The organism is Pseudomonas sp. KB-10 (assembly GCF_018221585.1).
Taxonomy (GTDB): domain Bacteria; phylum Pseudomonadota; class Gammaproteobacteria; order Pseudomonadales; family Pseudomonadaceae; genus Aquipseudomonas; species Aquipseudomonas yangonensis.
Window position 1 is genome coordinate 1 of record NZ_QYYB01000004.1, and the last position, 224,408, is coordinate 224,408.

The window sequence follows — 224,408 nt, forward strand, 5'->3', positions numbered from 1 at the left end:
TACAGCGCGCGGCGGATGAACTTGAATGCAGCGATGGCGATGATCACGCCGAGGACGATGCCCGCGACCTCGACGCCATCGGTTTTGGCTGCGTTGAGGGCGGTCTCGACGCCTTCAGGCAGGGCTGCATGGGCTTGCTGTACGGCCAGCAGGCCAACAGCGGCGGAAGCACCGAGCGAGCGGCGCAGGACTTTCAGGTTTTGCATGGGGTATCTCCTACAGGTTGAGTGCCTTTTTCAGCACGAGAGCGCCGAAGACGATGGCGAACAGCACCAGGGCGTGTTCCCTGATCTGCGCGTGATCCTCGGCGGTTAGCCCGGTCGGGCTGATTTCACTGAGCGCGACGGTGGAGAGGGTGCCGACACAAACCGGGGTTTGGCCTGCGCTCTCCCATACGCCGTCGCACACAATGAAATTCATGGCGCCCCCTTACTCGGCCTGACTGGGGTCGCGGACGACCTCAGCCATGGCGATGCAGTCGGGGCAGATCACGAGGTCGGGCGCCTTGTTCAGATCGGGCAGCAGGTCGGGCTGGGGGGCGGACTGGTTGTAGAGCTGGCCCATGGGCTGCCCACAGCAGTCGCACAGCACGCGATCAACGATCAGCACAGTGGCGCCCTCCCGTCAGGCCTTGGCCGCGTCCGGCTGGGTGCCGGTCGGCTTGGCTTGTTGTTGGGCGCCTTGCGGGGCGGCAGGTTTGGCGGCCTGAGCGGGCTTGGCCGACTCGACGTGCAGGACGATGAACTTGCCGGCGTTCTTGGAGCCGCGTTCGATTTCGGCGGTTACGCGGATGGTTTCGAGCACATCGAAGCCTTTGCAGGCCTCCCACACTTCGTCCAAGACGTCTTCGGCAACATTCATGGACATGAGCGAAACGCCGAGGTCTTTTTCGCCATCGGGTTCGTCACCGAAGAACAGTTTGACGAGCTTTACGTTGTCGAACTGGACGCGCTCAGCGCTGATGAATGCCAATTCCATAGTGGTGCGTGCCATGTTGTGTTTCCTCGCTTGGTTGCGCCTTAATTGCGCGGGTTTGCCTTTCAGCAGGCCGAGCGGGTCCACACGGGCAAACTTCGCGTTTTTGCCCAGGTGGGGTTCTCGACTTGCCGAGGTTTTCAGTTAGCGCCGCTGGTGCAGCGGGTTGGGTTCAACACCAAGGGCTTTGCCCTTGTCATCCCACTCTTGCCGCCGAGGGCTCGGGAGCGCGGGGCGGTGGAGCTGCCCCACACTCACGAGCGGAGGCTATTTAGGGTGGCGGGTGTTCAAGGGTGCGCTCCGCCCGTGCTTCCGTTTGTCCGAACGGTGGAGCGTGTTCGGACAAGCCGGGAGCGCGGCCCTTGACCTGTTCAGGATTGGCGGCGTTGGCCGGATCGCTGGAGGTGCATTGTTCGGCCACGTTGGCGATGGCGGTTTCAAAGGCGTTGCCGATGCTCTGGACGCTTTCCTGTAGACCGAATAGGGTCACGACCGTGGCGGCGATGGCGCCGAACAAGAACGGGGTGATCCAGTGCCAGAGCAGGGCGACCAGATAGCGGCCGAGGTGGAAGGAGACGGTCATGCGCTCACCCCTAGAACGGAAACTCGTCCGTTGGTACGGAGGTGGAGCTTTGATAGGCAACGCTCCAGAACGCTGGCGGTCGGCGCGGTGGCTTGTGTTTCGCGCAGATGGAAGCCGGCTTCACTTGCCAGCGTCCGGTCAATAAGTCCCTGGAGACGTGTACGGGGCGGCAGTGGCTGCATGGTGTGGACGGGCAGGCTACGGGCTGAACCGTCGCGCGACGGGACCAGCAGACAGAGCAGTCGCAGTTCTCGGGATGCGGCTGGCGTAGGTAGCGGGAGAGGTTCATAGGTCATGCCCTCACCTGGAAGGCCGGAGGCTTGGCTGATCATTCAACCCACTCCTCTTCCATAAGCTTCTTGGTCAGCAGGGCGACGTTGACCATTACGTGGCGGCCTACCTTGAGGTGTGGCAGGTAGCCGTTGCGCATCCAGCCGCGAACGGTGTCGTGGTCTTCACTCATGCGAATCCAGTTTGCGAACTCGCGCCACGGCATCATCGGCGGCGGGTTCACAAGATCTTTCAGCGTCAGGGGGATTCCTTCCATCGGAGTGGCCTTTGTTGCACTATGTTGGTCTATATTGAAATTCCATATGGAATAAATCCATATGGAATAAATCCATATGGATAGTATCCATATCTAGGCGTCGTATGGCAACAGTCCATACGATTGCGATTGCCAATGAAGTGCTGAATGCTTGATAGAGCCCTTAAATTGCTTGAGATGACGAGCCTCAAAGACCTTGCAGCGGTCAACAGCAAGGAATACGTGAGGTGGCAGACGATCAGGAGGGGCAAAGCCAGGATCACCGCAGAGGAAATCGAGCAGCTAGGCAAGCTCTACCCTAGCTATCGCTGGTGGCTGATGACTGGCGAGGTAATGCCGGACAAAGGACAGACAAGCCCCGAATACGACGAGGCCAACCGAAACTTGACCGATCAAGACGCGGGATAGCGATCACCCAGGAAGTAGCTAGGCGCTGGTATGCCCGAAGGACAGTGGAGTGAAGGAGACATTGGCCCAAACTGTAACTCAAAAAGCTTGATGTCAAGTTGATATAAAGCAGAGCTTGTGCGGCAAGCTTTTAGGAAAAAAATAAGCTTGTAAATTAACTGAAAGATTTCAATAGCTAACCATTTAAATCACTGTGCTGGCTAGGCGAGTAGATGTAACTTCAGTATGTTAAAGTTCTAAAGGTAAAATTCTCTTCTTAGGGAAAAACAGTGAAATGGAAATTCCTCTATGTATCAATATCGTTGATCTCTTTTTCAGCTCAGCCGGAAGAGTGTTGCCGAAAACATATACCCAGCCCGGCGATAGGGAGCTTTATAAGCACTTATTATGCGTGCTCCACAGGTGTGGCATCCACTTGGTTCAATGGAAAAGAACTGTCGATGTGGTATTCACAGCTCCAAACAAGAACCATACATACTGTCATTTGGCCAAGCCAGTGCTCTGGCAGTAAGTGCGGAGATTGGCAAGCGCCAACGCTGAGAAAACCATCCTCTAAACAGCATCCAAAGCCCTTATTTGCATCCCGGCGCGATAATTGTGATGAAATTTATTGGTTCCATGGGAGATCTGGAGTTTCTTAGTACTTATCTAAAATTCTGTAATGCAGTTCGGTAGAGCTGTAGTCATTTAATTTCTTGAGGAGTGGTAATGTGATGGATAACAAGTCTTTATTGCGTGTCTTATTTCTTTTTCTGGTTTCCACTGCTGTGTATTCTGAGCCCTATTATTGGTTTACTGCAGGCGTGGATGGCGTACATCCTGGAGATATTACTGGATCAAGTCCAGGAGGCGTATGCGGTGAGAAATCCTTATATGTAAAAATATATTACCAAAAAGCTTGGGGGGTTCCTGTTTCGGTTAGGGCGAGTTTGGAGTCAGCCCAAAGAACGCATGTTTATTGTGTGGTTTTTGTCGATTATGATCGTGGCTCTATGAAGAATTATTATAGTGTCTTTCGGGGGGGTAATGAATGTACTGCTGGGGCGTGGGATGTTCGTGAGGCCAAATGTATTGTCGGGGCAACGCAGGGACCTCCGCCGAGCGCATGTGGTCTACCGGGCGCATCAGGTAACCTGACAGGGTCTTTAACAGGCAATCCCATAAATTTCACGAACGGTAATAAAATTCAGCAAGCTACTGACTATGTTGGAGGGGTGGGAGTTCCGAATTTTTATCGGGTCTATAATTCTATCGATAAAAAATGGAGGCATAGCTACTCTCATCGGCTGGATATATATGATAGCCAGAATGCTACTTTGTATTTGGCAAGCGGGAAGATGATTCCATATGACACGTATTGGGCGACTGCCAAGTCGCTCACGCTGGATGCTGGAATATTGAGGCGGAATGACAATATTTGGATATACACCGATTTTGATAATCAAAAGCTCTTCTTTGATTCTACTGGTAAGTTTACGGGCGGCCTCAGTGCTGATGGCGTGAGTTATACGCTTAGTTACGAGGAAGATCGAGTGACGGTGACCAGTGCGCAGGGTAAGAGCATCTCATTTACTCAGGCGCCTGACGGGCAGGTGGTGCAGCTGTTTACCCCAGAGCAGACCTTCAGCTACCAGTATAGGGATGGTCAACTTACAGGGGTGAGCAGTAATGTCTCAGGAGACTTCGTTGAGCAGTATCACTACGAAGATGCACGTAGTCCAAGACTCCTCACGGGAGTTACAGACGCGCGCGGTGTCCGTTATGTAACCTGGGCTTACGATGAGCAGGAGCGCGCCATATCGAGTGAGCATGCGGATGGCATGGATAACGTCAGCATCAGCTATAACGCGGATGGTTCGACCACTGTGACCAACGGGCTTGGCAAGAAAACGACTTATACATTTAAGACGATATTGGGCGTTAAGCGCATAACCTCTATTGTGGGTGAGCCTTCGGCTCATTGTGCGGGTGCAAACTCTACTTTTGAATACGATGCCAAAGGTTTGGTTGTTAGAAAAGTGGATGGCAAAGGTAATGTGACGCTCTATACCTATGATACCAATGGGCGTGAATACATCCGGACAGAGGCTGCAGGGACGCCTCAGGAACGTAAGACGACGACGCACTGGCATTCCAATTTCTATTTGCCAAGTCAAGTCGGAGATTCGGCTGGCGTTACTATCTACAGATACAATTCGAATGGTAAGCTTGTTAGCAAGCAAATTAATTATTGAGTAAATGGATTTTATGAAAATCTTTAGTTTTTTTGCCAGTTCAGTTGTTGCTTTGGTTGCTTCGGCAATGATTTCAGGCGCACATGCAGCTACGAGCACATGGACATATACCTACAACAGTCTTGGCCTGATTGAGACGGTTAATGGGCCACGTACTGATGTGCAGGATGTCACCACCTACGCTTACGACTCCCTGGGTAACTTGACGACCGTTACCAATGCTCTTGGTCATGTGAGTCAGCTGTACAACTTCGACAGCTATGGCAATCCACAGAATCTGATCGACGCTAATGGTGTACAGACCACTCTAACCTACACTCCGCAGGGTTGGCTCGCCTCGGTCACAACGGCCGGCAGCACCACCAGCTTTGAGCACGATGCCATTGGCCAGATCACCAAAGTTATCCGGGGCGATGGTAGTTGGCTGGCATACACCTGGAGTGCTGCGCGCCGCCTGACAGCGGTAAGCAATAACCTCGGGGAAACGGTCGAGTATGACTACGACGTCATGGGCAATCGCACGGCCCAGCGGCTAAGCGATGCCAGCAACAATCTCACCCACTTGCAGACCTGGGCCTACGACGAGCTAGGGCGTCTGCTGCGCAGCGTCGGCGCAGCTGGTCAGACCCAGCAGTACGGTTACGACCTCAATGACAATCCGACCTTGAATCGGACACCCAAGCAGCACAGCACGACCAGCAGCTTCGATGCCCTTGATCGCCTGGTATCGAGCACCGACCCGCTTAACGGGGTGACTCAACTGGCCTATGACGTGCGGAACAACCTGACCCAGGTACAGGATCCGCGTGGTGTCACCACGCGCTATGAATACAACGGTCTGGGTAACCTAACCAAACTGATCAGCCCGGACAGCGGCACCACCACCTATACCTATGACGCAGCAGGTAACGTCATCAGCAAGACCGATGCCCGAGGCGTAGTGACCCTCTACACCTATGATGCGCTGAACCGTCTGGTCTCTCGTCGGTACCCAGCCAACCCTGCCTTGAACGTGCAGTACCACTACGACATGACAGCCGATGGCAACTATGGCAAAGGGCGATTAACGGCCATTCAGGATGCCAGTGGCATAACTGGCTATCACTATGACGCTCGCGGCAATCTCACTGAACAGTTGCGCTCGATAGACGTTGCCGGGGCGGATCACTACGACAGCGTGAGCTACGGATATGACGGCGCCAATCAGCTCACCCGGATCAACTATCCCGTGGGGTTCAGCGTCATCTATGCCCGCAACAGCGCTGGACAGGTTGGCCAGATCCAGCTGCAAGTGGGAGACCTTAACCCAACGGCTCTCGTGAGCCAGATTCAGTACCTACCCTTCGGTCCTCTGAAAAGCCTGACCTGGGCCAACGGCCTTAGCCTGTCCAGAACCTACGATCAGGACTACCGCCTGACCCACCAGCAGGTCGCTACCTGGGCCAGCACCTACGACTACGATGCCAACAGCAATATCGAGAGCCTGCAAAGCACCTTACTTGGCAATCTCAACTACAGCTATGACGCATTGGATCGCCTCACCTCCGAGCTGAGTGCCGATCTGCAGCAGGACTACGCCTATGACGCCGTTGGGAACCGTATCAGCAAAACGACCACGCCCATCGTCAATGGCAGCCCACAAACGGGGTCAACCAACCAACTCGGCTATGCGGCTAACAGCAACCGACTCGCAGCATTAGCGGGAACGCCGGTAACCAGTGATGCCGCCGGTAATCTGACGCAAGATCGCCCTGATCGACAACTGGAATACGATCAGCAAAATCGACTGTCACGGGTAAAGCTAGGCGGCACAACGGTTGCCGAGTACCGCTACAACGCCCTCGGGCAGCGCACCCACAAGATCACTACTGCCGGCACCACAAGCTTCTTGTATGACCCCAGCGGCCAACTGCTGGAAGAACGGCGCTTCAACGCAGCCGGGCAACGGCAAAGCAGCCAGTTCTACATCTGGCTGGACAATCTGCCTGTGGCTGGTATCACCGTAGCCTATGCCGCCAACGGCAGTATTGCCTCGAGTACCCCCTTCTACCTGCATACCGATCATCTGGGTACGCCGCGATTGGCCACCAATCAGAGCCAGCAACCCGTGTGGAGATGGGTGTCCGATGCCTTTGGCGTGGGGCAGACAACGGGAAGTCTTGCCATCAACCTGCGGTTTCCGGGGCAGTATTACGATCAGGAAAGCGGGCTACATTACAACTACTTCCGCGATTACGACCCGGAGACGGGGCGGTACGTCGAAAGCGATCCGATTGGGCTAAATGGTGGCCTCAATACCTACGGTTACGTAGAAGGGAACCCCGTTAACTTTATCGACCCACTGGGGCTGGCCAAACTTGGCGGCACCATTGCCCCTCCGTGTGTTCCAGGGTTTGAGGCCATGATCTGCAGCCCTAGTGGGGCCGGAGGTTTCGGTCCTGTGGGCGGTATCAGGGGCGGTCTTAGCCCGCAGGGTGAGCTTGCGTATTGCCCTGTTCCAGCCGGGCTGGGTCGGAGTGGTGCTCTTGCGTCAGCAAAAAGAGATCTTGGGATTCCTAGAGCACAACACCCTGATGCAGTCACAAAGGTGCCTATGACAAGTCGTGGCGGAACGTCGGTTCTCGGTTTGGATGGCAAGCCAGTGATGACTCGGGAATACATTTATACACGGCCAGACGGAACAAAAGTGGTGATACAAGATCACTCAGCAGGCCATAAATTTGGACAGAAAGGTGTTGGCGATCAGGGGCCTCACTTTAATGTGCGTCCCCCAGAAAACACGCGTACTGGCTCTGTCCCAGGGACTCAAAATCACTATTCTTGGTGAGGTAAAAATGGAAATTTGGACTGAAAATCTTGTCGATGCGACAGCGCTTAAGGCTATTTATGGGCAGGATATACCCTCACTTGAAGGTATCAACCTGCATGGCATAGATATCCAGCGTGATGGCCCAAGAGTTCTTTTAAGGTTTGACCTCCGCGAGTTTCCCAAGCAGCCACCTAAGAAGTGGGATAGCTCTGGGTTCAATCGCGTTCAATTGAGGTTGCTAGCTGTAGGCGTTAGTGAGTTTCAAATTAGTGGTTTGCAGTCAAATTGCATGCTTGATCTAAATATCACCCAAGAGAAAGGTGTAATTCGTCTAAGTGCTGATAGTGGTACTATGAAAATAGATATTGCTACCGACCACCTGATAATTGACGGTATAAGTGCATACTGTGACGAGTAGCATTCACTAAAATCCCGCAGGTTTGAGTTGGAGGCATGATCTAGCTAAGAGATAATCTAAATGGATATGCCACGGCTTTTTATGCCGGAACTTAACACCTCTGACACCGGCCTCGCGCCGGTGTTTTCTTGTTAGTACAATTAAGGCGTATTTCCTAGTTCTAATGCTCTAGGAATAGTTTCGCACCAATATTTGAAAGCTTGGCATTTCGTAGGGTGCCGAGGCTGAGTATCCATCCGCCCCAGGTGTATCAATTTCACCAGCAGGGTGTTCAGACTTTTTCGGTTCAAGGTGTGAGGTGAAGCCGGCATAGCGTTCAAGTTGGTGCAGCGCCTACAGAGACGCAGAATTATCTATGTCGAAAAAGTGTCGAAATCAACGGGCGACAGAGTGCCGCAATGGGCAGAAGGTATGAGGCGAAAGTCTCGATTTTGCTGGCTTTGGGCAGCAATGGGCAGCAACGGGCACCCGTAAAAACGGGTTCGACTCTCACTGCCTTCCGCCAATCACCTGGCCGTAACGGGCGCCTGAGTCGTATCCGCAGGGGTACGACCTGGCTACAGATTCTTCTCGAACTGTACCAGGGCGACACGGCTGCCATCCGGCGCGCGACGCTCGACGATGCCGACGGTACGGTAGCCCAGTCGGGTGTAAAGCAGCAGGCCGCCGGCGTTGGCGTTGAAGCAGGACACCTTCATCAGCGGCGCGTCGTAGTGCTCGCGCGCGAGGTTCTCCATCACTTCCACCAGGTACTGGGCCACGCCCTGGCTGCGGGCCCAGGGCGCTACCATCAGGTTGCCCAGGGCGCAGAATTCGCCATGCTGCCATTGGTAGAAATTGGCGAAGCCGGCGACCTTGCCGCCGAGTTCCACCACGGTGCTTTCGCGGCGCTCGGCGAGGGCTGCGGCAAGCTGGCCGACGTCCAGCGGCCAGATGGCCTTGGGATAGCAGAAGAACAGTTCGTCAACGTTCTGCGGAAAGCCGGCCACGGTGCCGAGGTCGGCAGCCGTGGCCGGGCGGTGTTGCAGGTTCGCATTCAAAGCGGACGGTCCTTGGTTCAGCGCGGTGGGTACTGCGAGAGCACCTGAGTGACGGTTTCGCGGATCGCCCGTTCGCGCTCGGCGGGTGTCGGCGGCTGGCTGCGCATGATCTGTTCACCGCTGCCGCGCCACACCAGCTTGCCGTCCTTGGCGTCGTACAGGTCGATCTGCAGGGTGGCGACCTTGTAGTCCACGCGGCGCGTTTCGGTGAAAGCCGGGCCTCCCCAGTAACCGCCCCAATAGCCGCCCCAGCCACCGCCGTACTGGGTGGTGATCTGATCCTGACGATCGTCGACGATCAGCACGCTCTGCACCTTGAGATCGCCCTTGCCATCGGCTGCCTGGCGCAGGCCGCGCTGGTCGAGTTGTTCGGCCACGGCCTGGCTGATGCGGGCTTCGGTGATATCGCTTTTCAGGCGGGCATCATCGGGTTGGTAGGCGAGCTTGTCGTCCATCCAGCTCCAGGTGCGGTAGGCCGCGAAGTCGCGACCGGGGTCGAAGTCGCGCTCCAGGCTGACGCTGGCGCAACCACTCAGCAGCAAGGCGAGAAGCAGGTAGGGCAGGGTACGCATGTCGTTCTCCAGCGCAGTCGATCAATAAGGAGGATAGCCGTCCAGTGCGGCGCGGATGGCCGCGCGCATGGCCTCGGCCTGTGCCGCCTGGTCCTTGCCGGCCACGGCCTCACCGCTACCGGACCAGACTACCTGGCGGTCGCGTGGGTCGATCAGTTCGATGCGCACCACGGCTACCTTCTGCTCGTAGGTGCGTACGATGGGCACGCCACCATAGGCGCCGTAGCGGCGATCCCAGTGGCTGCCGGTGCCGTAGTAGCCACCGACGTTGTCCTGATACTGACGCAGACGGGTTTCCTGGCTGATGTAGGCGCGGACCAGCAGGTCGCCGGGACCCTTGAGCGACGGGCGCAGGCCGTATTGATCGAGGCCGGCACTGACGCTGTCAGCCAGTTCATTGCTGGGCGTACGGCCGTCCAGCCAGCTCCAGCTGCGGTAGCGTCCGTAATCGCGCGGCGCGGCCGGGTAGGCGCTGCGGTCGAATGTGGTGGCCGCTTCGGGCGGCGCCGGCGGCATCGGCAGCGACTCGGCCTGGTAGGGGTTCTGGCTCTGGCAGGCAGCCAGCAGCGGCAGGATGAGTATGGCTATGGCGGTGCGCATGGTCGTCTCCGTGGTCGCGCGCGACATCCCCGATGGCTTCAGGCTACGCCGGGCTGCCGGCTTCGTCCAACGCGCTCAGAGGGGCCGGCAGATCCAGTGCAGGTAGCGGCCCAGGCCGGCGAAAGTCGGGTGGCGGCGATGGGCCAGCTCCATTTCCAGCAGGTCGACCAGCTCGGCCTTGGTCTGGAATTCCTGCGGCATGTAGTCGTGGAATACGCGCACGCCGCTACGGCTTTCGACCTGCCAGTACTCGCCGAGTTGCGTATCCAGCTCCCTTGGGTCGAGCGGGCGCTGTGGGGTCAGGCTCTGGCCCTCGCCGGCGAAGCGTTGCTTGCGCAGCTTGCGGAAGTGCCCCTTGAGCAGGTTGCGGTAGATCAACGCGTCCTTGTTGTAGAAGGCCAGCGACAGCCAGCCGTCCCTGGCCGTCAGCTGATGCAGCACCGGCAGGATGGCCGCCGGTTCGGCCAGCCATTCCAGCACGGCATGGCACAGCACCAGATCGAAGGGCTGCTGCAGCTGGCCGAGCAGCTCCTGCCAGGGCGCCTGGATGAAGGTGGCGCTCTGCCCGGCTTCGGCGAAGCGCTGGCGTGCCCCGCTGAGCATGGGTTCGGCAGGTTCGGCCAGGGTGACCTGATGGCCGCGCTGGGCCAGCCACAGGCTCATGTGGCCAAGCCCTGCACCGACATCCAGCACGCGCAACGGGCGGTCCGGCAGCGCTTCGGCCAGGTCGGCCTGCAGCACGGCGAGGCGGATGGCACCCTTGGCGCCGCCGTAGATCTTCTCGGCGAAGCGGGTGGCGAGTTCGTCGAAGTGGCGGTCGCTCATTTGAGAAAGCGCCGTTCGTTGTCGGCGAGCTTGTCGAGCACCACCTGGTTCATGTCGAGACCCAGCTCGCTGCACAGTTGCAGCAGATAGAGCACCACGTCGGCCACTTCCTGCCCGGCATGGGCAAGCTGCTCCGGGGGCAGTTGGCGGGACTGTTCCTCGCTCAGCCACTGGAAGATTTCCACCAGCTCGGCCATTTCCACGCTGGCGGCCATGGCCAGGTTTTTCGGGCTCTGGTAACGACGCCAGTCGTTGTGATCGCGAATGGCGTGCATGCGCGCGGTGAGTGCAGCGATGTTCATGGTGCGGCTCCTTTCGAGCCGCATAGCTTCGGCCCGAACGAGGGCGACCGCAAGTCGTTGGTGGGCGCGCATGGCCCGTAGCCCGGATGCAATCCGGGGGGATATTCTCGACACGCGCCCCCCGGATTGCATCCGGGCTACGTCAGGCAGACAGCGGCTGCCAGCTCCCGGTCATATGCGGTGTGTCGTTTTCGCCGATCAGACGGAACTGGCCGCTTGCAGCCGGCTCGCTGGCCTGCAGGGCAAGGTGGGTGGGCAGCAGCACCGGTTTCTGGAAGCGCACCTGCACCTCATAGTCGGCCAGTGGCAGGTGAGCCTGCAGCGCGCCCAGGCTGCGCGCCTTGTTCCACAGGCCGTGGGCGATGGCGCGGGGGAAGCCGAACAGTCGCGCCGTCAGCGCATGCAGGTGGATCGGGTTGTAGTCGCCCGCCACGCGGGCGTAACGCCGGCCGGTATCGGCGGGTGCGGCCCAGTCGGCCAGCGGCGCCAGCGGCAAAGGTTCGTGCTCGGGGTGTGGCTGCGGCTGTCCGTCGAGACGCAGGGCACGGCAGAGAATGCGGCTATCGCCCTCCCACAGCAGGCCGAGCTGGTCCTCCAGGCGGGTGATCAGGCTGAAGGTGGCGCCCTTGTCGTGCGGCTGCAGATCGCGCACCTGCACGCTGACCTGGAATGGTCCCAGCCCGCCCAGCGGGCGTAGCACGCGGATGCGATTCTCCAGGTGCACCAGCCCCAGCAGCGGGAAGGGGAAGCGGCGGTCGGTGAGCAGTTGCATTTGCAATGGAAAGGCGAGGATATGCGGATAGACCGGCGGCAGATAGGCGCTCTCGGCAAGGCCGCATACCTGGCGATAGCGCACCAGGTGCTTCGGGGCCACGTCCACTCGGCAGCGCAGGCCAAGGTCGGGCAGTTGACGGCCTGTCACCTTGCGCTGCAGCGCGGCACGCATGAACAGACCGGGCAGGGCCGGTGGGGTATCGAGATCGAGCCAGTCGATGGCCATTGGCGAGCTCCTTGGCGAATGGATGGCAGCAGCTTAACCCTCAGACCAGCGCTGGCATTGGCTGTTCTGCCTCGGGTCTGCGCTGGGCAGTCAATCGGTCTGCTGCGCTGTTTGCGCGGCGTGGCCCGCAGCCCCTAAGATGGCGCGGTTCACGAATAATGCTCACAAATAAGAAGAACAGCAGGAATCATGCGTGATCTGACCGACGATGTGGCGCTGATGCGCCCGGTAATCGATGCCCTGCGCGCCAGCGGAACCGACCCTGACCGCGTACTGGTGCGGGTCGGCCTGCCGCCCGGCGGGCTGCCGGCCGGCCGTTTCCCCCATGCTGCCCAGGCGGCGTTCTGGAAGGCTGCCAGTGACGAGTGCGGCGAGGAACATGTCGGCCTTTACCTGGCCCAGCACCTGCCGGCATTTCATGGCCTGCTGCTCGAATATCTGTTTCTCTCCAGCGAAACCTTTGGCGCCGGGCTGCGCCATGCCCTGCGCTACGTGCGCCTGCTCTCCGACACCCTCAGCGCACGTCTGGTAGTGGATGGCGAAATGGCCGTGCTGACTCTGGGCGTGGAGGCCGATACACCGCGACATTTCCCGGAGATGCTCGCCGGTGCGGTGATCCGGCTGTTCGCCGCCTTGACCGAAAATGACTTCCGCCCGCGTGAGGTGCGCTTCATGCATGCCGAGGGCGCGCCCGCCGAGCGCTACCAAGCCGTCTATGGTTGCCCGGTGCGCCTGGGCGCCGAGGACTGCGCACTGCTGTTCGACGCGGCGGTGCTGGACAAACCCTCGCGCCATGCAGCCCCGGAGCTGCTGCGCATGCATGAGTCGCTGGCCCGGCGGCAATTGGCGGAAGTGGAAAGACTGGATCTGGTGCGTCAGGTGCGCGAGCTGATCGCCGAGCTGCTGGTCGACGGCGGCGCGACGCTGGAGCAGGTGGCCGGCCGCCTGAACATGCCGGCGCGGCGTCTGCGTGAGCGCCTGGCAATGGCCGGCGTGCGCTTCAACGACCTGATCACCGACTACCGCTGCCGCCTGGCCAAGGAGCTGCTGCTCAAGACTGACGAGCGTATCGAAGTGATAGTCGAGCGCACCGGCTTTTCCGAACCGAGCACCTTCTACCGCGCGTTCAAGCGCTGGGTCGGCGAAACGCCGGTGGAGTTTCGCAAGCGCGGCAAGGCGTGATGCCATCCTGTGGGAGGGGCTTGAGCCGCGACTGTCGCCGCTGAAGCGCCTCCCACACAGAGTCACCCGCTTGTGACCGTAGGTGGGCCGGGCGGCGATTCGCTTCGGCAACCGTAGGGTGGGCCGGGCGGCGATCCGCTTCAGCCCACCACCGCAACAGCCTCAAGCCCCCAACAAACTCTGCCCACACACGCGCAGCACCTGCGCGGTCACCGCGCCCGAACCGGGCTGGGCGAACCAGGCCACGGCCTCGGCGACATCCTGCGGCAGGCCACCCTGACTCATCGAATTCATCCGTCGCCCGGCTTCGCGGATGCCCAGCGGAATGGCCGCAGTCATCTGCGTTTCGATGAACCCCGGCGCCACGGCATTGATGCTGATGCCCTTCTTGCTCAGCGCCGGCGCCCAGGCCTGGGCCAGGCCGATCACGCCGGCCTTGCTCACTGCGTAGTTGGTCTGGCCCATGTTGCCGGCGATGCCGCTGATCGAGGCGATCAGCACCACGCGGCCGTTGTCGTGCAGCTTGTCGGCGTCCAGCAGTGCCTGGGTCAGCACCTGCGGGGCCTTGAGGTTGACGTCGATCACCGAGTTCCAGAAGGCATCGCTCATCTTCGCCAGGGTCTTGTCGCGGGTGATGCCGGCGTTGTGCACGACGATATCCAGGCCCTCGGGTAGCGCCTCGACCAGGCGCTGCGGCGCGTCCTCGGCGCAGATGTCCAGGGTCACCGCCTGCCCACCCAGGCGCGCGGCCAACGCCTGCAGCGCATCGGCCGCCTGTGGCACATCGAGCAGCACCACCTCGGCGCCGTCACGAGCGAGCACCTCGGCGATGGACGCGCCGATGCCGCGCGAAGCCCCGGTGACCAGGGCCTTCTTGCCGGCCAGCGGGCGCGTCCAGTCCCTGACCTGTTCGGCGCAGGCGCCGAGGCGCAGCACCTGGCCTGAGACATAGGCGCTTTTCGGCGAGAGGAAGAAGCGCAGCGCACCTTCCAGCTGCTGATCGCCACCCTTGCCGACATACAGCAGCTGCACGCTACCGCCGCGACGAATTTCCTTGCCCAGCGAGCGGGTGAAGCCTTCCAGCGAACGTTGCACGCTGGCGGCTATGGGGTCCTTGAGCGACTCGGGGGCGCGGCCCAGCACCACCACGCGCGGGCTGTTGGCCAGGCCCTTGAAGGTGGGCTGGAAGAAGTCGCGCAGCTCGATCAGTTGCTCGAAGCGGGTCAGGTGGCTGGCGTCGAATACCAGCGCCTTGAGTTTCGGGCCGTGCTCGGCGGTCCAGCGCGGCAGCTCCAGCTGGCCGTCGCGCGCGGCGAACAGCTGATCGGTGAGCTTGTTGGCGAAGGGCAGTACGGCCTTGAGCAGGTCGCCTTCGCCGCCCAGCAACAGGGCGCCATCCACCGGTCGCACCCGACCGGCCATCCAGCGTTCCAGGCGCACCGGCGCCGGCAGACCGAGGGCGCCGACCAGGCGTCGGCCAGTGGGGGAGTTGGCGAAGGCGAGGTAACGATCGGACATGAAGGGCTCCTGCGGGCGAATCGGAAGTGGTGTCACTGTACGCGGCGACAGGCAAAGCGCAATTGACTCTGTTGCCTCACGCGCCGGCGAGGCGGCCAATGTTCGTGCGTGCCTGAGGTTTAGCCTGTTGGACCAAAAGATCTAGGAGCGAATTCATTCGCGAATGAATTCGCTCCTACAAGGTGTCACAGGTATTTCCTCAGCCACATTGGTGTTCCGGTCATGCGATTGCCCTGCCTGTGTGGCCGGCAGGCTAAAGTGTATGCCTGATTTCATTCACCTCTTCGACCAGCAAGGAGTCCTCATGGCCCAGTTGCGCCGGGTCGCCATCGTAGGCGGCAACCGTATTCCGTTCGCCCGTTCCAACACCGTCTACGCCAAGGCGAGCAATCAGCAGATGTTGACCAGCGCCCTCGAAGGCCTGGTGGAACGCTTCAACCTGCATGGCGAGCGCCTCGGCGAGGTGGTGGCCGGTGCTGTGCTCAAGCATTCGCGAGATTTCAACCTGACCCGCGAATGCGTGCTCGGCTCGCGTCTGGCGCCGGAAACCCCGGCCTACGACCTGCAGCAGGCCTGCGGCACCGGCCTCGAAGCAGCGATTCTGGTGGCCAACAAGATCGCCCTCGGACAGATCGACTGCGGTATCGCCGGCGGCGTGGACACCACCTCGGATGCGCCCATCGGGGTCAACGAGGGGCTGCGGCAGATTCTGCTGGAGGCTAACCGCGGCAAGAGTACCGGCGACAAGATCAAGAGCCTGCTGAAGATTCGCCCGCGCCACCTGGCGCCGCACATTCCGCGCAATGGCGAGCCGCGCACCGGGCTGTCGATGGGCGAGCATTGCGAGCTGATGGCGCAGCGTTGGGCCATCCCGCGCGACGAGCAGGATCAGCTGGCACTGGCCAGCCACCAGAAGCTGGCGGCGGCCTATGCCGAGGGTTGGCACGACGATCTGATGACGCCCTTTCTCGGCCTGACCCGCGATCAAAACCTGCGCCCGGACATCAGTGCGGAGAAGCTCGCCACCCTCAAGCCCTGCTTCGAGCGCGGCCCGCGCGGCACCCTGACCCCGGCCAACTCCACGCCATTGACCGATGGCGCCTCGGTGGTGCTGCTGGCCAGCGAGGAATGGGCCCAGGCCCGCGGCTTGCCGGTGCTGGCCTACCTGCGCGATGGCGAGGCGGCGGCGGTGGATTTCGTCCAGGGCAAGGAAGGTTTGCTGATGGCGCCGGTCTACGCAGTGCCGCGTCTGCTGGCGCGCAACGGCCTGAGCCTGCAGGACTTCGACTACTACGAGATTCACGAAGCCTTCGCGGCCCAGGTGCTGTGCACCCTCAAGGCCTGGGAAGACGTCGACTACTGCAGGGAGCGCCTGGGCCTGGCCGCGCCGCTGGGTTCCATCGATCGCAGCAAGATGAACGTCAAGGGCAGTTCGCTGGCCGCCGGTCACCCGTTCGCGGCTACCGGCGGGCGCATCGTCGCCAACCTGGCCAAGCTGCTTTCGGTGGCTGGAGAGGGGCGCGGTCTGATTTCCATCTGCGCCGCGGGTGGCCAGGGTGTGACCGCAATCCTCGAACGGTAATCCAATACGGGTGATTGCAAGTCATCGCGATCACTCGATGTAAGCAACTCCGTGATTCGGGTGGCCCGTGTACTGCGTGGCCGCCCTTTTTTTGCCCTGCATTTGTCCCTGCCAGCGATGCGCGCGCGACACCATGCCACGCTGCGGTAGCCTGTCGCGCGGCAAATCACCACAGCGCCCGTCATGCCTTTAGCGGCTAGTCTTTTAGTGCGCATTGATCCAGATCAATGCGCCATTTTCGCGCTTTGTCTGGCAGCCACTCGGCTGCACTTCACTTCAATAAGAACAATTTCAGCTCGTTTGACTCCAAGACCTGGAGTCTATGGATCGGCTTTGCGTGCTGGGGCCGAAATAACCCTGAATGAGGATGTGTCATGTTCGGTCTAGAGGCGCTTGATCTCGCCCGAGTCCAGTTTGCCTTCACCATTTCCTTCCACATCGTCTTCCCGGCCATCACCATTGGTTTGGCCAGCTACCTGGCGGTGCTCGAGGGGCTGTGGCTGAAGACCAGCAATACGCTGTACCGCGATCTCTACCATTTCTGGTCGAAAATCTTCGCAGTCAACTTCGGCATGGGGGTGGTTTCCGGCCTGGTCATGGCCTATCAGTTCGGCACCAACTGGAGTGCGTTCTCCGATTTCGCCGGAGCGATCACCGGGCCGCTCCTGACCTACGAGGTGCTGACCGCCTTCTTCCTCGAGGCCGGCTTCCTCGGCGTCATGCTGTTCGGCTGGAACCGTGTCGGGCCGGGCCTGCATTTCTTCTCCACGGTGATGGTGGCCATCGGCACGCTGATCTCCACCTTCTGGATTCTTGCTTCCAACAGCTGGATGCACACCCCGCAGGGCTTCGAGATCGTCGACGGTCGGGTGATCCCGGTGGACTGGTTCGCGGTGATCTTCAACCCCTCGTTCCCCTATCGCCTGGCACACATGGCCACCGCGGCCTTCCTCGCTACCGCCTTTTTCGTCGGCGCCTCTGCGGCCTGGCATCTGCTGCGTGGCCGTGACAACCCCGCGATCCGCAAGATGCTGTCGATGGCGCTGTGGATGGCATTGCTGGTGGCACCGGTGCAGGCGTTCATCGGTGACCTGCATGGCCTCAACACTCTCAAGTACCAGCCGGCCAAGATCGCCGCCATCGAGGGGCACTGGGAGAACGTCGGTGACGAGCCGACCCCGCTGATCCTGTTCGGCTGGCCGGACATGGAGCGTGAGGAAACCCGCTTCAAAGTGGAGATTCCTGCGCTCGGCAGCCTGATCCTGACCCACAGCCTGGACCAGCAGGTGCCGGCGCTCAAGGACTTCCCGCCCGAGGACCGCGCTAACTCCACTATCGTCTTCTGGACCTTCCGCATCATGGTCGCCATGGGCCTGATGATGATCCTGACCGGCCTGTGGGGCACCTGGCTGCGTCGTGGTGATCGGCTGTACACCTGCCGTCCGTTCCTGCACCTGGCAGTGTGGATGGGGCCGAGCGGTGTGATTGCCATTCTCGCTGGCTGGTACACCACCGAGATCGGCCGTCAGCCGTGGGTCGTGCATGGCCTGATGCGTACCGCCGACGCCTCCTCCGGTCATAGCGCGACCCAACTGGGCTTTACTCTCGCACTGTTCGTGGTGGTCTATTTCGCCCTGTTCGGCGCCGGCATCAGCTACGTGATGCGCCTGGTGCGCAAGGGACCGCAGATCGACGAGGGGGATGAAACCCCTCAAGAAGGCGGGCCGGGCAAGTCTCGTACTCCGGCGCGGCCGTTGTCGGCTGCGGATGAGGGTACGCAAGACGGTGAGTCCGACACGCTGCCGGAAAGGAGTTGAACATGGGTATCGATCTTTCGCTGATCTGGGCAGTGATCATCGCCTTCGGGGTGATGATGTATGTGGTGATGGACGGCTTCGATCTGGGCATCGGCATCCTCTTTCCCTTCATCAGGAACGAGGGCGAGCGCGATGTGATGATGAACACCGTGGCGCCGGTATGGGACGGCAACGAAACCTGGCTGGTGCTAGGCGGCGCCGGCCTGTTCGGCGCCTTCCCGCTGGCCTATTCGGTGGTGCTGAGCGCCCTCTACCTGCCTCTGATCCTGATGCTGCTGGGGCTGATCTTCCGCGGCGTGGCCTTCGAGTTCCGCTTCAAGGCCAAGGCCGACAAGCGCCACTTGTGGGACAAGGCCTTCATCGGCGGCTCGCTCACCGCAACCTTCTTTCAGGGGGTGGCGCTGGGCGCCTACATCAATGGCTTCGAGGTGGTCAATCGCACCTATGCCGGCGGTCCGTTCGACTGGCTGACACCCTTTTCGGTGTTCTGCGGCCTGGCGCTGATCGTGGCCTATGCGTTGCTCGGCTGCACCTGGCTGATCATGAAGACCGAGGGCCGCCTGCAGCAGCAGATGCACGACATGGCGCGACCGCTGGTGTTCGTGGTGCTGGCGGTGACCGGTATCGTCAGCTTGTGGACCCCCTTCGCCCATCCGGATATCGCCGATCGCTGGTTCAGCCTGCCCAACCTGTTCTGGTTCATGCCGGTGCCGGTGCTGGTGCTGCTGTGCACCTATGCACTGCTGCGCGCGGTGGCAGACAACCGCAACTACTCGCCGTTCCTGCTCACCCTGGTGTTGATCTTCCTCGGCTACAGCGGCCTGGGCATCAGCCTGTGGCCGAACGTGATCCCGCCATCGATCAGCATCTGGGAAGCGGCTGCACCGCCGCAGAGCCAGGGCTTCATGCTGGTCGGCGCGTTGCTCATCATCCCCTTCATCCTGATGTACACGGCGTGGAGCTATTACGTGTTCCGCGGCAAGGTGACCCAGGACGACGGCTACCATTGAGAACCTGTCCAAAGCCTGCTGCGCGTCGGCCATGCGGGGTAGAGGCGAGCGATGCGAGCACTGCTCATTTACGGCTTGTAAAGTCGAGTGCGACTCCGGCCGGTTCTCGCCTGCTTTGACCAGCCGGAGGCCGTTACTCACGTTGCGCCTTGCACGACTCTAGCTCGCGAGGCGCTGAACCAGCTTCGAAGGAGGCGATATGACCAAGGTCGGGCAAGAGAAGAAACCCCTGTGGCAGCGTTTGGGTTGGCTGGTGCTGATCTGGACGGCCAGCGTGCTGACGCTGGGCGCGGTGGCCTGGCTGCTGCGCCAGTTCATGAGCGCGGCGGGGCTCGGTACGCCGGGTTGAACCCTTCCGAGCCCGGTGCCGGCGTGAATCGACCAGAAGGACTGCGATCACTTGTCGGATATTTTTGAAAATCATTTCCAGTTGTAATATTTTCTCGGCCTTTCCGGCACCGAGAAGCGCCCGTGTCCCTGCCAGTCGATCCACAGCCGCCCGAAGAGCTGTTCCGACGCCATTCCGCGGAACTGTTGCGTTTCTTCACCCGACAGACACGCTGCAGCGAACTCGCCGCCGACCTGCGCCAGGAAACTTGGCTGCGCCTGCAAGGACGCCGGACCGATGAGATCGGCAACGTGCGCGCCTTTCTCTACCGCATCGCCCGCAACCTGCTCATCGACCACCACCGCCAGCAACAGGTGCGCCCGCAGCTGGCGCCGCTCGACGAGGCGCTGGAAAGCGAACTGCCCGAACCCGAGCGCGCCACCGAGAACAGCCGCCGCCTGGCTCGTCTGCAGGCACTGATGCACGAACTGCCCGAGCATCTGCGCCAGGCGCTGGTGTGGAATCGCCTGGATGGCCTTACCCAGCGTGAGATTGGCGAGCGCCTTGGCGTCTCGGAAAGTATGGCCGGGCGCTATATCCTCAAGGCCCTCGAATATTGCCAGGAACGCATGGATGACAACTGAGGCGGATTTGCGCAGCCAGGCCCGGGAGTGGCTGGTGCTGCTGAACTCCGGAAGGGCCAGCGCGGCTGACCGCGCGGCAGCCGAACGCTGGCGCCATGCCAGCGCCGAGCATGCCAGGGCCCTGGCTGAAGTGGAGCGTCTGTGGGCGCTGCTCGGCCAGGTCGAGCGTCCTGCAGCCGGGGTGCGGGCCATGCCGCGTCGCGTGCGGCGCTGGCCGCTACCGCTGGCCACTGCGGCCTGCCTACTGCTGGCGTTGTGGTTGGCGCCGCCTGGCTGGCATGCCGACGTGCGAACCGTGGCAGGCGAGGTTCGTGAAGTGAGGCTGGACGATGGCTCGCGGCTGCAGCTCAACGGCGCCACTGCCCTGGACTGGGACGCCAACGTCGATGGCCAGCGTCGCGTTCGCCTGTACCGCGGCCAGGTGGACTTCCAGATAGCGGCCGACGCGGCTCATCCCTTCGTGATCGAAGCCGGCGAAGCGCGCATCCGCGTTACCGGTACCCGCTTCGACGTCAACCTGCTGGACGATCAGGTGCTGCTCGCCGTGACCGAGGGGCATGTGCAGGTCAGCGATGCCGCCGGTAGCGAGCGGGCCGTGCAGGCCGGCGAGCAGATCGCCTGGCAGGACGGTCGCCTGCAATCCCCGGAGCCGCTGGACAGCGCCAGGGCATTGGCCTGGCAACGCGGCCGCCTGGTGTTCCGTGACCGCCCGCTGCCCGAAGTGTTCGAGGAGCTGCAGCGCCAGCAGTCGCAGCAGGTGCTGTTCCTCGACGCGCAGGCGCGTGCGCTGAAAGTGACCGGGGTGTTCGCTCTGGACGATCCGCAGGCGGTTCTGCGCGCCATCGAGACCGCTCTGCCGGTCAAGCTGACCCGCTTGCCGGGGGGGCTGCTGGTTTCTTCCGAGGGCTGATGGGCGGCGGCTTGAAGGCGAACGCTGCTCACGGGATGCGGGAAGGGCTGTTCGTGGCCGGAGCAAAAAGCTCGCGGACCTGTCCGCGAGGGTGAGTGAGAGCGGACTACCGTTGCCTGGCCAATCGATAGCCCGATGCCATCCGGGCTACGTTTTCAGTAATGTCGTGCGTCTCTTTGCAAAAATATCGCGCTCCAGGTTCAGGAATGCGAATCGCCTTCGTCTTCTGTTTCTGCAAATGCGACTTCTTCGCATGAATAGCCAGCAGAGCACAGGACATCCCCATGCGTTCGTTTCCCTTCCTCCCGACGTTGGTCGCGCTTTCCCTCGGTCTCGCCGCCGCTCAGGTACAAGCCGTCGAACTCGATATTCCGGCCCAGCCCCTGGATTCGGCGCTTACCGATTTCGCCGAACAGGCGGGCATTCGCCTGTTGTACGACGCCAACCTGACGCGCGGCGTAGGCGGCAGCAGCGCGTTGAAGGGTGACTACTCTGTCAGTGACGGGCTGCAGCAGCTGCTGCAGGGCAGCGGCCTGAGCTTCAGCATCGGCGCCGATGGCACCGTCACGCTGATCCCGCGCCCTGCGGATGACGACGTGCTGGAGCTGGGTGCCACTACCGTCAGTGGCCAGGTCGACGGCCGCCGCGACCTGCCGAGTGAATACGCCGGCGGCCAGGTGGCGCGCGGCGCCAACATCGGCCTGCTGGGCAACCAGGACATGCAGGACGTGCCCTTCGCCTTCTCCAGCTATACCAGCGAGCTGATCGAGACGCGTCAGGCACAGACCCTGGCCGATGTGCTGGCCAGCGACCCGGGCGTGCGTCAGTCCTACGGTTTCGGCAACTTCTCCCAGGTCTTCGTCGTGCGCGGCTTCCAGCTGTACAGCGACGATATCGCCTTCAACGGCCTTTACGGCATCCTGCCCCGGCAGATCATCTCCACCGAGTCGGTTGAGCGGGTCGAGGTGTTCAAGGGGGCCAATGCCTTTCTCAATGGCGTGTCGCCCAGTGGCAGCGGCGTCGGCGGGGCGATCAACGTGGTATCCAAGCGTGCCGAGGACACCCCGACGCGCAGTTTCACCCTGGATTACGCCAACGACAGCCGGGTGGGTGGGCACCTGGATCTTGGCCAGCGCTTCGGTGAGGACAACCGCTTCGGCGTGCGCCTGAACCTGGCGCAGCGTGAGGGCGAGACGGGCGTTGACCGGGAGCATTCGCGCTTTCACTTGGCAGCCCTGGGACTAGACTATCGCGGCGATCGCCTGCGCCTGGCGACGGATCTCGGCTACCAGAAGCAGCGTGTGAACCAGGGCCGTTCGGTGGTGTACCTGACCACCACCTCCAACGCCACAGTCACCAGCACCCTCAACGGCAAGGTGCCGTCGGCGCCGGACTCCAAACACAACTACGCCCAGCCCTGGAGCTGGTCGCAGCTCGAAGACAGCTACGCCATGTTCAGCGCCGAGTACGATCTGTCGCCGTCCTGGACGGCTTATCTGATCGGTGGCGGCAAGTACACGCGAGAGAACGGTGTGTACGCCTCCAACTACGTGTACGGCGCCGATGGCGCAGCACAAATTGGTCGCCTGTATTCGCCTCTGGATCAGGAAACCCTTAGCGTGGCCACTGGCCTGCGTGGCGATTTGCTGACCGGGCCGGTCAGCCACAAGCTCAACCTGGCGGCTAACGGCATCTGGCAGGAAAAGCGCAATGCCTTCGAGTCCACTACCGTTGACAATCGTGGCTACGGCAACCTTTACGAGGGCCTGCCCGTACCCGTGCCGACGGCCAGCCCGCCCTCCGGCGACCTGCATGATCCGGATACCACTGCCAAGGTGCAGAACAAAAGCCTGGCCGTGTCCGATACCCTGGGCTTCTACGATGATCGTGTACTGCTGACCCTGGGCGTCCGGCGCCAAACCATCGGCGCTGATGCCTGGAGCGCGGCCAATGGCAGCCGCACTTCCAACTATCAGGAGAGCATCACCACACCGGCTTACGGCCTGGTGATCAAGCCCACCGAGTATTTGTCGCTCTATGCCAACCGCGTGGAATCGCTGCAGCAGGGACCGACCGCGCCCAACGCCGCGAACAACCGCGGGACGATGTTCGCGCCTTATCGCTCCAAGCAGACCGAGCTGGGGATGAAACTGGACTGGGGACGCTTTGGCGGCAACCTGAGCGTCTTTCGCATCGAACAGCCGCAAGGCGTGATCGATGGTAACGGCAACTACGGCGTGGATGCCGAGCAGCGCAACCGCGGCGTCGAGCTGAGCCTGTTCGGTGAGCCGCTCGGTGGCCTGCGCCTGTTGGGTGGGGCGACCTGGACCGAGGCTGAGCTACGCGGCACTGCAGGCGGTACCAATGACGGCAACCAGGCCGTCGGGGTTCCGGAATTCCAGTTCAACCTCTCTGCCGACTGGGACGTGCCGGGCGTGCCCGGTCTGAGCCTCAATGGTCTGTTGCTGCGCACCGGAGGCCAGTTCGTGGATGCCGGCAACGACTACAGCATTCCCGCCTGGACCCGCGTTGACCTGGGCGCCCGCTACAAGACCCGTCTGGACGAGCGCGCGCTGACCCTCAACGCGGTGGTGGAGAACGTCGCCGACGAGAACTACTGGGCGTCGGCCAATGGCGGTTACCTGACCCAGGGCGCGCCGCGTACCTTCAAGGTCTCGGCGACGGTGGATTTCTAAGGCGCCTGCCACACCGCATAAGATGCCTGCGCTCGCACGGGGCGGTTGATCCCGTTGGACGATTGTTTCCATACTGCCTCCTTTGCCGCATGCCGAGGAGGCTCGATGTTCGCCCTCAGCGACACCCTGGAGCGGCGCTTTGCCGCGCTGAAAACCACCGCCGATTTCTGGTCGCTGCGCCATGTGCAGGAAAGCCGGGAATCCTACTGGGTGCGCCGACGGGTCGCGCAGGCACCGTCCTTCGTCGATGATGGCGGCGCCATGCTTAGCGTGCGCATTGCCGGCGTCGAGGCCTACGCGGCCACCTGCGACATCAGCCAGGCCGGTCTGCAGGCGGCGCTGCAGCGGGCCGAGCAGATGGCCCGAAGCCTGGCCGGTCATAACCTGCTGGATCTCGGCAGCCTGCCGCAACCAGCCGAGCAGAACGATGACGTGATGCCGGGTTACGATCAGCGGCAGGATGGTGTCGCGCACTGGTACGAGCTGCTGATGGCGGAATCGGCGCTGATTCCCCGCGATGCCCGCCTGATCGACAGCCATGTCGGGCTGACCTTCACCGCTCACGAGCAGATCTATCTCAACAGTGCCGGCGCGCGCCTGCGTCGTGCTCAGCGTTATGTCTTCCCCCAGGTCGGCGTGACCGCCAGCGACGAGCGCGACAGCCAGAGCCGCAGCTTCGGTGGCAGCCATCTGGCGCGCCAGGGTGGCGCCGAGGTGCTCGATCAGCTGGGCGTGATCGGCAGTGCGACGCGCATCGCCGATGAGGCGTTGCAGCTGCTGCTGGCACCGAACACGCCGAACGACTCGCGCGATCTGCTGCTGATGCCCGACCAGATGATCCTGCAGATTCACGAGTCCATCGGCCATCCGCTGGAGCTGGACCGCATCCTCGGTGACGAGCGCAACTTCGCCGGCACCAGCTTTATTCGCCAGGAAGATTTCGGTCACTACCGCTACGGTTCGCCGCTACTCAACGTCAGTTTCGATCCGGACGTGCCGGGAGAGCTGTCCAGCTATCGTCATGATGACGATGGCACGCCGGCCGAGCGCCAGTTGCTGATCCGTGACGGCATTCTCCAGCGTCCGCTGGGCGGCGCGCTGTCGCAGTGGCGCAGCGGTTTGCCGGGAGTCGCCAACAGCCGCGCCTGCAGCTGGAACCGGCCGCCGATCGATCGTATGGCCAACCTCAATCTGGAACCGGGCGACAAGACCCTTGCCGCGCTGATCGGTGGCATCGAGCGCGGCATTTTGATGAGCAACAACCGCTCCTGGTCGATCGACGATGCGCGCAACAAGTTCCAGTTCGGCTGCGAGTGGGGTCAGTTGATCGAGAACGGCGAACTCAAGGGTGTGGTGAAGAACCCCAACTACCGCGGCATCAGCTCGCGCTTCTGGCGCAACCTGCGTGCGGTGGGCGACGCCAGTACCTTCGAGATACTCGGCACGCCCTACTGCGGCAAGGGCGAACCCAATCAGGTGATCCGCGTCGGGCATGCCTCTCCCGCCTGCGTATTCGCCGATATCGACGTTTTCGGAGGGGCCGCCTGATGGAAGCACGTCAGCATTTCAGCCAGCTGCTGGCGCAGTTGCAGGAGCAGGTCGGTGGCGAGGAGGGTTTCACCCTGGCCTATGCCGCCGAGGACTCAAGCTTCATTCGTTTCAATCACGGGCAGGTGCGCCAGGCGGGGCAGGTGCAGCAGGTGTACGTCACGCTGTCGCTGTATCAGGGGCAGCGTCATGCCGAAAGCAGACTGGCGCTCAGCGGTGTGCTAGACGAGGATGCGCCCCGTCTGCAGCAAGCTCTGCAGCGACTGCGAGCGGTACTGCCCACCCTGAGCGACGATCCGTATCTGCGCCTGAATCGTGAAGCCTGGCGCAGTGACGTCACTGCGTCCGCCGCGCCGCTGGATAGTGCGGCCATGGCGGTACAGATCGTCCGTGCTGCCAGCGGTCTGGATCTGGTCGGCTTTCTTGCCGTCGGGCCGCAATACCAGGGCTTCGCCAGTTCCTGGGGCGCGTTCGGCTGGTACGCCGCGAGCAGTTTCAACCTCGAATTCAGCCTGTTCCACAAAAATGGCCAGGCGGTGAAAAGCGCCTATGCCGCTGAGCAGTGGGACGCTCAGGCCTTCGCCCGCAAGCTCGAGGACGCGCGGCAGCAACTGGCGTATCTCGGCCGCCCGGCCAAGGCATTGCAGCCCGGGGCTTATCGTGCCTACCTGGCGCCGGCGGCGCTGGAGGAGCTGATCAGCCTATGCTGCTGGGGCTTCGGCGCGCAGGCGCTGGCCTCGGGCGGCAGCCCACTGCAGCGCCTGTACAACGGCAAGGCCGAGCTCAGTTCGCGGGTGACCATGGAAGAGCGTATCGAGGGTGGCCTGGCACCGGCATTCACGCCTGAAGGGCCACGCCAGCCGCTGCGTCTGATCAGCCAGGGGCGGCCCGTCGAGCGCCTGGTCAGCTCGCGCAGCGCCGCCGAGTACGGTCTGCTCGCCAATGGCGCCTGCCGAGGCGAATACCCGCTGTCGTTGCGCATGCAGGGTGGCGAGCTGGACGAGCAGGACGTTCTGCAGCGTCTGGGTACCGGCCTGTATATCGGCAACCTGTGGTACGGGAATTTTTCCGATCTGCCGGCCGCTCGTCTGACCGGCATGACCCGCTTCGCCACCTTCTGGGTCGAGGACGGGCAGATCCACGCACCGGTCACCACCATGCGCTTCGACGACTCGCTGTTCGATGTGCTCGGCGCGCAGCTCGAAGCCCTGACCCGAGAGCCCGAACTGCTGCTGCCCGGCGGCACCTACGGCGCCCGGCAGACCGGCTCGATGGCGCTGCCGGGAGCCTTGCTCTCGCGCTTTACCCTGACCTTGTAGGTGGCTTACTTGCTCGCCTTGAGCACTACGAACTTGGGGTTGGCCGCCACCTGCTCGACACCGCGGAACAGGCGCGCCAGCTTGGCGTGATAGCCCAGGTGGCGGTTGCCGACTATCCACAGTTCGCCGCCGGTCACCAGCGCCGCACGGGCTTGCTGGAACATGCGCCAGGCGAGAAAGTCGCCGACTACCTGCTGCTGGTGGAACGGCGGGTTGCACAACACCAGGTCCAGCGAGCCAGCCGGCTGCTCCGCCAGGCCGTCGCCGGCACGGATGGTCACCGGCCGATCACCGAGGGCCGCGCGCCAGTTTTCCTGCGCCGACTGCACGGCCATGTACGACTCGTCGACCAGGGTTAGCTGCGCCTGCGGGCTATTCATGGCATAGGCGATGCCGAGCACGCCATTGCCGCAACCCAGATCGGCGACGCGGCGCGCGTCGAGGTGCCGCGGCAGGTGTGGCAGAAAGGCACGGGTGCCGATGTCCAGACCGTCGCGGCAGAACACGTTGGCGTGGTTGATCAGCTCCAGAGCCGGTTTGTCCAGACGGTAGCGGCTCGGGTAGGGCGAGTCCGGCACGGCCTTGTTCTCCGGCGCGCTCATCAGCAGGCGCGCCTTTTTCACCGCCAGTGAAGCCTGCACGGGGCCGATGTATTTTTCCAACAGATCACCCGCCGCACGCGGCAGATGCTTGACCATCGCCGCGGCCACCACGCGGGCGTTCGGCGCCAGCTGGCCATGCAGGCGAATCAGTTGCTCCTCCAGCAGCGCCAGGGTCTTGGGTACGCGGATCAGCACCCAGTCGAACGGACCCAGCGGTGTTTCGCTGCTCGGCACAAAGGACACTGCATCGCTGCCCAAACCATTGGCCGCGAGGTTCTTCTGCAGGGCGAGAAACCCCAGGTGCGAATCGCTGCTGCTGGTCACCCGGCAACGCCCGGCCAGCGAACAGGCGAGGGCGCCGAAACTGTCGTTGAGCAGCAGTACCGAATCCTTGGCCTGCAGGCCGTGCTCATGCAGATGGTTGAGCAGATACTCGTCCGCGGCGTCGAACGCTTGCAGAGGCTCGTTCGCCTGATGCGGTTGGCGCAGCAGCTCGAGGCTGGCGAAGGGCGTCGTGAAAATAGGCATGGAAACCGTCGGTGTTTGCCGGCCGCACAATGCGCGACACTGGCAGCAGATTCGAACAAGGGGGCGATTATGACCGTCAGCGAAGACAAGTTCACCCGTCAGACGCTGCTCGAGGTGCACAGCCTGACGCCGAGCCTGTTTACCTTGCGTACCACCCGGGATGCAGGCTTTCGTTTTCGCGCCGGGCAGTTCGTCCGGCTGGGCGTGGAAAAGGCCGACGGCAGTCTGGTCTGGCGCGCCTATTCGCTGGTCTGCGCGCCGCATGACGAGTTTCTCGAGTTCTTCTCCATCGTGGTACCGGGCGGCGAGTTCACCAGTGAGCTGAGCCGCTTGCGTGTCGGTGACAGCCTGCTGGTGGAAAAAATGGCGACCGGCTACCTGACCCTGGATCGCTTCGTCGATGGCCGCGACCTGTGGCTGCTGGGCAGTGGCACGGGTATCGCGCCATTCCTGTCGATGCTGCAGGATTTCGAGGTCTGGCAACGCTTCGAGCGCATCGTACTGGTGTACAGCGCCCGGACCTGCGCCGAGCTGGCCTATCAACCGCTGATCAGGGGGCTTGGTCAGCTGGAACATCTGGCCGGGCTCGCCGACAGGCTCACCTACCTGCCGGTGGTCACCCGCGAGCAGGCGCCGGGCTGTCTCAATGCGCGCATCACCGAGCTACTTGATAACGGCGAACTGGAGCGCGCCGCCGGACTCAAGCTGACGCCCGAACATTCACGGGTGATGATCTGCGGCAACCCGCAGATGATCGACGACATTCGCCAGCGTCTGAAGGCGCGCGGTCTGAACCTGAGCCTGACCCGGCGACCGGGTCAGGTGGCGGTGGAAAACTACTGGTAATCAGACTTCGCGGATCGATTTGATCCGATGCTCCCAGCGGCGCTTGGCGAAGCGGCGCATGTTGGGGATGTCGTCGGTCTCGTCGAGGATCGGCTTGCCGATGATGGTTTCCATGATGTCTTCCAGCGTCACCAGGCCGCGCCAGCTACCGAACTCGTCGTACACCAGGCACATGTGCTGACGCTCCTGCATGAGCAGGGTCATCAGGTTTTCCACGTTCATGCTGTCCGGCACGACTTTCAGCGGCTTCATGATCCGGGTGATCGGCTCGGCATCGTTCTCGGCGGCCAGGGCGTCGTAGCGGAACACCACGCCCAGCGGCGCTTCGTCTTCACCGATGACCGGGTAGCGGGAAAACTGGCTTTCCCTGGCGCGCGCCTTGAACGCGGCGATCGATTCATCCGGCGCGGCCGACTCGCAGACGATGCGCGGGGTCATGATGTCGCGCAGACGAATTTCATGCAGATCGAGAATATTGCCGATGACCCGCTGTTCGTCTTCGTCGAGCTTGCCCACTTCGCGGCCGAGCAGGGTCAGCGCCTTGATCTCCTGGCGAATGTCATGCTCCGGCTCCTTGCCGCCGAACAGGCGCATGATCAGGTCCGAGAGCACGATGAACGGCTTGAGCAGCAGGATCATCGCGCGCAGCAGGCCCGGCAGAAATGGCGCCAGGGCGCGCCAGTAACGGGCACCGATGGTCTTCGGCAAAATTTCCGAAAGGACCAGAATCAGCAGCGTCATGACCGCCGAGGCGATACCCAGATAACCGTCACCGAAGACGATGGCGACCTGCGCGCCGACACCGGTCGCACCGACGGTATGCGCCACCGTATTGAGGGTCAGGATGGCTGCCAGTGGCTGATCGATCTTGTCTTTGAGTGCTTTCAGCCTTTCGTACAGCTGGGGCTTTGCAACCTTCTGCTGGGCGATGTAACTGGGCGTGAGGGAAAGCAGAGCGGCTTCGAGGATGGAGCAGATGAACGAAACCAGAATGGAGAGGACAGCGAACGCTATCAGGAGTGTCATTTAGGGGGGTAAGTGGCCAAGGGGCGATTAATCTAGCCGAAATGCAGAGAAAAATGCAGGAAAGCTGCAACATTTGTTTTCGCCGTGCAGGTTCATGCTGCTACGGTTCGCGCAAGTTTGGTGCTTGGCACCGCTCGGTCACTGCACGCAGCCCAGCTTCGGCTAGGCTGTGAAAGGTATCCTTGGGGAGAATATCTCATGCCGCTTGAACATCACCCGCTCAATCGAGAATTTCCGCAGCATCACGATGCGCTGCGCAAGCTGATGCAGAGCGATGCGCGTTTCGCCAGTCTGGCTGCCGAGTACGAGGCGCTGGACAAACGCATCTACGAGATAGAGGACGGCCGTTCGGCGACCGATGACCTGACATTACAGGGGCTAAAACTGCAGCGTGTGGGACTCAAGGACGAGATAGCCGGTCTGCTGCACGGGGCTACCTGAATCGGGTTTGATCGGGGTCAAGGGTTAGGGGCTGGAGACGGGCTAGCCTGCGCGCAACACCTTGAACAGGAGCTGCGCCATGCACGTCGATCATCACTCGCTTGTCCACGATTTTTCCGAAGACCGCGCAGCCCTGCAGCGCCTGCGCCAGGAAGATGCGCTGTTCGCCCGTCAGGCTGAGGAATACGAGGCCCTGGACAAGCGTATCTGCCGCATCGAAGACGGCATCGAGCTGCTCGACGATGTCTCGCTGCAGGCGCTGAAGCTCAACCGCGTCGCCCTCAAGGACGAGCTGGCGCGACAGCTCAAGCGCGCAAGTGGGCAGTGCTGCGGTTGCGGCAACGGCTGCGGAGGCTGACGGAAAACCTTCCGGAGCGCCTTCAGCCGCCAATCTCGCTGCACAGCTGTTCGTGGCTGAAGCCACTCCTACGCCATTGCGGGGCGACCCGCTTCAATGCACGGGCGGGTTGATCAGGTAGGTGAGCAACCCGTCCGCCTCTTCTTCCGTCCATACCGCGCGCACCGGTCTGGGCCACTCGCTCAGAAGCTGCTGCCAGAAGGCACACGCCAGCTCATCCTGACGGTAGTAGCGCAGCAGCCACGGGCTGCCATCGCCCATCACTTGTTGCACCAGCGCTCGGCCGATGCCGTGGCGGCGATACTTCTTCAAAATGAACAGGTCGGCGAACTCAAATGCCTCGATACCCGGCAGTTCGCTGCGCTCGATCAGCAGAAAACCGGCAATGAAGCCATCGGCAAGGATCAGTTGCGCGCTCCAGCCCGGCTCCTGCCAGTAACGCTGCAGGTGCGGCTGGTGAACGTAGAAGCGGCCATCCGTCTCCACGTCCTCCTGCTCCCAGTCGGAGCTTTCGTAGGCATAGAACTGGTAGAGGTTGGCCAGCAGCGGTAGCTGTTCGGCGCTGGTTGGCAGCAGTTGGATCTGCATGGGCGCGTTCCGGGCGAAGAGGGCGTGGTCTGTAAATTTATCCAGTTGTTCGGTATCGTTCCAGCCTTCGTTCAGCGGCAGGATCGATCGCAATGGCCAAGGCAAAACGCATGTACGGCTGCACCGAGTGTGGCGCCACCTTTCCCAAGTGGGCAGGGCAGTGCGGTGAGTGCGGCGCCTGGAATACCCTGGTGGAAACCGTGGTCGAGGGCGCCACGCCCAGCGGGCGCACCGGTTGGGCCGGCGACAAGGCCAATATCAGAACCCTGGCCGAGGTCAGCGTCGAGGAAATTCCGCGTTTCTCCACCGCCTCCAGCGAGCTGGATCGGGTGCTTGGCGGAGGCCTGGTGGATGGTTCGGTGGTGTTGATCGGCGGCGATCCCGGTATCGGCAAGTCGACCATCCTGCTGCAGACCCTGTGCAACATCGCCCAGCGCTTCCCGGCGCTGTACGTCACCGGCGAGGAGTCGCAGCAGCAGGTGGCCATGCGCGCAAGGCGCCTGGACCTGCCGCAGGACAAGCTGAAGGTGATGACCGAGACCTGCATCGAGTCGATCATCGCCACCGCGCGCCAGGAAAAGCCCAAGGTCATGGTCATCGACTCGATCCAGACCATCTTCACCGAACAGTTGCAGTCGGCACCGGGCGGCGTGGCCCAGGTACGCGAGAGCGCGGCGCTGCTGGTGCGCTTCGCCAAGCAGAGCGGCACGGCGATCTTCCTCGTCGGCCACGTGACCAAGGAGGGCGCATTGGCCGGGCCGCGCGTGCTGGAGCACATGGTCGATACCGTGCTGTATTTCGAGGGCGAATCCGACGGTCGTCTGCGTCTCTTGCGCGCTGTGAAGAACCGCTTCGGCGCGGTCAACGAGCTGGGCGTGTTCGGCATGACCGACAAGGGCCTCAAGGAGGTTTCCAACCCCTCGGCGATCTTCCTCACCCGTGCCCAAGAGGCAGTGCCCGGCAGCGTCGTGATGGCCACCTGGGAGGGCTCGCGACCGATGCTGGTGGAGGTGCAGGCGCTGGTCGACACCAGCCACCTGGGCAACCCGCGGCGCGTGACTCTGGGCCTGGACCAGAACCGCCTGGCCATGCTGCTGGCGGTGCTGCACCGCCACGGTGGTATCCCGACCTATGATCAGGACGTGTTTCTCAACGTCGTCGGCGGGGTGAAGGTACTGGAGACGGCCTCCGATCTGGCGCTGATGGCGGCGGTGATTTCCAGCCTGCGCAACCGGCCGCTGCAGCATGATCTGCTGGTGTTCGGCGAGATCGGCCTGTCCGGTGAGATCCGCCCGGTGCCGAGCGGCCAGGAGCGTCTGAAGGAGGCGGCCAAGCACGGCTTCAAGCGTGCCATCGTGCCCAAGGGTAATGCGCCCAAGGAAGCGCCGGCCGGGCTGCAGATCGTCGCGGTCACACGTCTTGAACAGGCGCTGGATGCGCTGTTCGAATAGGGGAGGGCGCAGCCGGATGCAATCCGGTGCTTGTGCAGTGCGGTTCATCCCGGATTCATCCGGCTACCGGACTGCGGCGTTCTGTCGCCAACGGGGCCTGGCGAAAACTGACGCAGATCAACAGGTAGCTGGCTATCGGCGAGCAGCATGAGGGCGTATCCACTGAAGGAGACGCTCTCATGTTCCTGTTCTTCGATTACTTTTCCCGTGCCTTCAACTTCGACGCCAAGGCAACGCAGTCACGCGAGGCCCATGGTGAGGTGCTGCGCATTCAGGCGCTTCGCCAACAACGCCAGCAGCGTGAGGACGAGGCGGCGCGCAAGCGCCATTGAAGCGACTCAGTCGTCTTCGCCCAGCGCCGCCAGTTCGCGTTCCAGCAACTGCTCATCGCCAAGGTTGAGTTCGACCAGGCGGCGCAAATGACTGATGGATTCCAGATCGATATGACGGCAGACGAAGCCCAGGGATTTTGACTGGGTGCGTGTCAGCTCCACCTCCATCTTCACCTTGGCTTCGCCCCCTAGCTCGATAAGGGCATCGAAGGGTTGATCCGGGTCGCCGTTCCAGTCACCAGGCGTGCTGATCAGCAGGCCCTTGAGAGAAATATCGCGCAGAGCTGCCGACCATTGCCGCTTGCCCTGGGCGATGATGGTGGGCGCGTCGAAAGCGATACGATGAAAGCGCCGACGCTCGTTGGCTGATTCACTCATGCCGATACTCCTGAAGGATTTACAACACTATAGCCAAGGCTGATGGCCATGTACGCCAGCCCATGTGCCGTAGCACACAACCGATGCACATTAGTTTGACAGGTAGCCAAGTCTCGCCGAAGCTCCTTATGCGGTTTTTATTACTCGATATTGCGGAGCGATAGATATGAGCAAGCGACTGCTAGGCAAAGGTTTGGTCTTCGGCCTGTTGAGCATGGCCAGTGTTGGTGCTTTCGCCGATGCTGCGGGCGGCAATGGTTGCGGCTGGGGCAACATGTTGTTCGAAGGCCAGCGTGGCATGGCCCCGCACTTCCTGGCCACCACTACCAACGGCACTTCGGGTAACGCCACCTTCGGTATGACTTCCGGGACCAATGGCTGCGATACCAGCGGTGCGTTGGGCTACAACGGTCGTTCGATGCTGGCAATGAACGGCATGCTCGATTCCATCGCCGAAGACATGGCCATGGGCCGGGGCGAAGCGCTGGATGCATACGCCACCCTGCTGGGCGTCGAGGCTCAGGACCGCGCGCATTTTGCCAAGGTCACCCATGACAACTTCGGCACCATCTTCAGCCAGGCCGACGCCACCAGCGAGCAGGTACTGGCCGCTACCCTCGATGTAATGAGCCGTGATGCGCAACTGGCGCGCTATGTGAAACAGCCGGCCTAAGGCAAACCCCAGGCAAAAAGAAGCCCGCCTTTGGCGTAACGCTGTTCACATAAGAAATGGTTGGACGCGATCAGTCCCCTCGCCCCTTTGGGAAGAGGGTTAGGGAGAGGGGAAAACTGGCAGTTTTGCTGTGTTTTCAGCCCTCTCCCCCAGCCCCTCTCCCATAAATGGGAGAGGGGAGCCAAACGTGTACAACCTTAAGTGAACAGCATTGCGCCAATCGGCGGGCTTCTTTGTTTCAGGCGTAGCCTTAGTTGGCGTAGACCGGGAACTTCGCGCACAGCGCCTTGACCTGCTCACGCACGCGGCCTTCGACTTCCTCGTTGCCGAGGTTGGCCAGCACTTCGCAGATCCAGCCCGCCAGCTGACGGCACTCGTCTTCCTTGAAGCCACGGGTGGTCACGGCCGGGGTGCCGATACGCAGGCCGGAGGTGACGAAGGGCGAACGCGGGTCGTTCGGCACGCTGTTCTTGTTCACGGTGATGAAGGCGCGGCCCAGGGCGGCGTCGGCATCCTTACCGGTGATGTCCTGCTTGATCAGCGAGAGCAGGAACAGATGGTTCTGCGTGCCGCCGGAAACCACGTCGTAGCCGTTGTCGATGAACACCTGGGCCATGGTCTGGGCGTTCCTGATCACCTGGGCCTGGTACGCCTTGAACTCGGGCTGCAGCGCTTCCTTGAAGCACACCGCCTTGGCGGCAATGACATGCTCCAGCGGGCCGCCCTGGCCGCCCGGGAACACCGCGGAGTTGAATTTCTTCTCCAGTTCTTCGTTCTTGCGCGCCAGGATCAGGCCACCGCGCGGGCCGCGCAGGGTCTTGTGGGTGGTGGTGGTGACCACGTCGGCGAAGGGGACCGGGTTCGGGTACAGGCCGGCGGCGACCAGGCCCGCCACGTGCGCCATGTCGACGAACAGGTAGGCACCGACCTTGTCGGCAATGGCGCGGAAGCGGGCAAAGTCCAGCACCTGCGAATAGGCGCTGAAGCCGGCGATGATCATCTTCGGCTTGTGCTCGACGGCCAGGCGCTCGACTTCGTCGTAATCGATCAGACCGGCATCGGTGATGCCGTACTGCACGGCATTGTAGATCTTGCCGGAGAAGCTGACGCTGGCGCCGTGGGTCAGGTGGCCGCCGTGGGCCAGGCTCATGCCCAGCACGGTGTCGCCAGCATTGAGCAGGGCCATGTACACGGCGCTGTTGGCCTGGCTGCCGGAGTGCGGCTGGACGTTGGCATAGTCAGCGCCGAACAGCTCCTTGGCACGGTCGATGGCGAGTTGCTCGACCACATCGACGTACTCGCAGCCACCGTAGTAACGCTTGCCCGGGTAGCCTTCGGCGTACTTGTTGGTAAGCACGCTGCCCTGAGCTTCCATTACCGCCGGGCTGGTGTAGTTTTCCGAGGCGATCAGCTCGATGTGCTCCTCCTGGCGCTGGGCTTCCTGCTCCATCGCGGCAAAGAGTTCGGCGTCAAAACGAGCGAGGGTCAAATCACGGCTGAACATGGCGGTCCCCTGAAATCAGCTGGGCGGTTGAAAGAGGGGCGGATTCTACCGCAAACGTCGCATTCAGGCATATGAAGGTCGGTCATGAGCCTGGCAAGTGGCCCTCATAGCGCCTACCGCCTTGGCCTCAACTGAGTATGAACAGCGCCGCACCGCCGAACTGGGCACTGAACTGGCTCGCCTGCATCGGCCTGCCGAGCAGGTAGCCCTGCACTTCGTCACAGCCATGTTCGCGCAGGAACTCCAGCTGGGCGTGACTTTCCACGCCTTCGGCGATCACCATCATGTTCAGACTGTGCGCCATGGCGATGATGGCGCGGGCGATCTGTGCATCCTGTTCGCCATCGGGCAGACCGTCAACGAAGCTGCGGTCGATCTTCAGTACGTCGATGGGGAACTGCTTGAGGTAGTTCAGCGACGAGTAGCCGGTGCCGAAGTCGTCCACCGCGATGCACAGCCCGAGGCGCTTGAGCTCGTTCAGGGTCTGCATCGCGCTGGAGACGTCGCGCATCAGGATGCTTTCGGTCAACTCCACTTCCAGGCATGCGGGCGCTACCCCGGTTCTTTCCAGGATGGTGGCGATACGCGCCGTCAGGTCGCCCTCGCCGAACTGGCGGGCCGACAGATTGACCGAGACCTTGGGGATGCGGATCTTTTCCTCGTGCCAGGCCTTGAGCTGCCTGCACGATTCTTCCAGTACCCACTCGCCGACCTGCACCACCAGGCCAAGCTCCTCGAGCACCGGAATGAAGTCATCCGGCGGCACCAGACCGCGGCTCGGGTGATTCCAGCGCAGCAGCGCTTCGACGCCGGTGAGGCGGCGGCCGTCGCCGGAGAACTGCGGCTGGTAGTGCAAAACGAACTGGCCCTGCTCCTGGGCGTGGCGCAGGTCGCTTTCCAGCTCCAGGCGTTCCAGTGCGCTGGCGTTCATGTCGGCCTGGTAGAACTGGAAGTTGTTCTTGCCGCGCTCCTTGGCGTGGTACATGGCGGTGTCGGCGTTCTTCATCAACTGGCTCAGTTCGTTGCCGTCCTGCGGGGCAAGCGCGATACCGATACTGGCGGTGACGAAGAACTCGCGGCCTTCGAGGACGAAGGGGCGAGCCAGGCTGGAGAGAATCTGCTCGGCAACATGAATGGCGCGATTGAGCGCGCCATCGCGGGTGGCGCGCGGCTGCAGCAACAGGGTGAACTCGTCGCCGCCCATGCGTGCAACCGTGTCGTCACCGTCGACACAGGCCGACAGGCGCACGGCCACGTCCTTGAGCATACGGTCGCCGGCGGCATGGCCGAGCGAATCGTTGATCGGCTTGAAGCGGTCGAGATCGAGAAACATCAGCACGACCCACTCGTTGTGCCGCTCGGCGTGCTGCAGGGCGCTATGCAGACGGTCCTGGAACAGGGTGCGGTTGGGCAGATGAGTCAGGGCATCGTAGTAGGCCAGACGATGAATGCGCTGTTCGCTGGCCTTGCGCTCGCTGATATCGCTGAAGAAGCACACGTAGCTGACCAGGTCGCCTTCCTCGTCATGCACGGCGGTGATGCCGACCCAGGCCGGGAAGTTCTCGCCGCCCTTGCGCTTGAGCCACACCTCGCCCTCCCAGCTGCCGCGCTGGTTGAGCTGACCGAGGATGTATTGCAGGTGAGTGGCCTGCTGGCGGTCGGCAGTGAGCATACCGGGCAATTGGTCGAGTACCTGGCCGGCCGAATAGCCTGTGACGCGACTGAACGCCTTGTTGACCTGGACGATGTAGCCGGCCGGATCGGTCACCAGGATCGCGGCGGTAGAGTGCTCGAATACCGTGGCGGCCATGCGCAGGTCTTTTTCTGCCCGGCGTTGCTGGCTGATGTCGCGGCCAACGCCGAGGATGCCTTCGAAGCGGCCGTTCTCGTCCCACATCAGCACCAGGCGTAGTTCTACCGGAATCTTGTGGCCGTCGGCGCGCAGGCAATCGAAGACGAACAACTGATCCGGCAGTTCGTCACGCAGGCGATTGAGGCGGTCGCGCTCGCCGAGCGCATCGCGGATGCGTTCGAGCAGCAGGTTGAGGCCGTCCAGTTGCTGCGGATTGGCCGCCAGGCCGTAGAAACTGTTGGCCATCACCCAGTTGACGGAATAGCCCAGGATTGGCTCGACCGAAGGGCTGACGTAGTTGAGGTTCAGCGCTCTATCGGTGGAGAAGATGACATCGCTGATGCTTTCGGCCAGCAGACGATAACGTTGCTCGCTGTCGCGCAGCGACTGGTTGCGCTCGATCTGCTCGGTGATGTCCTTGGCCACGCCGATCAGGCGACTGACGCGGCCGTGGTCATCGCGCGCCAGTGCCTGCTCGCGGATGCTGAACCAGTGCCACTGACCGTTACGATGGCGCCAGCGCAGCACTGACTCGAGCAGCAGGCCGTCGCCGACCACCTTCTGCAGATTGCGGATGCGCCAGTAGTATTCGGCATCGTCCGGATGCAGCACCTGCAGCCAGAAATCCTCGCGCATGGCGCGCAACTCGGCCTTGCTGTAGCCCAGCTGCAGGCCCAGGCTATGGTTGCTGAACAGCACCTGGCGGTTCTGCATGTCATGCACGTAGAGCAGGTCGGGCACCGAGCGCACCACCTCCGACCAGAAGCGCTCACGCTCGATCAGCGACAGCTCGATGCGCTTGCGGCTGGTGATGTCGCTGATGCTCAGGGTGACGGCTTGATAGTCCTGAATCATTTCCGGCAGCCGCAGCACCAGCCAGACGTGGCGTTGCAAACCCTGTGCGGTGACCAGCTGGGTTTCCAGCTCCACCAGATTGGGGCCTTCGAGCACGGCCACGGCCAGGCGATAACGCAAATCGTCCGGTTGCACCGGACCGTTATCGATCAATTGCTGCCAGGCCTGTTCGGTGGTCTTCACTCCGAGCAGATTGAGCGCCACCTGATTGGCCTCGGTGATGCGCAACTGCTCGACCAGCAGCTCGTGGTGTTCGGCATCGGCCCGCAGCCAGCGCTGCAGCCCTGCGGCGTCACGCAGCTTGTGCTGCAACAGCAGGCTGCGCACGCCGGAAAGATCAAGCACGCACAGGGCCACGCCGGTGCCTTCGAAGATGTCCTGATAGCGCCGGCGGGTTTCCTGCAGCACGCGCATGGCCTGCTGCTCGTTGGTCACGTCGCGCAGCACCCAGACGTAGCCGGCCTGGCGACCGATCTCGCTGATGTCGCTGCGGGTCACGGCGAACAGGCGCGCGCGGCCCTCGCTCGCCACTCTGACCAGCTCCGGCCCCAGATCATTGGCCAGGTTGGGGCTGTTGAGCAGCAGGGGGTCGAGATCGGGCAGCAGATCCAGCAGGTGCATGTCCCAGGCTGCTTCACTGCTGATACCGAACAGCGCCTCGGCCTGTGGGTTCAGGTAGCGCAACTTGCCGTCGGCCTGGGTGACCAGGATGCGCTCTTCGACGGCACCGAGGGCGCTTGCAGCCTGGCGCAATGAGCGGCGCGACTCGGTGTTCAGGCGTTGCAGGCGGCGTTGCTCGCGTTGCAGACCGTACAGGGCCAGCAAGGTAAGCAGGCTGCACAGCGCGAACAGCAGGAACTTGCCGGCCAGGGCTGGCATCAGCTCGTTGCCGGCGCGATCGGCATCAAACAGCGCGCGCAATTGCCAGTCGCTGCCTGGCAGGGGGATCAGCTCCAGGCTCTGTGCCTGCTCCGCTGCGGTAACCGGGGCGACAGAGTCACCGGGCTGTCGCAGATCATCGGCGCGGGCGATGACCCGCTGACTTTGCAGGTCTTCGAGCAACCACTGATATTCGCTTTGATGCTGTTCGCGCAGCCAGCGGCGCAGTGCGCTGGCGCGCATGCGCAAGACATACTGGCTGCCATCTGGCTGGGGCAACAGCAGATAAAGCGCGCCACCTTGCTGTGCGCTGAAGGCGAAGTGATAGGGCGCCGAGCCGGCGTGTCGTTGCAGGTTGCGAATGAAAGGGAGGTCACGAGATTCGCCGGCGCTATCGGCCAGCAACTGCCCATTGGCATCGAGCCGGGCCACGCTGCGCAGCGTCGGAAAAATGCTGCTCAGGGTCGCCACCCGGTCGCGGTCATTGCCCTCGTACTGCAGCATCGCCTGGCCTGCCTGCGCTTTCAGACGCATGCTCAGGCTCACGTGCTTGGCCAGCTGGGTGGCGTAATCCCGGCTCAGTCGCTTCTGGCTAGCGAGCAACTGGCGATACTCCTGAGTCAGTTGCCAGGCCAGCAATGCCAGAATCGCCACTACCAACACCACCAGCGCGCGCCGCAACACCGTTCGGTGTTTCGGTGCGCGCGACTCGCCCGGGGGAGATGAAGGCAGGGATGAGGGAGTCGACACGTTTGTGAACCTGCAGCCAGTGCTGAGCTATCTGAGCTTTGAGACAAATGAGCCGGCGTATGCCCATGTCAGCCGGGTAGGATGCCTGTAAACGTGGCCAAGTGCCAGCTTCGCCGACGAGCGTAGGTTTGCCCTGCCTCGTACATTACGGTAGCTTTGCGCCGCGCGCGTGAACTGTCCGCGCGGTACTTGGCGTTCGCTCCTGCAGGGGCTAAGGTCTCTGCCAATGCCCGGCTGCAGGCGTGATGAAAGTTGCCTGCAGCCGGTAACACGGCGGCCGGGCCGACAGGCACCGGGGTTTGCCTGATAGCCTGCGCATGTTGCCGGTGTCGTCACTCGCAATGTCCTCGCACTGTCTGCAAGGGCCGCCATTTCCAGCCTTTATTCTCACCAGTCAGGTTCTCCATGGCTCAGTACGTCTACAGCATGCATCGGGTCAGCAAGGTCGTCCCGCCGAAGCGTGAAATTCTCAAGGACATTTCCCTGTCGTTCTTCCCAGGCGCCAAGATCGGCGTGCTGGGCCTCAACGGTGCCGGTAAGTCGACCCTGCTGCGCATCATGGCCGGCGTCGATACCGAGATCGACGGCGAAGCCCGGCCGATGCCGGGCATCAAGGTCGGCTATCTGCCGCAGGAGCCGCAGCTCGACCCGAGCAAGACGGTGCGCGACATCGTCGAAGAAGCCGTAGGCGAGATCAAGCAGGCCCAGGCCCGCCTCGACGAGGTGTACGCCGCCTACGCCGAACCGGATGCCGACTTCGACGCGCTGGCCGCCGAACAAGCCAAGCTGGAGGCCATTTTGCAGGCCTCCGACGGCCACAACCTGGAGCGCCAGCTGGAAGTGGCGGCTGACGCCCTGCGCCTGCCGCCATGGGAGGCCAAGATCGAGCACCTGTCCGGTGGCGAGAAGCGCCGCGTGGCGCTGTGCCGCCTGCTGCTATCGGCGCCCGACATGCTGCTGCTGGACGAACCGACCAACCACCTGGACGCCGACTCGGTGGCCTGGCTGGAGCGCTTCCTGCACGACTTCCCCGGCACAGTGGTAGCGATTACCCACGACCGTTACTTCCTCGACAACGTTGCCGGCTGGATTCTCGAACTCGACCGTGGCCACGGCATCCCGTACGAGGGCAACTACTCCGGCTGGCTGGAGTCGAAGGCCAACCGCCTGGCCCAGGAAGCCAAGGCCGAGGCGTCGCACGCCAAGGCCATGAAGGCCGAACTGGAGTGGGTGCGCCAGGGCGCCAAGGCGCGTCAGGCCAAGTCCAAGGCGCGTCTGCAACGCTTCGAGGAAATGCAGTCGCAGGAATTCCAGAAGCGCAGCGAGACCAACGAGATCTATATCCCGGCCGGTCCGCGTCTGGGCGACAAGGTCATCGACTTTCACAACGTGTCGAAGTCCTTTGGTGACCGTGTGCTGATCGACGACCTGTCCTTCAGCATCCCGAAAGGTGCCATCGTCGGCGTGATCGGCGGCAACGGTGCCGGTAAGTCGACCCTGCTGCGCATGATCACCGGCAAGGAGCAGCCGGATTCCGGCACCATCGAGATCGGTGAAACCGTACAGATCGCCAGCGTCGAGCAGAGCCGCGACATGCTCGACGGCAGCAAGACCGTGTGGGAGCAGATCTCCGACGGCTTCGACATGATCAAGGTCGGCAACTACGAGGTGCCGTCGCGTGGTTACGTCGGCCGTTTCAACTTCAAGGGTGCCGACCAGCAGAAGTTCGTCAAGGACCTCTCCGGTGGTGAGCGCGGTCGTCTGCACATGGCGCTGACCCTCAAGCAGGGCGGCAACGTGCTGCTGCTCGACGAACCGTCCAACGACCTCGACGTGGAAACCCTGCGTGCGCTGGAAGAAGCGCTGCTGGACTTCCCCGGCGCTGCCATCGTGATCTCCCACGATCGCTGGTTCCTCGACCGTATCGCCACCCACATCCTCTCCTACGAGGACGACGGCAAGGTCAACTTCTTCGAAGGCAACTACACCGAGTTCGAAGCCGACCGCAAGAAACGCCTGGGCGATGCCGCCGCGCAGCCGCACCGCGTGCGTTACAAGAAGCTGGCGCAGTAAGCGTCAGTTCGATGAAAAACGGAGCCTCAGGGCTCCGTTTTTCATTAGGATCGCGGGCTATCTGTAGGAGCGGCGCCTCGCCGCGAATGGATGCGACTCGGACCCAATGTGCTTCGCCCCGGGGGCGGGGCTCCTACGCTAGGCTGTTTATTGCATTCTGCCGCATTAAAGCCTGGCCAGCAGGCTTTCCAGCGCCTTGGCCTGGTCCTCGGCCAGATCGATGATATGAAAGCCGGCCCAGCAATGCTGGCCGTCAGCGCCGGGGCGACTCCACAGGCAGTCGGCGCCCAGGCGCACTTCCTGTACTTCGGCGGCGCTGGAGGTGCAGACCAGGCGGCATTCCAGCACGGCATCCGCTGCATGTGGTGTATCGCTGAACAGCATGAAGCCATCGGCGGAAAGGTCGACGATGCGGCCAAGGCGCTGGCCGCTGTTCAGGTCGAAGACCTCCAGTTGCATTTCGGTGCCATGGCGGCTGTGTTGGCGACGCTCTTCCATGGAAATTCCTCAGCGGGGCTCTACTGTGCGTCCGGTGAAACGCTGTAGCACGCGGTAGATGGCGGTCAGTGCGCGATCCACCAACGGGGTCGCGCGTTCGGGGGTGACGATGCGGGCCAGGCCCTGTTCCATTTCGCTGGCCAGCAGGGTCAGCGGCTTGATCGCCACGCGCTGGCCGCTGTTGTCGACGAACATGTAGTTATGCGTGGTCGGGCTGAACCAGGAAAGCTTGAGTACGCGGCTCTTGTTGCCTTCGACGAACTCGAACCAGGTGCCGAACTCGACGTTGGCCAGCTCCCTGGCCAGCGCTTGTGCACGGGCAGAGAGCTTGCTGCGTGGCGGCGCCTGGCGAGCCAGGTCAGCATCCTCGCCGAGCATGGCGCCCAGCGGGCTATCCGGCAGGTTCGGCTTGAGCTGCGCCGCCAGTTGCGGCTGTTTGGCCTGCACCGCATGCTGGCAGGCCACCAGGTCCTGCAGCAGGCGGCGGATGCCGTCTTCGTGATAGCCGCCGAGTAGCTCCAGGCCCTTGCGCAGGTCGCTGAGCATCGGGACGCGTATGTCCTGCAGGCGCTGCTTGTCGTTGTCACCAAGCGGGGTGCCGCTCCAGGCCAGCTGCTCGGCCACCTCGCAGGCCCGCTGCCATTCCGCGCTCTGCTCGCCATGGCGCAGCAGCACGAAAACCAGTACGTCGGCCCAGGTGAGTTCGAGGAAGTTGCGGATGATCGCCGGCAGGTCGCGTTGATCGACGCAACGCTGAATCACCTCCAGTGCATGCTCGCGCGCGCCGAGCAGGCGATCCCGTCCCTTGGCCGCCTCGACCGCACGGCGCTCGCGCAGCTCGACCTTGTGGCGCAGGGTTGCGACGTACTCGTTGAACTCTTCGATCAGGCTGTCGAACAGCCCCAGATCGCCGCTGAAACCGTGGATCACCCGCTCGACCACCCAGTGCATCTTGGCCAGCAGGCCGCGTTCGTCGCCTTCGTTGCCATAGAGCACGCCGGCTTGCGCCATGGCGTTGAGCAGGCGCCTGGCCGGATGGTGATGCTGAGTGAACAGGGCTTTGTCGAGCAGGGCGATTTTCAGATAGGGCGTGTGCAGGTGTGAAAGCGCTGTCTTGCAGGCGTCCGGCAGATTCTCGTCGTCGAGAATGAAGTCGAACAGCATGCCGACCAGGTCGATCACGTCGGCTTCCTGGCCCGACACCTTGCTGTCGCCCGGCAGGCTGCTGTGCGCTTCGAGTTGCTGCTGCAGGTCGGCCTTGAGGCCTTCCACCGCCTGTGGCTTGTGTAGGCGCTGGGCCAGATCCTGGGCCGACTGCTGCTGCATACGGTTGAGTGCGGCGAGTAACTCGCTGGCGCTGTAGGTGCGGCTGGCCTGGCGCGGAGAGAAACTGACGATGCTGCGTGTGCCGCCGAGCAATGGCGCTTCAGGATGACTGTGGCGATGCTCGTCGAGCAGGCTGGACAGGCCACTGAACAGCGCGCCCGGATCGCTCGGCGGAGGGGCGCTGAGGTCCAGGTCGAGCAGCGCCGGTTCTGCGGGCTTTGATGTGGTACCTGGCTTGCTCGTCGACTGCGACTTGTGCGGCAGGGCATCCGGTTTGGTTGCTACCGGCCGGCTGACGCTTGGATTGACCTGCGCGCTGTACTTGAGGTTGGGCAATACGCCGGCATCGATCAGGCGCTGATTGAGCGCGCCATAGAGCGAGTCGAGGCTGTGCATGACATGCTTATCGAAGAGCATGTAGAGGATGGTCTTGATCTGCAGCGGGAACGGGCAGGGCGCCAGGGCATCACGAAACGCCTGGGCGATAGCCTGCGGGCCGAAGGGGTTGCTGTCCTCGCCGAGCTTCTGGCCGTTGTTGAGCAGCGCCAGGCGCTGATCCAGGGCGAACAGTGGCTGGGTGCAGCGCGCCTTGACCCGGCTGACCATATTGGTCACCTGCAGGGTTTCTTCGTAATCCTCGTTCTGCACCAGCGCCAACTGTTCCGGGTCCAGCTGAGCAGTGGCCGGGTTCTGCAGTTTGCCGTCGAGGAAGTCGGAGAAATTGCTGGCGATCTTCTGATGGTAGCTGCGCTCGATCTGCGGGCGCTGACGGCGAATTTCGCGCATGCTGTCGAAGAACAGGGTCTGCACCTTGTTGTTCTCGGCTTTTTCCGCGCATTCGAACAGGGTGTCGTCGACCTGACCGAACACGCCGCCGAGGTGCTCCGCCAGACGGTTCATCACCAGTTTGCGGCAGGCCTGTACCAGATCGCTGAAGCGCGGCTGGATGCCGCGGCTGGCGAGGCTGACCACCTTGGGGTGAACGGGGGGCTTGTCCTGGTTGCTCATGGACTGTCCTGGCTGGCGTCGTCGGCGGGCGCGTCCTGCACGCTGCCGCGGTTCAATGAAACATATAGTAGTCCATGCTCGTGCCGCAAAGCATTGTAGTAAAAGCAGTTTGCAGGGGTTGACAGGGAATTTTTGCTACGTAAAATGGCGCGCCTCTGAAGCGGTAAAGCAAAAGCTGAAACGCGGCAGAGATGGAAGACCGAAGTTCCGCGATAGCTCAGTCGGTAGAGCAAATGACTGTTAATCATTGGGTCCCTGGTTCGAGTCCAGGTCGCGGAGCCAACTTCCTAACGGGGTATAGCGCAGTCCGGTAGCGCGCTTGCTTTGGGAGCAAGATGTCGGGAGTTCGAATCCCCCTACCCCGACCATATTTGGGTCGTTAGCTCAGTTGGTAGAGCAGTTGGCTTTTAACCAATTGGTCGTAGGTTCGAATCCTACACGACCCACCACCACAACGAAGAAGCCCGCCTAGTGCGGGCTTTTTCGTGTCTGCGTATCGGCTTTTTTGCTTAGCCCGGATGTAATCCGGGACTTTCTCGCGCTGAAAGATTGCCCCCGGATTGCATCCGGGCTACGAGCCTGCTTTTGTGGGAGCGGACTTGTCCGCGAATATGAACAGCAAAAGCTCGCGGACAAGTCCGCTTCCACGGAGTCGCATCCCGCATATCTGCTGACTCTCGCCTATGGATGGCAGTTCGTAGGGTGGGCTGAAGCCCAGCCTACGAGACTTGCTTGTCTCCCCTCTCCCGCTTGCGGGAGAGGGGCCGGGGGAGAGGGTAATCGGGGCACCGAGTCGCCTGTATTGCCCTCTCCCGCCCTTCGGGCACCCTCTCCCATGAATGGGAGAGGGTCATCATAAGGCCGCTCTGCGGCTGTTTTAGTGCAGCTTAAGGCGCGGCTCTGTGCTGCGCCCGATGCGGTCGCTGAGCATCAGCAGCAGCGTACGCAGAGTACCGTACAGCGCCATCTGGTGCATGCGGTAGAGCGATACGTAGAACACCCGCGCCAACCAGCCTTCGAGCATCACGCTGCCAGTGAGATTGCCCATCAGGTTGCCGACCGCCGAGAAGCTCGACAGCGAGATGAGCGAGCCATAGTCGCGATAGCGATACTCCGGCAGCGACTGACCACTGATCTTCAACCGCAGCGACTTGGCCAACAGCGAGGCCTGCTGATGTGCGGCCTGGGCGCGCGGCGGCACGTTACGTCCGTCGTTGCCCGGCTGCGGGCAGGCCGCGCAATCGCCGAAGGCGAATACGTCGTCGTCCAGCGTTGTTTGCAGGGTCGGGCGTACCTGCAACTGATTGATGCGGTTGCTTTCCAGGCCGTCGAGGTCCTTGAGAAAGCCGGGCGCACGGATGCCAGCGGCCCAGACTTTCAGGCTCGCCGGTATGAAATTGCCATCGGCGGTCTTCAATCCTTCTGCGGTCACTTCGCTGACCGCTGCGCCGGTCAGTACCGTAACGCCGAGCTTCTCCAGAGTCTGGTGCACGGGGCGGGCGATGCGCTCGGGCAGGGCGGGCAGCACGCGTGGGCCCGCTTCGATCAGGGTGATGCGCATGTCTTCCGGGCGAATGCGATTGAGACCATAGGCTGCCAACTGCTTGGCGGCGTGGTGCAGTTCGGCTGCCAGCTCGACCCCCGTGGCGCCCGCGCCGACGATGGCGATGTCGATCTTCGAGCCGTCTTCGCTTTCGTTGGCGTGCGCACGCAGGTAGTGGCTGAGCATGCGCCGGTGGAAGCGCTCGGCCTGCGCCCGCGTGTCGAGGAAGATGCAGTGCTCGGCCGCGCCCGGTGTGCCGAAGTCATTGGTGGTGCTGCCGACGGCGATCACTAGACTGTCGTAGGCGATGCGGCGTTCAGGCATCAGCATCTGGCCGTCGTCATCCAGTGTCGGCGCCAGGGTGATGCTCTTGCCGGCACGGTCAAGACCCGACATGCGCCCGAGCTGGAACTCGAAATGATTCCACTTGGCCTGGGCCACGTAGTTCAGTTCGTCTTCCGAGGAGTTCAGCGAGCCGGCGGCCACTTCGTGCAGCAGGGGCTTCCAGATGTGGGTGAGATTGGCGTCGACCAGGATGATCCGGGCTGCGCCGCTCTTGCCCAGTTTTCTACCAAGGCGGGTAGCCAGCTCCAAACCGCCGGCGCCGCCGCCGACAATCACGATGCGATGGGACATGGATAATGCTCACAAGGCTTTGAAAAAGACGGTGTGAGTGCGAGAGGGCGAGCGCGAAGCAGCTCATAGCACCAGTCGACTCAGAAAACGGCTCAGCAGGCCCAGGCCGATTACGACGACCAGCACCACGGTGAGCAGGCGCCAGACGCGAAATGGCTGACGTTCGACCTGATGCTGCGGAGCGCTCAGGTAGTGGTCGACTTTCTGCTGGTCTTCGGGGCTCAGGCGGCTGGTCATGGGGAGGCCTCTGCTTGAATGCGGCTATTCTAGGCGTGCCCGCCAGCCTTGGCGAGCGTCGTTGTCCTGCGGGTCAGGTGTCTGGCAGATGGCTTGCGCGCTGACGGCATCTTCCAGGCGGATGATGCCGCCCTCGATCACTCTGGCGGTTATGCCTCCGTGGCCCCGCATGGCCTGGAAGGTACCGCGCCCAAGGCGTTCCTCGAGGCGGGCGCAGGGCTGGCACCAGCCGGTGGTCTCCAGCAGCGCCTGGCCAATGCGAAAGCGCCTGCCTTTCAGGCTGAACAGGTTGATGCCGGCGACCGCAATGTTGCGCCGCAGCTCGCTCGGCTGCATTGGCGCATCGCGGCCGAGCAGGGCGGCGACGACTGCCAGGTGTTCCCACTGAATCAGCGTGACCTGCCGCGCATTGCGTGGCCCCGGGCGGCTGTGATCACCAGTCAGGCCTGCTTCGCGTCGGGCTTCCACGGCTTCGACTTCGAGCATGGCCTCGCGAGCTTTGGGGCGAACGCCTATCCAGCGCACCCGGCCGACCTGTGGTACCTCGGCCAGCAGTTCCTGTAACGGGCTCATAGGCCGATACCAATATCGAACAGCAGACTGCGCCCAAGGTTCTGTCGCAGAAAATCCGGCGCGTCCGGGTGGGCGAACAGCACGCGGGCGAAGCGCGGGCCGACCAGCGACAATGAGCGCCAGCCCTGACGCAGATATTCGGTCGGCGGTGGAAAGTGGCTGTTGCAGTCCAGCACGGCGCGCTTGAGGCTGACGAAGGCGACCAGGTCGAGCTCGCCCAGGTCGATGCCACGCTCGCGATAGTTATGCGCCTTCTTGCGCAAGGTGGGCGCCAGTCGCGCCTGCATCTCGCTGGCCGCAATGCGCTTGGGCCGCGCTTCGCGACGCACCAGCTGGCTCAGGGAAAAGGCGCTACGGCGTCGTTCGAGCTCGGCGCGCCACTCATCATTGAGGCGCCGTCCTTCATCGAGCACGAAGAACACTTCGAAATTGGCGTCGCGAAACAGCACATCCGGCGGCTCCTGGCCGCTGGGCATGAAGTCGTCGTTGTGATGACGCACGTTCAGCGCCTGCAGCAGGCGCTGGCAGACCCAGCGCTCGCGCTCCCATTTCTTGGCGTTGGAGAGAAAAGCGTTGGCCTGCTCGGCCTGGTGCGTCAGCAGGCGCAGGTAATCGGAGTCGTCCATGGGCAGAGCTTAGCCGTAGCGCTGACCCCTATGCCAGTGCTCCCTAGTGAGCGCTTGCAGGGTATGGCGCCAGGCATTCGTGTGAAGACTGGAATCCCGCTGGGTTCTGAATGTCATTGATCAATGGCAGGGCAATCGTCCCGCCGGTGCTACGCCGTCAAACTTACCCCGAGTGCCGGTGTAGACTGCCCGGCACGGCGAGGAGTGAATAAAGGGTGCACGCATGATCGCTTCCAATCTACTGGCGTTTTCTACCTTGTTGGGTGGATGGCTGATCTACGGGCTGGCACTGCTCTGGGCGGTCGCTCGCGCACCCTGGGTCGAGCTGTTCAGCGATCTGCGCCGCCAGCATCTGTTGTTCGGGACCATGCTCGGGTTGTTTCTGCTGTGGTTGGTGCGCCGCGATTTCGACTCCGGGCTGTCCTACCATTTCATCGGCATGACCGCTGTAACCCTGCTGCTCGACTGGCCGCTGGCCGTGCTCGCCGGCCTGGCGGCGCAGCTTGGCCTATTGGCTATAGGGCGCATGGATCTGGCCTCGCTCGGCATCAATGGTGTGCTGCTGGTGCTGATACCGGTGCTGGTCACCGAGCTTTGCGCCATCCGGGTCGAGCGCGCGCAGCCACGCAACCTGTTCGTCTACATCTTCTTCTGCGGGTTCTTCCCCGCTGCGCTGGCAACGCTGATGACGCTGCTCGGCGGCCTCGCCTTGTTGTGGATGGACGGCCTGTTCCCCATGCCGCCCTGGCTGGATGATTTCGCCGGTTACCTGTGGCTGGTGGCGTTCCCCGAGGCCTTTATCAACGGCACCATCGTCACGGCACTGGTGGTGTTCTATCCGGACTGGCTGGAAACCTTCAACCGCAGCCGCTACCTGCAGGCGCCCTGGAAGGAGAATGACCGCGGCGAGTGAATGGCGGCGTATTGGCCGATTGAATGCCGCTGGCAGGGTTGATCCCGGTCAATGCTCGGAGCGTGCCTGCCGCCATGCTGTGAAAAAGCTTCCGGGGTATTCGACATGAGTATTCACAGTTGGGCGAGAAAGGCACTCGAGGGCGATCTGCATGACGCCGAAGCCCAGGGCTACGAGCCTGTGATGGCATTGCGTGCGCTGCTGTCGGAGATCGTGCAGCAGAGCAAGACGCTGCGCGATCCCCAAGAGCTGGCGCACGAACTGCAGTTTCTCGCCGATAACCTCGACGATGATCGTGATTACGCCTTTATGCGCCCCTGAGCGCTGTCTTGATGGATGCTCGTCATGTGTAGCTGTAGAGCGGCTTCAGCCGCGATTGCTCGTCAATGCGGCCGCGTCGGCAGATCACCACTGAACAGCTCGTCTTCCAGATCATTGCCGGGAACCGCATGCTCCTCGGCAGCCCAGGCGCCCAGGTCGATGAGCTTGCAACGATCACTGCAGAACGGGCGATAGGCGTTTTCGGTTTTCCACTCGACGGGCGCGCCACAGGTGGGGCATTGAACGGTCGTAGTCATGGCTGGCCTCCGCGCAGGGTCAGGTAAAAGTTGTGCAGGCGCTCGACTTCCGTATCCAGCCAGACCATATCGCGATCATTGATCAGTACGTCATGTGCATGACGCAGCCGCTCTTCGCGGCTGGCCTGAGCCTGCATGATGGCGCGAACCTGCTCTTCCGAGCTTTGGTCGCGGGCGATGGTGCGTTGGATCTGTAGCTCGACAGGGGTGTCGACCACCAGAACCCTCTGGGTGATATGCCGCTGGCCGGACTCGACCAGCAACGGTGAGACCAGGATGGCGTAAGGCGACTCGGCGCGTGCCAGCACCTGAATGATTTCCTGGCCGATCAGCGGGTGCAGAAGGTTTTCCAACCAGCGGCGCTGCTCGGGGTCGGCAAATATCAGCTTGCGCAGCGCGGCGCGATCCAGCTCGCCGCTGGCTTGCAGCACGTCTGCACCGAAGTGCTCGGCGATCTTCGCCAGTGCCGGTCGGCCCGGCTCGACCACCCAGCGCGCCGCGTGGTCGGCATCGACCACATGCACGCCGCGGTCCATAAAACCTTGTGCCACAGCGCTCTTGCCACTGCCGATGCCGCCGGTCAGGCCGAGAATCCAGGGTTTTGTCACGCCAATGCAGCCTCGTCATTGCTCAAGGCCGCGATTGTAGGGGGGATTTCGATGTGATGCGAACACGGTGTCCTATCCCCCTTGTAGGAGCCGCGCCCCGCGGCGAATGGCTTTGGCGTGTTGCTGAATCCAAAAGCTTCGCGCCGGGGCGTCGCTCCTGCAACTAGGACGACTTCAACCACCGGGTAGCCCGGATGCAATCCGGGACCATGTATAGGCACCCCCGGATTTCATCCGGGCTACGGGCTGTAGGAGCGGCGCCCCGCCGCGAAACTGCGCGAGGCGATGATGGCATTGCGCGTCAGAACCCGGCGAACTTCAAATAACTCCCGGTAATCACGTCGCCCCAAAGCAGCGCGATCCACCCGGCAATCGCCAGATAAGGCCCGAAGGGCATCGGCGTACTCGAATCGCTACCGCGCAGGCGCAGCAGAATCACCCCCAGCACCGCGCCGACTAGCGACGACAGCAAAATGGTCAGCGGCAGAATCTGCCAGCCGCCCCAGGCACCGAGCATGGCCAGTAGCTTGAAGTCGCCGTAACCCATGCCTTCCTTGCCGGTGACCAACTTGAACAGCCAGTACACCGACCACAGGCTCAGATAACCGGCAATCGCACCCCACAGCGCGTCCTCCAGGCTAGTGAACAAGCCGAAGTAATTGACGATCAAGCCCAGCCACAGCAGCGGCAGCACCAACACGTCCGGCAGAATCTGGTGATCGGCATCGATCAGGCTCATCGCCAGCAGCCCCCAGGCCAGCACCAGCATCGCCGCGGTTTGCCAAGTGAGACCAAAATGCCAGGCGATGTAGCCGGAAAGTACTCCGCAGGCCAGTTCAACGATGGGGTAGCGTTTACTGATCGGTGTTTTGCAGCTCGAGCACTTGCCGCGCAGAAATAGGTAGCTGACTACCGGGATATTCTCCCAAGGGCGAATCTCATGGCCGCACTGCGGGCACGATGAGTTAGGGAGAACGAGATTGAAGGTTTGTTCCTGTCGCGCTGCTGGCAGCTCAAGCACCTCACGCGCCTGGCTCTGCCAGTCGCGTTGAAGCATCAAGGGGAGGCGATAGACCAAAACGTTGAGGAAACTACCGATCAGCAGGCCGAAAGTTACACAAATGAAGACCAGAGCCGACACGTTCTCAGCTAATAAGGATATGAATGTCAACCGATAACACCGCCAAGGCTGAAAATGGGGAGGTACATGGCTATGATGAGTCCGCCTACGAGTACACCAAGAACGGCCATGATCATCGGCTCAAGCAGGGTTGTCAGGTTGTCCACAGCGTTATCGACTTCAGCCTCATAGTAGGAGGCGACCTTGTCCAGCATGCTGTCGAGGGCTCCTGACTCTTCGCCGATGGCTGTCATCTGCACGGCCATGGCTGGGAACACATTGGTATTGCGCATCGAGAAATTAAGCTGCATGCCGGTTGATACATCTTGTTTGATCTTATTCGTTGCGTTGCGGAAAACCACGTTGCCTGTCGCTCCGGCGACTGAGTCAAGCGCCTCTACCAGAGGGACGCCGGCGGAAAAGGTGGTGGATAGTGTGCGACTGAAACGCGCGACAATGGCCTTGTAAAGAATATTGCCCAGTACAGGCATTTTCAGCAGAGTACGGTCAATGCTGTTGCGGAATTTTTCGCTTCGGCGGTGAGCGAAGCGGAATGCGAAACCTGTTGCAAATATGCCGAACAGGAACAGAAACCACCAGCTTTGCAAAAATTCCGACAGATTTATCACCATCATGGTAAAGGCGGGAAGCTCTGCGCCGAAACCTGCGAATACACCTTGGAAAGTCGGTACCACCTTGATCAGGAGGATGGCAGTAACGATAACGGCTACCACGATTACCGCGATCGGGTAGGTCATGGCTTTTCTAATTTTGGCTTTTAGCGCCTCTGTCTTCTCCTTGTACGTGGCGACGCGATCTAGTAATTGCTCCAAAGCGCCGGATTGTTCGCCAGAGTCGACCAAGTTGCAGTAAAGATCGTCAAAGTAAAGTGGGAACTTTCGCAGAGAACTGGCGAGGCTATGGCCGGCCGAAACTTCCTGTTTGAGATCCTCGACCAGCTTGCGCATGTTAGGGTTTTCGACCCCTTCGGCAATGATGTCGAATGACTGAATAATTGGCACACCAGCCCCCATCATAGTCGACATCTGGCGAGTGAACAGGGCGATATCCATTGGGCTGATTTTCTTGCCTGCCCCGCCAAAGAGAGCCTTCGGCTTCTTTTTGACCTTTTCAGGAGCAATGCCTTGTGTTCGCAGTTGTGCTTTGACCAAGGCTACGGAGGTGCCATTTACCTCACCTCTGATCTTATTGCCTTTCTTGTCTTTCCCTTCCCATTGGAAGGTGCTCATCTTCAGCGCTTTGTCCGCCATGATTTAATCCTTGGTCACGCGGTTGATTTCCTCAAGACTGGTCACGCCTTGCATCGCTTTGAGCAGGCCTGAGGTGCGCAGGTCGTTGAAGCCGTCTTTGCGCATTTGGGCGGCAATGTCGATGGAGTTGCCTTCCTCCATGATAATCCGTTGTAGGGCAGGTGTTATTTTAACCACTTCATAAATCCCTACGCGGCCTTTGTAGCCGCCCTTGCAAGCGTCGCAGCCTACAGGGCCATACAGCTTGAAGGTGCCTATCTTGTCCGCAGGAAAGCCCTCCTGGGCTTGCACTTCTCTTGGAACGTCTACCTCTTTCTTGCATTGACTACACAGCTTGCGGGCCAGTCGCTGGGCAATGATCAAGTTGACCGAGGTGGCGATGTTAAAGGAAGGTACGCCCATATTACGCAGGCGTGTCAGGGTTTCGGCAGCGCTGTTGGTGTGCAGCGTGGACATCACCATATGCCCGGTTTGCGCGGCCTTGACGGCAATGGAAGCAGTGTCCAGATCGCGAATCTCACCAACCATGATGATATCCGGGTCCTGGCGCAGAAAAGCGCGTAGCGCCTGGGTGAAATCCATGCCTTGTTTGGGGTTGACGTTGACCTGGTTAATGCCCTCAAGGTTGATTTCCACCGGGTCTTCAGCGGTAGAGATATTCACATCAGGGGTGTTGAGAATATTCAAGCCAGTATAGAGCGATACCGTTTTGCCTGAGCCAGTGGGCCCTGTTACCAGAATCATGCCCTGTGGTTGCTTCAGAGCTGTCATATATAGCTCTTTCTGGCTTTCCTCGTAGCCTAGTGCGTCGATGCCCATTTGTGCGCTGGTAGGGTCGAGAATCCGCATTACTATCTTCTCGCCCCACAAGGTAGGCAGAGTGTTGACGCGAAAGTCGATGGCCTTGGTCTTCGATACCTTCATCTTGATGCGGCCATCCTGCGGTTTGCGTCGTTCGGAAATGTCCAGCGATGCCATAACCTTGAGGCGCGCCGCGATACGGTTGGCCAGCTGAATGGGTGGCTTGGCTACTTCGTGCAGGACGCCGTCCGTGCGAAAGCGCACGCGGTAAGCTTTCTCGTAGGGCTCGAAATGCAGGTCCGACGAGCCGCCTTTGATTGCGTCCAGCAACATTTTGTTGACGAAGCGTACGACAGGCGCGTCGTCGGCGTCGCCACCTGCCGCTCCGTCGCCATTAGGGTCGGTATCCGTTTCGATATCCAGGCCATCGTCCAGGTCGATATCGCCCAGGCCGGCCACACCGTTGCCGTCACCATTGTCGAAGTAGTGGTCGATGGCAGCGTCCAGTTTGTCGTCCTCGACCAGAATCATTTCTGTGTTCAGACCAGTACTGAACTGGATATCGGTGACAGCCTGCTGCAGGGTGGGGTCGGACACACCGATGAACAGCTTGTTGGCGCGTTTCCACAACGGTACAGCGCGGTGCTGGCGTGCCAGTTTCTCGCTGATGATGCCCTTGGGTTGCTGCTCTCTGTCTAGAGTGGACAAGTCCATATGCGGCACGCCGAACTGCTCGGCCGCGTGCTGAGCCAGCAGGCGGCTGTTGACCAGTTTATTCTGCACCAAGTAGGTTACCAGCGGTGTCTGGTTGCGTTGCGCCTGTTGTACGGCCTTGCTGGCAACCTGTTCTTCGATGACTTGGGCCAGCACCAGTTGGCGGGCGAGGCCGGTGAGGGCGGGGGCGTCATTCATGAGGAAATCACACGATTGTCGGTTCTAAAGGACTGACTTATAACCGAGAAGCCTAGACGCTGCCACTGCATGTGGCGAGGGTGACAATTTTGGTCGTATTTGTCTGGAATGCGTTGCCTGGAGTGGTTGCGAAGGGGCTGCGAACGCTGAATTGCATATTCTAAGAGTTGGCACGCTATTTGATATGTTTCTAGTACGCGGGGCTGCATGAGCTGGCCACGTTTGATCTGTACTGACATTTTCAGGAGAGCAGCATGAAGTCTAACAAGAGCCAGAAGGGTTTTACCCTAATCGAGCTGATGATCGTAGTGGCCATCATCGGCATCCTTGCCGCCGTCGCCATTCCGCAGTTCCAGGACTATCAAGCCAAGGGCTATGACAAGTCCGCCCAGTCTGACGCACGCAACGTTCTGACCGGCGCGATCGCCAACTCCAACTAATTTCACGGGAATTCATACGATGAAAAAGATTGTTGCCGCGACACTGATCGCTGGTCTGTTCTCTTCCGCTGGTGCTTTTGCTGCTGGCGGTGGTGGTGCTGTAACTCCGACTGCCGTTGCTTTGGCTAATGGTTATGTACAGATGAGAGCAGCATCCTCTGAAAAAATTAACCTTGCTGAGCAGTTTGCGTTGACTGCCCTTGGCAATCGCGCGGGCTTTGTCAAGAACAACTTTGAAGCCACCTTGTCCGCCAACGTAGCTGCAGGTGTGACTGACGATGCCGCGAACAACCGCTTTGGTACAGTGGCTGGTTCCAACAAAGGCTACACTGTTTTCACTGGTTCTTCCGTTGGCGGTAGTGTGAGTCAGTGCGGCCAACAGGTCAAAAAAGGTGATGACGCCAACCTGGCGGCTTCTCTGGTGGTTGCAGGTACCTTGGTTTTGGCTAACGCCAATGGCTGTGGTCGCCAGCCGTAATTTGATCGTAATAGAACGCCCCCTCATGGGGGCGTTCTCGTTGATGGGGTAGTAATGTTTGAATTGGCAATGCTGGGGGGGCGCGCGGGAACGCGTGGCCATGGTTTTCGTGTCCTGTTGTTGGTAACGCTCGCGCTTCTTGGTGCCGCGCTACTGGCCGGTAACTTTTCCGGCCGCCAGCCGTTGACTGTGGCGCTGGATGTAGGGCTGAGCGGGCTGCGCTTTATCCTGCTGTTGATGGTTTTGCTCTGGGTGCAGGATCTGCTGGCCCGTGACATCGAACGCAAGACGATCTATTTCGTACTGGCTTACCCGATTACTCGCAGCCAGTTCTTATTTTCTCGCTTTCTTGCAGTCGCCACTTTGAGTGCTGGTGCATTGTTGTTTGCTGGTCTGGCCTTGTGGTTGGTGCTTTATCTGTTCGGCTCCAATCATCCTCAGCAGCAGCCGCCTGCATTGGGCATGCCCTATGCCATGGTTCTGCTGGGTATCTGGTTGGACTTGCTGGTGGTAGCCGCCTTCGCCATCCTGCTGGCGAGCTTGTCTACCACGCCTTATCTGCCCCTGCTGCTGGGCTTTGCCTTCGCCCTGGCGGCCCGCGGGCTGGGGCCGACGATCAGTCATCTGCGGAGTGCGCGTTCCGATCCGCTGCATGAAACCTTGTTCAGCCCGGTGCTGGAGCATGCCTATACCTGGCTGCCCGACTTGTCCCGGCTGGACTGGCGACCATTGGCGCTCTATGGCTTGCAGGCAGATTTCACTGCCATGGCTCTGGCAACCTTCAATGCACTGGCCTATGTCCTGTTATTGCTGGTGCTGGCGTCTGTGGCCTTTCGGCGGCGTAACTTCATATGAACCTCTGGCGCCTGTTGCTGGTGGCAATGCTGTGCTGGGGCGCTTTTGCCTACAGCGGGCTGCGCCTGTATGACTACGAACGTCTGGATCAGCGCATGGAAGTACTGCGGGTGCGCCTGCCGCTGCTGGTGCAATTGCTAAATGCCGGTGGGGACACTTACCTGGCGGCCAATCTCAATGTACTACGTGGCGTGACAGTCGATGTGCGGGTGACGGAGCAGGAGACCTACCGTATTCAAGGGCAGTTGCAGGTGGATGCGGCCAGTTTCAACCCGCGTCATGAAGACAACTATTACCTGGCGGCTGCCATTCTGCCCTGGAACGGCCAAGTCGAGGCGGGCCAGGAAGTGTTGTTGCAGGCGGCACAGACGCGAACCTGGGATATGTGGCCAGCATTCTATTACGCGTTCAACGCCATGTACTTCGAGCGTGATATGCCCAAGGCCGGGCATTGGGCTGAGATAGCTGCGCAGCGCCACCCTGGCAATGCCGCTGCCTTGCGCAGTATGGCTGCCGCCTGGTACGAGCGGCAGAATGATTCAGCTGTAGCGCTGGATGTATTGCGAGCCATGCACGCTCACAGTAGCGATGCTGAGTTTCGTAAATTGCTGCAGGCGCGTATTACTCGTCTGGAAGGTCTGCTGGTCCTGCGCAAGGCGCTGGCAGATTACCGGCAGCAACATGATGGTCAGATGCCGACGGATGGGCAGGCACTGATTGGCTACGGCGGTCTTGAGACATTACCCGAAGACCCGCTGGGTGCTGGCTACGTGCTGGACTCGCAGGGCCAATTACAGATTGCCGATCATATCGACTCACGGATGCAAGAATGAATTTGATTGAAATTTGCGGCTTGAGCAAAGCGTTCAAGGCCAAGGGGCGCCAGGTCAAGGCGCTGGATGATGTGAGTTTCACTGTTGCGGCAGGTCAGTCGGTCGGTTTTATCGGCCAGAATGGTGCTGGCAAAAGTACAACCATCAAGATTCTGTTCGGCGCATTGCGGGCTGATGCAGGGCGGGCGTTGTTGATGGGGCTCCCGGCTGAGGATCCGGCATCCCGTCAGGGAGTCGGCTATGTGCCGGAGAATCCCTACCTGTACGAGCAGTTGACCCCCCGTGAAGTGGTGACTTCCGGCCTGAGCCTGCATGGTATCAAGGGAGAGGAAAACCGCCGGCGAACCGAGCATTGGCTGGAGAAGCTCGGTATTGCCTATGCGGCGGACAAGCGTATCCGTAATTTGTCCAAGGGTATGACGCAGCGTACTGCATTGGCTCATGCCTTTGCCATCGAGCCGCGCCTGCTGGTGCTGGATGAGCCCATGTCCGGCCTCGACCCGGTAGGGCGGCGGCAAGTAGCCGATCTGATGCAGGAATATCGTCTGGGCGGCGGTACGCTGTTTTTCTCTTCACACATCCTGCATGACGTCGAGCGTCTGGCTGACCATTTCGTGATGATCCACAAGGGTTGCCTGCGCGCCCAGCAAGGCGTGGCAGAGTTGTTGGCCAGCCAGGGGGCGATGGTAGTGCGCTATTTGGGGGGTACTGAGATTCCAGGGTTCGAGCGTGACGCCGGTGACGTGTGGCGGGGCTTGGTGGCGCGCGAGAATTTGGCCCAAACCATGGCTCAGATAGAGGCGACAGCCGGCGTGCTGCTCAATGTGCATCCTCAGAACTCTCTGGAGGAGTTGTTCGACGCCGTAGTCTACGAAACCCGTGAGGGTTGAGGGTATGCCTTATATGCCAGCCCTGGATGGAATCAGGGCTATCGCCATCATGTTGGTGTTGTTGTTCCATGCCTATGTACCGTTATTCCCTGGTGGCAACTTGGGGGTGGATGTTTTCTTTGTCCTGAGCGGTTTTCTGATCACTCGTTTACTGTTGTTGGAGTGGTATGCCAGTGAGAGGCTCGATACCAAGCGATTCTACTGGCGCCGGATTTGGCGATTGATGCCGCCGTTGCTTGTGTTGCTTGCGCTTTATGCCGTCGCAGCGCCTTTGGTATGGCCTGATTACCCGTTTCATCTGCGTGATGGGCTGATGACGCTTCTTTATTTGGGGAATCTGGGAGCTGCATTCGGTGCCACGCCAAGTCAGTTGCTACATGGTTGGTCGTTGGCTGTTGAGGAGCAGTTCTATTTGCTCTGGCCTCTATTGCTGTTGGGCGCATTTCGTTTGCGTTTGCCTCTTTGGCAGACACTGTTGCTGATTTACGTGCTGATGAATCTCTGGCGATGCTGGGCCTTGTTTGGGCTTGGCATACCTACAGGCGTGGCCTACTTTCGCCCGGATATCCACAGTTCTGGCCTGGTGCTTGGTGGGGTTATGGCGGCCAGTGTCGGTCATGGGGGGGGGCGCTATGTGCCACGCTGGCTTTTCTGGCCCTGCTGCCTGGTGGGAGCGCTGGCGGTGTTGTGGCCTCGTTCCGATGTTGCGCATCTGGCGCTTTTTGTCCCTTTGACCGAGCTTTCTGTGGCCGGAGTGCTGCTCTGGTTATTGGCTTATCCCGATGATGCTGGAGGGTGCTGGCTGGCCTGGAAGCCATTGGTGACGGTGGGCAAGTTGTCTTATGGTCTTTATCTGTATCACTACCCCCTGATGAAAGCGTTGCAGCTAGGCGCCTGGGGCTGGCCTGTGACGCTGTTTTTCGGTAGTGCTGGAGCTCTGCTGCTGGCGGCACTCTCGTATCATTTTCTTGAGCAGCCAGCGAAACGCTACAGGCTTAGTAGGTATTCCTAGTTATCCGGACGCGGCGTCTTTTCGGCCCGAGTCGTGATCTGAGGTATAGTGAGGTCTTCAAGCCAGAGCACTGTAACCCTTTATGCTCCTATCCCAATATCATGCTTTAGGTATGAAACTACAGGCTCAGCCGCATCGACAAATCCACCGCCTTCACATCCTTGGTCAGCGTCCCTAGCGAGATGTAATCAACCCCAGTTTCGGCGACCGTGCGCAAGGTGCTGTCGTTGATGCCGCCAGAAGCTTCCAGTTTGGCGCGGCCGGCGGTGAGTTTTACGGCTTCGCGCATATCGTCCAGTGAAAGTTCGTCGAGCATGACGATGTCGGCGCCGGCTTCCAGCGCTTCGCGCAGTTCTTCCAGGCTTTCCACTTCCACTTCCACCGGCTTGCCGGGGGCAATCTGCTGGGCTGCGGAAACTGCCTGGGCGATGCCACCGCAGGCGGCGATGTGGTTTTCCTTTATGAGGAAGGCGTCGAACAGGCCGATGCGGTGGTTGTGGCAGCCGCCGCAGGTTACGGCGTACTTCTGCGCCAGTCGCAGGCCGGGGAGAGTCTTGCGGGTGTCGAGCAGTTTGACCTGGGTGCCTTCGACCAGATCGGCGTAATGGCGACAGCGGGTGGCGACGGCGGAAAGGGTCTGCAGGAAGTTCAGCGCGCTGCGTTCGCCGCTGAGCAGAGCGCGCGCCGGACCTTCGAGAGTGAACAGGGTCTGGTCGGCCTGAACGCGGTCGCCGTCCTGCACCTGCCAGTGCACCGCCACGCGCGGATCGAGCTGGCGAAACACCGCATCGACCCAGGCCGTGCCGCAGATCACTGCGTCTTCGCGGGTGATCACCCGTGCGCTGGCCAGGCGTTCGGCCGGAATCAGCTGGGCGGTGATGTCACCGCTGCCGATGTCTTCAGCCAGGGCGCGGCGGACATTGGCTTCGATTTCGCTGCTGAGTTCGGCGAGTGTCAGGTTGGGCATGGTCGGCTCCGGTGTAGGCGAGGGGCGATTATAGAGCCAGGCGAGGGCGGGGCAATGCTCGGGCGCCGTCGTACGTCGTTTGGTTTTCGATGATTGACCGGGCACTTTCGGCCTGAGCCATGGCTCCTATCAATGGAGCGCTCCGATCATCGGTGCAGCGGTGTATGGCTGCCGGTGTTAGGTTGTCCTGGTGCGGCGTGCGCTGTGGGCTACCGCCTGTAGATGGCGTGCGGCTATCTGTGATCTGGGTCATGTCTGTAGAAAAATTTGGCTTGGTATGGCGCGCAGCCTCCCTATAATGCCTTTACTTTTTATTTTGTTGACGCCAGGCCTTTGACGTTAAGGACGACGCTCGGTTGACGCTGTGCAGACCAGGAAGCCCGGGTTCGGGCAGTCTGCGGGAGACTAGAATGAAGACCGACGCGAATGTGGTGCCCCTGACCAAGGCGACCGCTGAGCAATCGCCAACTTCGCCGGTAGGAAGACTGCCCGTGGCGCTTATTCAGGTGCGTGACAAAGCCGCGCAACAGCTCAAGCAGAACCTGCAGAGCCTGTTCGACAATGCTGACGATACCCTCTTCGAGATGGCGGATCGGGCGACCAGCAATGCCGAGCAGAACGCCTTTTTCGAGGCGATGCGCGACCTGCGTCTGAAGCGCAAGAGCATCGAGCGCGGTTTCCTGCAGAAGGTGTTCGAGTCTTTCGCCAATCTCAATCAGTACGAAATCGGCAAGCCGCAGCCAGCACTGGATGCGGTGTCCTTCGACAGCCTGAGCTTGGTGCAGAACGACGAACTGGAAGAGACAGTGGCGTTGGATGCCATGGTGGCCAAGGTAATGAGCCGTGATGCCATAGCGCTGGGCCACCTCACCACGCGTCTTAACGCGGTGATCAGCAAGAAGCTCGACGACAAGAGCAATCCGCTCGGCCCGACGCTGCTCAGTGAGTACTTCCTCGATGCCTGCAGCGGCCTGGGCGTGGAGATCAAGGTCAAGCTGATCATCCTCAAACTGTTCGAAAAATACGTGCTGGGCAGCTGCGACGCTCTTTATGCCGAGGCCAATCAGGCTCTGGTCAATGCTGGCGTGCTACCGGAGCTGAAGTCGGCGCCGCCGCGTCGTCAGCAACGTCCAGCAGCCTCCGCTTATAGCCAGTCCTCGAGTGAGGAAGGCATTCCCTTGCTCGAAGGCGCCGATCAGGGTGTTCAGGAGGTCTTCGGTGCGCTGCAGGATCTGCTGTCGCAGGTGCGCGGCACCGCGATGCCGCGCCGAGCCCAGATGACCGATGCACTACCGATCACCAGCAATGACCTGATGCGCCTGCTTTCGCATATGCAGCAGCGCGCCCCGGCGCAGGTCAATTTCGAAGACTTCGATCTGCGCGATCAGCTCGAACGCTTGCTCGAACGCGCCAGTGCCAAGAGCGGCAAGGCGCGCGTGGTCGGTGAAGTCGATGAAGACGTGATCAATCTGGTGTCAATGCTGTTCGAGTTCATTCTCGATGACCGCACCCTGCCGGATTCGCTCAAGGCGCTGATCGGCCGTCTGCAGATTCCGATGCTCAAGGTCGCGGTGCTGGACAAGACCTTCTTCAGCCGCGGCAGCCACCCGGCGCGTCGTCTGCTCAACGAGATCGCATCCGCGGCATTGGGATGGGGCGATCAGGACGATGCCCAGCGTGACAGCCTGTATCAGAAGATCGAACAGGTGGTGCAGCGCCTGTTGAATGACTTCGTCGATGATCCGGCGATCTTTTCCGAGTTGCTGGCCGAGTTCATGGCTTTCACGGGCGACGAGCGCCGTCGTAGCGAGCTGCTCGAGCAGCGTACGCGTGATGCCGAGGAAGGCAGCGCCAAGGCCGAGCTGGCGCGCCGTCAGGTCGAACAGGCGCTTAACGAGCGCCTGCTGGGCAAGACCCTGCCGGAAGTGGTGGTGCGTCTGCTGCAGGAAGCCTGGAGCAAGGTGCTGATGCTTACCTGCCTCAAGCACGGGGTGGACTCGGACGAATGGCAGGCTGCGCTGCAGACCATGGATGATCTGGTCTGGAGCGTTGCCCCGCATGAAGATCCCGAGGCGCGTCTGCGCTTGCTGGAGCTGGTGCCCGGTCTGCTCAAGGCATTGCGTGAGGGGATGGCCAGCGCGGCCTTCGACCCGTTCTCCACCAGCGAATTCTTCAGTCAGCTGGAGGCATTGCATGTGCAGGCCTTCCAGCGTTTCAAACGCGCCACGGCCGAGCCCGACTCAGCGCCGGATGAATCTGCGATCACCACCGATGCTGCACAAGCAGGCGTCGAGCTGCCGCTGCTTGAGTTGCCGGCAGCGGAAGTCGAAGATGCGCCGGCCATGGTCGAGGTGGTCGAGGAGATCGTACTGCTGGCGCCGGGCCAGACTCAGCCTCAGGAGCCGGATGTGGTGCTGCCGGACGATGACGAGGCGCTGCAGCAGGTCGATAGCCTGCGCGTGGGCAGCTGGGTCGAGTTCCAGGAAGACGATGAGCACAAGCTGCGCTGCAAGCTGGCGGCGATCATCAAGCCCACCGGCAAGTACGTGTTCGTCAACCGCACCGGCATGAAGGTGCTGGAAAAGAGCCGCAATGCGCTGGCCGTGGAATTCCGTCGCAACACCATCCGCCTGCTCGACGATGCATTGCTGTTCGACCGCGCCCTGGAGTCGGTGATCGGCAATCTGCGCAAGCTGAAGAACGCCTGATTCGCTGCCTGGGCATTCTGCACCAGGCAATGAGCGGCGCTGTAGGAGCCCCGCCCCGGGGCGAAGCCTTTTGGTCTTACGGCGTGGTCGATATCGGTTCGCCGCGGGGCGCGGCTCCTACTTTGTGCCCCTCTATTTCCGTCTTCGCACATCCTGTTGCTGTCTCGCTCTTGGCCGTCTGGGGCGGCTGTTCTAGAGTGGTGCCACGTTCAGGAGTGCCATATGCAGCTCGACCCCTCAACCGGCTGGTTTCAGGGCATTGATCACTGCCCCTCGCCAAATTTCAACGCTCGTCCCAGCGGCGAAGTCTCCCTGTTGGTGGTGCATAACATCAGCCTGCCGCCCGGCCAGTTCGGCACCGGCAAGGTGCTGGAGTTCTTCCAGAACCGTTTGCCCATAGACGAGCATCCCTTCTTTGCCGAGATCGCCACGCTGCAGGTTTCCGCGCATTTCTTCATCGAGCGTGATGGCAGGCTGACGCAGTTCGTCTCCTGCCTGGATCGTGCCTGGCATGCCGGGGTTTCCTGGTTCGAGGGGCGCGACAACTGCAATGACTTTTCCTTGGGCGTGGAGCTGGAAGGCACGGATGATCTGCCCTACAGCGACGCTCAGTACGCCAGCTTGGCGCAGCTGACGCGACAGTTGCTGGATGCCTACCCGGCGTTGTCCGCGCAGCGTATCCGTGGCCATTGCGACATCGCTCCCGGACGCAAGACCGACCCGGGGCCTGCGTTCGACTGGTCGCGGCTGCATGCCGAATTGAATGAGAGGTAGCGATGAGTTTTCTGGTGATTCTGCTGGTGTTGTGGGTCGAGAAGTTTTCCGCCTGGCGCCTGCGCATCCAGCAGGACGGCCCCTGGCTGGCGCAACTGCAACGCCTGCAACAGGGCGCGCTGCAGCAGGCCCCGTGGCTATGCCTGGCCATTCTGGTGCTGTTGCCGGTGCTGGCGCTGGGCCTGGTGCTGCTGATTCTCGAGCAGCTGGCTTATGGCTGGCTGGCCTTGCCGGTGCATCTGCTGGTGCTGATCTACAGCCTGGGGCGTGGCGATCTGCTCGCGGCTCTGGGCCCGTTCCGTGACGCCTGGCGGCGCGGTGACGGTCAGGCCGCCTACCATGTGGCCGAGCGCGACCTGGCCTTGCAGCCCGAGGAGGGTGCCGAGCTGCTGCAGCAGGTTCAGGGGCACCTGCTGTGGCAGGCCTATCAGAGCTTCTTCGCGGTGATCTTCTGGTATCTGCTGCTGGGGCCCATGGCGGCGCTGGCCTATCGTCTGCTGGCGCTGAGTGCCGAGTACGCCGAGCAACCGGCCCTGCGTGAGCGTGCCGTGCAATTGCGCCATGCCTTCGATTGGCTGCCGGCGCGGGTGCTGGCTTCCAGCTTCGCGCTGGTCGGCAACTTCGTCGCCGTCAGCCGCGCCCTGCTGCATGAGCTGCTGAGCTGGGACATTTCCGCTGCGCAACTGGTGATCAAGGCCGGGCGTGCCGCGGGCGAGATGCCGCCGCCGGTGATGGGCGAGGAGGGCGTCGATACCCTGGACCAGCTATGGCAACTGCTGATTCGGGCGGCAGTGGTCTGGTACGCCGGCTACGCGGTCTGGGTGCTGTTCATCTAAGGCGCCGATCACGGGCAGCCCCGGCAGTGCGGAAGCGGCCCGGCTAGCTCGGTGGCGGGTTTCACCTGTCCTACGTTTTCATCAGGATCATGCGCTGTACCCGGCTGCGCAGGGGACGCCATGGGCGCTGCGCTTGCTTAACCTTAAGTTACAGAGAGGCGTGTCGATAAGCGGTATAAGGAGGCTGCAGTCGACCTGTTTGGTGATGTCCATCACGTTTATCGGCCTGTATTCGGCGCATGTATCCGCATGTCACATGCCGGTCGAAGCAGGATACCGTCACGAGCTCGTAAGAGGCTCGGCGGCTGCCAAGCGAGACCTAATAACAATAATGGCAATTGGAGACGTCGAGTGAAGACCGTGTTGTATCCGGCCATCGCGCTGATGAATCGCCTCAGCTTCGGCATGAAGTTCAGCCTGATCAGCGTTCTATTCTTCCTGCCCATGCTCGTCACCAACTTCTATCTGGTGCGAGATTCCTATCGCCAGTTCGTCGGTACCCAGACAGCTCTGGAAAGTCTCGAGCTGCTCGGCAGCACTCTGCAACTGCGACGTGATCTGGAGAGCCTCAACGATCTGGTGCAGATCAACTCGATGATCGGTCAATCCGGTCAGGCGGGGGATCTGGAAGGGCGTATCGATCAGCTGGAGCAGTCGCTCAATGCCGGCCTGCAAGGGCTGCAGCCGGTGACCAGCGATAACGAGCAGGCATCGGAGTTCCTCGCCAAGCGCGACGAACTGCTGGCCGAGCTGAAAAGTGCAGCGGCCGAGACTTCGCTGCAGAGCAAGACGGTGATCGTCGAGAAGCTGCTGGGCTCCTCTCAGGTGTTCATCAAGCTGGTGGCCAGTCAGGCCGGTCTGAGCCAGGACCCGCAACGTCAGGTACGGCAGATCACCGAGCTGATCACCAACGTCACGCCGCGCATTACCGACGTGCTCAGCCAGGGCCGAGCGGTTGGCGCCTATTCCCTGGGCCAGGGTTATCTCAATTCCGTAGCCAGCACCAAGTTCGACGACCTGCTGCTGCTGCTTGAAAAGCTGCACGCCGAGTACGGCCTGAATCTGCAGGATGCCCTGGCCGGCAATGTCGCCGCGCAGAACGGCCTCGGCAGCCTGGCCGAGGCCAGCCGCCAGAGCCTGAAGGACAGCGGCGCGTTGTTCGAGGATCAGGTCATTATCGCCGACAGTCTGGATACGCCCTGGACCCAGTTCTACGACCAGATCAGCCAGCAGATGGCCAGGACCTACGCCTTGAACGATGGCTTGCTGGCGTTCCTCGACAACCAGCTGAGCGAACGGGTCAGCGAAAACCGCGCGCAAATGGTCGTGCTGGTGGTGGCGCTGGTGGTGGTGTTCCTGCTGATCGTCTATCTCTACAGCGGTTTCTATGTGTCCACTCGCGCGACCCTGAAGAACCTGGGCCGGGTGATGGACAGGGTGGCTGCGGGCGACATGACGGCCAACTTCCAGGCGCGCAGTCGTGACGAGTTGGGTGAGTTGGGTCAGGTGTTCAATCAGACCGTGCAACGCATCCATGATCTGATCGAGCGCGTCGGCCAAACCGTGGGTGAGGTTGGTGGGCAGGCCGATCGGGTCGAGCTGGTCTCGGGCGAGAGCAACCAGGCGGTGGCCAGCCAGCGTGCGCAGATCGAACAGGTGGCCACGGCGATGAACCAGATGTCCGCCACCGCCCAGGAAGTCGCGCGCAGCGCCGCGGCTGCGGTGGGTAGTGCGCAGAGCGTGAATCAGGAGACGGTCAGTGGTCGCGCCCTGGTCGAGCAGCAGGTCGGAGCGATTCAGCGCCTGGCCGGCGAAATCGACCAATCGGTAGCCGTGATCAATCAGTTGGCCAGCGACAGCGCCGCGATCAGCCAGGTGCTGGACGTGATCAAGGGCATAGCCGAACAGACCAACCTGCTGGCGCTCAACGCCGCGATCGAAGCGGCGCGAGCTGGGGAGCAGGGTCGTGGCTTCGCCGTGGTGGCCGACGAGGTGCGCAACCTGGCCAAGCGTACCCAGCAATCCACCGAGGAAATCGAGGAGATGATCGCCAAGCTGCAGGGCGGTGTCGGTGCGGCAGTGAAGGCGATGAATGCCAGTCACCAGATGGCCGACGGCACCGTGAGCGAATCGGCCAAGGTGCAGCTGGCATTGGAGAACATTCTCGGCGCGGTGGGCATGATCGTCGATCAGAACCAGCAGATCGCGGCAGCTGCCGAGCAGCAGACGGCAGTCGCACACGATATCGATCAGAACATCGTCGAGATCAACCATGCCGGAGAGCGCACCGCTGCCGGTGCCAGCCAGACCGAGCAGGCCAGTCGCGAGTTGAGCGAGTTGGTGGCGCGGCTCAAGCAGTTGATCAGCGCGTTTCGGGTGTGAGTGACGACTCGTGGGAGGCGCTTCAGCGGCGATGTTTGTTAAGAGTCGCGGCTAAAGCCCCTCCCGCAGAGGCGAGCTCACCCTAGTTCCAGCCGAACACCTCATCCGCATTACGGCTGCTGGCCGCCGCCAGCTCTTCGGCCGTAATGCCACGTAGCGCTGCCAGTTCGGCGCAGATGTCCGCCAGGTATTCGGGGCTGTTGCGTTGGTTCGGGTGCATGGCCGGGGCCATGTCCGGGGCGTCGGTTTCCAGCACGATGGATTCCAGCGGCAGCTGCGCCACCACCCTGCGCAGGCGGTTGGCCTGCGGCCAGGTGGCGGCGCCGCCCAGGCCGAGGCGAAAGCCCAGCTTGATGTACTCGCGCGCTTCTTCATAGCTGCCGGCGAAGGCGTGGACGATGCCGCCGCGGGCCGGACGAAAACGCTTGAGTGTGGCGATGGTGGCGGCATGGGCTCTACGCACGTGCAGCAACGCCGGTAATTCGAAATCGACCGCCAACCCCAGTTGAGCTTCGAACAGCGTCTGCTGACGTTCGCGATCCAGGTCCGCCAGGTAATAATCCAGGCCGAACTCGCCAACGGCGCAGAGTTTGCGGTGTCCGGCCAGTCTGCCTAGCCAGTCACGCAGTTCGGCAAGATGCTGCGGTTGATGCTCGTCCAGATAGACCGGGTGCAAGCCGAACGCGGCGTGCAGGCCATCGTGCGCTTCGACCAGTTGCCACAGGCGCTGCCAGTTGGCCTGGTACACCCCGAGCACCACCATGCGCTGCACGCCCCGCGCACTGCTGCGTGCCAGCATCTCGGTGCGGTCGGCGTCGAAGTCGGGAAAATCCAGGTGGGTGTGGGTATCGATCAGGCGCATTGGTCGGCTCGCGGACGGGCTTTCAGGGTCGACTATTTTCGCCATTGCCGCCAGTGCCGGGGAGCGTTGGCTAATCTTCTCGGTCGTATGGCTATGGACGAGTTTCACTCGGCACGCGAAGTAGGGAGGTCACCGGGTGCGCCAGGTACGCAAGCTGATGGGCGCGATGTTCGCCATTTTTCTGCTGTTGGTGGCGGCGCTGATGCTGTTTCTGGCGCTGTTCGACTGGAACCGGGCACGGCCGCTGATCAATGAGCAGGTATCGGCGGCGTTGAATCGGCCATTCGCCATCGAGGGTGATCTGCGCGTGTTCTGGCAGCGCGAACCTGGCCAACAGGGGCTGAGCGCCTGGCTGCCCTGGCCGCATTTCGCTGCCGAGCAGCTGCGTCTGGGCAATCCTGACTGGGCGCAGGGCGACACCTTCGTCAGTCTCGACCGCGTGCGTTTGCGCTTGTCGCCCCTGCCGCTGCTGTGGAAGACCGTGAGCATCCCGAGTATCGAGCTCGGTGCGCCGACGGCCGACCTGCAGCGTCTGGCCGATGGTCGCGCCAACTGGGTGTTCGACCTGGGCAGTGAGCAGGCGGATGACGGCGAGCAGCCCAGCCCCTGGACGCTGGATATCGGCACCATCGCGTTCGACAAGGGGCAGGTGAAGCTCGATGACAAGGTCAGCAACACGCGGCTGGATGCGGTCATCCAGCCGCTTGGCGAGCCGATACCCTTCGCCGAGATCGTCGGCAAGAACGCTGCCGAACGCCTGACTGAAAGCAACGCCAGTGCTCAGGACTACGCCTTCGCCTGGCAGACCAAGGGCAGCTTTCGCGGTCAGCCGCTTACCGGTAACGGCAAGGTCGGCGGTCTGCTGGCTCTGCATGATGCCTCGCAGCCCTTCCCGCTGCAGGCAGATGTGCGTGCCGGCGCCACCCGCATTCGTGTCGCTGGCAGCCTGAGCGATCCGCAGAATCTCGGCGCGCTGGATCTGCGCCTGCGACTGTCCGGAGCAAGTCTGGGCCACCTCTACCCGCTGACCGGCGTCACCCTGCCGGATACGCCGCCCTACAGCACCGACGGTCGTCTGCAGGCCGACCTGCGTGACGCCGGTGGCGCGACCTTTCGCTATCTCGGTTTCAACGGGCGTATCGGCGACAGCGACATTCATGGCGATCTGACCTTCGTCGCGCGCGAGCCACGGCCGAAACTGTCCGGGCGCCTGACTTCCAACCAACTGCTGTTCAGTGACCTTGCGCCTCTGATCGGCGCCGACTCCAGCGCCGACAAGCGGCAGCGTGGTGAACGCGATACGCAGCCGGCGAACAAGGTGTTGCCGGTCGCGCAGTTCCGTACCGACCGCTGGCGCGCGATGGATGCCGACGTACGCTTCGTCGGTAAACGCATCGTGCACAGTGAGCAGTTGCCGATCAGCGATCTGGATACTCATGTGGTGCTCAATGACGGCACGCTGAGTCTGGAGCCGCTGCGCTTCGGCATGGCCGGCGGCGCGCTCGACGCGCAGATTCGTCTCAATGGCGCGGCTACCCCGTTGCAGGGGCGGATGCGCCTGCGCGCCCGAGATCTCAGGCTCAAGCAGCTGTTTCCCACCTTCGCGCCGATGCAGACCAGCCTGGGCGCCTTGAATGGCGATGCGCAACTCAGCGGCCGCGGCAACTCGGTTGCGGCACTGCTGGGCAGCGCCGATGGCGAATTGAAGATGCTGATCAACGACGGGGCGGTAAGCCGTGGGCTGATGGAAATCGCAGGGCTGAACGTCGGTAATTACCTGGTGGGCCGGCTGTTCGGTGACGAGGAGGTGAAGATCAACTGCGCGGCTGCCGATCTGGGCATCAAGCAGGGCCTGATGAGCACGCGCCTGTTCGTCATCGACACCGAAAATGCGGTGATCAAGGTCGACGGCAGCGCCAACTTCGCCAGCGAACGGCTGGATTTCACCATCACGCCGGCGACCAAGGGCTTTCGCATCTTCTCCCTGCGCTCGCCGCTGTATGTGCGCGGCACCTTCAAGCAGCCGGCGCCGGGCGTGCAGGCGACACCGCTGGCCCTGCGTGGTGCCGGGCTGGTGGCGTTGGGGGTGGCCGTGGCGCCGGCGGCCGGTTTGCTGGCGCTGGTAGCGCCCAGCGCCGGTGACGAGCCCAGCCAGTGCGAACCCTTGCTGCAGAAGATTCGCGGCGGCTAAGTGCGCCTGTGCTCAGGTGCGTGCCTTGAAACTTCGGCCGATGGCTTCGATACCAGGTTGGTAGTCGCCGAGCTCCACCGCCCGCAACGTCCAGGCCAGCACGCGCTCGGCGATGCGCTCATGCTGCTGGCTCATGGCATTGACCCGCAGCGGCAGGAAGTCCAGCAACTGAGTATCACCGAAGGTGGCCAGGCGCACGGCCGGCCAGTGCTCGCCGCCACGTTCGCGCAAGGCATCGAGCACGCCTTCGAGCAGCACGTAGGCCGTGGTGAGCAAGGCATCCGGCGTGCCGCCTTCATCCAGTAACGCCTGCATCTGCTGGTAGCCACAGGCGCGTCCGAATTCATTGCCGTGATAGACGCTGACGCGCCCTGCGAAGCCGGCCAGCGCCGTATGAAAACCGCGCTCGCGTGCCTGGCTGATGACCAGCTCGGCGCGCGCACCGAGCAGGGCGATATGTCGGGGCCGGGGCGTCAGCAGGCTTTCGGTCAGCGTGCGCCCGGCCTGCTCGTCGTCACTGACCACCGAACGGATATGTGCGGGCGAGAGCGCTCGGTCAACCGCCACCACCGGCAGGCCGGCGGCGACGATGGTGGGATACAGCGGGTCGTCGGCGGGCAGGCAACTGGCGACGATCAGCGCCTCGCAGCGACGCGAGCGAAACAGTTCCAGCAGTTGCCGCTCGGTGTCCGGATCGTCGTCGGAACTGGCGATCAGCAGCTGGTAACCCGCTGCACGGGCCTTTTGTTCCAGCAGCTTGGCCAGGCGTGCATAGCTGGGGTTTTCCAGGTCCGGCAGGATGAAGCCCAGGCAGCGGCTTTGCCCGCGGCGCAGGCTGGCGGCCTGCTGGTCGGGGCGGTAGCCGTGTTCTTCCACCACCGCCAGCACGCGCGCTACGGTCGCCGGGCTGATGCGCCGGCGTTGGGCCTGACCGTTGATCACGTAGCTGGCGGTGGTTACCGAGACCTGGGCCAGGCGGGCGATGTCGCTGAGTTTCACGGGCGCAGCACCATGTAGAGAAGAGGTTTCGATCGTGCGAGCGCGGCGAGTCTACACCGCTGCGGCGACGACCGGGCTTCAAGGATTACCCATTATCGGATAAGGTGCCAGTGCTTGATGAATCGTTTCAGCAATGCGTTTCATCAACTAGTCTTGGAGCGTCGCACGCGGCATCAGTGATGCACGGCGGTACCCACACCCTTCTCAGTCAGAACAACAATCCCAAGCCGGAGGCCCCCATGCTCGAACTCGATGCCAGCCAAATCCAGATGGGCCGGGTTGCGGCGAACAAGGGTGAAGCCCTGGCCATGCTTGGCGATGCCCTGGCCGCTGCCGGCCTGGCCACTGCGGCTTATCTCGAAGGCCTGCAGGCGCGTGAAGCCCAGGGGTCGACCTTCCTCGGCCAGGGCATCGCCATTCCCCATGGCACGCCGCAGACCCGCGACCAGGTGCTGCGCACCGGCGTCAGCCTGATCCAGTTTCCCAATGGCGTAGACTGGGGTAATGGCCAGCAGGTCTACCTGGCCATCGCCATCGCCGCGCAGTCCGATGAGCACCTGCATCTGTTGCAACTGCTGACCCGCGCGCTGGGCGAGGGGGATCTGAGCCAGGCGCTGCGCGAAGCCAGCGAGCCGGCACAGATTCTCGAACTGCTGCAGGGCGCGCCGCAGGCGCTGGCGCTGGACGGCCAACTGGTCGCGCTGGGGCAGCCGGCCGAAGATTTCGACGAGTTGCTCTGGCAGGGCGCACGCCTGTTGCGTCAGGCCGGGTGTGCTCGCAGCGGTTTCGCCCTCGGACTGGCACGTGGCGAACCCCTGCCGCTGGGCGATGGCCTGTGGTGGCTGCACAGCGAGGTCAGCGTCGAACGCCCCGGCCTGGCTTTTGTAACCCCGGCGCAGCCGCTGAGTTTTCGCGGCGAGGCGTTGCGTGGCCTGTTCTGCCTGGCCAGCCAGGGCGAGGCGCATCGCCAGGCGCTGGAGCGGCTGTGCGATGTGCTGATCGGTGGCCGCGCCGCGGCGTTCAGTGAAGCCAGCGACAGCCGCCAGGTGATCGAAGCGCTGGGCGGCGAGGTGCCGCCGGATTGGCCCTGCCTCAGCGTGCCGCTGCTCAACGCCCATGGTTTGCACGCACGTCCGGCCAAGGCACTCAGCGAACTGGCGCAGGGGTTCGCCGGCGAGATTCGCGTCCGCCTGCTCGGTGATAGCGGCGCCGGCGTCTCGGCCAAGAGCCTTAGCCGCCTGCTGGCCTTGGGCGCACGTCGCGGGCAGATGCTCGAATTCAGCGCCGAGCCGGCGATTGCCGACAGCGCACTACCGGCCATTCGTGCTGCTGTGGAAAGTGGCCTGGGGGAAAGGGTCGAGCCGCTCAACGAAGCGTTGCCCGAAGTGGCGGCGCAGCTACAGCCGGCTCCGCCGGTCGCTCCCGTTGCCGGTAGCCGACTGGTTGCGGTGGCCGCCTCGCCCGGTATCGCCATCGGCCCCGCACTGGTGCGCACGCCCCCGGAATTTCATTTCGACGAGCAGGGTCAGGGCCCCGAACATGAACGGTCGCGTCTGGATGCAGCCCTTGCCGCCGTTGCCTCGCAACTGCAGCGCCTGGTCGACGGCGCTGGCGTGGCCAGCATTCGCGAGATTTTCAGTGCCCACCTGGCCATGCTCGATGACCCCGCTCTGCGCGAGGATGTCGAGGTGCGCCTGGCCAAGGGTGCCAGCGCCGAAGCGGCCTGGCAGGTCGAAGTGGAGGCGGCGGCCAAGCGTCAGGAAGCCCTGCACGATCCGCTGCTGGCCGAGCGGGCAGCGGACTTGCGCGATATCGGCAACCGCGTGTTGGCGCATCTGTGTGGTGTCGAGCTGCCCAGCGAGCCTAACGAGCCTTACATCCTGGTGATGGCCGAAGTGGTGCCCTCGGATGTCGCCGCGCTGGATCGTCAGCGCGTCGCCGGTATCGTCACCGCACGTGGTGGGGCCACCGCGCACAGCGCCATTATTGCCCGAGCCCTGGGCATTCCCGCGCTGGTCGGCGCCGGCGATGGCGTACTGGCACTGGCTCAGGGCACGCCCTTGCTGCTCGATGGCGACAGCGGCCTGCTGCGCGTCGCCCCGGATGCGGCCGAACGCGACCAGGCGCTGCATGAGCGCGAGGTGGCGCAGAAGCGTCAGGAGCAGGCGCATGCCCGGCGTTTCGAGGCGGCGCAGACCCGTGACGGCGTGCGCGTGGAAGTCGCGGCCAATATCGGTGCCAGTGGCGAAACCAGCGAGGCGGTGGCGCTGGGCGCCGATGCGGTGGGCCTGCTGCGCACCGAACTGGTGTTCATGGAGCACGCCCAGGCGCCGGACCAGGCTGCGCAGGAGCACGAGTACCGGCGCGTGCTCGACGCGCTGGATGGCCGGCCGCTGGTGGTGCGCACCCTGGATGTCGGCGGTGACAAGCCCTTGCCGTACTGGCCGATGCCGGCCGAGGAGAATCCCTTTCTCGGTGTGCGCGGCATTCGCCTGAGTCTGCAGCGCCCGGAGATTCTCGAAACCCAGTTGCGCGCCTTGCTCGCCTCGGCCGATGGTCGCCCGCTGCGCATCATGTTCCCCATGGTTGGCTCGGTGGAGGAGTGGCGCGCGGCGCGGGACCTGGTGCAGCGCCTGCGCGAGGAGGTCGAGGTGCGCGATCTGCAGGTCGGCATCATGGTCGAGGTACCTTCGGCGGCACTGCTGGCGCCGGTGCTGGCGCGCGAAGTGGACTTCTTCAGCATCGGCACTAACGATCTGACGCAGTACTGCCTGGCCATCGACCGCGGTCACCCGCAACTCTCGGCCCAGGCCGACGGCCTGCACCCGGCGGTGCTGCGCCTGATCGAGATGACCGTGAGCGCTGCCCATGCCCAAGGCAAGTGGGTTGGTGTCTGCGGCGAATTGGCCAGTGACCGCCTGGCCGTGCCGCTGCTGGTCGGCCTCGGCGTGGACGAATTGAGCGTAACGCCGCGTTCGATGGCGCTGGTCAAGGCACGCGTGCGCGAGCTGGACAGCCGCCAGGCGCGAACCCTGGCCGACCGCGCCCTGACCCTGGACAGCGCCAGCGCGGTGCGCGCGCTGGTCGCGGAGATGCACTGATGGCCCGAATCCTGACCCTGACCCTGAACCCGGCGCTGGACCTGACGCTGCGCCTGGATCGCCTGCAGCCCGGTGCGATCAATCGCTGCCATGAACTGCGCAGTCACGCTGCCGGCAAGGGCTTGAACGTGGCCCAGGTGCTGGCCGATCTGGGCCACAGCCTGAGCGTCGGTGGCTTTCTCGGGCGCGCCACTGCCGCGCCGTTCGAAAGCCTGATGCACAAGCGCGGTTTTCACGACCTGTTCGTCCGGGTGCCGGGCGAGACGCGCAGCAATATCAAGTTGGCCGAAACCGATGGTCGCATCACCGACCTCAACGGCCCCGGCCCGCAGGTCGAGGCCGAGCATCTGCAACGCCTGCAGGATGACCTGCAGCCGCTGTTGGCCGGGCATGACGCCGTGGTGGTCGCCGGCAGTCTGCCGCGTGGCGTGACGCCGCAATGGTTCGCCGGCTTGCTGCGGTGGATCAAGGCCAGCGGCGTGCCGCTGGCGGTGGACACCAGCGGTGCAGCCCTGCAGGCGGCCCTGGGCGTCGCGCCCTGGCTGATCAAACCCAACGAGGAAGAACTGGCCGAGGTCTGCGGCAGCGATCTATCCGCCGCCGTGCAGGGCCTGCGCGCACAGGGCATCGAGCACGTGCTGCTGTCGCGCGGCGCGCAAGGCGTCGACTGGCATGGCCCTGGTCTCGCCCTGCGCGCCGTTCCGCCACGCGTCGAGGTGGCCAGCACGGTCGGTGCCGGCGACTCACTGCTGGCGGCCAGCCTGCATGGCCTGCTCGAGGGCTGGCCGGCCGAACGCACCTTGCGCCTGGCCACGGCAGTGGCGGCGCAGGCGGTCACCCAGATCGGCTTCGGTATCCATGATCGCGAGCAACTGGCCCGTCTCGAGGCGGCCGTGCAACTGCACCCCATAGAAGAATAAGAGGCACCTACCATGAATCTGCTGATCGTCACTGCCTGCCCCAATGGCCAGGTCACCAGCGTACTGTGTTCGCGCCTCCTGCAAGCGGCCGCCGAGCGACTGGGCTGGCAAACCCGGGTCGAAGTCCATGACGCCCGCGCCATCGGTTCACCGCTCAGCGAAGCCGAGATTGCCGCAGCCGACTGGGTGCTGGTGGTCAAGACCGGCGAGCTGCCGCTCGGCCGTTTTGCCGACAAGCGGCTGCTGCTGGCCACGCCGGCCGAGGCCCTGGCCGACCCGCAACGCTTTCTGCGTGAGGCCGCCGAGCGTGCTCAGCCCTACGTTGAAAACGCCGCGCCTGAAGCCGGTGGCCGCCGTCGGCTGGTCGCCATCACTGCCTGCCCGACCGGCGTGGCCCACACCTTCATGGCCGCCGAGGCGCTGCAGCAGGCGGCGCAGCGCATGGACATCGAACTGCAAGTGGAAACCCGTGGCTCGGTGGGCGCGCGCAACCTGCTCGACGAGGCCGCGATCGCTGCGGCCGATGCGGTGCTGCTGGCCGCCGACATCGAGGTGGACACCAGTCGTTTCGCCGGCAAGAAGGTGTATCGCTGCGGCACCGGGGTGGCACTGAAACAACCACAGCAGACGCTGGAGCGGGCCCTGAGCGAGGCGCGGCCGCTGGCCGAAGCGGCAGTGCCTGCCGAGGGCAAGACGGCGGCCAGGAGTGGCGAAAAGAGTGGTCCCTACAAGCACCTGCTGACCGGCGTTTCCTACATGCTGCCGATGGTGGTGGCCGGCGGTCTGCTGATCGCCCTGTCGTTCGTCTTCGGCATCGAGGCATTCAAGGAGGAGGGCACCTTCGCCGCCGCATTGATGCAGATTGGCGGTGATGCCGCATTCAAGCTGATGGTGCCGGTGCTGGCCGGTTACATCGCCTACTCCATTGCCGATCGCCCCGGTCTGGCGCCGGGGATGATCGGCGGACTGCTGGCCAGCTCGCTGGGGGCGGGCTTTATCGGCGGTATCGTCGCCGGTTTCCTCGCTGGCTACTCGGCCAAGGCGTTGGCGCAGTGGGTGCGCCTGCCGGCCAGTGTCGAGGCGCTTAAGCCGATCCTGATCATTCCGCTGCTGGCCAGCCTGTTCACCGGGCTGGTGATGATCTACCTGGTCGGTACTCCGGTGGCCGGCATGCTGCAGTCGCTGACCACCTTCCTCGACGGCATGGGCAGCACCAATGCCATCCTGCTTGGCGTGCTGCTCGGCGGCATGATGTGCGTCGATCTCGGCGGGCCGATCAACAAGGCGGCCTATGCCTTCTCGGTCGGCCTGCTGGCCTCGAGCAGCTATGCGCCGATGGCCGCGACCATGGCCGCCGGCATGGTGCCGCCCATCGGCATGGCCATCGCCACCGTGCTGGCGCGGCGCAAGTTCGCCGACAGCGAGCGCCAGGCCGGCAAGGCCGCCGGGGTGCTGGGCTTGTGTTTCATCTCCGAGGGTGCCATCCCCTTTGCTGCCAAGGACCCGCTGCGGGTGATCCCGGCGAGCATCGCCGGCGGCGCCCTGACCGGCGCCCTGTCGATGTATTTCGGCTGCAAGCTGATGGCGCCGCACGGCGGGCTGTTCGTCCTGCTGATCCCCAATGCGATCAATCACGCGCTGCTGTATCTGCTGGCCATCGTCGCCGGCAGTCTGGTCACTGGCGTGCTCTATGCGCTGATCAAGCAGGGCGAGGCTCAGCCGATGGCGGTCGAGGCAGGCTAGGCGCAGGTTTCTGCAGCTCGGTTACACTGGGTTGAACGGCGCCTGGTCAGTGGGAGTCCGTAGTGTGTTCCGAGCGACGATTCGCTGCGTCGGATCACCGCAGGCTTACCGCCGCAGTCGCCCTCATAAAAGAAAGGACCCTTTGCAGATGACCCAAGCTCTCGCGCATCGCTGGCGCTTCTTCCGTGCCGGCGGTTTCGATCAGGTACAGCTGGAAACCCCCGCCGATCTCGCCGCCCTGCGCAATCTGGACCAGAAACTCTGGGCCAGCCTGGCCTGCCCGGTGAACAACCTGGAGCTGGACCGGCGCATGCTGCAGTACATCGACCTGAACAACGACGGACGTATCCGTGCGCCGGAAATTCTCGATGTGGTGGACTGGACCCTGGCGCGTCTGCGCGACCCCGCCGTGCTGTTTGAAGGCGGCCCGCTGCAGCTGGCCTCGCTCAACGATGATGCCGTGGGTACACATCTGCGTCTGGCCGCGCAGCGCCTGCTCGGCGTGCTCGGGCGACCCGAAGGCGACAGCCTGACACCAGCCGATACCGCCGACCTGGCGAAGCTGTTCCCGCCGCATGAGCCCAACGGCGACGGCCTGGTGCCGGCGACCCTGACCGACGACGTCGCGCTCAAGGCGGCCATCGCCGACATCATCGCCGCGCTCGGCGCACAGAGCGACCGCAGCGGTGAACCGGCCATCGGCGTCGAGCAGATCACTGCCTTCTTTGATCAGGCGCGTCAGCTACATGCCTGGCATGCGCGCGCGGCCGAGCAGGGCTTGGATGTGTTCGGTGAAGGTACCGTGGCGGCGGTCGAGGCGCTGAGTGCGGTGCGCGGCAAGATCGATGACTATTTCACCCGCGTGGCCATGGCCGAGTTCGACCCGCGCGCGGCGGCGCTGATGAACGCTCAGGAAGAAGAGCTGGTGCGTCTGGCCTCGCTGTCGCTGGCCGATGCCGGCGAGGTGGCCGGCCTGCCGCTGGCGGTTGTGCAGCATGGCGACGAGCTGCCGCTGAGCAAGGGCCTCAACCCGGCCTGGCAGCGTGCCATCGACGAGTTCCGCCAGCGCGTGGTGGTGCCGGTCTACGGCGAACAGGACAGCCTGTCGCACGAGCAGTGGCAACATCTGGTCGCGCTGTGCAGCAACTACCTGACCTGGCGCGCCGAGACACCCAAAGTGGCGATTGCCGAGGTGTTGGAGCGCGGCCGCATCCTCGAACTGGTGGAGCAGGGCGCCGAGGCGCGCCTGCTGGCGCTTGTGGAGGAAGACAAGACCGTGGCCGAGGCCGCAGACGGCCTGGTCGAGCTGGACAAGCTGATCCGCCTGCGCCATGGCCTGGTCACATTGCTGCGTAACTTCGTGTCCTTCCAGGCCTTCTATTCGCGCCATGAGAAAGCCGTTTTCCAGGCCGGCGTGCTGTATATCGACGGCAAGAGCTGCGAGCTGGTGGTCGAGGTCGACAACGTCGAGGCGCATGCCAAGATCGCAGCGGCCAGCGACTGCTTCTTGCTCTACTGCGCCTGCACGCGCCGCGGCCAGCCGGTGCGCGGCAAGGAGACGCTGAATATCGTGGTGGCAGTGACCGCCGGCAGCGAGGGCGACCTGCAGGCCGGTCGCCACGGTCTGTTCTACGACCGCGACGGCAACGACTGGGATGCCACCGTGGTCAAGGTGGTGCAGAACGCGATCAGCATCCGCGAGGCGTTCTGGTCGCCGTATCGGCGGGTTTCCAAGCTGGTCTCCGATCAGGTGCAGAAGCTGGCGGCCAGCCGCGACGCCGACGTGGTCAACAAGACTGTGGCCAAGGTCGGCGAAACCGGCGCCGCGCCGGCAGCGACCCCGGCACCGGCGTTCGACATCGCCAAGTTCGCCGGCATCTTCGCCGCCATCGGCCTCGCCGTCGGCGCTCTGGGCACGGCGCTGGCCGCGGTGGTCACGGGGATTCTGTCGCTGGTCTGGTGGCAGATCCCGCTGTTGTTTCTCTGCGTGCTGTTGGCCATCTCCGGCCCGGCCATGCTGCTGGCCTGGTTCAAGCTGCGTCGGCGCAGCCTGGGGCCGATTCTCGACGGCAACGGCTGGGCGGTGAATGCCCAGGCGCGCATCAGCATTCCCTTCGGCACTGCGCTGACGCAGATGGCGGAACTGCCCAAGGGCAGCGACCGCGCGCTGCGCGACCCCTATGCCAACAAGCCGGTGCTGTGGCCCTGGATCATCGCCCTGCTGCTGGCGCTGGGGCTGGGCTACTACGCCTGGAGCAATGGCGCGTTCAGCCCGGAGCCGCAGGTGCCGGCTGAGGCAGTGGCGCCTGTTCAGGACGCCGCCGGCTAGCGGGTACTGCCTGGCGTCGGGCTCTTTGTAGGAGCGGCTTCAGCCGCGAAAGCTGTTCGCGGCTGAAGCCACTCCTACGGTTTGGAATGCTTGGTCGGCCAGCCATTTGTTATTGGCGGGTTTCATCCGCCCGTTCTCTCTCAACCCGCCAACAGCTCCGCCACCCAGCGCGGCAGCTGTTCGGTAGCCGGGCCATAGCGTTTCTCGGCGAACAGTGAATGGCCCTGGCTCGGCTCCAGGTTGATCTCCAGCGTATGCGCGCCGGCCCGGCGCGCTTGTTCGACGAAACCCGCCGCCGGGTAGACGTGCCCGGAGGTGCCGATGCTGACGAACAGCTCGCACTGCTCCAGCGCGTCGTAGATGCGCTCCATGTGATAGGGCATCTCGCCGAACCAGACGATATCCGGGCGCAGCGTACCGATGAGGCCGCAGCAGGCGCACGCCTGGCCGACCGGCATGTCCTCCAGTAGCGGGAAACGCTGCTGGCTGTTGCTGCACAGCATCGACTGCAATTCGCCATGCATGTGCAGCAGGTTCCTCGAGCCGGCGCGCTCGTGCAGGTTGTCGACGTTCTGCGTGACCAGCAGGAAATCGCCCTGCCAGGCCGCTTCCAGCTCGGCCAATGCCAGATGCCCGGCGTTCGGCGCGATGGCCGGATCGAGCAGCTGGGCGCGGCGCATGTCGTAGAAGCGCTGCACCAGTGCCGGGTCGCGGGCGAAGCCTTCGGGAGTGGCCACCTCTTCGATGCGGTGGTCTTCCCACAGGCCGTCGGAAGCGCGGAAGGTGCGGATGCCGCTCTCGGCGGAAATACCGGCGCCGGTAAGGATGACGATGTTCGGGTGGGCCATTGGCGCTCCAGGGCAGATCGGCTCAGACGCCACTTTATGCCAACACCCGCGGCTTGTGGGAGGGCGCTGCGCGCTATCCGTCATACACCTCACCGCAGAATCGCTGAACTCTCTCCCTCACTGCGCATCCACAGATCACGGCCCCAGTTTCGATGGGGCAGTGGTTCGGGGAGCGAGCAATGACTGATAACAACAAGGCGCAGCCGCTGCGCATCACGCTGACGGCCTGGGTGGCCGGCGTTCTGGGTGCGCTACTGGCGCTCGGCGGCGCCTATCTGCTGTGGCTGGGCGGGTCCTGGTACTACCTGCTGGCCGGGCTTGGCCTGCTGCTGGTAGGCGTGCTGATTCATCGAGGCCAGCGTGCTGCCCTTTGGCTGTACGCTCTGGTGCTGCTGGCGAGCCTGGCCTGGACGGTGTACGAGGTGCGCTTCGACTGGTGGCAGATGGCACCGCGTATCGACCTGTGGTGCGTACTAGGTCTCTGGCTGCTGCTGCCATGGATCAACCGGCATATCGCCCCCGGACAGCCCTGGCGCGACGGCGCCAGCGCGGTACTCGGAATCGGCCTGCTGCTGGGCGCGGGCATGGCAGTTTATTCGCTGACGCAGGACTATCATCGTCTGCCCGGTCATTTCGACGAGGCGCGCATGGCGGCCGCTGACGTGGCACCGAACCGCTGGGCCAACGAATGGCGGGCCTATGGTGGCTCCGCGCGCGGCGATCGCTACGCCAGCGCCGAGCAGATCACCCCGGCCAATGTCGGAAAGCTGAAGAAAGCCTGGGAATTTCACACCGGCGACCTGCCCGGCGAGGGCGACCCCGGCGAGATCACCAATCAGGTGACGCCGCTGAAGATCGGCGACAACCTGTTCATCTGCACGCCGCACAGCATCGCCATCGCGGTGGACGCCGATACCGGTGAGGAGCGCTGGCGCTTCGACCCGGCGATCAACCGCCAGGCCGAGTATTACCAGCACATGACCTGCCGCGGCCTGGCCTTTCACGATGCGGCTGCTTACGCCGGCCCGCTGATCGCGGCGCGTGATGACGCGCTGCCGGAACTGCCGCCGCAGGCGCCGCCACGTTGCACCCAGCGCCTGTTCCTGCCCACCAACGATGCCACGCTGTACGCGCTCGACCTGAGTGACGGCAAGCCCTGCGAGGACTTCGGCGAGGGCGGTATGGTCGATCTCAAGGTGGGACTGGGCGACGATGCGCTGGGCGTTTACCTGCCGACCTCGCCACCGGTGGTGACCGAGAAACTGGTCATCGTCGGCGGTTCGATCACCGATAACGGTTCGGTGGATTCGCCTGGAGGTGTCATCCGCGCCTACGACGTACGCAGCGGCGAGCTGGTGTGGAACTTCGACCCTGGCCGCCCCGATGCCACTGAGCCGTTGCCAGCCGGCGAGACCTATGTGCGCAGCACGCCGAACTCCTGGACCATCGCCACGGCGGACGAGGCGCTGGGGCTGGTGTACATCCCCATGGGCAACCAGACGCCCGACCAGTGGGGCGTGCAGCGCAGCCCCGAGGCCGAGCGTTTCACCGCGGCGCTGGTGGCGCTGGATCTGGCTACCGGGCAGGTTCGCTGGGAGTTCCGCACGGTCAACCATGACCTGTGGGATCGCGACCTGCCATCGCAGCCCACCCTCGTGGATGTCGAAGGCCCTGACGGGCCGGTGCCGGCGATCATCCAGGCGACCAAGCGCGGCGACCTGTACGTGCTGGATCGGCGCAGTGGCGAGCCCATCGTGCCGGTCAACCAGCTGCAGGTTCCGCAGGGAACGGTGGAGGGCGACTTCGCCGCACCGACCCAACCGGTCTCGGCGCTGACCTATGCGCCCGAGGAGCCGTTGTACGAGCGCGACATGTGGGGCGGGACACCGTTCGATCAACTGGCGTGCCGCATCCAGTTCCACCGTCTGCGTTACGAGGGCGACTTCACTCCGCCTTCGGAGCAGGGTTCGCTGATCTATCCGGGTAACGTCGGGGTGTTCAACTGGCCCTCGGTGGCGGTCGATCCGCAGCGGCAGATCCTCTTCGGCGCGCCAAACTATCTGGCCTTCGTCTCGCGCCTGGTCAAGCGCGAGGGCGGCGAACAGGCCGGTACCGGTGGCAGCGAGCGCGGCCTGCAGCCCAACCTCGGTGCGCCCTACATGGTCAGCCTGGAACCCTTCCTGTCACCGCTCGGACTGCCTTGTCAGGCGCCGCCATGGGGCTACGTCACAGCGGTCGACCTGCGCAGCATGGAGAAGGTCTGGCAGCACAAGAACGGTACCAGCCGCGACAGTGCGCCGCTGGGTATTCCCCTGACCGTCGGTGTGCCGAACCTCGGTGGCCCGCTGATCACCGCCAGCGGCCTGAGCTTTCTCAGCGGCACCCTGGACTACTACCTGCGTGCCTACGACATGCGCACCGGCGAGGAGTTGTGGAAGGACAGGTTGCCGGCAGGCGGCCAGGCCACGCCGATCAGCTACGTCTCGGAAAAGACCGGCAAGCAATACGTGGTGGTGATGGCCGGCGGGCACGGCTCGTTCGGCACGCGCATGGGCGACTCGCTGGTCGCCTGGACGCTGGAGGAAGATGAGTAAACGGCACAAGGCCCGCGGAACGGCAATGCTGTTCACTTAAGAAACGGTCGAGCGCGATTAGTCCCCTCGCCCCTCCGGGGAGAGGGTTAGGGCGGGCCGCGTTCGGCGAGGGGAAAACTGGCAGTTTCGCAGAGTTTTCGGCCCTTTCCCCCAACCCCTCTCCACTACGCGTGCCCCCAATAAATGGGAGAGGGGAGCCAATGCCTACGACCTTAAGTGAACAGCAGGCCCGCAGAGCGGGCCTTGTTCGCTGTCAGTGATGCTCGCGGGTGGCGCGGAACTTGATCTCCGGCCAGCGCTCTTCCATCAGGCTGAGGTTGACGCGGGTCGGGGCCAGGTAGGTGAGGTGGCCACCGCCGTCGACGGCGAGGTTTTCAAAGGCCTTGTCCTTGAATTCCTTGAGCTTCTTCTCGTCGCTGCATTCGATCCAGCGCGCCGACCAGACATTGATCGCCTCGTAGGCGCATTCCACCTTGTATTCCTCTTTCAGGCGGCTGGCGACCACGTCGAACTGCAGCACACCGACGGCGCCGAGGACGATGTCGTTGTTGCGTTCGGGGAAGAACACCTGGGTCGCACCTTCCTCGGCCAGCTCCTGCAGGCCCTGGCGCAACTGCTTGGATTTCAGCGGGTCCTTCAGGCGCACACGGCGGAACAGCTCCGGGGCGAAGTGGGGGATACCGGTGAAGCCGAGGTTCTCGCCTTCGGTGAAGGTGTCGCCGATCTGGATGGTGCCGTGGTTGTGCAGGCCGATGATGTCACCGGCGTAGGCTTCTTCCAGGTGCTCACGCTCGCTGGAGAAGAAGGTCAGCGCGTCGCCGACGCGCACGTCCTTGCCCAGACGCGCGTGACGCATCTTCATGCCCTGGGTGTACTTGCCCGAGCAGATGCGCATAAAGGCAATCCTGTCCCTATGCTTCGGGTCCATGTTCGCCTGGATCTTGAATACGAAGCCGGAGAATTTCTCCTCGGTCGGCTCTACGCTGCGCTCGTTGGCGGCGCGTGGCAGCGGGCGCGGCGCCCAGTCGACCACGGCGTCGAGCACGTGGTCGACGCCGAAGTTGCCCAGTGCGGTGCCGAAGAACACCGGGGTCATTTCGCCCTTGAGGAAGGCTTCGGGTTCGAACTCGTGGCAGGCGCCCTGTACCAGTTCCAGCTCCTCGACGAAGCGCTCGTACATGTCGCCCAGGTGCGCTCGTGCCTCATCGGAGTCCAGCTTCTGGATGATCTTGGCTTCGGTGCGCTCGTGGCCATGGCCCGGGGTGTAGACGATGATGTAGTCGCCGGTCAGGTGATAGACACCCTTGAAGTCCTTGTAGCAGCCGATCGGCCAGGTGATGGGCGCGGCCTTGATCTTCAGCACCGCCTCGATCTCGTCGAGCAGTTCGATGGGGTCGCGGATATCGCGGTCGAGCTTGTTGATGAAGCTCACGATCGGCGTATCACGCAGGCGGCACACATCCATCAGGGCGATGGTACGCGGCTCGACGCCCTTGCCGCCGTCGAGCACCATCAGCGCGCTGTCCACCGCGGTCAGGGTGCGGTAGGTATCCTCGGAGAAGTCTTCGTGGCCGGGGGTATCGAGCAGGTTGACGATGTGCTCGCGGTAGGGGAACTGCATCACCGAGGTGGTGATGGAGATGCCGCGCTGCTTCTCCATCTCCATCCAGTCGGAGGTGGCGTGGCGGTCGGATTTACGCGACTTCACGGTGCCCGCCACTTCGATGGCCTTGCCCATCAGCAACAGCTTCTCGGTGATGGTGGTCTTACCGGCGTCCGGGTGGGAAATGATGGCGAAAGTACGGCGCTTGGCGACTTCGGCGGCCTGGGTGGTCATGAATTGCGTGCCTGGATGGAAACGTTGAGGGCACCTTGGCGCCCGGAAAACTGGCGATTATACCGATAACTGCTGCCCTTGGCCGCTAGGGCGCCGGCCGGCTTCCCGGCCTGGTCAGCCACGGGCAGCGGCCGACCTCGTGGCGCCTGACGCGAGGCGTGCAGAGGATAGGTAAATATCAGGTAAAAGAATGGTTATGAAAATTATTCCCATATAGAGTAGCCGCCCGTCGCAGTGGGTCAGGGTAAGGGTGGCTCCGTCGTGTTCAAGAAAATCATCTTCCAGTTGCACTGGTTCTTTGGTATCAGCGCCGGTCTGGTGCTGGCTGTCATGGGCATTACCGGTGCCCTATACAGCTTCGAGGGTGAAATAACCCGGGCGCTCAACGCCGAGCGCTGGCAGATCCAGCCAAGCGAACAGGGCCACCTCGCACCTGCTGAGCTGGTGGCGCGAATCGAGGCGGCCAGCGCTGATCGTGTTACCGGTTTGTGGCTCGATGGCCGGCATGACGGGCCAGGCATGGCCTTCCTTGCACCACCGCCTGGTGCTCGGCGCGGTCCGCGCGTCGCATTCGATCCCTACACCGGGGAGGTACTGGCCGCGCCGCTTGGTCAGGACTTTTTCCATCTGATGCTGATGCTGCACCGCTTTCTGTCCATGGGCGAGGTTGGCAAGCAGATCACGGCTGCCAGCACCCTGGCGCTGATTTTCTTCTGCCTGTCCGGGCTCTACCTGCGTTGGCCACGCAAGGCGCTGAACTGGCGTACGTGGCTGACCCTGGACTGGAAGCGCAAAGGCCGCAGCTTCAACTGGGATCTGCATGCCGTCGCCGGTACCTGGGTGCTGCTGTTCTACCTTTGTGCAGGGCTCACGGGCTTGTATTGGTCCTATGACTGGTACCGCGAAGGGCTGACCCGCATGCTTTCCGATACACCACCGGAAAAGCGCGGTGAGGGCCGGGCTCGCGCGGGCAGTGAGAGGCCCGACGCTGGCGCTCCCGAGGTCGATTACGACGCCGTATGGCGGAGCATCCAGCAAGCCGCCGGTCCCAAACTGGTGGCCTGGAACCTGCGTCTGCCTCCTGAGGCGGGGCAGCCTGCGACCGTCTTCTACATGCTCGACGACGCAGCTCACGTGCGCGCCTTCAACCAGTTCCAGATCGATCCGAAAAGCGGCGCCATCAGCCGCCATGAACGCTACACCGACAAGAGCTTCAAGGCGCAGCTGCTGGCCAGCGTCTATGCCCTGCATGTCGGCGAGTATTTCGGCATGCCGGGGCGCATCCTGATGATGCTGGCCACGGCGGCCATGCCACTGTTCTTCATCACCGGCTGGCTGCTGTATCTGGATCGCCGACGCAAGAAGCGTGCGGCGCTGGCTGCGCGCGGTACGTTGAAAACGGATGACTCGGGCGAAGGCTGGCTGGTCGGCTTCGCCAGCCAGAGCGGTTTTGCCGAACAGTTGGCCTGGCAGAGCGCCGGGCAACTGCAGGCCGCGGGTATCCCGGTGCGGGTCGAGCCGCTGTCGCGCCTCGATGCCGACAGCCTGCGGCAGGCGCGCAAGGCGCTGTTCGTGGTCAGCACCTTCGGTGACGGCGAAGCGCCGGACGCCGCCCAGGGCTTCGAGCGCAAGGTGCTCGGCGGTTCGCTGCCGCTCGGGCAGCTCAGCTATGCCGTGCTGGCGCTGGGCGACCGGCAGTACCAGCACTTCTGCGGTTTCGCCCGACGTATCAACGACTGGCTGGGGCTGCAAGGCGCGCATCGTCTGTTCGACAGCGTCGAAGTCGATGGCGCCGACCAGGCCGCGTTGCAGCGCTGGCAGCAGCAACTGAGTGATCTGACCGGCGCCGCGCCGATTCGCTTCGAGCAGGCGCCTTGGCAGAGCTGGACGCTGGCCGAACGACGCCTGCTCAACCTCGGCAGTCAGGGCGCGCCGGTGTTCTTCCTCGGCCTGACGCCGCCTGCGCACAGTACCTGGCAGGCCGGTGACATCCTGGAGATCCGTCCACGTCATGCGCCGGCTGCGGTGCAGACCTGGCTGCAGCATTCGGGCTTCGATGGCCTGGAGCCGGTGGTGCTCGATGGCCAGGCGAGCAGCCTGGGCGAAGCGCTGGCCGAGCGTCAGTTGCCGGAAAGCCTTGCGCATCTGGTCGGGTTGCATGCTCAGGCCGTGGTCGACGCGTTGGTGCCGCTGGGTTCGCGTGAGTACTCCATCGCCTCGGTGTCGGCCGACGGCGTGCTGCAACTGATCGTACGCCAGGCCGTGCAGGCCGACGGCAGCCTCGGCCTGGGCTCCGGCTGGCTGACCGAGCATCTGCCAGCCGGCGGGCAATTGCTGGCGCGGGTGCGGCGCAACAGCGGCTTCCACCTGCCGGACGACGACCGCCCGCTGATCCTGATCGGCAATGGCACCGGCCTCGCTGGGCTGCGCTCGTTGTTGCGCGCGCGGGCACTGGCCGGGCAGGGGCGCAACTGGCTGCTGTTCGGCGAGCGCAACCGTGCCTGCGACTTCTTCTGTGGCGACGAGCTGCAGGCGGCGCTGGCCGCCGGCGAGCTGCAGCATCTGGATCTGGCGTTCTCCCGCGACCAGGCCGACAAGCGCTACGTGCAGGACCTGCTGCGCGAGCAGCACGAGCGTCTGCATGCCTGGCTGGAGGAAGGTGCGGCGATCTACGTCTGCGGCAGCCTGCAGGGCATGGCCGGCGGCGTGGATGCGGCGTTGCGCGAGCTGCTCGGCGACGAGGTGGTGGACGATCTGATCGAGGAAGGGCGCTATCGCCGCGACGTGTATTGAGCTGAACAGATCACGATGCGCGGGGTGAAGTTGCCGAAGCGATTTTTATATATGAGAATCATTCGCCTTAATCGCCCCTGAGTAAGCCAAATGACTGCCAGCCTGGCTCGCATCCTGATCGTTGAGGACGATCGCACCCTGGCCGCCCAGCTCGGCGAGCTGCTGCGCGGTCAGGGGTATGCCACCAGCGCCTGCCATCTGGGCGAGGCGGGCCTGGAGACGGCGCTGCGCGAGGCGCCGGATCTGCTGTTGCTCGACGTGATGCTGCCGGACGTCAACGGCTTTTCCGTGCTGCGCCGCCTGCGCGAGCAGCAGCAGACGCCGGTGATCATGCTCACTGCCTGCGGCGCCGAGGAGGAACGCATTCGCGGCCTGCGCCACGGTGCCGATGATTATCTGCCCAAACCCTTCAACATCACCGAGCTGCAGCTACGCATCGACGCCGTGCTGCGCCGAACGCGCCCGCAGGAGACTGCGCGCGGCGGCCAGGCGCAGCAGTTGCAGGTCGACGAACTGCAACTGGACCGCCACGCCCAGCTGGCGCGGGTCGCAGGCTGCGACCTGGCGCTGACGCCGCTGCAGTTCCGTCTGCTCTGGTTGCTGGTCAGCCACCGTGGCGAGGCGTTGAGCAAACCCTACCTCTACCGCATGGCGCTGGAGCGCGAGTACAGCCAGTACGACCGCAGCCTGGACATGCACGTCAGCCGCATCCGTCGCCGTCTGGCCGAGGCCGGTCTTGGCGCCGACCGCTTGCAGACCCTGCATGGCCGCGGTTACGCCTTCACATGAACCGGCGCCTGTTCTGGAAACTGTGCCTGGTCATCGGCCTGGGCAGCGTGCTGCTGTTCTGGATCATTGCCCGCGTCGCCTGGCAGACCGAGGAGCGCATGAGCTTCATCGATGCCGAGCACCAGCGCACCTTGCGCCACTACGGCGAGCAGGCCGAGGCGATGTACCGTGCCGGTGATCATGAAGCGCTGGCGCGCTGGCTGACCACTCTGCAGCAGCAGGAGCAGACCTGGGCAGCGGTGGTCGAGGCCGAAGTGCGGCCGCTGGCCGGCAGCGTGCTGAATGAGCGCTTCTACGAGGGCTTCGGTCTGGGCCGCGACGTCAGCTGGAAGATCCACCTTTACTTCCAGGAAAACCCCATCATGGACCTGCCGTTCGCCGACGGCCGGACCCACTTTCTGATCATCCTGCCGCAGCGCATGCGCCCGGGACTGAACTGGCATTACGCCAAGCTGCTGCTGCAACTGGTGGTGCCGCTGGTGCTGATGCTGATCGTCTGTCTGGTGCTCTACCGCCACCTGATGCAGCCGCTCGGTCGTCTGGAGCAGGCGACCCGGCAGTTCAGCGATGGCCGCCTGGACGTGCGCGTGCGCTCGCTGCTGGGTTCGCGTAATGACGAGCTGGCAAGTCTGGCCGAAACCTTCGACGCCATGGCCGCGCGCACCGGGCAACTGATCATCGACCAGCGTCAGCGCCTGGCGGACATGTCCCACGAGCTGCGCACGCCGCTGACGCGCATCGAGATGGCGGTTAGCCTGGCCGAGCAGGACGGCGGCCAGCGCCAGCTGCTCGAACGCATCCGCGATGACTGCGCCGGCATGCGCCGTCTGGTCGAGGACGCCCTGACCCTGAGTTGGCTGGAGAACGAACGCCCGGAGCTGCGTGACGAGAATCTGGACCTGTCCGAGCTGCTCGACAGCATCCTCGACGATGCGCGCTTCGAGTATCCGGACCGGCAGATTCTCTGCCAGATGCCTGACAGTGCGCCGCTGCACGGCAGCAGCAGTCGGGCGCTGGGCCAGGCCATCGAGAACGTGGTGCGCAATGCGCTGGACCACACTCCGGCGGGTGGCCAGGTGCAGGTCAGCCTGAGCGAGGAGGGCGATGCCTGGCTGCTGCAGGTGGCCGACCAGGGGCCGGGTGTCGCCGAGCAATGGCTGGAGCGCATCTTCCAGCCGTTCTTCCGTGGCGGCAGCGAGCGTGCCGGTTTCGGTCTCGGCCTGGCCCTGGCGCAGCGCCAGGTCAGCGCCACCGGCGGCAGCATTCGCGCGAGCAATCGCGCCGGTGGCGGTTTGCTCATGGACATCCGCTTGCCACGTTCGGCGATGTAACAGTTGTAAAAGTGGTTCCCTGCCCGAAGGGTTGTGATGAGAATTCGCAAATGCGAAATATTCACATCTTTCCTGGGGAGGATCGATCATGCCGCACTGCCCTTATCGCCTGAGTCTGCTCGGCGCCATTACCTTCGGTAGTCTGCTCGCCACGCAGGCGCACGGCGCCGATGCCGCGCTGGAACTGCAGGCGCAGGAGATCACTGCGGCAGCCATCGACCGCAACGAGAGCGTCGAGGCCGAGCAGCTGCAGCGCTACCAGGCCAGCGACCTGCAGGAAGTGTTCGAATCCAACCCCGAGGTATCCGTGGGCGGCGGCCCCGGCGTGGCGCAGAAACTCTACCTGCGCGGTCTGGAAGACACCCTGCTGAACATCAGCATCGACGGCGCCAGCCAGCCAGGGCAGACCTTCCACCACACCGGCCGCATCGGCATCGAGCCGGAACTGCTCAAGCGCGCCGAGGTACAGGCCGGTACCGGTGACGCCACGGCCGGGCCGGGCGCGCTGGGCGGCGCGATCCGCTTCGTCACCAAGGACCCGGACGACCTGCTGCGCGAAGGCGAGCAGCTCGGTGCGCTGCTCAAGAGTGGCTATTTCAGCAATGGCGAGGGCTACAAGAGCAGTGCCAGCGTGTTCGGCCGCTTCAATCAGAACTGGTCGGCGCTGGCCATGACTACTTACCAGGACCAGAACGATTACGAGGACGGTCACAACGACGACGTGCTCGGTACCGCAGCGCGGCAGAAGCTCGGCTTCGCCAAGCTGGTGGGCAAGCTCAGCGACGAGCAGACGCTGCGCCTGAGCTACGAGAAGCGCATCGACGAAGGTGAGCGCAGCCAGCGCCCGCAATGGATCCCGAGCAGCTTCAATCGTCTGTATCCGCTGAGCACCGAACGCGAGACCTGGACCCTCAACTACGCCTGGCAGCCGGTGAACAACGACCTGCTGGATGTCGAGCTGACCACCTACCACACCACCAACGAACTGGAGCAGGACGGCCGCTTCGGTCTGTACTTCGGCGATACTCGCAGCACCGGTTTCGACCTGCGCAACACCAGCCGCATCGGCGCGCATCAGCTGACCTATGGCGTGGACTTGCGCGATGACCGTGCCACCCTCGGCCCGGCCGGCAATCGCCAGCTGGACCATGAGGATGGCGAGGTACTCGGCCTCTACCTGCAGGACCGCTACCAGATCACCTCGCGCCTACAGCTCGACGCCGGCCTGCGTTACGACCGCTACAAGCTCGATGACCGCGACAAGCAGACCTTCACCGAGAACGGCATCAGCCCCAACCTGGGCCTGCGCTACCAGCTGACCCCTGAGCTGGCGGTCTTCGCCGGCCAGGCGCGGGCGCTGCGCGGGCCGCAGGTGCGCGATGCGTTCAAGATGGACAGCTCCGGCAATGACCCGGATCTGAAGGCGGAAAAGGCGCGTACCGACGAGATCGGCTTCGACTACCGCGACGGCGGCTGGGAGCTGAACGGCAAGGCCTATATCACCCGCATCGAGGACGCCATCGCCGATCCCATCGGCCGGCCCAACCTGTACCTGAACGTCGGTGACCTGAAGAGCAAGGGTGTGCTGCTCAGCACTGCCTACCACTGGCAGCAGCTCAGTCTGGGCCTGAGCTACCACCGCAACGACGCGCGCCTGGATGGCGAGCGCCTCAACGTCTACGAATACAACGGCCTGGGCACCAGCCTCGGCGACACCTGGACCACCTTCGCCGACTACCGTGCCAGCGACAGCCTCAGCCTCGGCTGGCAGGGCCGCTTCGTACGCGGCATCGACACCCTGCACACCGGCGTCGGCGATGTCTCCAAGCCGGGCTACGGCGTGCATGACCTGTATGCCGAATGGCAGGCCATGCCCGAGCGCCTGACGGTGACCCTGACGCTGAAGAACCTGCTGGACAAGCAGTACCTGGATCACGCCAGCAACGAGGACTTCGAGCACATTCCAGATTATGAAGGCATCCGTGGCTCCTACGAGCCGGGGCGTGAGCTGCGTCTGGGCGTGGCGCTGCGTATCTGATGGGCCGGGCAATCGTTGCGATATTGCTGGGGCTGGCGTTGCTGGCCCCGGTACAGGCGCAGGTGCTGACCGATCTGGCCGGGCGCCAGGTGTCCGTGCCCGAGAAGGTCCAGCGCATCGTGCTCGGAGAGGGTCGTCTGCTGCCGGTGCTGGCCATTCTCGAAGGCGAACAGTTGCTGGATCGTCTGGTGGGCATGCCGGCCGATCTGGCGCTGGTCGATCCCGGCAGTGCCCGGCAATACCAGCAGGCCTTTGCCGCGCTGGCCAGGGTGCCGCGCATCGGCCAGGGCGCGGCCGACAGCTTCAGTCTGGAACAGGTGCTGACCTTGCGCCCGGACCTGGCCATCTTCAGCCTCTCCGGACATGGCCCGGACAGCACCCAGGGCCGGCTGATCGAGCAGTTGCAGCGCGCCGGAGTGGCGGTGCTGTTCGTCGATTTCCGCGAGCAGCCATTGGTCAATACGCCGCGCAGCATGACCCTGCTCGGCCAGGCCCTGGGCCGTGAGGCACGTGCCGATGCCTTCAACGCGGCACATGCCGAGGCCTTGGCTGCGGTGCGCGAGCGCTTGCCGCAAGGCGCCGCGCCCAAGGTGTTTCTGCACAGCCGCGCCGGCCTTGGCGACGGCTGCTGTGAAAGCATGGCACGCGGTATGTTCGCCGATCTGCTGGCCGAGGCCGGCGGCGACAATATCGCCCGCGAGCGGCTGCCCGGACATGCCGGAACTATCAGTCTGGAGCTGCTGCTTAGCCAGCCGCCCGAGCTGTATATCGCCAGCGCTGTGGGATCGGCCGACAGCCTGGCCGAGGGTGCGCCCTACATCGCCCTGGGGCCGGGCGTGGCGGCGGATGCGGCGCAGGCCTCGCTCAGGCGCCTGCTCGGGCGTGGCGGCCTGCAGCATCTGGACGCCGTGCGCGAGGGCAGGGCACATGCCATCTGGCATGGCTTCTACAACAGCCCGTTCAACGTGGTGGCGGTGCAGGTATTCGCCAAGTGGTTGCACCCCGAAGCCTTCGCCGACCTCGATCCGCAGCGCACCCTGGAGCGTTTCTACCTTGAGTTCCAGCCGGTGAAGCTGGACGGTCAATACTGGATCAGCCTGTGAGCGCGCAGCAGGTGTTGCGCCTCGGTTATCGGCGTGCCGTGCTGCGGCGCTGGGCATGCCTGGGCGTGCTGGCGGTGTTGCTGCTGGCCTGTTTCATCGCCGATCTGGCCACCGGCCCGGCTGGCCTGAGTTGGTGGGACGTGGCGCGCGGCCTGTTGCAGCCACAGCATCTGGATGCCGCGCAGGCGGTGATCATCCTGGAGATTCGTGTGCCCTATGCGCTGATGGCGCTGGTGGTTGGCGCCAGCCTGGGTCTGGCTGGTGCGGAGATGCAGACGGCGCTCAACAACCCCCTGGCCAGCCCCTTTACCTTGGGCGTCGGCGCGGCAGCGACCCTCGGCGCGGCGCTGGTAATCCTGCTGCGGCCCAATCTGGCCGGGCTTGGCGCCGATCTGCTGCTGCCACTGGCGGCATTCGTCTGCGCCTTCATCTCCTGCCTGCTGCTGCTTCTGGTAGCGCGGGTGCTGGGCGAGGCGCTGCACACTTTGGTGCTGTTCGGCATCGCCCTGCTGTTCGGGCTCAATGCGCTGGTCGGGCTGCTGCAGTTTCTCGCCGATGCCGATGCGCTGCAGCAAATCGTGTTCTGGACACTGGGCAGTCTGGCGCGTGCCGACCTGCAGCGGGTGGCGCTGGTGGCTGCGGTGCTTGCCCTGTGCCTGACCCTGGCTATGCGCCAGGCCTGGGCCATGACCAGCCTGCGCGGTGGCGAGGAGCAGGCGCGCAGCCTGGGCATTCGCGTCGGTCGCCTGCGCACCTTCGTGCTGCTGCGGGTCAGCCTGCTAACCGGCGTGGCCACGGCCTTCGTCGGCGAGGTCGGCTTCATCGGCCTGGTCGGGCCGCACGTGGCGCGCCTGCTGCTGGGCGAGGATCACCGTTTCTACCTGCCCGGCAGTGCCCTGGCTGGTGCCTTGCTGTTGTCGCTGGCCTCCCTGGCCAGCCGCGCGCTGCTGCCCGGGGTGATCCTGCCGGTAGGGCTGGTCACTGCCGTGGTCGGCGTACCGCTGTTTATCGGCCTGATCCTGGCGCGGGGGCGCAGCCTATGAGCCTGCTGATCGAAGGGCTGGGACTGAGCTATGGCGCGCGCAGCATCCTGCAGGAGCTGACCCTGCCTGCCGTGGAGGCCGGCAGCCTGGTCGGCGTGCTCGGGCCCAATGGTGTTGGCAAATCCTCGCTGCTGCGTGCGATTGCCGGCTTGCAGGTTTGTCAGGGAAGGGCGCGGTTGGGGAAAGCGACCTTGAGCGGTGTGCCACCCTGGCGCCAGCAGGCGAAGGTGGCGTACCTGCCACAACAACTGCCACAGGCGGTGTCGCTGCTGGCCTACGAAAGCCTGCTGGCGGCGGCGCGGGCGCGTTGTCCGCAGCTTGCATCGCGTGAGCTGACGGCGCGGGTTGAAGCCATCCTGCAGCGCCTGGGTATCGAGCGCCTGGCTTTGCAGCGCATGGATCGCCTGTCGGGCGGGCAGCGGCAATTGCTTGGCCTGGCTCAGGCGCTGGTCGGTGAGCCGCAACTGCTGCTACTCGACGAGCCCACCAGCGCGCTCGATCTGCACTGGCAGCTGCGCGTGCTCGACTGCGTCGCCGAACGTTGCTGTAACGAGCAGGCGATCGCCTTGGTGGCCTGCCATGACCTCAATCTGGCGCTGCGTTTCTGTACTCATCTACTGCTGCTGGCGCCGGGAGGGGCTTACCGCTTCGGCGCTGCGGATCAGGTGCTCGACACTGCCTGGTTGCGCCGTGCCTACGGCATCGAGGCGCGTATCGAGCATTGCTCTCTCGGTCAGGCACTGGTGCTGGCCGACCGTCCTCTGCTCACGCAATCATTCAATCATGCCGAACGGCCGTAGTTCGTTCACCGCGCCCTGGCGCTGCGCCTGCCAGGGCGCTCGTGCAGGCACTTTTTGCACAGCAGCGAGGCGCGCTGGAAAGAGCACGAATGTCTGCTGCAACGGCACTGAAACACAGTTGCGCCAAACTGGCTGAAAGCCCCGCCTGTTCAGCATTTCAGAACGTTTTGTGTGATATCCGGAACGAGATGAAATTAGGCAGAATTTCCGGTTGATCTGCGTGGCGCATGGTCTTAAAGTCCGCGCCCGAACGTCCATGCTGGAAACGATCCATCCGGCTCAAGTACTGACGACGAGAGGTTGCCGGCCGGCTGATGGTCGGTACCGGTGATGCTCGGCGACATGCCTTGGGAAGTAGGCGAACCAAAGTGGGGAAACTGTCAGACGTTCAGGCTCGCGCATGGCGCGGCCAGCCCCGACACGTAGTGGAACCTGCAAGCGGTTCTGCTGCCCGAATCAATGTGTTCCCGGTTTTGCCATTGGAGTCCCAGCATGTCGATCAAGGTCGAAGACTACTACGCACCCGCCACTTTCCAGCGCATGAAGGCATTCGCTGATCAGCACGAAACCCCCTTCGTGGTGATCGACCGGCAGATCATTGCCGATGCTTACGACCAGCTGGGCAACTGCTTCCCGTTCGCCAAGGTCTACTACGCGGTCAAGGCCAACCCGGCCATCGAGATCATCGAGCTGCTGCGCGACAAGGGTTCGAGCTTCGACATCGCCTCGATCTACGAGCTGGACAAGGTGATGAGCGCCGGCGTCGGCCCCGAGCGCATCAGCTACGGCAACACCATCAAGAAGGCGCGGGACATTCGCTACTTCTATGAAAAGGGCGTGCGCCTGTTCGCCACCGACTCCGAAGCCGATCTGCGCAATATCGCCAAGGCTGCTCCGGGCTCCAAGGTTTACGTGCGCATCCTCACCGAAGGCTCGACCAGCGCCGACTGGCCGCTGTCGCGCAAGTTCGGTTGCCAGCCGGACATGGCCCTGGATCTGCTGATCCTGGCCAAGCAACTGGGCCTGGTGCCCTACGGCATTTCCTTCCACGTCGGCAGCCAGCAGCGCGATATCGACGTGTGGGACGCCGCCATCGCCAAGGTCAAGGTGATCTTCGAGCGCCTGCGCGAGGAAGACGGTATCACCCTGCAGATGATCAACATGGGTGGCGGCTTCCCGGCCAACTACATCCAGCGCACCAACGACCTGGAAACCTATGCCGAGGAAATCACCCGCTTCCTCAAGGAAGACTTCGGTGACGAACTGCCGGAAATCATCCTCGAGCCGGGCCGCTCGCTGATCGCTAATGCCGGCGTGCTGGTATCGGAAGTGGTGCTGGTGGCGCGCAAGTCGCGCACCGCCGTGGAGCGCTGGGTGTATGCCGACGTCGGCAAGTTCAGCGGCCTGATCGAAACCATGGACGAGTCGATCAAATTCCCCATCTGGACCGAGAAGAAGGGCGAGATGGAAGAGGTGGTGATCGCCGGTCCGACCTGCGACAGCGCCGACATCATGTACGAGCACTACAAGTACGGCCTGCCACTGAACCTGGCCAGCGGCGACCGCCTGTACTGGCTGTCCACCGGCGCCTACACCACCAGTTACAGCGCGGTGGAGTTCAACGGCTTCCCGCCGCTGAAGTCCTACTACCTGTAAGGCCCCACGCAAACTGAATGCGCCCACCCTGTGTGGGCGTTTTCATTTATGCCGCCGTGGCTGTTGTTTGTTGTGCAAGCTATTTAGAATCATTATCACCTTACACCTGTGGAGAGGGCGCATGCTGCTGATCATCCCTGACGTGCTCGACGCCGAGCAGTTGCGTCAGTACCGTGCTGCGCTCGAAGCGGCAAACTGGCAGGACGGGCGAATCAGTGCCGGGCATCAGGCGATACAGGCCAAGAGCAATCAGCAACTGGCGCAGGACGATCCACTGGTGACCCAGCTCGGCGACTTTCTGCTTGACTGTCTTAGCCGCCATCCGCGTTTCATGGCTGCCGCGCTGCCGCTCAAGGTGGTGCCGCCGCGTTTCAACCGGTATACCGGCGGCGGCCAGTACGGCGATCACATCGACAATGCCATCTTCAGCGTACCGGGCACTGCGCATCGTATTCGCGCGGACCTCTCGGCCACGCTGTTCTTCAGTGAACCGCACGAATACGACGGCGGTGAACTGGTGATGCAGGACCGGCGCATCAAACTGCCGGCCGGGCACATGGTGCTTTATTCCAGTGGCTGCCTGCATCGCGTCGAACCGGTGACGCGGGGTGTCCGTCTGGCCTCGTTCTTCTGGGTGCAGAGCCTGGTGCGTCAGGATGATCAGCGCACCGTTCTGCTGGAGCTCGATGACAGCATCCAGGCGCTGCGTCAGCAGGTACCGGACAGCGCCGAACTGCTGCGGCTGACCGGCATCTACCACAACCTGCTGCGGCAGTGGTCGCAGACCTGAACGCATCCGGAGAGCCCCACATGAGCCTGCCCCCGCTGGCACAGATACCTGCCGACATTGCTTGCGTGGCCGACTACAGCGTCCATGCTCGCGAGCGCCTCGGCGAGCAGGCCTGGGCTTATCTGGCTGGAGGCGCAGCCGATGAGCTGACCCTGCAGGACAACCGCCAGGCCTTCGACCGCTTGCGCCTGCGCAGCCGGGTCCTGCAGGACCTGCAGGGTGGACACACGCGCCTGCGGCTGTTCGGTGATGACTTTGCTCACCCGATCTTCGTCGCGCCGGTGGCCTACCAGCAGCTCGCTCACCCGGACGGCGAACTGGCATGCGTGCTGGGCGCCGGTGCCATGGGAGCCGGCATGCTGGTCAGCACCCAGGCCAGCGTCGAACTGGAGGCCATCGCTGCACAGGCGCAGGCGCCGCTGTGGTTTCAGTTGTATATCCAGGCCGACCGCGACTTCACCGTCGCGCTGATCCGTCGTGCCGAGGCGGCCGGCTACCGCGCTCTGGTGGTCACCGTGGATGCGCCGGTGAGCGGCATTCGCAACCGCGAGCAGCGCGCAGGTTTCGTTCTGCCGCCCGGTATCGAGGCGGTCAATTTACGGGGCATGCGCCCGCAGCCCGGTGGCGCTCCGCCTGGCGACAGTCTGCTGCTCGGCGGTCCGTTGCTGGCGGCGGCGCCAACCTGGCGCGACCTGGCCTGGCTGCGGGAGCAGACCCGCCTGCCGATTCTGCTCAAGGGGATTCTGGGCGCCGCCGATGCCGAGCAAGCGCTGGCAGCCGGCGTCGACGGGCTGATCGTCTCCAATCATGGCGGACGTACCCTCGACAGCCTGCCGGCGACCATCGATGCACTGCCGGAGGTGGCGGCAGTGGTGCAGGGCCGCATTCCTCTGCTGCTCGACGGCGGCGTGCGGCGTGGCACCGATGTCCTCAAGGCGCTGGCGCTGGGTGCCAATGCCGTGCTGGTGGGCCGGCCCTGTGTCTTCGCCCTGGCCACGGCCGGTGCTCTGGGGGTGGCGCATGTGCTGCAGATTCTGCGCGCCGAGCTGGAAGTCGCCATGGCACTGACTGGCTGCAAGGACCTCGCCAGTATCGGCCCTCAGCTGATCTTCACGCCGTCCCGTCTCTGAGCGGGCACCTGCGCAGAGCCTATTCGACAGGGGGTTGGTACCTCTGCGCGGATGGCGCGGCGGCGCGAAAAGCTGGCTGCGCGACGCGCAAGAGCAATCGCTAAATAAGAATGCATTCAAGAGTGCTTCTTATTTGACTTTGAATTATTTACAAATAATATACGTTCGCTTTTAGCTGCTGGCCTCGTGCAGGTCTGCCGGCTGGGCGTCGGCGCGCGGATTCGTAAGGGAGTGGGTGCGCGATCGAATATAAATAATTATCAATAATCAAGAGTACGTATTCTCGATGAATGCCAAGAACAATCTGCATGCTCTGCCTGCCAAGCGCCTGCTTGCCACCGCCGTCGGCCTGGCCATCGCCACGCTGACCCTGCCGGCCCTGGCCGACGATTCGGTCAAGCTCGACAGTGTCACCGTCAAGGGTGAACGTGACGGGGATTACAAGACCGAGTCGGCGTCCTCGGTCAAATACACCGCGCCGCTGCTGGACACCCCGCAGACCGTGACCGTGGTACCGCAGAAGGTAATCGCCGAGCAGCAGGCGCTGAGCCTGCGCCGGGTGCTGTCGAACGTCTCCGGTATCACCTTTACCGCCGGGGAGGGCGGCGGTGGTTCCGGTGACAGCATCAACATCCGTGGCTTCAGCGCCAACGCCAACATGCAGATCGACGGCCTGCGTGACAGCGCGCAAACCAACCGTACCGACACCTTCAACATCGAGTCCGTTGAGGTCATCAAGGGGCCGAACTCGGTGTTCGGCGGCAGCGGCACCACGGGCGGCAGCATCAATCAGGTGACCAAGGCGCCGGTGCAGCGCGACTTCACCCGCATCGGCGCCGGCCTGGGCACCGACAACTATCATCGACTGACGCTGGACAGTAACCAGACCCTCGACGGCATCGGTACCGACAGCGCCTTTCGCCTGAACCTGATGGCCCACGAAAACGACGTACCGGGTCGTGACGAAATCGACCGCAAGCGCTGGGGTATCGCGCCATCGCTGGCTCTGGGGCTGAGCGAAGACACCCGCCTGACCTTCAGCTACTTCCATCAGACCGACGACATCCTGCCGGACTATGGTGTACCGGCGCGCGATGGCAAGAAGATCGCTAGCGTTGATCGCGAGGCTTACTTCGGCTGGAAGAACCTGGACAAGGACGACATCCGGACCGACTCCTTCACCGTCAAGCTGGAGCACAGCTTCAACGACAGCCTGAGCCTGCAAAACCTCACCCGCTACAGTCAGATCGACCGCAATACGGTGGTTTCCGCCTCCCACGTCAACATCACCGGTGTGCCGGCTGGCAATTACCTGCCTGCCGGGCCGCAGGCCTATGGGCGTGACGTGAACAGCGAGATGCTGATCAACCAGACCAACCTGCGCGCCGACTTCGAAACCTTCGGCCTGCTGCACAGCCTGGCCACTGGTGTGGAAATCTCCCGGGAGAATTACGACCTGCTGGTCTACAACCACGGCCTGGGCGGTTATCCAGCCGACGGCTACCCGCTGGGTAATCCGCCGGGCTACTGGAACGGAGCGGCGAACAAGACCCTGACAGCCGACACCTCGACCCGTCTCGACAACCAGGCCGTGTACGTTTTTGACACCATCGCCCTGAGTCCGGACTGGGACCTGAGCCTGGGGCTGCGCTACGACTGGGTGGAGGGTGACTACAAGAGCACCGCACTACCGGCCGGTACCCTGACCAAGCTGGACACACGCGATGAGGAACTCAGCGGGCGCGTTGGGCTGGTCTACAAACCCGCTGACAATGGCCGGATCTACGTGGCCTACGGCACCTCCTTCAACCCCTCGGCCGAGAACCTGGTGACGACTGGCGGTGGCGTTTCGGCCGCGACGGCCGATCTGGCGCCGGAGAAGAACAAGACCTGGGAGCTGGGGACCAAGTGGGAGCTGCTCGACCGTCGCCTGGAGCTGGATGCGGCGATCTTCCGTGTGGAAAAGACCAACGCCCGTGAAACCATGCTTGACGGCAGTACCCAGCTTGCCGGCGAGCAGCGCGTTGACGGTATCGAACTGGGTATGACCGGTCACATCACCGAGCGCTGGGATGTATTCGCCAACTACACGGTGCTCAGCAGCGAAACGCTCAAGGCATCCGACACCGCTGCCGGTATCGCGCGCGAAGGTCAGGCCCTGGCCAATACTCCGCCACGTTCGTTCAACCTGTGGACCTCCTATCAACTGCCGGCCGGCTGGAGTCTCGGCTATGGTGCGCGCTATGTCAGCGAACGCAACGTCAGCTCCAGTGGCGGCGCCAAGCTCGACGCCTACTGGCTGCACAACGCCATGGTCGGCTACCAGGTCAGCGACAATCTCGATCTGCAGCTGAACCTCAACAACCTGTTCGATGAGGACTACGTCGAGCGCGTGCGCCAGACGCCCGGTGCCGACAACCGGTCTTCGGCTATCGAATATGGCGATGGTCGCTCGGCCATCCTCTCGGCGACCTACAGCTTCTGAGCGCTCACCGCTTGATTCCGTGGTCCGCAATGCAAAACGCCAGCCCTGGGGCTGGCGTTTTGCATGGGGCGGCGTGAGTCAGAATTCGATCACGGCCGACAGCCAGAGACGGCGACCTTCTTCGATCGTACCGTCGGTGGAGCGGAAGGTCTGAATGTAGTCCGACGCCCAACCCGTTGTGCCCGTGTTGGTGGTGTAGTAGCGACCTTTGGTGAAGTCCTTGTCGAACAGGTTGTAGATCGTGGCGTTCAGGGTGACGTTTTCCGAGGCCTTGAACGAACCGCCCAGGTGGAAAACTTCGTAGGCCTTGAGATCGCCGACCTGATCCTCGACAGCTTTATCGGCTGCCGACAGGTTGGCATAGCGATCGGTAAAGCGCGCACGTTCGCCACGGTATTCGCCTTTGAACCACAGGGTCAGGCGGTCAGTGGTGTTCCAGCTCAAACGCGCATGGGCCATGTGTTTGGGCGTGTTGGTCAGCGGGGCGCCCTTGTTCGCGCCGCTCTGTTGCTCGCTGTCGGTATAGGTGTAGTTGGCCGAGATGGCCCAGGCAGGGGCGAATTCCCAGCGCCCCGCCAGTTCCAGACCCTGCGTGAGCGCCTCGCCGATGTTGGTGTTCTGGGCAAAGTTCGGTTGAGTAAAACCTGCGCCATAGCTGACGCAGCCCGGCTGATTGGGATTGCCTGCGGCAAAACAGTTGGCCAGCGGCGTGCCGGTATCGATCTTGTCCTTGAACTTGTTATGGAACAGCGTGGCGTTGGCGTTGAAGCCGTTGAAACTGTCGTAGTAGACGCCGAATTCGGTATTGGTCGTGATTTCGGGTTTCAGGTTGGGGCTGCCGATGGTAATGACGTCACCCTGATTGGTCACACCGTTGATGCCGTCATGCAACTGATTGAGCGTCGGGGTTTTGTAGCCGCGACTGACGCCACCCTTGAGGGTCCAGTTTTCCGTGGTGTTCCAGACGAGGTATGCACGTGGGCTGACGTGGCCGCCAAACGCCTCATGATCTTCATAACGTGCACCCAGCGTCAGGGCCAGATCGTCGCGCATGCGCCACTCGTTCTCGGCGAATACGGCCCATGACTTCTGTTTGAATTCTTCGGTTGCCAGGCCGTCTTCGACCTTGGAGTCGGCATATTGGGCGCCGACAGTGGTGATATGGGTTGCGCCAATCGGGGCGACCAGTTTGGTATCCAGAATCAGGTCCGTCGATTTGAGCTTGCGGTCATCCCCGGCGATGATCGACGGGAACCCGACGTAGGCATTGCCGATGACGCTCCCGGGGATGGTCCGGCCGATTGTCTCGGTGGTCTTGTGGGTCAGGCTGCTGTCCACGGTGCCGAAGCCGAGCCGAGCCGTATGGCTCAGTGCGAACTGATCCCGCTCGAAGCGAAGTTCGTCCTTGTAACCGGACGCTCGGCTGGAAGGGGCGCCGCAGCCTGCGCTGTCAGAGCCGCTGGCACGTCCATCGAGATTGCCCAACTGACACTCGTCGTTGTTGTAGACCTGGCGACCACGTTCGAAATCGAGCGAGAAATCGTGATCTTCGTTGGGCGTGAGGGTCAGACGTGCGCCGAGGTTATTGTTGCGGCCTTCCACCGGAGAGGCGCCGCGCCTGCTGACCGTGGAGCCATTGGCAAACTGCAGGTCCGAGGCCTCGCGATCGTAGAGGCTGCCGCGCATCGACAAGCCAAGCAGATCCTGAATCAGCGGGCCGCTGGTGTAGAAACTGGTATTGGAAGTTTCGCCGTAGTCGCGATGTTCCTGGAACGTGTGGTCCAGAGTGACCGATGCACCCCATTCCTTAGCGACTTTTTTGGTAATGATGTTGACGACACCACCCATGGCATCAGAGCCGTAGAGCGTCGACATCGGGCCGCGGATCACCTCGATTCTCTCGATGGCCGATAGCGGTGGGATGAAACTGGTTGCGGTTTCGTTGAAGCCGTTGGGGGTCACGTCCCCTGCATTGTTCTGCCGGCGACCATCGATAAGGATCAGGGTGTATTCACTGGGCAGACCACGGATGCTGATGTTCAGGCCACCCGTTTTGCCGGTACCTTGACGTACATCGACGCCTTCCACGTCCTCCAGAGCCTGGGCCAGGTTACTGTAACGCTTCTGCTGCAACTCCTCGCGGCTGATCACGCTGATGCTGGCGGGGGCTTCGGTGATCTTCTGCTCGAAGCCGGAAGCACTGACAACCACGTCGCCCAGGGCGATGGGCTCGTTAGCCTGTGCGCCAAAGCTTGCGGCCAGCGCAATGGCGCTGGCCAGGGCGGTACGGGAATTGAGGGCGGACATCGATCTACTCCTGGCGTAATGAGGGTGCAGTCGGAACGGTTAAGAACGGCCGGGATGATAGTGATTTGCATATAAGGTTCAATTGCGGGTGATGTCGATGACTATTGAGTTGGGCTGAGAGGGCCGCTGTGGCTGGGCTGCAGGCAGGTGTAAATTTTGTAAATGCGATCTGTTCTTGAATGCACCGACACGCTTTACGCGTGCATCCCGGGCGCTCTAAGCTGCCGACATGAACCGTATTCTTCTCAATTGCGACATGGGCGAAGGCTTCGGCGCCTGGCGCATGGGCGACGACCAACTGGCCATGCCACTGATCGACCAGGCCAACCTGGCCTGTGGCTTCCATGCCGGTGATCCGCTGATCATGGCGCGCAGTGTCGTGCTCGCGGTGCAGCACGGCGTGAGCATCGGCGCGCATCCGTCCTATCCGGATCTGCAGGGCTTTGGCAGGCGTCACATGCAGTGTTCGCCGGAAGAAGTACGCGCCTTGGTGCTGTATCAGATCGGGGCTCTGGATGCCTTTTGCCGCGCGGCTGGCTGCCAGTTGGCCTACGTCAAGCCACATGGCGCGCTGTACAACGATCTGGTGCGTGACGATGCGCTACTGGCGGCGGTGCTCGATGCCTGCTCCAGCTACCGCAAGGGCCTGCCGCTGATGGTGTTGGCGCTGGCCGACAACGGTCGGGAGCTGCGCCTGGCCGATGAGGCCGACGTGCCGCTGATGTTCGAAGCTTTTGCCGACCGAGCCTACCTCTCCGATGGCCAGCTGGCACCGCGCCGGCTTGGTGGCGCGGTGCACCAGGATCCCGAGCGCATCCTGACGCAGGCGCTGGCGATCGCCAATGGCGAAGCCTTTGCCGATATCGACGGCAAGCCGCTACGCCTGCGGGCCGACAGTCTGTGCGTGCACGGTGACAACCCGGAGTCGTTGGCGGTGCTGCGCCGTTTGCGCGCCCGCCTGGACGCGCTCTGAGGCGGTAGCGTGTCGTCAGCGCCGGGTCAGATGGCCGCGCGGCAGGTCATCCGGGCAGGCGCGGCGGCGTCATGGCACCCGAGTCGAAAATCCGCGAGCTGCTGGTGCGCGGCGAGTTCCTGATGCTGTCGCCGGCTTGGCGACCGGAGTCTGTCGGGTGCGATGGGTAACCGGCCAAGGTGCGCTACGCCATCGAGGCCCTCAAGGCGCATCCGGGCAGCGCATGATGATGAACGGCCAAGCAGGCTGACCCAGGCCCTGCCGTGTTGAAATAGCGCTCAGATGTGCATTGGCAAGCCGTAAACTTCATATCTTCAGCCTAGTCTGGCCTGGCTCCGGCTCGCGAACCTTTGAACAGGTTCCTAGCTGTGCGAGGATGGTCGGCAACCAGTCTCTCCGTCAGAAAGGACCCGTGATCCGCACCAATGAAGACGCCCAAACGTATTGAACCCCTGGTCGAGGACGGCCTGGTGGACGAGGTGCTGCGACCGCTGATGAGCGGCAAGGAGGCAGCCGTGTATGTGGTGCGGTGTGGCGACGAGTTGCGCTGCGCCAAGGTCTACAAGGAAGCCAACAAGCGCAGCTTCCGCCAGGCATCGGAGTATCAGGAAGGACGAAAAGTACGGGGCAGCCGACAGGCGCGGGCCATGTCCAAGGGCAGCAAGTACGGGCGCAAGGAACAGGAGCAGGCCTGGCAGAACGCCGAAGTCGCTGCGCTGTTCCGCCTGGCCAATGCCGGCGTGCGAGTGCCCAAACCCTACGACTTTCTCGATGGCGTGCTGCTGATGGAGCTGGTCGGCGACGGCGAGGGCGATGTAGCGCCACGGCTCAATGACGTCGACCTGCATCCGGACGACGCCCGTGAATTTCACGCCTTCATGATCCAGGAAATCGTCAAGATGCTCTGCGCCGGCCTGGTGCACGGCGACCTGTCGGAATTCAACGTGCTGCTCGGCCCCGAAGGTCCGGTGATCATCGACCTGCCGCAGGCGGTGGACGCGGCGGCGAACAACCATGCCTTCAGCATGCTCGAACGCGACGTGCGCAACATGGCCGAGTACTTCGGCCAGTTCGCCCCGGAGCTGAAGTACACCAAGTACGCCAAGGAAATGTGGGCGCTCTACGAGGCTGGCAAACTGCAGCCCGATTCGCAACTGACCGGTGAGTTCGCCGAGCCCGAGGACGCTGCCGATATCGACGCGGTGATGCGCGAGATCAAGGCCGCGCTGGCCGAAGAGGCGAAAAAACAGGCGCTACGCAACGCCGAAGACGAGCCCAAGGACGCCGAACCGATACCGCCCTGGATGCGTTGAGCAGTGGGGGCTGCGCCTTGCCGTAGCCCGGATGAAATCCGGGACGGTATTCGCAGCCTTCGCAGCCTTCGCAGGATTGCATCCGGGCTACAAGGTGTCCCCGTGCGCGCATTTCGATGCGCCGCAGCTCACGCCCTCCTCGATCCCCTTCAATATCGGGCAGTCCGGCCGGTCGTTACCCTGGCAACTGTTCGCCAGCTCCACCAGTGTGTCCCGCAAGGCCGTCATCTCGGCAATCTTGCGCGACAGTGTGGCGATATGCTCTTCGGCCAGCGCCTTCACATCGGCACTGGCGCGCTGCTTGTCCTGCCACAGCGCCAGCAGCCTGCCGACTTCTTCCAGAGAAAACCCCAGATCCCGCGCCCGCTTGATGAATGCCAGGCGGTGCAGATCCGACGCGCTGTACTGCCGGTAGCCACTCTCCGTGCGCCCGGCATGGGGCAGCAGGTCGATGGACTCGTAGTAGCGAATCATCTTGGCACTCAGGCCGGTGTGCCTGGCGGCTTGGCCGATGTTCATGCGCGTGGTCTCCAGCGATTGAGCAGCAGTGCATTGCTCACCACACTGACGCTGGACAGCGCCATGGCGGCGCCAGCGAACATCGGGTTGAGCAGGCCGGCGGCGGCGAGCGGGATGCCGATCAGGTTGTAGATGAAGGCCCAGAACAGGTTCTGGCGGATCTTGGCGTAGGTGCGCCGGCTGATGTCCAGCGCGGCTGGCACCAGGCGTGGGTCGCCGCGCATCAGGGTGATGCCGGCTGCATGCATGGCAGCATCGGTGCCGCCGCCCATGGCAATGCCGACATCCGCGGCGGCCAGTGCCGGTGCGTCGTTGATGCCGTCGCCGACCATGGCCACGGTCCCCTGCTGGCGCAGTTCGCCAACCAGGCGCGCCTTGTCCGCCGGCAGCACCTGCGCGTGCGGTTGGTCGATGCCCAGAGCGCTGGCGACTGCCGCGACACTGCCCTGGTTGTCGCCGCTGATCAGGTGGCTGGTGATGCCTTGTGCACGCAGTTCAGCGATGGCGTCGATGGCGCCGTCCTTGAGTTGGTCACCGAAGGCCAGCAGGCCGAGCAGGCGAGGGGCGTCACCGGTTTCGATCAGCCAGGACAGGGTACGGCCCTCGGCCTCCCACGTGCGGGCGGATTCGGCCAGCTCCCCCACCTGCAATTGGTTTTCCTCCAATAGGCGGCTGCTGCCCAGTTGCAGGCTGCGACCCTCGACACTACCAGCTATGCCACGACCGGCCAGTGCGCGGCTGTCGCTCAGGGTTGGCAGGGCGATGTGCTGGTCGGCGCAGCGCTGCAATACGGCCTTGGCCAGTGGGTGTTCGCTGCCCTGCTGCAGGCCGCCGGCCAGGCGCAGCAATTCGTCCTCGCTGGCCTCGCCCAGGCCGATATGGACGATGCGCGGTTTGCCTTCGGTAAGGGTGCCGGTCTTGTCGAAGGCGATGTGCTGCACGGCATGCGCCACTTCCAGTGCTTCGGCATCCTTGATCAGGATGCCGTGGCGCGCGGCGACGCCGGTGCCGGCCATGATCGCCGTTGGCGTGGCCAGGCCAAGGGCGCAGGGGCAGGCAATCACCAGTACGGCGACGGCGTTGAGCAGGGCGTTTTCCAGTGATGCGCCGAGGGCCAGCCAACCCAGCAGCGTGGCCAGGGCGATCAGCAGCACCGTGGGGACGAACACCTGGCTGACCTTGTCCACCAGCTTCTGGATCGGCGCCTTCGCAGCTTGCGCATCCTCGACCAGGCGGATGATGCGCGACAGCACGGTTTCCGCGCCCAGGGCCGTGGTCTCCACCAGCAGGCGGCCTTCGCCGTTGATGGCGCCGGCGGTGACCTTGTCGCCCGGCTGCTTGGCCACCGGCAGGCTTTCGCCGCTGATCAACGCTTCATCCGCATGACTGTGGCCCTCCAGCACCTGGCCGTCGACCGGGAAGCGTTCGCCCGGCTTGACCAGAATACGGTCACCCAGCGCCAGGGCGTCGATGCCGACGCGCTCCTCGCGTCCGTCCACGAGGCGCACCGCGTGGTCCGGACGCAAGGCCTGCAACGCGCGAATGGCGCTGGCGGTCTGACGCTTGGCGCGGCTTTCCAGATATTTGCCGAGCAGGATCAGGCTGATGATCACCGCCGAGGCTTCGAAGTACAGGTGCGGCATCTGTCCGGCCGGCGTCACGGCCCACTGATACAGACTCAGACCGTAACCGGCGCTGGTGCCGATGGCCACCAGTTGATCCATGTTGCCGGCACGCGCCTTCAGTGCCTGCCAGGCCGCGCGGTAGAAGCGCGCGCCGAAAATGAACTGCACCGGCGTGGCCAGCAGCCATTGCACCCAGGCCGGCAGCATCCAGTGCAGGCCGAAGGGTTCGACCAGCATCGGCAGCACCAGCGGCAGGGTCAGGGCGATGGCGGCCAGCAGGGTCAGACGCTCACGCCGCAGGCGGCGCCGGGCCTGATCGGTGGCCGGACGCTCGCCAAGCAGTTGCGCGTTATAGCCGGCGGCCACGGCAGCCTTCACCGCCAACTGTGGGTCGAAACCGGCGAGTACCTGCAGGCGCGCCTTCTCGTCGGCGAGGTTGACGGCCACCTGGCTGACACCCGGCAGCTTGTTCAGGGCGCGCTCGATACGGCCAACGCAACTGGCGCAGGTCATGCCCTCGATGCTCAGTTCCAGAGGCTGGCTGGGCACGTTGTAACCGGCGCCCTCGATGGCGCTGATCAGCTGCGGCAGGCTGCCAGCGGGCGCTTCGATGCGCGCCTGCTCGCTGGCCAGGTTGACGCTGGCGCTGCTCACCTGCGGCAACTTGCGCAAGGCGCGTTCGACGCGCCCGGCGCAACTGGCGCAGGTCATGCCCTGGATTGGCAGGTCGAAAGTGGTCATGGTTCGGCTCCCTGTAGCAGGCCGTTAGAAAAGCCTGGGCGTGGCTACAGGATCAACCTTGACCCCATGGCAAGGTCAAGCCTTCAGTTCAGCGCAGGCGCGGCATGCAGTCGCAGGCCGTCACTGCCCATGGCGATGCGGTAGCGGCGCACTTCGCCGGCCGCCAGCTCCAGCGATTGCCCGCTCAATTGGGTAATGCCGTCCTGACACGGGCCGCTGCCGGTCAGGCCGAGGCGTAACGCGACCTTGCCCGGTGGCAGGTTGAAGGATACCGACTGGCCCTGATACAAGCGCGCGGCCAGTTGGTCATGCAGATACAGCGCGACTTCGCAGGTGGTCGCCACTTCCAGCCGCTCGCGCGAAACGATCAGCACCGCATACCCCTCGCCCTGTGTCGTCGAAGGCAGCGGTGCCAGTGGTTCTGCCAGTGCCAGAGGCGCCAGCAGCAGGGCAATGGCGCAGCAGGGCATACGCATGGTGATGATCCTCGTATGGGAGTGCGGCGAATGAAATGATAAAGGCTTGACCTTGCCATCGTGGCAAGGTCGAGACTACACCCATCGCCAATCGCTTCAAGGAGTCAGCAGATGCAACAGTTCAAGGTTAGCGGAATGTCGTGCGGTCATTGCGTGCGGGCCATCACTCAGGCGATCCAGGCGCTGGATCCTGTGGCCAGGGTCGAAGTCGATCTGGCCGCGGGACTTGTGCGTGTGGAGGGTAGCCTGGACGCGGCGCAGATACAGGCCGCCATTGCTGAAGAGGGTTACGAGGTTGTCCCCGCGTAGAGCTCGGGCCTGCTAAGGCCACTGCCGCAGCAGGCCGCGGAAGCAACTGTCGACCATCGCCGGGGTGTCGGTCTGGGCGTCGAACAGATTCGGGTCGCGCAGCCAGTCGCTGAACAGGCCGACGATCAGCGCGTGCAGCGTGCGTGAGGCCAGGCGCGGAGTGATGCCGGGCTGCAGATGCGGTTGCACCGTCGGCAGGGCGAACTGCTGCTGGCACAGGTCGATGAACTGATTGACGAAGGTTTCGTGGCGCTCTTCGGCCTCACGCAGCTCTTCGGTGAATTCGCAGCGGCGCAGCAGTACGGTGAGGATGCGCCGACGCTGTTCATCCAGCACCAGATTGGCCATGGCCTCGATGCACAGATCGCGCAGCAACTGCAGCGATGACAGGCCGTCGACGGCAGCCAGTTGCTGAGCCAGCGGTTCCAGCGGCAGACGCACCTGATTGAGCATTTCGTGGAACAGATGGGCCTTGTTCTGGAAGTGCCAATAGACCGCCCCGCGGGTCACCCCGGCATGCCGGGCGATGTGCTCCAGGCTGGTATGGGCGACCCCTCGCTCGAGAAACAACTGTTCCGCAGCGGCGAGGATGGCGCAGCGGGTTTTCTCCGCATCTTCTTTGGTTCTACGCATGGCGATCCGGGTAATTGGAGCTAGGCTCGATTGTACCGATTATGCCCACCTGCTGGTGGCGCTTCGTTGTGTCGCTTCTGCTCCGCGTCTAGCCAAGGAGAGGGATGCATCATGTGGTTCGTTCGCCTGGATCGTTTCTGCCTGTCTGCAACATTAATCCTCGCACTTGCTGCTGAGGCGGCCGACGCGCCGCCCACGGTGGTGACGGTCGAGCAGGTCAGGGTCGGCGAGTTGCCCATCGTCCTGGAATATCCCGGGCGAACCGCCGGTTATCGGGAAGTGCAGGTCAGGGCTCAGGTCGGCGGCATCCTGCAGGAGCGCACCTATCAGGAAGGCAGCCGGGTGCAGAAGGACCAGGTATTGTTTCGCATCGACCCGCGACCCTACGAAGCCGCCCTGGCGCGCGCCAAGGGCGCGCTGGCGCAGGAGCAGGCGCGGTTCCGGCAGACCGACCGCGATCTCAAGCGCATCCGCGAACTGCAGACGAAGGGCTTCGCCAGTGAGAGCGAACTGGACAACGCCATCTCCAACTTCGAGCAGAGCAAGGCCAATATCGAGGCGGCCCAGGCCGAGGTGCAGTCGCGCCAGATCGACCTGGATTACACCACTGTGAAGGCGCCGATCACCGGCATCACCAGCAAGGAAAGTGTTTCCGAAGGCAGCCTGATCGTCGCCGGCGACCCCAGCGCCAGTCTGCTGACGCAGATCACCCAGCTCGACCCGATCTTCGTCAATTTCGCTTACCCGGACGCCGAGGCCGAGCGCCTGCGTCGTGAGCTGTCCGAAGGCAGTCTGGTGCCGCCGGCCAGCGGCAAGCTGAGTGTGGAGGTGCATTTCGGTGATGGCTCGGCCTACCCGACGGCGGGCGAGGTGGACTTCACCGACAGCCTGATCGACCGCGGCACCGGCACCGTCAGCGCCAGGGGCGTGGTGCCCAACCCGGAGCAGAAACTGCTACCGGGGCAGTTCGTCCGGGTGAAGGTCAAGGGCCTGACCCGCCCCAATGCCATAACCGTGCCGGAGCGCGCCGTCGCTCAAGGGCCGCGCGGCACTTTCGTCTACGTCGTCGACGATCAGGGCATCGCGCGCATGCGCCAGGTCGCCACGGGCGATACATCGGGCGGGCGCTGGCTGCTTCTGTCTGGGGTCAGCGATGGCGAGCGGGTGATAGTCGATGGTCTGGCCAAGGTGCGGCCGGACGGCCCGGTCAAGGTCGAGGAGGCGAAGGCAGCCACGCCCGCCAGCCCGGCGCAGGAGTAAAGGCCATGATCTCGCGCTTCTTCATCGACCGCCCGGTGTTTGCCACCGTCATTTCCATCGTTGTCGTGCTCGCCGGCCTGGCCGCGATGCGCGCGTTGCCCATCGCCCAGTACCCGGAAATCCTCCCGCCGCAGGTGTCGGTCAGCGCCGCTTACCCCGGCGCCAGCTCGCAGGTCATCGCCGAAACCGTGGCGGCGCCGCTGGAGCAGGAGATCAACGGCGTCGAGAACATGATCTACCAGCTGTCCAACTCCTCCAGCAGTGGGGCGATGAGTCTGACGGTGTACTTCGAGGTTGGCACCGATCCGGATCAGGCCACCATCAACGTCAACAACAAGGTGCAGGCCGCGCTGGCCAAGTTGCCGGAAGAGGTGCGCCGCCAGGGCGTTAAGGTGGAGAAGAAGTCTTCCGACATTCTTCAGGTGATTACCCTGTATTCGCCGGATAATTCGCGTGACCCGATCTTCATCAGCAACTATGCGCTGATCAATGTCATCGACGAGCTCAAGCGCCTCAAGGGCGTGGGCGATGCCAGCCAGTTCGGTTCCAAGGACTATTCCATGCGCATCTGGCTGCGCCCGGACAAGCTGGCGCAGTACAACCTCACCCCCACCGACGTGGTCAATGCCATTCGCGAACAGAACTCGCAGTTCGCCGCCGGCAGCTTCGGCCAGCAGCCGCTCAAGGAACCGCAGGACTTCACCTACACGGTCACCACCCAGGGCCGCTTCACCGACCCCCGGGAGTTCGAGGGCGTCATCCTGCGCACCGACGACACCGGCGCCAGCCTGCTGCTCAAGGACGTGGCGCGGGTCGAACTGGGCGCGCAGGACTACTCGCTGGTCACGACGCTGAACGGCCAACAGAACGCCGCCTTCGGCATCTACCTGCAGCCCGGCGCCAATGCGCTGGACACCGCCGAAGCGGTCGAACGCACCATGCAGCGCCTGAGCAAGCGCTTCCCCGAAGGCATCGCCTACAAGATCCCCTACGACACCACCAAATTCGTCCAGGTCTCCATCGAGGAGGTGATTCATACCTTCTTCGAAGCGCTGGTACTGGTGGTGCTGGTGGTGTTCATCTTCCTGCAGAACTGGCGCGCCACCCTGATCCCGGTGCTGGCGATTCCGGTGTCGCTGGTCGGCACTTTTGCCGGCATGTATCTGCTGGGTTTTTCCATCAATCTGCTGACCCTGTTCGGCATGGTGCTGGCCATCGGCATCGTGGTGGATGATGCCATCGTGGTAATCGAGAACGTCGAGCGGGTGATGCGTACCCAGGGGCTGAACGCGCGAGAGGCCTCGATCAAGGCCATGGAGGAGGTTACCGGGCCGATCATCGCCATCGTCCTGGTGCTCTGCGCGGTGTTCGTGCCGGTGGGCTTTCTCGGCGGCCTGGCGGGGCAGATGTACAAGCAGTTCGCGATCACCATCGCCGTTTCGGTGGTGATTTCCGGAATCGTCGCCCTGACTCTTTCTCCTGCGCTCTGCGCGCTATTGCTCAAGCCCGGGCACCACGAGCCGGCAGCGCCGTTTCGCGCGTTCAACCGCTTCTTCGACAAGGCCACCGAGGGGTACGGTGCCGGAGTGCGCTTCTTCCTCAAGCGCTCCGTGATCGGCCTGCTGCTGTTCGGCGGGATGATCGCACTGATCATGCTGCTGTTCGCGCGGGTGCCGGGCTCGCTGGTGCCAGACGAGGATCAGGGCTACGTGATCAACGCCTACTACCTGCCGCCGGCCGCTTCGCTCAATCGTACCGAGGCGTTGAGCGGCGCGGTGACCCAGCAGTTGATGGAGCACCCGGCGGTGCAGGACGTGGTGACCTTCGCCGGTTTCGACGTGCTCACCTTCGGCGTACGCAGCAACGCCGGGGTGTCCTTCGTGCCACTCAAGGACTGGAGCGAGCGCACCACGGACGAACTCGATGCGCGCAACCTGACGCGCGAATTCATGGGCATGGGCGCGGCGCAGAAGGACGGCCTGGTGCTGTCGTTCAACCCGCCGCCGATCACCGGCATGAGCACCACCGGTGGCTTCGAGTCGTACATTCAGGACCGCTCCGGTGGCAGCGTCGAGCAGCTCGGCGAGAAGGTGCAGGCCTTCGTCGAGGCGGCCAGCAAGCGTCCCGAGCTGGCCGGCGTGCAGAGCACCTTCAGCGCCAACGTGCCGCAGTACTATATCGACCTGGACCGCACCAAGACCCGGGCGCTGGGCGTCAGTGTCAGCGACGTGTTCACTGCGATGCAGGCGACCTTCGGCAGTTACTACGTCAACGATTTCACCCTCTACGGGCGCACCTGGCAGGTCAGTTTGCAGTCCGAATCGGAGTTCCGCCGCAAGCCGGAAGATCTCGGCCAGGTCTACGTGCGCTCCAGCAGCGGAGATCTGGTACCGCTGTCGACCCTGCTGCGGGTGCGGCGCATTCTCGGCCCTGACTCCTACGACCGCTTCAATGTCTATCCGTCGGCCAAGGTGTTGGGCGGCCCTGCGCCAGGCTACAGCTCCGGCCAGGCGTTGGCGGCCATGCAGCAAGTCGCCGACGAGGTGCTCGGCGAGGACTACAGCCTGGGCTGGATCGGCTCGGCCTATCAGGAACTGGCGACTCAGGGCTCGGGCGCCCAGGCCTTCGTCTTTGGTCTGATCCTGGTGTTTCTGATCCTGGCTGCGCAGTACGAGCGCTGGACGCTGCCGCTGGCCGTGGTCACTGCCGTACCCTTCGCCGTATTCGGAGCGATTCTTGCGGTGTGGCTGCGGGGTATCCAGAACGATGTGTACTTCCAGGTCGGCCTGGTCACCCTGATCGGGCTGGCGGCGAAGAACGCCATTCTCATCGTCGAGTTCGCGGTGCTGCTGCGCGCCGAGGGCAAGGGTATCTTCGATGCGGCGCTGGAGGCGGCCAAGCTGCGTTTCCGCCCCATCGTGATGACCTCGCTGGCCTTCATTCTCGGCTGCGTACCGCTGGCCATCAGCACTGGTGCCGGTTCGGCCAGCCGCCACTCCATCGGTACCGGGGTGATCGGCGGCATGCTCGCAGCCACGCTGCTGGCCACCTTCCTCATCCCGATGTTCTATCTTTTGGTCGAGTCGGCGGCGCAGCGTGTAAGCCGACGCGGCAAGGCCAGGCAGGCAGAACCTCATTGAGCTACGCTGGCCGTCGTTCGGCGGCCGGCGCTTTCACAAGCGGCCTGGTCGGTGAGATGATTAGCCGGCTAATAAAAGTCCGGATTATTCATGAACCTGCGAACCCTTCTGATTCTGGGCGCTTTGAGTGCCTTCGGCCCTTTGGCCATCGATTTCTACCTACCGAGTTTCCCCACCCTGGCCCAGCAGTTCGGCACCGATGTCGAGCATATCCAGCTGTCGCTGGCAGCCTATTTCGTCGGTATTGCCATCGGCCAGTTGTTCTACGGGCCGCTGGCGGATCGTTTCGGCCGCCGCGTGCCGCTGCTGGTCGGGGTGGCCCTGTTCACCCTGGCCTCGCTGGCCTGCGCCCTGGCACCTAGCCTGGAATGGCTGGTGGCCGCTCGCTTCGTGCAGGCCCTCGGCGGTTGCGCCGGAATGGTCATCACCCGCGCCGTGGTGCGCGATCTGTGCGACCCGCTGGCCTCGGCCAAGGTGTTTTCGCAACTGGTGCTGGTGATGGGGCTGGCGCCGATCCTCGCGCCTCTGGGGGGCGGACTGCTGTTGAATACCCTGGGCTGGCCGTCGATTTTCCACAGCCTGGCGATCTTTGCCGGGCTGTGCCTGCTGGCCGTGCTGCTGTGGTTGCCGGAGACGCGTCCGCAACACCTGCAACCGGCGCCGCTGAGCGGTGCCTTCGGTCAGTACCGCGCGCTGCTGGGTAACGCGCCGTTCATGGGCTACAGCCTGGCCGGTGGTGTGGCCATGGCCGGGATGTTCGCCTATATCGCCGGCTCGCCCTTCGTGTTCATCGAGCTGTATGGTGTGCCGGCCGAGCACTATGGCTGGTTGTTCGGCAGTAACGCCGCGGGTTTCGTGATCATGGCGCAGGTCAACGCGCGTCTGGTGCGCAGCGGCGGCCCGGCGCGGTGGCTGCGGCGCATGGTGCTGGTGTACCTGGCCAGCGGCCTGTGCCTGCTGGCGCTGGCGTTGTGGCAACCGGCGCAGCTGTGGCCCCTGCTGATTCCGCTGTTCATTTGCGTGGCCAGTCTTGGTTGCGTATTGCCCAATGCCACGGCCTGTGCCATGGCCGGGCAGGGCCGCCATGCCGGCAGTGCTTCCGGGCTGCTGGGCAGCATGCAATTCAGCGTGGCGGCCAGCGCTTCGGCGCTGGTGGCCTTCCTGCACGATGGTTCGGCCATGCCCATGGCGCTGGTAATCACCCTGTGCGGTGCGGCAGCCTGTGGTTTTGCCTGGTGGAGCAGGCGCTTCGTGGTCTGACCCGGCGCGTTACAGACGAGCCGCCTTGAAGGTGTCGCAACGCCCCGGCTGGCCGCTTTCGAAACCGGTGCTGAACCAGCGAACGCGCTGTTGTGAGGTGCCGTGAGTGAAGGCGTCCGGCACCACCTGACCGCGCGCCTGCTTTTGCAGGCGATCATCGCCGATGGCGCTGGCGGCATTCAGCGCCTCTTCCAGATCGCCCGCCTCCAGCCAGTCATGTCGTCTTTGCGCGTGATGCGCCCAGACCCCGGCCAGGCAGTCGGCCTGCAGTTCCTGACGTACCAGCAGGCCACCATCGCCCTCGACGCGTTCGCCGCGCTGTCGCGCCGCGTTGACCTTGGCCGACACGCCCAGCAGCGTCTGCACGTGATGGCCGACCTCATGGGCGATCACGTAGGCCTGGGCGAAGTCGCCGGCAGCGGAGAAGCGCTGTTCCATCTCGCGGAAGAAGGCCATGTCCAGATAAACGCGCTGGTCGCCAGGGCAGTAGAAGGGGCCGACCGCCGAGCTGGCGAAACCGCAGGCCGAATTGACGCCGCCGGAGAACAGCACCAGTTGCGGGTCGCGATACTGCTGGCCAGCCTGCTGGAACAGCTCGCGCCAGGTGTCCTCGGTGTCACCGAGAATGGCGCGGACGAATTCGCTCTGTTGGTCGTTGGCCGGCGCTGCACTTTGCGTCTGGGCAACTTGCGGTTGAGTCGCCTGGCCGGCGATCTGGCCGAGGATCTGCAGCGGGTCCTGTCCGGTCAGCAGGCCGAAGATGACGATCAGCGCCACGCCGCCCAGGCTCAGCCCGCCGCCCAGACGCCTGCCGGAACGGCCGCGCGCGTCCACCACATTGTCACTGCGTCTACCGCGTTGCCAGCGCATGGCTGCACTCCCGGGTTGCTGATCGCTGCAGTGTAGCCGTCGACGCCGACTCAGTTGGCCGGGTAGTCGCTGAGCAGCTGATCCTGGCGATCCCGATCCAGACCGATGACCTGATAGGCGTCGACACGGTCGCCATATTCCATACCCGGCGAACCCATGGGCATGCCGGGTACGGCGACGCCGATCAGGTCCGGGCGTTCGCGCAGCTTGAGAATGTCCGCTGCCGGTACATGCCCTTCGACGAACTTGCCGTCGATCACGCCGGTGTGACAGGAGGCCAGGCGCGGCGGCACACCAAGCTTCTGCTTGACGGCGCTCATATCCGCTTCGACATGGTCGTTGACGGTGAAGCCGTTGTCCTGCAGATGGCTGATCCAGGCCTTGCAGCAGCCGCAATTGGCATCGCGGTGCACATCGATGGTCAGTGGCTCGCTGGCGTGGGCCAGGCCGGTGACGAGAAAGAGGGCGAGCAGGGAACGACGCATGGCAAGGCTCCAGATTAACCAGCGCCCAGCATAGCGCCGCTGCAGGCCCTGCCCAAGTGCTTGCGACTATGCGTCGCGACAGGCGGCGCCTATGCTGCAGGAGTGGTCATGACCAGGAGCCCCTGATGCTGTTCGCTCGAATCGTCCTGCTGATCCAGATTGCAGCCCTTGGCGTGCTGGGGCTGGCCTACTTCATCCGGCCCGAGGAGATGGCCAGTTTCAGCGGTGCGCTGCTGATGGGCAATGCCGCTGTCACTGAAGTGCGCGCCTATTACGGCGGGTTGCAGCTGGGGCTGGCGGCGTATCTGGCGATGGCGCTGCTGCGCCTGGATCTGCTGCGTCCGGCGCTGACCCTGCTGGTGCTGCTGTACAGCGTACTGGCGTTGGCGCGCCTCGCCGGGTTGTGGCTGGACGGCGGCATGCATCAGACCTTCAACCTTTACGCGCTGCTGCTCGAAGTGGTGTCGGGCGCTCTGGCCTGGTGGGCGCTACGCGGCATGTCACGCTGAGCCGTAGCCCGGATGCGATCCGGCAGGCAAATCTCGGATTGCATCCAGGCGGCGAGGGGCTCAGCGCCGTTCCAGCAATACACCGGTTTCCATATGGTGGGTGTAAGGGAACTGGTCGAACAGCGCGCAGCGCGTGATCTTGTGAGTGTCATCGAGCTGGGCGATGTTGGCGGCCAGGGTTTCCGGGTTGCACGAGATGTACAGGATGCGCTGGAAACGGCGAGTCAGCTCGCAGGTGTCCGGGTCCATGCCCGCACGGGGCGGGTCGACGAAGACGCTGCCGAAGTCGTAGCTTTTCAGGTCGATGCCGGCCAGGCGGCGGAACGGGCGCACTTCGTTGAGCGCCTGGGTCAGCTCCTCGGCGGACAGGCGCACAAGCTCGACATTGTCCACACCGTTGTCAGCCAGGTTGGCCAGGGCGGCGTTCACCGAGGTCTTGCTGATCTCGGTGGCCAGCACGCGGCGCACGCGGGTGGCCAGCGGCAGGGTGAAGTTGCCATTGCCGCAGTACAGTTCCAGCAGATCGTCATCACGCTCGCCGAGCACGTCATGGGCCCAGCCGAGCATCTTCTCGCAAACCCGGCCGTTGGGCTGGGTGAAGGCGCCTTCCGGCTGGCGATAGCGGAATGTGCGTCCGGCTACGCTCAATTCCTCTTCCACGTAGTCGCGGCCGATTACCAGGCGCTGGCCGCGCGAGCGGCCGACCAGGCTGACGTTCAACTCGGCAGCCAGTTTCTCGGCCTCGGCCTGCCAGGCGTCGTCCAGCGGGCGATGGTAGGCCAGGGTGATCAGCGCGTCGCCGGCCAGGGTGGTGAGAAACTCCACCTGGAACAATTTGAACGACAGCGTTTCGCTGGCTTGCCAGGCAGCGCGCAGGCGCGGCATCAGTTCGTTGATGCGCAGGCTGGCGATGGGGAAGTCGTCGAGCAGGATCGGCGTGTGCTTGTCGCCCGGGGCGAACATGGCGTAGTGGCGTTGACCGTCTTCACGCCACAGGCGGAACTCGGCGCGCATGCGGTAGTGCTCGCGCGGCGAGTCGAACACCTCGGGCTCGGCGGCGCCGAAGGGCGCCAGCAGTTCGACCAGGCGGGCCTTCTTCTCGGCGAGTTGGGCGTCGTAGGTGGCGGGGTCGAATGCGGGGCGGCTCATCGGTCACTCATGGGCAGGTAAACGGGGCGCCATTGTAGCGGAGGCGGTGGCTGCGTGCCTTGGGTTACTCGTCAGCGCTGCGCCGTGGGTGGATGAGGCTTTTCCATCCACCGTTTGTGTGGTCGGAGAGAAGGTATCGGTGGACATGAAAAGCGATGTCCACCCTACACCTGTTGCCGCCTACCTTGTGTGCTGATCAGGCGAAGTAGGCCAGCTTGACGACGAACAGGGCTGAGAGCACCCACATCGCGGCATTCAGTTCGCGGGCTCGGCCGGACAGCAGCTTGATGCCGGTCCAGGCGATGAAGCCGAAGGCGATGCCGTTGGCGATGGAGAAGGTCAGCGGCATGGCCAGGGCGGCGACCACCACCGGGGCGGCGACGGTCAGGTCGTCCCAGTCGATCTGCGCCAGGCTGCTCATCATCAATACCGCGACGAACAGCAGCGCCGGAGCGGTGGCGTAGGCCGGCACCGAGCCGGCCAGCGGCGCGAAGAACAGGCTGAGCAGAAACAGCGCGGCGACCACGCAGGCGGTCAGGCCGGTACGCCCGCCGGCGCTGATGCCGGCCGCCGATTCGATGTAGCTGGTGGTGGTGCTGGTGCCCAGCGCGGCGCCGGCCATGGTCGCGGTGCTATCGGCCAGCAGGGCACGGCCCAGGCGTGGCATCTTGCCGTCCTTGTCCAGCAGGTCGGCCTTCTGCGCGACGCCCACCAGGGTGCCGGAAGTGTCGAACAGGTCGACGAAGAGGAAGGCGAAGATCACGCTGACCAGTCCGATATCCAGCGCGCCGGCGATATCCAGTTGCAGCAGGGTCGGCATCAGCGACGGCGGCATGGAGATCACGCCCGGCAGCTCGGACAGGCCGAGCGCGATGGACAGGCCGGTGACCAGCAGGATGCCGATCATCACCGCGCCGGTGACCTTGCGATAGGCCAGCGCGGCGATGACGAAGAAGCCCAGGCAGGCCAGCAGTGCGCCGCCCTGGCTCATGTCGCCCAGGCCGACCAGGGTAGCCGGATGATCGACCACGATGCCGGCGTTCTTCAGCGCGATGATCGCCAGGAACAGGCCGATACCCGCGGCGATACCGGCGCGCAGAGCCAGGGGAATGCTGTTGATGATCCACTCGCGGATCTTGAAGATCGACAGCAGGAAGAAGATCGCGCCGGAGAGGAACACCGCGCCCAGGGCGGTCTGCCAGCTGTAGCCCATGGTCATGACCACGGTGTAGGTGAAGAAGGCGTTGAGGCCCATGCCCGGCGCCAGGGCGATCGGGTAGTTGGCCAACAGACCCATCACCAGCGAGCCGATGGCGGCGGCCAGGCAGGTGGCGACGAATACCGCACCATGGTCCATGCCGGTCTCGGCCAGCATGTTGGGGTTGACGAAAAGGATGTAGGCCATGGTCAGGAAGGTGGTGATCCCGGCCAGTACCTCGGTGCGCACCGTAGTGTTGTGGGCTTTGAGTTGGAACAGTCTTTCCAGCATGGTGGCTCCCCGAGGCGCGAGCGCGCCGAAATTGGTCTGCAGAAAGCAAAGCACATTCGTCCGTACGGGCCGGAAAATTGCTCGATCGTGCAAAAGCCGCGCATCATACCAGCAAGGTTTTGCCGGGTGAATTTATGGTCTTTTCGGCCTTTTCATGACCGGGCGGACAGTTTCGCTTTATGCCTGGAGGAGTTGAAAAATGAGCAAGCGAGCACTGATTGCCGTCGCCGATGGCGTCGAGGATCTGGAATGCGTCACCCTGATCGACGTGTTGCGCCGCGCCGATGTGGAGGTGCTGGTGGCGAGCATCGAAGAGCGGCGGATGATCACCTGCGCCCGTGGCACGCGTCTGACAGCCGACGCCATGTTGGTGGACGTGCTGGCCCAGGATTTCGACCTGATCGTCCTGCCCGGTGGCATGCCTGGCGCGCAGCGCCTGGCCGAGTTCGAACCGCTGGCCGAGCGAGTGCGCAGGCAGGCCAAGGCCGGCGAACTGTTCGCCGCCATCTGCGCCGCACCCGCGCTGGCGTTGCAGAATTACGGTGTACTCAGGCAGCGGCGCATGACCTGCTACCCGGCGTTCAGTGATCGTCTCAGTGGTTGCACCTTCGTCGACGAGGCGGTGGTGGTCGACGGCAACTGCATCACCAGCCAGGGCCCGGGAACCGCGCTGGCCTTCGCGCTGACCCTGGTCGAGCATCTGGTCGGGCGTGGCACGCGCAGCGAGGTGGCCAAGGCAATGCTGGTGTAGGGGCCGCGGCGCTGACTTTGTAGCCCGGATGAAGTCCTCGGGCTGGCGATGATCTGCTCCGGATTGCATCCGGGCTACATCTCCTGGCTTTCCTGCTCCAGCAGTTGGCGCTTGCGCTGCAGCCCCCAGCGGTAACCGCTGAGGCTGCCATCGCTGGCCACCACCCGGTGGCACGGCAGCAGCAGGCCGATGGCATTGCTGGCGCAGGCGCGGGCAACCGCGCGGGGGTGACTGTCGAGTTGTCCGGCCAGCTCGGTGTAGCTGCGGGTTTCGCCACGGGGAATGTTCTGTAGCGCCTGCCAGACGCGTTGCTGAAAGGCGGTGCCGCGAATGTCCAGCGGCAGGTGGGCGGCGCGCTCGGGTTCTTCCAGCTGCGCCAGGATCTGCTGCAGCCAGCTGCGCAGGCCTTGCTCGTCTTCTTCGAGTTGGGCGGCGGCAAAGCGTTGCTGCAGCTCTTCGCGCAGAGCCACCGGTTCATCGCCGAACAGCAGCGCGCAAAGGCCTCTGTCGCTGGCGGCCAGCAGCACCTGGCCGAGCGGGCAGGGGGCGATGCTGTAACGCAGGCGCTCGCCGGCCCCGCGCTGGCGGCGTTGCGCGGGCGTCAGGGCCAGCGGCTTTTCATACAGGGCGCGGGTGCCGGAGTAGCCGGCGGCCAGGGCTGCGTCGAGCACGCTGCCCGCCTCGGGTAGGCGGGCTTCCAGGCGTTGGCGTCGTAAAGCCGCGGCCCAGGCATTGGGGGTCATCCCGGTGCGGGTCTTGAAGGCACGAGCCAGGTGCGACGGCGACAGGCCAATGCGTGCGGCCAGTTGCGTCAGCGTCAGGCGCTGTTCGCCGCGCAGTAATTCACAGGCGGCAGCGACCAGCGCGTCGAGTTGTTGTGCCGGGCTCTGGCCTTGTGGCGAGCAGCGCTTGCAGGGGCGAAATCCAGCAGCTTCTGCGCTTTGCGCATCGCCATGAAAACTGACGTTGTCGCGCCGCGGTCGACGCGCCGGGCAGTTCGGTCGGCAATAGATGCCGGTGCTGCGTACCGCGAAGACGAAGCGTCCGTCGAACGCCTCGTCGCGTTCGCAGACCGCCTGCCAGCAACGTTCCTGATCGAGCATGGGACTGCCCCTGCGCTAAGAGTTCTGGTGACGATTGTCGGCTGGCAGCGCTGCTCTGCCAATCCGTATTGCACTTTCAAACCCCTGGCGAGGTCATTGATATGACGGCCTGAGCGCAAATACAGCCCAGCGCCTTTAATGAGGGTAGGCGGGTGCCAATGGAGGTCGCCATGCGTGCAATGCTCGATAGGCCGGAGCAGGAACTGATTCTGGTGGTGGACGATGCGGTGGATGCACGCCAGCGGCTCGGTGCGCTTCTGGTCGATCGCTATCAGGTGCGGCTGGTCGGCAATGAGGAGGCGCTGCAAGCCGCCAGGTCGCGCCCGCAGCCAGACCTGATTCTGCTCAACTGGCAGGACGACTACGCGCTTTGTCGCGAACTCAAACGCGACCCGCAGACCCGCTACATCCCCTTGATTCTGGTTACAGCGAGAAGCGATGCCGCCGACGAGCAGTTGGGCTTCGATCTCGGCGCCGCCGACTACATCACCAAGCCGGTCAGCCCTCCCATCGTACTTGCCCGCGTACGGGCGCAACTGCAGCTCAAGGCCGCCACCGACTATCTGCGCGACAAGAGCGAATATCTGGAGCTGGAGGTCAAACGACGCACGCGCGATATTCAGCGCTTGCAGGACGTCACCATCGAGGCCATGGCCAGTGTCGCGGTGATGCGCGACAACCCGCGCAGCCGTCGCCTGGAGCGGATCGAACGCTACATGATCGGCCTGGCCACCGCCCTGGCGCGGCAGCAGCCGGCCCTGTCCGAGACGCTGAGCGAGGAGCGCATCGCCCAGTTGGGCAAGTCGGCCATGCTGCATGTGATCGACCGGTTGACCCTGCCCGATCGCGTACTGCTCAGCCATGGCGAGCCGGACGAAAGTGACCTGCACCTGCTGAGCGAGGGCGTGATCGCCGGGCGTGAAGCGCTGGAGCGAGCCGAGCGCAAGCTGGGCAGCATCACCGACTTTCTCTCCGACGCCAAGGATATCGTTTACGGCCAGCACGAGCGTTGGGATGGCAAAGGCTATCCGCAGGGCCTGTTCGGTGAGCAGATACCGCTGTCGGCACGGCTGATGGCGCTGGTGGGACATTTCGAAGAACTGACCTGCCAGCATGCCTACCTGACGCCTGTCAGCCCCGAGCAGGCGGTGTCGCAGATCTGCGCGGCCAGCGGCACGCGCTTCGACCCGATGGTGGTGCTGGCCTTCGTCGAAGCGACGCCGGAGTTCCTGCATATCGCCGAAACCCTGGTCGACGACGCCGCTGCGGTCGGCGTCGAGCTGCAGCGCCTGGAAGATTCGCTGGCAGAAAGCATCGAGCTGACCATGCCGCCGGCCACCTGACGCACCGCCGGCTCGTGCAGGGTGAGCTATGCGCACCGCTGCACCGCGTCTGCCGTGCACGACCGATTCGCCCCACGGCACCCTAGTGTCTCGACACGGATGATCTGTCGCTGCCTTGAACCGTGGGAGGGGCTTCAGCCGCGACGCTTTTGGCGCATTCAAAGTCGCTCGCGGCTAAAGCCCCTCCCACGAACGCCGGGCGCTGAACCGATACTCCATGGTTGACGAGACACTAGCGACCTGCGTGGCCATCGCAAGTGTCAATCGACGATCCGCTCCACGTGATGGCAGGCCACCTGCCGCGCATCGATCAGGCGCAGTTCCGGGCGCTCGACACGGCAGCGTTCGTCGGCGTGCGGGCAGCGCTTGTGGAACGCGCAGCCGGAAGGCGGATTCAGCGGATTGGGCAATTCACCGCTGATCTTCATCCTGGGCTTGTCCGGGTCCGGATGGATGGCCGGCGTCGCCGACAGCAGCGCACGGGTGTAGGGATGCAGCGGGCGGCTGTAGAGCAACTCCGATGCGCCCATTTCCGCCGGACGGCCAAGGTACATCACCAGCACGTCGTCGGCGACATGGCGCACCACCGCGAGGTTGTGCGAGATGAACACGTAGCCGGTGTCGAACTCTTCCTGCAGGTCCATGAACAGGTTGAGCACCTGCGCCTGGATCGACACGTCCAGCGCCGAGGTCGGCTCGTCCGCCACCAGTACCTTGGGCTGCAGCATCATGGCGCGGGCCAGGGCGATGCGCTGGCGCTGACCACCGGAGAACATGTGCGGGTAGCGCTGGTAGTGCTCGGGGCGCAGCCCCACCTGCTGCATCATCGCCTGGACCCGCTCGCGGCGTTCGACGCGGGAGAGGTCGGTGTTGATCAGCAGCGGTTCGGCCAGCTGATCGCCGACCTTCTGCCTGGGATTGAGCGAGGCATAGGGGTTCTGGAACACCATCTGCACGTCGCGGCGCAGCTGCTTGCGCTCGGCCTTGCTGGCGCCGGCCACCTCGCGCCCGGCGATCTGCAGGCTGCCGGCGCTGGGCTCTTCGATCAGCGTCAGGGCACGGGCCAGGGTGGACTTGCCGCAGCCGGACTCACCGACCACCGCCAGGGTCCTGCCGGCCTCCAGCGCGAACGACACGCCATTGAGCGCCTGCACCGTTGCCGTTGGCTTGAACAGCCCGCGCGAGACGCTGTAGTGACGGGTCAGCTCATGGGCTTGCAGTACGGTGCTCATCGGGCCACCTCCGCCGTGGGTTGAAGAGGGAAGAAGCAGCGCGCGGCGCCACGCTCGTGTGCGTCCAGCGTCGGGCGTTGCAGGTGGCAGCGCTCCTGCACATACGGGCAGCGGGGGGACAGCAGGCAACCTATCGGGCGGTCGTAGCGACCGGGAACGATGCCGGGCAGGGTGGCCAGGCGGCTGGCGCCTGCGCTGTGTTCGGGAATGGCCTTGAGCAGGGCCTCGGTGTAGGGGTGGCTGGGGGCATCGAACAGGGTCGGTACCTGGCCCAGCTCTACCGCCTGCCCGGCGTACATCACGCAGACGCGCTGAGCGGTTTCGGCGACCACCGCCAGGTCGTGGGTGATCAGTACCAGGGCCATGCCTTCATCGCGCTGCAGGTTCAGCAGCAGCTCCATGATCTGTGCCTGGATGGTCACGTCCAGCGCGGTAGTGGGTTCGTCGGCGATCAGCAGCTTGGGTTCGGCGGCGATTGCCATGGCGATCGCCACCCGCTGACTCATGCCGCCGGAAAGCTGATGCGGGTAGGCATCGAGACGGCTGGCGGCGCCGGGAATCTCCACCCTTTCCAGCAGCTCCAGGGCACGTACGCGCGCTGCCTTGCCCTTCAGGCCGAGGTGCTGGCGCAGCACTTCCTCGATCTGGAAGCCCACGGTGTAGCTGGGGTTCAGGGCGGTCATCGGGTCCTGGAAAACCATGGCCAGGTCCTTGCCGACGATATGCCGTCGCTGGCGGCCTTTGAGGCGCAGCATGTCGGTGCCGTCGAACTGCATGCAGTCGGCCTGAACGATGCCGGGCGCATCGATCAGGCCCATCAGCGCCATCATGGTCACCGATTTGCCGGAGCCGGACTCACCGACGATGGCCAGCACCTCGCCCTTGTCCACGCACAGGTCGAGGCCGTCGACCACCGGCATGGCCGAGCCGAAACGTACGGACAGATTGCGGATATTCAGCAGGCTCATTCCTGGTTCCTCACTGCGCATTCTTGAGTTTCGGATCGAGCGCATCGCGCAAACCGTCGCCTATCAGATTGATGGCCAACACGCTGAGCAGGATGGCCAGACCGGGCAGAGTCACCACCCACCAGGCGCGTTCGATGTAGTCGCGCGCCGAGGCCAGCATGGTGCCCCACTCGGGCGTGGGCGGCTGCACGCCCAGGCCGAGAAAGCCCAGGGCGGCGGCATCGAGAATCGCCGAGGAAAAGCTCAGCGTGGCCTGTACGATCAGCGGCGCCATGCAGTTGGGCAGCACGGTGACGAACATCAGCCGTGGCAGGCCGGCACCGGCCAGTTGCGCAGCGGTGACGTAGTCGCGGTTCAGCTCGCTCATCACCGCCGCGCGGGTCAGGCGCACGTAGGACGGCAGCGAGACGATGGCGATGGCGAAGATGGTGTTGATCAGGCCGGGGCCGAGGATGGCGACGATGGCCACCGCCAGCAGCAGCGACGGCAACGCCAGCATGATGTCCATCAAACGCATGATGCCGGGGCCAAGCAGGCGCGGGAAAAAGCCCGCGGCCAGCCCGAGGAGAATGCCGGGAATCAGCGACAGCACCACCGAGGCCAGGCCGATCACCAGTGACAGGCGTGCACCATGGATCAGCCGCGAGAGCAGGTCGCGGCCCAGTTCGTCGGTGCCGAGCAAAAAGCGCCATTGGCCGCCTTCGAGCCACACCGGAGGCGTGAGCAGAAAGTCGCGGTACTGCTCGCTGGGATCATGTGGCGCGACCCAGGGCGCGAACAAGGCGCAGAACACCATCAGCAGCATGAACGCCAGGCCGGCGAGGGCGCCCTTGTTGTGGCTGAAGGCCTGCCAGAATTCTTTCAGTGGCGAGGGGTAGAGCAGGCTCTGATCGAGCGCGGTGGAGGTGGTCATGGGCGCACCTCGTGTGGGGTGGATGATGTCTTTTTCATCCACCGTGAAGAGGCCGCGGTGTACGGGTGAAGCGTCGTCCAGCCTACGTAGTCTTTATGGTTCTTCATGGCGCCTTCCTTACTTCTGATGGCGAATACGCGGGTTGGCCAGGCCATAGAGGATGTCCACGGTGAAGTTGACCAGGATCACCAGGCAGGCGATCAGCAGGATGCCGTTCTGCACCACCGGGTAGTCGCGCGCGCCGATGGCTTCGATCAGCCATTTGCCGATGCCCGGCCAGGAGAAGATGGTTTCGGTCAGCACCGCACCGGCCAGCAGCGTGCCGACCTGCAGACCGAACACGGTCAGCACCGGGATCAGCGCGTTGCGCAGGCCGTGCACGAATACGACGCGTGTTGGCGACAGGCCCTTGGCCCGCGCGGTGCGGATGTAGTCTTCGCGCAGCACTTCGAGCATCGCCGAGCGGGTCATCCGTGCGATCACTGCCAGCGGGATGGTGCCCAGCACGATGGCCGGCAGAATCAGATGGCGCAGGGCATTGCCGAAGGCGCCAGGCTCGTCGGCAAGCAGGGTGTCGATCAGCATGAAACCGGTGACAGGCGGAATGTCGTAAAGCAGGTCGATACGCCCTGAAACCGGCGTCCAGCCCAGGCTTACCGAAAAAAACATGATCAGCAGCAGGCCCCACCAGAAAATAGGCATGGAGTAGCCGGTCAGGGCAATGCCCATTACCCCGTGATCCAGTGGCGTGCCGCGCTTGAGCGCCGCAATCACCCCGGCGATCAGGCCCAGGGTGCCGGCGAACAGCAAGGCCGCCAGGGCCAGCTCGAGGGTGGCGGGGAACAAGGTGAGGAACTCGCCCCACACGCTTTCGCGCGAGCGCAGCGATTCGCCCAGATTGCCGCTGGCAAGCTGGCCGATATAGTCCAGATACTGCTGGTACAGAGGCTTGTTCAGCCCCAGGCGCTCCATGGCCTGAGCGTGCATTTCCGGGTCGACGCGGCGCTCGCCCATCATGACCTCGACCGGGTCGCCGGGGATCAGGCGAATCAGGGCGAAGGTCAGTAGGGTGACGCCGAAGAAGGTAGGTATCAGCAAGCCCAGACGGCGTGCAATGAAGCTCAGCATGGCGGTGGGTAACTCCTAGTCAGAACGGTATCGAGCCGCCTGGAATTCCGGCGATTCCTTCGCCCATGTTGCAGGTTAGCTGTTCGATCACGACGTGACCCGGGCGTTTGCCCGGGCCGTCGCTCGAGGGCGGGGCGCAACGGGCTGTCAGTCGTTGCTGACACCGCTGAAGCTGTTGCGTCCGAAGGGGCTGATCTCGAAGCCTTTGACGCTGCTGCGCATCGGTTGGTAAACCGTGGAGTGAGCGATCGGTGTGATCGGCACTTCGCGCTTGAGCACCGCCTGAGCCTGCTTATACAGCTCGCTGCGCTCGCTCTGATCAGTCACGCGCTTGGCGGCGACCACCAGCTTGTCGTATTCGGCGTCGCACCACTTGGAGAAGTTGTTGCCGTCTACCGAGGCGCAGCCGTACAGAGTGCCGAGCCAGTTGTCCGGGTCGCCGTTGTCGCCGGTCCAGCCGATCAGCATGGCGTCGTGTTCACCGGCATGGGCGCGCTTGATGTATTCGCCCCATTCGTAGCTGACGATGCGCGCCTTGATACCGATCTTGGCCCAGTCGTTCTGCAGCATCTCGGCCATCAGCCGCGCGTTGGGGTTGTAGGGGCGCTGCACGGGCATGGCCCACAGGGTGATCTCGGTACCTTCCTTGACGCCGGCGGCCTTGAGCAGTTCCTTGGCTTTTTCCGGATCGTAGGCGGCATCCTTGATCGATTCGTCATAGGACCACTGGGTCGGCGGCATGCCGTTCACCGCCAGCTGGCCGGCACCCTGATACACGGCCTCGATGATGGCCGCCTTGTTCACCGCCATGTCCAGCGCCTGGCGGACTTCGCGCTTGTCGAAAGGCGCGCGGGTGACGTTGTAGGCGATGTAGCCGAGGTTGTAGCCCGGTTCGCTCGGCACCTTGAGGTTCTTGTCGGCCTGCAGGCTCTGCAGGTCGGCAGGGCGCGGGTTGAGGGTGACGTGGCATTCGCCGGCGCGCAGCTTCTGGGCGCGCACCGAGGCGTCGGTGTTGATGGAGAAGATCAGGTTGTCGATCTTCACCTGCTCCGGCGCCCAGTACTGGGTGTTGCCCTTGAAGCGGATCACCGCGTCCTTCTGGTAGCGGCTGAACACGAAGGGGCCGGTGCCGACGGGCTTCTGGTTGATCTCCGCGGCCTTGCCGGCCTTGAGCAGCTGGTCGGCGTATTCGGCCGAGTGGATCGCGGCAAAGTTCATCGCCAGGTTCTGCACGAAGGCGGCGTCGACGGCGTTGAGGGTGAAGACAACGGTCATGTCGTCGGTCTTCTCGATCTTGGCGATGTTCTTGTCCAGACCCATGTCGGTGAAGTACGGAAACTCGCTGGGGTAGGCCTGGCGGAACGGGTGGTTGCGATCGAGCATGCGCTGATAGGTGAACAGCACATCGTCGGCGTTGAAGTCGCGAGTCGGCTTGAAGTAATCGGTGGTGTGGAACTTGACCCCTTCACGCAGATGGAAGGTGTAGGTCAGACCGTCTTCGCTGATGTCCCAGGAGGTGGCGAGGGCCGGCTGGGCCTTGGTGCCGCCGCGTTCGAATTCGGCAAGGCGGTTGAAAACGGTTTCCGAGGCGGCGTCGAAGTCGGTGCCGGTGGTGTACTGGCCGGGATCGAAACCACCCGGGCTGCCTTCGGAGCAATACACCAGATTGCTGGCGTGGGCGAACGAAGCACTTGTGAGCAGGCCTGCGGTCAGCAGGGCCTTGCACAGGGGAGACATACGCATGCGAACCTCTTTTTCTTTTTTTGTTCGCGCCTGGGTTCAGCGCGAGCTCGGTATGCGGTGAAGGCGGGTAGCCCAACCGGGTCGAGCTCGAAATTAAGTCATGCTGAAATAGGGGTCAACAAAAATTAAGCAGCACTAACATTGCGCATGTTTGCCCAAAATCGGGGCGAAAATCACTCGTTGACCGGATGATCGTCGAAAAGCGCCATGGTGGTCATGGTCAGCACTTCGGCCGGGGTGTCGGTGATGTTGGCCAGGCGATGCAGCTTGCCAGCATCGAAATGCACCGAATCGCCGGGGCCGAGCGGGTAGTCGCGACCTTCGATGGTGTAGACGATTCGCCCGCTGAGCACGTAGGAAAACTCCACGCCTTCATGGGCAATCAGCTCCGACTGATAGCCCACCGGAATGTTCATCTTCACCGCGTTGATCGAGTTGCCGGGAAACGAGCTGGACAGGCGTTCGTAGGCCAGCAGCTGGCCACCTACGGTGTAGCGCACCCGCTCGTTCACGTGCGAATCCGGCTGCGGTTGGGCGGGCTGGTCGAACAGCACGTTGAGCGGCACGTCGAGCGCCTTGGCGATGCTGGCCAGCGACGATAGCGAGACGCCGGTCAGGTTGCGTTCTGCCTGGGACAGGAAGCTGGCGGTCAGGCCGGCCTCGGCCGCCACCTGATTGAGAGTCTTGCCGGCGGCCCGCCGGTAGCGGCGCAAACGTTCGCCAATGCGATCTGCGGTCATGAAAGTGGCTCGCTATTCGGGTCAGCGGAGTATACCCATGAGCCGCGGGGACTCCAGCCCGATACCGGCGAGCTTTTTAAGTCGGGCTGAAAAAAGCTTTGACCAGAATTTAAGTAGAACTTAAATTTTTGCCACAAGTTGCCCGGCGACGATGTCCGTCATGGGTGCCAGACGAGGATGTGCAGATGACACTGGGAGTCGGCGGCAGTACGCCGGAGCAGGTCTTGGCGCGCCTGCAGAACATGATGGCCGGCGCGGAGCCGATCAGTGCGGCGGAGTACCAGGCACGCATCGCCCGCGCTCAGGCGCTGATGCGCGAGCAGGATATCGCCGCGCTGTTTCTGGCCGCCGGCAGCAATCTGCAGTACTTCACCGGCGTGCAGTGGAATGCCAGCGAGCGCATGGTCGGCGCGATTCTGCCCGCCAGCGGCGCCCTGGAATATCTGGCGCCGGCGTTCGAGGAAGGCACGGTGCGCGACTTTCAGGTGGTGCCCGGCGCGATCAATACCTGGCAGGAGCACGAAAGCCCCTACGCGCTGCTTCTGAACTGCCTGCAACGCCTCGGCGTATCGCCCAATGATGGTGCGTCGCCGAAGGTAGGCCTTTGTTCATCCCTGCCCTTTTTCATGTTCGAAGGCATCCGCCAGCTGACCGGCGGTTATCGCTTCGTCGACGCCGGGTGCATCACCACGGCCTGTCGCCAATGCAAGTCGCCAGCGGAAATCGCGCTGATGCAGCGCGCCAAGGACATGACCCTGGAGGTGCACAAGGCCGCTGCGAGCATCCTCCATGAAGGCATCAGCACCACCGAGGTCGCCGAGTTCATCCGCCAGGCGCACCGCCGCGTCGGTGCGCCTGGCTCGACCTTCTGCATCGTGCTGTTCGGTGCTGCCAGTGCCTTTCCGCATGGGGTCAAGCATGCGCAGCGGCTCAAGGACGGTGACATGGTGCTGATCGACACCGGCTGCAAGGTGCACAGTTACCTGTCGGACATCACCCGCAGCTACGTCTTCGGCACACCCAGCGCGCGTCAGCGCGACTTCTGGAACAAGGAAAAAGCCGCGCAGCAGGCAGCGTTCGAGGCCGCCACCTTGGGGGCGCCCTGTTCGTCGGTCGACGCGGCGGCGCGGCGTAGCCTGGAGGCCGCAGGGCTTGGCCCCGGTTATGCCTTGCCGGGCTTGCCGCACCGTACCGGCCACGGCATCGGCCTGGACATTCACGAGGGGCCTTACCTGGTCGGCGGCGATGACACCCCGCTGGCAGAGGGCATGTGCTTCAGCAACGAGCCGATGATCTGCGTGCCGGGCGAGTTCGGCATCCGTCTCGAGGATCACTTCTACATGACCGCCGACGGCCCGCGCTGGTTTACCCAGCCCAGTCATTCGGTGGATGACCCGTTCGGCTTGAACGCCTGAGCCTGGTTTCGTACACGAGAACGCCCGGCCAATTGGCCGGGCATTTTCGTTCAGGTCGTTAGACCGGATGAAACGGCGGGAGCGCTCCTGGCCGCGAAGGGCTTCGCCACCCTGCCCGCGGACAAGTGCGCTGCTACGAGCGCTGAAGCCCTTTTTCCGTCGTCACTCGATGCTCACGCCATAGAAGGAGTTGATGCCGAACGGGCTGATCTTGAAGTTCTTCACCCGAGTACTCATCGGCTGATACACCGTGGAGTGGGCGATCGGCGTGTTCTGCACGTCGGCCTTGAGCAGGTGCTGCGCCTGCTTGTACAGCGCGGTGCGTTCCTCGCGGTCGTTGATCGTCTTGGCCTTCTTGACCAGCGCATCGAACTCCTTGTTGCACAGACGGCTGTAATTGTTGCCGCCGATGGCGTCGCAGCCGTAGAGCACGCTCAGCCAGTTGTCGGGGTCACCGTTGTCGCCGGTCCAGCCGATCAGCAGGGCGTCATGTTCGCCGGCCTTGGCGCGCTTGTTGTACTCGCCCCACTCGTAGCTGACGATGCGCGCCCTGATGCCGATCTTGGCCCAGTCGGCCTGCAGCATCTCGGCCATCAGCTTGGCGTTGGGGTTGTACGGGCGCTGCACGGGCATGGCCCACAGGGTGATCTCGGTACCTTCCTTCACGCCGGCGGCCTTGAGCAGTTCCCTGGCCTTTTCCGGGTTGTAGGGGGTGTCCTTGATGGTGTCGTCATAGGACCACTGGGTCGGCGGCATACCGTTGACCGCCACCTGGCCGGCGCCCTGGTACACCGCGTCGATGATGGCCTGCTTGTTGACCGCCATGTCCATGGCCTGGCGCACTTCGAGTTGGTCGAACGGCTTGTGCTCGGTGTTGTAGGCCAGGTAGCCAACGTTGAAACCAGCCTGCTCGGGCATCTGCAGCTTGGGATCTTTCTTCAGATTTTCCAGGTCGGCCGGGCGCGGGAATACGCTGACGTGGCATTCACCGGCACGCAGTTTCTGCATGCGCACCGAGGGGTCGGTGTTGATGGCGAAGATCAGGTTGTCGATCTTCACGTCATCCGGGTTCCAGTAGTCCTTGTTGCCCTTGTAACGGATCTGCGCGTCTTTCTGGTAACGGCTGAACACGAACGGGCCGGTGCCGATGGGCTTCTGATTGATGTCGGCGGCCTTGCCGGCCTTGAGCAGTTGGGCGGCGTACTCGGCCGAGTGGATCGAGGCGAAGCTCATGGCCATGTTCTGGATGAAGGCGGCATCGACGGTGTTGAGGGTGAAACGCACTGTGTGCTCGTCGAGCTTCTCGATCCTGGCGATGTTCTGGTCCATGCCCATGTCGGTGAAGTAGGGGAACTCGGTGGGGTACGCCTGGCGGAACGGGTCGTCCTTGTCGAGCATGCGGTTGAAGGTGAACAGCACGTCGTCGGCGTTGAACTCGCGGCTGGGCGTGAAGTACTCGGTGGTGTGGAACTTCACCCCGGGGCGCAGCTTGAAGGTGTAGGTCAGGCCGTCCTCGGAGACCTCCCAGCTCTCGGCCAGACCAGGCTCGACCTGCGTGCCACCTCGCTCGAACTGGGTCAGACGGTTGAAGACGGTTTCTGCCGCGGCGTCGAAATCGGTGCCGGTGGTGTACAGGCCCGGGTCGAAACCGGCGGGGCTGCCCTCGGAACAGAACACCAGGTTGGCGGCGCTGGCGAGGGGGGCGCCGGCAATCAGCCCGGCGGTAAGCAAAGCCTGGAGAATGGCGTTCTTGCGCATCATGACCTCATCGTTGTTGTGGTTGTGATCCTTGAGGAGCCTCGTAAGGAGACCACCACCGAAACTATGCAGGCCTTGTGCCCGGGGCAAGTGCAGCAGCGCGGCGAAAATGGTTAGCGCTACAGCGCTGTAACTAGCTGTCGCATTTATGAACTTTTGCAGGGCATGGATGGCGAAACGCCGTTATCAGCGGATAACGGCGCTGCTTCGTCGCGGGGCTGGATCAGGGCATCTGCACTTCGATGATGCCATCGGCGCTGACCGTGACCTGGCTGGTGCCAGCCTCGATCTGCGGCGTGGGCGCTGCGTCCATCATCGCCATGCCCTTGGCCTCGAAGTTACGCATGGTCACCGGGGGTTGGAAACCGCCGGTATTGAGGCTCAGGCTGACCAGCTTGTAGGTCTTGCCGCCCAGTGCTTCGGTGGCCAGCTGGGCGCGCGCGCTGAAGGCATTGACGGCGTCCTTGAGCATGGCGTCTTCGCGCGTCTTGCGCGTGTCGGTGGCGATGCTGAAGTCCATGCCGGCCATCTTCATCGATTGCAGCAGCTCGCCGGTAAGGGTGGACAGGCGGGCGAAGTCGGCGCTCTCCAGGCGCACCTCGGCGCGCTCGCGCCAGGCGGTGATTTTCTGGCCCTTGTCGTCGTACACCGGATAGCTGTTGCGGCTGCCCAGTTTGACCGACACGCCCTTGACCTGACGAGCCTGCTCCAGGGTCTTGTTGAGGGCAGTGGTGATCTCGGCTGCCAGCTTGGCCGGGTCGGCATTCTGCGATTCGGTATAGAGGGTGACGTGCATCAGGTCGTGTGCCACCTCCTGATTCACCTCGGCGCGCAGGGCGATCTGGTTGTAGCGCGCCTCGTCGGCAAGCAGACCTGTACTGGCCAGGCCGGCGATGGTCAGGGCGAGGATGGAGGCGATACGGGGCATGGTGCGCATGTGCAGTTCCTTTTTCAGTGGCCTTGATGGCCGTTTCCCGAGGGTAGACGAAGACGGGTGAGGATTCGGGTTAAACGCGCCTGAGTTTTTTCACCGCGCGTTCAAACAGGGGCGCAAAGGTGTGCGTCCGGTTGCCGCAGCGGCGCAAGGCCGCAGCAGGCTTGGTTATACTCGCCGGCATCAACTGGAGTCGCCATGCTCGAACCCGTGCAGTTACTCTCCGCCAGTCGCCAGAATCTATGGCGCCTGACCCTCATCCGTATTCTGGTGCTGGCCGCTCAGGCAGGCTCGGTCGGGCTTGCCTACAAGTCCGGCATGATACCGCTGCCCTGGTTGCAGTTATCGGTCACCCTTGGCGTTTCTCTGCTGCTGTGTCTGGGCACGGCGCTGCGTCTGCGCGGTCCCTGGCCGGTGACCGAGGTCGAGTACGCGGTACAGCTGGGCTTTGACCTGATCATCCACAGCGTACTGCTGTACTACTCGGGCGGTTCGACCAATCCCTTCGTCTCCTATTACCTGGTGCCACTGACCATCGCCGCGGCGACGCTACCCTGGCTGTTCACCATCGTGCTTTCCGGCCTGGCGCTGGCTGGCTACACCCTGTTGCTGGTGTGGACGCACCCGCTCGAACTGCCTGCCGCCCGCGAGAGCCTGCTGGTCTACGGCATGTGGCTGAGCTTTGCCCTGGCGGCGTCTTTGATCACCTTCTTCGTCGCCAAGATGGCCGAGGAGCTGCGCCGCCAGGACGAGTTGCGTGCCGAACGCCGTGAGGAGAGTCTGCGTGATCAGCAGCTGCTGGCCGTGGCCACCCAGGCCGCCGGCGCCGCCCATGAGCTGGGAACGCCGCTGGGCACCATGAGCGTGCTGCTCAAGGAGCTGCGCCAGGAATACCGCGACAAGCCCGCGCTGCAGGATGACCTGGCGCTGCTGCAGGAGCAGGTCAAGCTGTGCAAGTTCACCTTGCAGCAGCTGGTGCGCGCCGCCGAGAACGACCGGCGCCAGGCGGTTATCGAGCAGTCCAGCGTCGAGTGGCTGGAAACCACTCTCAATCGCTGGCACCTGATGCGACCCGAGGCCAGTTACCGCTACCAGTGCCTCGGCCGTGGCACGCCGCCGCGCATCATGCCGCCGGCCGACCTTACCCAGGCACTGCTCAACCTGCTCAACAACGCCGCCGATGCCTGCCCGGACAAACTCGATATCCGTCTGGACTGGGATCATCAGTGGCTGCGCCTGAGCATTCGCGATCATGGTGTCGGCGTGCCGCTGGCCATCGCCGAACAGCTGGGTCGACCCTTCTTCACCACCAAGGGCAAGGGCTTCGGCCTGGGGTTGTTCCTCAGCCAGGCCAGCGTGACCCGTGCTGGTGGCACGGTTAAGTTGTATAACCATGAAGAAGGCGGCACCCTCACCGAATTGAAGTTGCCGCGAGCCTATGGCGTGGCCTGATTAGGAAAACCAAGCATGAGCGAAGAATCCCTGTTCGAAGGCGAAGAACATCCGCATCTGCTGCTGGTGGATGACGACCCCACCTTCACCCGTGTGATGGCGCGTGCCATGAGTCGCCGCGGCTTGCGCGTGTCCACTGCATCCAGCGCCGACGAAGGCTTGGCCCTGGCCAAGGAGGACATGCCGGATTACGCGGTGGTCGACCTGAAGATGGAAGGCGATTCCGGCCTGGTGCTGCTGCCCAAGCTGCTGGAGCTGGATCCGGAGATGCGCGTGGTGATTCTCACCGGCTATTCCAGCATCGCCACCGCGGTGGAGGCGATCAAACGCGGTGCGGCCAACTACCTGTGCAAACCGGCCGATGCCGACGATGTGCTCACTGCATTGCTCTCCGAGCACGCCGATCTTGACAGCCTGGTGCCGGAAAATCCGATGTCGGTGGACCGCCTGCAGTGGGAGCACATCCAGCGCGTGCTGGCTGAGCACGAAGGCAACATTTCTGCCACCGCCCGTGCCCTGGGCATGCACCGTCGTACCTTGCAACGCAAGCTGCAGAAGCGTCCGGTTCGCCGCTGAGGTGTTCGTAGCCCGAGGCGCTTTTTCGATAGGTGCCGCCTGCATCCGCTACGGGTTCGTCGCCGTCGCAGGTGTGATTACCCGTAGCCGGAAAATACTTAGCCAGCTAACATAGGTCGTCAGACAACCTGCTGGTGTGGTCATGCTCGCCGTCGCTGCACAAACCCTCGCCGTCACCGCGCCCGTGTTCGCCATGCTCTTTCTCGGCGCGGTGCTCAAACGTGTGCGCTGGATCGATACCCCCTTCATCGATACCGCTTCGAGCCTGGTGTTTCGCGGCACCATGCCAACGCTGCTGTTTCTTGGCGTGGTCAAGGCGGATCTGGATGCGGCCCTGCAGCCGCAGCTGCTGACCTACTTCTTCCTGGCCACCGTGGCTTCCTTCTTCGTGGCCTGGGCCTGGGCGATCTGGCGGGTGCCGTTCGAAGACCGCGGCATCTACACCCAGGGCGCCTTTCGCGGCAACAACGGCATCGTCGGTCTGGCCCTGGCCACCAGCATGTACGGTGACTACGGTCTTTCGGTCGGCTCATTGCTCGCGGCGCTGGTGATCCTTTGCTACAACGCGCTCTCGGCGGTGGTTCTGGCCATCTACAGTCCGGGCGCCAAGCCCGGTGCCAAGGCCATCGTGCGCAGTATCGTGACCAATCCGATGATCATCGGTGTGCTGTTGGCAGTGCCGATCGCCTACTGGAAAATCCCGCTGCCGCAGTGGTTTCTGACCTCGGCCGAGTACTTCGCGCAGATGACCCTGCCGCTGGCGCTGATCTGCATCGGCGGCACCCTGAGCCTGGCCTCGCTGCGCCGCAGCAGTGGCACCGCCATCGGCTCAGGCATGATGAAGATGGTCTGGTTGCCGCTACTGAGCACTTCAGGCGCCTGGCTGCTGGGCTTTCGTGACGCGGATCTGGCGATCCTCTTTCTGTATTTCGCCAGCCCGACGGCCGCGGCCAGCTTCGTCATGGCGCGCGCGGTGGGCGCCAACCATGAGCTGGCGGCAGCCATTATCGTCATCACTACCCTGGCGGCTGTGGTCACCACCAATATCGGTCTGCTGTTGCTGCAGTGGGGGGGCTGGATCTAGCGCTAGGCCCTGGGGCCGATTGGCCGGCGATGCCTGATCGCCGGCGAACCGACTGCTACGAGGCGCTGTTCTGGTACTCGTCGATCACTTCCTGTGCCGCGCGGAAGGCATCGATGCTGGCCGGTACGCCGGCATACACAGCGCAGTGCAGCAGGGTTTCGCGGATTTCCTCGACGGTGCAGCCGTTGTTCAGTGCGCCGCGCACGTGTCCCTTGAGTTCCTGCGGGCATTTCAGCGCGGTCAGCGCAGCCAGGGTAATCAGGCTGCGCGTCGCCCGCGGCAGGCCGCTGCGAGTCCACACGCCGCCCCAGGCGTGTTCGTTGACGAAGTCCTGCAGCGGCTGGCTGAACTCGGTGGCGTTGCCCAGGGCGCGGTCGACGAACGTGTCGCCCATCACCTCACGGCGCACCTGCAGACCGCGTTCATGACTGTCGCTCATGTTCAGATCCCCGCCTTGCGATGGCTGCGCCAGGAACGCACGGTGATGATCACCAGGGTGATGGCGGTGAGCGGCAGTGCATAGCCGATCATTGCGTCGCCGAAGCTTTCGGCCTGTGGGCGGCCAGTGCTGAACAACACCAGGTACAGGGTATAGGCCACGTAGTAGGCGAGAAACAGCAGGCCTTCCCAGCGATTGATGCGATAACCGCTGAAGAAGATCGGCAGGCAGGCCACGGCCACTGCGATCATCACCGGGAAGTCGAAGGCCAGGGCATTGGCCGCTACCGGGATGGCAGCAGGCGAAACCAGCGAAGCCAGGCCCAGTACGCAGAGCAGGTTGAAAATGTTGCTGCCGACGATATTGCCCACGGCGATGTCGCGCTCGCCCTTGAAGGCGGCGATGATCGAGGTGGCCAACTCCGGCAGCGAAGTGCCGATGGCGATCACGGTCAGGCCTATCACCAGTTCCGACAGCCCCAGGGCACGGGCCAGTTGCACGGCGCCTTCGACCAGCAGGTTGGACCCGCCAACCAGCAGAACGAGACCGACGATGACCAGGCCCAGATTGATCGCCCAGGCGTAAGGCTTGGGCTGTTCGTCGAGGCCGAATTCCTTGGCGAACTCGTCATCGTCGCTCTTGTTTTCCTTGCGCGCGTTGTAGATCAGAAAGCCGGTGTAGGCCAGTACGCCACCGAATAGCAGGGCGCCATCGAGGCGGCTGAGCTCACCATCCCAGGCCAGGCCGAAGGTGACCAGGCTGGCGCCGATCATGATCGGCACGTCCAGGCGAATCAGTTGGCGCGAGACGATCAGCGGCGCGACCAGGGCGGTCATGCCGAGAATCAGCAATACGTTGGCGATGTTGCTGCCGATCACGTTGCCAATGGCCAGGTCGCCACTGCCGTTGAAGGCGGATTGCACGCTGACTGCCGTTTCCGGCGCGCTGGTGCCGAAGGCCACCACGGTCAGGCCGATCACCAGGGGCGGAATGCCGAACTGTGCGGCCAGCTTGGCTGCACCGCGCACCAGCACCTCGGCGCCGGCAACCAGCAGTACCAGGCCAGCGATCAGGTAGACATAAGTCATCAGGGTCATTGCAGGGTCGCTCCAGAAGAAGTGCGGCTAGTGTAGCGATGGCGTTATCGGCCGCTAGATGCGCCGGAAAGATTTTGTTGCCAATTGTTGGTCAGTCCAGCGCCTCGACCCGCACCGGAACCACGCCTGCGCGCAACATGTCCAGGCGCACGGCGGCGGCACGTGAAACGTCGATCACGCGGCCGCGTACGAAGGGTCCACGATCATTGATGCGCAATACGACGCTACGTTCATTGTTCAGGTTGGTCACCCGCACACGTGTGCCGAAGGGCAGGGTGCGATGCGCGGCGGTCAGGGCGTTCTGATCGAAGCGCTCACCGCTGGCGGTGCGTTTGCCGTGGTGCGCCTGGGCGTAGTAGGACGCCTTGCCGGTTTCGCTGCCACCTGCGCCGCCGCCAAAGGTAGAGCAGCCGCCGAGCAAGGCAAGTGCGCCGAGTAATGCGCAGCTGCGTAGCGCGGCTGTAATGCGGGGCAATGAAGGTTCCCGGATTGCATCCGGGCTACGGATCGTCATCTGTTCTTTCTCCATGAAAAAACGCCGGGGGAACCCGGCGTTTTTCAGTTTCAAGCGAAGCGGCCTGGCTCAGCCTTCGAGCTTCTTCTTCAGCAGTTCGTTCACTTGCCCCGGGTTGGCCTTGCCCTTGGAGGCTTTCATGGCCTGGCCGACGAAGAAGCCGAACATCTTGCCGCGCTTGGCTTCATCGCTGGCGCGGTACTGCTCGACCTGCTCGGCGTTGGCGGTGAGCACCTCGTCGAGCATCGCCTCGATGGCGCCGCTGTCGGTGACCTGCTTGAGGCCCTTGCTCTCGATGATCGCATCGGCGCTGCCTTCACCGGCGGCCATGGCCTCGAACACCATCTTGGCGATCTTGCCGCTGATGGTGTTGTCCTTGATGCGCAGGATCATGCCGCCCAGGTGCTCGGCGGAAACCGGCGACTGCTCGATTTCCAGGCCTTCCTTGTTGAGCAGGCTGGACAGCTCGCCCATCACCCAGTTGGCCGCTAGCTTGGCATCGCCGCAGACCTTGGTCACTTCTTCGAAGTACTCGGCCATCTCGCGGCTGGCCGAGAGTACGCTGGCGTCGTAGGTGGACAGGCCGTACTGGCTCTGGAAGCGCTCGCGCTTCTGCGTCGGCAGCTCCGGCAGCTGGCTGCGCACTTCGTCGAGGAAGCTCTGTTCGATCACCACCGGCAGCAGGTCGGGGCAGGGGAAGTAACGGTAGTCGTTGGCTTCTTCCTTGCCGCGCATGGAGCGGGTTTCATCCTTGTTCGGGTCGTACAGACGGGTTTCCTGTATGACTTTGCCGCCGTCCTCGATCAGGTCGATCTGGCGCTGGATCTCGTGGTTGATCGCCTTCTCGATAAAGCGGAAGGAGTTGACGTTCTTGATCTCGGCGCGGGTGCCGAAGGCTTCCTGGCCTTTCGGGCGCACGGACACGTTGCAGTCGCAGCGCAGCGAGCCTTCGGCCATGTTGCCGTCGCAAATGCCCAGGTAGCGCACCAGGGCGTGGATGGCCTTGACGTAGGCCACGGCTTCCTTGGCCGAGCGGATGTCCGGCTCGGAAACGATCTCCAGCAGCGGCGTACCGGCGCGGTTGAGGTCGATGCCGCTCATGCCGTGGAAGTCTTCGTGCAGGCTCTTGCCGGCGTCCTCTTCCAGGTGCGCGCGGGTGATGCCGATGCGCTTGACGGTGCCGTCTTCCAGGGTGATGTCCAGATGGCCCTTGCCGACGATGGGGTGATCCATCTGGCTGGTCTGGTAGCCCTTGGGCAGGTCCGGATAGAAGTAGTTCTTGCGGGCGAAGACGTTACGCGCGCCGATCTCGGCATCGATGGCCAGACCGAACTTGCAGGCCATGCGCACGGCTTCGGCGTTGAGCACCGGCAGGGTGCCGGGCATGCCGAGGTCGACCAGGCTGGCCTGGGTGTTGGGCTCGGCGCCGAAACTGGTGGCGCTGGCCGAGAAGATCTTCGATTGGGTGCTGAGCTGAGCGTGGATCTCGAGCCCGATTACGGTTTCCCATTGCATCTGTCTATTCCTCAGAAACCAGTCGGTGCTTGTTTGTGCCAGTCGCTGACCTGCTGATACTGGTGCGCGACATTGAGCAGACGACCTTCCTGGAAGTAGTTGCCGAGCAACTGCACGCCTACCGGCAGACCGTCGACGAAGCCGGCCGGCATCGACAGGCCGGGGATACCGGCCAGGTTGGCGGTGATGGTGTAGATGTCTTCCAGGTAGGCGGACACCGGGTCGCCGCCTTTCTCGCCGATTTTCCAGGCCAGGTTCGGCGTGGTCGGGCCGAGGATCACGTCGACGTCGTTGAACGCAGCGACGAAGTCATTCTTGATCAGCCGGCGGATCTGCTGCGCCTTGATGTAGTAGGCATCGTAGTAGCCGGCCGACAGGGCGTAGGTGCCGACCATGATGCGGCGTTTGACTTCCGCACCGAAGCCTTCGCCGCGCGAGCGCTTGTACAGGTCTTCGAGGTTGACCGGGTTCTCGCAGCGATAGCCGAAGCGCACGCCGTCGAAGCGCGACAGGTTGGAGCTGGCTTCTGCAGGCGCGATCACGTAGTAGGCGGGAATCGCGTGCTGCATGTTCGGCAGGGAGATGTCCTTGACGGTGGCGCCGAGCTTTTTCAGCTCCTCGACCACGGCCATGACTTTTTCGCCGATGCGGGCATCCAGGCCGGCGCCGAAGTATTCCTTGGGCAGGCCGATGCGCAGGCCGGCCAGCGGCTGGGCGAGGGCCGCCAGGTAGTCATCCACCGGCTGATCGACGCTGGTCGAATCCTTGGGGTCGAAACCGGCCATGGCGCCGAGCAGCAGGGCGCAGTCTAAGGCATCGCGGGCCAGCGGGCCGCCCTGATCGAGGCTGGAGGCGTAGGCGATCATGCCCCAGCGCGAGACGCGGCCGTAGGTCGGCTTGATGCCGGTGAGGTTGGTCAGCGCGGCCGGCTGGCGTATCGAGCCGCCGGTGTCGGTGCCGGTGGCGGCCGGAATCAGGCGCGCCGCGACTGCGGCAGCGGAACCACCGGAGGAGCCGCCGGGTACGCGGCTGGTGTCCCAGGGGTTCTTGACCGCGCCGTAGTGGCTGGATTCGTTCGCCGAGCCCATGGCGAACTCGTCCATGTTCAGCTTGCCGAGGGTGACGGTGCCGGCTGCCTTGAGCTTGTCGACCACGGTGGCGTCGTAGGGCGCCTTGAAGCCGGTGAGGATCTTCGAGCCGCAGGAGGTCAGCACACCCTGGGTGCAGAACAGGTCCTTGTGCGCGATCGGCGCGCCGAGCAGAGCGCCGTTTTCGCCAGCGGCGCGGCGGGCGTCAGCGGCCCTGGCCTGCTCCAGGGCGAGGTCTTCGGTAACGGTGATGAAACTGTTGAGCTGCGGGTCGAGCTGATTGATGCGCGCCAGCAGGGCGCTGCTCAGTTCTTCGGCGGAGAATTGCTTGTCGGCGAGGCCGCGGGCGATCTCGGCCAGGGTCAGTTGATGCATGTCGGGCCCTTTCCTTTATTCGATGACTTTCGGCACGAGGTACAGGCCGCTTTCCACGGCCGGAGCGATGGCCTGGTAGGCGTCACGCTGGTTGCTCTCGTTGACCACGTCGGCACGCAGGCGCTGGGTCGCTTCCAGCGGGTGGGCCAGGGGTTCGATGCCCTGGGTATCGACGGCCTGCATCTGGTCGATCAGGCCGAGGATGTTATTCAGGGTCTCGGTGGTTTGCGGAATATCGCCGTCATTCAGACCCAGGCGGGCCAGGTGGGCGATTTTTTCCACCTCGGAGCGTTCAAGCGCCATCGGGGGTTCTCCAGTGGAAGTGTGACAGAGAGGGCATGCAGGGAACGGATGTCGCGAGCCGGCGGTCAAAGGCCGCGATGTGCAGCTACAAGGCCCGGAAAAACAGGCAATCTACCATATTGCCGCCTTGCTCAAAATCCCTGCCGTTGTTAGAGTTTGCCGCACTTTTTACCCGCGCGTTTTCCGCGTCTGACTTTTACCCATGCGTTGCCTAGGGTCCCTTCCTAATGTTCAAGAAACTGCGTGGCATGTTTTCCAGCGATCTGTCGATCGACCTGGGCACTGCCAATACCCTTATTTATGTGCGCGAGCGCGGTATCGTCCTGAATGAACCGTCCGTAGTTGCCATCCGTACCCACGGCAACCAGAAGAGTGTCGTGGCTGTCGGCACCGAGGCCAAGCGCATGCTCGGCCGTACTCCAGGCAATATTTCCGCGATTCGTCCGATGAAGGACGGCGTGATCGCCGACTTCAGCGTCTGTGAAAAGATGCTGCAGTACTTCATCAACAAGGTTCACGAGAACAGCTTCCTGCAGCCCTCGCCGCGCGTGCTGATCTGCGTGCCGTGCAAATCGACCCAGGTGGAGCGCCGCGCCATTCGTGAATCGGCCCTGGGCGCCGGTGCCCGCGAGGTGTTTCTGATCGAAGAGCCGATGGCCGCGGCCATCGGTGCCGGCCTGCCGGTCGAAGAGGCCCGCGGTTCGATGGTCGTCGACATCGGCGGCGGTACCACCGAGATCGCGCTCATCTCCCTCAATGGCGTGGTTTACGCCGAGTCCGTGCGTGTCGGCGGCGACCGCTTCGACGAAGCCATCATCACCTATGTGCGCCGCAACTATGGCTCGCTGATCGGTGAAGGCACCGCCGAGCGCATCAAGCAGGAAATCGGCACCGCCTATCCGGGTGGCGAGATTCGCGAAGTCGATGTCCGTGGCCGCAACCTGGCCGAGGGCGTACCGCGCAGCTTTACCCTGAACTCCAACGAAGTGCTCGAAGCGCTGCAGGAGTCGCTGGCGACCATCGTTCAGGCGGTCAAGAGTGCCCTGGAGCAATCGCCGCCGGAACTGGCGTCGGATATCGCCGAGCGCGGCCTGGTGCTGACCGGCGGTGGCGCGCTGTTGCGCGATCTGGACAAGCTGCTGAGTCAGGAAACCGGCTTGCCGGTGATCGTCGCCGAAGACCCGCTGACCTGTGTCGCCCGCGGCGGCGGCAAGGCTCTGGAGATGATGGACCGCCATGCCATGGACCTGCTCTCCACCGAGTAAGCGCTCCTCGCCTGGCCTGCTGTCGTGCCGCCTACGGGCGGCACGCGCATATTCGAGCATTGCAGTACACTCGCCCCAACCTTAGCCAGAACTGTTTGCATTTCGCATGAATTCGCGCGCTTTCCGCCCCCGTGGCGCACAAGGAGCCGGTCATTAAGCCGCTCTTCGCCAAAGGTCCCTCGCTGGGCATTCGCCTGCTGGTATTTGCCGTGTTGTCGGCAGTGCTGATGGTGGCCGACGCCCGCTTCGACACGCTCAAGCCCGTGCGTAGCATGATGGGCATGGTGTTGACCCCCCTGTACGAGCTGGCTGAACTGCCGGTTAGGGCCTGGGAAGGCGCGACCCAGCAGATATCCTCGCGCAGCGAACTGATGGCCGAGAACGAAAAGCTCAAGGCCGAAGCACTGCTGCTGCAGCGCCGCCTGCAGAAGCTGGCGACCCTGACCGAACAGAACGTGCGTCTGCGCGAGCTGCTCAACTCCGCGGCGCTGGTGGATGAAGAGGTGCTGGTCAGCGAACTGATCGGCGTCGACCCCAACCCCTACACCCACCGCATCCTGATCGACAAGGGCGAGAAGGACTGCGTCGACGAGAGCAAGAAAAACTGCGTGTTCCTCGGGCAGCCGGTACTCGATGCCCGCGGTCTGATGGGGCAGGTGGTAGAGGTCATGCCCTATACCTCGCGCGTGCTGCTGCTTACCGACAACACCCACAGCATTCCGGTGCAGGTCAACCGCAACGGCCTGCGTGCCATCGCTGTCGGCACCGGCAACCCGGAGAGCCTCGAGCTGCGTCATGTCGCCGATACCGCAGATATCAAGGAAGGCGACCTGCTGGTCAGCTCCGGCATGGGCCAGCGTTTTCCGGCCGGCTACCCGGTGGCCACGGTCAAGCAAGTGATTCACGATTCCGGTCAGCCGTTCGCCATCGTCCGCGCCACACCGACCGCGGCGCTCAATCGCAGCCGTTATCTGCTGCTCGTCTTCTCTGATCGACGCAGTCCCGAGCAGCGTGCTTCCGATTCGGCCGAGGCTCAGGAGGCCGCCGACCGCGAGGCCGAGCAGACGCGCACCCAGAGTGAGCAAACGCCAGCGCCGATCGCCACTCCGGCCGCGGACGCTCCGGCACAGGAGACGAACTGATGGTCGGTGTGCAACCCCGTAATGGCTGGGTGATCTGGCTGACCCTGGCCTTCGCGCTTCTGCTCAGCGTGGCGCCGCTGCTCGAATTCATGCAGATCGGCCGCCCGTTATGGGTCGCGCTTGTCCTCACCTACTGGGTTCTGGCTCTGCCGCATCGCGTCGGCCTGACCACGGCCTGGATCCTCGGTCTGGCGCAGGATGTGCTGTTCGGCACGCTGCTCGGACAAAATGCGCTGATCCTCACCCTGATCACCTTCCTGGTACTGAGCCTGCACCAGCGCCTGCGCATGTTTCCCATGTGGCAGCAGAGCATGGTGCTGATGGTGGTGTTCGGCCTCGCCCAACTGGTGCAGCTGTGGCTCAATGCTCTGACCGGCAGCCGTCCCCCGACCCTGGCTTTCATCCTGCCGGCGCTGGTCAGTGCCCTGCTGTGGCCCTGGGTCTGCGTCATCCTGCGTGGTCTGCACCTGCGCCTCAACGTCAACTGAACGCGGCCTGGCGCATGGCTGGCCGCGGTTCGCCAAGGGAGATACCCGCATGGCCGAGCTGTTTCTGGCCTCCGCCTCGCCCCGTCGCCGTGAATTGCTGGCCCAGATCGCTGTGCCGTGCGTCACGCTAATCGCCTCGATAGATGAAAATCCATTGCCAGCCGAGCCGGCCGCAGCCTATGTAGAGCGTCTGGCGCGGGAAAAGGCGCGTGCCGGCCTGCGCGCATTGGGCGAGCGTGCCGATGCGGTGGTGCTGGGCGCCGATACGGCCGTGGTGCTGGATGGTCGCATTCTTGGCAAGCCGGCGGATTTCGACGAGTCGCGGGCCATGCTGCGGGCTCTGTCGGGGCGCAGCCATCAGGTGCTGACCGCCGTTGCCCTGGTCGGTGCCGGACGCGAACTGGCTCGCGTGGTCACCAGCGAGGTGAGCTTTCGCGCCATCAGCGACAAGGAGATCGAGGCTTACTGGGCCAGCGGCGAGCCATGTGACAAAGCCGGCAGTTATGGTATCCAGGGGTTGGCGGCGGTATTCGTCAGCCAGGTGCAGGGCAGTTATTCGGCGGTGGTCGGTCTGCCGCTGTGCGAAACTGCCGAGCTGCTTGGGGAATTCGGTATTGCCTGCTGGCAATTCCCGGCGCCAGGACATCTTCAGAAACCAGGCGACGGCAACGCGGCTGCAGGATGAGGTGTCCGAAAGCTTGAGTCCGCGGGGCGGCGTTGCAGCCCGGTCGGCATGATCACCAGGATGGATGCATGAGCGAAGAGATTCTGATCAATATCACGCCGATGGAATCGCGCGTGGCGGTGGTGGAAAACGGCGTGCTGCAGGAAGTTCACGTCGAGCGCACGCAGAAGCGCGGCATCGTCGGCAACATCTACAAGGGCAAGGTGGTGCGGGTGCTGCCCGGCATGCAGGCGGCCTTCGTCGACATCGGCCTGGAGCGTGCGGCCTTCATTCATGCCTCGGAAATCTCCACGCGCGAAGGTGCCGCGGTGGAGCCGATCAGTGCGCTGATCCACGAAGGACAGAGTCTGACCGTGCAGGTCACCAAAGACCCCATCGGCAGCAAGGGCGCGCGCCTGACCACCCAGCTGTCGATTCCCTCGCGTTATCTGGTGTACATGCCGCGCACCAGTCATGTCGGCATTTCCCTGAAGATCGAAGAAGAAGCCGAGCGCGAGCGCCTGAAGCAGGTGGTGGCCGATTGCGTCGCGGCTGAGGGCATCGAGGAGGCGGGCGGCTTCATCCTGCGCACCGCTGCCGAGGGCGCCGGCGCCGACGAGATTCTGATCGATATTCGCTACTTGCGCCGGTTGTGGGACCAGATCGGTACGCAGATCCAGAATGCCAAGGCGCCCACTGTGATCTACGAAGATCTGTCCCTGGCGCTGCGTACCCTGCGCGACCTGGTCAGCCCGCGCACCGAGAAGATTCGCGTGGACTCGCGGGAAACCTTCCAGAAGATCACGCAGTTCGTCGCCGAACTGATGCCGGAAATCGCCGATCGCCTCGAACATTACCCGGGTGAACGGCCGATCTTCGATCTTTATGGCGTCGAGGACGAAATCCAGCGCGCCCTGGAGCGCAAGGTGCCGCTGAAATCCGGCGGCTACCTCGTGGTCGATCCGGCCGAGGCGATGAGCACCATCGACGTCAATACCGGCGCCTTCGTCGGGCACCGCACGCTGGAAGAGACCATCTTCAAGACCAACCTGGAGGCGGCTACCGCCATTGCTCGCCAGCTACGCCTGCGTAACCTGGGCGGCATCATCATCATCGACTTCATCGACATGGAAGACCAGGATCATCAACGCCAGGTGCTGCGCACCCTGGAGAAACAGCTCGAGCGTGATCACGCCAAGACCAACATCATCGGCATCACCGAGCTCGGCCTGGTGCAGATGACCCGCAAGCGTACCCGCGAAAGTCTCGAGCAGATCCTCTGCGAGCCGTGCAGCGCCTGCCAGGGGCGAGGCAAGTTGAAAACACCCGAAACCATCTGCTACGAAATCTTCCGCGAAATTCTGCGCGAGGCGCGCGCCTATCAGGCGGAAAGCTATCGCGTGCTGGCCAATCAGAAGGTGGTCGATCGCCTGCTCGATGAGGAGTCGGGCAACGTCGCCGATCTGGAAGCCTTTATCGGGCGTACCATCAAGTTCCAGGTGGAAACCATGTATTCCCAGGAACAGTACGACGTGGTGCTGCTCTGAGCGCTGCAGGCACCGGGGGCGCCCTGGCGCGCCTGTTCTCGGCCTTGCTGCGCTGGGGGCTGGGGTTGTGCGCGGCTTTTCTGATACTGGCCGCGCTGTACGTCAGCCTGGGGCGCGAGCTGGTACCTCTGGTCGCCGAATACCGGCTTGAACTGGAGGACCGCGTCACGGCGCAGCTGGGCGTGCCGGTGCGTATCGGCAGCCTCGAAGGCCGCTGGCGGGGCTTGGCGCCGGTGTTGGTGGCGCGTGACGTGCGGCTGGGCGCCGAGGATGACGGGCTGAGCCTGGAACGCGTGCAACTGGTGCCGGACGTGAGCGGCAGCCTGATGGCACGCCAGCCGCGTATCGCCAATCTGCAGGTGGATGGTCTGCAGCTGAACGTGCAGCAGAACGCCGAAGGTGGCTGGCAGTTGCAGGGGATGCCACGGCGCGACGGCCCCGAGCTGAATGTCGAACAACTGCTCAAGCAGTTGCAGGTGGTGCATCGCATCAGCCTGCTCGACAGCCGAGTGGTGGTGCAGCCACTCGATCAGAAGCCGTTGCTGCTCAGCTACGTCAACCTGAGCCTGCGTTATGGCAGCAACAGCCAGCGTCTCGACGGACGCCTGCTGCTGCCCGATGGCCAGCCGGTGGCGCTGAGTTTGCGCACGCGCATGCAACCGAAAACCTGGCGCGAGGCCGAGTCGCAGCTCTACCTGAGCCTGCCGCAGAGCGACTGGGCGAGCTGGCTGCCAAAATCACTGCTCGGCGACTGGCGGGTCAAGCAGCTTCAGGCCGGCGGTGAGCTTTGGCTGGAAGGCCGCGGCCTGGCCCTGCACAAGGGGGCCTTGCGCCTGCATGCCCCGGCACTGGTTGGCAGCCAGGCTGGGCATGAGGCTGTGACGCTCAAGGACCTGGCTTTCAATGCCTTCTTCGCTCGGGACGAGCAGGGTGTGCGGGCACAGATCGACTCTCTGGCCTTGACCCACGCAGAGCAGCGTATCGGCGAGCTGCATGTGAACCTGAAACAGCGCGATGAGGGAGAGGCTAATGAGCGTTGGGCGCTGACGGCAGACCGTCTCGACCTCGCCGCCTGGGCGCCGTTGGTACAGGCGCTGGTGCCGATGCCGGACAAGGCGCGCGAAGTTCTGCTGGCGTTATCACCGGTTGGCGCGGTCAACAACCTGCTGCTCGATTACTACCCGCAGCGCGAGGGCGCCGAGCGCCTGCAGTTCGCTGCCAATCTGGACAAGGTGGGCATTCAGGCCTATCGCGGCGCGCCGGCGGCCGAGAATGTCAGCGGTAGCGCCTCGGGCAACCTGTTCGCAGGTGAGCTGCGCCTGAATACCGAGAACTTCGCCCTGCACCTGGACCAACTGTTCCCCGAGATATGGCGCTATCGCCATGCTCAGGCGCGGTTGAGCTGGGACTGGAGCGAAACCGGCCTGACCCTGCATAGCCCCTACATGCGACTCGATGGCGACGAAGGACAGATCGCCGGTGACATGCTGATCCGCCTGCGCCGCGACCCCGAGGCCGAAAGCTACATGGATCTGCGTGTCGGCCTGCGCGACGGTGACGCGTCCTACACCGAGAAGTATCTGCCGAGCCGCTCGCCCGGCATGAGTGAGGAACTCGATCACTGGCTGAAGACGGCGATTCGCGCGGGTCATGTCGAGGAAGGCTACTTCCAGTATCAGGGTTCGCTGAACAAGGGCGCAGCGCTGGGCGCGCGCAGTCTGAGCCTGTTTTTCAAGGTGAAGGACGCCGAGTTGGCCTTTCAGCCTGGCTGGCCTTCGCTGCGTGACGGCGTGGGCGAGGTGCTGATCGAGGACGATGCGGTGCGCGTGCGTCTGCAGAGCGGGCGCCTGCTGCAGAGCCAGGTCAGCGCGGTCACCGCCAATATTCCCCTGCTCCACGATGGCAAGCCGCCGCGGCTGCAGCTCGATGGCGATGTGCAGAGCAGCCTGAGCGACGCGATCAAGCTGCTGCAGGAGGCACCACTGGGAACGTCGGAGATCTTCGCCGGCTGGCAGGGTGAAGGTTCGCTGGCCGGGCGACTGCAGCTGGACATTCCGCTGAAAAAGGGAAGCAAGCCCGGGGTGGTGGTGGATTTTGCCACCGAGGGAGCCAGCCTCAAGCTGGCCAATCCGGATCTGCAACTGAACAAGGTCAAGGGCGCGTTCCGTTACGACAGCAATGCCGGCCTGAGCGCACCGGACGTTCGCGCCGAGGTATTCGGGCGCCAGGTCAGCGGCAGGATCAGCGCCGAGGGCGCCCGTGGACAGGCGCGTACGCTGTTCGATCTGCGCGGCCAGGTGCAGGTCGACGCCCTCAGCCAATGGCTGGGCGGGCCGCAGAAGCTGCCGGTCAGCGGCTTGCTGCCTTACCACCTGCGCCTGACCCTGGATGGCGATGACAGCAAGCTACGTGTCGACTCCAACCTGCGCGGTGTCGCAGTCGATTTGCCCGCGCCGTTCGGCAAGACGGCAGCGTTGGAGCGCGATGCCAGCTGGCGCATGACGCTCTCCGGGCGCGAGCGGCGTTACTGGGCGGACTATGGCGAGCTGGCCAGTCTGAATCTGGCCGCGCCCGCCGGTGCACTGGCCGACGGTCGTGGCGAGGTGGTGATCGGCGGTGGTCCCGCAGGATTACCGCCTGGTCAGGGCCTGCGTGTTCGCGGGCGCCTGGATGAGCTGGACCTGAATGCCTGGAAGCAGCTTGGCAGCGATCATCCGGTCAAGGTGGATGCGGACAGCCAGCGCCTGCTGCGCAGTGCACGACTGGAGATCGGGCGATTCCGCGGCTTCGGCCAGGAGATCGAGCAACTGACCGTCGGCCTTGAGCGAGAGGGGCAGGCTTGGGCCGTACAGTTCGACAGCCAACTGGCGGCCGGCCGCGTGCTGCTGGCCGATGCCGAGGGGGTACCGATTCGTGCCGACCTGCAGCATGTGCGCCTGCCGGCACCCGACCCTGATGCGGCAAAGACCGACGATGCGCCTGATCCGCTGGCCGATTTCGATCCCAGTACGCTCCCGGCACTGGATATCAGCATCCAGCGCGTGCAGCGCGGCGACAAGGTGCTGGGCGCCTGGTCACTCAAGGTACGACCGGAAGAGCGCGGCGTGCGTTTCGATGACCTCGATCTCGATCTGCAGGGGCTGAAGATCGGCGGCAGTGCCGGTTGGCGAAGTGCCGCTGGCAATACCCAGAGCTGGTACAAGGGGCGCCTGCAGGGCAAGGACCTTGGCGCGATCCTGAAAGCCTGGGATTACGCCCCTAGCGTCACCAGTGAAAGTTTCCGGGTCGACGTTGATGGCAGCTGGCCCGGTTCGCCAGCCTGGTTCTCGCTCAAGCGTTTCTCCGGCAACCTCGACCCCTCGCTACGCAAGGGCCAGTTCGTCGAGGTACAGGGCTCGGCCCAGGCGTTGCGGGTGTTCGGCCTGCTCAACTTCAACTCCATCGGCCGCCGCCTGCGTCTGGACTTCTCCGACCTGCTGGGCAAAGGGCTGAGTTACGACCGGGTCAAGGGCAATATGCAGGCCACCAATGGCGTGTTCGTGACGCGGGAGCCGATCACCATGACCGGGCCGTCGAGCAACCTGGAACTGGACGGCCAGCTGGACATGCGCAACGAGCGCATCGATGCCAAGCTGCTGGTGACCCTGCCGGTGACCAATAACCTGCCGTTGGCGGCGTTGATCGTCGGTGCGCCGGCGATCGGTGGCGCGCTGTTCGTGGCGGATAAGTTGCTGGGGGACAAGGTTGCCCGTTTCGCCAGCGTGCAGTACGACGTCAAGGGGCCGCTGCAGGACCCGGATATCCGTTTCGACAAGCCTTTCGAAAAACCGCAATGACGGTCCTTCTTGGCGTAGGCTGTCACCTTGATAACCGATGAGTGCCGCCATGAATCTCGCAGTAATCCAGATGGTCAGTCAGGAGGACGTGCAAACCAACCTGCGCCTGGCGCGCCGCATGCTGGAGCGGGCTGCGCAGGGCGGTGCACGCCTCGCTGTGCTGCCCGAGAATTTCGCTGCCATGGGGCGTCGCGACCTGGCAGCCATCGGCCGTGCCGAGGCAGTGGGCGAAGGGCCGATCCTGCCCTGGTTGAAACGGGCCGCGCGTGACCTCAGTTTATGGATTGTGGCCGGCACCTTGCCGCTGCCGCCGGACGACGATGCCGAGGGCAGGCCGCACGCCTGTTCACTGCTGATCGACGATCAGGGCGAGCGCGCGGCTCGTTATGACAAGCTGCACCTGTTCGACGTCGATGTGGCTGACAACCGTGGCCGTTATCGCGAGTCGGATGACTTCGTCCATGGCCAGCGTGTGGTGATCGCGGATACGCCGGTGGGGCGCCTGGGTCTGACGGTGTGTTACGACTTGCGTTTTCCCGAACTGTTCGGTGCGCTACGCGAAGCCGGCGCCGAGTTGATCAGCGTGCCGGCAGCGTTCACGGCCGTGACTGGCGCGGCGCATTGGCAGGTGCTGACGCGGGCCCGTGCCATCGAAACCCAATGCTATGTGCTGGCAGCGGGGCAGGGCGGCGAGCATCCCGGGCAGCGCATGACCTTTGGCCATTCGGCCATCATCGACCCCTGGGGCAGCGTGCTCGCCGAGCAGGATCAAGGGGAAGCCGCATTGCTGGCTTCGCGCGATGCCGCCGAGCAGGCGGCCATTCGCCAACGTATGCCGGTGCAGCAGCACCGCCGATTCTTTTTACCGGGGGCACCGCGCCCGGTCGTTGTGGAGTGACCATGAATACGATGTTGCAATCCGTCAGCGAACATCTGCTGGCACCCGGTAACCTGACGCTCGACAGCCTCAGTGCCGTGCTGGGTGAAGTCGCAGGGCCTGGCATCGATGCCGCCGACCTTTATTTCCAAAGCCAGGTGTCGGAAACCTGGGTGCTGGAGGATGGCATCGTCAAGGAAGGCAGTTTCAACCTCGATCAGGGTGTAGGCGTGCGCGCCCAGTCCGGTGAGAAAACCGGCTTTGCCTACAGCAACGCGATCAGCCTCGATGCGTTGACCCAGGCCGCGCAAGCGGCGCGTTCGATCTCCCGTGCCGGCCAGCAGGGCCGGGTGCAGGCCTTCGTCAGCCCGCAGATCACCCAGCTGTATGCCGAAGGCAACCCGCTGGACGTCATGAGCCGTGCCGAAAAGGTCGAGCTGCTGCAGCGTATCGACCGCGCCACCCGTGCGCTCGATCCGCGCATCAAGCAGGTCACCGTGAGCCTGGCCGGTGTCTGGGACCGCATTCTGGTCGCCGCTCATGATGGCAGCCTCAGCGCTGATATCCGCCCGCTGGTGCGCTTCAACGTCAGTGTCATCGTCGAGCAGAACGGCCGCCGCGAACGTGGTGGTCACGGCGGCGGCGGCCGCACCGACTACCGCTATTTCCTCGATGAAGACCGCGCCATGAGCTATGCCCGTGAGGCGCTGCGCCAGGCGCTGGTCAACCTCGAAGCCATCGCCGCGCCTGCCGGCAGCATGCCGGTGGTGATGGGCGCTGGATGGTCCGGCGTGTTGTTGCACGAGGCGGTCGGTCACGGCCTGGAAGGCGATTTCAACCGCAAGGGCAGCTCGGCCTATAGCGGCAAGGTCGGGCAGAAGGTCGCATCCAGCCTGTGCACCATCGTCGATGACGGCACCCTGGCCGGCCGTCGTGGCTCGCTCAGCGTCGATGACGAAGGCACACCGACCCAGTGCACCACGTTGATCGAGAACGGCGTGCTCAAAGGCTACATGCAGGACAAGCTCAATGCGCGCCTGATGGGCGTGGCTGCTACCGGCAACGGTCGTCGTGAATCCTATGCGCACCTGCCGATGCCGCGCATGACCAACACCTACATGCTGGCCGGTGAGAGCGATCCGGAGGAGATCATCCGTTCGGTGAAGAAGGGCATCTACTGCGCCAATCTGGGTGGCGGCCAGGTGGACATCACCAGCGGCAAGTTCGTCTTCTCCACCAGCGAGGCCTACCTGATCGAGGACGGCAAGATCACTGCGCCGGTCAAAGGTGCCACGCTGATCGGCAACGGCCCGGAGGCCATGAGCCGGGTATCCATGGTCGGCAATGATCTGGCCCTGGACAGCGGCGTCGGCACCTGCGGCAAGGATGGCCAGTCGGTGCCGGTCGGTGTCGGCCAGCCGACGCTGAAGATCGACACGATCACCGTTGGCGGCACCGGTGCGTAAAGCGAAGCAGGTTCAGCGCAGGCCGCGCTGGATTTCGTCGAGCTCGCGGATGTACTTGAATACCTTGCGCGCGGCGGCCGGGGGCTTGTTGCGCGCGGCTTCATGTTGGGCATGACGAACCAGCCCGCGCAGATGTTGGACGTCGGCATCGGGGTAGAGCTCGACGAAGCTCTCCAGCGCACTGTCGCCTTCGCCGATCAGGCGGTCGCGCCAGCGCTCGAGGGCATGGAAGCGCTCGTTGTATTCGCGGGTGGAGCTGTCCACCTGGTCGAGCATGGCGACGATCGCCTCGACATCCTGTTCGCGCATCAGCTTGCCGATGAACTGGATGTGGCGTTTGCGCGCGGCGTTGGCAGTGTGTTTCGGTGCTTCGGCGAGGGCGCGGCGTAGTGCGTCGGTCAGCGGCATCCTGGCCAGCAGGTCCGGCTTGAGCGCAGTCAGACGCTCGCCGAGATCCTGCAGGGCGTGCAGTTCGCGTTTGACCTGGGATTTGCTCTTCTCCAGGGAGAAGTCGTCGTAGGAATCAGACATGGGGTGGGTCCAGATGGAAACGCCGCCATGATAGCAGCAACCGTGACCGCCGGCCCGTAGCCGGCAGTCGAGAGCAGGCCTCGGCTACGTGCGCATGGGGTCTGCGCCAAGAGAATCGGGAGTGGTTATGAGTGAAGTAGAACGCATCGGGCCGCAGGCCCTGCCAGCGCTGCAGGAGCAAGTCGAGACGATTCTCGCCGAGGCCAGGCGCCAGGGAGCCAGTGCCTGCGAAGTAGCCGTCTCGGCTGGTCAGGGGTTGTCCACTACCGTGCGCCAGGGTGAGGTGGAGACAGTCGAATTCAATCGCGATCAGGGGTTCGGCATCACCCTGTACGTGGGCCAGCGCAAGGGCTCTGCCAGCACCTCGGCCACCGGTATCGAGGCCATTCGCGAGACCGTTGCGGCAGCCCTGGCGATTGCCAAGCATGCATCCGAAGATGAATGTGCCGGCCTGGCGGATGCCGCGCTGATGGCGCGCGAGCTGCCCGAACTGGACCTCTATCACCCCTGGTCGATCACGCCTGAGCAGGCGGTCGAGCAGGCGCTGGCTTGCGAGGCGGCAGCATTCGCCGCCGACACCCGGATCAAGAATGCCGATGGCACGAGTCTCAACACTCATCAGGGTTGCCGCGTTTATGGCAACAGTCATGGTTTCGTTGGTGGTTATGCCAGCACCCGTCACAGCCTGAGCTGCGTGATGATCGCCGAAGGCGAGGGGCAGATGCAGCGCGACTACTGGTATGACGTCAATCGCCAGGGCGAGCTGCTGGCCGATGCTGCAGGTATTGGCCAGCGCGCTGCCGAGCGCGCGGTCAGCCGCCTTGGCGCAAGGCCGGTGCCGACCTGCGAGGTGCCGGTGCTGTTCGCTGCCGAGCTCGCTGGCGGGCTGTTCAGTCACCTGCTGGCGGCAATCTCGGGCGGCAATCTGTATCGCCATTCCTCCTTCCTCGAAGGTGCGCTCGGCCAGCGTCTGTTCCCCGAGTGGCTGAGCCTCGACGAACGACCGCATCTGCCGCGTGCCCTGGGTAGTGCGACCTTCGATGGCGATGGCCTGGCCACCTACGCAAAACCGTTCGTGGAAAAGGGCGAGTTGGTGTCCTACGTGCTTGGCACCTATTCCGGGCGCAAACTGGGACTGCCCAGCACCGCCAACTCCGGTGGCGTGCACAACCTGTTCGTCACCCACGGCGATGAGGATCAGCAGGCGCTGATCCGTCGCATGGGGCGCGGCCTGCTGGTGACCGAGCTGATGGGGCAGGGCCTGAATCTGGTCACCGGGGACTACTCCCGGGGGGCGGCGGGCTTCTGGGTTGAGAACGGCGAGATCCAGTTCCCGGTGCAGGAAGTGACCATCGCCGGCAACCTGCGCGACATGTTCCGCCAGATCGTTGCGGTCGGTCGCGACCTGGAACGGCGCGGCAATATCTGCACCGGCTCGGTGCTGATCGAGAAGATGACCGTCGCCGGCAGCTGACGGCGACAACATCCCCTCAGTAGCTGAGACCGCTGACGCTCAGCCTTGGCGGTCACGCGCATTCTGGCACCGGCGATCCTGACGTAGGGTCGCCTTGCCCATGAAAGCCCACACATTCTATGTATTGATTATTTTTCTCAAAAGAGAATAAATATCATTACATTTTTCGGTGGGCGTCCATGTTCTATCCCTTTTTCACACCTTGCCCGAACTGCTGGCGTTGGCAGGGTTTTCTCGTGCGCTGCGCGCTGCGTCCTGATGAGCCACGCCTGCTCGACTTCCACGAATGGCACGGTCGGCAACTGGTGGATCGCGGCCTGCTGGATGCCTGGCGCGCCTCGCGTATCACGCTTGAGCTCTTGCTGGACACAGCCTGTGACCCGGCATTGCCTTGGCACTGGCGTGCCCTTTGTCTGGACCGCGCCTATCGGCCGTTGCGCGTGATGCAGCAACAGGCCAGTACCCCCGCACGCCAGCGCAGCCTCGGCGTCCTGCTCAATCGGCTGGCGACGCTGCGTCTGGAACCCTCCCTCTCGTTCACTGAATCGGCAAAAGGACATCCTTATGAGTGAAACCTCGAGTGGCACCCGCATCGAACGCGACAGCATGGGCGAACTGCAGGTACCGAGTGCTGCGCTGTATGGCGCGCAGACCCAGCGTGCGGTGAATAATTTCCCGGTGTCGGGGCTACGCATGCCGGCGCCCTTCATTCGTGCGCTGATCCTGGCCAAGGCCGCTGCCGCGCGGGCCAACGTCGAGTTGCAACAACTCGATCCGCTGATGGGCGACGCCATCGTAGGGGCCTGTCAGCAGTTGCTCGAGGGCGACTTCATGGCCCACTTCCCGGTGGATATATTTCAGACCGGCTCCGGCACCAGTTCCAATATGAACGCCAACGAGGTGATCGCCTCCCTGGCCAGTCGCATTCTTGGTGACAGGGTCAGCGCCAACGACCACGTCAATTGTGGTCAGAGCAGCAATGACATCATTCCCACGACCATCCATGTCAGCGCGGCCATCGAGCTGCAAGAGCGTCTGCTTCCGGCGCTTGGCCATCTGCTCAAGGTGCTGTGCGAAAAATCCCTGGAGGTCCAGCCATACATCAAGACCGGGCGAACGCATCTGATGGATGCCATGCCGGTGCGCATGAGTCAGGTGCTGGACGGTTGGGGCCAGCAGATTCAGGCCAATATCGATCATCTGCGTGGCTTGCAGCCCAGCTTGCAGGCGCTGGCTCAGGGCGGTACCGCGGTAGGTACTGGGGTCAATGCCCATCCGCGTTTCGCCGAACAGTTCTGCCTGGAACTAGGGCGCCTGACGGGGCTGAGTTTCACCTCCGGCAATAACTTCTTCGCGCTGATCGGCTCGCAGGACACGGCCGTGGCCGTATCCGGGCAGCTCAAAACTACCGCCGTATCGTTGATGAAAATCGCCAATGATCTGCGCTGGATGAACTCGGGGCCGCTGGCCGGGTTGGCTGAAATCGAACTGGAGGCCCTCCAGCCTGGTTCTTCGATCATGCCGGGCAAGGTCAACCCGGTGATACCCGAGGCAGCAGCGATGGTGGCGGCGCAAGTGATCGGCAATGACTCGGCCATCGCCATCGCTGGCCAGTCAGGTAATTTCGAGCTCAACGTCATGTTGCCGCTGATTGCCGACAACCTGCTCTACAGCATTCAGCTGCTGACCAATGCCAGCCGCCTGCTGGCCGACCGCGCCATTGCCAGCTTCAAGGTCAACCAGCCGAAGCTCAGGGAAGCACTGGATCGCAACCCGATTCTGGTGACGGCGCTGAACCCGATCATCGGCTACCTCAAGGCCGCTGAAATTGCCAAGCAGGCCTACCGTGAGGGGCGGCCGATCATCGAGGTGGCGCTGGAACAGACCGAGCTGTCGCGAGCGCAGCTCGAGCAATTGCTGAATCCGGAAAAACTCACTGAAGGCGGCCTCTGAGTCGCTTTTTCTCCGAGTCTGTCCACTGCCCGCTCGGCCAGGCATCACATCAGTCGAGGCTTCAAACCGTGGACAGACTCTCACCAGGAGGCCTGTCATGGAGCACTGGAAAACCATCATCGAAACCGGCAACCGCTGTTTTTCCGACGGCGACTGGGTCACGGCCCGCGAGCTCTATCTGCAGGCATTGGCAGAGGCGCAGGTGATGTTCGGGCGCTGGCCTGATCACAACATGGCGGTGGCGGCCTTCGTAATTTCCCATCACAACCTGGCCGACCTGCATCTGACCCTCGGACAGCCCGAGGAGGCCGCAGAGAACCTCTGCGCCAGTCACGAGCGCCTGCTGCAAACCCTGGCCGACGGCCAGCAGCCGCAGTCCCTGCGTGAAGTCGCACTGCACCACAGCCGCCGTACCTACGTCGAGCTGCTGCAGTTCATCGGCGAGCACGGGGCCTTCCCTCGTACCGATCGTTTGCTGGGGGCTTCGCAGCGCCATGCCTGGCAGCGCCCATCGCTCAGCCCGGCCAGCCAAGGCCGCCACTACCACTGAAGGAGAACGTTCATGTCCTACAGCCTGCCCGCACTGCCTTACGCTTACGATGCCCTGGAGCCGCATATCGATGCGCAGACCATGGAGATCCATCACCTCAAGCACCACCAGACCTATATCAACAATCTGAACGCGGCCCTGGAAGGGACGTCCTATGCAGAAGAACCGGTGGAAGGTCTGCTGGCCCGGTTGAAGGAGTTGCCGCAAGACCTGCATGCGGCGTTGATCAACCAGGGCGGCGGCCACGCCAACCACACACTGTTCTGGACAGTCATGTCGCCTTCCGGCGGGGGTAAGCCAGAAGGCGAACTGGCCACAGCGATCGATGCCGAGCTGGGCGGCTTCGCAGCGTTCCAGGACGCTTTCACCAAAGCCGCGCTGAGCCGTTTTGGCAGTGGCTGGGCATGGCTCAGCGTGACACCGGAGAAAAAACTCGTGGTAGAGAGCAGCGCCAACCAGGACAGCCCGTTGTTGCATGGCAACACGCCCATCCTCGGGCTGGATGTATGGGAGCACGCTTACTACCTGCGCTACCAAAATCGCCGGCCGGAATATATCGGAGCCTTCTACAACGTCATCGACTGGCGTGAAGTGACGCGTCGATACCGGCAGGCCCTGAGCTGAATGTGCGGATACCAACGGTGATGCGAGCCCCGCTGACTTCTCTCCCCGGCCTCAATGGTCGAGTTCTGCGTTATCTGTTCGGCGGAGCCATCCTGTTTTGCGGTGGGTTGCTGCTGTTCATTCAATCGGCCGCACTGATCGACCAGGGTGTACAGCCGCAACTGATGCGAGCGATGCAGGCTGGCCTGCTGTGCGCCACAGGAACGGCGCTGGGCGCTCTGCCGGTGCTCTTTATGGGCGAGCTTTCCCGGCGCTGGCGAGACTGCCTGCTCGGGTTCGGGGGTGGCGTCATGCTGGCGGCGACCGTCTTTTCGCTGCTCACTCCGGCATTGGATGTGGCGGCGGACCAGGGCTTCACCCCCTGGGGGGCGGGGGCCATGGCCAGCATTGGGTTGCTGCTGGGCGCTGCAGCGCTGTTGGGACTGGGACGGTTGCTGGAGCAGCGGCAGTGCCTTTCGCAGCCGCATGCTGGACCTGGACCAGGCGTGCTGCTGTTCGTGATTGCGATCATGCTGCACAACGTGCCGGAAGGTATGGCTGTCGGGGTGGCGGCGGGCGCCGGACTAAGGGGCGCCGATGGCCTGGCGATCGGCATTGCCCTGCAGAACGTTCCGGAGGGGCTCATCGTCGCCTTGGTATTGGCCACTGCAGGCGTGAATCGCGGCAAGGCGGTGCTGATTGGTGTCGTGTCCGGGTTGGTCGAGCCGCTGTTCGCGGTGCTCTGCGCATGGCTGGTGAGTGTTTCTCAGGTGCTGTTGCCCTGGGGCTTGGCACTAGCGGCTGGGGCCATGCTGTTCGCCGTAGTTCATGAAATCATCCCCGAGTCGCACAGCAACGGGCACCGCGGCGATGCCAGCCTGGCGCTGACGGTGGGCTTCTGCGTAATGATGGTGCTGGATACGGCGCTGGCTTAGAGGCGCGTCAGTGGGCTGACTGCACGTCATTCGCCTTCTTCGAAGTAGTTTTCAATAAGGCCGACCAGCGCATTCATCGCCTGCTCGTCCTGCTCGCCCTCGGTCAGCAGATGCACATTGGTGCCCTTGCCGGCAGCCAGCATCATGACTGCCATGATGCTCTTGCCGTCTACCAGGCTGTCGGCGCTGCGGCCGATGCGCACCTGACAGGGGTAGGTGCTCGCCACGCCGACGAACTTCGCCGCGGCGCGGGCGTGCAGACCGAGTTTGTTGATGATGGTGATTTCACGTGCGGGCATCGCGGCAGGGCTCCTTAGCTGAGGTCGCGGTGACGCACCTGGACGTTCTTCAGCGAGTCTTTGAGTGCCTGGCTGAGGCGGTTGGCCAGATACACCGAGCGGTGGTGGCCGCCTGTGCAACCAATGGCGATGGTGACGTAGGCGCGGTTGCTGGCGGCGAAGCGCGGCAGCCATTTTTCCAGATAGGCGAGGATGTCCTGATACATTTCCTCGACCTCTGGTTGCGCGGCCAGGTAGTCGACCACGGGCTGATCCAGGCCGGAATAGTCGCGCAGCTCAGGCTTCCAGTAAGGGTTGGGCAGGCAACGTGCATCGAACACCAGATCGGCGTCCACCGGCATGCCACGTTTGAATCCGAATGACTCGACCAGAAAGGCGGTCCCGGTCTGCGTCTGGCCGAGCAGGCGCAGCTTGAGCGTATCGCGTAGCTGGTAAAGGTTCAGCCGGGTGGTGTCGATCTTCAGATCGGCACGATCGGTGATGGGCGCGAGCAGCTGGCTTTCGTAGGCGATGGCCTCGGCCAGCGAGCGGTTGTCGTTGGTCAGCGGGTGGCGTCTGCGGGTTTCCGAAAAACGCTTGAGCAGCGTCTCGTCCTCGGCGTCCAGGTAGAGCACATCGCAGCGGATGCTGCGTTTGCGCACTTCTTCGAGCAGCTCCGGAAAGCGCTTGAGCTGGCTCAGCAGGTTGCGTGCATCGATAGAGACGGCGACTTGCGGCAGCAGCATGTCGCTGTGCGGCAGGAAGCGCTCGGCGAGGTCCGGCAGCAAGCCGGCCGGCAGGTTGTCGATGCAATAAAAACCGTTGTCCTCAAGTACATCGAGGGCGGTGCTCTTGCCCGAGCCCGAGCGACCGCTGACGATGATCAGGCGCATGTCATTGACCGTTCTGAATGTCCACCACGACCTGATAGAGATCTTCGCCACTGTTGGCCTGGCGTAGACGTTCACGTACATCCTGGCGGTCGAGCATGCTGGCGATCTGGCGCAGTAGTTCGAGGTGCGCGTCGGTTGCCGCTTCCGGCACCAGCAGGACAAACAGCAGATCGACCGGCGCGCCGTCGATGGCGTCGAAGTCGACGGCGGTATCGAGGTGCAAAACAGCGCTGATCGGTGCACTGCAGCCGGCCAGACGGCAGTGGGGTATGGCGATGCCGTTGCCGAAACCGGTGGAACCGAGCTTCTCGCGGGCGATAAGGCTTTCGAATATGTCCTGGGCATCCAGGTCAGGCAGGTCGCGGGCGACCAGATTGGCGATCTGTTCGAGCACGCGTTTCTTACTGCCGCCCGGCACGTTCACCAGTGAACGGCCGGGGGTCAGGATGTTTTCAAGTCGGATCATGGATGGGGAATGTTAGCGGGCCGTGGCGCCTTGCAGACGCTCGAGCTGCTTTTCCTTGTGCTTGATGAGTTGACGGTCGAGTTTATCGGCCAACAGGTCGATGGCTGCGTACATGTCCTGGTGTTCTGCGTTGGCGACGACTTCGCCGCCGGCAACATGCAGGGTGGCTTCGATCTTCTGCTTGAGTTTCTCGACCTCCATGGTCACCTGAACGTTGGTGATCTTGTCGAAGTGGCGTTCCAGTCGGCCCAGTTTCTCGCCGATGTAGTCACGCAGGGCGTCGGTCACATCCAGCTGATGTCCACTGATGTTGACTTGCATACCGCTTTCTCCTTGTTGCCTTGTGTAAGCGGCGGGTCCGATTCGACCCGCCTCCGGAACACTTTGGCCTGAAGACCTTGGCCTTCAGTCGATCTGACCTACATCAGTCGCTTGCGCTCACTGGAGGGCGCTATACCGAGGGACTCGCGATACTTGGCGACCGTCCGACGGGCGACTTGGATGCCTTGTGCCTCCAGTAAACCAGCGATCTTGCTGTCACTCAACGGCTTTTTCGCGTTTTCTGCGGCAACCAGTTTTTTGATGATCGCGCGGATCGCCGTGGATGAACATTCGCCGCCTTCGGAGGTGCTGACGTGGCTGGAGAAGAAGTATTTCAGCTCGTAAATACCACGCGGGGTGTGCATGAATTTCTGCGTGGTAACGCGTGAAATGGTCGACTCGTGCATGCCTACCGCTTCGGCGATGTCGTGCAGCACCAGAGGCTTCATCGCCTCGTCACCGTAATCGAGAAAACCGCGTTGGTGCTCGACGATCTGCGTGGCCACCTTCATCAGCGTCTCGTTGCGGCTCTGCAGGCTCTTGATGAACCAGCGCGCCTCCTGCAGCTGATTGCGCATGAAGGTGTTGTCGGCGCTGGAGTCGGCGCGTTTGACGAAGCCTGCGTACTGTGGGTTGACGCGCAGGCGCGGCATGGCTTCCTGGTTCAGCTCCACCAGCCAGCGGTCGTTGTGCTTGCGCACGATCACGTCGGGTACGACATACTCCGGCTCGCTGGATTCGATCTGCGAACCCGGGCGCGGATTCAGGCGCTGGATCAGGTCGATGACCTGACGCAGTTCGTCTTCCTTGAGTTTGGTACGGCGCATCAGTTGGGCGTAGTCGCGGCTGCCGAGCAACTCGAGATAATCGCTGACGACGCGCTGGGTTTCGTTCAGCCAGGGCGTATTGGCAGGCAGCTGGCGCAGTTGCAGCAGCAGGCATTCGCGCAGGTCGCGTGCACCGATACCGGCCGGTTCGAACTGCTGGATGCGGTGCAGGACGACTTCCACTTCGTCCAGTTCGACATCCAGCTCGGGGTCGAAGGACTCGGTCACTTCCTCGAGGGTTTCCTCGAGATAGCCGTCGTTGTTGATGCAGTCGATCAGGGTGGCCGCGATCAGCCGGTCCTTGTCCGACATGGGGGCCAGATTCAGTTGCCAGAGCAGGTGACTGTGCAGGCTCTCGCCGCTGGAGGTGCGGGTGGTGAAGTCCCACTCGTCGTCATCGTTGCTGGGCAGGCTGCTGGCACTGGTCTGGTAGATATCTTCCCAGGCGGTATCGACTGGCAGCTCGTTGGGGATGCGTTCGCCCCATTCGCCGTCTTCCAGGTTGTCCACGGTGGGCGTGCTTTCCTGGTAGCTCTCTTCCTTGCTCGGGGCAGGGGTGGCGCTTTCGGCACCGTCGGCCATCGGATCGCTGTTGTCGAAGTCGTCGCCATCTTCCTGGCGCTCGAGCATGGGGTTGGATTCCAGTGCCTCCTGAATTTCCTGTTGCAGGTCCAGGGTCGACAGTTGGAGGAGGCGGATAGCCTGTTGCAGCTGCGGGGTCATCGTCAGCTGCTGGCCCATCTTGAGGACTAGCGATGGTTTCATTGCAGACCTTAATTTACTGGCGAGTTACGCCTTCCACATCAGGGCGCCGGAGCGCCGCCAGGAAGCAAATTATATGCCTGAATTTCTCGTTCTTGCCTAGAGGGTGCAATATTTCTGTAGCGAAACGTCGCCGACCTAAAGGCGGAATTCGTGGCCCAGATAGACTTCTTTCACTGTCTGGTTGGCGAGGATGGTCTCGGCGTCGCCTTCGGCGATCAACTGCCCGTCGTTGACGATGTAGGCGGTTTCGCAGATATCCAGAGTCTCGCGCACGTTGTGATCGGTGATCAGAATGCCGATACCCTTGGTCTTGAGGTGGTGGATGATCTGTTTGATGTCGCCCACCGAGATCGGGTCGACACCGGCGAAGGGTTCGTCGAGCAGGATGAACTTGGGATTGGTCGCCAGGGCGCGGGCGATCTCCACGCGGCGGCGCTCACCACCGGACAGGCTCATGCCCAGGCTGTCGGCGATATGGTGGATATGGAACTCCTGCAGCAGGCTGTCCAGTTCCGCCTTGCGCCCGGCGCGGTCCAGGTCCTTGCGCGTTTCCAGAATGGCCATGATGTTGTCCGCCACCGACAGCTTGCGGAAGATCGAGGCTTCCTGCGGCAGGTAGCCGATGCCGGCGCGCGCGCGCCCGTGCATGGGCTGATGGCTGACGTCCAGGTCGTCGATCAGCACGCGGCCCTGATCGGCGCGTACCAGGCCAACGATCATATAGAAGCAGGTGGTCTTGCCGGCGCCATTGGGGCCGAGCAGGCCGACGATCTGACCGCTTTCGATGCTCAGGCTGACGTCACGCACGACCTGGCGGCTCTTGTAGCTTTTCGCCAGGTGTTGGGCTTTGAGAATGGCCATTACTGCTGCTGATCCGCGGGTTTGTTCTTCGGTTGGATGACCATGTCGATGCGTGGACGCGGCGTGCTGACGTTGCCGCCCGTGGCGCGACCTGCATTGACGATCTGGCGGCGGGTGTCGTACACGATCTTCTCGCCTTCGAATGTATTACCTTCCTGAATCACCTTGGCCTGATCGATCAGTACGATGCGCTCGTTGCTGGCGAAGTACTGGATGGTCTTGCCGTAGGCCTTGACGATCTCCTTGTCCTCGGCCGGCTTCTGCTCGTAGTAGGCCAGATTGCCTACCGAGGTGAAGACATCGATATCGCCGCTGGCGGTCTGCGTGATGGTCACGGTGTCGCCGGTGATCTTCAGGGTGCCCTGGGTGATGATCACATCGCCGCGGTAGACGGCTACGCCTTGCTTGTCATCCAGCTCGGCACTGTCGGCCTGGATGCGGATCGGCTGGTCGCGGTCCGATGGCAGTGCCCAGGCAGCCGCGCTTCCCAATGCGGCGCCGAGGCTGATAATCAGGGGGAGGGTATTAACGAACCTCATGCTGGCCTCTTACGTTGGACTGCAGGAGCATCCTGCCGTCATTCAAGTACGCTTTCATTCCTTGTGCCGTGGTCACCCCGTTGGCCGCGACGATTCTAACGGCTTGCTCGGTCTGCGCATATTCCTTGTCGGGAATAACGGTCATGCGGCTACTGGTGATGATGGTTGGACGATTCTTGGCATCGGTGCGGGCGATACGCACGTCGTCGATCAGTTCCACCTCGACGCCGCCGGGAGAGACCTCGGCGCGCTGGCTGGTCACCTTCCACGGCAGTTCGGTGCCGCGATAGAGGTCGAGCTTGGGTGTGTCGATCAGGGTGATGTCGGTGCTCTTGACGTGTTCGAGCTTGTCCGCGGTCATGCGGTAGTGCAGTTTGCCGTCGTCCTGGAACTGTACGGTACGCGCGCCGAGGACATAGAAGTCGACGACGTTGTCGTCGCCACCCTGTTGGGTCACGCGGGTGCTGTCCGGTGCGAGGTTCCAGTAGCCCAGAGCGGCCACCACGACTGCAATCAGGGCAAAGATCAGAGTATTTAAAAGTTTACGCGGCATGCTGTTCTCTACAGGTAGGCGGCCTGGGCCGCGTCCAGTGTGCCCTGGGCACGCATGATCAGTTCGCAGAATTCCCGCGCAGCACCGTCGCCGCCGCGCGCCTGGGTTACGCCATGGGCGTGCTGGCGCACGAAACTGTCGGCGCTGGCCACGGCCATGCCCAATCCGACCCGGCGGATAACCGGAAGATCCGGCAGGTCGTCGCCCAGATAGGCAACCTGTTCATAGCTTAGGCCGAGTTCGGCGAGCAGGCCGTCGAGCACCACGAGTTTGTCCTCACGGCCCTGGAACAGGTGCTGGATACCGAGGTTGTTGGCGCGGCGCTCGACCACCGGGGTCTTGCGTCCGCTGATGATGGCGGTTTGCACGCCCGAGTTGATCAGCATCTTGATGCCGTGGCCGTCGAGCGTGTTGAAGGTCTTGAACTCGCTGCCGTCTTCGAGGAAGTACAGGCGGCCGTCGGTGAGCACTCCGTCGACGTCGAAGATCGCCAGTTTGACGGCGCGGGCGCGTTGCAGCAGGTCGTTCATCACATCACTCCAGCGCGCAGCAGATCATGCATGTTGAGGGCGCCGACCGGGTTGTCCTGGTCGTCGACCACCACCAGCGCGTTGATCTTGTGGTCTTCCATGATTTTCAGCGCTTCGGCGGCGAGCATCTCGGCGCGGGCAGTCTTGCCGTGCGGGGTCATGACTTCGTCGATCGATGCCTGGCGCACGTCGATGCCCTTGTCCAGTGTGCGGCGCAGGTCGCCGTCGGTGAAGATGCCGGCCAGGCGGCCGTCTTCTTCGAGCACCACGGTCATGCCCAGACCCTTCTGGGTCATTTCCAGCAGCGCATCGCGCAGGCTGGTGCCGCGATTCACCCGTGGCAGGGCGTCGCCTGCGTGCATGACGTTTTCCACCTTGAGCAGCAGCCGACGGCCGAGCGCGCCGCCCGGATGGGAAAAGGCAAAGTCTTCGGCGGTGAAACCACGCGCTTCCAGCAGGGCAATGGCCAGGGCATCGCCCAGCACCAGGCTGGCGGTGGTCGAAGAGGTCGGTGCCAGGTTCAGCGGGCAGGCTTCCTGGGACACGCGTGCGTCGAGATTGACTTCGGCGGCCTTGGCCAGCGGCGAGTCGGGGTTGCCGGTCATGCTGATCAGGCGGATGCCGAGGCGTTTGATCAGCGGCAGCAGAGTGACGATCTCGGCGGTCGAGCCCGAGTTGGACAGGACCAGAACGATGTCGTCCTTGGTGATCATGCCCATGTCGCCGTGGCTGGCCTCGGCCGGGTGGACGAAGAATGCCGTGGTGCCGGTGCTGGCCAGGGTGGCGGCGATCTTGTTGCCGATATGACCGGACTTGCCCATGCCGACCACGACCACGCGCCCCTTGCAGCTCAGAATGAGCTCACAAGCCTTGATGAAATCGGCATTGATGCGGGGCAACAGCTCCTGCACCGCTTCGAGTTCGAGGCGGATGGTGCGCTGCGCGGAATCAATCAGGTCGCGGGTCTGGTTCATGGGGCTGAGCTGTCGGGCGAAAAAAGACGGAGATTATAACGGGAAAAGCTCTCCGCGCTCACCCTCGCCGCAGCGAGGCAGTGTCGAAGCTGTCGCAAGACTGAACGCTGCATTGTGGCGCTATTGGGCGGCATGTTCGGCAAATGCTATAGTTCGCGGCCATTTTGGCCCCCTCTGGCCGGTGCGTGTCCTCGCTTCGGGAGGCGGCGTCTGCAAGGAAGGCCTGATTTTCAAGGAGTTCAGATGAGCGCCGAGCACGATTATGCAATCGAGTTGCAGGGCGTCAGCTTTCAGCGCGGCACGCGGTCGATTTTCGACAAGGTCGACATCCGCATCCCGCGCGGCAAGGTCACCGGCATCATGGGCCCCTCCGGCTGTGGCAAGACCACGCTGCTGCGCCTGATCGCCGCCGAGTTGCGCCCGTCTGCAGGCGATGTGCGTGTCGCTGGCGTCAGCCTGCCGAAGCTCTCGCGTGACGAGCTGTTCGATATGCGCAAGCAGATGGGCGTGTTGTTCCAGAGCGGGGCGCTGTTCACCGATCTCGACGTGTTCGAGAACGTGGCCTTCCCGCTGCGCGTGCATACCCAACTCCCGGAAGAGATGATTCGCGACATCGTCCTGATGAAGTTGCAGGCCGTTGGCCTGCGCGGGGCGCTGGATCTGATGCCGGATGAGCTGTCCGGCGGCATGAAACGCCGTGTGGCGCTGGCGCGAGCTATCGCCCTCGATCCGCAGATTCTGCTGTATGACGAGCCGTTCGTCGGCCAGGACCCTATCGCCATGGGCGTGCTGGTGCGTCTGATTCGCCTGCTCAACGATGCGCTGGGCATCACCAGCGTGGTGGTTTCTCACGATCTCGCGGAAACCGCCAGCATCGCCGATTACCTCTATGTCGTCGGTGATGCTCAGGTGCTGGGGCATGGCACGCCGGCCGAGCTGATGGAGTCGGACAACCCGCGTATTCGTCAGTTCATGAAGGGCATTCCGGACGGCCCGGTGCCGTTCCATTTTCCAGCGCCGGACTATCGCGAAGATCTGTTGGGGAGAGCCTGATGCGCAAAATTTCACCGCTCGAACGGCTGCGGCTGTTCGGTCGTGCGGGTATCGATGTGGTCGCGACGCTAGGGCGTTCGGTGCTGTTTCTCGTCGGCGCGTTGTTCGGCCGCAGTCGCGCCGGCAAGCCGCTGCAACTGCTGATCAAGCAGTTGTTCGCGGTCGGCGTGATGTCCTTGGCGATCATCGTCGTCTCCGGGATATTCATCGGCATGGTGCTGGCCCTGCAGGGCTACAACATTCTGGTCAGCTACGGCTCCGAGCAGGCAGTCGGGCAGATGGTTGCGCTGACCCTGTTGCGTGAGTTGGGCCCGGTGGTCACAGCGCTGCTGTTCGCCGGTCGCGCCGGTTCCGCGCTGACGGCCGAAATCGGCAATATGAAATCCACCGAGCAGCTTTCCAGTCTGGAGATGATCGGCGTCGATCCGCTCAAGTACATCGTCGCGCCGCGGCTGTGGGCCGGCTTCATTTCCATGCCGCTGCTGGCGATGATCTTCAGTGTCGTGGGCATCTGGGGCGGGGCGATGGTTGCCGTGGACTGGCTGGGCGTCTACGAGGGCTCGTTCTGGTCCAACATGCAGAACAGCGTTTCCTTTTACGATGATGTGCTCAATGGCGTGATCAAGAGCATCGTCTTCGCCTTCGTAGTGACCTGGATCGCCGTGTTCCAGGGCTACGACTGCGAACCCACTTCCGAGGGCATCAGCCGCGCGACGACGCGCACCGTGGTGTATGCCTCGCTGGCCGTTCTGGGCCTGGATTTCATTCTGACCGCTTTGATGTTTGGAGACTTCTGATGCAAAACCGCACGCTGGAGATTGGTGTCGGCCTGTTCCTCATGGCCGGTGTGCTGGCCCTGCTGCTGCTGGCCCTGCGCGTCAGCGGCCTGAGCGTCGGCAGCGCAGGCGATACCTACAAGGTCTACGCCTACTTCGACAACATCGCCGGGCTGACCGTGCGCGCCAAGGTGACCATGGCCGGCGTGAGCATCGGCAAGGTCACCGCCATCGACCTGGATCGCGACAGCTACATGGGGCGGGTGACTCTGGAGCTCGATGGCAACGTCAATAACCTGCCTGAGGACTCCACCGCGTCGATCCTGACGGCTGGTTTGCTTGGCGAAAAATACATCGGCATCAGCGTCGGTGGTGACGAGGAGGTGCTCAAGGACGGCAGCACCATCCACGACACGCAGTCCTCGCTGGTGCTGGAAGACCTGATTGGCAAATTCCTGCTCAATTCGGTCAATAAAGATGAAGCCAATTGATGAGGGCTCCTGACATGTTCAAGACCGTGCGTAATTCCCTGCTGGCGTTGCTGGCCGTCATGCCGCTGCTGGCCGCCGCCGCGCCAAGCGCGCATGAGGTGGTGCAGCAGACCACCGATACCCTGCTGGCTGATCTCAAGGCCAACAAGGAACGCTATCGCAGCGATCCCAACGCGTTCTACGAGTCGCTCAACGAGATTCTCGGCCCGGTGGTCGATGTCGACGGTATTTCCCGTGGCGTGATGACCGTGCGCTATTCGCGTCAGGCCTCGCCCGAGCAGATGAACCGCTTTCAGGAGAACTTCAAGCGCAGCCTGATGCAGTTCTATGGCAACGCCCTGCTCGAATACAACAACCAGGATATCCGCGTACTGCCGGCCAGCGGCAAGCAGGACGCCGAGCGTACTTCGGTCGGTATGGAAATCCGTGATGGCAAGGGCGTGGTTTATCCGCTGTCCTACACCATGGTTTCTCAGGATGGCACCTGGAAGCTGCGCAATGTGGTGATCAATGGCATCAACGTCGGCAAGCTGTTCCGCGACCAGTTCGCCCAGTCGATGCAGAACAACCGCAACGACCTGGACAAGGTCATCGACACCTGGGCCGATACCGTGGCCAGGGCGCGCCAGGCTCGGGGCGAATCGTGAGTCAGGCGAGCATCAGTGAACGCGCCGCCGGGCAGTTGCAGCTCAGTGGCGTGCTCGATTACAGCACCGGGCCGCAGCTGCGCGAGCAGGGCGCGCGCCTGATCGCTTCCAGCAGCGCTGCGCGTCTTTCGCTCGACTGCAGTGCGGTGGAGAAATCCAGCAGTGTCGGTCTGGCACTGCTGCTGGCGTTCGTTCGCGATGCGCACAAAGCCGGGCGCGAGCTGTCGATCAGCGCGTTGCCTGGCGATATGCGAGAGATCGCTCAGGTCAGCGGTCTGCTCGAGTTGCTGCCGCTGCAATCGTGAAGCGCTTCGTCGTTCCGTCAGCACCGCTGCTGGCGGGGTTCGCAGGCGGAAGGCTTTTTTGTATGATGGCCGACCCGCGGGCGCCGGTGCCCGAATGCGTCAGACGAGGTCGAGCATGCAGGCTGCAGAAGTAAAAAGCCTCCTAGAGGAAAAACTCCCGAATACCCAGGTGGAAGTCGAAGGTGAAGGCTGCAACTTCCAGCTGAACCTGATCAGCGACGAGCTGGCCGCCCTCAGCCCGGTCAAGCGTCAGCAGCAGATCTATGCCCACCTCAATGCCTGGATCGCCAATGGCAGCATCCACGCCGTGACCATGAAATTCTTCAGCCAGGCCGAATGGGCCGCGCGTTCCTGAGCCTGCGGGCGACGAGATTCCTATGGATAAACTGATCATTACCGGCGGCGCTCGCCTCGATGGCGAAATCCGCATTTCCGGTGCGAAGAACTCTGCGCTGCCGATTCTGGCCGCCACTCTGCTGGGTGACGAGCCCGTCACCATCTGCAACCTGCCGCACCTGCACGACATCACCACCATGATCGAGCTGTTCGGCCGCATGGGCATCGAGCCGGTGATCGACGAGAAGCTGGCGGTGGAAGTCGACGCCCGCGCGATCAAGACCCTGGTCGCCCCTTACGAGCTGGTAAAAACCATGCGCGCTTCGATCCTGGTGCTCGGCCCGATGGTCGCGCGCTTCGGCGAGGCGGAAGTCGCGCTGCCGGGCGGTTGCGCCATCGGCTCGCGTCCGGTCGACCTGCACATCCGTGGCCTCGAGGCCATGGGCGCGATCATCGATGTCGAAGGTGGCTACATCAAGGCGCGGGCGCCTGAAGGTGGCTTGCGCGGCGCGCATTTCTTCTTCGACGTCGTCAGCGTGACCGGTACCGAGAACATCATGATGGCTGCGACCCTGGCCAAGGGCCGTAGCGTGCTGGAAAACGCCGCACGTGAGCCGGAGGTGGTCGACCTGGCCAACTGCCTGATCGCCATGGGGGCGAAGATCCAGGGCGCGGGTACGGACACCATCATCATCGATGGCGTCGAGCGCCTGCATGGCGCGCGCTTCAATGTCATGCCCGACCGTATCGAGACCGGCACCTATCTGGTCGCCGCTGCTGTTACCGGTGGCCGCGTCAAGGTCAAGGATGCCGACCCGTCGACTCTGGAAGCCGTACTGGCCAAGCTGCAGGAAGCCGGCGCCGAGATCACCACCGGTCCGGACTGGATCGAACTGGACATGAAGGGCAAGCGTCCGAAGGCCGTCAACCTGCGCACCGCGCCGTACCCGGCATTCCCCACCGACATGCAGGCGCAGTTCATCGCCCTCAATGCCGTGGCCGAAGGCACTGGCACCATCATCGAAACCGTTTTCGAAAACCGTTTCATGCACGTCTACGAGATGCTGCGCATGGGCGCCAACATCCTGGTCGAAGGCAACACGGCTGTTGTCACCGGCGTCGAGATGCTCAAGGGCGCGCCCGTGATGGCGACCGACCTGCGTGCTTCGGCGAGCCTGGTGCTGGCTGCGCTGGTAGCCGAAGGCGATACGTTGATCGACCGCATCTACCACATCGACCGTGGCTACGAATGCATCGAGGAAAAACTGCAGTTGCTCGGTGCCAAGATCCGCCGCGTGCCGGGCTGATCGCCTGCGTCCGTTGTCGTAAGGCCGTTCCCTGTCGGAGCGGCCGCTTCCGTTCAAGGAAACCGTTTCATGCTGACCATCGCCCTGTCCAAAGGCCGCATTCTCGATGACACCCTGCCGTTGCTGGCTGCGGCCGGTATCGAGCCGACCGAGAACCCGGACAAGAGCCGCAAACTCATCATTCCCACCACGCAGGATGACGTACGCCTGCTGATCGTGCGTGCTACCGACGTGCCGACCTATGTCGAACATGGCGCGGCTGACCTTGGCGTGGCGGGCAAGGATGTGCTGATGGAGTACGGCGGTCAGGGCATTTATGAACCGCTGGATCTGCAGATCGCCAAGTGCAAGCTGATGACCGCCGGAAAGGTCGGCGCGCCGGAGCCCAAGGGCCGCCTGCGCGTGGCCACCAAGTTCGTCAACGTCGCCAAGCGCTACTACGCCGAGCAGGGCCGTCAGGTCGACATCATCAAGCTGTACGGCTCGATGGAGCTGGCGCCACTGGTGGGCCTGGCCGACAAGATCATCGACGTGGTCGACACCGGCAACACCTTGCGTGCCAACGGCCTGGAACCGCAGGAACTGATCGCCACCATCAGCTCGCGTCTGATCGTCAACAAGGCTTCGATGAAGATGCAGCACGGCCGCATCCAGGCGCTGATCGAAACCCTGCGTGGCGCGGTCGAGGCGCGACACCAAGGCTGATTCCTTTCCGCGACTTCTGGTCGCGGCAGCCTATCCGTGTCATAGCCATTTTTCTTGGGTGCCCGCACGGTGGGCTTGCTACTCTAGCGGCGCCTGAGATTTGCTATTACACGAGGCTTTGCCATGACCGCTCCCATTGCCGTTCGCCGACTCAACGCTGCTGACCAGGATTTCGCCCGACACCTGGATCATCTGCTGAGCTGGGAGAGCGTGTCTGACGATGGCGTCAACCAGCGCGTGCTGGAAATCATCCAGGCCGTGCGCCAGCGTGGCGATGCGGCGCTGGTCGAGTACACCCAGCGTTTCGATGGCCTGGAGGTCGCCTCCATGGCCGACCTGATCCTGCCGCGCGAGCGTCTGGAGCTGGCCCTGACCCGCATCAGCGCCGAGCAGCGCCAGGCCCTCGAAGTCGCCGCCGAGCGCGTGCGCAGCTACCACGAGAAGCAGAAGCAGGATTCCTGGCGCTACACCGAGGCCGATGGCACCGTGCTGGGGCAGAAAGTCACCCCGCTGGACCGCGCCGGCCTTTACGTGCCGGGCGGCAAAGCCTCCTATCCGTCTTCGGTGTTGATGAACGCCATCCCGGCCAAGGTCGCCGGCGTGCCCGAGGTGGTCATGGTGGTGCCGACCCCGCGCGGCGAGATCAATGAAATCGTCCTGGCTGCTGCCGCCATCGCCGGTGTCGATCGCGTGTTCACCATCGGTGGCGCCCAGGCCGTGGCGGCGCTGGCCTATGGCACCGAGAGCGTACCGCCGGTGGACAAGATCGTCGGCCCGGGCAACATCTACGTCGCCACCGCCAAGCGCCATGTGTTCGGCAAGGTGGGCATCGACATGATCGCCGGCCCGTCTGAGATTCTGGTGGTGTGCGATGGCCAGACCGATCCGGACTGGATCGCCATGGACCTGTTCTCCCAGGCCGAGCACGACGAGGATGCCCAGTCGATCCTGGTCAGCCCGGATGCCGCTTTCCTCGACAAGGTTGCCGAGAGCATCGCCAAGCTGCTGCCGACCATGGAGCGGGCCGAGATCATCCGCACCTCGCTGGAAGGTCGTGGCGCGCTGATCCAGGTGGCGGACATGGCCCAGGCCATCGAGGTGGCCAACCGCATCGCGCCCGAGCACCTGGAGCTGTCGGTGGCCGACCCCGAGGCCTGGCTGCCCGAGATTCGCCACGCCGGCGCCATCTTCATGGGGCGCTACACCGCGGAAGCCCTGGGCGACTACGTGGCCGGCCCGAATCACGTGCTGCCCACTTCCGGCACCGCGCGCTTTTCCTCGCCGCTGGGGGTGTACGACTTCCAGAAGCGTTCGTCGATCATCTTCTGCTCGCCGGACGGCGCGTCGGAGCTGGGCAAGAGCGCTTCGGTGCTGGCCCGTGGCGAGTCGCTGACAGCGCATGCACGCAGCGCCGAGTACCGCATCAAAGAGTGACCTGAACGGCGTGGGAATTCTGCTCGCGAGCAGCATGCGAGCAGAGCGCCAGGTGCGCTCTCGTTACTACCGAGCAATGTGAACCGAATTCGAGGAGAGAAGGGCAGATGAGCAAATTCTGGAGCCCCTTCGTCAAGGACCTGGTGCCCTATGTGCCGGGCGAGCAGCCCAAGCTGAGCAAGCTGGTCAAGCTCAACACCAACGAGAACCCCTACGGCCCGTCGCCCAAGGCTATCGCGGCGATGCAGGCCGAGGTCAACGACGACCTGCGTCTGTATCCGGATCCCAACGGCGACCGCCTGAAACAGGCAGTGGCCGACTATTACGGCGTGAGCACTGCCCAGGTGTTCGTTGGCAACGGCTCCGACGAGGTGCTGGCGCACGCCTTCCATGGTCTGTTCCAGCACGGGGCGCCACTGCTGTTCCCGGATATCAGCTACAGCTTCTATCCGGTGTACTGCGGTCTGTACGGCATCGACTTCGAACAGATTGCGCTGGATGATGAGTTCCAGATCCGCGTCGAAGACTATGCCCGGCCCAATGGCGGCATCATCTTCCCCAATCCCAATGCGCCGACCGGCTGCCTGCTGCCACTCGAGGCCGTCGAGCGTCTGCTGCAGGGCAGTCCGGATTCGGTGGTGCTGGTCGATGAGGCCTATATCGACTTCGGCGGCCAGAGCGCCATCGCTCTGGTCGACAAGTACCCGAACCTGCTGGTGACCCAGACCTTGTCCAAGTCGCGTTCGCTGGCCGGTCTGCGTGTCGGCATCGCGGTCGGTCACCCGGACCTGATCGAGGCGCTGGAGCGGATCAAGAACAGCTTCAACTCCTATCCCCTCGATCGCATGGCCATTGCCGGCGCGGCGGCGGCGTTCGAGGATCGCGAATACTTCGAGCAGACCTGCAAGCAGGTGATCGAAAGTCGTGAGCAGGTGGTCGTCGGGCTGCAGCAGCTGGGCTTCGAGGTACTGCCTTCGGCTGCCAATTTCGTCTTCGCCCGTCATCCGAACAAGGACGCTGCAACGCTGGCAGCCGGCCTGCGTGAGCAGGGTGTGATCGTGCGCCACTTCAAGCAGCAGCGTATCGCCCAGTTCCTGCGTATCACCATCGGTACGGCGGAGCAGAATCAGGCCTTGCTGGGCGCCCTGCAAAACCTGTAATCCGGGCAGTTCGAAATAAGCCGGTACCGCTCACGCGCTACCGGCTTTTTCATACGCGCTTTCCGTGGGCGTCACTCGTGATGCGGTTCACCGAGGAAGGTCAGCGAGGTGAACAGGCCGCGGGTCTCGATATCGGCATCGTTCTCCACCGGCAGGCTCACTTCGGCGCTGATGATATTCAGCCCCTCGTTACGCACCATGACCTGTGCACGGCCCTCGGCATCGGTTACCGCGCTGACCTGATGCGGAGCACTGCGGTAGTCACCGATCAATTCGACTCCCTTCATCGGCTTGCCATCTACCAGCACACGCACCGGCAGGGGCTTGCCAGGGCCGACCTTGAGCGGGTCGACCTCTGGAACGATGACCAGTTTCAGCGCCCTGAGATCGGGCAGCTTGGCGCCTTCGGCATGGATCGCCAGGCTGTACTTGAAGGTATGCAAGGACTCGGTGGAATCAGGTACCTGGCTGCGGCCCTGGTTGATCCACTGGCCGTCCGGGGTTTTCGACCAGGCGCCGTTGTCCAGCGCGACACCGAGTACCGCGGGTTTCTTCAAGGGTTGCAGGCGGGCATGGTCGGCCAGGCGCTCGACGGTCACCGGAATCATCTTGCCGGCGGCGTCATAGGCCCAGGCACCGCTGATCTTCTCCGGCTTGAAGGCGTTGTCTTCGGCGCCGTGGCCATAGACCACTTCGATGTTGCCACGTCGCTCCTCGGTCCACAGGCCGTGGGCGAGAACGCTACTGCTGGCGAACAGGCCGGCGAGCAGCAGGCAGGCGGGAATGCGCATGAATATCTCCAATTCACAGGTTGAGGGTCAGGCTGACGCTGAGGTTACGGGGATCGCCGGGCATTACCCAGACGTTGTTGAACGAGCGCTCGTAGTACTTGCGATCGAACAGGTTGTTGAGGTTCAGGCCCAGGTTCAGGTCTTTGGTGGCCTGCCAGCGGGCCAGCAGATCGACCGTGGTGTAGGCCGGCAGCTCGAAGTTGCTGCCGGTCTGCCCGGAGCGGTCGCCGACGTAGTTGACCGCGGCACCGAGCTCCGAGCCCTGCAGCGAGCCGCCCTGGAACTGGTAGACGCCCATCAGGCTGGCGCTGTTGCGGGCGATGCCGAGCAGGTCGCTGCCTTCGGGGATGCTGTTGTCCTTGGTCACTTCGGCGTCGATGTAGGCGTAAGCACCTATCACTCGTAAGGCATCGGTGATCTGACCGCTGACCTGCAGGTCCAGGCCCTGGCTGCGGGCCTTGCCGGCGGCGATGCTGTCGCCGGGGTTGTTCGGGTCGGCGGTCAGCACGTTTTCCTTGTCGATATGGAACAGTGCCACGGTCGCGCCGAGGCGGCTCTCGAACAGGTCGAGCTTGAGGCCGGTCTCGTAGCCGAGGCCTTTTTCCGGTTTGAACACCTGGCCCTGGGCACCGATGGCGTTGGGCTTGAACGACATGGAGGCGTTGGCGAACACGCCGACTTCCGGCGTCAGCTGGTAGAGCACGCCAGCGCGCGGGGTAGCGACTTCCTTGGTCTGTTCGTTGCTGACCCGCGTGCTGCGGTTCAGTGCCGTCTGCTCGAAACGCTCCAGGCGCACGCCGAGCAGGCCGCTCCAGCGCTCGCTGAAGGTGATCTGGTCCTGCAGGTTGAGGGCGTAGCTTTCCGTGTGCTCGTGAAAGTCGTTGGGATTGACGATAGGCGGCTTGGGCTGGCCATAGACCGGGTTGTAGATGTTCTGGCCGTAGCCCAGGCCGGTGACGCTCTGCGGGTACTTCTGGCTGTTACGGTAGTTCTCGTACTCCAGGCCCAGTAGCGTCTGGTGCTGCCAGCCGGCCAGGTCGAACTGGCCGTGCAGTTCGGCCTGAGTGATGCTGTCGTTCCATTCGAAACTGCGCTCGCGGTAAAAGCGTGTGACCTGATCGCCGATCAGCCGCGACGGCTCGGAGCTGTTGCCGTCCAGCGTGCCCTGGCTGTAGTGGCTGGCCAGGCGCAGCTTCCAGGCATCGCTCAGATAATGCTCGAGACTGACCTGCAGCAACTGGTTGTCGTTGCGGATCTTGCCGTCGTCGGGTTCGCCGAGGAAGGTCGAGCGCTTGACCGCCCCCATCTTGCCGTCGACGGCGGGAATGCCGCGGTCGAACACCGAATCGGTGCGCGAGAACTCACTGTCGATCATCAGCAGGGTGTCCGGCGACAGCTGCCAGCTCAGGCTCGGGTTGACGATCTGCCGCTGATTGCCGACGTGATCGCGGAAGCTGCCGTTGTCCTCCACCGCCAGGTTGACGCGCGAGAGCAGCGTGCCCTCGTCGTTCAGCGGCGTGTTGACGTCGAGGCTGCTGCGGTAGCGATCCCAGCGTCCGGCACTGGCCTTGAACTGGGTGAAGGCCTCCTGTTGTGGGCGCTTGGTGACGATATTGACCAGGCCGCCCGGATCGCCGCGGCCATACAGAGCGGCGGCCGGGCCCTTGAGCACTTCCAGGCGCTCGATGGCCGAGGCGTCCGGTGAGCTGTAGCTGCCACGGTTGATGGCGAAGCCGTTGCGGTACAGCTCGCCAGTGGTGAAGCCGCGCACGCTGTAGTTGAGGAAGGTCAGGCCGCCGAAGTTGTTCTGCCGCGACACGCCGCCGGCGAAGTCCAAGGCGCGGTCGATACGGCTGCTGCCAAGATCTTCCAGCACCTGCGCGGGCACTACGCTGATGGCCTGGGGGATTTCGTCGATCGGCGTGTCGGTGCGGGTGGCGCTGGCCGAGCGTTTGGCGCGGTAGCCCTGCACCGGCCCGTCGGCCTGTTCACTGGGAGCGCTGATGATGCTGTCAGCCAACTGAGCAGGTGATTCGGCGGCAACGACGCAAGGGGTTAGTAGGCTGCCGGCAAGCAGGACGGTGGTGGCGCGCAAGGGGAGACTCCAATCGATTGTTGTTGATGTAATAACGTAACAATAACCTCAATCGAGAAAAGTTCCCAGATGAAAATGCTGGATGATCAGTTTCCGTTGACGGGAGGGCGAATGCCGATTTCTGCTGTCAGCGTTAGCGGCTTGCCGTTGCGCATCACCTCGATGCGGATCTTGTCGCCCGGCTTGGTGCGCGCCACCTGGTTCATCGAGCGGCGGCCGTCGCTGGCCGGCTCCCCATCGATGCTGAGGATCAGGTCGCCCGGTTGCAGGCCAGCCTTCTGCGCCGGGCCGTCACGGTAAACGCCCGCGACCACGATGCCGGGGCGGCCATCGAGACCGAAGGACTCGGCCAGTTCCGGCGTCAGCGGCTGCACCTCGACCCCCAGGTAGCCGCGGATGACCTGGCCGTGCTCGATGATGGCGCGCATCACTTCCATGGCCAGCTTTACCGGGATGGCGAAACCGATACCCTGCGAGCCCCCGGACTTGGAAAAGATCGCGGTGTTGATGCCCACCAGGTTGCCGTGCGCATCGACCAGCGCGCCGCCGGAGTTGCCCGGGTTGATGGCCGCGTCGGTCTGGATGAAGTCTTCGTAGGTGTTGAGACCCAGCTGGTTGCGCCCGGTGGCGCTGATGATGCCCATGGTCACGGTTTGGCCGACACCGAAGGGGTTGCCGATGGCCAGGGTAACGTCGCCGATGCGAATGCTGTCGGAGCGACCCAGGGTGATGGCCTGCAGATTGGGCAGGTCGATCTTCAAGACTGCCAGGTCGGTTTCCGGGTCGTTGCCGATCACTCGGGCCAGGGTTTCGCGGCCATCCTTGAGCGCCACAACGATCTGATCGGCGCCGCTGACCACATGATTGTTGGTCAGCAGATAGCCTTCCTTGCTCATCAGTACCGCCGAGCCGAGGCTGGACTCCATGCGCTGCTGACGTGGCAGGTTGTCGCCGAAGAAGCGGCGGAACGTCGGGTCTTCGAACAGCGGATGAGCCGGTTTGCTCACCAGCTTGGTGGTGTACAGGTTGGCCACTGCCGGCGAGGCGGTATCGACAGCCTCGGCGTAGGACACCGGGCCTTCCTGCAGGCGGCTGTAGATGGGCGCCTGCACCAGCTTCACGTCCTGGCTTGGCAGCCCTACCCATTGCGGGTAGCGCTGGATCAGCAGCAGTGCGAGCAACACACCGACCAGCAGGGGCCAACCGAGAAAACGCAGTGCCTGGGGCATCGAGACAATCCTGAGGGTTGCGGGGGCCAAATGCGGCCCTTAAGGTGGCGAATTATAGTGAGGTGCTCGCCGTTTAGGCAGCGGCCCGCAACAGCTTGAGAGGAATCTTCATGGCCATTGCCCTGTCCACGCTAGTGGAAGAAGCTGACGCTTTTCTGAATGCGTCGCGCATCAGCGATTATTGCCCCAATGGCCTGCAGGTCGAGGGGCGCCCGCAGGTCAGTCGCATCGTCAGTGGCGTGACCGCCAGCCAGGCGCTGATCGAGGCCGCCATCGCCGCCGAGGCCGATGTGCTGCTGGTCCATCACGGCTATTTCTGGAAGGGCGAGAACCCCTGTGTCACCGGTATGAAGCAGCGTCGTCTGAAAGCGCTGCTGGCTCATGACATCAGCCTGCTGGCCTATCACCTGCCCTTGGACGTGCACCCCGAAGTGGGCAACAACGTGCAGCTCGCCCGTCAGCTTGGCATCGTCGTAGAGGGCCCGCTGGAGCCGGACAATCCGCGCACCGTGGGCCTCGTGGGCTCACTGGAGGAACCGATGAGCGCTGTCGATTTCGCCCGTCATGTGCAGCAGGTGCTGGGGCGCGAGCCGCTGCTGGTGGAAGGCGAAGGCCTGATCCGCCGGGTCGGCTGGTGCACGGGGGGCGGGCAGGGCTATATCGATCAGGCGATCGCCGCCGGTGTCGATCTGTACCTGACCGGTGAAGCCTCGGAGCAGACGTTCCACAGCGCACAGGAGAACGGCGTGAGCTTCATCGCCGCCGGCCATCACGCCACCGAGCGCTATGGCGTGCAGGCGCTGGGTGATTATCTGGCGCGGCGTTTCGCCCTCGAACACCTGTTTATCGACTGTCCGAATCCGGTCTGATACGGGCTTTCCTGCAGCTATAACGCTAGATCTTTTCGGTCTAACCGGCGCCCTGAGTATAAGCAGACGCTGTGGTAGAGTGCGCGCTCGTCCACGGCCCGCCGGCCCCATAACAGCAAACCGTGAGTAGCCATGCTCGACAAATTGACCCATCTGAAGCAGCTGGAGGCGGAAAGCATCCACATCATTCGTGAAGTGGCCGCCGAATTCGACAACCCGGTGATGCTCTATTCCATCGGCAAGGATTCAGCCGTGATGCTGCATCTGGCCCGCAAAGCGTTCTTCCCTGGCAAGCTGCCGTTCCCGGTCCTGCACGTCGATACTCGCTGGAAATTCCAGGAGATGTACCGCTTCCGCGAGAAGATGGTCAGCGAGATGGGACTGGAGCTGATCACCCACATCAACCCCGATGGTGTGGCGCAGGACATGAACCCCTTCACCTATGGCAGTGCCAAGCACACCGACGTGATGAAGACCGAGGGCCTCAAGCAGGCGCTGGACAAGTACGGCTTCGACGCTGCCTTCGGTGGCGCGCGCCGCGATGAAGAGAAGTCGCGTGCCAAGGAGCGCGTGTACTCTTTCCGCGACAGCAAGCACCGCTGGGACCCGAAGAACCAGCGCCCCGAGCTGTGGAACGTGTACAACGGCAAGGTCAAGAAGGGCGAGTCGATCCGCGTTTTCCCGCTGTCGAACTGGACCGAGCTGGACATCTGGCAATACATCTACTTGGAGCAGATCCCGATCGTGCCGCTGTACTTCGCCGCAGAGCGCGAAGTCGTGGAGCTCAACGGCACGCTGGTGATGATCGATGACGAGCGCATCCTCAACTATCTGACGCCCGAGCAGAAGGCCAACATCCACAAGAAGATGGTGCGCTTCCGTACCTTGGGCTGCTACCCGCTGACCGGCGCGGTGGAGTCCACCGCGGCGACCCTGCCGGACATCATCCAGGAAATGCTCCTGACCAAGACCAGCGAACGCCAGGGCCGGGTCATCGACCACGACGCCGCCGGTTCGATGGAAGAAAAGAAACGCCAGGGCTACTTCTAAGGATTTCTCATCATGAGTCACCAGTCTGATTTGATCAGCGAGGACATCCTCGCCTACCTGGCCCAGCACGAACGTAAGGAGCTGCTGCGCTTCCTCACCTGCGGCAACGTCGACGACGGCAAGAGCACCCTGATCGGGCGCCTGCTGCACGACTCCAAGATGATTTACGAAGATCACCTGGAAGCCATCACCAAGGATTCCAAGAAGGTCGGCACCACCGGCGATGATGTCGATCTGGCACTGCTGGTCGACGGCCTGCAGGCCGAGCGCGAGCAGGGCATCACCATCGACGTGGCCTACCGCTACTTCAGCACCGCCAAGCGCAAGTTCATCATCGCCGACACCCCCGGCCATGAGCAGTACACCCGCAACATGGCCACCGGCGCATCCACCTGCGACCTGGCGATCATCCTGATCGACGCCCGTTACGGTGTGCAGACCCAGACCAAGCGCCACAGCTTCATCGCCTCGCTGCTGGGTATCAAGCATATCGTCGTCGCGGTCAACAAGATGGACCTCAAGGACTTCGATCAGGGTGTGTTCGAGCAGATCAAGGCCGACTACCTGGCCTTCGCCGACAAGATCAGCCTGCGCCCGACCACCCTCGAGTTCGTGCCGATGTCGGCGCTCAAGGGCGACAATGTGGTCAACAAGTCCGAGCGCTCGCCCTGGTACACCGGGCAGTCGCTGATGGAGATTCTCGAGACCGTGGAGGTGGCGGGCGATCGCAACTTCGACGACCTGCGTTTCCCGGTGCAGTACGTCAACCGCCCCAACCTGAACTTCCGTGGTTTCGCCGGTACCCTGGCCAGCGGCATCGTGCGCAAGGGCGACGAGGTCATGGCGCTGCCTTCGGGCAAGACCAGCAAGGTCAAGTCCATCGTCACCTTCGAGGGCGAGCTGGAGCATGCCGGCCCGGGCCAGGCCATCACCCTGACCCTGGAAGACGAGATCGATGTGTCGCGCGGCGACATGCTGGTGCACGCCGATAATCGTCCGCAGGTGACCGACGGCTTCGAGGCCATGCTGGTGTGGATGGGCGAAGAGCCGATGCTGCCGGGCAAGAAATACGACATCAAACGTGCGACCAGCTATGTACCGGGCTCGATCCCGAGCATCGTGCACCGTATCGACGTGAACACCCTGGAGCAGGGTGCGGCCAGCGAGCTGAAACTCAACGAGATCGGCCGGGTCAAGATCGCCCTGGATGCGCCGATTGCGCTGGATGGCTACGAGTACAACCGCACCACCGGTGCCTTTATCGTCATCGACCGCCTGACCAATGGCACCGTCGGCGCTGGCATGATCATCGCCGACCCGGTCGCTCATGGCGGCGGTCAGCATGGTCGTCTGGCCCACGTGTCGACCGAGGAGCGTGCTTCGCGCTTTGGTCAGCAGCCGGCCACCGTGCTGTTCAGCGGCCTGTCCGGCGCCGGCAAGAGCACCCTGGCCTATGCCGTGGAGCGCAAGCTGTTCGATATGGGCCGTGCGGTATACGTGCTCGACGGGCAGAACCTGCGCCATGACCTGAACAAGGGCCTGCCGCAGGACCGCGCCGGCCGCGCCGAGAACTGGCGCCGCGCCGCGCATGTGGCGCGCCAGTTCAACGAAGCCGGGCTGATCGCCCTGGCCGCCTTCGTCGCCCCGGATGCCGAAGGTCGTGAACAGGCCAAGGCGCTGATCGGCAGTGAGCGCCTGGTCACCGTCTACGTCCAGGCTTCGCCGCAGATCTGCGCCGAGCGCGACCCGCAGGGACTGTATGCTGCCGGTGGCGACAATATTCCCGGCGAAGGCTTCCCCTACGACGTGCCGCTGGATGCCGATCTGGTGATCGACACCCAGACGCAGTCGGTCGAGGAGGGCGTCAAGGCGGTGCTGGATCTGCTGCGTAGCCGCGGCGCGCTCTAAATACGCGCATTGCAACGAGCCCTGCCTAGTAGCGGGGCTCGTCGTTTGTGGGGGTTGCCTTTTGTAGGAGCGACTTCATTCGCGATTTGGGCTCACGATGATCGCGAATGAATTCGCCCTACCGCCCCGCGTAGCCCGCAACCGCCCAATAAAAAGCCCCGCAATGACCGTAATGCTGGTCACTTAAGGTTGCACACGTTTGGCTCCCCTCTCCCATTTATGGGAGAGGGGCTGGGGGAGAGGGCAGAAGACACCGCAAAACTGCCAGTTTCCCCCCTCTCCGAACGCGGCCCGCCCTAACCCTCTCCCCGGAGGGGCGAGGGGACTGATCGAGCTCGACCGCTCCTACCCAATAAAAAGCCCCGCACTGGCGGGGCTCGGTGTTTCTGGCTGATGGGTTACTTCTTCAACCCGTAGCTCTCGTCCAGCATGCCGGGACCGTCGCTCTTCGGCGCATAGTCCTTGGGCATTTCGTAGTTCTTCGGCGGAGTCAGGCGCTCGCGCTTCTCGCCGGCTTCGGTGCTGTTCAGGGTCGCCAGCAGACGCTGACGGGTCAGCTCGTCCAGAGCCAGGCGGTTGGCGCCGTCGGACAGATGTTCCTGCACGTCCTGGTAGCTCTGGGTGAGCTTCTTCACCAGGCTGGCGGTGGTGTTGAAGTGGGTGACCACTTCATTTTGGTAGGCCTCGAAGCGCGCCTGCATTTCATCCATCTGCCGCTGCGTACGGCCCGGTGCAGCATTGGGGGCCAGGCGGGCGAGCACAAAGCCCACGGCGATGCCGACCACCAGGGTCAGAGCGGGTATCAACCAGGCTGTAACGGTCTGTTCCACGAGTCCTTCCTCTCAAAACGGCTTTGCTTTACGTTAGCGGCTTGAGCCTGTGCTGTATACGACCAGAACCTGCTCAGAGTCTACTGTGCGTCGGCACTGCTGCGTTAAAAACAGGTTCGGAATGCTCATGTACAACAGTACACTCCGCTTCCTCTCCTGTTTTCGCCTTGCATTGCGCGAGCGCTCGAGGCGCTGAACAGGTTCATTTGCCGCACAGGCAGTTTGCTAGACGAGTCGACCCGTTGCGGGGTCACGGAGTTCAGTGTTGCTCAGTCGCGAAACCCCTCTTTTCATCCAGGGCCCGGTGGGCCAACTCGAAGCCCTTCTGCTGGAGGTGGCGGACGCCCAGGGTGTGGCGCTGGTCTGTCATCCCAACCCCGTGCAGGGTGGCACCATGCTCAACAAGGTGGTGTCCACGTTGCAGCGTACCGCGCGTGACTGCGGATATCACACATTGCGTTTCAATTATCGCGGTGTTGGCGCCAGTGCCGGCAGCCACGATATGGGGACCGGCGAAGTGGACGACGCCGAGGCCGTTGCCGCCTGGCTGCAGGAAGAGTATCCGAATCTGCCCGTTACGCTGTTGGGCTTTTCCTTTGGCGGCTTCGTGGCAGCTGCGCTGGGTGCTCGTCTTGAAGCGCAAGGCCGAGTGCCGAGCAAGCTGTTCATGGTCGCTCCCGCCGTACACCGGCTGACGGCCGATACACCGCCCGCCAGCCAGTGCCCGCTGGTGGTGATCCAGCCTGACGCTGACGAGGTGGTCGAGCCGCAGGCAGTCTACGACTGGTCGGCCAACCTCGGGCGTGCCCATGAACTGTTGAAAGTGGCAGAATGCGGTCACTTTTTTCACGGCAAGCTGACGGATCTGAAGGATCTGCTGTTGCCTCGCCTGTAAGAACCTGTTCACGATCTCGCGAGCTAGAGCCAGGCAAGGCGAAACCAGGCGAAAAAGCGCAGTTTACTAGTCGTAAATGAGCATTTTGAGGCTGGTTTCAACGCAGCATGGCCGACGCGCAGCAGATCGTGAACAGGTTCTAAGTCTTTCAGCCATTGATAAGCGAACGTCATGACCACCCGTATCCTCACCGGTATCACCACCACCGGCACGCCGCACCTGGGCAACTATGCCGGCGCCATTCGTCCGGCCATCGCTGCCAGTCGCGATCCGCAGATGGACTCCTTCTACTTTCTCGCCGACTACCACGCACTGATCAAGTGCGACGACCCGGCGCGCATTCAGCGCTCGCGTCTGGAGATCGCCGCGACCTGGCTGGCCCTGGGCCTGGATACCGACAAGGCGACCTTCTACCGCCAGTCCGATATTCCCGAAATTCCCGAGCTGTGCTGGCTGCTGACCTGCGTCGCCGGCAAGGGCCTGCTCAACCGCGCCCACGCCTACAAGGCTTCGGTGGACAAGAACGTCGAAGCCGGTGAAGACCCGGATGCCGGCGTGACCATGGGCCTGTTCAGCTACCCGGTGCTGATGGCGGCGGACATCCTGATGTTCAACGCGCAGAAGGTGCCGGTCGGTCGTGATCAGATCCAGCACGTGGAAATGGCTCGCGACATCGGCCAGCGTTTCAACCACCTGTTCGGCAAGGGCAAGGACCTGTTCGTGCTGCCCGAGGTGGTGATCGAGGAGGAAGTGGCGACGCTGCCAGGCCTCGATGGACGCAAGATGAGCAAGAGCTACGACAACACCATCCCGCTGTTCGGCACCGCCAAGCAGCTCAAGGACGCTGTGGCGCGCATCGTCACCGACTCCAGGCTGCCGGGGGAACCCAAGGACGCCGAAGGTTCGCACCTGTTCACCCTGTACCAGGCCTTCGCCAGCCAGTCGCAACAGGCCGAGTTCCGTGCCGACCTGGAGGGCGGACTGGCCTGGGGCGAGGCGAAGAATCGCCTGTATCAGTTGCTGGAAGACACCCTGGGCGAGGCGCGCGAGCGCTACAACGCGCTGATCGCCAAGCCGGTTGATCTGGAAGACATTCTCCTCGCGGGCGCCGCCAAGGCGCGCAGGATCGCCACGCCGTTCCTCGGCGAACTGCGTGAGGCGGTCGGCCTGCGCTCGTTCCGTGAGCAGGTGCAGGTGACGGCCGGCGAGAAGAAGAAAGCCAGCAAGAGCGCGCGCTTCGTCAGCTTCCGTGATGACGACGGCAGCTTCCGCTTCCGTCTGCTGGATGCCGATGGCGAGCAACTGCTGCTGTCGAAATCCTTCGCCGATGGCAAGTCGGCGGGTATGGTCAACAAGCGTTTGCAATCTGGCGAAGCGCTGGACGTGCGTGCCGAAGGTCTGGCGTTCTCGGTGTGGATCGACGGCGAGAACGTGGCCAGCAGCCCCGAATTCGCCGATGGTCAGGCCGTGGAAGCTGCCATCGCCCGCCTGCGTGAGGCATTGGCCCCGCAGGAGTGAAGTAGCCCGGATTGCATCCGGGCTACGGCCATGATTGCCAACAAACGGGGGCGTCGCTAAAGTGACGCCCCCGTTTTTACTTGCCCGGCTAACGAATCATGACCCCCTTAGAGCGTTATCAGGCCGACCTCAAGCGGCCCGACTTCTTCCATGATGCGGCCCAGGAAAATGCCGTCCGCCACCTGCAGCGTCTGTACGACGATCTGATCGCGCGCGACCAGGGCAAGTCCGGGCTGATGGGCAAGCTGTTCGGCAAGAAGCCGCAAGGGCCGGTCAAGGGCCTGTACTTCTGGGGGGGCGTCGGGCGCGGCAAGACCTATCTGGTCGACACCTTCTTCGATGCGCTGCCGTTCGAGCAGAAGATGCGCACCCACTTCCACCGCTTCATGAAGCGTGTGCACGAGGAAATGAAGACCCTCAAGGGCGAGAAGAATCCGCTGACCATCATTGGCAAGCGCTTCGCCGACGAGGCGCGGGTGATCTGCTTCGACGAGTTCTTCGTCAGCGATATCACCGATGCCATGATCCTCGCCACGCTGCTCGAAGAACTGTTCAAGAACGGTGTGTCGCTGGTCGCCACCTCCAACATCGTGCCGGACGGCCTGTACAAGGACGGCCTGCAGCGTGCGCGTTTCCTGCCGGCCATCGCCCTGCTCAAGGAGCACACCGATATCGTCAACGTCGACAGCGGCGTCGACTATCGCCTGCGTGCGCTGGAGCAGGCCGAGCTGTTCCATTTCCCGCTCGGGCCGTCCACGGAAGAGAGCCTGCGCAAGAGCTTCCAGAGTCTGCTGCCGGACTGCACCCATATGGTGGAGAACGAGGCGCTGATGATCGAGAACCGCGCGATCAATGCCGTGCGCGTGTGCGAAGACGTGGCCTGGTTCGAATTCCGCGAACTCTGCGATGGCCCGCGTAGCCAGAACGACTACATCGAGCTTGGCAAGATCTTCCACGCGGTGATCCTGGCCAACGTCGAGCAGATGGGCGTAGCCAAGGACGACATGGCGCGGCGCTTCATCAATCTGGTGGACGAGTTCTACGACCGCAACGTCAAGCTGATCATCTCTGCCGAGGTGGAGCTCAAGGATCTCTATACCGGCGGCCGTCTGAGCTTCGAGTTCCAGCGTACGCTGAGTCGTCTGCTGGAGATGCAATCGCACGAGTTCCTCTCGCGCCCACACCGGCCCTGAGGTTCAGCGATACGAAAAAGGCGACCCACAAGGTCGCCTTTTTCGTTGATGGCCGGCTGGTTGCGTTCAGTGGCGTTCAGTTCTTCGCCAGCTTCTGCTGATACTGGGTCAGCAGCTTCTGCGCGTGGGCCACTTCCAGGGCCTCCATGGCGCTGATCGGCTTGATCGCCACGGCGCGCTCGAGGTGCTCGATGACCTTCTGTTCTTCATCGTCGCCATACACGTAGGTCAGCGCGTTGGCGTATTCGTAGTGGCCGATGGGCAGGTCGTCGCGAGCCTGGAAGCTGCGCTGGAAGTAGGTTTCCATCTTGTCGGCGCTAACGCCGTAAGTCATCTTGCCGACCAGCTTGCCGACCTTGCGGATCACGCCGGCTTCGTATCCGCCGTACAGCGCCAGGGCGAACGGCTGCCTGGGCTGCTTGGCGAGCAGGGCGTCCAGCTCCTGGGGAATCTGCGAGGTGTAGCCGCGCTTGAGCACCACCGGCACGGAGAGCTCCTCGCCAAGGCGCGCCTTGGCATAGACGCGGCCGAACTGGGCGACGGCATCGGCTTGCACCAGATCGCCGGCCTCGTCGGTGTAGGCGATCACTTCCTCCAGCAGGCGATGTTTCTCGGCCTGGTCCGGCACCAGGAACATGGCGTAGACGACCTGGGCGAACATCGCCGGTATCTGTCCGCCGATGCCCAGCGCCATGCCCTGTTCCTTGGCCTGGGCGAAATCACCGCGGAACATCAGGCGCCAGACTTCCTGCAGTTTCTGCGCATAGGCCTCGGCTTCTTCCGGTTTGCCGCTAAAGCCGGTGCCGGCGGCCACAGTCTTTTCCAGGGCCTGCGGATGCCGGGTGGCCATGTTCACCACCCAGTCGGCGTCGGGGAAGGGGTAATCGCCGAAGCCGCGGGTCAGTTGCGGCCAGGCCTGGCGCAGCTTGTCGCCGCTGTAGTCGTAGGCGCTCTGGTCGAGCGGGAAGGATTTCCAGTTATCGGCCGCCGCAGCGCTGAGGCTGCAGGTGGCAAGCAGGGCAATCAATAAACGACGCATGGCGGTGAACCTGTTGTTGTTATGTTCACCGTCGATCATAGGGCGCTGCTGCGGCGCGCCAACCTAACCAAGGGCGGGCTGGCGCTTTGCCGCCCTATGGTTCGAGGTGCTCAGTTCTGCGGGTCCTTCTGCTGAAATTGCCGGCGATACTGGTTCGGCGACAGCTCGGTATGCTGGCGGAACAGGCGGGCAAAGAAGCTGGCGTCGTCGTAACCGACCTCGTAGCTGATGGTCTTGATGCTCTTGCGCGTGGAGGAGAGCAGGCTCTTGGCGGTTTCGATGCGCAGGCGCTGCAGGTAGTGCAGGGGTTTGTCGCCGGTGGCGCCCTGGAAGCGGCGCATGAAGTTGCGAATGCTCATGCCGTGTTCGCGGGCCACGTCCTCGAAGCGGAACTTGTTGGCGTAGTGCTCCTCCAGCCAATGCTGGATCTGCAGCACGGTGACGTCCTGATGCAGTTTCTGCCCGCCGAAACCGATGCGCCCCGGCGTATAGCTGCGCTGCACCTCGTAGAGAATGTCGCGTGCCACACCCTGTGCCACGCCTGCGCCGCAGTAACGCTCGATCAGGTAGATGTACAGATCGCAGGCCGAGGTGACGCCGCCAGCGCAATACAGGTTGTCGGCATCGGACAGGTGCTTGTCCTGATTGAGCAGAACCTTGGGGAAGCGCTCGGCGAACTCGCGGAAGAAGCGCCAGTAGGTGGTTGCTTCCTTGCCGTCGAGCAGGCCGGCTTCGGCCATCCAGAACACCCCGCTGGCCTCCCCGCAGATCGCGGTACCGCCGGCATGCTGGAGCCTGAGCCAGTCCAGCACCTGCGGATAACGACGGCTGAGCGCATCGAAGTCGTCCCAGAAGGCCGGCAGGATGATCACGTCGCAGGTTTCCAGGCCGCCATCGACCGGGACGCGGACGTTGCTGAAGCTTTTCACCGGGTGGCCGTCGGGGCTGACCAGCCGAATCTCGAACGGGGGTTGATCGCCAAGGCCCTGCTGCCTGGCGTAACGGATGCCGGCCATGTGGAAAAAATCCTTGGCCTGCATGAGGGTGGAAGCGAAAACGCCGTCGGTGGCGAGAATGCTGACGCGCCGCAAGGCGCCTGACTGATGATTAACCATATGTTGTTTTTATAAAGGCTAAGTGGTCACTAGGCGGCTGGATCGTCTTATTTTTTGGCGCTTGTGTCCAGTGTAAGCAAGCGTTTGCTTGGCTAAAGTCGAGCGCTGAACCCTCGATGACCACAGGTAGCGCCATGATCCCCAGAACCCTATTCAGCTCCGACCATGAACTGTTTCGTGACAGCGTGCGCAAGTTTCTCGAGCAGGAAGCGGTGCCTCATCACCATCAGTGGGAGAAGGACGGCCATATCGATCGGGCGCTGTGGAACAAGGCGGGCGAGGCCGGCATGCTCTGCTCGCATATCCCCGAAGAATACGGCGGCATGGCTGCCGACTTCCTCTACAGCACCGTGGTGATCGAGGAGATCGGTCGCCTGGGGCTGACCGGCATCGGTTTCTCGCTGCACTCGGATATCGTCGCGCCCTACATCCTGCATTACGGCAGCGAGGCGCAGAAACAGCACTACCTGCCCAAGCTGGTGAGCGGCGAGATGGTCACCGCCATCGCCATGACCGAGCCGGGCGCCGGCTCCGACCTGCAGGGCGTGAAGACCACTGCCGTGCTCGATGGCGACGAATACGTGATCAATGGCTCGAAGACCTTCATCACCAACGGCTGGCTGGCCGATCTGGTGATCGTCGTTGCCAAGACCGACCCCAAGGCCGGTGCCAAGGGCACCAGCCTGTTCCTGGTGGAGGCCAACACGCCGGGCTTCTCCAAGGGCAAGCGCCTGGAGAAGGTGGGCATGAAAGCGCAGGACACCTCCGAGCTGTTCTTCCAGGATGTGCGCGTACCCAAGGAAAACCTGCTGGGCCAGGCCGGCATGGGCTTCGCCTACCTGATGCAGGAGCTGCCGCAGGAGCGTCTGACCGTCGGCATCGGCGCCCTGGCTTCGGCCGAGGCGGCGCTGAAGTGGACGCTGGACTACACCCGGGAGCGCAAGGCATTCGGCAAGGCCGTGGCGGATTTCCAGAACACCCGCTTCAAGCTCGCCGAGATGGCCACCGAAATCCAGGTTGGGCGGGTGTTCATCGACCGCTGTCTGGAGCTGCATCTCAAGGGCAAACTCGATGTGCCGACTGCGGCGATGCTCAAGTACTGGACCACCGATCTGCAGTGCAAGGTGCTTGATGAGTGCGTACAGTTGCACGGCGGCTACGGCTTCATGTGGGAGTATCCGATCGCACGAGCCTGGGCCGATGCACGTGTGCAGCGCATCTATGCCGGTACCAACGAGATCATGAAGGAGATCATTTCCCGCTCGTTGGTGTAATGGGGGAGTGGTTCACGGGGCGAACTCAGGCGTCGCCCCGCGGCTCCAAGGCAGAAATGCCTGGAGAGCCTCATGACCCGATTGAGCGATCTGGCTGCCACCCCGTTCGCGGATTGGGACGGCAGCCCGGCGGCCGCCCGCGAACTGCAGACGCACCTGGCCCGGCAAGTACGACTGGAGGATGATTATCCGCCGCTAAGGCGCTTGGCGGGCGTGGATGTCGGCTTCGAGGAAGGCGGCGCCATCACGCGCGCTGCCGCAGTGCTGCTGGATGCCGATACGCTGCAGCCGCTAGCCGAATGCGTGGCACGCATTCCCACCAGCATGCCCTATGTGCCGGGGCTGCTGTCCTTTCGCGAATTGCCCGCCTTGCTTCGAGCCTTGGCTGATCTGCCGCAGGAGCCGGATCTGGTCTTCGTCGACGGGCACGGTATCGCCCACCCGCGCGGCTTGGGTATTGCCGCGCACCTGGGCGTGGTCAGCGGCTTGCCGACCATTGGCGTGGCCAAGAAGATTCTTACGGGGCATCACGCCGAGCTGGGTGAGGCGCGGGGTGCATGCGTCGAGCTGCTAAGCAGGAAGGGCGAGCGAATCGGCTGGGTGCTGCGCAGCAAGGATCGCGTGCGGCCGCTGATCGTCTCTCCGGGCAATCGGGTCAGTCTCGAGCGAGCGCCGGCGCTGGTCATGGCGTGCGTCAGGCGTCACCGCCTTCCCGAGCCGACCCGACTGGCCGATCGCCTGGCCTCGCGACGCGATACCAGGAACGATCAGCCGTCACTCTTTTAAGGGGCCGGGTTGGGTTGGCCCTTGTGAATCGCCTCGATGCCGGCGAGCACTTCCTCGGACAGCTTCAGCTCGGCGCTGGCCAGGTTGCTGTCCAGCTGCTCCAGGCTGGTGGCCCCGATGATGTTGCTGGTCACGAAGGGCTGCGCGGTGACGAAGGCCAGGGCCATTTGCGCCGGATCCAGGCCGTGTTCGCGGGCCAGGGCGACGTAGCGCGAACAGGCTGCTTCGGCCTGCGGGTTGGTGTAGCGGGCGAAGCGGCTGAACAGGCTGATACGTGCACCGGCCGGGCGGGCGCCGCCCTCGTATTTGCCGCTGAGCATGCCGAACGCCAGCGGTGAATAGGCCAGCAGACCGCACTGTTCGCGAATCGCCACCTCCGCCAGACCCACTTCGAAGCTGCGGTTGAGCAGGTTGTAGGGGTTCTGGATCGACACCGCCCGTGGCCAGCCGCGGCTCTCGGCCAGTTGCAGGAATTTCATCGTACCCCAGGGCGTTTCGTTGGACAGGCCGATGTGGCGAATCTTGCCGGCCTTGACCTGTTCGTCGAGCACTTCCAGGGTTTCTTCCAATGGCGTGAAATCCGTGTCCTGGTGCTTGTAGCCGAGCTGGCCGAAGAAATTGGTCGGGCGCTCCGGCCAGTGCAGTTGGTACAGGTCGATCCAGTCGGTCTGCAGGCGCTTGAGGCTGGCATCCAGCGCGGCGACGATGTGCTGGCGATTGAACTTGAGCTGGCCGTCGCGGATGTGCGTGATGCCATTGCCGGGACCGGCGATCTTGCTGGCCAGAATCCAGTCGGCGCGGTCGCCCTGCCGCTTGAAGTAGCTACCGATGATCTGCTCGGTCCTGCTGTAGGTTTCGGCGCGTGGAGGCACCGGGTACATCTCGGCGGTGTCGATGAAGTTGATGCCGCTGGCCTTGGCCCGTTCGATCTGGGCATGGCCTTCGCTCTCGCTGTTCTGCTCGCCCCAGGTCATGGTGCCCAGGCACAGTGCGCTGACTTCGAGACCGGTTCGGCCTAGCTTGCGGTATTCCATGAAGTGCTCCTTGGGTAAAAGAGTCATACAAGCAGGTTGAATTTTTTTTCGCAATCAGGATAATCCGGCACCTCTTTCTGCGGTGGAAGTGATGCGCCGCCTGCCGAAGAATCTTGCCGTATTGTGGACGCGCTGACCCGAGCCCCCGATAGCGTCCGTATGCGGCTGCCTTTGACTTGTCAAAGTACGCACTATCCAGTAAGATCCGCCGTCTATTTTTTGCTGGGCGGCCCCTGAGGCTATAAAGAATGAAAACTTTTACTGCTAAACCGGAAACAGTAAAACGCGATTGGTTCGTCGTTGATGCTGCTGGTCAGACCCTGGGTCGTCTGGCCACCGAAATCGCGAGCCGTCTGCGTGGCAAGCACAAGCCTGAGTACACCCCGCACGTTGACACCGGCGACTACATCGTCGTGATCAATGCCGAGCAGGTGCGTGTAACTGGTGCCAAGGCCAGCGACAAGAAGTACTACTCCCACTCCGGTTTCCCGGGCGGCATCAAAGAGATCAACTTCGAGAAGCTGATCGCTCGTGCTCCTGAGCGCGTGATCGAGACCGCGGTCAAAGGCATGCTGCCGAAGAACCCGCTGGGTCGCGACATGTACCGTAAGCTGAAGGTGTACAAGGGTGCCGCTCACCCGCACACCGCTCAGCAGCCCCAAGAACTGAAGATTTAACGGAATAGTTCATTATGTCGGCGACTCAAAACTACGGCACTGGCCGTCGCAAGACCGCAACCGCGCGCGTTTTCCTGCGTCCGGGCACTGGTAACATCTCGATCAACAATCGCAACCTGGATACCTTCTTCGGTCGCGAAACCGCTCGCATGGTCGTGCGTCAGCCGCTGGAGCTGACCGAGACCGTCGAGAAGTTCGACATCTTCGTCACCGTTGCCGGTGGTGGTGTCAGCGGTCAGGCCGGTGCCATTCGTCACGGCATCACCCGCGCTCTGATCGAGTACGACGAAACCCTGCGCAGCCCGCTGCGTAAAGCCGGTTACGTCACTCGCGACGCCCGTGAAGTCGAGCGTAAGAAAGTCGGTCTGCGTAAAGCGCGTAAGCGTCCGCAGTACTCGAAGCGTTAATCGCGTCTACGCTTCCAAAAAGCGCCCAGTTTCCTTACGGAGCTGGGCGTTTTTTATGGGCGTGGCAAAGTGCTGCGACAACGTGCCGCATACGTGCAAGCCGCACGCGCCAAGGCTTTCGCCGTTCTCTTGCGGGGTAATTACCTTGTCAGAAAAGGGGCTTTTCTTTACCATTTGGCGAATTTTTTGCGCGGCCCGATTTTTACTTAGTAGAGGCCTGAACAACAGGCCACAAAGCTGATGGGAGACGACTGAATGAGCAATGACGGCGTGAATGCAGGCCGGCGTCGCTTCCTGGTTGCAGCCACCTCCGTGGTGGGTGCTGCAGGAGCGGTAGGTGCTGCGACTCCGTTCGTGGGGTCATGGTTCCCCAGTGCCAAGGCCAAGGCGGCCGGTGCACCGGTGAAGGTGAACGTCAGCAAGATCGAGGCAGGTCAGCAGATGGTTGCTGAGTGGCGCGGTCAGCCGGTGTTCATCGTGCGCCGTACCGAGGAGATCCTGGCCAACCTGACCAAGATCGAAGGCAGCGTCGCCGATCCCGAGTCTGCTGATTCCGTGCAGCCGGAGTACGTGGACAAGAAAAACCGCTCGATCAAACCGGAACTGCTGGTGCTGGTAGGCCTGTGCACCCACCTGGGTTGCGCGCCGTCCTTCCGCCCGGAAGTGGCTCCGGCTGATCTGGGGCCGGACTGGGTTGGCGGCTATTTCTGCCCCTGCCACGGTTCGCGCTACGACCTCGCCGGTCGCGTGTACAAGGCCCAGCCTGCGCCGCTGAATCTGCCAGTGCCGCCGCACACCTACGAGACGGATGATGTGATCATCATCGGTGTGGACCAGGAGAACGCGTAATGAGCAAGTTCATGGAATGGGTGGATGCGCGCTTCCCCGCCACCAAGATGTGGGAAGACCATCTCTCCAAGTACTACGCCCCGAAGAACTTCAACTTCTTCTACTTCTTCGGCTCGCTGGCACTGCTGGTGCTGGTCAACCAGATCGTTACCGGTATCTGGCTGACCATGAGCTTCGAACCTTCGGCTGAAGGCGCTTTCGCCTCCGTCGAATACATCATGCGTGACGTCGAGTACGGCTGGATCCTGCGTTACCTGCACTCCACCGGCGCTTCGGCGTTCTTCGTGGTGGTCTATCTGCACATGTTCCGCGGTCTGCTCTACGGCTCCTATCAGAAGCCGCGCGAGCTGGTGTGGATCTTTGGCATGCTGATCTACCTGGTGCTGATGGCGGAAGCCTTCATGGGCTACCTGCTGCCGTGGGGCCAGATGTCCTACTGGGGCGCCCAGGTGATCATCTCGCTGTTCGGTGCCATCCCGGTCATCGGCGACGACCTGACTCAGTGGATCCGTGGTGACTACCTGATTTCCGGCATCACCCTGAACCGCTTCTTCGCCCTGCACGTGATCGCGCTGCCGATCGTCCTGCTCGGCCTGGTGGTGCTGCACATCCTGGCGCTGCACGAAGTCGGCTCGAACAACCCGGACGGCGTCGACATCAAGAAGCTGAAGGACGAGAACGGCGTACCGCTGGACGGTATCGCGTTCCACCCGTACTACACCGTGAAGGACATCGTCGGCGTAGTGGTGTTCCTGTTCGTGTTCTGCTTCGTGGTGTTCTTCTTCCCGGAAATGGGCGGTTACTTCCTCGAGAAGCCGAACTTCGAAGCGGCCAACCCGTTCAAGACCCCTGAGCACATCGCGCCGGTTTGGTACTTCACCCCGTTCTACGCGATTCTGCGTGCTGTACCGGACAAGCTGCTGGGCGTCATCGCCATGGGGGCTGCCATCGCCGTGCTGTTCGTGCTGCCGTGGCTCGATCGTAGCCCGGTCAAATCGATGCGCTACAAGGGTTGGCTGAGCAAGATCTGGCTGGTGGTGTTCTGCATCTCCTTCGTCATCCTGGGCGTGCTGGGTGTGCTGGCGCCGACCCCGGGTCGTACCCTGCTGTCGCAGGTGTGCACCTTCCTGTACTTCGCGTACTTCATCCTGATGCCGTTCTACACCAGGATGGAGAAGACCAAACCGGTTCCGGAAAGGGTGACTGGCTGATGAAAAAGCTCTTTGCTGCATTTGTTTTCGCTGCGCTGCCGGCCCTCAGCTTTGCCGCCGGTGGTCATGATGTGCAATTGGACAAGGTCGACATCGACCTGACCGACAAGGCTGCCATGCAGGACGGCGCGCGTACCTTCGCCAACTACTGCATGGGCTGCCACTCGGCCCAGTACCAGCGTTACGAGCGTGTCGCCGATGACCTCGGCATCCCGCACGAAATCATGCTGGACAACCTGGTGTTCAACGACGCCAAGATCGGCGACCACATGAAGATCGGCATGAAGCCGGACGATGCCAAGGCCTGGTTCGGCGCAGCGCCGCCCGATCTGACCCTGGTCGCTCGTGTGCGTGGCAACGACTGGCTGTACACCTACCTGCGTACTTTCTATGCCGACCCGACTCGTCCGCTGGGCTCCAACAACAAGGTGTTTCCGAACGTCGGTATGCCCAACGTGCTGGTTGGTCTGCAGGGCAATCAGGTCATCGGTTGCAAGCAGGTTCAGGTCGTTACCGACGGCAAGAAGCAGTTCGACCCGCTGACCGGTGCGCCGATCACTCACGAAGCTTGCGATCAGCTCACTATTGAGCCGAACACCGGCAAGCTGAGCGAGGCCGAGTTCGACGAGAAGATCAAGAACCTGGTGACCTTCCTGGCCTACTCGGCCAACCCGGTCAAGCTGAAGTCCCAGCGCATCGGTACCTACGTGCTGCTGTACCTGGCCTTCTTCTTCGTGTTCGCCTACCTGCTCAAGCGTGAGTACTGGAAAGACGTTCACTAAGTCGTCTGCTGTAGCAAACCTGCGCGCCCTGAGGGGCGCGCAGGTTTTTCTAGCCTGCCATTTCTTACGGCTACCCTAGGGTCAGTCGTCTGCTACGAAAGAATTGCTCCGGCAATTTTTCCTGTTTCTGAATAATCAAAAAGCGAGGAGGATCGCCATGGCGGTGACCAACAGGTTGACCTGCTACTCCGACCCCGCCGACCACTATTCCCATCGCGTGCGTCTGGTGCTCGCCGAGAAAGGTGTCAGCGTCGAGATCATCGATGTCGAGCAGGGCCGCTGTCCGCCCAAGCTTGCCGAAGTCAATCCCTATGGCAGTCTGCCGACGCTGGTCGACCGTGACCTGGCGCTGTACGAGGCGTCCGTGGTGATGGAGTATCTCGACGAGCGCTATCCGCATCCGCCGTTGTTGCCGGTGTATCCGGTGGCGCGCGCCAACAGCCGTCTGCTGATGCACCGCATCCAGCGTGACTGGTGCGTGCTGGTCGACCGTATTCTCGACAAGCGCAGCAAGGAGGCCGAGCGTCAGCAGGCGCGCAAGGAGCTGCGCGAGAGTCTCACCGGTGTATCGCCACTGTTCGCGGACAAGGCATTCTTCCTCAGCGAGGAGCTGAGTCTGGTGGATTGCTGTCTACTGCCCATTCTCTGGCGTTTGCCGGTGCTGGGTATCGAGCTGCCGCGTCCGGCCAAGCCGCTGCTCGACTACATGGAGCGCCAGTTCGCCCGTCAGGCCTTTCAGGCCAGTCTTTCCGCTGCCGAGCGCGCGATGCGCTGAGAAGGAGGAGATCATGAATTCCAGTCGTGCCTATCTGGTTCGCGCACTGTACGAATGGATCGTCGATAACGATTGCACACCGCACCTGCTGGTCAATGCCGAACATCCCGGGGTGCAGGTGCCGTCTGGCTTCGCCAGCGACGGTCAAATCGTCCTCAATGCTTCGCCCAGTGCCGTGCGTCATCTGCACATGGACAATGAGGCCGTGAGCTTCGAGGGGCGTTTCGGCGGCGTGGCGCACAGTCTCTATATCCCGACCGCAGCTATCCTGGCGATCTATGCGCGGGAGAACGGCCAGGGCATGGTCTTCGACATGGAGCCGCCGGTCGCAGGTGGCCCTGAGGGGCCGGGGCCGGATGATGACGGTCCGTCTGGTGGCGAGCCGCCGCGTCCTAGCGGTAGGCCAAGCCTGAAAGTGGTCAAGTAGGAAATGACAAGGGCGCCCATGGGCGCCCTTGTCGTGTCGTCAGGTTCGAATCAGTTGGTGTATTCGAACAGGCGTACGACCCGCTGTACGCCCGATACGCCCTGTACCACGCGGGTGGCAGCATTGGCTTCTTCGCGCGTCACCAGGCCGAGCATGTAGACGATGCCGTTCTCGGTGACGACCTTCACGCGTGCGCTCGGCACGCTGCTGTCGGCCAGCATCTGCGTCTTGATCTTGGTGGTCAGCAGCGAGTCGTTGCTGCGCGCCAGCAGGGACGCCGGTTGCTGCACCTGCAGTTCGTTGTAGACCTTCTTCACGCCCTGCACGCCGCGAGCGGTCTGGGCGGCGCGATCCTTGAGCTCGCTGCGCGGGGTTTGTCCGGCCAGCAGGATCACGCCGTTGTAGCTGGTGACCACGATGCGCGAGGTCGGGCTGGACAGGTCGGCATGAGCGTTACTGATGCGCGAGGCGACCTCCGGGCCGAGGAACTGGTCGTCGATCTTGTTGCCAATGCTGCGGCTACCGCAGCCTGCCAGGGTCAGGGTAACGGCCAGGGCGGCCAGAATCAGTGCGGAACGCTTCATTCTTCACTCCCAAACAATTGACTGTCGATCAGGTCGCACAAGCAGTGGATAGTCAGCAGATGGACTTCCTGGATGCGTGCGGTGACTTTGGCTGGAACACGGATCTCGACGTCTTCCGGCAGCAGTAGCGAGGCCATGCCGCCGCCATCGCGGCCGGTGAGGGCGACGACGATCATCTCGCGATCATGCGCAGCTTGAATGGCCTGGATGACATTCGCTGAGTTGCCGCTGGTGGAAATCGCCAGCAGTACGTCGCCCGGCTGGCCAAGCGCGCGGATCTGTTTCGAGAACACCTCGTTGTAGCTGTAATCGTTGGCGATCGAGGTGATGGTCGAGCTGTCGGTGGTCAGAGCGATGGCCGGCAGGCTGGGGCGCTCGCGCTCGAAGCGATTGAGCAGCTCGGAAGAGAAATGCTGGGCATCGCCGGCGGAGCCGCCGTTGCCGCAGGAAAGAATCTTGCCCTCGTTGAGCAGGGCCTGGACCATTACCAGGCTGGCGTGCTCGATATAGGGCGCCAGGACTTCCATGGCCTGTTGCTTGGTGTCGATGCTGGCTTGGAAGAGCTGGCGGATTCGGGATTGCATGTCCATCGGTTAAACCTTGAGTGTACGGCCGTCAGGCATCGAAAGCGTTCTTGATCCAGTCGAGGCGAGTGGCGCCCTCAGTGCTGATGGCGACCACGTCGAAGCGGCAGGGGTGGCGGGTCCAGCGTGAGTGTTGCTGGAGGAAGAGTTCTGCGGCGATCACCAGCTTGCCACGCTTGCGCGCATCGATGCTCTCCAGGGCGCCGCCCCAGGCGCTGTGGCGGCGGGCGCGGACTTCGACGAATACTACTGTATCGCCGTCGAGCATGACCAGATCGAGCTCGCCACGCCGACAGCTCCAGTTCTGTTCGATCAGGCGCAGGCCGTTACGTTCCAGATGCTGCCGGGCCTCCTGCTCGGCGGCTCGGCCCAGATCGTTGTGCGCGCTCAATTGATGCTGTCGGGGAGGCGCTGAACCTGGCCGCCGCGGAACTCTGCCCAGGGCAGCTGGCGTTCGATGCGCTGCGTGGCGTTCAGGCTTAGGCTGCCGGACAGGCCGTCGATGCGCGACTCAGGCAGCGCCTTGAGTTGGCCCAGGCGCGGAGCCAGGCGGTAGGCATCGACGCCCATGGCATACAGGCGGCCGAGGCTGCCGCCGGCCTGCGGCCACTGGCTCATGACTTCCTGGCGTAGCGGGGCGTGGGTATCGAGCAGCCAGGGGGTTTCGCAGAAGCGGATGCCTTCCAGATCCTGATACTGCGCCTGGCTGTGCGCGCCAGTGAACAGGTGCGAGGTGGCGTAGACCGGCACGTCACCGGCGTACTGGAACGCCAGGGTTGGCTTGATCTGCTGCGCCTGTTGCGGTGTGGCAGCCAAGAAAATGAAGTCGATGTCCTGGCGGCGCGCCGGCTGTGCATCCAGGCTGGTGCCCAGGGTGTTCTGCAGGCGGCGCGCACGGGCCTCGCTTTCGCGCAGTTGGAACAGGTCGGCGATCTGGCGGGCCAGCTCAACGGGCTGGTCGACGTGCTCGGCGGCGATCAGGGTGCCGCCCTGTGCCTGCCAGCTCTGACGGAAGGCATCCAGTACGCGATCACCCCAATCGCCACGCGGCACCAGGGCCACGGCGCGGCGCATACCATCGCTCCAGGCACGGCGAGCCACTTCGCGGGCTTCGTCCTCGGCGGCCAGGCCGAACTGGAACAGTTGTGCCGGGCCTTCCCGGCCAGCGTCGCTGTAATTCAGGGCGAGGGTGGTGATGGGCAGCTGCTCGCGGTCGCTGAGCTGCTTGACCAGTGGTTTTTCCAGCGGGCCGACCACCAGCTGCACGCCGTCGGCCTGCGCCTGCTGGTAGAAGGCGTCCAGTGAACCGATGCGGGAGCTGTCGTACAGCTTGATATCCGGTGGGTTCTGCCCGGCCTGTTGGGCTTCGTAGTGGGCGGCGAGGAAGCCGTCGCGCAGGGCGCGGGCAACGCTGGCCAGCTGGCCTTCCTGCGGCAGCAGCAGGGCGATACGGGTCAGCGGCTGGCTGGCCAGTTCACGCAGCTTGCCCAGCGCTTCGGGCAGTTGCTCGGCGGCTGGGTGTTGCGGGTTCTGCGCGACCCACTGGTCGATGGCGGCCTGCTGCTGTTCGAGCGTGGCGCTGCCTTTGGTCACTTGGGCCAGTTCCAGCCAGCCGGCCAGGTCAGTGTCGGCGCCGGCAGAGGTTTGCGCTGGCAGGGTGGACACCAATGCCCAAATGTTCTCATGGTTGTCATGAGCAGCCTGGCCGCTCAGCAGTGGTGCGATGAACACGCGCTCGCGGGCAGCAGCCAGGGTCTGGCCATCGGCTTCGAGGGCGCGTGCGCGAACCAGCTGGGTGCGAGTCTGCTGCTCGACCGGCAGTTCGCCCAGGCGCTCGAAGCTGGGGTGTTGCAAGGCTTTCAGTGCGCTCTTGGGCTGCTTGCGGGCCATCGCCAGCTCGGCTTTCAGCGTGTTGGCGAAGATCTGTTGTGCGGGCTGCAGGCTGGCGATGTCGATCTGCTCGAGGATGCGCGTGGCGCGTGCCACGTCATTTTGCTGATAACTCTGGTCGGCTGCCGACAGGCGCAGCAGGGCGGCCTGTTCCGGTTTGCTCTCGGCGGCTTGCTGGAGCATCTGCTCGATGCTGGCTTGTGGCGTGCGTGGCAGCTGGCCCAGGTTGTTGGAGGGCGAGCTGGCGCAGGCGGCGAGCAGGCCGGCCAGGAATAAAGCGGAAAGAGGACGCAGGCTAGCGATCATCGGGTCATCCTGATACTTGAGCAAATCAAGCAGCGATTGTACCCAAGCCCCGAGATCGGTGCGATGTCGCAAGGGCGGAACCGGCTAGAATGAGCGCTCATTCAATTAACGAGGTGTTTCCAGTGAGTCAGCCCGCAGTCGCAAGCGTCCAGCCAGGCAGTCTTTATGTGGTCGCCACGCCGATCGGCAATCTGGATGACATCAGTGCGCGAGCCTTGCGGATTCTGCGCGAAGTGGCGCTGATCGCGGCCGAAGACACCCGCCATTCGGCGCGCCTGCTGCAGCACTTCGGCATTCAGACGCCGCTGGCGGCCTGCCATGAACACAACGAGCGTGAGCAGGGTGGGCGTTTCCTCGCCAGGTTGCAGGCCGGCGAGGATGTCGCATTGATCTCCGATGCCGGCACACCGCTGATCTCCGATCCGGGTTACCACCTGGTGCGCCAGGTGCGCGCCGCGGGTATGCCGGTGGTGCCGGTGCCCGGCGCCTGTGCTTTGATCGCGGCGCTGTCGGCTGCCGGCCTGCCGTCGGATCGCTTCATCTTCGAAGGCTTTCTGCCGGCCAAGGCGACGGGGCGGCGGGCGCGTCTGGAACAGGTGCGCGAGGAGCCGCGTACATTGATTTTCTACGAGGCGCCGCACCGTATCCTCGAGTGCCTGCAGGACATGCGTGAGGTGTTCGGTGGCGAGCGTCCCGCGCTGCTCGCGCGCGAGCTGACCAAAACCTTCGAGACTCTGCAGGGGCTGCCGCTTGCCGAACTATGCGAATGGGTCGCAGCGGACAGCAACCAGCAGCGTGGCGAGTGCGTGGTGCTGGTGGCCGGCTGGCAGGCCCCGGAAGGCGAGGAGGCGGTCAGCGCCGAAGCCCTGCGAGTGCTCGATCTGCTGCTGGCGGAAATGCCCCTCAAGCGAGCGGCGGCGCTGGCGGCCGAGATCACCGGGGTGCGCAAGAACCTGCTTTACCAGACGGCGCTGACGCGCCAGCTGTAGGAGCGGCTTTAGCCGCGAATAGGGCAGGAGCGATGGTGGCCCATTCGCGGCTGAAGCCACTCCTATGCCAATGGTCGCAGCTGCTTTTTCTCGCAGCTTGTAGCTTGGCGCTTTCCGCTTTGTTACCCTTGCCGGCGGAGAGTCGATCGGACAGTCGCTGCCTTCGCAAGAAGGGGGAGGAAAGTCCGGGCTCCATAGGGCGGAGTGCCAGGTAACGCCTGGGAGGCGTGAGCCTACGGAAAGTGCCACAGAAAATAACCGCCTAAGCGTTTCGGCGCCGGTAAGGGTGAAAAGGTGCGGTAAGAGCGCACCGCACGGCTGGTAACAGTCCGTGGCTAGGTAAACCCCACTCGGAGCAAGACCAAATAGGGTTCCATCGGCGTGGCCCGCGCTGGAACCGGGTAGGTTGCTAAAGGCGTGCAGTGATGTACGCCGTAGAGGAATGGCTGTCCTCGACAGAACCCGGCTTACAGATCGACTCTCCTCCCTCCTTCTCTCGTTTTGCGCTTCTATTCCCCGCTCTTCTGATACCAAAAAATTCTTACTCTTAACAAATCACTTTAAGTTCGGATTTCAGCTTTCTGGATTGGCTGAGATTTATCTGTCGAAAGCCGGCTCCGGCATCCCTTTCCCCCTCGCTTTTGTTCGCTAAATACCGGTCCTGTAAGGATTTTTCCGTTCTGCAGCGCCTTGACGGTGGGGCGTAGGCGTTTCTATAGTGTGCGCAAGTGGTGAAAAGTGGCATGAAGTGGGTTTTTATGGGCACGGACAGCTAATTAAAGGGGAAGCGCAACCGTGTTTCGCGGAGCTAACGCCATCAGTCTCGACGCCAAAGGGCGCCTCGCGATGCCGAGTCGGTATCGTGACGAGCTCGTTTCGCGTTGCGCAGGCCAGCTCATCGTGACCATCGACATCAATGACCCCTGTCTGAACATCTATCCGCTGGTCGAGTGGGAGCGGATCGAGGAAAAGCTCAGCGTGCTGGCCTCCCTGGATGAGAAGAACCGGATCCTGCAGCGCTTGCTGGTAGGGAATGCGGTGGATCTCGAAATGGACGGCAGTGCGCGCATCCTGATCCCGCCGCGCCTGCGTGACCATGTGAAGCTCGACAAGCACGCGATGCTGGTCGGCCACCTGAACAAATTCCAGCTGTGGGATGAAGAAACCTGGAACGCCCAAGCTGCAAACGACCTGGCCGCCATCAAGCAGCCGGGAGCCCTTTCCGATGAATTGCGTAGCCTGATCCTGTGACCAAGACCGATACCTTGCGCCATATCACCGTGCTGCTCGACGAAGCCGTCGAGGGGCTCGCCGTGCGCGCTGACGGTTGCTATATGGATGGCACCTTCGGACGGGGAGGGCACAGCCGGCTGATCCTGCAAAAACTCGGGCCAGGTGGGCGGTTATTGGGGTTCGACAAGGATCCCCTGGCAATAGCCACCGGGGAAGCATTGGCGGCCGAAGACGGCCGCTTTGTCGTTGTGCAGCGCAGTTTTGCGGAACTTGGCGACGAGGCTGTTGTCCGCGGCATTTCCGGGCAGGTCTCCGGCATCCTGCTGGACCTGGGCGTCTCGTCGCCGCAGCTGGACGACCCAGAGCGTGGCTTCAGCTTCCTCAATGACGGCCCGCTGGACATGCGCATGAACCCGGATGCTGGCGTCAGTGCCGCTGACTGGATCGCCACGGCGGCCGAAGATGAAATCGCCCGGGTGATGAAGGATTACGGCGAGGAGCGTTTCGCCAAGCGCATGGCGCGTGCCGTGGTGCAGCGCCGGGCCGAACAGCCGTTTACCCGCACTGCCGATCTGGCGAAAGTGCTGACCGATGCCAACCCCGCCTGGGAAAAGGGCAAGAATCCGGCGACCCGTGCCTTCCAGGGCATCCGCATTTACATCAATAACGAGCTCGGTGATCTCGAGCGTGGCCTCGAAGCAGCGCTTGAAACGCTGGAGGTGGGCGGTCGCCTGGTGGTGATCAGCTTCCACTCGCTGGAAGACCGCATCGTCAAGCAGTTCATGAAGCGTCAGGCCAAGGGCGAGGCGGACAAGCTGCCGCGCGACCTGCCGATCATCCCGAAAGCTTTCGAGCCGCGTCTGAAATTGATCGGCAAACCGGTCTACGCCGGTGAGGCAGAGCTCAAGGCCAACCCGCGCTCGCGCAGCGCGGTGATGCGCGTCGCGGAGAAATTGCGATGAGCCGCCGGCTGATCAAATCCATGCCCAGCGGCAGCTTTCTGATGCTGTTGTTGTTCGTTGCCATTCTGGTTTCTGCCGTGGCGGTGTCCTACAGCGCGCACTGGAATCGTCTGCTGCTCAACGAGCTGTACGGCGAACTGAGTGTGCGCGACAAGGCACAGGCCGAGTGGGGGCGGCTGATTCTCGAGCAAAGTACCTGGACAGCGCACAACCGCATCGAAGCGCTCGCCACCGAGCAGCTGAAAATGCACATTCCCGACCCTGCCGCCGTGCGCATGGTGCGTCCATGATCGGTCTCGAAGGCGCACTCTACCCCTGGCGTTTCCGTCTGGTGCTGGTGCTGCTGGCGCTGATGGTCGGCGCCATCGCCTGGCGCATGCTCGATCTGCAGGTGCTCGATCATGACTTCCTCAAGGCTCATGGCGATGCCCGTAGCGTTCGGCATATCCCGATTCCCGCGCACCGCGGTCTGATCACCGATCGTAATGGCGAGCCGCTGGCGGTCAGTACACCGGTCACCACCTTGTGGGCCAACGGCAAGGAGTTGCAGGCTGGTCGTGAGCAGTGGCCGGCGCTGGCTGCTGCCCTGGGGCAGGATCCGGCTAACTTCGCTGCGCGCCTGGAGCAGAACAAGGAGCGCGAGTTCATGTACCTGGTCCGCGGTCTGACCCCTGAGAAAGGTCAGAGCGTGCTGGATCTGAAGGTGCCGGGCGTTTATGCCATCGAGGAATTCCGCCGTTTCTACCCGGCGGGCGAGGTCGCCGCTCATGTGGTTGGCTTCACCGACATCGACGACCGTGGTCGCGAGGGTATGGAACTGGCTTACGAGGATTGGCTGGCCGGTGTGCCGGGCAAACGCCAGGTGCTCAAGGATCGCCGCGGCAAGCTGATCAAGGATGTGCAGGTTGCGCAGAACGCCAAGGCTGGCAAGGCCTTGGCGTTGTCCATTGATCTGCGTCTGCAGTATCTGGCCCATCGCGAACTGCGCAACGCGCTGCTGGAAAACGACGCCAAGGCCGGCAGTCTGGTCATGGTCGACGTGAAGACCGGTGAGGTGCTGGCGATGGTCAATCATCCCACCTATAACCCGAACAATCGCCGCAACCTGACCCCGGCTGCCATGCGTAACCGCGCCATGATCGATGTGTTCGAACCCGGTTCGACCATCAAGCCGCTGTCGATGGCCGCTGCCCTGGAGTCCGGTCGCTGGAAGCCCAGCGACATCGTCCAGGTCGGCAACGGCACCCTGCAGATCGGTCGTTACAGCATTCGCGACGTTTCCCGTACGCAAGGTCCGGCGCTGGATCTGACCGGCATCCTGATCAACTCCAGTAACGTCGGCATGAGCAAGATCGCCTTCGACGTGGGCGGAGAGAACATCCATCAGGTGCTGAGCAACCTGGGCTTGGGCCGTGACACCGGCCTGGGTTTCCCGGGTGAGCGGGTCGGCAATCTGCCCAATCACCGTCAGTGGCGTCAGGCGGAAACGGCCACGTTGTCCTACGGCTACGGTCTGTCGGTGACCGCCGTGCAGCTGGCGCATGCCTATGCGGCATTGGCCAACGGTGGCGGCATGACGCCGCTGTCGATGATTCGCGTGGACAGCAAGCCGAGCGCGTTGCAGGTCGTGCCGCCTGAGGTGGCCAAGACCCTGCAGGGCATGTTGCAGCAGGTGGTCGAGGCGCCGCGTGGTGTGTTCCGCGCCCAGGTGCCGGGCTATCACGTCGCTGGCAAGAGCGGCACGGCGCGCAAGACCAACGCCGGGGCCAAGGGCTATCAGACCAATTCCTATCGTTCCCTGTTCGCGGGCTTCGCGCCGGCGCAGGACCCGCGTATAGCGCTGGTCGTGGTGATCGATGAGCCCGGCAAGGGGGCCTACTACGGTGGCCTGATCTCCGCGCCGGTGTTCAGTCGGGTGATGGCTGGCTCGCTGCGTCTGATGAACATTGCGCCGGACAATCTGCCGCCGCCCGAGCAGAAGATGGCCGCCGCTGGCCAGGGAGGGCGCAACTGATGCCCATGCCGCTCAATCAACTGCTGCCCGCTGCCGAAAGCGGCGTGCTGATTCGTGAACTGACCCTGGACAGCCGTAAGGTGCGTCCGGGTGATCTGTTCCTGGCCGTGCCGGGCACCCAGCAGGATGGTCGTGTGCATATCGCCGATGCCATTGCTCGTGGTGCCGCCGCCGTCGCCTTCGAGGCCGAGGGCGCCGCGGCCATGCACGCCGACAGTGCCGTGCTGGTTCCGGTCAAAGGCCTGGCCAGACAGCTTTCGGCTATCGCCGGGCGCTTCTATGGTGAGCCGAGCCGTACCCTGTACCTGGTCGGCGTCACTGGCACCAACGGCAAGACCAGCGTCAGCCAGTTGCTGGCTCAGGCGCTGGATCTGCTCGGCCAGCCGTGCGGCATCGTTGGCACGCTGGGTAATGGTTTCCATGGCGCGCTGGAGCAGGGCAAGCACACCACGCCCGATCCGGTCGGCGTGCAGGCGACCCTGGCGTCTCTCAAGCAGGCCGGCGCGCGTGCCGTGGCCATGGAAGTCTCTTCCCATGGTCTGGACCAGGGCCGTGTCGCCGCGCTGGAGTTCGACGTGGCGGTGTTCACCAACCTGTCGCGTGATCACCTCGATTACCACGGCAGCATGGAGGCCTATGGCGCCGCCAAGGCCAGGCTGTTCGCCTGGCCGAATCTGCGTTGCCGGGTGATCAACCTGGATGACGCCTTCGGCCGTGAGCTGGCGGCGCAGGCGCACGAGTCACGCCTGATCGGCTACAGCCTCAGCGATGCCGGCGCCTTCCTTTATTGCAGCGAAGCGCACTTCGACGATCACGGCGTGCGTGCACGTCTGATCACGCCGCGTGGTGAGGGCGTGCTGCGCAGCAACCTGCTCGGTCGCTTCAATCTGAGCAATCTGCTGGCGGTGGTCGGCGCGCTGTTGGGCCTGGACTACGGCCTGGATGAAATTCTCAAGGTGCTGCCGCAGCTGCAGGGGCCGGCTGGCCGCATGCAGCGTCTGGGCGGCGGCGACAAGCCGCTGGTGGTGGTCGATTACGCGCACACCCCGGATGCCCTGGAAAAAGTGCTGGAAGCCATGCGTCCGCATGTCGAGGGGCGTCTGCTGTGCCTGTTCGGCTGTGGCGGTGATCGTGATCGCGGCAAGCGTCCGCTGATGGCCGCGGTGGCCGAGCGTCTGGCCGACGTGGTGTGGGTGACCGATGACAATCCACGCACCGAAGACCCTGCGCAGATCGTTGCAGATATTCGTGCCGGCTTCGTTTCGCCGGAGCAGGTGCAGTTCATTCACGGTCGTGGCGATGCCATCGCACGCTTGATTGCTCAGGCCGAGGCCGCCGACGTGCTGGTGCTGGCCGGCAAGGGTCACGAGGATTATCAGGAGATCATGGGCGTGCGTCAGCCGTTCTCCGATCTGATCGAAGCGAACGAGGCCCTGTCGGCCTGGGAGGCCGCTCATGCTTAAGCCCTGGCTGCTCAGCGAAGTTGCTGGTGACTTGAACGCACGGGTGATCGGCGCCGATGTCGCTTTCTCTGCGGTAGGCACCGACAGCCGGACCATCGCTGCCGGGCAACTGTTCGTGGCGCTGGCCGGGCCGCGTTTCGACGGCCATGACTACCTGGCCGACGTCGCCGCCAAGGGCGCCGTTGCTGCACTGGTCGAACGTGAAGTTGAGGGAGCGCCGCTGCCGCAGTTGCTGGTGGCTGATACCCGCATGGCGCTCGGCCAACTCGGTGCGCTCAATCGCCAGGCCTTTACCGGCCCGCTGGCTGCCGTGACCGGCTCCAGTGGCAAGACCAGCGTCAAGGAGATGCTCGCGTCCATTCTGCGTGCCGGTCTGAACGGCGCGGTGCTGGCCACCCGCGGCAACCTCAACAACGATCTTGGCGCACCGCTGACCCTGTTGGAGTTGGCACCGGAACATCGCGCCGGGGTGATCGAGCTGGGTGCCAACCATGTCGGCGAGATCGCCTACACCGTCAGCCTGACCCGGCCGCAGGTGGCGATCATCACCAATGCCGGCAACGCCCATGTCGGTGAGTTCGGCGGCCCGGAAAAGATCGTCGAAGCCAAGGGCGAGATTCTCGAAGGTCTGTCGAGCGACGGCGTGGCCGTCCTCAATCTGGATGACAAGGCCTTCGTCACCTGGCAGCGCCGTGCTGCCGGCCGCCAGGTCCTCAGCTTTGCCCTGCGCGATACCCGCGCCGATTTCCATGGCAGCGACCTGGCCCGTGACGAGCGCGGCTGTCAGGGCTTCACGCTGCGCAGTCCGCTTGGCAGCGCGCGCGTTCAGCTCAATCTGCTGGGCGAACACAACGTGGCCAATGCACTGGCTGCCTGCGCCGCGGCTCATGCCCTCGGCATGCCGTTGGTCGCCATGGCCCAGGGCCTGGAAAACCTGCAGCCGGTCAAGGGCCGCGCCGTAGCGCAGCTGGCGCCAAATGGCGTTCGGGTTATCGATGACAGTTACAACGCCAACCCCGTGTCTATGTGTGCGGCGGTGGATATACTCGCCGGCTTCTCCGGTCGCACCGTTCTGGTGCTGGGAGACATGGGCGAGCTGGGCGAGTGGGCCGAACAGGGCCATCGCGATGTCGGCCGCCATGCCGCCGGCAAGGTCGATGCGCTGTTCGCCGTTGGCCCGCTGATGCGTTTCGCTGTCGAGGAGTTTGGCTCAAAAGGCCGCCACTTCGTCGAACAGGCCGAGCTGATCGAGGCGCTTCGCACCGAGCAGGCGGGCAGCACACTACTAATAAAAGGTTCACGTAGCGCAGCCATGGACAAGGTCGTGGCGGCGCTGTGTGGCGTATCTGGGGAGAGTCACTAAATGCTGCTGCTGCTGGCAGAGTACCTGCAACAGTTCCACAAGGGCTTCGCGGTCTTTCAGTACCTGACCCTGCGCGGCATCCTTGGCGTGCTTACCGCCCTGGCGCTGTCGCTATGGCTCGGCCCGTGGATGATCCGCACCCTGCAGGTGCGTCAGATCGGCCAGGCCGTGCGCAACGATGGCCCGCAGTCGCATCTGTCGAAGAAAGGCACGCCGACCATGGGTGGCGCGCTGATCCTCACGGCCATTGCCGTCAGCACCCTGCTCTGGGCGGACCTGTCCAACCGCTACGTGTGGGTGGTGCTGGCCGTTACCCTGGCGTTCGGCGCCATCGGCTGGGTCGATGACTACCGCAAGGTGATCGAGAAGAACTCGCGCGGCCTGCCGAGTCGCTGGAAGTACTTCTGGCAGTCGGTGTTCGGCCTCGGCGCTGCCTTCTTCCTTTATATGACCGCGCAGAATCCGGTGGAAACCACGCTGATCCTGCCGCTGCTGAAAGATGTCAGCATTCCGCTGGGCATCGGTTTCGTGGTGCTGACCTACTTCGTCATCGTTGGCTCGAGCAACGCGGTGAACCTTACCGACGGGCTCGACGGCCTGGCCATTCTGCCCACCGTGATGGTCGGCGGCGCCCTGGGTATCTTCTGCTACCTGTCGGGCAACGTGAATTTCGCCGAGTACCTGCTGATCCCCTATGTGCCGGGCTCGGGCGAGCTGATCGTGTTCTGCGCTGCTCTGGTTGGCGCCGGTCTGGGCTTTCTGTGGTTCAACACCTATCCGGCGCAAGTGTTCATGGGCGACGTCGGTGCGCTGGCCCTCGGCGCCGCACTGGGCACCATCGCCGTGATCGTCCGTCAGGAAGTGGTGCTGTTCATCATGGGCGGCGTGTTCGTGATGGAAACCCTGTCGGTGATCATCCAGGTCGCCAGCTTCAAGCTGACCGGCAAGCGCGTGTTCCGCATGGCGCCGATCCACCACCATTTCGAACTCAAGGGCTGGCCTGAGCCACGCGTGATCGTCCGTTTCTGGATCATCACCGTGATTCTCGTGCTGATCGGCCTGGCCACCCTGAAACTGAGGTAATTGAGCGTGTCGTTGATCGCTTCCGACCAGTTCCGCATCGTTGTCGGCCTCGGCAAGAGCGGCATGTCCCTGGTGCGCTTCCTGGCGCAGCAGGGCGTGCGCTTTGCCGTGGCCGACACGCGCGCGAACCCGCCGGAGCTGGAAACGCTCAAGCGCGACTACCCGCAGGTGGAAGTGCGTTGCGGTGAGCTGGACGTGGATTTCCTCTGCCGCGCCTCGGAGCTGTACGTGAGCCCGGGCCTGGCGGTCTCGACCCCGGCGCTGGCTGAAGCCGCCGCCCGCGGCGCGAAGCTGTCCGGCGACATCGACCTGTTCGCCCGCCACGCCAAGGCGCCTATCGTCGCCATCACCGGCTCCAACGCCAAGAGTACGGTCACCACCCTGGTGGGCGAGATGGCGGCTGCCGCCGGCAAGCGCGTCGCCGTTGGCGGTAACCTCGGCACGCCGGCACTGGATCTGCTGGCCGACGATGTCGAGCTGTACGTGCTGGAGCTGTCCAGCTTCCAGCTGGAAACCACCGATCAGCTCAATGCCGAAGTGGCCACCTGCCTGAACATCAGCGAAGATCACATGGATCGCTACAGCGGTCTGCCGGCCTATCACCTGGCCAAGCACCGGATCTTCCGTGGCGCCCGTCAGGTGGTGATCAACCGTGACGACGCGCTATCGCGCCCGCTGATCGCCGATCAGGTGACCTGCTGGGAGTTCGGCCTGGGCAAAGCCGACTTCAAGCGCTTCGGCTTGCTCGAAGAAAACGGCGAGAAATCCCTGGCGTTTCGCTTCGAGGCGCTGTTGCCGGTGAGCGAACTGAAGATCCGCGGTGCGCACAACCAATCCAACGCCCTGGCGGCGCTGGCCCTCGGCCATGCCGTCGGCCTGCCGATGGAGGCCATGCTCGCCACGTTGCGTCAGTTCGCCGGTTTGCCACACCGCTGCCAGTGGGTCGGTGAGCGCGCCGGGGTGAACTACTACGACGACTCCAAGGCCACCAATGTCGGCGCGGCGCTGGCGGCCATCGAAGGCCTCGGTGCGGATATCGCCGGCAAGCTGGTGTTGATCGCCGGTGGCGACGGCAAGGGTGCCGACTTCTCCGCGCTGAAGAACCCGGTCGCACGCTTCTGCCGTGCCGTGGTGCTGCTCGGCCGTGATGCCGAACTGATCGCCACCGCGCTGGGCGATGCCGCGCCGCTGGAGCGGGTGACAACCCTGGAAGAAGCGGTACAGCGCTGCAGCGAACTGGCCGAGGCTGGCGATGCGGTGCTGCTGTCGCCGGCCTGTGCCAGCCTGGACATGTTCAAGAATTTCGAAGAGCGCGGGCGCCTGTTCGCCCAGGCCGTGGGAGGGCTCGTCTGATGCTGGCCTTTCTGCGCGTGCGCCCCTCGCCGCTGCTCGGTCGCGGCTTCGACGTCGACTTCCCGATGCTGGCTGGCTGCCTCGGCTTGCTCGGCCTGGGCCTGGTGATGATCACCTCGGCTTCGTCGGAAGTGGCGGCGGCGCTGTCCGGCAACCCGCTGTACCACATGATTCGCCACCTGGTTTATCTGGTGATCGGTCTCGGCGCTGCCGGCATCGTGCTGATGATCCCGATGAGCTTCTGGCAGCGTTATGGCTGGATGCTCCTGCTGGCGGCGTTCGGCCTGCTGGTGTTGGTGCTGATCCCCGGTATCGGCCGTGAGGTCAACGGTGCGCGGCGCTGGATCGGCTTCGGCGCCTTCAACGTGCAGCCCTCGGAAATCGCCAAGGTCTTCGTGGTGGTCTACCTGGCCGGCTATCTGGTGCGTCGCCAGGAAGAAGTGCGCGAAAGCTGGATGGGCTTCTTCAAGCCGTTCGTGGTGCTGCTGCCGATGGCCGGCCTGCTGCTGCTGGAACCGGACTTCGGCGCCACCGTGGTGATGATGGGCTCGGCCATGGCCATGCTGTTTCTTGGCGGCGTCGGCATGCTGCGCTTCGGCCTGATGGTGGCCCTGGCAGTCGGCGCCGTTTTCGTCCTGGTGCAAACCCAGGAATATCGCCTGCAGCGTCTGATTACCTTTACCGACCCCTGGGCGGACCAGTATGGCTCGGGCTATCAGCTGACTCAGGCACTGATCGCCTTCGGTCGCGGCGAGTGGTTCGGTGTCGGCCTGGGCAACAGCATCCAGAAGCAGTTCTACCTGCCGGAAGCGCACACCGACTTCGTCTTCTCGGTACTGGCCGAGGAACTGGGCCTGGTCGGCGCGCTGGCGACCCTGGCGCTGTTCGTCTTCGTCTGCGTGCGCGGCCTGTACATCGGCCTGTGGGCCGAGAAGGCCAAGCAGTTCTTCTCCGCCTATGTGGCCTATGGCCTGTCCTTCCTGTGGATCGGCCAGTTCCTGATCAACATCGGCGTGAACACCGGTCTGCTGCCGACCAAGGGCCTGACCTTGCCGTTCCTCAGCTACGGCGGTTCGTCGCTGGTGATCTGCTGCGTCAGCCTGGCGGTCCTGCTGCGTATCGAATGGGAGCGGCGCAACGTTCTGGGCAACGAGGATATCGAGTTCAGCGAAGAGGATTTCGCCGAGCCGAACAAGGAGGTCGCCCATGCGCGGTAATGTGCTGATCATGGCCGGCGGCACCGGTGGCCACGTGTTCCCCGCGCTGGCCTGCGCGCGCGAGTTCCAGACTCGCGGCTACAGCGTGCACTGGCTGGGGACGCCGCGTGGCATCGAGAACGAGCTGGTGCCGCAAGCCGGTTTGCCGCTGCACCTGATCAACGTCAGCGGTCTGCGTGGCAAGAGCAAGCTGTCGCTGCTCAAGGCGCCATTCCAGCTGCTGCGCTCGCTGCTGCAGGCGCGCCGCATCGTGCGCGAATTGCAGCCGGTGTGCGTGCTGGGCATGGGCGGTTATGTCACAGGTCCGGGCGGCCTGGCTGCGCGTATGGCGGGCGTACCGCTGGTGATCCACGAGCAGAACGCCGTGGCCGGTACCGCCAACCGCCTGCTGTCGCGTATCGCCACGCGCATCTGCGAAGCCTTTCCGAATACCTTCGGCGCATCCGACAAACGGCGCACCACCGGTAATCCGGTGCGTGAGGAGCTGTTCCTGGAAACGCCGCGCGAGCCGCTGGTCGGTCGCAAGCCGAAATTGCTGGTCCTCGGCGGTAGCCTGGGGGCCGAGCCACTGAACAAATTGTTGCCGGCTGCGCTGGGGAAAATTGCCGCTGACCTGCGTCCGCAGGTGTTCCACCAGGCCGGTAAACAACATGCCGAGATCACTGCGGAGCGTTATCGCGATGCTGCGGTCAAAGCCGAGGTCGCGCCCTTCATCAAGGACATGGCTCGCGCCTACGGCTGGGCCGATCTGGTGGTTTGCCGCGCTGGCGCGCTGACCGTCAGCGAGCTGGCCGCCGCGGGTCTGCCGTCGTTTCTGGTGCCGCTGCCGCACGCCATCGACGACCACCAGAGCCGCAATGCCGAATACCTGGCGAAGGAGGGCGCTGCAGTCCTTCTTGCGCAACATGCCACTGACGCGGACACGCTTGCCGCGCAGCTCACCGAGGTTCTGATGCACCTGGAAAAACTCAATGTCATGGGCGCCACCGCGCGTCGCCTGGCCAAGCCCGACGCCACCCGCACGGTGGTCGACATCTGCCAGGAGGTGATGCGTGGCTAAGTCGCCTGCCGCCGTCAAGGCCGAAGTACGGCGCATGCGCCGTATCCGCCGCATTCACTTCGTCGGTATCGGCGGTGTGGGCATGTGCGGGATCGCCGAAGTGCTGCTGAACCTGGGCTACGAAGTGTCCGGCTCCGACCTCAAGGCCTCGGCCGTGACCGAGCGTCTGGAAAACTTCGGCGCCACCATTTTTATCGGGCATCGCGCGGAGAATGCCCGGCAAGCTGACGTGCTGGTGGTTTCCAGCGCCGTCAACACCAGCAACCCGGAAGTCGCCACCGCACTGGAGCGCCGTATTCCTGTGGTGCCGCGTGCCGAGATGCTCGCCGAACTGATGCGCTACCGCCACGGTATCGCGGTGGCCGGCACCCATGGCAAGACCACCACCACCAGCCTGCTGGCCTCGGTGTTCGCCGCTGGCGGTCTGGACCCGACCTTCGTCATCGGTGGCCGGCTGAACGCCGCCGGTACCAATGCCCAGCTCGGCTCCAGCCGTTTCCTGATCGCCGAAGCCGACGAGAGCGACGCCAGCTTCCTGCATCTGCAGCCGATGGTCTCTGTGGTCACCAATATCGACGCCGATCACATGAGCACCTACGGCGGCGACTTCAACAAGTTGAAGAAGACCTTCATCGAGTTCCTGCACAACCTGCCGTTCTACGGTCTGGCCGTGCTTTGTGTGGACGATCCGGTGGTGCGCGAGTTGCTGCCGCAGGTTGGTCGTCCCACCGTGACCTACGGCTTCAGCGAAGACGCCGACGTGCGTGCGATCAACGTGCGCCAGGAAGGCATGCGCACCTATTTCACCGTGCTGCGTCCGGACTGCGAGCCGCTCGACGTGTCGGTGAACATGCCGGGTAATCACAACGTTCTGAACGCGTTGGCAACCATTGCCATCGCCACTGACGAAGGCATCGACGATGCTGCCATCGTCAGCGGCCTGTCCGGCTTCCAGGGCGTCGGTCGGCGCTTCCAGGTTTACGGTGAACTGCCGGTGGACGGCGGCAGCGTGATGCTGGTGGACGACTACGGTCATCACCCGCGTGAAGTGGCCGCGGTGATCAAGGCCGTACGTGGCGGTTGGCCGGAGCGCCGTCTGGTGATGGTCTATCAACCGCACCGTTACAGCCGTACCCGCGATCTGTACGACGACTTCGTGCAGGTGCTCGGCGAAGCCAATGTGCTGCTGCTGGTGGAGGTCTATCCGGCCGGCGAGGAGCCGATCCCCGGTGCCGACAGCCGGCAGCTGTGCCACAGCATCCGCCAGCGCGGTCAGCTCGATCCGATCTATGTCGAGCGTGGCGCCGACCTGGCGCCGCTGCTCAAGCCGCTGCTGCGTGCCGGCGACATCCTGCTGTGTCAGGGCGCTGGTGATATCGGCGCGGTAGCACCGCAATTGATCAAGCACCCACTGTTCGTGGGGGAGTCGAAATGAGTTTGCACAGTACCCTCGATCCCAAGGCTTTCGGCCGCGTCGCCGTGCTGTTCGGCGGCAAGAGCGCCGAGCGCGAGGTGTCGCTGAAATCCGGTAATGCGGTGCTCAGCGCCTTGCAGGCAGCCGGCGTGGACGCCTTCGGCATCGACGTGGGGGATGATTTCCTGGCTCGTCTGAACAGCGAGAAGATCGACCGCGCCTTCATCGTGCTGCACGGTCGCGGTGGCGAGGACGGCTCCATGCAGGGCCTGCTCGAGTGCGCCGGCATTCCCTACACCGGCAGCGGCATCCTCGCCTCGGCGCTGGCCATGGACAAGCTGCGCACCAAGCAGGTCTGGCACAGCCTCGGCCTGCCGACGCCGCGTCACGCCGTGCTCACTTCGCAGGCCGACTGCGAAGCGGCGGCTGCCGAACTGGGCTTCCCGCTGATCGTCAAGCCGGCCCATGAAGGTTCCAGCATCGGCATGGCCAAGGTCGAGAGCGTCGAGGCGCTGGTCGCTGCCTGGCAGGACGCGGCCCGCTACGACAGTCAGGTGCTGGTCGAACAGTGGATCGCCGGTCCCGAGTACACCATTGCCGTGTTGCGTGGCGAGGTGCTGCCGCCGATTGGTCTCGGTACCCCGCACACCTTCTACGACTACGACGCCAAGTACCTGGCCGATGACACCCAGTACCGCATTCCCTGTGGCCTGTCCGCCGACAAGGAAGCCGAGTTGAAGGCGCTGACCGCGCGTGCCTGCGAGGCCGTTGGCACTCAGGGCTGGGCGCGCGCCGATGTGATGCAGGACACCAGCGGCCAGTTCTGGTTGCTGGAAGTGAACACCGTGCCGGGCATGACCGATCACAGCCTGGTGCCGATGGCCGCGCGCGCCGCCGGTCTGGATTTCCAGCAACTGGTGCTGGCGATTCTGGCCGACAGTGTCGAGGCGAGGGGTTAAGTCATGACAGTGGCTTTGCGTCACCAGGACACGCTAAGGGCTCCGTTGCGCGGCAAGCCCGCGCCGCGTGGCGCCAGCCGTCTGGTGGCCAAGGAGCCGATGCGTCTGCGTCTGCCCAAGGCGGATTTCTCCTGGGTCGGGCGTCTGCTCTGGCCGTTGCTGCTGGTCGGTCTGGGCTTTGGTGCCTATGAAGGTGCGCAGCGTCTGCTGCCTTACGCCGACCGCCCGATCGCGCGCATCAGCGTGCAGGGGGATCTGGCCTACGTCAGCCAGCAGGCGGTGCAGCGCCGTATCGCGCCGTTCATCGAGGCAAGCTTCTTCAGTGCCGATCTGCGCGGCATGCGCGAAGAGCTGGAGCGCATGCCGTGGATCGCCCATGCCGAAGTGCGTCGTGTCTGGCCGGATCAGATCGATGTGCGCCTGGAAGAACAACTGCCCATCGCCCGCTGGGGTGACGAGGCGCTGCTCAACAACCAGGGTCAGGCTTTCGCGCCGCAGGAGCTGGATAACTACCAGCACCTGCCGCAGCTGTCCGGCCCGAAGCGGGCGCAACCGAAGGTGATGCAGCAGTATCAGATGCTCAGCCAGCTGCTGCGGCCGATGGGCTTCACCGTAGTCGGGCTGCAACTGCGTGAGCGCGGCAGCTGGTTCCTCTCGGCCACCGAGAACGCCAGTGGCCAGCGTATCGACATCCTGCTGGGGCGTGATCACGTGGTGGAGAAAATGCGTCGGTTCGCCGCGATCTACGAGCGGGAACTGAAGGAACAGAGCGCGAACATCGCGCGCATCGACCTGCGTTATGCCAACGGTCTGGCCGTGGCCTGGCGTGAGCCGGTGGAGCCGGCCGCGGCCGAGCAGAAAGTGAATTGAGAAGAGGCGGGATTAAATGAGTAGCGCGCAGAGCGGCAAGATGATCGTTGGCCTGGACATCGGCACCTCCAAGGTGGTGGCGCTGGTGGGCGAGGTGACGGCCGACGGCCAGCTGGAAATCGTCGGCATCGGTACCCATCCGTCGCGCGGTCTGAAGAAGGGTGTGGTGGTCAATATCGAATCCACCGTGGCCTCGATCCAGCGTGCGGTCGAAGAAGCGCAGCTGATGGCTGGCTGCCGCATTCACTCGGCCTTCGTCGGCGTGGCCGGCAATCACATCCGCAGCCTCAACAGCCACGGCATTGTCGCCATCCGCGACCGTGAAGTGAGCCCGGCCGATATCGAGCGCGTGCTCGACGCTGCGCAGGCCGTCGCCATTCCGGCGGACCAGCGCGTGCTGCACACCCTGGCGCAGGATTACGTGATCGACAATCAGGAAGGCGTGCGCGAGCCGCTGGGCATGTCCGGCGTGCGCCTGGAGGCAAAGGTGCACGTGGTGACCTGCGCCGTTAATGCCGCGCAGAACATCGAGAAGTGCGTGCGCCGCTGCGGCCTGGAAGTCGACGACATCATCCTCGAGCAGCTCGCATCCGCTTATTCGGTGCTGACCGAAGACGAGAAGGAGCTGGGCGTGTGCCTGGTGGACATCGGCGGTGGTACCACCGATATCGCCATCTTCACCGAAGGCGCGATTCGTCACACCGCGGTGATCCCGATTGCCGGTGATCAGGTGACCAACGACATCGCCATGGCCTTGCGTACACCGACCCAGTACGCCGAGGAGATCAAGATCCGCTACGCCTGCGCCCTGGCCAAGCTGGCCGGTGCCGGCGAAACCATCAAGGTGCCGAGCGTGGGCGATCGTCCGCCGCGCGATCTGTCGCGTCAGTCTCTGGCCGAGGTTGTCGAGCCGCGTTACGACGAGCTGTTCACCCTGGTTCAGGCCGAGCTGCGCCGCAGTGGCTACGAGGATCTGATTCCCGCCGGCATCGTCATGACCGGCGGCACGGCGAAGATGGAAGGCGCGGTCGAACTGGCCGAGGAAATCTTCCACATGCCGGTGCGCCTTGGCGTACCGCACAGCGTCAAGGGCATGGCGGACGTCGTGCGCAATCCGATTTATTCCACTGGTGTGGGCCTGCTGATGTACGGGCTGCAGAAGCAGAACGACGGCATTTCCATGTCGGTGGGCAGTCCTTATCAGGACGAGAGCAAAACCCCGGTACTCGAACGCATCAAGCGTTGGGTGCAAGGCAATTTCTAAATTTTTGCAGTAGGCGTTACACAACTAGAAAGGAAGGAGAGGGATCATGTTCGAACTAGTAGACAACATTCCACAAAGCGCGGTGATCAAGGTCATCGGTGTCGGTGGTGGCGGCGGTAACGCGGTCAATCACATGGCGGTCAGCAACATCGAGGGCGTCGAGTTCATCTGCGCCAACACCGATGCGCAGGCGCTGAAAAACATCGGTGCGCGCACCGTGCTGCAGCTCGGCCCGGGCGTGACCAAGGGCCTGGGCGCTGGCGCCAATCCGGAAGTCGGTCGTCAGGCCGCGCTGGAGGATCGTGAGCGCATCGCCGAAGTGCTGGCCGGCACCGACATGGTGTTCATCACCACCGGCATGGGTGGTGGTACCGGTACCGGTGCTGCGCCGGTGATCGCCGAGGTGGCCAAGGAGCTGGGCATTCTTACCGTGGCCGTGGTCACCCGCCCGTTCCCGTTCGAGGGCAAGAAGCGCATGGTCATCGCCGATGAAGGCATCCGCGCGCTGGCCGAGAGCGTCGACTCGCTGATCACCATCCCCAACGAAAAACTGCTGACCATCCTCGGCAAGGACGCCAGCCTGCTGTCCGCTTTCGCCAAGGCTGACGACGTGCTGGCCGGTGCCGTGCGCGGTATCTCCGACATCATCAAACGTCCGGGCATGATCAACGTCGACTTTGCCGACGTGAAGACCGTGATGAGCGAGATGGGTATGGCGATGATGGGCACCGGCTGCGCCAGCGGTCCGAACCGCGCTCGCGAAGCCACCGAGGCGGCGATCCGCAATCCGCTGCTGGAAGACGTCAACCTGCAGGGCGCCCGCGGCATCCTGGTGAACATCACTGCCGGTCCGGATCTGTCTCTGGGCGAATACTCCGATGTAGGTAACATCATCGAGCAGTTCGCCTCCGAGCATGCGACCGTCAAGGTCGGTACCGTGATCGACGCCGACATGCGTGACGAGCTGCACGTCACCGTGGTCGCCACCGGTCTGGGCGCGCGCATGGAAAAACCGGTCAAGGTGGTCGACAACACCGTGCAGGTCGCAGTCAGCCAGCCGGTTGCCCAGCAGCCTGCCGCGCAGCCGCGCAGCGAGCAGTCGGTCAACTACAAGGACTACGAGCGTCCGACCGTGCAGCGTCAGAGCCACAGCGGCGCGGCCACCGCAGCTAAGCTCAATACCCAGGACGATCTCGATTACCTGGATATTCCGGCTTTCCTGCGCCGCCAGGCTGATTGATGGAGTTTATCAGGAGTATATGGGTGATTGGTGTTCAGCAAAGGTCGGTTCTGCTATCATTCCCGACCATTGTTGAAAACAGTTCGCAACTAGCGATATAGCGGCCAAGCCATGATCAGACAACGCACCCTGAAGAACATCATCCGTGCCACCGGCGTTGGCCTGCACTCGGGGGAAAAGGTTTACCTGACCCTGAAGCCGGCTCCGGTGGACACCGGTATCGTGTTTCGTCGTACCGACCTCGACCCGATCGTGGAAATCCGCGCATTGGCCGGGAATGTCGGTGAAACCACCATGTCGACGACGTTGATCAATGGTGATGTCAAGGTGGATACGGTAGAGCATCTGCTTTCGGCCATGGCAGGCCTGGGCATCGATAACGCCTACGTCGAGCTCTCCGCGTCCGAAGTGCCGATCATGGATGGCAGCGCTGGTCCCTTCGTATTCCTGATTCAATCCGCTGGCCTGCAGGAGCAGGAAGCGCCGAAGAAGTTCATCCGCATCCTGCGTGAGGTAACCGTGGAGGAGGGCGACAAGCGCGCCACCTTCGTACCTTTCGACGGTTTCAAGGTGAGCTTCGAGATCGACTTCGATCACCCCGTGTTCCGCAATCGCACGCAGAGCGCCAGTGTGGATTTCTCCAGCACGTCTTTCGTCAAGGAAGTCAGCCGGGCCCGCACCTTCGGCTTCATGCGTGACATCGAGTTCCTGCGTTCGCAGAACCTGGCGCTCGGTGGCAGTGTGGAAAACGCCATCGTGGTCGACGAGTATCGCGTGCTCAACGAAGACGGCCTGCGTTACGAGGACGAGTTCGTCAAACACAAGATTCTCGATGCCATCGGCGACCTTTACCTGCTGGGTAACAGCCTGATCGGCGAGTTCAAGGGCTTCAAGTCTGGTCACGCACTGAACAATCGTTTGCTGCGCACCTTGATCGAGCAGGCCGACGCCTGGGAAATGGTGACATTCGAAGACGCCAAGCTCGCGCCGATCTCTTACATGCGCCCGGTTGCGACCGTGTAAACCTACTCTCTTTCCAGTTTTATTTGAGGCCACCTTCGGGTGGCCTTTTTTTGTGCTGCCGTTTGGCAGAGAAAGGGGGCAAAAGAAAAAATGGCGCCATGTCCTTGGCGAATGCGGCGAAATGAAGCACGCCGACGAACGGGGGAAGGGCGTTATTCGTCCTTCTGCGTATGACTGGCCAGACGCTCCAATGCGGCGCGCAGCCTGGGGTCGCTGATGCCTTCGGCGGTTTCCTGGATGCTCTGTGCGGCGCTGTTGGACAAATAAAGGGTGCGATCGGTTCCACGATTCTGGCCGACTTGAGGTTGCACCTTGAACAGGATTTTCGTTAAGGTCGCGAATTCTTCGAGTGCCTGCAGTTGTCGTTGCAGTCTTCTTTGCTGATAACGCAGGCGTGTTGCCCAATGGCCATCGGTCACGATCAATAACAGACAGCCGTCGCGCCAGGACGCTACATGACAGTGTTCCCGGGCAGCGGGTTGTAGCTGGTTTTCGACAAGACGCTGCAGGTTGGACAGGCGTTGCGCCTGGCCGAACAGCGCTTTCAGGGGCTTGGCTTCGCGCAGCAGCGTAGCGGGTGCCTGGGCCGGCAAGGGACGAAACGTCATGGCAGGAGGCCTTTGGTTGCAGAGCCGTCATGGTAGCAGAGCGTGCTGCCGGCCTGTGTTCTGCGAAATGGGGAAGCCATGCATATCATTCTGCTCAATAGCCGCCACGGTTCGGCGCGAACGATCAATCTGGACCTGCGCTGGCTACTGCTGTCAGCCTTCCTGTTGCTGGCCATGAGCCTCGCTGCTGGTGCCGCGCTGGGGGCCAAGTGGCTGACGGCCGAACCTGTGATAGATGCCACGTTGGCCGAAGCGCTCGATCAGCAGCGCGAGCAGGTCGGCGCTGTGCGTCAGGATGCCCAGCGTCAGCTCGACGCGTTCGCCGTGCATGTCGCTGACCTGCAGGCGCGCCTGACCCGGCTCGATGCCCTGGGTGAGCGTCTTACCGAACTGGCTGAGCTGGACGCCGGCGAGTTCGACTTCTCCCTGAGCGTCGGCCAGGGTGGGGCGGAAGATGCGCTGGGCGCTTCGGCTTATACACCGCCACCATTCATGAACGCGCTGGACGAGCTGGCACTGCGCGTCGAGAGCCGTGAACAGCAGCTGGAAGTGTTGGAACAACTGCTCGGCGAGCGCCGCCTGAGCGAGGCCGAGACGCTGTCCGGCCGGCCGGTTTTGCAAGGTTATGTGTCATCACCTTTCGGGCGTCGCGTGCACCCGCTGACGGGGCGCGCAAGCATGCACAAGGGCATGGACTTCGCAGCCAAGCCCGGTAGCGATGTGGTCTCGGTGGCGGCGGGCGTGGTCACCTTCTCGGGCAAGAAAAGCGGTTATGGCAATACCGTGGAAATCAGCCACGCCGATGGTTACGTCACGCTCTACGCGCACAACCAGAGCAACACCGCGCAGATCGGTGACCTGGTGCAGCGCGGCCAGACCATCGCCAAGGTCGGTCGCACGGGGCGCTCCACTGGTTATCACGTCCATTTCGAGGTCAGCAAGGATGGCCGTCAGGTCAACCCTGCGCTGTACATCGCGCGAGCCAACGGCGTGGAGTGAGCATGCCGCTTTCGCGCCGCCCTTGAATTGCCAGCATACGACCCTCATATAACGTTTCACGCCACGCCCTTGGCTCGCCGGGGATGCGTGACCTGCGCCATCACGCGGCAGCAATGGGCTGACAACGTCACTTTCCTCCCCGGGTTTTCCGGGTAGAATGCCCCCTTCGCCCGCAGCCATGCAGGCTGCCAGGTCGCGATTTTGCGCCGACCTCCATCCATTCGCCGGAAGACCTTGTCGATATGTTTGCGCCTCTGTTTAAAAAACTTTTCGGAAGCAAGAATGAGCGTGAAGTCAAACGCATGCTCAAGGCGGTGCAGTCCGTCAACGTCCTCGAAGAGCAGATGATCGCCCTCTCGGACGAGCAGCTGCGTGGCAAGACCGAAGAGTTCAAGGGCCGTCTGGCCAAGGGCGAAACCCTCGACAAGCTGCTCCCCGAAGCCTTCGCCGTGGCCCGTGAGGCCGGCAAGCGGGTGATGGGCATGCGCCACTTCGATGTGCAGCTGATCGGTGGCATGACCCTGCACGAAGGCAAGATCGCCGAGATGCGTACCGGTGAGGGCAAGACCCTCGTAGGGACCCTGGCGGTCTACCTCAATGCACTGTCCGGCAAGGGCGTGCACGTGGTCACCGTCAACGAATACCTGGCGCGCCGCGATGCCAACTGGATGCGTCCGCTGTACGAATTTCTCGGCCTGTCGGTCGGCATCGTCACCCCCTTCCAGCCGCCGGAAGAGAAGCGCGCCGCCTACGCCGCCGACATCACCTACGGCACCAACAACGAGTTCGGTTTCGACTACCTGCGCGACAACATGGCGTTCAGCCTGGAAGACAAGTTCCAGCGCGAGCTGAATTTCGCCGTGATCGACGAAGTCGACTCCATCCTCATCGACGAAGCCCGTACTCCGCTGATCATTTCCGGTCAGGCCGAAGACAGCTCCAAGCTGTACATCGAAATCAACAAGCTGATCCCGCGCCTCAAGCAGCACATCGAGGAAGAGGAAGGCGTGGTGACTCAGGAAGGTCACTACAAGGTCGACGAGAAGACGCGTCAGGTCGAGCTCAACGAAGCCGGCCATCAGTACGTCGAGGAGATGCTCACCGCCGCCGGCCTGCTGGCCGAGGGCGAGAGCCTCTACTCGGCGCACAACCTTGGCCTGCTCACCCACGTGTATGCCGGCCTGCGTGCGCACAAGCTGTTCAATCGCAATGTCGAATACATCGTGCAGAACGGCCAGGTGATCCTGATCGACGAACACACCGGGCGTACCATGCCGGGCCGTCGCCTGTCCGAAGGCCTGCACCAGGCCATCGAGGCCAAGGAAGGGGTGAACATCCAGGCCGAGAGCCAGACGCTGGCCTCGACCACCTTCCAGAACTACTTCCGCCTGTACAACAAGCTTTCCGGCATGACCGGTACCGCCGACACCGAGGCCTTCGAGTTCCGCCAGATCTACGGTCTGGACGTGATGGTGATTCCGACCAACAAGCCGATCGCGCGTAAGGACTTCAACGACCTGGTCTATCTGACCCAGGAAGAGAAGTACCAGGCGATCATCGCCGATATCAAGGAATGCCAGGCCCAGGGCCGGCCGATTCTGGTCGGTACCGCCACCATCGAAACCTCCGAGTACGTCAGCCAGTTGCTGAACAAGGAAGGTATCGAGCACAAGGTGCTCAACGCCAAGTTCCACGACAAGGAAGCCGAGATCATTGCCCAGGCCGGTCGTCCGGGGGCGCTGACCATCGCCACCAACATGGCCGGTCGTGGTACCGACATCCTCCTCGGTGGCAACTGGGAAGTGGAAGTTGCCGCGCTGGAAAACCCGACTGACGAGCAGATCGCGCAGATCAAGGCTGAGTGGCAGAAGCGTCACCAGCAGGTTATCGAAGCCGGCGGCCTGCACGTGATCGCCTCCGAGCGTCACGAATCGCGCCGTATCGACAACCAGCTGCGTGGCCGTGCCGGCCGTCAGGGTGATCCGGGTTCCAGTCGCTTCTACCTGTCGCTGGAAGACAACCTGATGCGCATCTTCGCCTCGGATCGGGTGAAGAACTTCATGAAGGCTCTGGGCATGCAGTCCGGCGAGGCCATCGAGCACCGCATGGTCACCAATGCCATCGAGAAAGCCCAGCGCAAGGTCGAAGGCCGCAACTTCGACATGCGCAAGCAATTGCTCGAATTCGACGACGTGGCCAACGAGCAGCGCAAGGTGATCTACCACATGCGCAACAGCCTGCTGGCTGCCGAGAACGTTGGCGACACCATCGCCGAGTTCCGCGAGGAAGTGCTGACCGCCGCCGTCAACAACCACATTCCGCCGCAGTCGATGCCGGAACAGTGGGACGTCGTCGGTCTGGAGTCCACCCTGCAGAGCGATTTCGGCCTCAGGTTGCCGATCCAGCAGTGGCTGGACGAAGACGACAAGCTGTACGAGGAAACCCTGCGCGAACGCATCCTTGCCGAGCTGCTGGCGGCCTACAACGAGAAGGAAACCCAGGCCAGCGCCGAGGCCCTGCGCACCTTCGAGAAGCAGATTCTGCTGCGCGTGCTGGACGATCTGTGGAAAGACCACCTGTCGACCATGGATCATCTGCGTCACGGTATCCACTTGCGTGGTTACGCGCAGAAGAATCCCAAGCAGGAGTACAAGCGCGAGTCCTTCGCCCTGTTCCAGGAACTGCTGGAGTCGATCAAACGCGACACCATCCGTGTACTCAGCCATGTTCAGGTGCGTCGCGAAGATCCGGCCGAAGAGGAAGCCCGCCTGCGTCGCGAAGCCGAAGCCCTGGCCGAGCGCATGCAGTTCCAGCACGCCGATGCCTCGGCGCTGGAGGCCGAGCAGAGCAGCAGCGAAGAAGGCGACGTTGCGGTGGCCGCGGCG

204 protein-coding genes, 3 tRNA genes, 1 other RNA gene and 2 pseudogenes (1 of these 210 running past the window's edge) are annotated in these 224,408 nt (G+C 63.2%); 127 read left to right on the plus strand and 83 right to left on the minus strand.

Annotated elements, in window-relative coordinates; translation table 11 throughout:
- From DXK50_RS11730 to DXK50_RS11760, 7 genes are all read right to left on the minus strand, one after another.
- Window positions 1-206: major capsid protein (locus DXK50_RS11730; RefSeq protein ID WP_212630445.1), on the minus strand; the 206-nt coding region annotated here is incomplete at its 3' end.
- Between the two features lie 10 nt (window positions 207-216).
- Complete coding sequence (locus DXK50_RS11735) at window positions 217-420, minus strand: hypothetical protein (RefSeq protein ID WP_012018527.1); 204 nt, start codon at window positions 418-420, stop codon at window positions 217-219.
- A 9-nt stretch (window positions 421-429) separates the two neighbouring features.
- A complete protein-coding gene (locus DXK50_RS11740; protein ID WP_212630446.1) occupies window positions 430-609 on the minus strand; it encodes a hypothetical protein in 180 nt (59 codons plus the stop codon).
- Between the two features lie 15 nt (window positions 610-624).
- Complete coding sequence (locus tag DXK50_RS11745) at window positions 625-993, minus strand: hypothetical protein (protein ID WP_212630447.1); 369 nt, start codon at window positions 991-993, stop codon at window positions 625-627.
- Window positions 994-1,246: 253 nt separating this feature from the next.
- Window positions 1,247-1,558, minus strand: coding sequence for a hypothetical protein (locus tag DXK50_RS11750; RefSeq protein ID WP_212630448.1), 312 nt, complete (start codon window positions 1,556-1,558; stop codon window positions 1,247-1,249).
- A gap of 10 nt (window positions 1,559-1,568) precedes the next feature.
- Window positions 1,569-1,847: a lysogeny maintenance protein PflM gene (pflM, locus tag DXK50_RS11755; protein ID WP_212630449.1), complete on the minus strand. Its 279-nt coding sequence runs from the start codon at window positions 1,845-1,847 to the stop codon at window positions 1,569-1,571.
- Between the two features lie 39 nt (window positions 1,848-1,886).
- Window positions 1,887-2,105 (minus strand): MerR family transcriptional regulator, encoded by a 219-nt coding sequence (locus DXK50_RS11760; RefSeq protein ID WP_003245701.1) that lies wholly within the window; start codon window positions 2,103-2,105, stop codon window positions 1,887-1,889.
- A 147-nt stretch (window positions 2,106-2,252) separates the two neighbouring features.
- On the opposite strand from DXK50_RS11760, the gene DXK50_RS11765 reads away from it, so the two are divergent.
- From DXK50_RS11765 to DXK50_RS11780, 4 genes are all read left to right on the plus strand, one after another.
- Window positions 2,253-2,513, plus strand: a complete 261-nt coding sequence (locus DXK50_RS11765) for a hypothetical protein (RefSeq protein WP_021489695.1) — start codon at window positions 2,253-2,255, stop codon at window positions 2,511-2,513.
- 713 nt (window positions 2,514-3,226) lie between these two features.
- Window positions 3,227-4,747, plus strand: a complete 1,521-nt coding sequence (locus DXK50_RS11770; RefSeq protein WP_212630450.1) for a DUF6531 domain-containing protein — start codon at window positions 3,227-3,229, stop codon at window positions 4,745-4,747.
- A 13-nt stretch (window positions 4,748-4,760) separates the two neighbouring features.
- Window positions 4,761-7,574 (plus strand): HNH/endonuclease VII fold putative polymorphic toxin, encoded by a 2,814-nt coding sequence (locus tag DXK50_RS11775; protein WP_461818877.1) that lies wholly within the window; start codon window positions 4,761-4,763, stop codon window positions 7,572-7,574.
- A gap of 7 nt (window positions 7,575-7,581) precedes the next feature.
- Complete coding sequence (locus DXK50_RS11780; RefSeq protein WP_212630452.1) at window positions 7,582-7,974, plus strand: Imm50 family immunity protein; 393 nt, start codon at window positions 7,582-7,584, stop codon at window positions 7,972-7,974.
- A gap of 557 nt (window positions 7,975-8,531) precedes the next feature.
- Here DXK50_RS11780 and DXK50_RS11785 read toward each other — a convergent pair.
- From DXK50_RS11785 to DXK50_RS11810, 6 genes are all read right to left on the minus strand, one after another.
- The gene (locus DXK50_RS11785) at window positions 8,532-9,014 is read right to left on the minus strand and encodes a GNAT family N-acetyltransferase (protein WP_212630453.1); all 483 of its coding nucleotides are present in this window, start codon (window positions 9,012-9,014) and stop codon (window positions 8,532-8,534) included.
- 17 nt (window positions 9,015-9,031) lie between these two features.
- Window positions 9,032-9,586: a DUF4136 domain-containing protein gene (locus DXK50_RS11790; protein ID WP_212630454.1), complete on the minus strand. Its 555-nt coding sequence runs from the start codon at window positions 9,584-9,586 to the stop codon at window positions 9,032-9,034.
- A gap of 21 nt (window positions 9,587-9,607) precedes the next feature.
- A complete protein-coding gene (locus tag DXK50_RS11795) occupies window positions 9,608-10,186 on the minus strand; it encodes a DUF4136 domain-containing protein (protein WP_212630455.1) in 579 nt (192 codons plus the stop codon).
- Window positions 10,187-10,261: 75 nt separating this feature from the next.
- The gene (locus DXK50_RS11800; protein WP_212630456.1) at window positions 10,262-11,011 is read right to left on the minus strand and encodes a methyltransferase domain-containing protein; all 750 of its coding nucleotides are present in this window, start codon (window positions 11,009-11,011) and stop codon (window positions 10,262-10,264) included.
- Window positions 11,008-11,313, minus strand: a complete 306-nt coding sequence (locus DXK50_RS11805; protein ID WP_024306867.1) for a nucleotide pyrophosphohydrolase — start codon at window positions 11,311-11,313, stop codon at window positions 11,008-11,010. Before DXK50_RS11805 ends, DXK50_RS11800 begins: the two co-directional genes overlap by 4 nt.
- Before the next feature lie 142 nt (window positions 11,314-11,455).
- The gene (locus tag DXK50_RS11810) at window positions 11,456-12,313 is read right to left on the minus strand and encodes a MaoC family dehydratase (protein ID WP_212630457.1); all 858 of its coding nucleotides are present in this window, start codon (window positions 12,311-12,313) and stop codon (window positions 11,456-11,458) included.
- A gap of 189 nt (window positions 12,314-12,502) precedes the next feature.
- Between DXK50_RS11810 and DXK50_RS11815 the strand changes: the two genes are divergently transcribed.
- Window positions 12,503-13,495 (plus strand): AraC family transcriptional regulator, encoded by a 993-nt coding sequence (locus DXK50_RS11815; RefSeq protein ID WP_212630458.1) that lies wholly within the window; start codon window positions 12,503-12,505, stop codon window positions 13,493-13,495.
- Between the two features lie 162 nt (window positions 13,496-13,657).
- Here the strand turns inward: DXK50_RS11815 and DXK50_RS11820 are convergent, their stop codons facing one another.
- Complete coding sequence (locus DXK50_RS11820) at window positions 13,658-15,013, minus strand: 3-oxoacyl-ACP reductase (RefSeq protein WP_212630459.1); 1,356 nt, start codon at window positions 15,011-15,013, stop codon at window positions 13,658-13,660.
- Between the two features lie 119 nt (window positions 15,014-15,132).
- Between DXK50_RS11820 and DXK50_RS25505 the strand changes: the two are divergent.
- From DXK50_RS25505 to DXK50_RS11870, 10 genes and pseudogenes are all read left to right on the plus strand, one after another.
- Window positions 15,133-15,180: pseudogene (locus DXK50_RS25505) on the plus strand (ribbon-helix-helix protein, CopG family); the annotation flags it as partial.
- A 137-nt stretch (window positions 15,181-15,317) separates the two neighbouring features.
- Complete coding sequence (locus DXK50_RS11830; RefSeq protein ID WP_212630460.1) at window positions 15,318-16,595, plus strand: acetyl-CoA C-acetyltransferase; 1,278 nt, start codon at window positions 15,318-15,320, stop codon at window positions 16,593-16,595.
- A gap of 374 nt (window positions 16,596-16,969) precedes the next feature.
- Complete coding sequence (locus tag DXK50_RS11835; protein ID WP_212630461.1) at window positions 16,970-18,412, plus strand: cytochrome ubiquinol oxidase subunit I; 1,443 nt, start codon at window positions 16,970-16,972, stop codon at window positions 18,410-18,412.
- Window positions 18,413-18,414: 2 nt separating this feature from the next.
- Window positions 18,415-19,422 carry a cytochrome d ubiquinol oxidase subunit II gene (cydB, locus tag DXK50_RS11840; protein ID WP_212630462.1) on the plus strand — a complete coding sequence of 336 codons (1,008 nt, stop codon included), beginning with the start codon at window positions 18,415-18,417 and terminating at the stop codon, window positions 19,420-19,422.
- Window positions 19,423-19,621: 199 nt separating this feature from the next.
- Window positions 19,622-19,771, plus strand: coding sequence for a DUF2474 domain-containing protein (locus tag DXK50_RS11845; RefSeq protein WP_161864841.1), 150 nt, complete (start codon window positions 19,622-19,624; stop codon window positions 19,769-19,771).
- A 122-nt stretch (window positions 19,772-19,893) separates the two neighbouring features.
- Window positions 19,894-20,394 carry an RNA polymerase sigma factor gene (locus tag DXK50_RS11850; RefSeq protein WP_161864842.1) on the plus strand — a complete coding sequence of 167 codons (501 nt, stop codon included), beginning with the start codon at window positions 19,894-19,896 and terminating at the stop codon, window positions 20,392-20,394.
- Window positions 20,384-21,304 carry a FecR family protein gene (locus DXK50_RS11855; protein WP_212630463.1) on the plus strand — a complete coding sequence of 307 codons (921 nt, stop codon included), beginning with the start codon at window positions 20,384-20,386 and terminating at the stop codon, window positions 21,302-21,304. Before DXK50_RS11850 ends, DXK50_RS11855 begins: the two co-directional genes overlap by 11 nt.
- A gap of 284 nt (window positions 21,305-21,588) precedes the next feature.
- A complete protein-coding gene (locus DXK50_RS11860) occupies window positions 21,589-24,000 on the plus strand; it encodes a TonB-dependent receptor (protein WP_212630464.1) in 2,412 nt (803 codons plus the stop codon).
- A 105-nt stretch (window positions 24,001-24,105) separates the two neighbouring features.
- Window positions 24,106-25,548, plus strand: coding sequence for a TldD/PmbA family protein (locus DXK50_RS11865; RefSeq protein ID WP_212630465.1), 1,443 nt, complete (start codon window positions 24,106-24,108; stop codon window positions 25,546-25,548).
- Complete coding sequence (locus DXK50_RS11870; protein ID WP_212630466.1) at window positions 25,548-26,867, plus strand: TldD/PmbA family protein; 1,320 nt, start codon at window positions 25,548-25,550, stop codon at window positions 26,865-26,867. The genes DXK50_RS11865 and DXK50_RS11870 overlap by 1 nt, the downstream gene beginning before the upstream one ends.
- 5 nt (window positions 26,868-26,872) lie before the next feature.
- Here DXK50_RS11870 and DXK50_RS11875 read toward each other — a convergent pair whose 3' ends face one another.
- Window positions 26,873-27,997, minus strand: coding sequence for a methyltransferase (locus DXK50_RS11875; RefSeq protein WP_212630467.1), 1,125 nt, complete (start codon window positions 27,995-27,997; stop codon window positions 26,873-26,875).
- Window positions 27,998-28,066: 69 nt separating this feature from the next.
- On the opposite strand from DXK50_RS11875, the gene DXK50_RS11880 reads away from it, so the two are divergent.
- Entirely contained in the window at window positions 28,067-28,843 is a 777-nt protein-coding gene (locus tag DXK50_RS11880; protein WP_161864847.1) for a ferredoxin--NADP reductase, read from the plus strand.
- Here DXK50_RS11880 and DXK50_RS11885 read toward each other — a convergent pair whose 3' ends face one another.
- On the minus strand, window positions 28,844-29,869 hold the full coding sequence (locus tag DXK50_RS11885) for a CNNM domain-containing protein (protein ID WP_212630468.1): 1,026 nt from the start codon (window positions 29,867-29,869) through the stop codon (window positions 28,844-28,846). It abuts the gene before it with no gap.
- A gap of 198 nt (window positions 29,870-30,067) precedes the next feature.
- Here DXK50_RS11885 and DXK50_RS11890 point away from each other — a divergent pair, with 198 nt between their 5' ends.
- The gene (locus tag DXK50_RS11890) at window positions 30,068-30,310 is read left to right on the plus strand and encodes a YdcH family protein (protein WP_161864849.1); all 243 of its coding nucleotides are present in this window, start codon (window positions 30,068-30,070) and stop codon (window positions 30,308-30,310) included.
- A gap of 79 nt (window positions 30,311-30,389) precedes the next feature.
- Complete coding sequence (locus tag DXK50_RS11895) at window positions 30,390-30,668, plus strand: YdcH family protein (protein WP_161864850.1); 279 nt, start codon at window positions 30,390-30,392, stop codon at window positions 30,666-30,668.
- A 93-nt stretch (window positions 30,669-30,761) separates the two neighbouring features.
- On the opposite strand, the gene DXK50_RS11900 is transcribed toward DXK50_RS11895, so the two are convergent.
- Window positions 30,762-31,256 (minus strand): GNAT family N-acetyltransferase, encoded by a 495-nt coding sequence (locus DXK50_RS11900; protein ID WP_161864851.1) that lies wholly within the window; start codon window positions 31,254-31,256, stop codon window positions 30,762-30,764.
- Window positions 31,257-31,348: 92 nt separating this feature from the next.
- Between DXK50_RS11900 and radA the strand changes: the two genes are divergently transcribed.
- Both radA and DXK50_RS11910 read left to right on the plus strand, forming a co-directional pair.
- A complete protein-coding gene (radA, locus tag DXK50_RS11905; RefSeq protein WP_161864852.1) occupies window positions 31,349-32,707 on the plus strand; it encodes a DNA repair protein RadA in 1,359 nt (452 codons plus the stop codon).
- Window positions 32,708-32,886: 179 nt separating this feature from the next.
- Window positions 32,887-33,039: a hypothetical protein gene (locus tag DXK50_RS11910; RefSeq protein ID WP_178101772.1), complete on the plus strand. Its 153-nt coding sequence runs from the start codon at window positions 32,887-32,889 to the stop codon at window positions 33,037-33,039.
- A 6-nt stretch (window positions 33,040-33,045) separates the two neighbouring features.
- Here DXK50_RS11910 and DXK50_RS11915 read toward each other — a convergent pair whose 3' ends face one another.
- On the minus strand, window positions 33,046-33,417 hold the full coding sequence (locus DXK50_RS11915; protein ID WP_212630469.1) for a PilZ domain-containing protein: 372 nt from the start codon (window positions 33,415-33,417) through the stop codon (window positions 33,046-33,048).
- Window positions 33,418-33,583: 166 nt separating this feature from the next.
- On the opposite strand from DXK50_RS11915, the gene DXK50_RS11920 reads away from it, so the two are divergent.
- On the plus strand, window positions 33,584-34,090 hold the full coding sequence (locus tag DXK50_RS11920) for a DUF3015 domain-containing protein (RefSeq protein WP_212630470.1): 507 nt from the start codon (window positions 33,584-33,586) through the stop codon (window positions 34,088-34,090).
- A gap of 250 nt (window positions 34,091-34,340) precedes the next feature.
- On the opposite strand, the gene glyA is transcribed toward DXK50_RS11920, so the two are convergent.
- Together glyA and DXK50_RS11930 are read right to left on the minus strand one after the other, a co-directional pair.
- A complete protein-coding gene (gene glyA, locus DXK50_RS11925; RefSeq protein WP_212630471.1) occupies window positions 34,341-35,594 on the minus strand; it encodes a serine hydroxymethyltransferase in 1,254 nt (417 codons plus the stop codon).
- A gap of 127 nt (window positions 35,595-35,721) precedes the next feature.
- A complete protein-coding gene (locus tag DXK50_RS11930; protein WP_212630472.1) occupies window positions 35,722-39,930 on the minus strand; it encodes an EAL domain-containing protein in 4,209 nt (1,402 codons plus the stop codon).
- Between the two features lie 405 nt (window positions 39,931-40,335).
- Between DXK50_RS11930 and ettA the strand changes: the two genes are divergently transcribed.
- Complete coding sequence (ettA, locus tag DXK50_RS11935) at window positions 40,336-42,003, plus strand: energy-dependent translational throttle protein EttA (protein WP_161864856.1); 1,668 nt, start codon at window positions 40,336-40,338, stop codon at window positions 42,001-42,003.
- 165 nt (window positions 42,004-42,168) lie between these two features.
- On the opposite strand, the gene DXK50_RS11940 is transcribed toward ettA, so the two are convergent.
- Both DXK50_RS11940 and DXK50_RS11945 read right to left on the minus strand, forming a co-directional pair.
- The gene (locus DXK50_RS11940; RefSeq protein ID WP_161864857.1) at window positions 42,169-42,501 is read right to left on the minus strand and encodes a PilZ domain-containing protein; all 333 of its coding nucleotides are present in this window, start codon (window positions 42,499-42,501) and stop codon (window positions 42,169-42,171) included.
- Window positions 42,502-42,510: 9 nt separating this feature from the next.
- Window positions 42,511-44,835 (minus strand): DUF1631 domain-containing protein, encoded by a 2,325-nt coding sequence (locus tag DXK50_RS11945; protein WP_212630473.1) that lies wholly within the window; start codon window positions 44,833-44,835, stop codon window positions 42,511-42,513.
- Window positions 44,836-45,041: 206 nt separating this feature from the next.
- Between DXK50_RS11945 and DXK50_RS11950 the strand changes: the two genes are divergently transcribed.
- The 3 genes from DXK50_RS11950 to DXK50_RS11960 all read left to right on the plus strand — a co-directional run bounded on the left by DXK50_RS11950 (window position 45,042) and on the right by DXK50_RS11960 (window position 45,284).
- Window positions 45,042-45,117 (plus strand) — tRNA-Asn (locus DXK50_RS11950).
- 9 nt (window positions 45,118-45,126) lie between these two features.
- Window positions 45,127-45,203: transfer RNA gene (locus tag DXK50_RS11955), tRNA-Pro, on the plus strand.
- A gap of 5 nt (window positions 45,204-45,208) precedes the next feature.
- Window positions 45,209-45,284: transfer RNA gene (locus DXK50_RS11960), tRNA-Lys, on the plus strand.
- 428 nt (window positions 45,285-45,712) lie between these two features.
- Here the strand turns inward: DXK50_RS11960 and DXK50_RS11965 are convergent.
- The 4 genes from DXK50_RS11965 to DXK50_RS11980 all read right to left on the minus strand — a co-directional run bounded on the left by DXK50_RS11965 (window position 45,713) and on the right by DXK50_RS11980 (window position 48,450).
- On the minus strand, window positions 45,713-47,014 hold the full coding sequence (locus DXK50_RS11965; protein WP_161864859.1) for an NAD(P)/FAD-dependent oxidoreductase: 1,302 nt from the start codon (window positions 47,012-47,014) through the stop codon (window positions 45,713-45,715).
- 63 nt (window positions 47,015-47,077) lie between these two features.
- Window positions 47,078-47,251 (minus strand): DUF3094 family protein, encoded by a 174-nt coding sequence (locus tag DXK50_RS11970; protein ID WP_161864860.1) that lies wholly within the window; start codon window positions 47,249-47,251, stop codon window positions 47,078-47,080.
- A gap of 24 nt (window positions 47,252-47,275) precedes the next feature.
- Window positions 47,276-47,824: an MOSC domain-containing protein gene (locus DXK50_RS11975; RefSeq protein WP_212630474.1), complete on the minus strand. Its 549-nt coding sequence runs from the start codon at window positions 47,822-47,824 to the stop codon at window positions 47,276-47,278.
- Entirely contained in the window at window positions 47,821-48,450 is a 630-nt protein-coding gene (locus DXK50_RS11980) for a DUF1780 domain-containing protein (protein ID WP_212630475.1), read from the minus strand. Before DXK50_RS11980 ends, DXK50_RS11975 begins: the two co-directional genes overlap by 4 nt.
- A gap of 223 nt (window positions 48,451-48,673) precedes the next feature.
- Between DXK50_RS11980 and DXK50_RS11985 the strand changes: the two genes are divergently transcribed.
- Complete coding sequence (locus DXK50_RS11985) at window positions 48,674-49,363, plus strand: energy-coupling factor ABC transporter permease (RefSeq protein ID WP_212630476.1); 690 nt, start codon at window positions 48,674-48,676, stop codon at window positions 49,361-49,363.
- Between the two features lie 105 nt (window positions 49,364-49,468).
- On the plus strand, window positions 49,469-49,684 hold the full coding sequence (locus tag DXK50_RS11990; RefSeq protein ID WP_212630477.1) for a hypothetical protein: 216 nt from the start codon (window positions 49,469-49,471) through the stop codon (window positions 49,682-49,684).
- 62 nt (window positions 49,685-49,746) lie between these two features.
- On the opposite strand, the gene yacG is transcribed toward DXK50_RS11990, so the two are convergent.
- The 5 genes from yacG to pilB all read right to left on the minus strand — a co-directional run bounded on the left by yacG (window position 49,747) and on the right by pilB (window position 54,653).
- The gene (yacG, locus tag DXK50_RS11995; RefSeq protein WP_212630478.1) at window positions 49,747-49,941 is read right to left on the minus strand and encodes a DNA gyrase inhibitor YacG; all 195 of its coding nucleotides are present in this window, start codon (window positions 49,939-49,941) and stop codon (window positions 49,747-49,749) included.
- Complete coding sequence (gene coaE, locus DXK50_RS12000) at window positions 49,938-50,549, minus strand: dephospho-CoA kinase (RefSeq protein ID WP_212630479.1); 612 nt, start codon at window positions 50,547-50,549, stop codon at window positions 49,938-49,940. Before coaE ends, yacG begins: the two co-directional genes overlap by 4 nt.
- A gap of 301 nt (window positions 50,550-50,850) precedes the next feature.
- Window positions 50,851-51,720: a prepilin peptidase gene (locus DXK50_RS12005; RefSeq protein WP_212630480.1), complete on the minus strand. Its 870-nt coding sequence runs from the start codon at window positions 51,718-51,720 to the stop codon at window positions 50,851-50,853.
- A complete protein-coding gene (locus DXK50_RS12010) occupies window positions 51,717-52,940 on the minus strand; it encodes a type II secretion system F family protein (RefSeq protein ID WP_212630481.1) in 1,224 nt (407 codons plus the stop codon). Before DXK50_RS12010 ends, DXK50_RS12005 begins: the two co-directional genes overlap by 4 nt.
- Before the next feature lie 3 nt (window positions 52,941-52,943).
- The gene (gene pilB / locus DXK50_RS12015) at window positions 52,944-54,653 is read right to left on the minus strand and encodes a type IV-A pilus assembly ATPase PilB (protein WP_212630482.1); all 1,710 of its coding nucleotides are present in this window, start codon (window positions 54,651-54,653) and stop codon (window positions 52,944-52,946) included.
- A gap of 254 nt (window positions 54,654-54,907) precedes the next feature.
- Between pilB and DXK50_RS25185 the strand changes: the two genes are divergently transcribed.
- From DXK50_RS25185 to DXK50_RS12045, 6 genes are read left to right on the plus strand one after another with little or no spacing between them, the layout of a single operon-like run.
- Window positions 54,908-55,093: a type IV pilin protein gene (locus tag DXK50_RS25185; protein ID WP_212630483.1), complete on the plus strand. Its 186-nt coding sequence runs from the start codon at window positions 54,908-54,910 to the stop codon at window positions 55,091-55,093.
- Between the two features lie 19 nt (window positions 55,094-55,112).
- Complete coding sequence (locus DXK50_RS12025) at window positions 55,113-55,571, plus strand: hypothetical protein (protein ID WP_212630484.1); 459 nt, start codon at window positions 55,113-55,115, stop codon at window positions 55,569-55,571.
- Between the two features lie 54 nt (window positions 55,572-55,625).
- Window positions 55,626-56,426 carry an ABC transporter permease gene (locus tag DXK50_RS12030; protein ID WP_212630485.1) on the plus strand — a complete coding sequence of 267 codons (801 nt, stop codon included), beginning with the start codon at window positions 55,626-55,628 and terminating at the stop codon, window positions 56,424-56,426.
- 14 nt (window positions 56,427-56,440) lie between these two features.
- Window positions 56,441-57,259, plus strand: coding sequence for a hypothetical protein (locus tag DXK50_RS12035; RefSeq protein WP_212630486.1), 819 nt, complete (start codon window positions 56,441-56,443; stop codon window positions 57,257-57,259).
- Entirely contained in the window at window positions 57,256-58,149 is an 894-nt protein-coding gene (locus DXK50_RS12040; protein ID WP_212630487.1) for an ABC transporter ATP-binding protein, read from the plus strand. Before DXK50_RS12035 ends, DXK50_RS12040 begins: the two co-directional genes overlap by 4 nt.
- Window positions 58,150-58,162: 13 nt before the next feature.
- Window positions 58,163-59,161 carry an acyltransferase family protein gene (locus tag DXK50_RS12045; protein ID WP_212630488.1) on the plus strand — a complete coding sequence of 333 codons (999 nt, stop codon included), beginning with the start codon at window positions 58,163-58,165 and terminating at the stop codon, window positions 59,159-59,161.
- Between the two features lie 118 nt (window positions 59,162-59,279).
- Here the strand turns inward: DXK50_RS12045 and nadC are convergent, their stop codons facing one another.
- Window positions 59,280-60,128: a carboxylating nicotinate-nucleotide diphosphorylase gene (gene nadC, locus DXK50_RS12050; RefSeq protein WP_212630489.1), complete on the minus strand. Its 849-nt coding sequence runs from the start codon at window positions 60,126-60,128 to the stop codon at window positions 59,280-59,282.
- 410 nt (window positions 60,129-60,538) lie between these two features.
- Between nadC and DXK50_RS12055 the strand changes: the two genes are divergently transcribed.
- From DXK50_RS12055 to DXK50_RS25515, 5 genes and pseudogenes are all read left to right on the plus strand, one after another.
- Complete coding sequence (locus DXK50_RS12055) at window positions 60,539-62,836, plus strand: DUF1631 domain-containing protein (protein WP_212630490.1); 2,298 nt, start codon at window positions 60,539-60,541, stop codon at window positions 62,834-62,836.
- A 222-nt stretch (window positions 62,837-63,058) separates the two neighbouring features.
- Window positions 63,059-63,610, plus strand: a complete 552-nt coding sequence (gene ampD, locus DXK50_RS12060; RefSeq protein ID WP_212630491.1) for a 1,6-anhydro-N-acetylmuramyl-L-alanine amidase AmpD — start codon at window positions 63,059-63,061, stop codon at window positions 63,608-63,610.
- 2 nt (window positions 63,611-63,612) lie between these two features.
- The gene (gene ampE, locus DXK50_RS12065) at window positions 63,613-64,446 is read left to right on the plus strand and encodes a regulatory signaling modulator protein AmpE (protein WP_212630492.1); all 834 of its coding nucleotides are present in this window, start codon (window positions 63,613-63,615) and stop codon (window positions 64,444-64,446) included.
- 1,320 nt (window positions 64,447-65,766) lie between these two features.
- Window positions 65,767-65,973: pseudogene (locus DXK50_RS25510) on the plus strand (HAMP domain-containing protein); the annotation flags it as partial.
- 150 nt (window positions 65,974-66,123) lie between these two features.
- Window positions 66,124-66,828, plus strand: coding sequence for a methyl-accepting chemotaxis protein (locus DXK50_RS25515; RefSeq protein ID WP_461818878.1), 705 nt, complete (start codon window positions 66,124-66,126; stop codon window positions 66,826-66,828).
- Window positions 66,829-66,910: 82 nt separating this feature from the next.
- On the opposite strand, the gene DXK50_RS12075 is transcribed toward DXK50_RS25515, so the two are convergent.
- Window positions 66,911-67,690 (minus strand): TatD family hydrolase, encoded by a 780-nt coding sequence (locus tag DXK50_RS12075; protein ID WP_212630494.1) that lies wholly within the window; start codon window positions 67,688-67,690, stop codon window positions 66,911-66,913.
- 136 nt (window positions 67,691-67,826) lie between these two features.
- Here DXK50_RS12075 and DXK50_RS12080 point away from each other — a divergent pair, with 136 nt between their 5' ends.
- On the plus strand, window positions 67,827-69,881 hold the full coding sequence (locus tag DXK50_RS12080; RefSeq protein WP_349292096.1) for an AsmA family protein: 2,055 nt from the start codon (window positions 67,827-67,829) through the stop codon (window positions 69,879-69,881).
- A 12-nt stretch (window positions 69,882-69,893) separates the two neighbouring features.
- Here the strand turns inward: DXK50_RS12080 and cra are convergent, their stop codons facing one another.
- Window positions 69,894-70,880, minus strand: coding sequence for a catabolite repressor/activator (cra, locus tag DXK50_RS12085; protein WP_212630495.1), 987 nt, complete (start codon window positions 70,878-70,880; stop codon window positions 69,894-69,896).
- A gap of 239 nt (window positions 70,881-71,119) precedes the next feature.
- On the opposite strand from cra, the gene ptsP reads away from it, so the two are divergent.
- The 4 genes from ptsP (at window position 71,120) to DXK50_RS12105 (ending at window position 78,973) form a co-directional block, all read left to right on the plus strand.
- Window positions 71,120-73,981 carry a phosphoenolpyruvate--protein phosphotransferase gene (gene ptsP, locus DXK50_RS12090; protein ID WP_212630496.1) on the plus strand — a complete coding sequence of 954 codons (2,862 nt, stop codon included), beginning with the start codon at window positions 71,120-71,122 and terminating at the stop codon, window positions 73,979-73,981.
- Window positions 73,981-74,901 carry a 1-phosphofructokinase gene (pfkB, locus tag DXK50_RS12095; protein ID WP_212630497.1) on the plus strand — a complete coding sequence of 307 codons (921 nt, stop codon included), beginning with the start codon at window positions 73,981-73,983 and terminating at the stop codon, window positions 74,899-74,901. Before ptsP ends, pfkB begins: the two co-directional genes overlap by 1 nt.
- Window positions 74,902-74,913: 12 nt before the next feature.
- The gene (locus tag DXK50_RS12100) at window positions 74,914-76,644 is read left to right on the plus strand and encodes a fructose-specific PTS transporter subunit EIIC (RefSeq protein WP_212630498.1); all 1,731 of its coding nucleotides are present in this window, start codon (window positions 74,914-74,916) and stop codon (window positions 76,642-76,644) included.
- Between the two features lie 148 nt (window positions 76,645-76,792).
- Window positions 76,793-78,973, plus strand: a complete 2,181-nt coding sequence (locus tag DXK50_RS12105; protein ID WP_212630499.1) for a hypothetical protein — start codon at window positions 76,793-76,795, stop codon at window positions 78,971-78,973.
- Window positions 78,974-79,113: 140 nt separating this feature from the next.
- On the opposite strand, the gene cobB is transcribed toward DXK50_RS12105, so the two are convergent.
- Window positions 79,114-79,821 carry a Sir2 family NAD+-dependent deacetylase gene (cobB, locus tag DXK50_RS12110; protein WP_212630500.1) on the minus strand — a complete coding sequence of 236 codons (708 nt, stop codon included), beginning with the start codon at window positions 79,819-79,821 and terminating at the stop codon, window positions 79,114-79,116.
- Window positions 79,822-80,000: 179 nt separating this feature from the next.
- On the opposite strand from cobB, the gene DXK50_RS12115 reads away from it, so the two are divergent.
- Window positions 80,001-82,415: a membrane-bound PQQ-dependent dehydrogenase, glucose/quinate/shikimate family gene (locus DXK50_RS12115; protein ID WP_161864883.1), complete on the plus strand. Its 2,415-nt coding sequence runs from the start codon at window positions 80,001-80,003 to the stop codon at window positions 82,413-82,415.
- Window positions 82,416-82,668: 253 nt separating this feature from the next.
- On the opposite strand, the gene DXK50_RS12120 is transcribed toward DXK50_RS12115, so the two are convergent.
- Window positions 82,669-84,252 (minus strand): peptide chain release factor 3, encoded by a 1,584-nt coding sequence (locus DXK50_RS12120; protein ID WP_161864884.1) that lies wholly within the window; start codon window positions 84,250-84,252, stop codon window positions 82,669-82,671.
- A 261-nt stretch (window positions 84,253-84,513) separates the two neighbouring features.
- Here DXK50_RS12120 and DXK50_RS12125 point away from each other — a divergent pair, with 261 nt between their 5' ends.
- From DXK50_RS12125 to DXK50_RS12175, 11 genes are all read left to right on the plus strand, one after another.
- Complete coding sequence (locus DXK50_RS12125) at window positions 84,514-87,045, plus strand: PepSY domain-containing protein (RefSeq protein WP_212630501.1); 2,532 nt, start codon at window positions 84,514-84,516, stop codon at window positions 87,043-87,045.
- A 90-nt stretch (window positions 87,046-87,135) separates the two neighbouring features.
- Window positions 87,136-87,834, plus strand: coding sequence for a response regulator transcription factor (locus DXK50_RS12130; protein ID WP_212630502.1), 699 nt, complete (start codon window positions 87,136-87,138; stop codon window positions 87,832-87,834).
- Window positions 87,831-89,165: a sensor histidine kinase gene (locus DXK50_RS12135; protein ID WP_212630503.1), complete on the plus strand. Its 1,335-nt coding sequence runs from the start codon at window positions 87,831-87,833 to the stop codon at window positions 89,163-89,165. Before DXK50_RS12130 ends, DXK50_RS12135 begins: the two co-directional genes overlap by 4 nt.
- Before the next feature lie 88 nt (window positions 89,166-89,253).
- Complete coding sequence (locus tag DXK50_RS12140) at window positions 89,254-91,203, plus strand: TonB-dependent receptor domain-containing protein (protein ID WP_212630504.1); 1,950 nt, start codon at window positions 89,254-89,256, stop codon at window positions 91,201-91,203.
- Window positions 91,203-92,306 (plus strand): ABC transporter substrate-binding protein, encoded by a 1,104-nt coding sequence (locus tag DXK50_RS12145; RefSeq protein ID WP_212630505.1) that lies wholly within the window; start codon window positions 91,203-91,205, stop codon window positions 92,304-92,306. The genes DXK50_RS12140 and DXK50_RS12145 overlap by 1 nt, the downstream gene beginning before the upstream one ends.
- The gene (locus tag DXK50_RS12150) at window positions 92,303-93,349 is read left to right on the plus strand and encodes a FecCD family ABC transporter permease (RefSeq protein WP_233787458.1); all 1,047 of its coding nucleotides are present in this window, start codon (window positions 92,303-92,305) and stop codon (window positions 93,347-93,349) included. The genes DXK50_RS12145 and DXK50_RS12150 overlap by 4 nt, the downstream gene beginning before the upstream one ends.
- Window positions 93,346-94,149 carry an ABC transporter ATP-binding protein gene (locus tag DXK50_RS12155; protein WP_212630506.1) on the plus strand — a complete coding sequence of 268 codons (804 nt, stop codon included), beginning with the start codon at window positions 93,346-93,348 and terminating at the stop codon, window positions 94,147-94,149. Before DXK50_RS12150 ends, DXK50_RS12155 begins: the two co-directional genes overlap by 4 nt.
- Window positions 94,150-94,641: 492 nt before the next feature.
- Window positions 94,642-95,805 (plus strand): type III PLP-dependent enzyme, encoded by a 1,164-nt coding sequence (locus DXK50_RS12160; protein ID WP_161864891.1) that lies wholly within the window; start codon window positions 94,642-94,644, stop codon window positions 95,803-95,805.
- A 121-nt stretch (window positions 95,806-95,926) separates the two neighbouring features.
- A complete protein-coding gene (locus tag DXK50_RS12165; protein ID WP_212630507.1) occupies window positions 95,927-96,595 on the plus strand; it encodes a Fe2+-dependent dioxygenase in 669 nt (222 codons plus the stop codon).
- Between the two features lie 20 nt (window positions 96,596-96,615).
- On the plus strand, window positions 96,616-97,725 hold the full coding sequence (locus DXK50_RS12170; RefSeq protein ID WP_212630508.1) for an alpha-hydroxy acid oxidase: 1,110 nt from the start codon (window positions 96,616-96,618) through the stop codon (window positions 97,723-97,725).
- A 286-nt stretch (window positions 97,726-98,011) separates the two neighbouring features.
- The gene (locus tag DXK50_RS12175; protein WP_212630509.1) at window positions 98,012-100,210 is read left to right on the plus strand and encodes a TonB-dependent receptor; all 2,199 of its coding nucleotides are present in this window, start codon (window positions 98,012-98,014) and stop codon (window positions 100,208-100,210) included.
- Window positions 100,211-100,288: 78 nt separating this feature from the next.
- Here the strand turns inward: DXK50_RS12175 and DXK50_RS12180 are convergent, their stop codons facing one another.
- Window positions 100,289-102,517 carry a TonB-dependent receptor domain-containing protein gene (locus DXK50_RS12180; RefSeq protein ID WP_161864895.1) on the minus strand — a complete coding sequence of 743 codons (2,229 nt, stop codon included), beginning with the start codon at window positions 102,515-102,517 and terminating at the stop codon, window positions 100,289-100,291.
- Window positions 102,518-102,746: 229 nt separating this feature from the next.
- Between DXK50_RS12180 and DXK50_RS12185 the strand changes: the two genes are divergently transcribed.
- Window positions 102,747-103,490, plus strand: coding sequence for a 5-oxoprolinase subunit PxpA (locus DXK50_RS12185; RefSeq protein WP_212630510.1), 744 nt, complete (start codon window positions 102,747-102,749; stop codon window positions 103,488-103,490).
- Window positions 103,491-103,915: 425 nt separating this feature from the next.
- A complete protein-coding gene (locus DXK50_RS12190; protein WP_212630511.1) occupies window positions 103,916-104,803 on the plus strand; it encodes a PA4780 family RIO1-like protein kinase in 888 nt (295 codons plus the stop codon).
- An 87-nt stretch (window positions 104,804-104,890) separates the two neighbouring features.
- On the opposite strand, the gene cueR is transcribed toward DXK50_RS12190, so the two are convergent.
- From cueR to DXK50_RS12205, 3 genes are all read right to left on the minus strand, one after another.
- Complete coding sequence (cueR, locus tag DXK50_RS12195; protein WP_212630512.1) at window positions 104,891-105,322, minus strand: Cu(I)-responsive transcriptional regulator; 432 nt, start codon at window positions 105,320-105,322, stop codon at window positions 104,891-104,893.
- Window positions 105,319-107,688, minus strand: a complete 2,370-nt coding sequence (locus DXK50_RS12200; RefSeq protein WP_212630513.1) for a heavy metal translocating P-type ATPase — start codon at window positions 107,686-107,688, stop codon at window positions 105,319-105,321. The genes cueR and DXK50_RS12200 overlap by 4 nt, the downstream gene beginning before the upstream one ends.
- Before the next feature lie 83 nt (window positions 107,689-107,771).
- The gene (locus DXK50_RS12205) at window positions 107,772-108,164 is read right to left on the minus strand and encodes a hypothetical protein (protein ID WP_161864900.1); all 393 of its coding nucleotides are present in this window, start codon (window positions 108,162-108,164) and stop codon (window positions 107,772-107,774) included.
- 111 nt (window positions 108,165-108,275) lie between these two features.
- Here DXK50_RS12205 and DXK50_RS12210 point away from each other — a divergent pair, with 111 nt between their 5' ends.
- Window positions 108,276-108,473 (plus strand): heavy-metal-associated domain-containing protein, encoded by a 198-nt coding sequence (locus DXK50_RS12210; protein WP_212630514.1) that lies wholly within the window; start codon window positions 108,276-108,278, stop codon window positions 108,471-108,473.
- 12 nt (window positions 108,474-108,485) lie between these two features.
- On the opposite strand, the gene DXK50_RS12215 is transcribed toward DXK50_RS12210, so the two are convergent.
- The gene (locus DXK50_RS12215; protein WP_161864902.1) at window positions 108,486-109,106 is read right to left on the minus strand and encodes a TetR family transcriptional regulator; all 621 of its coding nucleotides are present in this window, start codon (window positions 109,104-109,106) and stop codon (window positions 108,486-108,488) included.
- A gap of 111 nt (window positions 109,107-109,217) precedes the next feature.
- On the opposite strand from DXK50_RS12215, the gene DXK50_RS12220 reads away from it, so the two are divergent.
- The 3 genes from DXK50_RS12220 to DXK50_RS12230 all read left to right on the plus strand — a co-directional run bounded on the left by DXK50_RS12220 (window position 109,218) and on the right by DXK50_RS12230 (window position 114,766).
- Window positions 109,218-110,366, plus strand: coding sequence for an efflux RND transporter periplasmic adaptor subunit (locus tag DXK50_RS12220; protein ID WP_212630515.1), 1,149 nt, complete (start codon window positions 109,218-109,220; stop codon window positions 110,364-110,366).
- Window positions 110,367-110,371: 5 nt separating this feature from the next.
- Window positions 110,372-113,506, plus strand: coding sequence for an efflux RND transporter permease subunit (locus tag DXK50_RS12225; protein WP_212630516.1), 3,135 nt, complete (start codon window positions 110,372-110,374; stop codon window positions 113,504-113,506).
- A gap of 90 nt (window positions 113,507-113,596) precedes the next feature.
- Window positions 113,597-114,766, plus strand: coding sequence for a Bcr/CflA family multidrug efflux MFS transporter (locus DXK50_RS12230; RefSeq protein ID WP_161864905.1), 1,170 nt, complete (start codon window positions 113,597-113,599; stop codon window positions 114,764-114,766).
- 9 nt (window positions 114,767-114,775) lie between these two features.
- Here the strand turns inward: DXK50_RS12230 and ypfJ are convergent, their stop codons facing one another.
- A complete protein-coding gene (ypfJ, locus tag DXK50_RS12235) occupies window positions 114,776-115,636 on the minus strand; it encodes a KPN_02809 family neutral zinc metallopeptidase (RefSeq protein ID WP_212630517.1) in 861 nt (286 codons plus the stop codon).
- A gap of 50 nt (window positions 115,637-115,686) precedes the next feature.
- Window positions 115,687-116,121 carry a DUF411 domain-containing protein gene (locus DXK50_RS12240; RefSeq protein WP_161864907.1) on the minus strand — a complete coding sequence of 145 codons (435 nt, stop codon included), beginning with the start codon at window positions 116,119-116,121 and terminating at the stop codon, window positions 115,687-115,689.
- 125 nt (window positions 116,122-116,246) lie between these two features.
- Between DXK50_RS12240 and DXK50_RS12245 the strand changes: the two genes are divergently transcribed.
- A complete protein-coding gene (locus tag DXK50_RS12245) occupies window positions 116,247-116,630 on the plus strand; it encodes a DUF4345 family protein (RefSeq protein ID WP_212630518.1) in 384 nt (127 codons plus the stop codon).
- Window positions 116,631-116,690: 60 nt separating this feature from the next.
- Here the strand turns inward: DXK50_RS12245 and trmA are convergent, their stop codons facing one another.
- Together trmA and DXK50_RS12255 are read right to left on the minus strand one after the other, a co-directional pair.
- Window positions 116,691-117,779 (minus strand): tRNA (uridine(54)-C5)-methyltransferase TrmA, encoded by a 1,089-nt coding sequence (gene trmA, locus DXK50_RS12250; RefSeq protein ID WP_212630519.1) that lies wholly within the window; start codon window positions 117,777-117,779, stop codon window positions 116,691-116,693.
- Window positions 117,780-117,975: 196 nt separating this feature from the next.
- The gene (locus tag DXK50_RS12255; RefSeq protein ID WP_212630520.1) at window positions 117,976-119,268 is read right to left on the minus strand and encodes an NCS2 family permease; all 1,293 of its coding nucleotides are present in this window, start codon (window positions 119,266-119,268) and stop codon (window positions 117,976-117,978) included.
- Between the two features lie 199 nt (window positions 119,269-119,467).
- On the opposite strand from DXK50_RS12255, the gene DXK50_RS12260 reads away from it, so the two are divergent.
- Window positions 119,468-120,019, plus strand: coding sequence for a DJ-1 family glyoxalase III (locus DXK50_RS12260; RefSeq protein ID WP_212630521.1), 552 nt, complete (start codon window positions 119,468-119,470; stop codon window positions 120,017-120,019).
- A gap of 74 nt (window positions 120,020-120,093) precedes the next feature.
- Here the strand turns inward: DXK50_RS12260 and ada are convergent, their stop codons facing one another.
- A complete protein-coding gene (ada, locus tag DXK50_RS12265) occupies window positions 120,094-121,122 on the minus strand; it encodes a bifunctional DNA-binding transcriptional regulator/O6-methylguanine-DNA methyltransferase Ada (protein WP_161864912.1) in 1,029 nt (342 codons plus the stop codon).
- A gap of 170 nt (window positions 121,123-121,292) precedes the next feature.
- Between ada and DXK50_RS12270 the strand changes: the two genes are divergently transcribed.
- Entirely contained in the window at window positions 121,293-122,465 is a 1,173-nt protein-coding gene (locus tag DXK50_RS12270) for an HD domain-containing phosphohydrolase (RefSeq protein WP_161864913.1), read from the plus strand.
- 260 nt (window positions 122,466-122,725) lie between these two features.
- Here DXK50_RS12270 and DXK50_RS12275 read toward each other — a convergent pair whose 3' ends face one another.
- From DXK50_RS12275 to DXK50_RS12300, 6 genes are all read right to left on the minus strand, one after another.
- Window positions 122,726-123,697 carry a peptide ABC transporter ATP-binding protein gene (locus tag DXK50_RS12275; RefSeq protein WP_212630522.1) on the minus strand — a complete coding sequence of 324 codons (972 nt, stop codon included), beginning with the start codon at window positions 123,695-123,697 and terminating at the stop codon, window positions 122,726-122,728.
- Complete coding sequence (locus DXK50_RS12280; RefSeq protein ID WP_212630523.1) at window positions 123,694-124,665, minus strand: ABC transporter ATP-binding protein; 972 nt, start codon at window positions 124,663-124,665, stop codon at window positions 123,694-123,696. Before DXK50_RS12280 ends, DXK50_RS12275 begins: the two co-directional genes overlap by 4 nt.
- A gap of 10 nt (window positions 124,666-124,675) precedes the next feature.
- Complete coding sequence (locus DXK50_RS12285; RefSeq protein WP_161864915.1) at window positions 124,676-125,578, minus strand: ABC transporter permease subunit; 903 nt, start codon at window positions 125,576-125,578, stop codon at window positions 124,676-124,678.
- A gap of 117 nt (window positions 125,579-125,695) precedes the next feature.
- Window positions 125,696-126,706, minus strand: a complete 1,011-nt coding sequence (locus tag DXK50_RS12290; protein ID WP_161864916.1) for an ABC transporter permease subunit — start codon at window positions 126,704-126,706, stop codon at window positions 125,696-125,698.
- 147 nt (window positions 126,707-126,853) lie between these two features.
- A complete protein-coding gene (locus DXK50_RS12295) occupies window positions 126,854-128,443 on the minus strand; it encodes an ABC transporter substrate-binding protein (protein WP_438810692.1) in 1,590 nt (529 codons plus the stop codon).
- 179 nt (window positions 128,444-128,622) lie between these two features.
- Window positions 128,623-129,189 (minus strand): helix-turn-helix domain-containing protein, encoded by a 567-nt coding sequence (locus tag DXK50_RS12300; protein WP_161864918.1) that lies wholly within the window; start codon window positions 129,187-129,189, stop codon window positions 128,623-128,625.
- 185 nt (window positions 129,190-129,374) lie between these two features.
- Between DXK50_RS12300 and DXK50_RS12305 the strand changes: the two genes are divergently transcribed.
- Entirely contained in the window at window positions 129,375-130,604 is a 1,230-nt protein-coding gene (locus DXK50_RS12305) for a M24 family metallopeptidase (RefSeq protein WP_212630524.1), read from the plus strand.
- A gap of 162 nt (window positions 130,605-130,766) precedes the next feature.
- On the opposite strand, the gene DXK50_RS12310 is transcribed toward DXK50_RS12305, so the two are convergent.
- Together DXK50_RS12310 and DXK50_RS12315 are read right to left on the minus strand one after the other, a co-directional pair.
- Entirely contained in the window at window positions 130,767-132,362 is a 1,596-nt protein-coding gene (locus tag DXK50_RS12310) for an ABC transporter substrate-binding protein (protein ID WP_161865082.1), read from the minus strand.
- 223 nt (window positions 132,363-132,585) lie between these two features.
- A complete protein-coding gene (locus DXK50_RS12315) occupies window positions 132,586-133,299 on the minus strand; it encodes an SIMPL domain-containing protein (protein ID WP_212630525.1) in 714 nt (237 codons plus the stop codon).
- A 195-nt stretch (window positions 133,300-133,494) separates the two neighbouring features.
- Here DXK50_RS12315 and DXK50_RS12320 point away from each other — a divergent pair, with 195 nt between their 5' ends.
- From DXK50_RS12320 to DXK50_RS12330, 3 genes are all read left to right on the plus strand, one after another.
- Window positions 133,495-134,748, plus strand: coding sequence for an ATP-binding protein (locus DXK50_RS12320; protein WP_161864921.1), 1,254 nt, complete (start codon window positions 133,495-133,497; stop codon window positions 134,746-134,748).
- 15 nt (window positions 134,749-134,763) lie between these two features.
- A complete protein-coding gene (locus DXK50_RS12325; RefSeq protein WP_161864922.1) occupies window positions 134,764-135,324 on the plus strand; it encodes a response regulator transcription factor in 561 nt (186 codons plus the stop codon).
- A 142-nt stretch (window positions 135,325-135,466) separates the two neighbouring features.
- Window positions 135,467-136,408, plus strand: coding sequence for an AEC family transporter (locus DXK50_RS12330; protein WP_161864923.1), 942 nt, complete (start codon window positions 135,467-135,469; stop codon window positions 136,406-136,408).
- Window positions 136,409-136,463: 55 nt separating this feature from the next.
- Here the strand turns inward: DXK50_RS12330 and DXK50_RS12335 are convergent, their stop codons facing one another.
- The 6 genes from DXK50_RS12335 to gatC all read right to left on the minus strand — a co-directional run bounded on the left by DXK50_RS12335 (window position 136,464) and on the right by gatC (window position 141,739).
- Complete coding sequence (locus tag DXK50_RS12335; RefSeq protein WP_161864924.1) at window positions 136,464-136,847, minus strand: carboxymuconolactone decarboxylase family protein; 384 nt, start codon at window positions 136,845-136,847, stop codon at window positions 136,464-136,466.
- A gap of 2 nt (window positions 136,848-136,849) precedes the next feature.
- A complete protein-coding gene (locus DXK50_RS12340; RefSeq protein ID WP_161864925.1) occupies window positions 136,850-137,944 on the minus strand; it encodes a calcium/sodium antiporter in 1,095 nt (364 codons plus the stop codon).
- Between the two features lie 91 nt (window positions 137,945-138,035).
- Complete coding sequence (locus tag DXK50_RS12345; RefSeq protein WP_212630526.1) at window positions 138,036-138,458, minus strand: septal ring lytic transglycosylase RlpA family protein; 423 nt, start codon at window positions 138,456-138,458, stop codon at window positions 138,036-138,038.
- Between the two features lie 69 nt (window positions 138,459-138,527).
- Window positions 138,528-139,973, minus strand: coding sequence for an Asp-tRNA(Asn)/Glu-tRNA(Gln) amidotransferase subunit GatB (gatB, locus tag DXK50_RS12350; protein WP_161864927.1), 1,446 nt, complete (start codon window positions 139,971-139,973; stop codon window positions 138,528-138,530).
- An 11-nt stretch (window positions 139,974-139,984) separates the two neighbouring features.
- Window positions 139,985-141,436, minus strand: coding sequence for an Asp-tRNA(Asn)/Glu-tRNA(Gln) amidotransferase subunit GatA (gatA, locus tag DXK50_RS12355; protein WP_212630527.1), 1,452 nt, complete (start codon window positions 141,434-141,436; stop codon window positions 139,985-139,987).
- A 15-nt stretch (window positions 141,437-141,451) separates the two neighbouring features.
- Complete coding sequence (gene gatC / locus DXK50_RS12360; RefSeq protein ID WP_161864929.1) at window positions 141,452-141,739, minus strand: Asp-tRNA(Asn)/Glu-tRNA(Gln) amidotransferase subunit GatC; 288 nt, start codon at window positions 141,737-141,739, stop codon at window positions 141,452-141,454.
- A gap of 227 nt (window positions 141,740-141,966) precedes the next feature.
- Between gatC and mreB the strand changes: the two genes are divergently transcribed.
- From mreB to tldD, 8 genes are all read left to right on the plus strand, one after another.
- Window positions 141,967-143,004, plus strand: a complete 1,038-nt coding sequence (gene mreB, locus DXK50_RS12365; protein WP_013714086.1) for a rod shape-determining protein MreB — start codon at window positions 141,967-141,969, stop codon at window positions 143,002-143,004.
- Between the two features lie 152 nt (window positions 143,005-143,156).
- Entirely contained in the window at window positions 143,157-144,146 is a 990-nt protein-coding gene (mreC, locus tag DXK50_RS12370) for a rod shape-determining protein MreC (protein WP_212630810.1), read from the plus strand.
- A complete protein-coding gene (gene mreD / locus DXK50_RS12375) occupies window positions 144,146-144,634 on the plus strand; it encodes a rod shape-determining protein MreD (protein ID WP_161864930.1) in 489 nt (162 codons plus the stop codon). The genes mreC and mreD overlap by 1 nt, the downstream gene beginning before the upstream one ends.
- Window positions 144,635-144,683: 49 nt before the next feature.
- Complete coding sequence (locus tag DXK50_RS12380; protein ID WP_212630528.1) at window positions 144,684-145,319, plus strand: Maf family protein; 636 nt, start codon at window positions 144,684-144,686, stop codon at window positions 145,317-145,319.
- A 68-nt stretch (window positions 145,320-145,387) separates the two neighbouring features.
- The gene (gene rng, locus DXK50_RS12385; protein ID WP_161864932.1) at window positions 145,388-146,845 is read left to right on the plus strand and encodes a ribonuclease G; all 1,458 of its coding nucleotides are present in this window, start codon (window positions 145,388-145,390) and stop codon (window positions 146,843-146,845) included.
- Complete coding sequence (locus DXK50_RS12390) at window positions 146,842-150,681, plus strand: YhdP family protein (RefSeq protein WP_461818879.1); 3,840 nt, start codon at window positions 146,842-146,844, stop codon at window positions 150,679-150,681. Before rng ends, DXK50_RS12390 begins: the two co-directional genes overlap by 4 nt.
- 49 nt (window positions 150,682-150,730) lie before the next feature.
- Window positions 150,731-151,579, plus strand: a complete 849-nt coding sequence (locus DXK50_RS12395; RefSeq protein WP_212630529.1) for a carbon-nitrogen hydrolase family protein — start codon at window positions 150,731-150,733, stop codon at window positions 151,577-151,579.
- A 2-nt stretch (window positions 151,580-151,581) separates the two neighbouring features.
- On the plus strand, window positions 151,582-153,024 hold the full coding sequence (gene tldD / locus DXK50_RS12400; RefSeq protein ID WP_212630530.1) for a metalloprotease TldD: 1,443 nt from the start codon (window positions 151,582-151,584) through the stop codon (window positions 153,022-153,024).
- A gap of 12 nt (window positions 153,025-153,036) precedes the next feature.
- Here the strand turns inward: tldD and yjgA are convergent, their stop codons facing one another.
- The gene (gene yjgA, locus DXK50_RS12405) at window positions 153,037-153,555 is read right to left on the minus strand and encodes a ribosome biogenesis factor YjgA (RefSeq protein ID WP_161864935.1); all 519 of its coding nucleotides are present in this window, start codon (window positions 153,553-153,555) and stop codon (window positions 153,037-153,039) included.
- A gap of 127 nt (window positions 153,556-153,682) precedes the next feature.
- Here yjgA and pmbA point away from each other — a divergent pair, with 127 nt between their 5' ends.
- From pmbA to DXK50_RS12435, 6 genes are all read left to right on the plus strand, one after another.
- Window positions 153,683-155,029 carry a metalloprotease PmbA gene (gene pmbA / locus DXK50_RS12410; RefSeq protein WP_161864936.1) on the plus strand — a complete coding sequence of 449 codons (1,347 nt, stop codon included), beginning with the start codon at window positions 153,683-153,685 and terminating at the stop codon, window positions 155,027-155,029.
- Window positions 155,030-155,208: 179 nt separating this feature from the next.
- On the plus strand, window positions 155,209-155,601 hold the full coding sequence (locus tag DXK50_RS24935) for a FagA protein (protein WP_233787460.1): 393 nt from the start codon (window positions 155,209-155,211) through the stop codon (window positions 155,599-155,601).
- Window positions 155,594-156,982 carry a class II fumarate hydratase gene (locus DXK50_RS12420; protein WP_212630531.1) on the plus strand — a complete coding sequence of 463 codons (1,389 nt, stop codon included), beginning with the start codon at window positions 155,594-155,596 and terminating at the stop codon, window positions 156,980-156,982. The genes DXK50_RS24935 and DXK50_RS12420 overlap by 8 nt, the downstream gene beginning before the upstream one ends.
- Window positions 156,983-157,079: 97 nt before the next feature.
- A complete protein-coding gene (locus tag DXK50_RS12425; protein ID WP_212630532.1) occupies window positions 157,080-157,532 on the plus strand; it encodes a tetratricopeptide repeat protein in 453 nt (150 codons plus the stop codon).
- Between the two features lie 12 nt (window positions 157,533-157,544).
- Window positions 157,545-158,156: a superoxide dismutase gene (locus DXK50_RS12430; RefSeq protein WP_212630533.1), complete on the plus strand. Its 612-nt coding sequence runs from the start codon at window positions 157,545-157,547 to the stop codon at window positions 158,154-158,156.
- Between the two features lie 20 nt (window positions 158,157-158,176).
- Window positions 158,177-159,070 (plus strand): ZIP family metal transporter, encoded by an 894-nt coding sequence (locus DXK50_RS12435; protein WP_212630534.1) that lies wholly within the window; start codon window positions 158,177-158,179, stop codon window positions 159,068-159,070.
- Window positions 159,071-159,096: 26 nt separating this feature from the next.
- On the opposite strand, the gene DXK50_RS12440 is transcribed toward DXK50_RS12435, so the two are convergent.
- The 10 genes from DXK50_RS12440 to DXK50_RS12485 form a co-directional block, all read right to left on the minus strand.
- On the minus strand, window positions 159,097-159,369 hold the full coding sequence (locus DXK50_RS12440; RefSeq protein WP_161864941.1) for an HPr family phosphocarrier protein: 273 nt from the start codon (window positions 159,367-159,369) through the stop codon (window positions 159,097-159,099).
- A 14-nt stretch (window positions 159,370-159,383) separates the two neighbouring features.
- Window positions 159,384-160,241 carry an RNase adapter RapZ gene (gene rapZ, locus DXK50_RS12445; RefSeq protein WP_161864942.1) on the minus strand — a complete coding sequence of 286 codons (858 nt, stop codon included), beginning with the start codon at window positions 160,239-160,241 and terminating at the stop codon, window positions 159,384-159,386.
- 1 nt (window position 160,242) lies between these two features.
- The gene (gene ptsN, locus DXK50_RS12450; RefSeq protein WP_090427348.1) at window positions 160,243-160,707 is read right to left on the minus strand and encodes a PTS IIA-like nitrogen regulatory protein PtsN; all 465 of its coding nucleotides are present in this window, start codon (window positions 160,705-160,707) and stop codon (window positions 160,243-160,245) included.
- A gap of 12 nt (window positions 160,708-160,719) precedes the next feature.
- Window positions 160,720-161,028, minus strand: coding sequence for a ribosome hibernation-promoting factor, HPF/YfiA family (hpf, locus tag DXK50_RS12455; protein ID WP_003242873.1), 309 nt, complete (start codon window positions 161,026-161,028; stop codon window positions 160,720-160,722).
- 98 nt (window positions 161,029-161,126) lie between these two features.
- The gene (locus tag DXK50_RS12460) at window positions 161,127-162,620 is read right to left on the minus strand and encodes an RNA polymerase factor sigma-54 (protein ID WP_161864943.1); all 1,494 of its coding nucleotides are present in this window, start codon (window positions 162,618-162,620) and stop codon (window positions 161,127-161,129) included.
- A 135-nt stretch (window positions 162,621-162,755) separates the two neighbouring features.
- A complete protein-coding gene (gene lptB, locus DXK50_RS12465; RefSeq protein ID WP_161864944.1) occupies window positions 162,756-163,481 on the minus strand; it encodes an LPS export ABC transporter ATP-binding protein in 726 nt (241 codons plus the stop codon).
- A complete protein-coding gene (lptA, locus tag DXK50_RS12470) occupies window positions 163,481-164,020 on the minus strand; it encodes a lipopolysaccharide transport periplasmic protein LptA (RefSeq protein ID WP_161864945.1) in 540 nt (179 codons plus the stop codon). The genes lptB and lptA overlap by 1 nt, the downstream gene beginning before the upstream one ends.
- On the minus strand, window positions 164,007-164,573 hold the full coding sequence (gene lptC, locus DXK50_RS12475) for an LPS export ABC transporter periplasmic protein LptC (protein ID WP_212630535.1): 567 nt from the start codon (window positions 164,571-164,573) through the stop codon (window positions 164,007-164,009). The genes lptA and lptC overlap by 14 nt, the downstream gene beginning before the upstream one ends.
- Before the next feature lie 8 nt (window positions 164,574-164,581).
- Window positions 164,582-165,103 (minus strand): KdsC family phosphatase, encoded by a 522-nt coding sequence (locus DXK50_RS12480; RefSeq protein ID WP_212630536.1) that lies wholly within the window; start codon window positions 165,101-165,103, stop codon window positions 164,582-164,584.
- On the minus strand, window positions 165,103-166,077 hold the full coding sequence (locus tag DXK50_RS12485) for a KpsF/GutQ family sugar-phosphate isomerase (RefSeq protein ID WP_212630537.1): 975 nt from the start codon (window positions 166,075-166,077) through the stop codon (window positions 165,103-165,105). Before DXK50_RS12485 ends, DXK50_RS12480 begins: the two co-directional genes overlap by 1 nt.
- Before the next feature lie 243 nt (window positions 166,078-166,320).
- On the opposite strand from DXK50_RS12485, the gene DXK50_RS12490 reads away from it, so the two are divergent.
- The 10 genes from DXK50_RS12490 (at window position 166,321) to hisC (ending at window position 174,291) form a co-directional block, all read left to right on the plus strand.
- On the plus strand, window positions 166,321-167,130 hold the full coding sequence (locus DXK50_RS12490) for an ATP-binding cassette domain-containing protein (RefSeq protein WP_212630538.1): 810 nt from the start codon (window positions 166,321-166,323) through the stop codon (window positions 167,128-167,130).
- Window positions 167,130-167,927: a lipid asymmetry maintenance ABC transporter permease subunit MlaE gene (gene mlaE / locus DXK50_RS12495; RefSeq protein ID WP_161864950.1), complete on the plus strand. Its 798-nt coding sequence runs from the start codon at window positions 167,130-167,132 to the stop codon at window positions 167,925-167,927. Before DXK50_RS12490 ends, mlaE begins: the two co-directional genes overlap by 1 nt.
- Complete coding sequence (mlaD, locus tag DXK50_RS12500) at window positions 167,927-168,397, plus strand: outer membrane lipid asymmetry maintenance protein MlaD (RefSeq protein ID WP_013714108.1); 471 nt, start codon at window positions 167,927-167,929, stop codon at window positions 168,395-168,397. The genes mlaE and mlaD overlap by 1 nt, the downstream gene beginning before the upstream one ends.
- A 14-nt stretch (window positions 168,398-168,411) precedes the next feature.
- Complete coding sequence (locus tag DXK50_RS12505; RefSeq protein WP_212630539.1) at window positions 168,412-169,044, plus strand: MlaC/ttg2D family ABC transporter substrate-binding protein; 633 nt, start codon at window positions 168,412-168,414, stop codon at window positions 169,042-169,044.
- Window positions 169,041-169,349, plus strand: coding sequence for an STAS domain-containing protein (locus DXK50_RS12510; protein ID WP_161864952.1), 309 nt, complete (start codon window positions 169,041-169,043; stop codon window positions 169,347-169,349). Before DXK50_RS12505 ends, DXK50_RS12510 begins: the two co-directional genes overlap by 4 nt.
- Window positions 169,350-169,464: 115 nt before the next feature.
- On the plus strand, window positions 169,465-169,704 hold the full coding sequence (locus DXK50_RS12515; protein ID WP_161864953.1) for a BolA family protein: 240 nt from the start codon (window positions 169,465-169,467) through the stop codon (window positions 169,702-169,704).
- 22 nt (window positions 169,705-169,726) lie between these two features.
- Window positions 169,727-170,992: a UDP-N-acetylglucosamine 1-carboxyvinyltransferase gene (gene murA, locus DXK50_RS12520; RefSeq protein ID WP_161864954.1), complete on the plus strand. Its 1,266-nt coding sequence runs from the start codon at window positions 169,727-169,729 to the stop codon at window positions 170,990-170,992.
- Between the two features lie 69 nt (window positions 170,993-171,061).
- Window positions 171,062-171,697, plus strand: a complete 636-nt coding sequence (hisG, locus tag DXK50_RS12525; protein ID WP_161864955.1) for an ATP phosphoribosyltransferase — start codon at window positions 171,062-171,064, stop codon at window positions 171,695-171,697.
- A 123-nt stretch (window positions 171,698-171,820) separates the two neighbouring features.
- Window positions 171,821-173,131, plus strand: coding sequence for a histidinol dehydrogenase (gene hisD, locus DXK50_RS12530; protein WP_212630540.1), 1,311 nt, complete (start codon window positions 171,821-171,823; stop codon window positions 173,129-173,131).
- Window positions 173,132-173,238: 107 nt separating this feature from the next.
- A complete protein-coding gene (gene hisC / locus DXK50_RS12535) occupies window positions 173,239-174,291 on the plus strand; it encodes a histidinol-phosphate transaminase (protein ID WP_161864957.1) in 1,053 nt (350 codons plus the stop codon).
- A gap of 71 nt (window positions 174,292-174,362) precedes the next feature.
- Here the strand turns inward: hisC and DXK50_RS12540 are convergent, their stop codons facing one another.
- The 3 genes from DXK50_RS12540 to algW all read right to left on the minus strand — a co-directional run bounded on the left by DXK50_RS12540 (window position 174,363) and on the right by algW (window position 178,406).
- A complete protein-coding gene (locus DXK50_RS12540; RefSeq protein WP_212630541.1) occupies window positions 174,363-175,082 on the minus strand; it encodes a DUF4198 domain-containing protein in 720 nt (239 codons plus the stop codon).
- A 13-nt stretch (window positions 175,083-175,095) separates the two neighbouring features.
- Window positions 175,096-177,102: a TonB-dependent siderophore receptor gene (locus tag DXK50_RS12545; RefSeq protein WP_249186849.1), complete on the minus strand. Its 2,007-nt coding sequence runs from the start codon at window positions 177,100-177,102 to the stop codon at window positions 175,096-175,098.
- Between the two features lie 161 nt (window positions 177,103-177,263).
- Window positions 177,264-178,406 carry a Do family serine endopeptidase AlgW gene (algW, locus tag DXK50_RS12550; protein WP_212630543.1) on the minus strand — a complete coding sequence of 381 codons (1,143 nt, stop codon included), beginning with the start codon at window positions 178,404-178,406 and terminating at the stop codon, window positions 177,264-177,266.
- A 110-nt stretch (window positions 178,407-178,516) separates the two neighbouring features.
- Between algW and DXK50_RS12555 the strand changes: the two genes are divergently transcribed.
- The 3 genes from DXK50_RS12555 to cysN all read left to right on the plus strand — a co-directional run bounded on the left by DXK50_RS12555 (window position 178,517) and on the right by cysN (window position 182,233).
- On the plus strand, window positions 178,517-179,275 hold the full coding sequence (locus tag DXK50_RS12555) for a Nif3-like dinuclear metal center hexameric protein (protein ID WP_212630544.1): 759 nt from the start codon (window positions 178,517-178,519) through the stop codon (window positions 179,273-179,275).
- A gap of 132 nt (window positions 179,276-179,407) precedes the next feature.
- Window positions 179,408-180,325 carry a sulfate adenylyltransferase subunit CysD gene (gene cysD / locus DXK50_RS12560; protein ID WP_212630545.1) on the plus strand — a complete coding sequence of 306 codons (918 nt, stop codon included), beginning with the start codon at window positions 179,408-179,410 and terminating at the stop codon, window positions 180,323-180,325.
- A gap of 12 nt (window positions 180,326-180,337) precedes the next feature.
- A complete protein-coding gene (gene cysN, locus DXK50_RS12565; RefSeq protein ID WP_212630546.1) occupies window positions 180,338-182,233 on the plus strand; it encodes a sulfate adenylyltransferase subunit CysN in 1,896 nt (631 codons plus the stop codon).
- Window positions 182,234-182,631: 398 nt separating this feature from the next.
- Here the strand turns inward: cysN and DXK50_RS12570 are convergent, their stop codons facing one another.
- On the minus strand, window positions 182,632-183,063 hold the full coding sequence (locus tag DXK50_RS12570) for a Z-ring associated ZapG family protein (protein ID WP_024307001.1): 432 nt from the start codon (window positions 183,061-183,063) through the stop codon (window positions 182,632-182,634).
- A 265-nt stretch (window positions 183,064-183,328) separates the two neighbouring features.
- On the opposite strand from DXK50_RS12570, the gene DXK50_RS12575 reads away from it, so the two are divergent.
- The 3 genes from DXK50_RS12575 to zapE all read left to right on the plus strand — a co-directional run bounded on the left by DXK50_RS12575 (window position 183,329) and on the right by zapE (window position 186,669).
- The gene (locus DXK50_RS12575) at window positions 183,329-183,958 is read left to right on the plus strand and encodes an alpha/beta hydrolase (RefSeq protein WP_212630547.1); all 630 of its coding nucleotides are present in this window, start codon (window positions 183,329-183,331) and stop codon (window positions 183,956-183,958) included.
- Between the two features lie 171 nt (window positions 183,959-184,129).
- Entirely contained in the window at window positions 184,130-185,476 is a 1,347-nt protein-coding gene (locus DXK50_RS12580; protein ID WP_212630548.1) for a tryptophan--tRNA ligase, read from the plus strand.
- A 98-nt stretch (window positions 185,477-185,574) separates the two neighbouring features.
- Window positions 185,575-186,669: a cell division protein ZapE gene (gene zapE, locus DXK50_RS12585; protein WP_161864965.1), complete on the plus strand. Its 1,095-nt coding sequence runs from the start codon at window positions 185,575-185,577 to the stop codon at window positions 186,667-186,669.
- 76 nt (window positions 186,670-186,745) lie between these two features.
- Here zapE and DXK50_RS12590 read toward each other — a convergent pair whose 3' ends face one another.
- Both DXK50_RS12590 and DXK50_RS12595 read right to left on the minus strand, forming a co-directional pair.
- Window positions 186,746-187,708, minus strand: a complete 963-nt coding sequence (locus DXK50_RS12590; protein WP_212630549.1) for a hypothetical protein — start codon at window positions 187,706-187,708, stop codon at window positions 186,746-186,748.
- A gap of 110 nt (window positions 187,709-187,818) precedes the next feature.
- Entirely contained in the window at window positions 187,819-188,748 is a 930-nt protein-coding gene (locus DXK50_RS12595) for a GlxA family transcriptional regulator (RefSeq protein ID WP_461818880.1), read from the minus strand.
- Between the two features lie 209 nt (window positions 188,749-188,957).
- Here DXK50_RS12595 and DXK50_RS12600 point away from each other — a divergent pair, with 209 nt between their 5' ends.
- Together DXK50_RS12600 and nfi are read left to right on the plus strand one after the other, a co-directional pair.
- Window positions 188,958-190,097, plus strand: coding sequence for an acyl-CoA dehydrogenase family protein (locus DXK50_RS12600; protein WP_024307007.1), 1,140 nt, complete (start codon window positions 188,958-188,960; stop codon window positions 190,095-190,097).
- A 72-nt stretch (window positions 190,098-190,169) separates the two neighbouring features.
- Window positions 190,170-190,883 carry a deoxyribonuclease V gene (nfi, locus tag DXK50_RS12605; protein ID WP_212630550.1) on the plus strand — a complete coding sequence of 238 codons (714 nt, stop codon included), beginning with the start codon at window positions 190,170-190,172 and terminating at the stop codon, window positions 190,881-190,883.
- Here the strand turns inward: nfi and DXK50_RS12610 are convergent.
- On the minus strand, window positions 190,880-191,917 hold the full coding sequence (locus DXK50_RS12610; RefSeq protein WP_212630551.1) for an NADP(H)-dependent aldo-keto reductase: 1,038 nt from the start codon (window positions 191,915-191,917) through the stop codon (window positions 190,880-190,882). The two genes, nfi and DXK50_RS12610, sit on opposite strands and share 4 nt — an antisense overlap.
- A 248-nt stretch (window positions 191,918-192,165) precedes the next feature.
- On the opposite strand from DXK50_RS12610, the gene rplM reads away from it, so the two are divergent.
- From rplM to DXK50_RS12645, 7 genes are all read left to right on the plus strand, one after another.
- Window positions 192,166-192,594, plus strand: a complete 429-nt coding sequence (gene rplM, locus DXK50_RS12615) for a 50S ribosomal protein L13 (RefSeq protein WP_003242947.1) — start codon at window positions 192,166-192,168, stop codon at window positions 192,592-192,594.
- 14 nt (window positions 192,595-192,608) lie between these two features.
- The gene (gene rpsI / locus DXK50_RS12620) at window positions 192,609-193,001 is read left to right on the plus strand and encodes a 30S ribosomal protein S9 (RefSeq protein ID WP_161864970.1); all 393 of its coding nucleotides are present in this window, start codon (window positions 192,609-192,611) and stop codon (window positions 192,999-193,001) included.
- A gap of 255 nt (window positions 193,002-193,256) precedes the next feature.
- Entirely contained in the window at window positions 193,257-193,850 is a 594-nt protein-coding gene (petA, locus tag DXK50_RS12625; RefSeq protein ID WP_161864971.1) for a ubiquinol-cytochrome c reductase iron-sulfur subunit, read from the plus strand.
- Entirely contained in the window at window positions 193,850-195,061 is a 1,212-nt protein-coding gene (locus tag DXK50_RS12630; protein WP_013714132.1) for a cytochrome b, read from the plus strand. Before petA ends, DXK50_RS12630 begins: the two co-directional genes overlap by 1 nt.
- Window positions 195,061-195,843: a cytochrome c1 gene (locus DXK50_RS12635; RefSeq protein ID WP_161864972.1), complete on the plus strand. Its 783-nt coding sequence runs from the start codon at window positions 195,061-195,063 to the stop codon at window positions 195,841-195,843. The genes DXK50_RS12630 and DXK50_RS12635 overlap by 1 nt, the downstream gene beginning before the upstream one ends.
- Window positions 195,844-196,000: 157 nt before the next feature.
- Window positions 196,001-196,618, plus strand: a complete 618-nt coding sequence (locus DXK50_RS12640) for a glutathione S-transferase N-terminal domain-containing protein (protein ID WP_161864973.1) — start codon at window positions 196,001-196,003, stop codon at window positions 196,616-196,618.
- Window positions 196,619-196,631: 13 nt separating this feature from the next.
- Window positions 196,632-197,045 (plus strand): ClpXP protease specificity-enhancing factor, encoded by a 414-nt coding sequence (locus DXK50_RS12645; RefSeq protein WP_212630552.1) that lies wholly within the window; start codon window positions 196,632-196,634, stop codon window positions 197,043-197,045.
- 50 nt (window positions 197,046-197,095) lie between these two features.
- Here the strand turns inward: DXK50_RS12645 and DXK50_RS12650 are convergent, their stop codons facing one another.
- The 4 genes from DXK50_RS12650 to DXK50_RS12665 are packed head-to-tail and all read right to left on the minus strand — an operon-like array spanning window position 197,096 to window position 200,409.
- Window positions 197,096-197,629 carry a BON domain-containing protein gene (locus tag DXK50_RS12650; RefSeq protein ID WP_161864975.1) on the minus strand — a complete coding sequence of 178 codons (534 nt, stop codon included), beginning with the start codon at window positions 197,627-197,629 and terminating at the stop codon, window positions 197,096-197,098.
- Window positions 197,626-198,219, minus strand: coding sequence for a phosphoheptose isomerase (locus tag DXK50_RS12655; RefSeq protein ID WP_024307016.1), 594 nt, complete (start codon window positions 198,217-198,219; stop codon window positions 197,626-197,628). The genes DXK50_RS12650 and DXK50_RS12655 overlap by 4 nt, the downstream gene beginning before the upstream one ends.
- A gap of 25 nt (window positions 198,220-198,244) precedes the next feature.
- Window positions 198,245-198,604 carry a YraN family protein gene (locus DXK50_RS12660; protein WP_212630553.1) on the minus strand — a complete coding sequence of 120 codons (360 nt, stop codon included), beginning with the start codon at window positions 198,602-198,604 and terminating at the stop codon, window positions 198,245-198,247.
- Window positions 198,601-200,409, minus strand: coding sequence for a penicillin-binding protein activator (locus DXK50_RS12665; protein ID WP_161864977.1), 1,809 nt, complete (start codon window positions 200,407-200,409; stop codon window positions 198,601-198,603). The genes DXK50_RS12660 and DXK50_RS12665 overlap by 4 nt, the downstream gene beginning before the upstream one ends.
- Window positions 200,410-200,498: 89 nt before the next feature.
- Between DXK50_RS12665 and rsmI the strand changes: the two genes are divergently transcribed.
- From rsmI to lpxC, 18 genes are all read left to right on the plus strand, one after another.
- On the plus strand, window positions 200,499-201,398 hold the full coding sequence (gene rsmI, locus DXK50_RS12670; RefSeq protein ID WP_212630554.1) for a 16S rRNA (cytidine(1402)-2'-O)-methyltransferase: 900 nt from the start codon (window positions 200,499-200,501) through the stop codon (window positions 201,396-201,398).
- 138 nt (window positions 201,399-201,536) lie between these two features.
- An RNA gene (rnpB, locus tag DXK50_RS12675) (RNase P RNA component class A) lies at window positions 201,537-201,884 on the plus strand.
- Window positions 201,885-202,193: 309 nt separating this feature from the next.
- Window positions 202,194-202,649 carry a division/cell wall cluster transcriptional repressor MraZ gene (mraZ, locus tag DXK50_RS12680; RefSeq protein ID WP_024307020.1) on the plus strand — a complete coding sequence of 152 codons (456 nt, stop codon included), beginning with the start codon at window positions 202,194-202,196 and terminating at the stop codon, window positions 202,647-202,649.
- A complete protein-coding gene (rsmH, locus tag DXK50_RS12685) occupies window positions 202,646-203,593 on the plus strand; it encodes a 16S rRNA (cytosine(1402)-N(4))-methyltransferase RsmH (RefSeq protein ID WP_212630555.1) in 948 nt (315 codons plus the stop codon). Before mraZ ends, rsmH begins: the two co-directional genes overlap by 4 nt.
- The gene (ftsL, locus tag DXK50_RS12690; RefSeq protein WP_212630556.1) at window positions 203,590-203,883 is read left to right on the plus strand and encodes a cell division protein FtsL; all 294 of its coding nucleotides are present in this window, start codon (window positions 203,590-203,592) and stop codon (window positions 203,881-203,883) included. The genes rsmH and ftsL overlap by 4 nt, the downstream gene beginning before the upstream one ends.
- Window positions 203,880-205,607 carry a peptidoglycan D,D-transpeptidase FtsI family protein gene (locus DXK50_RS12695; protein ID WP_212630557.1) on the plus strand — a complete coding sequence of 576 codons (1,728 nt, stop codon included), beginning with the start codon at window positions 203,880-203,882 and terminating at the stop codon, window positions 205,605-205,607. Before ftsL ends, DXK50_RS12695 begins: the two co-directional genes overlap by 4 nt.
- Window positions 205,607-207,070 carry a UDP-N-acetylmuramoyl-L-alanyl-D-glutamate--2,6-diaminopimelate ligase gene (gene murE, locus DXK50_RS12700; protein ID WP_212630558.1) on the plus strand — a complete coding sequence of 488 codons (1,464 nt, stop codon included), beginning with the start codon at window positions 205,607-205,609 and terminating at the stop codon, window positions 207,068-207,070. The genes DXK50_RS12695 and murE overlap by 1 nt, the downstream gene beginning before the upstream one ends.
- Window positions 207,063-208,433 (plus strand): UDP-N-acetylmuramoyl-tripeptide--D-alanyl-D-alanine ligase, encoded by a 1,371-nt coding sequence (locus tag DXK50_RS12705; RefSeq protein ID WP_212630559.1) that lies wholly within the window; start codon window positions 207,063-207,065, stop codon window positions 208,431-208,433. The genes murE and DXK50_RS12705 overlap by 8 nt, the downstream gene beginning before the upstream one ends.
- Window positions 208,434-209,516, plus strand: coding sequence for a phospho-N-acetylmuramoyl-pentapeptide-transferase (gene mraY, locus DXK50_RS12710; RefSeq protein WP_161864984.1), 1,083 nt, complete (start codon window positions 208,434-208,436; stop codon window positions 209,514-209,516).
- 6 nt (window positions 209,517-209,522) lie between these two features.
- On the plus strand, window positions 209,523-210,869 hold the full coding sequence (murD, locus tag DXK50_RS12715) for a UDP-N-acetylmuramoyl-L-alanine--D-glutamate ligase (protein ID WP_212630560.1): 1,347 nt from the start codon (window positions 209,523-209,525) through the stop codon (window positions 210,867-210,869).
- On the plus strand, window positions 210,869-212,086 hold the full coding sequence (gene ftsW, locus DXK50_RS12720; protein WP_161864986.1) for a putative lipid II flippase FtsW: 1,218 nt from the start codon (window positions 210,869-210,871) through the stop codon (window positions 212,084-212,086). The genes murD and ftsW overlap by 1 nt, the downstream gene beginning before the upstream one ends.
- A complete protein-coding gene (murG, locus tag DXK50_RS12725) occupies window positions 212,076-213,146 on the plus strand; it encodes an undecaprenyldiphospho-muramoylpentapeptide beta-N-acetylglucosaminyltransferase (protein ID WP_212630561.1) in 1,071 nt (356 codons plus the stop codon). The genes ftsW and murG overlap by 11 nt, the downstream gene beginning before the upstream one ends.
- Window positions 213,147-213,180: 34 nt before the next feature.
- The gene (gene murC / locus DXK50_RS12730) at window positions 213,181-214,581 is read left to right on the plus strand and encodes a UDP-N-acetylmuramate--L-alanine ligase (RefSeq protein ID WP_249186853.1); all 1,401 of its coding nucleotides are present in this window, start codon (window positions 213,181-213,183) and stop codon (window positions 214,579-214,581) included.
- Window positions 214,578-215,519 (plus strand): D-alanine--D-alanine ligase, encoded by a 942-nt coding sequence (locus DXK50_RS12735; RefSeq protein WP_212630563.1) that lies wholly within the window; start codon window positions 214,578-214,580, stop codon window positions 215,517-215,519. The genes murC and DXK50_RS12735 overlap by 4 nt, the downstream gene beginning before the upstream one ends.
- 3 nt (window positions 215,520-215,522) lie before the next feature.
- Window positions 215,523-216,389, plus strand: a complete 867-nt coding sequence (locus DXK50_RS12740; protein ID WP_161864990.1) for a cell division protein FtsQ/DivIB — start codon at window positions 215,523-215,525, stop codon at window positions 216,387-216,389.
- 16 nt (window positions 216,390-216,405) lie between these two features.
- Window positions 216,406-217,653 carry a cell division protein FtsA gene (ftsA, locus tag DXK50_RS12745; RefSeq protein ID WP_147810556.1) on the plus strand — a complete coding sequence of 416 codons (1,248 nt, stop codon included), beginning with the start codon at window positions 216,406-216,408 and terminating at the stop codon, window positions 217,651-217,653.
- A 46-nt stretch (window positions 217,654-217,699) separates the two neighbouring features.
- The gene (gene ftsZ, locus DXK50_RS12750) at window positions 217,700-218,893 is read left to right on the plus strand and encodes a cell division protein FtsZ (protein ID WP_161864991.1); all 1,194 of its coding nucleotides are present in this window, start codon (window positions 217,700-217,702) and stop codon (window positions 218,891-218,893) included.
- A gap of 111 nt (window positions 218,894-219,004) precedes the next feature.
- A complete protein-coding gene (gene lpxC, locus DXK50_RS12755; RefSeq protein WP_212630564.1) occupies window positions 219,005-219,916 on the plus strand; it encodes a UDP-3-O-acyl-N-acetylglucosamine deacetylase in 912 nt (303 codons plus the stop codon).
- A gap of 152 nt (window positions 219,917-220,068) precedes the next feature.
- Here the strand turns inward: lpxC and DXK50_RS12760 are convergent, their stop codons facing one another.
- On the minus strand, window positions 220,069-220,524 hold the full coding sequence (locus DXK50_RS12760) for a DUF721 domain-containing protein (protein WP_212630565.1): 456 nt from the start codon (window positions 220,522-220,524) through the stop codon (window positions 220,069-220,071).
- Window positions 220,525-220,602: 78 nt separating this feature from the next.
- Between DXK50_RS12760 and DXK50_RS12765 the strand changes: the two genes are divergently transcribed.
- Window positions 220,603-221,523: a M23 family metallopeptidase gene (locus DXK50_RS12765; protein WP_212630566.1), complete on the plus strand. Its 921-nt coding sequence runs from the start codon at window positions 220,603-220,605 to the stop codon at window positions 221,521-221,523.
- A 242-nt stretch (window positions 221,524-221,765) separates the two neighbouring features.
- Window positions 221,766-224,408, plus strand: partial view of a preprotein translocase subunit SecA gene (gene secA, locus DXK50_RS12770; RefSeq protein WP_212630567.1) — the 5' portion only. 93 nt of this gene lie beyond the right edge of the window; 2,643 of the gene's 2,736 nt are visible here — the first part of the coding sequence; the start codon lies at window positions 221,766-221,768; the stop codon falls past the right edge of the window.

What these genes read in the sequence shown, in the direction of transcription:
- DXK50_RS11735 (WP_012018527.1), bottom strand. Translation starts at nt 420, where the DNA reads ATGAATTTCATTGTGTGCGACGGCGTATGGGAGAGCGCAGGCCAAACC.
- DXK50_RS11745 (WP_212630447.1), bottom strand. Translation starts at nt 993, where the DNA reads ATGGCACGCACCACTATGGAATTGGCATTCATCAGCGCTGAGCGCGTC.
- DXK50_RS11750 (WP_212630448.1), bottom strand. Translation starts at nt 1,558, where the DNA reads ATGACCGTCTCCTTCCACCTCGGCCGCTATCTGGTCGCCCTGCTCTGG.
- pflM (WP_212630449.1), bottom strand. Translation starts at nt 1,847, where the DNA reads ATGAACCTCTCCCGCTACCTACGCCAGCCGCATCCCGAGAACTGCGAC.
- DXK50_RS11760 (WP_003245701.1), bottom strand. Translation starts at nt 2,105, where the DNA reads ATGGAAGGAATCCCCCTGACGCTGAAAGATCTTGTGAACCCGCCGCCG.
- DXK50_RS11765 (WP_021489695.1), top strand. Translation starts at nt 2,253, where the DNA reads ATGCTTGATAGAGCCCTTAAATTGCTTGAGATGACGAGCCTCAAAGAC.
- DXK50_RS11770 (WP_212630450.1), top strand. Translation starts at nt 3,227, where the DNA reads ATGGATAACAAGTCTTTATTGCGTGTCTTATTTCTTTTTCTGGTTTCC.
- DXK50_RS11775 (WP_461818877.1), top strand. Translation starts at nt 4,761, where the DNA reads ATGAAAATCTTTAGTTTTTTTGCCAGTTCAGTTGTTGCTTTGGTTGCT.
- DXK50_RS11780 (WP_212630452.1), top strand. Translation starts at nt 7,582, where the DNA reads ATGGAAATTTGGACTGAAAATCTTGTCGATGCGACAGCGCTTAAGGCT.
- DXK50_RS11790 (WP_212630454.1), bottom strand. Translation starts at nt 9,586, where the DNA reads ATGCGTACCCTGCCCTACCTGCTTCTCGCCTTGCTGCTGAGTGGTTGC.
- DXK50_RS11795 (WP_212630455.1), bottom strand. Translation starts at nt 10,186, where the DNA reads ATGCGCACCGCCATAGCCATACTCATCCTGCCGCTGCTGGCTGCCTGC.
- DXK50_RS11800 (WP_212630456.1), bottom strand. Translation starts at nt 11,011, where the DNA reads ATGAGCGACCGCCACTTCGACGAACTCGCCACCCGCTTCGCCGAGAAG.
- DXK50_RS11805 (WP_024306867.1), bottom strand. Translation starts at nt 11,313, where the DNA reads ATGAACATCGCTGCACTCACCGCGCGCATGCACGCCATTCGCGATCAC.
- DXK50_RS11810 (WP_212630457.1), bottom strand. Translation starts at nt 12,313, where the DNA reads ATGGCCATCGACTGGCTCGATCTCGATACCCCACCGGCCCTGCCCGGT.
- DXK50_RS11815 (WP_212630458.1), top strand. Translation starts at nt 12,503, where the DNA reads ATGCGTGATCTGACCGACGATGTGGCGCTGATGCGCCCGGTAATCGAT.
- DXK50_RS11820 (WP_212630459.1), bottom strand. Translation starts at nt 15,013, where the DNA reads ATGTCCGATCGTTACCTCGCCTTCGCCAACTCCCCCACTGGCCGACGC.
- DXK50_RS11830 (WP_212630460.1), top strand. Translation starts at nt 15,318, where the DNA reads ATGGCCCAGTTGCGCCGGGTCGCCATCGTAGGCGGCAACCGTATTCCG.
- DXK50_RS11835 (WP_212630461.1), top strand. Translation starts at nt 16,970, where the DNA reads ATGTTCGGTCTAGAGGCGCTTGATCTCGCCCGAGTCCAGTTTGCCTTC.
- cydB (WP_212630462.1), top strand. Translation starts at nt 18,415, where the DNA reads ATGGGTATCGATCTTTCGCTGATCTGGGCAGTGATCATCGCCTTCGGG.
- DXK50_RS11845 (WP_161864841.1), top strand. Translation starts at nt 19,622, where the DNA reads ATGACCAAGGTCGGGCAAGAGAAGAAACCCCTGTGGCAGCGTTTGGGT.
- DXK50_RS11855 (WP_212630463.1), top strand. Translation starts at nt 20,384, where the DNA reads ATGACAACTGAGGCGGATTTGCGCAGCCAGGCCCGGGAGTGGCTGGTG.
- DXK50_RS11860 (WP_212630464.1), top strand. Translation starts at nt 21,589, where the DNA reads ATGCGTTCGTTTCCCTTCCTCCCGACGTTGGTCGCGCTTTCCCTCGGT.
- DXK50_RS11865 (WP_212630465.1), top strand. Translation starts at nt 24,106, where the DNA reads ATGTTCGCCCTCAGCGACACCCTGGAGCGGCGCTTTGCCGCGCTGAAA.
- DXK50_RS11870 (WP_212630466.1), top strand. Translation starts at nt 25,548, where the DNA reads ATGGAAGCACGTCAGCATTTCAGCCAGCTGCTGGCGCAGTTGCAGGAG.
- DXK50_RS11875 (WP_212630467.1), bottom strand. Translation starts at nt 27,997, where the DNA reads ATGCCTATTTTCACGACGCCCTTCGCCAGCCTCGAGCTGCTGCGCCAA.
- DXK50_RS11880 (WP_161864847.1), top strand. Translation starts at nt 28,067, where the DNA reads ATGACCGTCAGCGAAGACAAGTTCACCCGTCAGACGCTGCTCGAGGTG.
- DXK50_RS11885 (WP_212630468.1), bottom strand. Translation starts at nt 29,869, where the DNA reads ATGACACTCCTGATAGCGTTCGCTGTCCTCTCCATTCTGGTTTCGTTC.
- DXK50_RS11890 (WP_161864849.1), top strand. Translation starts at nt 30,068, where the DNA reads ATGCCGCTTGAACATCACCCGCTCAATCGAGAATTTCCGCAGCATCAC.
- DXK50_RS11895 (WP_161864850.1), top strand. Translation starts at nt 30,390, where the DNA reads ATGCACGTCGATCATCACTCGCTTGTCCACGATTTTTCCGAAGACCGC.
- DXK50_RS11900 (WP_161864851.1), bottom strand. Translation starts at nt 31,256, where the DNA reads ATGCAGATCCAACTGCTGCCAACCAGCGCCGAACAGCTACCGCTGCTG.
- radA (WP_161864852.1), top strand. Translation starts at nt 31,349, where the DNA reads ATGGCCAAGGCAAAACGCATGTACGGCTGCACCGAGTGTGGCGCCACC.
- DXK50_RS11910 (WP_178101772.1), top strand. Translation starts at nt 32,887, where the DNA reads ATGTTCCTGTTCTTCGATTACTTTTCCCGTGCCTTCAACTTCGACGCC.
- DXK50_RS11915 (WP_212630469.1), bottom strand. Translation starts at nt 33,417, where the DNA reads ATGAGTGAATCAGCCAACGAGCGTCGGCGCTTTCATCGTATCGCTTTC.
- DXK50_RS11920 (WP_212630470.1), top strand. Translation starts at nt 33,584, where the DNA reads ATGAGCAAGCGACTGCTAGGCAAAGGTTTGGTCTTCGGCCTGTTGAGC.
- glyA (WP_212630471.1), bottom strand. Translation starts at nt 35,594, where the DNA reads ATGTTCAGCCGTGATTTGACCCTCGCTCGTTTTGACGCCGAACTCTTT.
- ettA (WP_161864856.1), top strand. Translation starts at nt 40,336, where the DNA reads ATGGCTCAGTACGTCTACAGCATGCATCGGGTCAGCAAGGTCGTCCCG.
- DXK50_RS11940 (WP_161864857.1), bottom strand. Translation starts at nt 42,501, where the DNA reads ATGGAAGAGCGTCGCCAACACAGCCGCCATGGCACCGAAATGCAACTG.
- DXK50_RS11945 (WP_212630473.1), bottom strand. Translation starts at nt 44,835, where the DNA reads ATGAGCAACCAGGACAAGCCCCCCGTTCACCCCAAGGTGGTCAGCCTC.
- DXK50_RS11965 (WP_161864859.1), bottom strand. Translation starts at nt 47,014, where the DNA reads ATGTCCCATCGCATCGTGATTGTCGGCGGCGGCGCCGGCGGTTTGGAG.
- DXK50_RS11970 (WP_161864860.1), bottom strand. Translation starts at nt 47,251, where the DNA reads ATGACCAGCCGCCTGAGCCCCGAAGACCAGCAGAAAGTCGACCACTAC.
- DXK50_RS11975 (WP_212630474.1), bottom strand. Translation starts at nt 47,824, where the DNA reads ATGAGCCCGTTACAGGAACTGCTGGCCGAGGTACCACAGGTCGGCCGG.
- DXK50_RS11980 (WP_212630475.1), bottom strand. Translation starts at nt 48,450, where the DNA reads ATGGACGACTCCGATTACCTGCGCCTGCTGACGCACCAGGCCGAGCAG.
- DXK50_RS11985 (WP_212630476.1), top strand. Translation starts at nt 48,674, where the DNA reads ATGATCGCTTCCAATCTACTGGCGTTTTCTACCTTGTTGGGTGGATGG.
- DXK50_RS11990 (WP_212630477.1), top strand. Translation starts at nt 49,469, where the DNA reads ATGAGTATTCACAGTTGGGCGAGAAAGGCACTCGAGGGCGATCTGCAT.
- yacG (WP_212630478.1), bottom strand. Translation starts at nt 49,941, where the DNA reads ATGACTACGACCGTTCAATGCCCCACCTGTGGCGCGCCCGTCGAGTGG.
- DXK50_RS12010 (WP_212630481.1), bottom strand. Translation starts at nt 52,940, where the DNA reads ATGGCGGACAAAGCGCTGAAGATGAGCACCTTCCAATGGGAAGGGAAA.
- pilB (WP_212630482.1), bottom strand. Translation starts at nt 54,653, where the DNA reads ATGAATGACGCCCCCGCCCTCACCGGCCTCGCCCGCCAACTGGTGCTG.
- DXK50_RS25185 (WP_212630483.1), top strand. Translation starts at nt 54,908, where the DNA reads ATGAAGTCTAACAAGAGCCAGAAGGGTTTTACCCTAATCGAGCTGATG.
- DXK50_RS12025 (WP_212630484.1), top strand. Translation starts at nt 55,113, where the DNA reads ATGAAAAAGATTGTTGCCGCGACACTGATCGCTGGTCTGTTCTCTTCC.
- DXK50_RS12030 (WP_212630485.1), top strand. Translation starts at nt 55,626, where the DNA reads ATGTTTGAATTGGCAATGCTGGGGGGGCGCGCGGGAACGCGTGGCCAT.
- DXK50_RS12040 (WP_212630487.1), top strand. Translation starts at nt 57,256, where the DNA reads ATGAATTTGATTGAAATTTGCGGCTTGAGCAAAGCGTTCAAGGCCAAG.
- DXK50_RS12045 (WP_212630488.1), top strand. Translation starts at nt 58,163, where the DNA reads ATGCCAGCCCTGGATGGAATCAGGGCTATCGCCATCATGTTGGTGTTG.
- nadC (WP_212630489.1), bottom strand. Translation starts at nt 60,128, where the DNA reads ATGCCCAACCTGACACTCGCCGAACTCAGCAGCGAAATCGAAGCCAAT.
- DXK50_RS12055 (WP_212630490.1), top strand. Translation starts at nt 60,539, where the DNA reads ATGAAGACCGACGCGAATGTGGTGCCCCTGACCAAGGCGACCGCTGAG.
- ampD (WP_212630491.1), top strand. Translation starts at nt 63,059, where the DNA reads ATGCAGCTCGACCCCTCAACCGGCTGGTTTCAGGGCATTGATCACTGC.
- ampE (WP_212630492.1), top strand. Translation starts at nt 63,613, where the DNA reads ATGAGTTTTCTGGTGATTCTGCTGGTGTTGTGGGTCGAGAAGTTTTCC.
- DXK50_RS25515 (WP_461818878.1), top strand. Translation starts at nt 66,124, where the DNA reads ATGTCCGCCACCGCCCAGGAAGTCGCGCGCAGCGCCGCGGCTGCGGTG.
- DXK50_RS12075 (WP_212630494.1), bottom strand. Translation starts at nt 67,690, where the DNA reads ATGCGCCTGATCGATACCCACACCCACCTGGATTTTCCCGACTTCGAC.
- ptsP (WP_212630496.1), top strand. Translation starts at nt 71,120, where the DNA reads ATGCTCGAACTCGATGCCAGCCAAATCCAGATGGGCCGGGTTGCGGCG.
- pfkB (WP_212630497.1), top strand. Translation starts at nt 73,981, where the DNA reads ATGGCCCGAATCCTGACCCTGACCCTGAACCCGGCGCTGGACCTGACG.
- DXK50_RS12100 (WP_212630498.1), top strand. Translation starts at nt 74,914, where the DNA reads ATGAATCTGCTGATCGTCACTGCCTGCCCCAATGGCCAGGTCACCAGC.
- DXK50_RS12105 (WP_212630499.1), top strand. Translation starts at nt 76,793, where the DNA reads ATGACCCAAGCTCTCGCGCATCGCTGGCGCTTCTTCCGTGCCGGCGGT.
- cobB (WP_212630500.1), bottom strand. Translation starts at nt 79,821, where the DNA reads ATGGCCCACCCGAACATCGTCATCCTTACCGGCGCCGGTATTTCCGCC.
- DXK50_RS12115 (WP_161864883.1), top strand. Translation starts at nt 80,001, where the DNA reads ATGACTGATAACAACAAGGCGCAGCCGCTGCGCATCACGCTGACGGCC.
- DXK50_RS12120 (WP_161864884.1), bottom strand. Translation starts at nt 84,252, where the DNA reads ATGACCACCCAGGCCGCCGAAGTCGCCAAGCGCCGTACTTTCGCCATC.
- DXK50_RS12130 (WP_212630502.1), top strand. Translation starts at nt 87,136, where the DNA reads ATGACTGCCAGCCTGGCTCGCATCCTGATCGTTGAGGACGATCGCACC.
- DXK50_RS12135 (WP_212630503.1), top strand. Translation starts at nt 87,831, where the DNA reads ATGAACCGGCGCCTGTTCTGGAAACTGTGCCTGGTCATCGGCCTGGGC.
- DXK50_RS12140 (WP_212630504.1), top strand. Translation starts at nt 89,254, where the DNA reads ATGCCGCACTGCCCTTATCGCCTGAGTCTGCTCGGCGCCATTACCTTC.
- DXK50_RS12145 (WP_212630505.1), top strand. Translation starts at nt 91,203, where the DNA reads ATGGGCCGGGCAATCGTTGCGATATTGCTGGGGCTGGCGTTGCTGGCC.
- DXK50_RS12155 (WP_212630506.1), top strand. Translation starts at nt 93,346, where the DNA reads ATGAGCCTGCTGATCGAAGGGCTGGGACTGAGCTATGGCGCGCGCAGC.
- DXK50_RS12160 (WP_161864891.1), top strand. Translation starts at nt 94,642, where the DNA reads ATGTCGATCAAGGTCGAAGACTACTACGCACCCGCCACTTTCCAGCGC.
- DXK50_RS12165 (WP_212630507.1), top strand. Translation starts at nt 95,927, where the DNA reads ATGCTGCTGATCATCCCTGACGTGCTCGACGCCGAGCAGTTGCGTCAG.
- DXK50_RS12170 (WP_212630508.1), top strand. Translation starts at nt 96,616, where the DNA reads ATGAGCCTGCCCCCGCTGGCACAGATACCTGCCGACATTGCTTGCGTG.
- DXK50_RS12175 (WP_212630509.1), top strand. Translation starts at nt 98,012, where the DNA reads ATGAATGCCAAGAACAATCTGCATGCTCTGCCTGCCAAGCGCCTGCTT.
- DXK50_RS12180 (WP_161864895.1), bottom strand. Translation starts at nt 102,517, where the DNA reads ATGTCCGCCCTCAATTCCCGTACCGCCCTGGCCAGCGCCATTGCGCTG.
- DXK50_RS12185 (WP_212630510.1), top strand. Translation starts at nt 102,747, where the DNA reads ATGAACCGTATTCTTCTCAATTGCGACATGGGCGAAGGCTTCGGCGCC.
- DXK50_RS12190 (WP_212630511.1), top strand. Translation starts at nt 103,916, where the DNA reads ATGAAGACGCCCAAACGTATTGAACCCCTGGTCGAGGACGGCCTGGTG.
- cueR (WP_212630512.1), bottom strand. Translation starts at nt 105,322, where the DNA reads ATGAACATCGGCCAAGCCGCCAGGCACACCGGCCTGAGTGCCAAGATG.
- DXK50_RS12200 (WP_212630513.1), bottom strand. Translation starts at nt 107,688, where the DNA reads ATGACCACTTTCGACCTGCCAATCCAGGGCATGACCTGCGCCAGTTGC.
- DXK50_RS12205 (WP_161864900.1), bottom strand. Translation starts at nt 108,164, where the DNA reads ATGCGTATGCCCTGCTGCGCCATTGCCCTGCTGCTGGCGCCTCTGGCA.
- DXK50_RS12210 (WP_212630514.1), top strand. Translation starts at nt 108,276, where the DNA reads ATGCAACAGTTCAAGGTTAGCGGAATGTCGTGCGGTCATTGCGTGCGG.
- DXK50_RS12215 (WP_161864902.1), bottom strand. Translation starts at nt 109,106, where the DNA reads ATGCGTAGAACCAAAGAAGATGCGGAGAAAACCCGCTGCGCCATCCTC.
- DXK50_RS12220 (WP_212630515.1), top strand. Translation starts at nt 109,218, where the DNA reads ATGTGGTTCGTTCGCCTGGATCGTTTCTGCCTGTCTGCAACATTAATC.
- DXK50_RS12225 (WP_212630516.1), top strand. Translation starts at nt 110,372, where the DNA reads ATGATCTCGCGCTTCTTCATCGACCGCCCGGTGTTTGCCACCGTCATT.
- DXK50_RS12230 (WP_161864905.1), top strand. Translation starts at nt 113,597, where the DNA reads ATGAACCTGCGAACCCTTCTGATTCTGGGCGCTTTGAGTGCCTTCGGC.
- ypfJ (WP_212630517.1), bottom strand. Translation starts at nt 115,636, where the DNA reads ATGCGCTGGCAACGCGGTAGACGCAGTGACAATGTGGTGGACGCGCGC.
- DXK50_RS12240 (WP_161864907.1), bottom strand. Translation starts at nt 116,121, where the DNA reads ATGCGTCGTTCCCTGCTCGCCCTCTTTCTCGTCACCGGCCTGGCCCAC.
- DXK50_RS12245 (WP_212630518.1), top strand. Translation starts at nt 116,247, where the DNA reads ATGCTGTTCGCTCGAATCGTCCTGCTGATCCAGATTGCAGCCCTTGGC.
- trmA (WP_212630519.1), bottom strand. Translation starts at nt 117,779, where the DNA reads ATGAGCCGCCCCGCATTCGACCCCGCCACCTACGACGCCCAACTCGCC.
- DXK50_RS12255 (WP_212630520.1), bottom strand. Translation starts at nt 119,268, where the DNA reads ATGCTGGAAAGACTGTTCCAACTCAAAGCCCACAACACTACGGTGCGC.
- DXK50_RS12260 (WP_212630521.1), top strand. Translation starts at nt 119,468, where the DNA reads ATGAGCAAGCGAGCACTGATTGCCGTCGCCGATGGCGTCGAGGATCTG.
- ada (WP_161864912.1), bottom strand. Translation starts at nt 121,122, where the DNA reads ATGCTCGATCAGGAACGTTGCTGGCAGGCGGTCTGCGAACGCGACGAG.
- DXK50_RS12270 (WP_161864913.1), top strand. Translation starts at nt 121,293, where the DNA reads ATGCGTGCAATGCTCGATAGGCCGGAGCAGGAACTGATTCTGGTGGTG.
- DXK50_RS12275 (WP_212630522.1), bottom strand. Translation starts at nt 123,697, where the DNA reads ATGAGCACCGTACTGCAAGCCCATGAGCTGACCCGTCACTACAGCGTC.
- DXK50_RS12280 (WP_212630523.1), bottom strand. Translation starts at nt 124,665, where the DNA reads ATGAGCCTGCTGAATATCCGCAATCTGTCCGTACGTTTCGGCTCGGCC.
- DXK50_RS12285 (WP_161864915.1), bottom strand. Translation starts at nt 125,578, where the DNA reads ATGACCACCTCCACCGCGCTCGATCAGAGCCTGCTCTACCCCTCGCCA.
- DXK50_RS12290 (WP_161864916.1), bottom strand. Translation starts at nt 126,706, where the DNA reads ATGCTGAGCTTCATTGCACGCCGTCTGGGCTTGCTGATACCTACCTTC.
- DXK50_RS12295 (WP_438810692.1), bottom strand. Translation starts at nt 128,443, where the DNA reads ATGTCTCCCCTGTGCAAGGCCCTGCTGACCGCAGGCCTGCTCACAAGT.
- DXK50_RS12300 (WP_161864918.1), bottom strand. Translation starts at nt 129,189, where the DNA reads ATGACCGCAGATCGCATTGGCGAACGTTTGCGCCGCTACCGGCGGGCC.
- DXK50_RS12305 (WP_212630524.1), top strand. Translation starts at nt 129,375, where the DNA reads ATGACACTGGGAGTCGGCGGCAGTACGCCGGAGCAGGTCTTGGCGCGC.
- DXK50_RS12310 (WP_161865082.1), bottom strand. Translation starts at nt 132,362, where the DNA reads ATGCGCAAGAACGCCATTCTCCAGGCTTTGCTTACCGCCGGGCTGATT.
- DXK50_RS12315 (WP_212630525.1), bottom strand. Translation starts at nt 133,299, where the DNA reads ATGCGCACCATGCCCCGTATCGCCTCCATCCTCGCCCTGACCATCGCC.
- DXK50_RS12320 (WP_161864921.1), top strand. Translation starts at nt 133,495, where the DNA reads ATGCTCGAACCCGTGCAGTTACTCTCCGCCAGTCGCCAGAATCTATGG.
- DXK50_RS12325 (WP_161864922.1), top strand. Translation starts at nt 134,764, where the DNA reads ATGAGCGAAGAATCCCTGTTCGAAGGCGAAGAACATCCGCATCTGCTG.
- DXK50_RS12330 (WP_161864923.1), top strand. Translation starts at nt 135,467, where the DNA reads ATGCTCGCCGTCGCTGCACAAACCCTCGCCGTCACCGCGCCCGTGTTC.
- DXK50_RS12335 (WP_161864924.1), bottom strand. Translation starts at nt 136,847, where the DNA reads ATGAGCGACAGTCATGAACGCGGTCTGCAGGTGCGCCGTGAGGTGATG.
- DXK50_RS12340 (WP_161864925.1), bottom strand. Translation starts at nt 137,944, where the DNA reads ATGACCCTGATGACTTATGTCTACCTGATCGCTGGCCTGGTACTGCTG.
- DXK50_RS12345 (WP_212630526.1), bottom strand. Translation starts at nt 138,458, where the DNA reads ATGACGATCCGTAGCCCGGATGCAATCCGGGAACCTTCATTGCCCCGC.
- gatB (WP_161864927.1), bottom strand. Translation starts at nt 139,973, where the DNA reads ATGCAATGGGAAACCGTAATCGGGCTCGAGATCCACGCTCAGCTCAGC.
- gatA (WP_212630527.1), bottom strand. Translation starts at nt 141,436, where the DNA reads ATGCATCAACTGACCCTGGCCGAGATCGCCCGCGGCCTCGCCGACAAG.
- gatC (WP_161864929.1), bottom strand. Translation starts at nt 141,739, where the DNA reads ATGGCGCTTGAACGCTCCGAGGTGGAAAAAATCGCCCACCTGGCCCGC.
- mreB (WP_013714086.1), top strand. Translation starts at nt 141,967, where the DNA reads ATGTTCAAGAAACTGCGTGGCATGTTTTCCAGCGATCTGTCGATCGAC.
- mreD (WP_161864930.1), top strand. Translation starts at nt 144,146, where the DNA reads ATGGTCGGTGTGCAACCCCGTAATGGCTGGGTGATCTGGCTGACCCTG.
- DXK50_RS12380 (WP_212630528.1), top strand. Translation starts at nt 144,684, where the DNA reads ATGGCCGAGCTGTTTCTGGCCTCCGCCTCGCCCCGTCGCCGTGAATTG.
- rng (WP_161864932.1), top strand. Translation starts at nt 145,388, where the DNA reads ATGAGCGAAGAGATTCTGATCAATATCACGCCGATGGAATCGCGCGTG.
- DXK50_RS12395 (WP_212630529.1), top strand. Translation starts at nt 150,731, where the DNA reads ATGAATCTCGCAGTAATCCAGATGGTCAGTCAGGAGGACGTGCAAACC.
- tldD (WP_212630530.1), top strand. Translation starts at nt 151,582, where the DNA reads ATGAATACGATGTTGCAATCCGTCAGCGAACATCTGCTGGCACCCGGT.
- yjgA (WP_161864935.1), bottom strand. Translation starts at nt 153,555, where the DNA reads ATGTCTGATTCCTACGACGACTTCTCCCTGGAGAAGAGCAAATCCCAG.
- pmbA (WP_161864936.1), top strand. Translation starts at nt 153,683, where the DNA reads ATGAGTGAAGTAGAACGCATCGGGCCGCAGGCCCTGCCAGCGCTGCAG.
- DXK50_RS24935 (WP_233787460.1), top strand. Translation starts at nt 155,209, where the DNA reads ATGTTCTATCCCTTTTTCACACCTTGCCCGAACTGCTGGCGTTGGCAG.
- DXK50_RS12420 (WP_212630531.1), top strand. Translation starts at nt 155,594, where the DNA reads ATGAGTGAAACCTCGAGTGGCACCCGCATCGAACGCGACAGCATGGGC.
- DXK50_RS12425 (WP_212630532.1), top strand. Translation starts at nt 157,080, where the DNA reads ATGGAGCACTGGAAAACCATCATCGAAACCGGCAACCGCTGTTTTTCC.
- DXK50_RS12430 (WP_212630533.1), top strand. Translation starts at nt 157,545, where the DNA reads ATGTCCTACAGCCTGCCCGCACTGCCTTACGCTTACGATGCCCTGGAG.
- DXK50_RS12435 (WP_212630534.1), top strand. Translation starts at nt 158,177, where the DNA reads ATGCGAGCCCCGCTGACTTCTCTCCCCGGCCTCAATGGTCGAGTTCTG.
- DXK50_RS12440 (WP_161864941.1), bottom strand. Translation starts at nt 159,369, where the DNA reads ATGCCCGCACGTGAAATCACCATCATCAACAAACTCGGTCTGCACGCC.
- rapZ (WP_161864942.1), bottom strand. Translation starts at nt 160,241, where the DNA reads ATGCGCCTGATCATCGTCAGCGGTCGCTCGGGCTCGGGCAAGAGCACC.
- ptsN (WP_090427348.1), bottom strand. Translation starts at nt 160,707, where the DNA reads ATGATCCGACTTGAAAACATCCTGACCCCCGGCCGTTCACTGGTGAAC.
- hpf (WP_003242873.1), bottom strand. Translation starts at nt 161,028, where the DNA reads ATGCAAGTCAACATCAGTGGACATCAGCTGGATGTGACCGACGCCCTG.
- DXK50_RS12460 (WP_161864943.1), bottom strand. Translation starts at nt 162,620, where the DNA reads ATGAAACCATCGCTAGTCCTCAAGATGGGCCAGCAGCTGACGATGACC.
- lptB (WP_161864944.1), bottom strand. Translation starts at nt 163,481, where the DNA reads ATGGCCATTCTCAAAGCCCAACACCTGGCGAAAAGCTACAAGAGCCGC.
- lptA (WP_161864945.1), bottom strand. Translation starts at nt 164,020, where the DNA reads ATGAGGTTCGTTAATACCCTCCCCCTGATTATCAGCCTCGGCGCCGCA.
- lptC (WP_212630535.1), bottom strand. Translation starts at nt 164,573, where the DNA reads ATGCCGCGTAAACTTTTAAATACTCTGATCTTTGCCCTGATTGCAGTC.
- DXK50_RS12480 (WP_212630536.1), bottom strand. Translation starts at nt 165,103, where the DNA reads ATGAACGACCTGCTGCAACGCGCCCGCGCCGTCAAACTGGCGATCTTC.
- DXK50_RS12485 (WP_212630537.1), bottom strand. Translation starts at nt 166,077, where the DNA reads ATGAACCAGACCCGCGACCTGATTGATTCCGCGCAGCGCACCATCCGC.
- DXK50_RS12490 (WP_212630538.1), top strand. Translation starts at nt 166,321, where the DNA reads ATGAGCGCCGAGCACGATTATGCAATCGAGTTGCAGGGCGTCAGCTTT.
- mlaE (WP_161864950.1), top strand. Translation starts at nt 167,130, where the DNA reads ATGCGCAAAATTTCACCGCTCGAACGGCTGCGGCTGTTCGGTCGTGCG.
- mlaD (WP_013714108.1), top strand. Translation starts at nt 167,927, where the DNA reads ATGCAAAACCGCACGCTGGAGATTGGTGTCGGCCTGTTCCTCATGGCC.
- DXK50_RS12505 (WP_212630539.1), top strand. Translation starts at nt 168,412, where the DNA reads ATGTTCAAGACCGTGCGTAATTCCCTGCTGGCGTTGCTGGCCGTCATG.
- DXK50_RS12515 (WP_161864953.1), top strand. Translation starts at nt 169,465, where the DNA reads ATGCAGGCTGCAGAAGTAAAAAGCCTCCTAGAGGAAAAACTCCCGAAT.
- murA (WP_161864954.1), top strand. Translation starts at nt 169,727, where the DNA reads ATGGATAAACTGATCATTACCGGCGGCGCTCGCCTCGATGGCGAAATC.
- hisG (WP_161864955.1), top strand. Translation starts at nt 171,062, where the DNA reads ATGCTGACCATCGCCCTGTCCAAAGGCCGCATTCTCGATGACACCCTG.
- hisD (WP_212630540.1), top strand. Translation starts at nt 171,821, where the DNA reads ATGACCGCTCCCATTGCCGTTCGCCGACTCAACGCTGCTGACCAGGAT.
- hisC (WP_161864957.1), top strand. Translation starts at nt 173,239, where the DNA reads ATGAGCAAATTCTGGAGCCCCTTCGTCAAGGACCTGGTGCCCTATGTG.
- DXK50_RS12540 (WP_212630541.1), bottom strand. Translation starts at nt 175,082, where the DNA reads ATGCGCATTCCCGCCTGCCTGCTGCTCGCCGGCCTGTTCGCCAGCAGT.
- algW (WP_212630543.1), bottom strand. Translation starts at nt 178,406, where the DNA reads ATGCCCCAGGCACTGCGTTTTCTCGGTTGGCCCCTGCTGGTCGGTGTG.
- DXK50_RS12555 (WP_212630544.1), top strand. Translation starts at nt 178,517, where the DNA reads ATGGCCATTGCCCTGTCCACGCTAGTGGAAGAAGCTGACGCTTTTCTG.
- cysD (WP_212630545.1), top strand. Translation starts at nt 179,408, where the DNA reads ATGCTCGACAAATTGACCCATCTGAAGCAGCTGGAGGCGGAAAGCATC.
- cysN (WP_212630546.1), top strand. Translation starts at nt 180,338, where the DNA reads ATGAGTCACCAGTCTGATTTGATCAGCGAGGACATCCTCGCCTACCTG.
- DXK50_RS12580 (WP_212630548.1), top strand. Translation starts at nt 184,130, where the DNA reads ATGACCACCCGTATCCTCACCGGTATCACCACCACCGGCACGCCGCAC.
- zapE (WP_161864965.1), top strand. Translation starts at nt 185,575, where the DNA reads ATGACCCCCTTAGAGCGTTATCAGGCCGACCTCAAGCGGCCCGACTTC.
- DXK50_RS12590 (WP_212630549.1), bottom strand. Translation starts at nt 187,708, where the DNA reads ATGCGTCGTTTATTGATTGCCCTGCTTGCCACCTGCAGCCTCAGCGCT.
- DXK50_RS12595 (WP_461818880.1), bottom strand. Translation starts at nt 188,748, where the DNA reads ATGCAGGCCAAGGATTTTTTCCACATGGCCGGCATCCGTTACGCCAGG.
- DXK50_RS12600 (WP_024307007.1), top strand. Translation starts at nt 188,958, where the DNA reads ATGATCCCCAGAACCCTATTCAGCTCCGACCATGAACTGTTTCGTGAC.
- nfi (WP_212630550.1), top strand. Translation starts at nt 190,170, where the DNA reads ATGACCCGATTGAGCGATCTGGCTGCCACCCCGTTCGCGGATTGGGAC.
- DXK50_RS12610 (WP_212630551.1), bottom strand. Translation starts at nt 191,917, where the DNA reads ATGGAATACCGCAAGCTAGGCCGAACCGGTCTCGAAGTCAGCGCACTG.
- rplM (WP_003242947.1), top strand. Translation starts at nt 192,166, where the DNA reads ATGAAAACTTTTACTGCTAAACCGGAAACAGTAAAACGCGATTGGTTC.
- rpsI (WP_161864970.1), top strand. Translation starts at nt 192,609, where the DNA reads ATGTCGGCGACTCAAAACTACGGCACTGGCCGTCGCAAGACCGCAACC.
- petA (WP_161864971.1), top strand. Translation starts at nt 193,257, where the DNA reads ATGAGCAATGACGGCGTGAATGCAGGCCGGCGTCGCTTCCTGGTTGCA.
- DXK50_RS12630 (WP_013714132.1), top strand. Translation starts at nt 193,850, where the DNA reads ATGAGCAAGTTCATGGAATGGGTGGATGCGCGCTTCCCCGCCACCAAG.
- DXK50_RS12635 (WP_161864972.1), top strand. Translation starts at nt 195,061, where the DNA reads ATGAAAAAGCTCTTTGCTGCATTTGTTTTCGCTGCGCTGCCGGCCCTC.
- DXK50_RS12640 (WP_161864973.1), top strand. Translation starts at nt 196,001, where the DNA reads ATGGCGGTGACCAACAGGTTGACCTGCTACTCCGACCCCGCCGACCAC.
- DXK50_RS12645 (WP_212630552.1), top strand. Translation starts at nt 196,632, where the DNA reads ATGAATTCCAGTCGTGCCTATCTGGTTCGCGCACTGTACGAATGGATC.
- DXK50_RS12650 (WP_161864975.1), bottom strand. Translation starts at nt 197,629, where the DNA reads ATGAAGCGTTCCGCACTGATTCTGGCCGCCCTGGCCGTTACCCTGACC.
- DXK50_RS12655 (WP_024307016.1), bottom strand. Translation starts at nt 198,219, where the DNA reads ATGGACATGCAATCCCGAATCCGCCAGCTCTTCCAAGCCAGCATCGAC.
- DXK50_RS12665 (WP_161864977.1), bottom strand. Translation starts at nt 200,409, where the DNA reads ATGATCGCTAGCCTGCGTCCTCTTTCCGCTTTATTCCTGGCCGGCCTG.
- rsmI (WP_212630554.1), top strand. Translation starts at nt 200,499, where the DNA reads ATGAGCGCTCATTCAATTAACGAGGTGTTTCCAGTGAGTCAGCCCGCA.
- ftsL (WP_212630556.1), top strand. Translation starts at nt 203,590, where the DNA reads ATGAGCCGCCGGCTGATCAAATCCATGCCCAGCGGCAGCTTTCTGATG.
- DXK50_RS12695 (WP_212630557.1), top strand. Translation starts at nt 203,880, where the DNA reads ATGATCGGTCTCGAAGGCGCACTCTACCCCTGGCGTTTCCGTCTGGTG.
- murE (WP_212630558.1), top strand. Translation starts at nt 205,607, where the DNA reads ATGCCCATGCCGCTCAATCAACTGCTGCCCGCTGCCGAAAGCGGCGTG.
- DXK50_RS12705 (WP_212630559.1), top strand. Translation starts at nt 207,063, where the DNA reads ATGCTTAAGCCCTGGCTGCTCAGCGAAGTTGCTGGTGACTTGAACGCA.
- mraY (WP_161864984.1), top strand. Translation starts at nt 208,434, where the DNA reads ATGCTGCTGCTGCTGGCAGAGTACCTGCAACAGTTCCACAAGGGCTTC.
- ftsW (WP_161864986.1), top strand. Translation starts at nt 210,869, where the DNA reads ATGCTGGCCTTTCTGCGCGTGCGCCCCTCGCCGCTGCTCGGTCGCGGC.
- murG (WP_212630561.1), top strand. Translation starts at nt 212,076, where the DNA reads ATGCGCGGTAATGTGCTGATCATGGCCGGCGGCACCGGTGGCCACGTG.
- murC (WP_249186853.1), top strand. Translation starts at nt 213,181, where the DNA reads ATGCGCCGTATCCGCCGCATTCACTTCGTCGGTATCGGCGGTGTGGGC.
- DXK50_RS12735 (WP_212630563.1), top strand. Translation starts at nt 214,578, where the DNA reads ATGAGTTTGCACAGTACCCTCGATCCCAAGGCTTTCGGCCGCGTCGCC.
- DXK50_RS12740 (WP_161864990.1), top strand. Translation starts at nt 215,523, where the DNA reads ATGACAGTGGCTTTGCGTCACCAGGACACGCTAAGGGCTCCGTTGCGC.
- ftsA (WP_147810556.1), top strand. Translation starts at nt 216,406, where the DNA reads ATGAGTAGCGCGCAGAGCGGCAAGATGATCGTTGGCCTGGACATCGGC.
- ftsZ (WP_161864991.1), top strand. Translation starts at nt 217,700, where the DNA reads ATGTTCGAACTAGTAGACAACATTCCACAAAGCGCGGTGATCAAGGTC.
- lpxC (WP_212630564.1), top strand. Translation starts at nt 219,005, where the DNA reads ATGATCAGACAACGCACCCTGAAGAACATCATCCGTGCCACCGGCGTT.
- DXK50_RS12760 (WP_212630565.1), bottom strand. Translation starts at nt 220,524, where the DNA reads ATGACGTTTCGTCCCTTGCCGGCCCAGGCACCCGCTACGCTGCTGCGC.
- DXK50_RS12765 (WP_212630566.1), top strand. Translation starts at nt 220,603, where the DNA reads ATGCATATCATTCTGCTCAATAGCCGCCACGGTTCGGCGCGAACGATC.